The sequence below is a fragment of the Micromonospora sp. Llam0 genome (genome assembly GCF_003751085.1).
GTDB lineage: Bacteria > Actinomycetota > Actinomycetes > Mycobacteriales > Micromonosporaceae > Micromonospora_E.
In genome coordinates, this window is the sequence record NZ_RJJY01000001.1 from 4,198,406 (window position 1) to 4,429,091 (window position 230,686).

The 230,686-nt window shown below is 71.2% G+C and carries 206 protein-coding genes (2 of these 206 cut by a window edge); 77 read left to right on the plus strand and 129 right to left on the minus strand.

The features are described from left to right. The 3 genes from EDC02_RS18365 to EDC02_RS39600 form a co-directional block, all read left to right on the plus strand. Window positions 1-230, plus strand: partial view of a hypothetical protein gene (locus EDC02_RS18365; protein ID WP_199757672.1) — the final stretch only. Its footprint begins 1,090 nt before the window's first position; the window shows 230 of its 1,320 coding nt (coding positions 1,091-1,320); its start codon lies off the left edge, out of view; it ends in the stop codon at window positions 228-230. A gap of 15 nt (window positions 231-245) precedes the next feature. Further along, window positions 246-797: a GNAT family N-acetyltransferase gene (locus EDC02_RS18370; protein ID WP_123603025.1), complete on the plus strand. Its 552-nt coding sequence runs from the start codon at window positions 246-248 to the stop codon at window positions 795-797. 74 nt (window positions 798-871) lie between these two features. Next, the gene (locus tag EDC02_RS39600) at window positions 872-1,225 is read left to right on the plus strand and encodes a hypothetical protein (protein ID WP_148083508.1); all 354 of its coding nucleotides are present in this window, start codon (window positions 872-874) and stop codon (window positions 1,223-1,225) included. 231 nt (window positions 1,226-1,456) lie between these two features. On the opposite strand, the gene EDC02_RS18375 is transcribed toward EDC02_RS39600, so the two are convergent. From EDC02_RS18375 to EDC02_RS18385, 3 genes are all read right to left on the minus strand, one after another. After that, complete coding sequence (locus EDC02_RS18375; RefSeq protein ID WP_123603026.1) at window positions 1,457-2,338, minus strand: DNA adenine methylase; 882 nt, start codon at window positions 2,336-2,338, stop codon at window positions 1,457-1,459. Beyond that, window positions 2,335-3,888, minus strand: coding sequence for a hypothetical protein (locus EDC02_RS18380; protein ID WP_123603027.1), 1,554 nt, complete (start codon window positions 3,886-3,888; stop codon window positions 2,335-2,337). Before EDC02_RS18380 ends, EDC02_RS18375 begins: the two co-directional genes overlap by 4 nt. 651 nt (window positions 3,889-4,539) lie before the next feature. Beyond that, window positions 4,540-5,157 carry a hypothetical protein gene (locus EDC02_RS18385; protein ID WP_123603028.1) on the minus strand — a complete coding sequence of 206 codons (618 nt, stop codon included), beginning with the start codon at window positions 5,155-5,157 and terminating at the stop codon, window positions 4,540-4,542. A 556-nt stretch (window positions 5,158-5,713) separates the two neighbouring features. Here EDC02_RS18385 and EDC02_RS18390 point away from each other — a divergent pair. Then, complete coding sequence (locus tag EDC02_RS18390) at window positions 5,714-6,301, plus strand: hypothetical protein (RefSeq protein ID WP_123604914.1); 588 nt, start codon at window positions 5,714-5,716, stop codon at window positions 6,299-6,301. 78 nt (window positions 6,302-6,379) lie between these two features. Here the strand turns inward: EDC02_RS18390 and EDC02_RS18395 are convergent, their stop codons facing one another. The 3 genes from EDC02_RS18395 to EDC02_RS18405 all read right to left on the minus strand — a co-directional run bounded on the left by EDC02_RS18395 (window position 6,380) and on the right by EDC02_RS18405 (window position 9,101). Then, window positions 6,380-7,921: a hypothetical protein gene (locus tag EDC02_RS18395; protein WP_123603029.1), complete on the minus strand. Its 1,542-nt coding sequence runs from the start codon at window positions 7,919-7,921 to the stop codon at window positions 6,380-6,382. Window positions 7,922-8,110: 189 nt separating this feature from the next. Then, window positions 8,111-8,317 carry a tautomerase family protein gene (locus tag EDC02_RS18400; protein WP_123603030.1) on the minus strand — a complete coding sequence of 69 codons (207 nt, stop codon included), beginning with the start codon at window positions 8,315-8,317 and terminating at the stop codon, window positions 8,111-8,113. A 25-nt stretch (window positions 8,318-8,342) separates the two neighbouring features. Then, window positions 8,343-9,101 (minus strand): SDR family oxidoreductase, encoded by a 759-nt coding sequence (locus EDC02_RS18405; protein WP_123603031.1) that lies wholly within the window; start codon window positions 9,099-9,101, stop codon window positions 8,343-8,345. Window positions 9,102-9,204: 103 nt separating this feature from the next. On the opposite strand from EDC02_RS18405, the gene EDC02_RS18410 reads away from it, so the two are divergent. Continuing rightward, on the plus strand, window positions 9,205-10,053 hold the full coding sequence (locus tag EDC02_RS18410; protein ID WP_123603032.1) for a helix-turn-helix transcriptional regulator: 849 nt from the start codon (window positions 9,205-9,207) through the stop codon (window positions 10,051-10,053). Between the two features lie 298 nt (window positions 10,054-10,351). Beyond that, complete coding sequence (locus tag EDC02_RS18415; RefSeq protein WP_123603033.1) at window positions 10,352-11,785, plus strand: endo-1,4-beta-xylanase; 1,434 nt, start codon at window positions 10,352-10,354, stop codon at window positions 11,783-11,785. A gap of 79 nt (window positions 11,786-11,864) precedes the next feature. On the opposite strand, the gene EDC02_RS18420 is transcribed toward EDC02_RS18415, so the two are convergent. The 13 genes from EDC02_RS18420 to EDC02_RS18480 form a co-directional block, all read right to left on the minus strand. Further along, window positions 11,865-12,989 (minus strand): DegT/DnrJ/EryC1/StrS aminotransferase family protein, encoded by a 1,125-nt coding sequence (locus tag EDC02_RS18420; RefSeq protein WP_199757673.1) that lies wholly within the window; start codon window positions 12,987-12,989, stop codon window positions 11,865-11,867. Between the two features lie 28 nt (window positions 12,990-13,017). Next, window positions 13,018-14,367 (minus strand): lipopolysaccharide biosynthesis protein, encoded by a 1,350-nt coding sequence (locus EDC02_RS18425; protein WP_148083509.1) that lies wholly within the window; start codon window positions 14,365-14,367, stop codon window positions 13,018-13,020. Beyond that, a complete protein-coding gene (locus EDC02_RS18430; RefSeq protein WP_123603036.1) occupies window positions 14,364-15,614 on the minus strand; it encodes a glycosyltransferase family 4 protein in 1,251 nt (416 codons plus the stop codon). The genes EDC02_RS18425 and EDC02_RS18430 overlap by 4 nt, the downstream gene beginning before the upstream one ends. After that, entirely contained in the window at window positions 15,611-16,897 is a 1,287-nt protein-coding gene (locus EDC02_RS18435) for a glycosyltransferase (RefSeq protein ID WP_123603037.1), read from the minus strand. The genes EDC02_RS18430 and EDC02_RS18435 overlap by 4 nt, the downstream gene beginning before the upstream one ends. 49 nt (window positions 16,898-16,946) lie before the next feature. Continuing rightward, window positions 16,947-17,966 carry a sulfotransferase gene (locus EDC02_RS18440; RefSeq protein ID WP_233605998.1) on the minus strand — a complete coding sequence of 340 codons (1,020 nt, stop codon included), beginning with the start codon at window positions 17,964-17,966 and terminating at the stop codon, window positions 16,947-16,949. Continuing rightward, window positions 17,966-18,799 carry an FkbM family methyltransferase gene (locus EDC02_RS18445; protein WP_123603039.1) on the minus strand — a complete coding sequence of 278 codons (834 nt, stop codon included), beginning with the start codon at window positions 18,797-18,799 and terminating at the stop codon, window positions 17,966-17,968. The genes EDC02_RS18440 and EDC02_RS18445 overlap by 1 nt, the downstream gene beginning before the upstream one ends. Beyond that, on the minus strand, window positions 18,790-19,824 hold the full coding sequence (locus EDC02_RS18450) for an NAD(P)-dependent oxidoreductase (RefSeq protein WP_123603040.1): 1,035 nt from the start codon (window positions 19,822-19,824) through the stop codon (window positions 18,790-18,792). The genes EDC02_RS18445 and EDC02_RS18450 overlap by 10 nt, the downstream gene beginning before the upstream one ends. Next, the gene (locus EDC02_RS18455) at window positions 19,824-21,149 is read right to left on the minus strand and encodes a nucleotide sugar dehydrogenase (RefSeq protein ID WP_199757674.1); all 1,326 of its coding nucleotides are present in this window, start codon (window positions 21,147-21,149) and stop codon (window positions 19,824-19,826) included. The genes EDC02_RS18450 and EDC02_RS18455 overlap by 1 nt, the downstream gene beginning before the upstream one ends. Before the next feature lie 47 nt (window positions 21,150-21,196). Beyond that, window positions 21,197-21,925, minus strand: coding sequence for a sugar phosphate nucleotidyltransferase (locus tag EDC02_RS18460; RefSeq protein ID WP_123604915.1), 729 nt, complete (start codon window positions 21,923-21,925; stop codon window positions 21,197-21,199). A 35-nt stretch (window positions 21,926-21,960) separates the two neighbouring features. Beyond that, window positions 21,961-23,481: a hypothetical protein gene (locus EDC02_RS18465; protein ID WP_123603042.1), complete on the minus strand. Its 1,521-nt coding sequence runs from the start codon at window positions 23,479-23,481 to the stop codon at window positions 21,961-21,963. Further along, window positions 23,481-25,778: an acyltransferase family protein gene (locus EDC02_RS18470; RefSeq protein WP_148083510.1), complete on the minus strand. Its 2,298-nt coding sequence runs from the start codon at window positions 25,776-25,778 to the stop codon at window positions 23,481-23,483. Before EDC02_RS18470 ends, EDC02_RS18465 begins: the two co-directional genes overlap by 1 nt. Before the next feature lie 139 nt (window positions 25,779-25,917). Further along, window positions 25,918-26,748: an IclR family transcriptional regulator C-terminal domain-containing protein gene (locus EDC02_RS18475; RefSeq protein WP_123603044.1), complete on the minus strand. Its 831-nt coding sequence runs from the start codon at window positions 26,746-26,748 to the stop codon at window positions 25,918-25,920. Between the two features lie 72 nt (window positions 26,749-26,820). Continuing rightward, complete coding sequence (locus EDC02_RS18480) at window positions 26,821-28,281, minus strand: amidohydrolase family protein (protein WP_123604916.1); 1,461 nt, start codon at window positions 28,279-28,281, stop codon at window positions 26,821-26,823. 275 nt (window positions 28,282-28,556) lie between these two features. Here EDC02_RS18480 and EDC02_RS18485 point away from each other — a divergent pair, with 275 nt between their 5' ends. The 5 genes from EDC02_RS18485 to EDC02_RS18505 are packed head-to-tail and all read left to right on the plus strand — an operon-like array spanning window position 28,557 to window position 32,782. After that, complete coding sequence (locus EDC02_RS18485) at window positions 28,557-29,738, plus strand: CaiB/BaiF CoA-transferase family protein (protein WP_123604917.1); 1,182 nt, start codon at window positions 28,557-28,559, stop codon at window positions 29,736-29,738. Further along, a complete protein-coding gene (locus EDC02_RS18490; protein WP_233605999.1) occupies window positions 29,723-30,541 on the plus strand; it encodes a citryl-CoA lyase in 819 nt (272 codons plus the stop codon). The genes EDC02_RS18485 and EDC02_RS18490 overlap by 16 nt, the downstream gene beginning before the upstream one ends. Window positions 30,542-30,579: 38 nt before the next feature. Beyond that, a complete protein-coding gene (locus tag EDC02_RS18495; protein WP_123603045.1) occupies window positions 30,580-31,443 on the plus strand; it encodes an extradiol ring-cleavage dioxygenase in 864 nt (287 codons plus the stop codon). After that, window positions 31,440-31,802 carry a hypothetical protein gene (locus EDC02_RS18500; protein WP_123603046.1) on the plus strand — a complete coding sequence of 121 codons (363 nt, stop codon included), beginning with the start codon at window positions 31,440-31,442 and terminating at the stop codon, window positions 31,800-31,802. The genes EDC02_RS18495 and EDC02_RS18500 overlap by 4 nt, the downstream gene beginning before the upstream one ends. Continuing rightward, window positions 31,802-32,782, plus strand: coding sequence for a zinc-binding alcohol dehydrogenase family protein (locus EDC02_RS18505; RefSeq protein ID WP_233606000.1), 981 nt, complete (start codon window positions 31,802-31,804; stop codon window positions 32,780-32,782). The genes EDC02_RS18500 and EDC02_RS18505 overlap by 1 nt, the downstream gene beginning before the upstream one ends. A 58-nt stretch (window positions 32,783-32,840) precedes the next feature. On the opposite strand, the gene EDC02_RS18510 is transcribed toward EDC02_RS18505, so the two are convergent. The 5 genes from EDC02_RS18510 to EDC02_RS18530 form a co-directional block, all read right to left on the minus strand. Beyond that, the gene (locus EDC02_RS18510) at window positions 32,841-35,018 is read right to left on the minus strand and encodes a CHAT domain-containing protein (RefSeq protein ID WP_158632221.1); all 2,178 of its coding nucleotides are present in this window, start codon (window positions 35,016-35,018) and stop codon (window positions 32,841-32,843) included. 401 nt (window positions 35,019-35,419) lie between these two features. Continuing rightward, window positions 35,420-36,271 carry a maleylpyruvate isomerase family mycothiol-dependent enzyme gene (locus EDC02_RS18515; protein ID WP_199757675.1) on the minus strand — a complete coding sequence of 284 codons (852 nt, stop codon included), beginning with the start codon at window positions 36,269-36,271 and terminating at the stop codon, window positions 35,420-35,422. Between the two features lie 80 nt (window positions 36,272-36,351). Further along, entirely contained in the window at window positions 36,352-36,801 is a 450-nt protein-coding gene (locus EDC02_RS18520) for a hypothetical protein (RefSeq protein WP_123603048.1), read from the minus strand. Then, window positions 36,798-37,520 (minus strand): hypothetical protein, encoded by a 723-nt coding sequence (locus EDC02_RS18525; protein ID WP_148083512.1) that lies wholly within the window; start codon window positions 37,518-37,520, stop codon window positions 36,798-36,800. Before EDC02_RS18525 ends, EDC02_RS18520 begins: the two co-directional genes overlap by 4 nt. Further along, entirely contained in the window at window positions 37,517-37,873 is a 357-nt protein-coding gene (locus tag EDC02_RS18530) for a hypothetical protein (protein WP_123603050.1), read from the minus strand. The genes EDC02_RS18525 and EDC02_RS18530 overlap by 4 nt, the downstream gene beginning before the upstream one ends. A gap of 266 nt (window positions 37,874-38,139) precedes the next feature. Between EDC02_RS18530 and EDC02_RS18535 the strand changes: the two genes are divergently transcribed. The 3 genes from EDC02_RS18535 to EDC02_RS18545 all read left to right on the plus strand — a co-directional run bounded on the left by EDC02_RS18535 (window position 38,140) and on the right by EDC02_RS18545 (window position 39,275). Next, on the plus strand, window positions 38,140-38,376 hold the full coding sequence (locus EDC02_RS18535; RefSeq protein WP_370461466.1) for a winged helix-turn-helix domain-containing protein: 237 nt from the start codon (window positions 38,140-38,142) through the stop codon (window positions 38,374-38,376). 38 nt (window positions 38,377-38,414) lie between these two features. Continuing rightward, window positions 38,415-38,669 (plus strand): winged helix-turn-helix domain-containing protein, encoded by a 255-nt coding sequence (locus EDC02_RS18540; protein ID WP_123603052.1) that lies wholly within the window; start codon window positions 38,415-38,417, stop codon window positions 38,667-38,669. Between the two features lie 63 nt (window positions 38,670-38,732). Continuing rightward, a complete protein-coding gene (locus tag EDC02_RS18545) occupies window positions 38,733-39,275 on the plus strand; it encodes a GNAT family N-acetyltransferase (protein ID WP_123603053.1) in 543 nt (180 codons plus the stop codon). Window positions 39,276-39,357: 82 nt separating this feature from the next. Here the strand turns inward: EDC02_RS18545 and EDC02_RS18550 are convergent, their stop codons facing one another. From EDC02_RS18550 to EDC02_RS18575, 6 genes are all read right to left on the minus strand, one after another. Beyond that, complete coding sequence (locus EDC02_RS18550; RefSeq protein WP_123603054.1) at window positions 39,358-42,789, minus strand: DEAD/DEAH box helicase family protein; 3,432 nt, start codon at window positions 42,787-42,789, stop codon at window positions 39,358-39,360. Continuing rightward, window positions 42,786-43,913 carry a restriction endonuclease subunit S gene (locus EDC02_RS40295; RefSeq protein WP_158632222.1) on the minus strand — a complete coding sequence of 376 codons (1,128 nt, stop codon included), beginning with the start codon at window positions 43,911-43,913 and terminating at the stop codon, window positions 42,786-42,788. Before EDC02_RS40295 ends, EDC02_RS18550 begins: the two co-directional genes overlap by 4 nt. After that, window positions 43,913-45,451, minus strand: coding sequence for a class I SAM-dependent DNA methyltransferase (locus EDC02_RS18560; protein WP_123604921.1), 1,539 nt, complete (start codon window positions 45,449-45,451; stop codon window positions 43,913-43,915). The genes EDC02_RS40295 and EDC02_RS18560 overlap by 1 nt, the downstream gene beginning before the upstream one ends. 182 nt (window positions 45,452-45,633) lie before the next feature. Then, entirely contained in the window at window positions 45,634-46,278 is a 645-nt protein-coding gene (locus tag EDC02_RS18565; RefSeq protein ID WP_123603056.1) for a hypothetical protein, read from the minus strand. A gap of 50 nt (window positions 46,279-46,328) precedes the next feature. After that, window positions 46,329-46,970, minus strand: a complete 642-nt coding sequence (locus tag EDC02_RS40860) for a hypothetical protein (protein ID WP_199757676.1) — start codon at window positions 46,968-46,970, stop codon at window positions 46,329-46,331. Window positions 46,971-47,055: 85 nt separating this feature from the next. After that, a complete protein-coding gene (locus EDC02_RS18575; RefSeq protein ID WP_123603057.1) occupies window positions 47,056-48,405 on the minus strand; it encodes a helix-turn-helix transcriptional regulator in 1,350 nt (449 codons plus the stop codon). A gap of 132 nt (window positions 48,406-48,537) precedes the next feature. Here EDC02_RS18575 and EDC02_RS18580 point away from each other — a divergent pair, with 132 nt between their 5' ends. Together EDC02_RS18580 and EDC02_RS18585 are read left to right on the plus strand one after the other, a co-directional pair. Further along, a complete protein-coding gene (locus EDC02_RS18580) occupies window positions 48,538-49,080 on the plus strand; it encodes a DUF402 domain-containing protein (RefSeq protein ID WP_158632223.1) in 543 nt (180 codons plus the stop codon). 107 nt (window positions 49,081-49,187) lie between these two features. Continuing rightward, window positions 49,188-49,373, plus strand: a complete 186-nt coding sequence (locus EDC02_RS18585) for a hypothetical protein (protein ID WP_123603059.1) — start codon at window positions 49,188-49,190, stop codon at window positions 49,371-49,373. A 53-nt stretch (window positions 49,374-49,426) separates the two neighbouring features. Here EDC02_RS18585 and EDC02_RS18590 read toward each other — a convergent pair whose 3' ends face one another. The 5 genes from EDC02_RS18590 to EDC02_RS18610 form a co-directional block, all read right to left on the minus strand. Then, window positions 49,427-49,825, minus strand: a complete 399-nt coding sequence (locus tag EDC02_RS18590) for a hypothetical protein (protein ID WP_123603060.1) — start codon at window positions 49,823-49,825, stop codon at window positions 49,427-49,429. Further along, the gene (locus EDC02_RS18595; protein WP_123603061.1) at window positions 49,822-50,535 is read right to left on the minus strand and encodes a pentapeptide repeat-containing protein; all 714 of its coding nucleotides are present in this window, start codon (window positions 50,533-50,535) and stop codon (window positions 49,822-49,824) included. Before EDC02_RS18595 ends, EDC02_RS18590 begins: the two co-directional genes overlap by 4 nt. A gap of 18 nt (window positions 50,536-50,553) precedes the next feature. Then, the gene (locus EDC02_RS41655; protein ID WP_370461552.1) at window positions 50,554-55,668 is read right to left on the minus strand and encodes an RHS repeat-associated core domain-containing protein; all 5,115 of its coding nucleotides are present in this window, start codon (window positions 55,666-55,668) and stop codon (window positions 50,554-50,556) included. Between the two features lie 154 nt (window positions 55,669-55,822). Beyond that, a complete protein-coding gene (locus EDC02_RS18605) occupies window positions 55,823-59,275 on the minus strand; it encodes a LamG-like jellyroll fold domain-containing protein (RefSeq protein ID WP_123603063.1) in 3,453 nt (1,150 codons plus the stop codon). A 23-nt stretch (window positions 59,276-59,298) separates the two neighbouring features. Continuing rightward, on the minus strand, window positions 59,299-59,961 hold the full coding sequence (locus EDC02_RS18610) for a hypothetical protein (RefSeq protein ID WP_148083513.1): 663 nt from the start codon (window positions 59,959-59,961) through the stop codon (window positions 59,299-59,301). A 633-nt stretch (window positions 59,962-60,594) separates the two neighbouring features. Between EDC02_RS18610 and EDC02_RS40300 the strand changes: the two genes are divergently transcribed. The 3 genes from EDC02_RS40300 to EDC02_RS18625 all read left to right on the plus strand — a co-directional run bounded on the left by EDC02_RS40300 (window position 60,595) and on the right by EDC02_RS18625 (window position 72,853). Beyond that, window positions 60,595-60,768 (plus strand): hypothetical protein, encoded by a 174-nt coding sequence (locus tag EDC02_RS40300; protein ID WP_158632225.1) that lies wholly within the window; start codon window positions 60,595-60,597, stop codon window positions 60,766-60,768. Window positions 60,769-60,863: 95 nt separating this feature from the next. Then, window positions 60,864-72,458, plus strand: a complete 11,595-nt coding sequence (locus tag EDC02_RS18620) for a non-ribosomal peptide synthetase (protein ID WP_123603066.1) — start codon at window positions 60,864-60,866, stop codon at window positions 72,456-72,458. Beyond that, entirely contained in the window at window positions 72,452-72,853 is a 402-nt protein-coding gene (locus tag EDC02_RS18625; protein WP_123603067.1) for a rhodanese-like domain-containing protein, read from the plus strand. Before EDC02_RS18620 ends, EDC02_RS18625 begins: the two co-directional genes overlap by 7 nt. Window positions 72,854-72,882: 29 nt before the next feature. On the opposite strand, the gene EDC02_RS18630 is transcribed toward EDC02_RS18625, so the two are convergent. The 4 genes from EDC02_RS18630 to EDC02_RS18645 are packed head-to-tail and all read right to left on the minus strand — an operon-like array spanning window position 72,883 to window position 76,422. Further along, window positions 72,883-73,533 carry a response regulator transcription factor gene (locus tag EDC02_RS18630; RefSeq protein WP_123603068.1) on the minus strand — a complete coding sequence of 217 codons (651 nt, stop codon included), beginning with the start codon at window positions 73,531-73,533 and terminating at the stop codon, window positions 72,883-72,885. Further along, window positions 73,530-74,711, minus strand: coding sequence for a sensor histidine kinase (locus EDC02_RS18635; protein ID WP_123603069.1), 1,182 nt, complete (start codon window positions 74,709-74,711; stop codon window positions 73,530-73,532). The genes EDC02_RS18630 and EDC02_RS18635 overlap by 4 nt, the downstream gene beginning before the upstream one ends. Before the next feature lie 2 nt (window positions 74,712-74,713). Further along, a complete protein-coding gene (locus EDC02_RS18640) occupies window positions 74,714-75,511 on the minus strand; it encodes a hypothetical protein (protein WP_123603070.1) in 798 nt (265 codons plus the stop codon). Continuing rightward, complete coding sequence (locus EDC02_RS18645; RefSeq protein WP_123604923.1) at window positions 75,508-76,422, minus strand: ABC transporter ATP-binding protein; 915 nt, start codon at window positions 76,420-76,422, stop codon at window positions 75,508-75,510. The genes EDC02_RS18640 and EDC02_RS18645 overlap by 4 nt, the downstream gene beginning before the upstream one ends. A gap of 198 nt (window positions 76,423-76,620) precedes the next feature. Between EDC02_RS18645 and EDC02_RS18650 the strand changes: the two genes are divergently transcribed. The 3 genes from EDC02_RS18650 to EDC02_RS18660 are packed head-to-tail and all read left to right on the plus strand — an operon-like array spanning window position 76,621 to window position 79,138. Then, complete coding sequence (locus EDC02_RS18650; RefSeq protein WP_233606001.1) at window positions 76,621-77,478, plus strand: ABC transporter substrate-binding protein; 858 nt, start codon at window positions 76,621-76,623, stop codon at window positions 77,476-77,478. A gap of 2 nt (window positions 77,479-77,480) precedes the next feature. After that, entirely contained in the window at window positions 77,481-78,362 is an 882-nt protein-coding gene (locus tag EDC02_RS18655) for an amino acid ABC transporter permease (protein WP_123603072.1), read from the plus strand. Continuing rightward, window positions 78,359-79,138: an amino acid ABC transporter ATP-binding protein gene (locus EDC02_RS18660; RefSeq protein ID WP_233606002.1), complete on the plus strand. Its 780-nt coding sequence runs from the start codon at window positions 78,359-78,361 to the stop codon at window positions 79,136-79,138. The genes EDC02_RS18655 and EDC02_RS18660 overlap by 4 nt, the downstream gene beginning before the upstream one ends. Here EDC02_RS18660 and egtD read toward each other — a convergent pair. The 4 genes from egtD to EDC02_RS18680 are packed head-to-tail and all read right to left on the minus strand — an operon-like array spanning window position 79,116 to window position 83,477. Continuing rightward, the gene (gene egtD, locus EDC02_RS18665; protein WP_123603073.1) at window positions 79,116-80,078 is read right to left on the minus strand and encodes an L-histidine N(alpha)-methyltransferase; all 963 of its coding nucleotides are present in this window, start codon (window positions 80,076-80,078) and stop codon (window positions 79,116-79,118) included. The two genes, EDC02_RS18660 and egtD, sit on opposite strands and share 23 nt — an antisense overlap. Beyond that, window positions 80,057-80,809, minus strand: a complete 753-nt coding sequence (gene egtC / locus EDC02_RS18670; protein ID WP_123603074.1) for an ergothioneine biosynthesis protein EgtC — start codon at window positions 80,807-80,809, stop codon at window positions 80,057-80,059. The genes egtD and egtC overlap by 22 nt, the downstream gene beginning before the upstream one ends. Beyond that, complete coding sequence (egtB, locus tag EDC02_RS18675) at window positions 80,809-82,152, minus strand: ergothioneine biosynthesis protein EgtB (protein WP_370461467.1); 1,344 nt, start codon at window positions 82,150-82,152, stop codon at window positions 80,809-80,811. The genes egtC and egtB overlap by 1 nt, the downstream gene beginning before the upstream one ends. Further along, the gene (locus tag EDC02_RS18680) at window positions 82,149-83,477 is read right to left on the minus strand and encodes a glutamate-cysteine ligase family protein (RefSeq protein WP_123603075.1); all 1,329 of its coding nucleotides are present in this window, start codon (window positions 83,475-83,477) and stop codon (window positions 82,149-82,151) included. The genes egtB and EDC02_RS18680 overlap by 4 nt, the downstream gene beginning before the upstream one ends. Window positions 83,478-83,687: 210 nt before the next feature. Between EDC02_RS18680 and EDC02_RS18685 the strand changes: the two genes are divergently transcribed. Further along, window positions 83,688-83,936 carry a hypothetical protein gene (locus EDC02_RS18685; RefSeq protein WP_233606003.1) on the plus strand — a complete coding sequence of 83 codons (249 nt, stop codon included), beginning with the start codon at window positions 83,688-83,690 and terminating at the stop codon, window positions 83,934-83,936. Window positions 83,937-84,067: 131 nt separating this feature from the next. Here the strand turns inward: EDC02_RS18685 and EDC02_RS18690 are convergent, their stop codons facing one another. Together EDC02_RS18690 and EDC02_RS18695 are read right to left on the minus strand one after the other, a co-directional pair. Beyond that, window positions 84,068-84,265 carry a hypothetical protein gene (locus EDC02_RS18690; RefSeq protein ID WP_123603076.1) on the minus strand — a complete coding sequence of 66 codons (198 nt, stop codon included), beginning with the start codon at window positions 84,263-84,265 and terminating at the stop codon, window positions 84,068-84,070. A 120-nt stretch (window positions 84,266-84,385) separates the two neighbouring features. Next, window positions 84,386-85,144 carry an SDR family NAD(P)-dependent oxidoreductase gene (locus EDC02_RS18695; protein WP_123604927.1) on the minus strand — a complete coding sequence of 253 codons (759 nt, stop codon included), beginning with the start codon at window positions 85,142-85,144 and terminating at the stop codon, window positions 84,386-84,388. A 77-nt stretch (window positions 85,145-85,221) separates the two neighbouring features. Here EDC02_RS18695 and EDC02_RS18700 point away from each other — a divergent pair, with 77 nt between their 5' ends. The 5 genes from EDC02_RS18700 to EDC02_RS39610 all read left to right on the plus strand — a co-directional run bounded on the left by EDC02_RS18700 (window position 85,222) and on the right by EDC02_RS39610 (window position 87,755). Beyond that, entirely contained in the window at window positions 85,222-85,671 is a 450-nt protein-coding gene (locus EDC02_RS18700) for a MarR family winged helix-turn-helix transcriptional regulator (RefSeq protein WP_123603077.1), read from the plus strand. Between the two features lie 14 nt (window positions 85,672-85,685). Next, window positions 85,686-85,850 (plus strand): AAC(3) family N-acetyltransferase, encoded by a 165-nt coding sequence (locus tag EDC02_RS41660; RefSeq protein WP_233606412.1) that lies wholly within the window; start codon window positions 85,686-85,688, stop codon window positions 85,848-85,850. A 164-nt stretch (window positions 85,851-86,014) separates the two neighbouring features. Continuing rightward, window positions 86,015-86,242, plus strand: coding sequence for a hypothetical protein (locus EDC02_RS18710; protein WP_123603078.1), 228 nt, complete (start codon window positions 86,015-86,017; stop codon window positions 86,240-86,242). Further along, the gene (locus tag EDC02_RS18715; RefSeq protein WP_123604928.1) at window positions 86,242-86,817 is read left to right on the plus strand and encodes an RNA polymerase sigma factor; all 576 of its coding nucleotides are present in this window, start codon (window positions 86,242-86,244) and stop codon (window positions 86,815-86,817) included. Before EDC02_RS18710 ends, EDC02_RS18715 begins: the two co-directional genes overlap by 1 nt. Next, a complete protein-coding gene (locus tag EDC02_RS39610; protein ID WP_148083514.1) occupies window positions 86,814-87,755 on the plus strand; it encodes a hypothetical protein in 942 nt (313 codons plus the stop codon). Before EDC02_RS18715 ends, EDC02_RS39610 begins: the two co-directional genes overlap by 4 nt. A gap of 191 nt (window positions 87,756-87,946) precedes the next feature. Here the strand turns inward: EDC02_RS39610 and EDC02_RS18725 are convergent, their stop codons facing one another. From EDC02_RS18725 to EDC02_RS18750, 6 genes are all read right to left on the minus strand, one after another. Beyond that, window positions 87,947-88,144 (minus strand): DUF397 domain-containing protein, encoded by a 198-nt coding sequence (locus EDC02_RS18725; protein ID WP_123603080.1) that lies wholly within the window; start codon window positions 88,142-88,144, stop codon window positions 87,947-87,949. Further along, a complete protein-coding gene (locus EDC02_RS18730; RefSeq protein WP_148083515.1) occupies window positions 88,131-88,904 on the minus strand; it encodes a helix-turn-helix transcriptional regulator in 774 nt (257 codons plus the stop codon). Before EDC02_RS18730 ends, EDC02_RS18725 begins: the two co-directional genes overlap by 14 nt. Before the next feature lie 221 nt (window positions 88,905-89,125). Continuing rightward, window positions 89,126-90,019, minus strand: coding sequence for a VOC family protein (locus EDC02_RS18735; RefSeq protein WP_158632226.1), 894 nt, complete (start codon window positions 90,017-90,019; stop codon window positions 89,126-89,128). A gap of 21 nt (window positions 90,020-90,040) precedes the next feature. Beyond that, window positions 90,041-90,346 (minus strand): Dabb family protein, encoded by a 306-nt coding sequence (locus EDC02_RS18740; RefSeq protein WP_123603083.1) that lies wholly within the window; start codon window positions 90,344-90,346, stop codon window positions 90,041-90,043. Window positions 90,347-90,359: 13 nt separating this feature from the next. Continuing rightward, on the minus strand, window positions 90,360-90,881 hold the full coding sequence (locus EDC02_RS18745; RefSeq protein WP_123603084.1) for an aromatic-ring-hydroxylating dioxygenase subunit beta: 522 nt from the start codon (window positions 90,879-90,881) through the stop codon (window positions 90,360-90,362). A 4-nt stretch (window positions 90,882-90,885) separates the two neighbouring features. Then, the gene (locus tag EDC02_RS18750; protein WP_123603085.1) at window positions 90,886-92,313 is read right to left on the minus strand and encodes an SRPBCC family protein; all 1,428 of its coding nucleotides are present in this window, start codon (window positions 92,311-92,313) and stop codon (window positions 90,886-90,888) included. Window positions 92,314-92,589: 276 nt separating this feature from the next. On the opposite strand from EDC02_RS18750, the gene EDC02_RS18755 reads away from it, so the two are divergent. The 5 genes from EDC02_RS18755 (at window position 92,590) to EDC02_RS18775 (ending at window position 97,089) form a co-directional block, all read left to right on the plus strand. Then, entirely contained in the window at window positions 92,590-93,696 is a 1,107-nt protein-coding gene (locus EDC02_RS18755) for an acetamidase/formamidase family protein (RefSeq protein WP_123603086.1), read from the plus strand. 5 nt (window positions 93,697-93,701) lie between these two features. After that, window positions 93,702-93,959, plus strand: a complete 258-nt coding sequence (locus EDC02_RS18760; protein ID WP_123603087.1) for a hypothetical protein — start codon at window positions 93,702-93,704, stop codon at window positions 93,957-93,959. Further along, window positions 93,944-95,122 (plus strand): MFS transporter, encoded by a 1,179-nt coding sequence (locus tag EDC02_RS18765; RefSeq protein WP_123603088.1) that lies wholly within the window; start codon window positions 93,944-93,946, stop codon window positions 95,120-95,122. The genes EDC02_RS18760 and EDC02_RS18765 overlap by 16 nt, the downstream gene beginning before the upstream one ends. A gap of 37 nt (window positions 95,123-95,159) precedes the next feature. After that, the gene (locus EDC02_RS18770; protein WP_123603089.1) at window positions 95,160-95,501 is read left to right on the plus strand and encodes a PadR family transcriptional regulator; all 342 of its coding nucleotides are present in this window, start codon (window positions 95,160-95,162) and stop codon (window positions 95,499-95,501) included. A 346-nt stretch (window positions 95,502-95,847) separates the two neighbouring features. After that, on the plus strand, window positions 95,848-97,089 hold the full coding sequence (locus EDC02_RS18775) for a hypothetical protein (RefSeq protein ID WP_123603090.1): 1,242 nt from the start codon (window positions 95,848-95,850) through the stop codon (window positions 97,087-97,089). Here the strand turns inward: EDC02_RS18775 and EDC02_RS18780 are convergent. From EDC02_RS18780 to fdxA, 7 genes are read right to left on the minus strand one after another with little or no spacing between them, the layout of a single operon-like run. Continuing rightward, a complete protein-coding gene (locus EDC02_RS18780; protein WP_123603091.1) occupies window positions 97,086-97,997 on the minus strand; it encodes a ribokinase in 912 nt (303 codons plus the stop codon). The genes EDC02_RS18775 and EDC02_RS18780 overlap by 4 nt on opposite strands. A gap of 4 nt (window positions 97,998-98,001) precedes the next feature. Beyond that, a complete protein-coding gene (locus EDC02_RS18785) occupies window positions 98,002-98,379 on the minus strand; it encodes a cupin domain-containing protein (protein WP_123603092.1) in 378 nt (125 codons plus the stop codon). A gap of 25 nt (window positions 98,380-98,404) precedes the next feature. After that, on the minus strand, window positions 98,405-99,202 hold the full coding sequence (locus tag EDC02_RS18790) for an HpcH/HpaI aldolase/citrate lyase family protein (protein ID WP_123603093.1): 798 nt from the start codon (window positions 99,200-99,202) through the stop codon (window positions 98,405-98,407). Between the two features lie 12 nt (window positions 99,203-99,214). After that, window positions 99,215-100,402: an amidohydrolase family protein gene (locus EDC02_RS18795; RefSeq protein ID WP_123603094.1), complete on the minus strand. Its 1,188-nt coding sequence runs from the start codon at window positions 100,400-100,402 to the stop codon at window positions 99,215-99,217. Further along, complete coding sequence (locus EDC02_RS18800) at window positions 100,402-101,307, minus strand: fumarylacetoacetate hydrolase family protein (RefSeq protein ID WP_123603095.1); 906 nt, start codon at window positions 101,305-101,307, stop codon at window positions 100,402-100,404. Before EDC02_RS18800 ends, EDC02_RS18795 begins: the two co-directional genes overlap by 1 nt. Continuing rightward, window positions 101,304-102,284, minus strand: coding sequence for an NAD(P)/FAD-dependent oxidoreductase (locus tag EDC02_RS18805; protein ID WP_123603096.1), 981 nt, complete (start codon window positions 102,282-102,284; stop codon window positions 101,304-101,306). Before EDC02_RS18805 ends, EDC02_RS18800 begins: the two co-directional genes overlap by 4 nt. Then, window positions 102,281-102,595 (minus strand): ferredoxin, encoded by a 315-nt coding sequence (gene fdxA / locus EDC02_RS18810; RefSeq protein WP_123603097.1) that lies wholly within the window; start codon window positions 102,593-102,595, stop codon window positions 102,281-102,283. Before fdxA ends, EDC02_RS18805 begins: the two co-directional genes overlap by 4 nt. Before the next feature lie 183 nt (window positions 102,596-102,778). On the opposite strand from fdxA, the gene EDC02_RS18815 reads away from it, so the two are divergent. Together EDC02_RS18815 and EDC02_RS18820 are read left to right on the plus strand one after the other, a co-directional pair. Further along, window positions 102,779-104,119 (plus strand): hypothetical protein, encoded by a 1,341-nt coding sequence (locus EDC02_RS18815; RefSeq protein WP_123603098.1) that lies wholly within the window; start codon window positions 102,779-102,781, stop codon window positions 104,117-104,119. A gap of 101 nt (window positions 104,120-104,220) precedes the next feature. After that, a complete protein-coding gene (locus EDC02_RS18820) occupies window positions 104,221-105,081 on the plus strand; it encodes an IclR family transcriptional regulator (protein WP_123603099.1) in 861 nt (286 codons plus the stop codon). Here EDC02_RS18820 and EDC02_RS18825 read toward each other — a convergent pair. The 3 genes from EDC02_RS18825 to EDC02_RS18835 are packed head-to-tail and all read right to left on the minus strand — an operon-like array spanning window position 105,078 to window position 106,759. Further along, entirely contained in the window at window positions 105,078-105,857 is a 780-nt protein-coding gene (locus EDC02_RS18825) for an IclR family transcriptional regulator (RefSeq protein WP_123603100.1), read from the minus strand. The genes EDC02_RS18820 and EDC02_RS18825 overlap by 4 nt on opposite strands. 54 nt (window positions 105,858-105,911) lie before the next feature. Further along, a complete protein-coding gene (locus EDC02_RS18830) occupies window positions 105,912-106,322 on the minus strand; it encodes a nuclear transport factor 2 family protein (RefSeq protein ID WP_233606004.1) in 411 nt (136 codons plus the stop codon). Continuing rightward, window positions 106,310-106,759: a VOC family protein gene (locus EDC02_RS18835; protein WP_123603101.1), complete on the minus strand. Its 450-nt coding sequence runs from the start codon at window positions 106,757-106,759 to the stop codon at window positions 106,310-106,312. The genes EDC02_RS18830 and EDC02_RS18835 overlap by 13 nt, the downstream gene beginning before the upstream one ends. 167 nt (window positions 106,760-106,926) lie before the next feature. Between EDC02_RS18835 and EDC02_RS18840 the strand changes: the two genes are divergently transcribed. Then, the gene (locus tag EDC02_RS18840) at window positions 106,927-107,955 is read left to right on the plus strand and encodes an aldo/keto reductase (protein ID WP_123604930.1); all 1,029 of its coding nucleotides are present in this window, start codon (window positions 106,927-106,929) and stop codon (window positions 107,953-107,955) included. Between the two features lie 21 nt (window positions 107,956-107,976). Here the strand turns inward: EDC02_RS18840 and EDC02_RS18845 are convergent, their stop codons facing one another. The 9 genes from EDC02_RS18845 to EDC02_RS18885 all read right to left on the minus strand — a co-directional run bounded on the left by EDC02_RS18845 (window position 107,977) and on the right by EDC02_RS18885 (window position 119,551). Beyond that, complete coding sequence (locus tag EDC02_RS18845) at window positions 107,977-109,014, minus strand: sodium:calcium antiporter (RefSeq protein WP_123603102.1); 1,038 nt, start codon at window positions 109,012-109,014, stop codon at window positions 107,977-107,979. A gap of 213 nt (window positions 109,015-109,227) precedes the next feature. Beyond that, a complete protein-coding gene (locus tag EDC02_RS18850) occupies window positions 109,228-110,142 on the minus strand; it encodes an ABC transporter permease (protein WP_123603103.1) in 915 nt (304 codons plus the stop codon). Further along, on the minus strand, window positions 110,139-111,437 hold the full coding sequence (locus tag EDC02_RS18855) for an ABC transporter permease (protein WP_199757677.1): 1,299 nt from the start codon (window positions 111,435-111,437) through the stop codon (window positions 110,139-110,141). The genes EDC02_RS18850 and EDC02_RS18855 overlap by 4 nt, the downstream gene beginning before the upstream one ends. Beyond that, window positions 111,437-113,080, minus strand: a complete 1,644-nt coding sequence (locus EDC02_RS18860; protein ID WP_233606005.1) for an ABC transporter ATP-binding protein — start codon at window positions 113,078-113,080, stop codon at window positions 111,437-111,439. The genes EDC02_RS18855 and EDC02_RS18860 overlap by 1 nt, the downstream gene beginning before the upstream one ends. 49 nt (window positions 113,081-113,129) lie before the next feature. Next, a complete protein-coding gene (locus EDC02_RS18865) occupies window positions 113,130-114,209 on the minus strand; it encodes a BMP family ABC transporter substrate-binding protein (protein ID WP_233606006.1) in 1,080 nt (359 codons plus the stop codon). An 11-nt stretch (window positions 114,210-114,220) separates the two neighbouring features. Then, entirely contained in the window at window positions 114,221-115,696 is a 1,476-nt protein-coding gene (locus tag EDC02_RS18870; protein ID WP_123603104.1) for an amidohydrolase family protein, read from the minus strand. Then, window positions 115,693-116,712: a zinc-binding dehydrogenase gene (locus EDC02_RS18875; RefSeq protein ID WP_199757678.1), complete on the minus strand. Its 1,020-nt coding sequence runs from the start codon at window positions 116,710-116,712 to the stop codon at window positions 115,693-115,695. Before EDC02_RS18875 ends, EDC02_RS18870 begins: the two co-directional genes overlap by 4 nt. 191 nt (window positions 116,713-116,903) lie before the next feature. Beyond that, window positions 116,904-118,085, minus strand: coding sequence for a CdaR family transcriptional regulator (locus tag EDC02_RS18880; RefSeq protein WP_158632227.1), 1,182 nt, complete (start codon window positions 118,083-118,085; stop codon window positions 116,904-116,906). Then, a complete protein-coding gene (locus tag EDC02_RS18885) occupies window positions 118,082-119,551 on the minus strand; it encodes an aldehyde dehydrogenase (RefSeq protein WP_123603107.1) in 1,470 nt (489 codons plus the stop codon). Before EDC02_RS18885 ends, EDC02_RS18880 begins: the two co-directional genes overlap by 4 nt. Before the next feature lie 75 nt (window positions 119,552-119,626). On the opposite strand from EDC02_RS18885, the gene EDC02_RS18890 reads away from it, so the two are divergent. Together EDC02_RS18890 and EDC02_RS18895 are read left to right on the plus strand one after the other, a co-directional pair. Continuing rightward, on the plus strand, window positions 119,627-120,709 hold the full coding sequence (locus EDC02_RS18890) for an NAD(P)-dependent alcohol dehydrogenase (RefSeq protein WP_123603108.1): 1,083 nt from the start codon (window positions 119,627-119,629) through the stop codon (window positions 120,707-120,709). A 214-nt stretch (window positions 120,710-120,923) separates the two neighbouring features. Further along, a complete protein-coding gene (locus EDC02_RS18895) occupies window positions 120,924-123,128 on the plus strand; it encodes a cytochrome P450 (RefSeq protein ID WP_123603109.1) in 2,205 nt (734 codons plus the stop codon). Between the two features lie 13 nt (window positions 123,129-123,141). Here EDC02_RS18895 and EDC02_RS18900 read toward each other — a convergent pair whose 3' ends face one another. The 5 genes from EDC02_RS18900 to EDC02_RS18920 all read right to left on the minus strand — a co-directional run bounded on the left by EDC02_RS18900 (window position 123,142) and on the right by EDC02_RS18920 (window position 127,134). Further along, a complete protein-coding gene (locus EDC02_RS18900; protein WP_123603110.1) occupies window positions 123,142-123,855 on the minus strand; it encodes a maleylpyruvate isomerase N-terminal domain-containing protein in 714 nt (237 codons plus the stop codon). Window positions 123,856-123,953: 98 nt separating this feature from the next. After that, a complete protein-coding gene (locus EDC02_RS18905) occupies window positions 123,954-125,024 on the minus strand; it encodes a TauD/TfdA family dioxygenase (protein WP_123603111.1) in 1,071 nt (356 codons plus the stop codon). A 167-nt stretch (window positions 125,025-125,191) separates the two neighbouring features. Further along, window positions 125,192-125,317, minus strand: a complete 126-nt coding sequence (locus tag EDC02_RS42390; RefSeq protein ID WP_255500449.1) for a hypothetical protein — start codon at window positions 125,315-125,317, stop codon at window positions 125,192-125,194. 182 nt (window positions 125,318-125,499) lie between these two features. After that, on the minus strand, window positions 125,500-126,411 hold the full coding sequence (locus EDC02_RS18915; protein ID WP_123603113.1) for an endonuclease domain-containing protein: 912 nt from the start codon (window positions 126,409-126,411) through the stop codon (window positions 125,500-125,502). 117 nt (window positions 126,412-126,528) lie between these two features. Beyond that, window positions 126,529-127,134: a TetR/AcrR family transcriptional regulator gene (locus EDC02_RS18920; protein WP_123603114.1), complete on the minus strand. Its 606-nt coding sequence runs from the start codon at window positions 127,132-127,134 to the stop codon at window positions 126,529-126,531. A gap of 97 nt (window positions 127,135-127,231) precedes the next feature. On the opposite strand from EDC02_RS18920, the gene EDC02_RS18925 reads away from it, so the two are divergent. Then, window positions 127,232-128,071 (plus strand): SDR family oxidoreductase, encoded by an 840-nt coding sequence (locus tag EDC02_RS18925; RefSeq protein ID WP_123603115.1) that lies wholly within the window; start codon window positions 127,232-127,234, stop codon window positions 128,069-128,071. Between the two features lie 44 nt (window positions 128,072-128,115). Here EDC02_RS18925 and EDC02_RS18930 read toward each other — a convergent pair whose 3' ends face one another. The 14 genes from EDC02_RS18930 to EDC02_RS18995 all read right to left on the minus strand — a co-directional run bounded on the left by EDC02_RS18930 (window position 128,116) and on the right by EDC02_RS18995 (window position 144,555). Then, window positions 128,116-129,738: an amidohydrolase gene (locus EDC02_RS18930; RefSeq protein WP_123603116.1), complete on the minus strand. Its 1,623-nt coding sequence runs from the start codon at window positions 129,736-129,738 to the stop codon at window positions 128,116-128,118. Further along, entirely contained in the window at window positions 129,735-131,681 is a 1,947-nt protein-coding gene (locus tag EDC02_RS18935) for an FAD-dependent oxidoreductase (RefSeq protein WP_123603117.1), read from the minus strand. Before EDC02_RS18935 ends, EDC02_RS18930 begins: the two co-directional genes overlap by 4 nt. Next, window positions 131,681-133,213 (minus strand): gamma-glutamyltransferase, encoded by a 1,533-nt coding sequence (locus tag EDC02_RS18940; RefSeq protein ID WP_233606007.1) that lies wholly within the window; start codon window positions 133,211-133,213, stop codon window positions 131,681-131,683. Before EDC02_RS18940 ends, EDC02_RS18935 begins: the two co-directional genes overlap by 1 nt. 19 nt (window positions 133,214-133,232) lie before the next feature. After that, window positions 133,233-133,865 (minus strand): cyclase family protein, encoded by a 633-nt coding sequence (locus EDC02_RS18945; protein WP_199757679.1) that lies wholly within the window; start codon window positions 133,863-133,865, stop codon window positions 133,233-133,235. Window positions 133,866-133,935: 70 nt separating this feature from the next. Next, window positions 133,936-134,748: a creatininase family protein gene (locus tag EDC02_RS18950; protein WP_199757680.1), complete on the minus strand. Its 813-nt coding sequence runs from the start codon at window positions 134,746-134,748 to the stop codon at window positions 133,936-133,938. A 57-nt stretch (window positions 134,749-134,805) separates the two neighbouring features. Then, window positions 134,806-135,261: a cytidine deaminase gene (locus EDC02_RS18955; RefSeq protein ID WP_123603119.1), complete on the minus strand. Its 456-nt coding sequence runs from the start codon at window positions 135,259-135,261 to the stop codon at window positions 134,806-134,808. After that, window positions 135,258-136,022 (minus strand): amidohydrolase family protein, encoded by a 765-nt coding sequence (locus EDC02_RS18960; protein WP_123603120.1) that lies wholly within the window; start codon window positions 136,020-136,022, stop codon window positions 135,258-135,260. The genes EDC02_RS18955 and EDC02_RS18960 overlap by 4 nt, the downstream gene beginning before the upstream one ends. Next, complete coding sequence (locus EDC02_RS18965) at window positions 136,019-137,026, minus strand: ABC transporter ATP-binding protein (RefSeq protein WP_199757681.1); 1,008 nt, start codon at window positions 137,024-137,026, stop codon at window positions 136,019-136,021. The genes EDC02_RS18960 and EDC02_RS18965 overlap by 4 nt, the downstream gene beginning before the upstream one ends. Next, complete coding sequence (locus EDC02_RS18970) at window positions 137,023-138,066, minus strand: ABC transporter ATP-binding protein (protein ID WP_199757682.1); 1,044 nt, start codon at window positions 138,064-138,066, stop codon at window positions 137,023-137,025. The genes EDC02_RS18965 and EDC02_RS18970 overlap by 4 nt, the downstream gene beginning before the upstream one ends. Continuing rightward, window positions 138,063-138,755, minus strand: coding sequence for an alpha/beta fold hydrolase (locus EDC02_RS18975; protein WP_123603122.1), 693 nt, complete (start codon window positions 138,753-138,755; stop codon window positions 138,063-138,065). Before EDC02_RS18975 ends, EDC02_RS18970 begins: the two co-directional genes overlap by 4 nt. Before the next feature lie 7 nt (window positions 138,756-138,762). Further along, on the minus strand, window positions 138,763-139,812 hold the full coding sequence (locus EDC02_RS18980; protein ID WP_123603123.1) for an ABC transporter permease: 1,050 nt from the start codon (window positions 139,810-139,812) through the stop codon (window positions 138,763-138,765). Beyond that, on the minus strand, window positions 139,812-140,681 hold the full coding sequence (locus EDC02_RS18985) for an ABC transporter permease (RefSeq protein WP_199757684.1): 870 nt from the start codon (window positions 140,679-140,681) through the stop codon (window positions 139,812-139,814). The genes EDC02_RS18980 and EDC02_RS18985 overlap by 1 nt, the downstream gene beginning before the upstream one ends. Window positions 140,682-140,714: 33 nt before the next feature. After that, window positions 140,715-142,361 (minus strand): ABC transporter substrate-binding protein, encoded by a 1,647-nt coding sequence (locus tag EDC02_RS18990; protein WP_123603124.1) that lies wholly within the window; start codon window positions 142,359-142,361, stop codon window positions 140,715-140,717. A 181-nt stretch (window positions 142,362-142,542) separates the two neighbouring features. Further along, complete coding sequence (locus tag EDC02_RS18995) at window positions 142,543-144,555, minus strand: primary-amine oxidase (protein WP_123603125.1); 2,013 nt, start codon at window positions 144,553-144,555, stop codon at window positions 142,543-142,545. Window positions 144,556-144,863: 308 nt separating this feature from the next. On the opposite strand from EDC02_RS18995, the gene EDC02_RS19000 reads away from it, so the two are divergent. Further along, entirely contained in the window at window positions 144,864-145,619 is a 756-nt protein-coding gene (locus EDC02_RS19000) for a GntR family transcriptional regulator (RefSeq protein ID WP_123603126.1), read from the plus strand. Here EDC02_RS19000 and EDC02_RS19005 read toward each other — a convergent pair. From EDC02_RS19005 to EDC02_RS19025, 5 genes are all read right to left on the minus strand, one after another. Then, window positions 145,555-148,056, minus strand: a complete 2,502-nt coding sequence (locus tag EDC02_RS19005; protein ID WP_199757685.1) for an aminotransferase class V-fold PLP-dependent enzyme — start codon at window positions 148,054-148,056, stop codon at window positions 145,555-145,557. The genes EDC02_RS19000 and EDC02_RS19005 overlap by 65 nt on opposite strands. A gap of 174 nt (window positions 148,057-148,230) precedes the next feature. Further along, window positions 148,231-149,685: an aldehyde dehydrogenase gene (locus EDC02_RS19010; protein WP_123603128.1), complete on the minus strand. Its 1,455-nt coding sequence runs from the start codon at window positions 149,683-149,685 to the stop codon at window positions 148,231-148,233. A gap of 12 nt (window positions 149,686-149,697) precedes the next feature. Then, on the minus strand, window positions 149,698-151,230 hold the full coding sequence (locus EDC02_RS19015) for a glutamine synthetase family protein (RefSeq protein WP_123604936.1): 1,533 nt from the start codon (window positions 151,228-151,230) through the stop codon (window positions 149,698-149,700). Further along, on the minus strand, window positions 151,223-152,584 hold the full coding sequence (locus EDC02_RS19020) for an aromatic ring-hydroxylating dioxygenase subunit alpha (protein ID WP_123603129.1): 1,362 nt from the start codon (window positions 152,582-152,584) through the stop codon (window positions 151,223-151,225). Before EDC02_RS19020 ends, EDC02_RS19015 begins: the two co-directional genes overlap by 8 nt. Window positions 152,585-152,694: 110 nt before the next feature. Next, entirely contained in the window at window positions 152,695-153,777 is a 1,083-nt protein-coding gene (locus tag EDC02_RS19025; RefSeq protein WP_158632228.1) for a saccharopine dehydrogenase NADP-binding domain-containing protein, read from the minus strand. Window positions 153,778-153,955: 178 nt separating this feature from the next. Here EDC02_RS19025 and EDC02_RS19030 point away from each other — a divergent pair, with 178 nt between their 5' ends. The 6 genes from EDC02_RS19030 (at window position 153,956) to EDC02_RS19055 (ending at window position 164,146) form a co-directional block, all read left to right on the plus strand. Next, entirely contained in the window at window positions 153,956-155,038 is a 1,083-nt protein-coding gene (locus tag EDC02_RS19030; protein ID WP_123603131.1) for a LysR family transcriptional regulator, read from the plus strand. 396 nt (window positions 155,039-155,434) lie between these two features. Then, a complete protein-coding gene (locus tag EDC02_RS19035; RefSeq protein WP_255500450.1) occupies window positions 155,435-156,589 on the plus strand; it encodes a hypothetical protein in 1,155 nt (384 codons plus the stop codon). Continuing rightward, window positions 156,579-157,370, plus strand: a complete 792-nt coding sequence (locus tag EDC02_RS19040; protein ID WP_158632229.1) for an ACP S-malonyltransferase — start codon at window positions 156,579-156,581, stop codon at window positions 157,368-157,370. Before EDC02_RS19035 ends, EDC02_RS19040 begins: the two co-directional genes overlap by 11 nt. Before the next feature lie 11 nt (window positions 157,371-157,381). Next, on the plus strand, window positions 157,382-160,993 hold the full coding sequence (locus EDC02_RS19045; protein WP_158632230.1) for a type I polyketide synthase: 3,612 nt from the start codon (window positions 157,382-157,384) through the stop codon (window positions 160,991-160,993). Window positions 160,994-161,018: 25 nt separating this feature from the next. Beyond that, window positions 161,019-162,389 (plus strand): MATE family efflux transporter, encoded by a 1,371-nt coding sequence (locus EDC02_RS19050; protein ID WP_123603135.1) that lies wholly within the window; start codon window positions 161,019-161,021, stop codon window positions 162,387-162,389. Between the two features lie 344 nt (window positions 162,390-162,733). After that, window positions 162,734-164,146, plus strand: a complete 1,413-nt coding sequence (locus EDC02_RS19055) for a condensation domain-containing protein (protein ID WP_123603136.1) — start codon at window positions 162,734-162,736, stop codon at window positions 164,144-164,146. A 135-nt stretch (window positions 164,147-164,281) separates the two neighbouring features. Here EDC02_RS19055 and EDC02_RS19060 read toward each other — a convergent pair whose 3' ends face one another. After that, complete coding sequence (locus tag EDC02_RS19060) at window positions 164,282-164,932, minus strand: TetR/AcrR family transcriptional regulator (RefSeq protein ID WP_123604937.1); 651 nt, start codon at window positions 164,930-164,932, stop codon at window positions 164,282-164,284. Window positions 164,933-165,099: 167 nt separating this feature from the next. Here EDC02_RS19060 and EDC02_RS19065 point away from each other — a divergent pair, with 167 nt between their 5' ends. After that, entirely contained in the window at window positions 165,100-166,131 is a 1,032-nt protein-coding gene (locus EDC02_RS19065; protein ID WP_123603137.1) for a medium chain dehydrogenase/reductase family protein, read from the plus strand. Between the two features lie 34 nt (window positions 166,132-166,165). On the opposite strand, the gene EDC02_RS19070 is transcribed toward EDC02_RS19065, so the two are convergent. Continuing rightward, window positions 166,166-166,930: a hypothetical protein gene (locus tag EDC02_RS19070; protein WP_123603138.1), complete on the minus strand. Its 765-nt coding sequence runs from the start codon at window positions 166,928-166,930 to the stop codon at window positions 166,166-166,168. A gap of 76 nt (window positions 166,931-167,006) precedes the next feature. Then, entirely contained in the window at window positions 167,007-167,927 is a 921-nt protein-coding gene (locus tag EDC02_RS19075; RefSeq protein WP_123603139.1) for a DMT family transporter, read from the minus strand. On the opposite strand from EDC02_RS19075, the gene EDC02_RS19080 reads away from it, so the two are divergent. Beyond that, window positions 167,926-169,326, plus strand: a complete 1,401-nt coding sequence (locus tag EDC02_RS19080) for a PLP-dependent aminotransferase family protein (RefSeq protein WP_123603140.1) — start codon at window positions 167,926-167,928, stop codon at window positions 169,324-169,326. The genes EDC02_RS19075 and EDC02_RS19080 overlap by 2 nt on opposite strands. Before the next feature lie 259 nt (window positions 169,327-169,585). Here the strand turns inward: EDC02_RS19080 and EDC02_RS19085 are convergent, their stop codons facing one another. Then, complete coding sequence (locus EDC02_RS19085; protein WP_370461468.1) at window positions 169,586-169,705, minus strand: DUF397 domain-containing protein; 120 nt, start codon at window positions 169,703-169,705, stop codon at window positions 169,586-169,588. Window positions 169,706-169,874: 169 nt separating this feature from the next. Between EDC02_RS19085 and EDC02_RS39615 the strand changes: the two genes are divergently transcribed. After that, a complete protein-coding gene (locus EDC02_RS39615; protein WP_148083518.1) occupies window positions 169,875-170,183 on the plus strand; it encodes a hypothetical protein in 309 nt (102 codons plus the stop codon). A gap of 42 nt (window positions 170,184-170,225) precedes the next feature. Here the strand turns inward: EDC02_RS39615 and EDC02_RS19090 are convergent, their stop codons facing one another. Both EDC02_RS19090 and EDC02_RS19095 read right to left on the minus strand, forming a co-directional pair. Then, window positions 170,226-170,528 carry a transcriptional regulator gene (locus tag EDC02_RS19090; RefSeq protein WP_233606009.1) on the minus strand — a complete coding sequence of 101 codons (303 nt, stop codon included), beginning with the start codon at window positions 170,526-170,528 and terminating at the stop codon, window positions 170,226-170,228. Between the two features lie 34 nt (window positions 170,529-170,562). Then, on the minus strand, window positions 170,563-171,033 hold the full coding sequence (locus EDC02_RS19095; RefSeq protein ID WP_123603142.1) for a hypothetical protein: 471 nt from the start codon (window positions 171,031-171,033) through the stop codon (window positions 170,563-170,565). Window positions 171,034-171,129: 96 nt separating this feature from the next. Here EDC02_RS19095 and EDC02_RS19100 point away from each other — a divergent pair, with 96 nt between their 5' ends. Together EDC02_RS19100 and EDC02_RS19105 are read left to right on the plus strand one after the other, a co-directional pair. Next, entirely contained in the window at window positions 171,130-171,399 is a 270-nt protein-coding gene (locus EDC02_RS19100; RefSeq protein WP_123603143.1) for a hypothetical protein, read from the plus strand. Between the two features lie 111 nt (window positions 171,400-171,510). Beyond that, window positions 171,511-171,723 carry a hypothetical protein gene (locus EDC02_RS19105; protein ID WP_123603144.1) on the plus strand — a complete coding sequence of 71 codons (213 nt, stop codon included), beginning with the start codon at window positions 171,511-171,513 and terminating at the stop codon, window positions 171,721-171,723. A gap of 72 nt (window positions 171,724-171,795) precedes the next feature. On the opposite strand, the gene EDC02_RS19110 is transcribed toward EDC02_RS19105, so the two are convergent. Then, window positions 171,796-172,440 (minus strand): maleylpyruvate isomerase family mycothiol-dependent enzyme, encoded by a 645-nt coding sequence (locus EDC02_RS19110; RefSeq protein WP_123603145.1) that lies wholly within the window; start codon window positions 172,438-172,440, stop codon window positions 171,796-171,798. Between the two features lie 126 nt (window positions 172,441-172,566). Between EDC02_RS19110 and EDC02_RS19115 the strand changes: the two genes are divergently transcribed. Continuing rightward, the gene (locus EDC02_RS19115; RefSeq protein WP_123603146.1) at window positions 172,567-173,691 is read left to right on the plus strand and encodes a sigma-70 family RNA polymerase sigma factor; all 1,125 of its coding nucleotides are present in this window, start codon (window positions 172,567-172,569) and stop codon (window positions 173,689-173,691) included. 2 nt (window positions 173,692-173,693) lie between these two features. Here the strand turns inward: EDC02_RS19115 and EDC02_RS19120 are convergent, their stop codons facing one another. Then, on the minus strand, window positions 173,694-174,275 hold the full coding sequence (locus EDC02_RS19120; protein WP_123604939.1) for a helix-turn-helix domain-containing protein: 582 nt from the start codon (window positions 174,273-174,275) through the stop codon (window positions 173,694-173,696). 81 nt (window positions 174,276-174,356) lie between these two features. On the opposite strand from EDC02_RS19120, the gene EDC02_RS19125 reads away from it, so the two are divergent. The 9 genes from EDC02_RS19125 to atzF all read left to right on the plus strand — a co-directional run bounded on the left by EDC02_RS19125 (window position 174,357) and on the right by atzF (window position 183,994). Further along, entirely contained in the window at window positions 174,357-175,394 is a 1,038-nt protein-coding gene (locus tag EDC02_RS19125) for an alpha/beta fold hydrolase (RefSeq protein WP_123603147.1), read from the plus strand. After that, entirely contained in the window at window positions 175,391-176,032 is a 642-nt protein-coding gene (locus tag EDC02_RS19130) for a cyclopropane-fatty-acyl-phospholipid synthase family protein (protein ID WP_123603148.1), read from the plus strand. Before EDC02_RS19125 ends, EDC02_RS19130 begins: the two co-directional genes overlap by 4 nt. Continuing rightward, window positions 176,032-176,550 carry a DinB family protein gene (locus EDC02_RS19135; protein ID WP_123603149.1) on the plus strand — a complete coding sequence of 173 codons (519 nt, stop codon included), beginning with the start codon at window positions 176,032-176,034 and terminating at the stop codon, window positions 176,548-176,550. Before EDC02_RS19130 ends, EDC02_RS19135 begins: the two co-directional genes overlap by 1 nt. A gap of 114 nt (window positions 176,551-176,664) precedes the next feature. Continuing rightward, on the plus strand, window positions 176,665-177,375 hold the full coding sequence (locus EDC02_RS19140; RefSeq protein WP_199757686.1) for a GntR family transcriptional regulator: 711 nt from the start codon (window positions 176,665-176,667) through the stop codon (window positions 177,373-177,375). Then, a complete protein-coding gene (locus EDC02_RS19145) occupies window positions 177,372-178,955 on the plus strand; it encodes an ABC transporter ATP-binding protein (RefSeq protein ID WP_123603151.1) in 1,584 nt (527 codons plus the stop codon). Before EDC02_RS19140 ends, EDC02_RS19145 begins: the two co-directional genes overlap by 4 nt. Then, window positions 178,952-180,010, plus strand: coding sequence for an ABC transporter permease (locus tag EDC02_RS40900; protein WP_199757687.1), 1,059 nt, complete (start codon window positions 178,952-178,954; stop codon window positions 180,008-180,010). The genes EDC02_RS19145 and EDC02_RS40900 overlap by 4 nt, the downstream gene beginning before the upstream one ends. Then, window positions 180,007-180,933: an ABC transporter permease gene (locus EDC02_RS40905; protein ID WP_199757688.1), complete on the plus strand. Its 927-nt coding sequence runs from the start codon at window positions 180,007-180,009 to the stop codon at window positions 180,931-180,933. The genes EDC02_RS40900 and EDC02_RS40905 overlap by 4 nt, the downstream gene beginning before the upstream one ends. 19 nt (window positions 180,934-180,952) lie before the next feature. Next, window positions 180,953-182,128: a BMP family ABC transporter substrate-binding protein gene (locus EDC02_RS19155; protein WP_123603152.1), complete on the plus strand. Its 1,176-nt coding sequence runs from the start codon at window positions 180,953-180,955 to the stop codon at window positions 182,126-182,128. A 93-nt stretch (window positions 182,129-182,221) separates the two neighbouring features. Then, the gene (gene atzF / locus EDC02_RS19160) at window positions 182,222-183,994 is read left to right on the plus strand and encodes an allophanate hydrolase (RefSeq protein ID WP_199757689.1); all 1,773 of its coding nucleotides are present in this window, start codon (window positions 182,222-182,224) and stop codon (window positions 183,992-183,994) included. Here atzF and EDC02_RS19165 read toward each other — a convergent pair. The 5 genes from EDC02_RS19165 to EDC02_RS19185 form a co-directional block, all read right to left on the minus strand. Continuing rightward, window positions 183,966-184,724 carry an arginase family protein gene (locus EDC02_RS19165; protein WP_123603154.1) on the minus strand — a complete coding sequence of 253 codons (759 nt, stop codon included), beginning with the start codon at window positions 184,722-184,724 and terminating at the stop codon, window positions 183,966-183,968. The two genes, atzF and EDC02_RS19165, sit on opposite strands and share 29 nt — an antisense overlap. Before the next feature lie 49 nt (window positions 184,725-184,773). Beyond that, the gene (locus tag EDC02_RS19170; protein WP_123603155.1) at window positions 184,774-186,342 is read right to left on the minus strand and encodes a hypothetical protein; all 1,569 of its coding nucleotides are present in this window, start codon (window positions 186,340-186,342) and stop codon (window positions 184,774-184,776) included. A 564-nt stretch (window positions 186,343-186,906) separates the two neighbouring features. Continuing rightward, window positions 186,907-187,803, minus strand: a complete 897-nt coding sequence (locus EDC02_RS19175) for a carbohydrate ABC transporter permease (RefSeq protein ID WP_233606010.1) — start codon at window positions 187,801-187,803, stop codon at window positions 186,907-186,909. Further along, complete coding sequence (locus tag EDC02_RS19180; RefSeq protein ID WP_199757690.1) at window positions 187,800-188,729, minus strand: carbohydrate ABC transporter permease; 930 nt, start codon at window positions 188,727-188,729, stop codon at window positions 187,800-187,802. The genes EDC02_RS19175 and EDC02_RS19180 overlap by 4 nt, the downstream gene beginning before the upstream one ends. Before the next feature lie 9 nt (window positions 188,730-188,738). Beyond that, window positions 188,739-190,022: an extracellular solute-binding protein gene (locus EDC02_RS19185; protein ID WP_123603156.1), complete on the minus strand. Its 1,284-nt coding sequence runs from the start codon at window positions 190,020-190,022 to the stop codon at window positions 188,739-188,741. Between the two features lie 259 nt (window positions 190,023-190,281). On the opposite strand from EDC02_RS19185, the gene EDC02_RS19190 reads away from it, so the two are divergent. Then, window positions 190,282-191,907, plus strand: coding sequence for a glycoside hydrolase family 43 protein (locus EDC02_RS19190; protein WP_123603157.1), 1,626 nt, complete (start codon window positions 190,282-190,284; stop codon window positions 191,905-191,907). A 13-nt stretch (window positions 191,908-191,920) separates the two neighbouring features. On the opposite strand, the gene fabG is transcribed toward EDC02_RS19190, so the two are convergent. The 5 genes from fabG to EDC02_RS19215 form a co-directional block, all read right to left on the minus strand. Continuing rightward, window positions 191,921-192,679, minus strand: a complete 759-nt coding sequence (fabG, locus tag EDC02_RS19195; protein ID WP_123603158.1) for a 3-oxoacyl-ACP reductase FabG — start codon at window positions 192,677-192,679, stop codon at window positions 191,921-191,923. Between the two features lie 98 nt (window positions 192,680-192,777). After that, complete coding sequence (locus tag EDC02_RS19200) at window positions 192,778-194,052, minus strand: MFS transporter (RefSeq protein WP_123603159.1); 1,275 nt, start codon at window positions 194,050-194,052, stop codon at window positions 192,778-192,780. Between the two features lie 46 nt (window positions 194,053-194,098). Continuing rightward, window positions 194,099-194,374 carry a ubiquitin-like small modifier protein 1 gene (locus EDC02_RS19205; RefSeq protein WP_123604943.1) on the minus strand — a complete coding sequence of 92 codons (276 nt, stop codon included), beginning with the start codon at window positions 194,372-194,374 and terminating at the stop codon, window positions 194,099-194,101. Window position 194,375: 1 nt separating this feature from the next. After that, window positions 194,376-195,476 carry a sialidase family protein gene (locus EDC02_RS19210; RefSeq protein ID WP_123603160.1) on the minus strand — a complete coding sequence of 367 codons (1,101 nt, stop codon included), beginning with the start codon at window positions 195,474-195,476 and terminating at the stop codon, window positions 194,376-194,378. A gap of 114 nt (window positions 195,477-195,590) precedes the next feature. Continuing rightward, entirely contained in the window at window positions 195,591-196,121 is a 531-nt protein-coding gene (locus tag EDC02_RS19215; protein WP_123603161.1) for a hypothetical protein, read from the minus strand. A gap of 346 nt (window positions 196,122-196,467) precedes the next feature. Here EDC02_RS19215 and metH point away from each other — a divergent pair, with 346 nt between their 5' ends. Continuing rightward, entirely contained in the window at window positions 196,468-200,115 is a 3,648-nt protein-coding gene (gene metH, locus EDC02_RS19220; protein ID WP_233606414.1) for a methionine synthase, read from the plus strand. A gap of 27 nt (window positions 200,116-200,142) precedes the next feature. Here the strand turns inward: metH and EDC02_RS19225 are convergent, their stop codons facing one another. The 3 genes from EDC02_RS19225 to EDC02_RS19235 all read right to left on the minus strand — a co-directional run bounded on the left by EDC02_RS19225 (window position 200,143) and on the right by EDC02_RS19235 (window position 202,663). Beyond that, window positions 200,143-201,033, minus strand: a complete 891-nt coding sequence (locus EDC02_RS19225; RefSeq protein ID WP_123603163.1) for a hypothetical protein — start codon at window positions 201,031-201,033, stop codon at window positions 200,143-200,145. Between the two features lie 38 nt (window positions 201,034-201,071). Then, complete coding sequence (locus EDC02_RS19230) at window positions 201,072-201,989, minus strand: phosphatase PAP2 family protein (RefSeq protein ID WP_123603164.1); 918 nt, start codon at window positions 201,987-201,989, stop codon at window positions 201,072-201,074. A gap of 71 nt (window positions 201,990-202,060) precedes the next feature. After that, the gene (locus EDC02_RS19235; RefSeq protein ID WP_123603165.1) at window positions 202,061-202,663 is read right to left on the minus strand and encodes a hypothetical protein; all 603 of its coding nucleotides are present in this window, start codon (window positions 202,661-202,663) and stop codon (window positions 202,061-202,063) included. A 114-nt stretch (window positions 202,664-202,777) separates the two neighbouring features. Between EDC02_RS19235 and EDC02_RS19240 the strand changes: the two genes are divergently transcribed. Beyond that, window positions 202,778-204,049: a GNAT family N-acetyltransferase gene (locus EDC02_RS19240; protein ID WP_123603166.1), complete on the plus strand. Its 1,272-nt coding sequence runs from the start codon at window positions 202,778-202,780 to the stop codon at window positions 204,047-204,049. Window positions 204,050-204,072: 23 nt separating this feature from the next. Next, window positions 204,073-204,540, plus strand: a complete 468-nt coding sequence (locus EDC02_RS19245; protein WP_123603167.1) for a hypothetical protein — start codon at window positions 204,073-204,075, stop codon at window positions 204,538-204,540. Between the two features lie 58 nt (window positions 204,541-204,598). Here EDC02_RS19245 and EDC02_RS19250 read toward each other — a convergent pair whose 3' ends face one another. The 4 genes from EDC02_RS19250 to EDC02_RS19265 form a co-directional block, all read right to left on the minus strand. Next, on the minus strand, window positions 204,599-205,066 hold the full coding sequence (locus EDC02_RS19250; protein WP_123603168.1) for a ribose-5-phosphate isomerase: 468 nt from the start codon (window positions 205,064-205,066) through the stop codon (window positions 204,599-204,601). Between the two features lie 65 nt (window positions 205,067-205,131). After that, on the minus strand, window positions 205,132-206,331 hold the full coding sequence (locus EDC02_RS19255) for a DUF1015 family protein (protein WP_123604944.1): 1,200 nt from the start codon (window positions 206,329-206,331) through the stop codon (window positions 205,132-205,134). Between the two features lie 179 nt (window positions 206,332-206,510). Next, complete coding sequence (locus EDC02_RS19260; protein ID WP_123603169.1) at window positions 206,511-206,747, minus strand: hypothetical protein; 237 nt, start codon at window positions 206,745-206,747, stop codon at window positions 206,511-206,513. Between the two features lie 150 nt (window positions 206,748-206,897). Then, the gene (locus EDC02_RS19265) at window positions 206,898-207,524 is read right to left on the minus strand and encodes a DsbA family protein (RefSeq protein ID WP_123603170.1); all 627 of its coding nucleotides are present in this window, start codon (window positions 207,522-207,524) and stop codon (window positions 206,898-206,900) included. Window positions 207,525-207,744: 220 nt separating this feature from the next. Here EDC02_RS19265 and pepN point away from each other — a divergent pair, with 220 nt between their 5' ends. After that, window positions 207,745-210,297, plus strand: coding sequence for an aminopeptidase N (gene pepN / locus EDC02_RS19270; RefSeq protein WP_123603171.1), 2,553 nt, complete (start codon window positions 207,745-207,747; stop codon window positions 210,295-210,297). Window positions 210,298-210,400: 103 nt separating this feature from the next. Here pepN and EDC02_RS19275 read toward each other — a convergent pair whose 3' ends face one another. Together EDC02_RS19275 and EDC02_RS40305 are read right to left on the minus strand one after the other, a co-directional pair. After that, a complete protein-coding gene (locus tag EDC02_RS19275) occupies window positions 210,401-211,033 on the minus strand; it encodes an N-acetyltransferase (RefSeq protein WP_148083519.1) in 633 nt (210 codons plus the stop codon). Next, window positions 211,018-211,158 carry a hypothetical protein gene (locus EDC02_RS40305; protein WP_158632231.1) on the minus strand — a complete coding sequence of 47 codons (141 nt, stop codon included), beginning with the start codon at window positions 211,156-211,158 and terminating at the stop codon, window positions 211,018-211,020. The genes EDC02_RS19275 and EDC02_RS40305 overlap by 16 nt, the downstream gene beginning before the upstream one ends. Window positions 211,159-211,711: 553 nt before the next feature. On the opposite strand from EDC02_RS40305, the gene EDC02_RS42805 reads away from it, so the two are divergent. The 4 genes from EDC02_RS42805 to EDC02_RS19300 all read left to right on the plus strand — a co-directional run bounded on the left by EDC02_RS42805 (window position 211,712) and on the right by EDC02_RS19300 (window position 214,768). Continuing rightward, window positions 211,712-212,197 (plus strand): helix-turn-helix transcriptional regulator, encoded by a 486-nt coding sequence (locus tag EDC02_RS42805; RefSeq protein WP_123603174.1) that lies wholly within the window; start codon window positions 211,712-211,714, stop codon window positions 212,195-212,197. A 286-nt stretch (window positions 212,198-212,483) separates the two neighbouring features. Continuing rightward, on the plus strand, window positions 212,484-212,957 hold the full coding sequence (locus tag EDC02_RS19290) for a hypothetical protein (protein ID WP_233606011.1): 474 nt from the start codon (window positions 212,484-212,486) through the stop codon (window positions 212,955-212,957). 1 nt (window position 212,958) lies between these two features. Further along, the gene (locus EDC02_RS19295) at window positions 212,959-213,432 is read left to right on the plus strand and encodes a hypothetical protein (RefSeq protein WP_199757691.1); all 474 of its coding nucleotides are present in this window, start codon (window positions 212,959-212,961) and stop codon (window positions 213,430-213,432) included. 301 nt (window positions 213,433-213,733) lie between these two features. Beyond that, window positions 213,734-214,768 (plus strand): NAD(P)-dependent alcohol dehydrogenase, encoded by a 1,035-nt coding sequence (locus EDC02_RS19300; RefSeq protein WP_123603175.1) that lies wholly within the window; start codon window positions 213,734-213,736, stop codon window positions 214,766-214,768. 71 nt (window positions 214,769-214,839) lie between these two features. On the opposite strand, the gene EDC02_RS19305 is transcribed toward EDC02_RS19300, so the two are convergent. Genes EDC02_RS19305 through EDC02_RS19315 form a run of 3 tightly spaced genes read right to left on the minus strand, consistent with a single transcriptional unit; the run spans window position 214,840 to window position 217,077 of the window. Continuing rightward, complete coding sequence (locus EDC02_RS19305) at window positions 214,840-215,259, minus strand: DUF5130 family protein (protein ID WP_123603176.1); 420 nt, start codon at window positions 215,257-215,259, stop codon at window positions 214,840-214,842. Then, window positions 215,246-215,536, minus strand: a complete 291-nt coding sequence (locus tag EDC02_RS19310) for a hypothetical protein (protein WP_233606012.1) — start codon at window positions 215,534-215,536, stop codon at window positions 215,246-215,248. The genes EDC02_RS19305 and EDC02_RS19310 overlap by 14 nt, the downstream gene beginning before the upstream one ends. Window positions 215,537-215,568: 32 nt before the next feature. After that, window positions 215,569-217,077, minus strand: a complete 1,509-nt coding sequence (locus tag EDC02_RS19315) for an amidase (RefSeq protein WP_123603178.1) — start codon at window positions 217,075-217,077, stop codon at window positions 215,569-215,571. Between the two features lie 205 nt (window positions 217,078-217,282). Here EDC02_RS19315 and EDC02_RS19320 point away from each other — a divergent pair, with 205 nt between their 5' ends. Then, window positions 217,283-217,810, plus strand: a complete 528-nt coding sequence (locus tag EDC02_RS19320; protein ID WP_233606019.1) for a hypothetical protein — start codon at window positions 217,283-217,285, stop codon at window positions 217,808-217,810. A 120-nt stretch (window positions 217,811-217,930) separates the two neighbouring features. Further along, window positions 217,931-218,902: a class F sortase gene (locus EDC02_RS19325; RefSeq protein WP_233606021.1), complete on the plus strand. Its 972-nt coding sequence runs from the start codon at window positions 217,931-217,933 to the stop codon at window positions 218,900-218,902. 56 nt (window positions 218,903-218,958) lie between these two features. Here EDC02_RS19325 and EDC02_RS19330 read toward each other — a convergent pair whose 3' ends face one another. Beyond that, on the minus strand, window positions 218,959-219,498 hold the full coding sequence (locus EDC02_RS19330) for an HNH endonuclease (RefSeq protein WP_123604948.1): 540 nt from the start codon (window positions 219,496-219,498) through the stop codon (window positions 218,959-218,961). 267 nt (window positions 219,499-219,765) lie between these two features. Between EDC02_RS19330 and EDC02_RS19335 the strand changes: the two genes are divergently transcribed. The 3 genes from EDC02_RS19335 (at window position 219,766) to EDC02_RS19345 (ending at window position 223,093) form a co-directional block, all read left to right on the plus strand. Then, window positions 219,766-220,866: a mechanosensitive ion channel family protein gene (locus tag EDC02_RS19335; RefSeq protein WP_123604949.1), complete on the plus strand. Its 1,101-nt coding sequence runs from the start codon at window positions 219,766-219,768 to the stop codon at window positions 220,864-220,866. A gap of 266 nt (window positions 220,867-221,132) precedes the next feature. Next, window positions 221,133-222,551 carry an MFS transporter gene (locus tag EDC02_RS19340; protein WP_123603180.1) on the plus strand — a complete coding sequence of 473 codons (1,419 nt, stop codon included), beginning with the start codon at window positions 221,133-221,135 and terminating at the stop codon, window positions 222,549-222,551. Window positions 222,552-222,619: 68 nt separating this feature from the next. After that, window positions 222,620-223,093: a globin gene (locus EDC02_RS19345; RefSeq protein WP_370461469.1), complete on the plus strand. Its 474-nt coding sequence runs from the start codon at window positions 222,620-222,622 to the stop codon at window positions 223,091-223,093. A 7-nt stretch (window positions 223,094-223,100) separates the two neighbouring features. On the opposite strand, the gene EDC02_RS19350 is transcribed toward EDC02_RS19345, so the two are convergent. The 4 genes from EDC02_RS19350 to ettA all read right to left on the minus strand — a co-directional run bounded on the left by EDC02_RS19350 (window position 223,101) and on the right by ettA (window position 226,823). Then, complete coding sequence (locus tag EDC02_RS19350; RefSeq protein WP_123603181.1) at window positions 223,101-223,742, minus strand: YbjN domain-containing protein; 642 nt, start codon at window positions 223,740-223,742, stop codon at window positions 223,101-223,103. A 129-nt stretch (window positions 223,743-223,871) separates the two neighbouring features. After that, window positions 223,872-224,645, minus strand: coding sequence for a hypothetical protein (locus tag EDC02_RS19355; RefSeq protein WP_123603182.1), 774 nt, complete (start codon window positions 224,643-224,645; stop codon window positions 223,872-223,874). After that, entirely contained in the window at window positions 224,642-225,064 is a 423-nt protein-coding gene (locus EDC02_RS19360; RefSeq protein ID WP_123604951.1) for a thioesterase family protein, read from the minus strand. The genes EDC02_RS19355 and EDC02_RS19360 overlap by 4 nt, the downstream gene beginning before the upstream one ends. Window positions 225,065-225,146: 82 nt before the next feature. Further along, window positions 225,147-226,823: an energy-dependent translational throttle protein EttA gene (gene ettA / locus EDC02_RS19365; protein ID WP_123603183.1), complete on the minus strand. Its 1,677-nt coding sequence runs from the start codon at window positions 226,821-226,823 to the stop codon at window positions 225,147-225,149. Window positions 226,824-227,183: 360 nt separating this feature from the next. On the opposite strand from ettA, the gene EDC02_RS19370 reads away from it, so the two are divergent. Together EDC02_RS19370 and otsB are read left to right on the plus strand one after the other, a co-directional pair. Next, window positions 227,184-228,581 (plus strand): trehalose-6-phosphate synthase, encoded by a 1,398-nt coding sequence (locus EDC02_RS19370; protein ID WP_123603184.1) that lies wholly within the window; start codon window positions 227,184-227,186, stop codon window positions 228,579-228,581. After that, window positions 228,582-230,686, plus strand: partial view of a trehalose-phosphatase gene (gene otsB / locus EDC02_RS19375; RefSeq protein ID WP_123603185.1) — the 5' portion only. 505 nt of this gene lie beyond the right edge of the window; the window shows 2,105 of its 2,610 coding nt (coding positions 1-2,105); it begins with the start codon at window positions 228,582-228,584; its stop codon lies beyond the right edge, outside the window.

A 230,686-nucleotide genomic window follows, 5' to 3' on the forward strand; every position in this document is an offset into this window, starting at 1 on the left:
ACGCCGACCTCGCCATCGCCCGCGTCGCCGGCCGGGACCTCGACGCCGCCGCCGACGCCATCGCGCCCGTGCTGGAGCTACCCGCCGAACAGCGCATCAACGGCATCATCCACTCCGTCCGCCGCGTGCACCAGGCCATCACCCGCTCCGGATACGCCACCGAAGCCCGCGACCTGGTCGACGGCATCGAACACTTCACCCACACCCCCGCCAACGCCCTCCCCCGGTAAGGCACCATCAGCGGCATGGACCCGATCCGCCTCACCGGCAGACTCGTCGACCTGCGCGACTTCCGCACCAGCGACATCCCCGACGCGGTCGGCATCGTCGGAGACGAGCGAGTCACCCGCTGGCTGTCCTTCGACGCCCGCGACCAGGACCAGACCGCCGCGATGATCGAAGGCGCGATCAGCCGGGCGCAGGCCGAGCCGCGCACCGAGTACTACCTAGCCGTCGTCGACAAGCAGGACCGCATGATCGGGTTCGGCCGCCTCGGACTCAGCGGCGTGCAGGCCGCCAAACTCGGCTACGCCATCCACGCCGACCACTGGGGCCACGGTTACGCCACCGACGCCGCCCATACCCTCATCACCTACGGTTTCGGCCCACTCCGGCTACACCGCATCACCGCCGCCATCGGACCCGACAACGCCGCATCCGTCGCCGTCGTCAAGCGCCTCGGGATGACCTACGAAGGCCGCCTACGCGACCACGTGCACACCAGCGGCGCATGGCGAGACTCCCTGCTCTACTCCATCCTCGCCCCAGAGTGGACAGCGCAGGCAGACCAGCCGTAACACCGGTCGGGCAAGAGGACCAGGACCAGCGGCCGCAAGATCACCCGCAGTCCCCACGCCGGTACCATCACGGCATGCGAGACGACCCCACCCCGGACCCTCACCCGGACCCCGAACGCCTCGCTGCCCACGCCGCCGCCATCCGCGCCGCAGCCGCCGAACTTCTCACCCGCGTGCACGACTGGCGCAACTCCCCACACTGGCAGGACACCCCGACCGACCAACACCGCTACCGCACCACGGTCGACGCCTGCGCGCAGCTCGACGCGCTACCCGACCCCACTACGCCTGCCCAGCTCGCCTCTATCGCCGCCACCATCCAGCCCGTATGCGCAGTCTGGCTACCCAGCCGCCCAGGACCCCAACAGGCAATCCACGCCGCCGCAGAACGCCTCGCCGTGATAGTCGGTTCCAACGACATTGGGTGACACACCGGCACCGATGGAGGGCCTCTGCCGCGATGCAAGCGGAGTCGGGCCACATCCACCTACGCTCGATGCCGCTATAACCTATCCAGCCTCACTCGTACGGTCTTAAACCTCCAAGCTTCACATATTTGGCGACCCAGAAGAAGGCTGCCTTCCCACCACTACGGCCAATCCAGGCCGAATACCTTTCCGCAGGTAGGACGGGTCGATGGCAGCCGTGACTACGAGAGTTTACAGCAACCGATCCTCGCCGATCACCAAAGCGTCGGAGTAGACCATGATTTCCTTGGCTTTCATAACGCGATGCGCCGAGTAGTTTAGCGAGATCTCCTCGGACCGACGGCCGCCGTACAAATTCGACACTTGGGGCACATTATCGTAGGTTAGCAGCCACAGTCGGTCTTTCAGTCCGTTCAAACACTCGGCGAGCGCTTTATGGTCGTCGCTTGTAAACGAGTTGAGATACAAGGACCCAGCCTTCTCAAAATAGGGAGGGTCAGCGTACACCAGCACCTTGGAATCGTCGATATACCTCCTAATCAGAGCAATGCCGTCCATATTATGGACCGCGATACGCTTACTGTACATTCCAATCAGGCGCACGCGCTCGATCAGCCCATCCTTGTTGAAGCGCGCGTCAATCTTGTAATTACCCGATTGATCCATCCCGCCAATGGGCCCACCGTTCAGCACACCAGATCGATTCGTTCTATTCAAGTAGAAGGTCGCGAACCCCAGACTTAGGTAGTCGTCACGAGGAGCGTTGAGATACAGATCACGCTGCCTTTCCCATTCGGCGACACTGAGCCGCGCCCCACGGATCATCTGGGAAAATTCCGACGGCGCATCTACGAGCCCCTTCCAGAAAGCAAATATTGCCGGATCGAGGTCATTGATAATGATATCGTTGACCTGTCCGGTCACCAACAAACCCAAGGCTGCGCCGGCACCACCTGCATACGGCTCGATGTAGGTCCCAGAGGTGAGCCCGTTATATCGAATAAGCGCCCGTAGGCGAGCGTAGAGGGACGCTTTTCCACCTGGGTAACGCAAGGGCGAGATAGAGGGCCGCTTCAAGCGACTCGGGTTCGTTCTGAAGGCATCGATGGTCATGTCAGGATAGCTTTCAGTAGACCTCGCATCGCATCCCAGCAATCTCGCACATCAGAGGTAGTCGCGAAGATCTCATGATTATGGTTGATTGCATTCATGTGATCGGCGGAAACTAGGTAGTCGGAAGCCACCTTTCCCGCTCTAATCTTGACCACAACCTGCCGCAGCGCAGTCGGCCCGTTCTCCTGAAAGTGCTTTTCTAGCCAGATAAGGCACTCTCCTAACTGCACGAACCTTACAGAGCTCTTGGCATCGCCACCTCCCTTCGCGTTAGCAGCGTTAAGACTAGCCCTAATGTCTACCTTCATTGAGTCTGCATATGCCTTGATCGACTTCTCAAGGAATGTCCGAATGAGATCCAGCGTTGCATTCGGGAACTTGTCTGTTCGCAGGTTCGACAGCTCATTAAATATCTGATGTATGGCAGGAGGGCGGTCTGCAGAAACGGTGATGTCTTCTGTATCAAGGTAGTTGCGCTGCCTCTTTGAGGGCTTCTCGGCGGTCGACTGATCAGCTTTACCAGACTCGCGGTTATCTTGTTTCTGCGGATCGCTCAGGGAAGCACCGGTCGCCGGTCTATGTGCGTCGCCCGATCTTCTATCTGACGGCTTACCGCCCCACCCCGAGTGAGATGATCTGGTATCATCTGCTGGCTCAGGACCTGCTTCGCGATCTTCGACAGCATCGTCATTCATGATGTCTCTGATCTCATCCATAAGCCGCTTATAGGCGCTACTGCTGGTGGAGTTCAGCGAGCGCGTGTCTAGATCCTTCTTGTAGATCCCATCCACGATCTTTTCAGCAACTAGTGCGAATCGCTTCGGCCCCGTTTCCAGTTTAACTGTTCCGTCGGAACTATTGACCCTAACTCCAATCAAGTCCAAGAATTTCTCGTTATCGTAGAGGCGAGCAAGGGTCGACACCGGAAATCGACGAGCGCGAACGAAATCCTTCAAGGCAGGATTTTCATAGCTGGCCGCCCTGAACAGATTAAGAATCTGGCTCCGCGTGATAAATTTTTTGACATCGATTGTCGGATATAGCCTAAAGAGATCCTCTGCCGACTTGCCGGCGTCAATTTGAGCCTGAAAGAACGCCGCCTGCCGTGCTGGCGACCATCTGACTCGCTGATTACCCGTATGAAGAGCAGCGATCAGCTGATCTGCATCAGCCTGCGATGGGGCCCTCTTCACCTCAACATGTCGCAGAGAATCCCTGAATTCGAACCCCTCAAGCAACTTATTGATTCGCGCTTGATGACTCGGGGCGAGAAACGGGTTCTGAATCGCTTTGAGGGCTGCGATTCGCCGATTTCCCTCAACCACGAACAACTCTCGCCCGCGCTTAAGAACGATCGGCACATCATGCGTCAAAATTCCGATTTTTACAATGCTGTCGATAAGAGCGAAGGCCTTTTCATTCACGAACAGGTCGTTAATGATATCCGACTCGGGAGCATCTGCAGCCAGATCGAGACGCACGTTGAGCGGATCCAGCCTCAGCTCAAGCACATCAACCTTCAGCACCTCCCATGTAGACATGTCGATCATTACGCCTCCTCGGCACGGCGGCTATAGAGCCAGGACATACAAGATGTGACCTTGTCGACACCGTAGTGGATCTGGGTCGCGCGAACAACCGTCGTTATGGTGCTTCTACAGAGAAGCTAACCAACTCTGCTACCCATTGCCCACCTGCCCTACTGCCCTACGCACTGCCGAGACCTTCTCTTCTGGATCAAGGGGCCGCGCGAGCGCGGCCCGCTCGCGCTCGGCCTGCTGGCGGCCTCCGGCCGGCATCGGCCGGCGCGGCGCGCACTGGTGGCTTCCGGCCGTGACGATCGCGGAGGTGGTTGGCTGCCGTCGAGGGTAGGGCGATCGACTGCCGCGCCGCTTCGCGGCTTGCCACCGGCCAACGTGGTCCAGGTCGCGGAGAACCGCCGGCACGGCAAGCCGCCCCGGCCCGAAGGCCGGGGCGGGAAGCCGTACGACGCCGGTCGGCCGCGCCCTGGCCGCCGTGCCATCCGCGTGCCATAAGCAGGTGCCGTAGGCGGTCACCAGCGGGCACGAGCGGACACCACCACCGGCACCGTGACCAGGGCGACCAGCAAGATCACGTCCGAGGTGGGCGATCTTCCAAACTGATTACGCGAGTTCGATTCTCGTCGCCCGCTCCACTTGCTCCGCCGCAGGTCAGCGGCGCTATTTCCCTTCCGGTACGCCGTCGGCGGTCAGCGCGCCCTGCCCCGGCGCGGCTGGAAGGAAGACGTGGGTGTGCCCGTTGCCGGCGTCGACGTTGAGCACGTCTAGTTGCGTCGCGGCGACCGACCAGGTGGTGACCGCGATGTCCCGCTGACGGCCGGCGAGCTCCAGCAGAGTTCCACGGGCATCCTGTGGAAGGGCCAGCGCCGCCGCGTACGTGTCGACTGCGGCGTCGAGCGCCCGTACCGCCGCAGCCAGGCCGGAACGGGCGATGTTGACGCCGGTGCCGCCGGACGGCGGGTTGGCGAAGTCCTCGACCACGTCCCTGGTGATGCCCCGCCACCCTTCGACGTCTGACTGGGGAGCTGCCGGACCGGGCGGTTGGCCCGCCGGCACCGCACCGGCCAGCCCGTCGAGCACTGGCAAGAGGCTCTCCTGCGTACGGCGGGCAAGTGAGGTCAGCTCCACGATCTGCGTCGCGTTCCGCTCCTCCTCTTGCGCCTGCAGTTGTGCGACCCGGTCGTCGGCCGGTGCGGAGTCACCTGTGTCAGTGGAGTCGCCTGCGGTCACGGCTCCGATCGGCGCAGCGAGTAGTGCGCCCAGCGCGAATGCGATCACCAGTGGAGCCAGGCGACGTACCAACGGCGTCCCCGGCGGGGCTGCCCGGGTAGCCGGCCGGGCGGACGATCTGGCGGAGTCACGGGCGCTGCGGCTTCGGCGATCTGCCGGCATGGTGGAGCCTCTCCGCTGCTGGTGACGGGTGGGGTCACGCGTTGGCTCGCCGAAGGCCGCTGCGTCTTGCAAGGTGGGCCCGGCACCGGCCCGCCGAGGCTGGCACCAAGGTTGAAACCACTTTAACGGACCAGCCGACCACACCGGGGGTGCCGACGTGTCGACGCCGCTGGCTGGCAGCACGGGAGCGCCGCCCCGGTTTGATGCCACAGGTGCATCTTGATGCACCTGTGGCATCAAACCGGGAAAGCAGACCCGGTCGGGAATCGTCGACGGGCCGGCGTGGTTGTACATGGTCACGGCGCGCAGCAGCGCACCCGCGCCCGCGCCCGACTCCGTACCACCCGGATGACCGTTTACCGCGCACCCACCCGCCCGTGACGGGTGTGCCCCCTCGGAAACGGAAGGTGGACCCCCCATGACCACGATCATCACCCGTACCCTGCGCACCAGCCTGCGCAACACCGCCCTGGGCATCGCCGGTCTGACCCTGGCCGGCGGCGCGATCGCCGCCCCCGCCCTGGCCGCCGACCACGCCCCCACCGCCCTGGCCGCACCCGTGTCCGCCGCCGCCGCCAGCGGCGTCGACACCGGCAAGCTGACCCCGCACGGTGTGCGGGGCGAGCAGTCCCGGATCACCCTGTCCGGCGAGCAGACCGACAACGTCAAGGGCATCATCGCCGCCACGAAGAAGGCCGGCATGGACGAGCGGGCCGCCGTGGTCGCCATCGCCACCGCCCTGCAGGAGTCCAAGCTGGAGAACCTCGGCCACCTCGGGGACCGCAACGACCACGACTCGCAGGGCCTGTTCCAGCAGCGCCCCTCCTCCGGCTGGGGCACGGTCGAGCAGATCACCGACGTGGAGTACTCCACCACCGCGTTCCTCGACGCCCTGAAGCAGGTCGACGGCTGGCAGGACATGCCGCTGACCGAGGCCGCCCAGGCGGTGCAGGTGTCGGCGTACCCGGACCACTACGCCCAGTGGGAGACCCAGGCCGCCGAACTCGTCGCCCAGCACTGGAACAGCTGACCCGAACACCAGAAGCCCAAGTCGAAGGGCCGGACCCCGTACCCGGGGTCCGGCCCTCGACGTACATCCCAAGTCGGATCAGTCGAACCGTACGGTTATCTCGATGTCCAGCCAGTCTGGCAGGTCACCGGCGGTTCCGACGCACGCGAGGAAGCTGAGCGGCTGCCCGCTCGAGAATCGTGGTTGTGGCTGGCCGAAGATGTCCCGGATCTGATCCGGGGTGGACGACTCCCCCTCGTCCAGTGCAACCACGGCAGCGGGGTTGTTGCACTCCGCTGTCGAACGACCGGCCTTGACGAAGAGAACCGTCCGGTCCACCAGCCCGATCCGGGGAACCTCTATCCCGACGAGTCGCCCCGGTGACACGATGCCGAAGGCTGGGAACTGGCCGAGATACGGTACAAAGCCCTCCCAGATGATCTGCCGCTGCAGTCGTACGGTCCTGGTCTGTGGCCCCGGCGGTTCACTTGGCGCGTCGACGTAGCTGGCGAGCTCGTTGATGTTGGTGTTGTCGTAGTAGTAGACCCGCGGATCGGAGCCGGCCACGAGGAACGCCTCGATCGTGCCGCCGCCACCCCAGGTGGGAGCGTCGGCGCTGTCGGTGACGTCCTGGTAGTGCCAGCCGCCGTCGTAGTAGGCGTACTCGTAGATGTGTCCGGTGTATGTGCCCTTCGAGTAGACCCGCGCGTCGCCACCGCTGCCCATCGGGAAGCCGGCCAGTCCAGCGGACTCCGGGCGGACAGCCCCCACGTCTTCGGTGAGATCTCGGTGGTGCCAGCGACCCTGCCAGTACGACAGTTCGCGCACGTGCTCCGCTGTGTCCATGTAGTAGATCCGGGAATCAGGGCCGCCCACGGTGAAGCCAGCCAGCAGATTGCCGTCCGCTGCCGGGGCGCCGATGTCACGGACGAGATCTCGGTGGTGCCAGCGCCCCTGCCAGTACGACAGCTCGTGCACGTGCCCGTCACGGTCCAGGTGGTAGACCCGGGAGTCGGCACCGCCTGCGGTGAACGCAACGAGTGCGAACAGGGCCGCGTCCGGGACGCCGACATCTGCGGTCAGATCGCGATGGTGCCAGCCCTGTTGCCAGTGGGAGAACTCGCCCACATGCCCGTCGTAGTTCATGTAGTAGACCCGTGGATCAGTGCTGGTCGCCTGGAACGCTGCGATGGCGGCGATGGAACTCGCCGGCGCGCCGGCCTCCGCGGTCAGATCACGATCATGCCAACGGCCCTGGCGGTACGCGAGCTCGTGCACATGGTCGTCGTAGTCATCGTGGTAGACCCGCGGCTCCGTTCCGTTCATTGCGAACCCGGCCAGCCGCCCTCTCCTGACCACTCGGGCGCCTGCGGCGGCGGTGATGTCACGGTGGTGCCAACCGCCCTGGTAGTAGGCAAGCTCATGCACGTGGTGGTCGGCGCCCGGGTAGTAGAGCCGGGGGTCGGTGCCGGTCACCGGAAAGGCGACCAGATCTCCCGCAACGTCCGGGGCGCCGGTTTCATGGGTGAGATCGCGGTAGTGCCAGCTCCTTGCCTGTGCCGCCGAGACGTCCCGCGCCGAGCCGACATGCTCCCGCACCTTGTCCCTGGTCTCGTCCAGAACCTTGTTCCCCAGTTTCACGTCGACCTCCCGAAATACGCCCGTACGCGGATGGGGCCCGCCGGTTTCCTCGGGGGCTACCCACGAACCGCCTGGCTATCCTCGGCAGCCGCAGTAGCTGTCCGGTCCGGACCTCGTTGGGCGTTATGTCAGCGCGAGGGCCGGACCCCCGGGTACGGGGTCCGGCCCTCGACGCATGCCCCGGCCAGGTCAGCTGCGGCCGAGCAGGTCGGCGTTGAGGATGGTGCCGCCCAGGCTCCAACCACCGTCGGTGACTTCTTCGAGGATCACCAGCGTGTTCGGCCGGGCGCGTTCGCCGTACACGTCCGCGAACGCGTCGGTGACCGCGTCCTGCAGCTTCTTCTTCGACTCCGGTGTCAGCGTGTCGGCGGGGACCTTCAGGTTGGCGTACGGCATGGGTTTTCCCTTTCCGTCGTGCGGGTCAGCGGGCGTGCGGGTCGGCGGCGTTGAGGGTGGCCACGACCTGGTCGTAGTCGCCGCGCGTCTCGGCGTACCGGAGGAACTTCACCCGGTCGACGAGGATCTCGTCGGCGTGCTGGTCGGCCTTGATCAGGGCCATCACCTCGTCGGCGTACTCGTCGAGCGGCATCGCGAACTCCGATGTCTCCTGGCCTGGCAGCAACCCGGTCCGCACGGCGGGCGGGACCAACTCCGTCACCTGTACGCCGGTCGGTGCCAGCTGCAGGCGCAGCGTTTCGCTGAGCAGGTGAATCGCGGCCTTGGTGGCGTTGTAGGTCGGGGTGACGCGCAGTGGGACGTGTGCCAGGCCGGAGGAGACCGTCATGATCGTGGCATCGGGCCTGGTCTGCAGGTGCCCGGTGAAGGCGGCGATCAGCCGGATCGGGCCGAGCAGGTTGGTGGTGACGATCTCCTCGGCGTCGGCGAGGAAGGCCGGGTCCGTCCAGTCTTCGCGCCGCATGATGCCGGCCATCGCGACCAGGACGTTCAGCTCCGGGTAGCGGTCGACGACGGTGGCGGCGGCCTGCGCGATGGACGCCGGGTCGGTGACGTCGATGCGTACGGTGCCGAAGCCGTGCTCGGCGGCGAGCCGGTCGAGCAGGTCGGCGCGGCGGCCGCCGATGATCACGGTGTTTCCGGTGGTCTTCAGCCGCTCGGCCAGGGCGAGTCCGATGCCGGATGTGCCACCTGGCACGAAGATGGTGTTTCCGGATGGGTTCATGCCCACTACGTTCGGTGTCGCGCGCGCCGGGCGGCAGTGACCCGGTGATCGTGGGACCGGCGATCCCTGGTTGAGCCGGGCCCTGCGGTCGCAGGATGGGGACATGGACCGTACCGGCCTGGCCGACTTTCTCCGCCGCCGTCGTGCCGCGCTGCGTCCCGCCGATGTCGGCCTGATGTCGGGCCCTCGTCGCCGTACCCCCGGGTTGCGGCGCGAGGAGGTGGCGGCACTGACCGGGATGTCGGTCGACTACTACGTACGGCTGGAGCAGCGACGCGGGCCGCAGCCGTCGGAGCAGATGCTCGCCGCGCTCGCCCGTACGCTGCGGCTGACCGCCGAGGAGCGCGACCACCTGTACCGGTTGGCCGGGCACAACGTGCCGCGTCGCACGCCTGAGGACGGGCATGTCGCGCCGGCCCTGCTGCGGGTGCTGGACCGGATGGCGGACACTCCGGCGCTGATCCTGTCGTCGCTGAGCGAGGTGCTGGTGGCGAACCGCCTGGCGGTGTCGATCTTCGGTGATCCGGCGACCCGCACCGGGCTGGCCCGCAGTGACGTCTACCGCTGGTTCACCGACCCGACCGCCCGGTCGGTGTATCCGGCGGAGGATCACGACCGGCAGGGCCGGAGCCTGGTCGCTGCGTTGCGGGCGGCGTACGGCGCGGCGGGTCCCCGGTCACGCGCCGGCGAGTTGGTGCGGGCGCTGCTGGCCGGGTCGCACGAGTTCCGTGACCTGTGGCAGCGGCACGAGGTGGCCCGCCGGTTCGCCGACCACAAGACGCTGGTGCATCCCGAGGTCGGCGACATCGAGGTGGACTGTCAGGCGCTGTTCACCGAGGACCAGGGGCAGGCATTGCTGGTGTTGACGCCCCGGCCGGGCAGCGAGGCCGAGGAGAAGATCCGGCTGCTCGCGGTGCTCGGCCATCAGGACTTCGCCGGTACGGTCCGGTAGCGCGTCGCCACCCGATGCGGCCGGTGCGGCCCGATGTGACGCGGCGCGCCCCTTGAAGGTGGCGAAACTATCTGGCAATGTTACGGACATCAATGTTAGCGCTCTCAATGCAGGCGGCCGCCGTCCAGGCCACTCACGCTGCGAGCAGTCGGTAGCGCTAACAACATGTCCACATCGACCTGTCAGGTCACCGTCGCACCCGGGAGCCCTCGTGACACCACTGGTCCGTCCCAGTCCCCACCCCACCGGCAGACGCGCCGCGCATGCCGCCGTCCGGCCGTCCCGCCTACCCCGACGGATGTTGCTGTCGTTGACCGCCGTTGCCGCGATGCTCCTCGGCGCGGTCGCGGTGGCCGGCCCGGCCAGCGCGGCGTCGACGTTGGGTGCGGCCGCCGCCGAGAGCGGCCGCTACTTCGGCGCCGCCACCAACTCGTTCATGCTGAACCGGCAACCCCACGCCACCGTCCTCAACCGCGAGTTCAACTCCATCGTGGCCGAGAACGAAATGAAGTGGTACCACACCGAACCCAACCAGAACCAGTTCAACTTCACCGCCGGCGACCAGCTCATCGCCCACGCCCGCGCCCGCGGCATGACCGTCCGCGGCCACACCCTCGTCTGGCACGCCCAACAACCCCAGTGGGCGCAGAACATGTCCGGCACCGCCCTACGCAACGCCATGATCAACCACATCAACCGCGTCGCCGGCCACTGGCGCGGCCAGATCCACTCCTGGGACGTCGTCAACGAGGCATTCGCCGACGGCGGCAGCGGCGGCCGCCGCGACTCCAACCTGCAACGCACCGGCAACGACTGGATCGAGGTCGCCTTCCGCACCGCCCGCGCCGCCGACCCCGGCGCCAAACTCTGCTACAACGACTACAACACCGACGGCATCAACGCCAAGTCCACCGGCATCTACAACATGGTCCGCGACTTCAAGGCCCGCGGCGTACCCATCGACTGCGTCGGCCTGCAGTCCCACCTCGGCACCAGCCTCGACCCCACCTACCAGCAGAACATCCAACGCTTCGCCGACCTCGGCGTCGACGTCCAGATCACCGAACTCGACATCCAGCAGGGCGGAAACCAGGCCAACATGTACGGCCAGGTCACCCGCGCCTGCCTCGCCGTCGCCCGGTGCACCGGCATCACCGTCTGGGGCGTCCTCGACCCCGACTCCTGGCGCACCGGCGCCAACCCGCTGCTGTTCGACGGCAACGGCAACAAGAAACCCGCCTACGACGCCGTACTCAACGCCCTCAACTCCGCTGGCGGCGGCGACCCCGGCACCGGCCCGGTGGACCCGAACGCCTGGTACGTCCTGGTCAACCGCAACAGCGGCAAAGCCCTCGACGTCTACAACCTGTCCACGGAGGATGGCGCCCGGATCACCCAGTGGTCCCGCAACGACGGCAACTGGCAGCAGTGGCAGTTCGTCGACTCCGGCGGCGGCTACTACCGGCTGAAGTCCCGCCACTCCGGCAAGGTCCTCGACGTCTACGAGTGGTCCACCGCCAACGGCGCGGCCATCGTCCAGTGGACCGACCACAACGGCACCAACCAGCAGTGGCGGATCGCCGACTCAAGCGGCTACGTCCGGCTGATCAGCCGGCACAGCAACAAGGCCCTCGAAGTCCAGGGCGCCTCGACCGCCGACGGCGGCAACATCGTCCAGTACGACGACTGGGGCGGCGCCAACCAGCAGTGGCAGCTCGTCCGCGTCGGTTAGTGACCGGCGTCCCGGCCGGCACCGTCCACCGGCCGGGACGCCCCGCCGCCCACACGTCCAGCCCAGCAACGTCCCCCGGTCAGCCCAGGATCGTCCGCAGGGCGTCGACCACCCGGTCCTGGTCGACGTCGCGCAGGTCCGGATGGATCGGCAGGGACAGCTCCTCGGCGTAGTACGCCTCTGCCGTCGGGCACTGTCCCTGCCGGTAACCGAGGTCGGCGAACACCGGATGCCGGTAGACCGGCAGGTAGTTGACCTGGACGCCGATGCCCGCCGCCCGCATCCGGTCGTAGACCTCACGTCGGCGGCCAGCGAGTACGCGTACCGGGTAGAGATGCCAGACCGGGTCGACCCAGGGCCGCCGTTCGGGCAGCCGCAGACCCGGCAGATCGGCGAGCAGTTCGTGGTAGCGGGCCGCCAGCCGGGCCCGGTCGGCCTTGAACCGGGGCAGCCGGGTCAGCTGGTTGAGCCCGAGCCCGCAGAGCACGTCGGAGAGCCGGTAGTTGAGGCCGAAGCTGTGCACCTCCTGGTGCCAGCCGCCTTCGTCGCGGTACCGCAGCTGCTGCGGGTCGCGGACCATGCCGTGGTTGGCGAACCGGCGTACCCGGTCCAGCAGGTCCGGGTCGGTGCCGGTCACCGCGCCGCCCTCGCCGGTGGTGAGGTTCTTGGTCGGGAAGAACGAGAAGGTCGTCAGGTCGGCGAGCGCGCCGACCGGCACGCCCCGGTACGTCGACCCGATCGCGTGCGCCGCGTCGTCGAACAGCAGCGCTCCCGCGTCGGCGGCGACCTTGCGCAGCTGCCCGTACTCGGCGGGGTGGCCGGCGTAGTCGACGGCGGTGACCACCCGGGTCCGGGAGGTCACCGCGGCCTGTACGGCGGCCGGGTCCAGGTTGCCGGTCGCCTCCTCGACGTCGGCGAAGACCACCCGGGCACCGTGCAGCGCGGCGGTCGCCGCCGTCGCCACGAAGGTCAACGGCGTGGTGACCACCTCGTCGCCGGGGCGCAGGCCGACGGCACCGTACGCGGAGTGCAGCGCGGTGGTGCCGGAGCTGACGCTGACGCAGCCGACCCCGCCGAGGTAGCCGCCCAGCTCGCTCTCGAACCGGCGTACGGTCGGGCCGGCGGTCAGCCACTCGGTGCGTACGGCGGCGGCGACCGCTTCGGCGTCGGACTCGTCCAGACAGGGACGCCCGTAGGGAAGCATCGACATCACTCCATCACTGGTCGGTGGGTCACACCCGGCTGAGCGGGGCCGGTCGCGGTTGGGCGTCACCGGCTGCCCCGGAGCGCGGGTCGTCGGCTGCCTCGGAGCGCGGGTCGTCGGAGTCCGTGAGGCGGGGTCCGTCCGGTCCCTGCCGGCGGGCGGCCCGGCGGGTCAGCAGCAGCCAGGACGACGCCGAGATGCCGGCGTACAGCGCGACGCAGGCGACCGCCGCGCCCACCGCGCCCCACAGTTGGACGACCAGCAGGAACAGCACCAGCGCCGCCGCGCTCCAGGCCAGGCCGAACGCACCGACCGCGCCCATCCGCCCGGCACCGAGCAGGGCCCGGCTCGCCACCGCGTACGGCACGAACGCGACCTCGGCGACCAGCAGCACCACCAGCAGTGGTCCGGCGCCGGCGAACCCGGGGCCGAGCAGCGGGATGATCACCAGCCAGCCCAGCAGCCCGGTCACCGCGCCGACGGCGGTCACCGCGCCGACGGTCGCCGCGACCGTGCGGACCGGGCGCAACGGTCCGGACGCCACCGCGGCCTCCCGGTTGACGAGCTGGCCGATGGCGTTCGGCACCATCCTCGGCACCTGGCCGAGGGTGGACGCCACCGAGTAGACGCCGACCGCCGCCGCCCCGGTGAGCGCGCCGAGGACGTAGCGGTCCAGCCGCAGCGCCAGGGCCAGCCCGAGGGTGAGGCCGAGTGCGCGGCAGCCCCGACCGAGCAGCCGGGACAGTTCGCGTCGGGTCGGGGCCTGGAAGCAGAGCAGCCCGGTGGCCCGCAGCGCGACGACCTGCGCGGTGGCCGCCGTCAGCATGCCGGCGCCCTGCCCGAGCAGCAACGACCAGACGCTCGGTGCGACGGCGACCGCGATGAGCAGGCCGAGCCCGCCGCCGAGGGTGGTCGCCATCGCCCAGAGGCTGCCGGCCCGGAACAGGCCGGCCGCGTACCAGCCGTCGGGTAGCTGGGTGTGTGCGACGTACCCGCAGGTCAGCACCGACAGGGCGAGCAGGTAGCGGGGGTCGGCGAGCGCCGGGTCGATCAGCGGCGCGGACAGCGCCGACACCGCGACGGCGAGTACGGCGGCGCTGACCGTTGCCGCCGCCGACCACCAGGTGTAGCTGGCGACCAGGTCGCGTCGCCGGGCGCCGCCACCCGCCGCTGGATACGCCGAACGCAGCTGCGGTCCGGTGCCGAGGCCGGCGAGCAGCGGGACGATGCCGGCGGTGGACACGCCCAGCACCATCAGCCCGCGACCGTGCGGGCCGAGCACGCTGGCGGCCAGCAGCGCCGCCGCCATGTTGCTGCTCATCTGCACGGCGCTGGAGCCGGCCAGCAGGGCCAGGGTGGACCGCCGGTCGCGGGTCACCGCGCCTCGGCCCGCCACAGCGACCGCCACTGTGCCGCGGCGTGCCGGGTCTGGAACGGTGAGGTCGCGAAGCTCTCCCGGATCCGGTCCCGGCCGGCCGGCCCGGTCCGGGCGCCGCGCAGCACCGCCTCGGCCCACCGGTGCGGGCCGGCGCTGAGGTCGACGAGAGTGAGGCCGTCGACGTACCGGGACGCCTCGCGCAGGCAGGGCAGGTCGGTGGCGACGACGGGCAGCCCGGCGGCGAGCGCTTCGAGTACCACGCCGGGCAGCCCTTCCCAGTGGGAGGGCAGGACGAAGACGTCGGCGGCGGCGAGCACCGGGGCGATCTCGTCCACTTCCCCGCCGAGGATGACCGTCGGGTCGTCCGGCACATCCGGGTGGGCCGACACCACGTCGTCGACCCCGCACGGACCGACGATGAGCAGCCGGGTGGCCGGCGACGCCGCCCCCGCCGGCGGGGGCGCACCGACCGGCGACGTCGTACCCGCCGGGGCTTCGGCCCGAGCCTGGACCGCACGGTGCACGTCGACCAGGAAGGGCCGGTTCTTCTCCGGCGCGGCCCGGCCGATGTAGCCGATGACCATGGCGTCGGGTGGGATGCCCCACCGCTGGCGGGCCGCTGCCCGGTCGCTGCCGACGACCCGGGTCGCGTCGACGCTGTTGTAGAGGATCCGGCAGCCGGGCATGCCGACGCGGCGGCCGGCGTACGCCATCGCCGCGTCGCTGACCGCGACGATGTCGGTGGCGACCACGTGCAGCAGCCGGCGCAGGACGGCGCGCAGCAGCCGGCGGGCGACGGTGTCACGGCGGCCGTCCCCTTCGCTCCACATCCGGGCGATGCGCACCGGCACGCCCATCGCGGCGGCCACCGCCAGCACCACCGCGCTGAACAGGCTGATGTGCGACACGACGACGTCGGGCCGCCGCCAGCGCAGGCAGCGCCGCAGCCGCAGCGGGAAGGTGACGGCCGGGCGCTGCGGGACCTGGACGACCGCCGCCCCGGCGGCCCGGAACTGCGGTGCCAGGCTGCCGTCCCGCCCGCCCATGGTGATGAACGTCTGCCGTACCTCGGTGGTCGGGACGGCCCGGCACATGTCGAGCGAGAGCGTCTCCGCGCCGCCGCGGTCGAGCGTGCCGATGACGTGAACGACGTGCACGGGTCTGCCGGCCGGCGGGGGCGGGCCGTGCCGGGGTGCCTCGGCGGTGGAGGTGGCGAAGGTGACGGAGGTCGCGGCTGGCTGGGTCACGCGTAGCTCCTCTGGGTGGCTCGGCTGGGCCCATCGGGGCGACCACCGGCGCGACCACCGGTGTGTTCTCCGGCGCGTCCTCCGGCGCGCTCGGCGGTCGCCTCGGCGACGGCCTGGTAGTAGCCGGTCCGCCGGACGGTGAGCACCTCGGCTGAGAAGTCCCTGGCCCGGGCGAGGTTGCGGGCCGACGCGGCGGCCATCAGCTCCGGGCGGTCCAGCAGCGCCGCGACGGCACCGGCCCACCGGCCCGGGTCGTCCGGCGGGACCAGGAACCCGGGTGGCAGCAGCTCGGGGATGCCGCCGACAGGTGAACCGATCGCGGGCAGTGCCCGGGCCATCGCTTCGATCAGCGCGCGGGGCAGCCCTTCGGTGCGCGACGGCATGACGAACAGGTCGGCGGCGTCGAGTTGACGGCGGACAGCGTCGCCGCCGGGCAGCGCACCGGTGAAAACGACCCGGTCGGCGACGCCGTACCGGCGGGCGAGGTCGGCCAGCTCGGCGCGGTGCCGTCCGTCGCCGACGTGGACCAGCCGGACCGCCCGGCCGTCGGCGGTCAGGCTGGCGAGCGCGGCGATGAGGGTGTCGATGCCCTTGTACCGCTGTTCGAGCGAGCCGACCGAGATCAGGGTGGCCGGCTGCCGGGTCGGTGCGACGCTCCCGGTCCGTCCGATGGTGCGGGCGGTGTCGACGTACGCGGCCGGAGTGAGGTCGACATCGGACACCGCGACGCTCACCGCGCCCGCCGAGGTCGGGTACCTGGACTGCAGGAAACGGTCGGTGACGTAGGCGGCGCCGGCGGCGCGGCGGCACTGCCGGCGCAGCCGGTCGACGTACAGCCGCCGCAGGACGGGCCGCAGCGGGTGGTCCACCACGCCCGGGGCGAACAGGTCGTACGGATCACCGACCACTTCCATCGCGTACGGCAGGCGACGGCGGTCCCGGGCGGTGGCCAGGATCGTGCCGATCGGCGACGGCGCCCGCAGGATCACCGCGTCCTGCGGGCCTGCGCAGTCGCGCACGGCCCGGCCGATTGCCGGCCGCTGGGCGAGGTAGCGGTACGGCCCGAGGTAGTACGGCACCGGCCAGACCTCGACGCCGGGGCCGTCGACCCGTTTCGCCTCGGCGGCCGGCTCGGCCGCGTCACGTACCCGGGCGACGACCCGGACCTCGTCGAACGCCGTCAGGTACCCGCTCCAGAACTGGTGGTCCTGCCCGGTCCGGGCCCAGATCGCGCCGTCCGGGGTACGGTCGAACCGCGCCTCGATGGTCACCACCACTCGCATCGTCCCTCCACAGGCACCCGTCGGAAACACCCCCTTTTCGGGGCTTTATCTACACTTTCAGTCGGTGATGTGCCTCGGATCCGACCGCCTCGGTCTCTGGCGCTGACGGCTCAGGCGGCAGTGGGCGGTGGTAGCCGTACCGGCGCAGCAGCGGCGCACACAGTCCGGTGAGGGTCCGGCGGGCGGCGACCGGCAGGCTGGTGCGCCAGGCATCGTCGACCCGCAACGTCAGGCGGCCGGTGGTGAACCGCATCCGGTTGCCGGAGACGCTGTGCAACTCGCCCAGCTCCACCTCCGCGCCGGACAGGTAGGACAGATCCACCCCGGTCTGCGGCAGACCGGCGAGCCGGCTCAGCGTCCCGGCCGCACCCAGCGGATCGGCGAGGAACTCCTCGTACCGCATCCGGTGCACCAGCCGCCCGTCAACCGCGCCGCGCCGCCGCCGGCCCAGCCGACCCAGCAGGTCGTACGCGGCGTTGTGCCCACTCCAGGTCAGCGCGCACCGGGCCGCCGGGAACCGCGGCACCGCGACGTCGGTGCCGGACTCCGGGTCGTGCACCCGTCGGGTCCAGGAGTACGCCACTCCCCTCGGGTCCCGCACCAAATGCAGGATCCGCAGGTCGGCCGGTCCGGCCCAGCGCAGGCAGTACGCCAACGCGGTGTCCTTGGACGAGTCGACGACGACCCGGGCCCCGGTCACCTCCGCCGCCGCGGCGTAGACGCGCGCGTGGTAGTCGACGTACTCGATCACCCGGGCCCGACGCCGTTCGCCGAGCCACGGGACGGCGAGCAGCCCGATGTGCCGGGTCCGGCCGACGACGGCGCGCAGCCGGGCGATCCGGTCGAGGTCGACGTTGTCCCAGCCACCGAAGGCGTACTCGCCGATCCTGCTCCACAGCGGGCAGTCCCGGAACGCCGCGCCGCACCCGCACAGCCGGTTGTCCCGTACCCCGTTGTCCCAGACCTGTGCGACCTCGCCCAGCCCGCACACTCCGGGCAGCTCGTTGAGCACCCGCTCGACCAGGGTGCTGCCGCTGCGGCCGATCCCGCCGATGTAGAACAGCCGCATCACTGCCCGCCTCGGGAGGCGTACACGTAGTACGGGATCCACGGCCGGGGGTCGGCCGGTCGGGTGGTGATCGTGTACCCGGCGTCGCGCAGCAGCGCCTTGACCGGGGCGAAGGTGCGCATCCACGCGTCGGCCGGGCCCTCGGCCTTGAAGTCGTGGCAGGACACCACCAGGTTGCCGACCATGTCAAGCACGTCGCGGGCCCCTTCCAGCACGCTCAACTCGGCGCCCTCGATGTTCATCTTGAGCAGGTCGACCCGGTCGACGCCGCAGGTCCGCAGGATCTCGTCCAGCCGGCGGCCGGTGACCTCGATCCCGCCGGTGCCTTCCTGGCTGATCCCGTTGCGGATGTGGCTGAGCGCGTCCTCGTCGATGCGCACCGGGCCGGCCTCGCCGACCACCGCGCACTCCAGCAGCGTCACGTTGGACAGCCGGTTGAGCTCGACGGTGCGGCGCAGGCAGCGGAAGGTACGCGGGTGCGCCTCGATGCTGAGCACCCGGCCCCGCGCGCCGACCACCCGGGAGAACAGCCGGACCTCGGTGCCGACACCGGCGCCGATGTCGACGACGGTGTCACCGGGACGCGGGTGGTAGCCGTACAGGAAGGTGTCCCGGACCACCTCGTCCTCCCGCTCGGCGGACAGCCCGCCGAGCTCGGTGTTGACCACCGTCCCGCCCCGGTACCGGTGGATCCAGGTGTCCTCCTCGTACCGCACGACGCAGCGTGAGCCCGACCGCAGCGACAGCGCGATCCCGCCGAGCCCGGCGATGATCCGGGGGTCGACCCGGTCGTCGACCACGTCGAGGATCCGGCGACGCAGACTCACCGCCATGCCGGCACCTGCCCTTCGGTTCGGTCCGGCGCACCCGGCGGTATCGGACCTTCGGCGACGGTCGGTCGGCCGTGGTCGCGGTACCAGGCGAAGGTCCGCCCGACACCCTCTTCCAGGGCGACCGCCGGCTGGTAGCCGGTGAGCCGGCGCAGCCGGCCCAGGTCCGGGCAGCGTCGGTGCACCGAGCCGGCGGGTGCCGGCTCGGGCCGCAGACTCGCGTGACTGCCGGCGGTACGCAGCACCAGCTTCGCCAGGTCGGCGATGTTGGTCTGCTCCGTGTCGTCGCCGATGTGCACGATCCGGCCGGCGGCGTCGGGGGTGGCCATCAGCCGGACCACCGCCTCGACGGCGTCGTCGACGTAGCAGAAGGCGCGGTACTGGTCGGCGCCCGGCACCCGGAACGGGTCCTCGCCGCGTAGCGCCCGCAGCGACATCTCCGGTACCACGTGGTCGGTGCCCATCCGGGGCCCGTACACGTTGTGGAACCGGCCGACCACGGCGTGCGCGCCGACCGCGCGGGACCCGTGCAGCACGGCCGCCTCGCCCAGCAGCTTGCTGGTGGCGTACGCGAAGCGGGGTGCCGTCACGTCGGCCACCATCGCCGGGACGTCCTCACCGGTCGGTACGGCGGCCACTCCGGCGTCGACCGCTCCGGCGTACACCTCGCTGGTGGAGCTGAAGAAGACCCGGTCGGCGGCGTCGATCCAGTCCATCAGGTGCAGCGCGACGAGCGCGTTGATCCGGACCACCCGGGCCGGGTCGGCCTCGACGTTGCGCACCCCGACCACGGCGGCCAGCAGGTAGACCTGGTCCCAGTGACGGGGCAACGAGGCCCAGGTCGCGGCCCGGGTGAGGTCACCGGTGACCACCTCGACCGCCGGGTCGGCGCAGACCCGGGCGAGTTCGGCGTCGTCGCGGCCCCGGGAGAAGTCGTCGACCACGGTGACCGTGTGGCCGTCGGCGACCAGCCGGCGCACCAGGTGCAGACCGATGAACCCGGCACCGCCGAGCACCAGCGCGCGCATCACACCGGCTCCCTGGTCGGCCGGTAGCCCAGGCTCTCGTAGTGCACCCCGGCCGCCCGCACCGACTCCTCGTCGAGGATCCGCCACGAGTCGTAGACGAACCGGACTGCGGTGCCGGGCAGCAGCGTCCCCACCGGCAGCCCCCGGTAGTCGGGGTGGTCGTTGAGCACCAGCACCGCGTCGGCCTCGCTGAACGCCTTGTCGAGGCTGACCGGCTCGCCGCCGTGCGCCCGGATCACCTCGTCGGCGACCAGCGGGTCGTGGCCGAGCACCCGCAGCCCGGCCCGGTCGAACGCCGGCAGCATCGTCACGATCGCCGCGCCGCGCATGTCGTCGGTGGGCGGCCAGCCCTTGTACGCCCAGCCGAGGACGGCGAGGGTCGCTCCGGAGGTCACGCCGCGTAGTTGCCGCAGCCGTCCGACGACGGTCTCCGCCACCTGCACCGGCAGCTGCTCGTTGCGTTGCCGGGCCGCGGCGACGAGCAGCGGGGTGTGCGCCGGTGCGCTGGCACCGAACAGGTACGGGTCCTTGGACAGGCAGCTCCCGCCGACGAAGCCGGGTCGGGCCAGGTCGGGTCGGGGGTAGTCGTGGTTGGCGGCCCGGACGACCTCCAACGGGTCCACCCCGTGCGCCCCGGCGAGCAGGGCGACTTCGTTGCCGTACGCGTAGATCAGGTCGGTGTGGCAGTTGTTGGCCAGCTTCACCAGCTCGGCGGTCTCCAGGCTGGAGACCGGGACGACCTGCCGGGCGAGCCGGCCGAACAGCGCCACCCCGGCGCGTCGGCTGTCGTCGTCGAGACCGCCGACCACCTGCGGCAGTTCGGTCAGCTCGCGCAGCGCCTGCCCCTGGATGGTCCGTTCCGGTGCCATCACCAGCCGGGCCCGGCCCCAGGCTGCGGTCAACGCCGGCAGGACGATCCGCCGGCTGGTGCCGACCGGTACGGTGCTGCGGACCACGACCAGGGTCTGCGGTCCGCAGCGCCGGGCGATCTCGGTCGCGGCGGCCGCGACGTTGGTCAGGTCCGGCTGCCGGGTGCCGTCACGGACCGGGGTCGAGGTGCCGTCACGGACCGGGGTCGACACGCAGATCACGGCGGCGTCGAGGTCCGGCGGGAGCGTCGGGTGGACGAACAGGTTGCGGCCGAGGGTGTCCCGTAGCGCCTCGGCCAGGCCCGGCTCGTACAGGTGGACCCGGCCGGCCGACAGCTCGTCGCGGACGCGCGGCTCGCTGTCGACGCCGTGCACCTCGAATCCGTTGCGGGCCAGGCCGGCCGCCAGGGTCAGCCCGACGTAGCCCATGCCCACGATGCCGATCCGATTGACCATTGTCGCTCCTTGTTCGAGATCGAGATCTATCCGGTCCGGGCGCGCATTCATGCGGGCTCCCGCAGGGCGGCCGGCAGCAGGATCGGTTTCAACGTCTCGAAGCTGCGGTTCGCCTCGTCGTAGTCCTCGGGTCGACCGATGTCGAGCCAGTAGCCGTCGAAGTCGTAGGCGGCGGGCGGGTTGCCCTGGTTGATCAGGTCGAGCATCAGCTGGTCGAAGCCGAACGTGATGCCGCTCGGGTACGCCGCGATCGTCTGCCGGGTGAGCCCGTACACGCCCATGCTGACCCGGTAGTCCAGGGTGGGCTTCTCGTTGAACTCGACGACCTTGTCCCCTTCGACGGCCAGGACACCGAAGTCGACCTGGACCTTGCGCCGGAAGGTCGCCACGGTCACCGGGGCACCGGAGTCGGTGTGGGCGCGCAGCAGGTCGGCGTAGTTGAGGTTGGTCAGGATGTCGCCGTTCATCACCAGGAACCGCTCCGGCAGCCGGTCGCGCATCGTGAACAGTGGTCCGACGGTGGACAGCGGGGCCCGCTCCTGCGCGTAGTCGACGGACAGGCCGAACCGGGAGCCGTCGCCGACGAACGCCCGGATCAGTGAGCCGTGGTGGTTGATCGCGATGGTCACGGTCCGAAATCCGCAGGCGGCCAGCTGGTGCAGGACCACGTCGAGGATCGCGTAGTGCTCGCCGATCGGCACCAGCGGCTTGGGCAGCGCGGTGGTGTACGGCCGCAGCCGTACCCCTCTGCCGCCCGCCATGATCACGACATGCATGTCGTCCACCTGATGCACCCTCTCGGCAATTTGCACTAATTTGAGGCTAGCAGCACGTTAGGCGATGATTGTCGGTATTGATGATGACCGACGGACGTCCGTGACCTGCACGCGATCGCGCAGAGCACCACGAGCGCCAGCGGCAGCGCCTCGCCGACGTAGAACGCCAGGATGTTGTCCAGATCCGCGGTGACCAGGATGATCGTGATCGCACACAGCGGCAGGCAGAGCAGCTTCGCGGCGAGGGCGTCGGGCTGCCGTGCCCGCGTGTAACACCGGGTGGCGAACCGGAGGAACAGCCCGAGGAACACGAACGACAGCAGGCCGCCGACCGGTCCGAAGTTGAGGATCGCCTCGCCGGTGATGCCGAAGACCCGTTGCGACCGCAGGCCGGAGTCGTACACCCCCGGCCCGTACAGCACGTCGGTGCCGACCGCCGACTTGGTCTGGAACCGCTCGGCACCCACGCTGCCCGGCACCAGCAGTAGCGGCGCGGCGACGTAGGTGCTCCCGTAGCTCAACTCGGCGGCGCCGACGCGCTGCCGGTTCAGCAGCAGCGCCTGGATGTCCGCCCGACCCAGATCGGCCAGCAGCACCGTCGGCAGGTCACGGCCGGTCTGCGCGGAGACCTCCTCGACGGTACGGGTGCCCTTGGCGATGTCGACGACTTCCACCCCGGCACCCTTGTAGAGCCCGTACGCGTACACGAACATGACCACGCCGACCGCCGAGGCGACGAACGCCTTCCTGCTGATCGGCCGCACCAGCAGGTGCACCAGGACCAGGCCGAGCACCAGCGGCCACAGCACCGCCGACCGGCTGCCCCGCAGGCCGCCCACCAGGAACTGGACCGCGACCAGCCCGATCAGCAGCAGCACCACCAGGTCGGCGCGGCGGCGCAGCAGCTCCCGCCAGCGCACCAGGACCAGGCAGAACAGCAGCAGCGGGAAGGACTCACTGATCAGCAGCAGCCAGCCCAGCCCGGCGAACGCCGTACGGTCCTGGGTCATCGCCGTGAGGAAGCCGCCCGGCCCGCCGAGCAGTACCACCTCGGCCCCGAACGCCAGGATGCCGATGACGACGGCCACCAGCGCGACCGACTGGAAGCGCCCCGGGTCCAGCCGGGGTGGCCCGCCCGGCCGCGGACCGCGACCGGGCATCGACAGGACCACCCGGTATACGACCAACCCGACCATGTTCAGCAGCGCCATCGTGCCCAACGCCGGTCGCCACCCCGCCGCCGACGGGTGCAGCAGCGCCGGCCAGTAGTCCACCAGCACGTGCAACACCGGCGCGAGGTAGTAGAAGTGGACGCCGAACAGGCCGAGGATCGCCTGCGGGTCGAACACGTCGCGCCGGCGCAGCAGCCACTCGAAGGCGTCGACGCCGATCAGTACGCCGCAGACGGTGACCGGGAGCAGGAACCAGTGCCGCAGCTGGGGGTCCACACAGGCCAGCACCGCGCTGGCGGTAGGGATCAGGGTGGCGGCCAGCAGCCAGCTTGTCGTCGGCGTACACGCGTCGCTGGCCGGGTCGGCGCCGGTCTCGGTGTCCACTAGGCGCCCAGCAGGCCGATCCGCTCGTCCAGCACCCGCCACAGCAACCGCGAGTAGGTGGCCGAGATGTGGTTGCCGTCACGCAGCGTGACCACGTTGCCGACCAGCGCCGGGCAGACCGTCGACGTGCAGAACCACGGCGTCGGGTCGACGACCAGGGCGCCCCGGTCCCGCGCGACGTCGGCGATCATCTGCCGTCGGCGGGGCTCCAGCACCACGTCGGACACCGGGCCGTGACAGGCCCGCGCGTCGGTCAGGTGCAGCGCCAGGCAGTCGACCACGGTCGGCGGCAGCCACGGTACGTCACCGATCAGCACCACCTCGCTGCCGGTGGACCTGATCTCGTCGACGGTCCGCGCCCAGCCGTCGGTCCAGACCTGGTCCCGGTCGGTGAACACGCCGACCGGGTCGCCGAAGGTGTAGTTGGTCGACGAGGTGACCACCATCGCGGGTCGCAGCTCGCCGATCCGCCGCAGGGCCTGCTCGCGCCACTGGACGCACTCGTCGTACGGCCGGTTGACCGAGTCCAGGTGGAACCGGACCGACGCGGCGCTGCAGAACCCCTTGACCATGACGACCAGTCGCCAGCCACGCTCGTCGGCCAGCCGGCGCACCGCCGGGAACCAGCTGCCGGCGTGCGAGTCGCCGAACAGCACCACGGTCTGCGCCGCGGCCGGGTCGCCGTACCCGCACGGGTGGTCGGTGCCGGTGTCGGTGATCCGCAGCACCACGCAGCCGTCGTGGAAAACGGCCGGGATGTCGGTGGTCACCTCGGGCAGCGGCGGCGTCAGGTTGGCCGGTACCGGACCGGCATCGGCGCTGGCGGCGACCAACCGGGTCAGGTCACGCTCGACGTCGGCCGAGGCGGCCAGCGTGGCGGCGGTGTCGACCGGCCGGCCCGGCCCCACCAGCGTCGGCTTCGTCGCCAGCGCCGGCACCGCCACCGCGACGACGGCGGCGGACGCCACGGCCGCCAGGCCGACCGTGCGCCACGGCCGGGCCGCCCGTCGGCGCCGCCGCAACGGGGCCTCGACGAGCAGGTACGTGCCGGCGGCGGCGACCAGCGCCCCGCCGACCAGGCCCAGGTTCTGCCAGATCGTGCCGTGCCCGCCGAGCAGGGCGGCGCCGATCACCAGGAACGGCCAGTGCCACAGGTACCACGAGTACGACAACCGGCCGATCCACTGCAGTGGACGCAGGGCGAGCAGCCCGCCGGCCCCACCGCTGTGCGGCGCGCAGCCGGCGGCGATCACCAGCGCCGCACCGGCCACCGGCAGCAGCGCCGGGTAGCCGGGGAACGGCGTGGTGCTGTCAAACAGCAGGGCCGCCGCCAGCACCGCGGCCAACCCGGTCCAGGCCATTCCGGCGGCGAGCCGGGCCGGCAGCCGTGACACGGCGCCGGCCCCGAGAGCGATCAGTACGCCGGCCAGCAGCTGCCAGGCCCGCGCCGGGGAGCCGAAGTACGCGTACCCGGGCGATGTGGCGGTCAGCCAGACGCAGAGCGCGAAGGAGAGCACGGCGACGCCGGCCACGACGACCAGCACCGGCCGCAGGTCACCCGGACGCCACCAGGACCGGGCCGGCTGTAACCAGGCCGGCCCGGTCCGGGCCGGCTGGGACCGGGCCGACGTTGACCGGGCCCGCCGCCGGCGCAGTAGTCGGGGCCAGCCGAGGAGTGCGAGCAGCAGCAGCGGCCAGCACAGATAGAACTGCTCCTCGACCGCCAGCGACCAGTAGTGTTCCAGCGGCGACTCCCGGCGCATCGTGTCCAGGTAGTCGACACTGTTGCGGGCCAGCAGGAAGTTCACGCAGTACGCGGCGCTCGCGATCGCCTGGGTGGCGATCCACTGCAGTTGCAGCGGCAGCCACCACCAGGCGGCGAGCAGGGTGGTGATCAGCACCAGGACGGCGGCGGGCAGCAGCCGCCGGGCGCGCCGGGCGTAGAAGCCGAGGATGGAAATGGTGCCGTCGGTGGCGTACTCGCGCAGCAGCACCGAGGTGACCACGAAGCCGGAGATGACGTAGAAGACGTCGACGCCGACGTAGCCGCCACCGAACAGCGGGACGCCCGCGTGGTAGAGCACGACGAGCAGTACGGCGACCCCGCGCAGCCCTTCGATGTCACGCCGGAACGTGCCGTGCGCCCGGTCGCCGGTGGTGACCGGCCGGGCCGGACCCCGGGTCGCGCCCTCGGCCGAGCCCGGGGACTTCTCCCGGGCCGGACCGGTGGTCGTCGTGCCGGACGCGCCGGACGCGCCCGCCGGCACGTCCGTCGTGGCCAGCTCGGAACTGGTCATCCGCTGCGCACCCACTCTCCGCCCCCTGACAGGTACGGACAGTTCTATCAGTGCTTTTTGCGGCAAGAGCGGTGTTTACCGGATTAGCTGTTCAAAACGGAAAAATCACCCAGGAAACGAAAAGAGGGATGCTGACCGGTCACCTGCCGGCCGGCTCCGGATCCGGCTGCTGCCGTACGGTGGCCATCGGCACCGCGCCGAGTCGCGCCCAGTCGTGGCTGATCTCGGCGGCGGTGCTCAGCAGGCGTGGCAGGTGCTCGCCGGTCAGCTTCTCCATCGACGTCTCGGCGGCGTGCACGGTCACGTTCACCGCGGCCACGACCCGGCCGTCGCCGTCGCGTACCCCGGTCGCCACGGACCGGATGCCGGCGGCCAGATCCTGATCGGCGGCGGCCCAGCCGCGGGCCCGGACCTCGCGCAGCACCCGGTCGAGCTCGGCGCGGTCGGGCCGCCAGCGCGGGGTGATGCCGGACCGGCCGGGATGGGCCAGCACGGCGGTCAGCTCGTCCGGTTCGAGCGCGGCCAGCAGCACCTTGCCCATTGAGGTGGCCACCGCCGGGAACCGGGTGCCGATGGTCACCGCGAGGGTGACGATCTTCGGTACGGCGACCCGGGTGACGTAGACGATGTCGCTGCCGTCGAGCTGCGCCATCGACGTCGACTCGCCGGTCTGCCCGACCAGGCGCTGCATGTGCGGGCGGGCCACGTCCCAGATGCTCAACGCGTTGACGTAGGTCATGCCGAGTTCGAGCACCCGTGGAGTGAGCGAGAATCCTCGGTCCGGGCTGCTGCGTACGTACCCCAGCTCGTCGAGGGTGAGCAGGATTCGCCGTACGGTCGGACGGGCCAGCCCGGTGGCCGCCGCGATCTCGCTGAGCGTCATGGCGGGCCGACCCGGCGGGAAGCAGCGCAGCACGTCGAGGCCACGGGCCAACGCCTCGATGAAGTCTGCTCCGGCCTCGCGCGCCACGGCGGCCCTCTCTCGGTGGTGATCGGCGGTCCGCCCCGGCGGGCGGTCGACCCGCCGGGGCCCGTCAGACGGTCAATGCTTCCATTGGGCGCTGCCGGCGTCCCACTGGGTGTAGGTGTACGGGTTGTCCAGCACCTTGGTCTCTGGGATGTCCGGGTTCATCCCCTTGGTCCAGGCGTCGTCACCCATCTCGGCGGTGAGGTGTTCGATGGTGCGCGTCACGGCGGCGCGGGCGGCGGCCAGGTCGACGTCGACGAGGCGGTGCTCGTGCTTGACCAGTCGGCCGTCGATCACCACGCTGTGCACGTCGCCGCGCTGGGCCTGGAACGCGACATGGCCGTACGGGTGCAGGATCGGGAACATCACCGGCGAGGCCTCGTTCTTGATCAGCACCACGTCGGCCTTGCGGCCCGGGGTGAGCGCACCGACCAGGCTGTCCATGCCGAGCGCCCGCGCCCCGCCCCGGGTGGCCCAGTCGACGACCTGCTCGGCCCGCAGGTGGCAGTGGGTGACGGTCTCCTGCCGGCCGTGCGCCTCGAGGTGTTCGCGGGAGCGGTCGGCGCTGAGCGTGGCACGCATCGCGGAGAACAGGTCGCCGCTCCACCAGACGCTGGTGTCCATCGACAGCGACACCGGGATGTCGTGCTGGCGCAGCTGCCAGGTGGGTGGGTAGCCCTGGCCGGCGCTCTGCTCGCTCTCGGTGGAGACCGAGGCCGAGCCGCCGGTAGCCGCGATCCGGTTGTACGAGTCGCGGTTGAGGGTGGCGGCGTGCACGTAGACGGTCGACTCGGTCATGAAGCCGTTCTCGTGCATCAGCCGGATGCCGTCGTCGTTGGTGGCACCCCAGACGCCGGCGTGGGTGGTGACCGGCACGCCGAGTTCGCGGGCCACCTCGAAGGCGGCCTTCTCCGGGAAGGTCGGGTCGCCGGTGACGTCGAAGGCCATCTGGAAGCCGAGCATGTCGCCCCGGCCGTGGATGCGGCGGGTGACGAAGTCGCGGAAGTCGGGGCTGGCCGCCCACTCCCAGGGACCCTGCTGCAGGTTTCCGTAGGCGAGGACGAACCGGCCGGGGACGGCTTCGAGGGCGTCCACGGCGGCGTCGGCGTGCTGCGGGGTCTGCAGCCCGTGTGACCAGTCGACGGTGGTGGTGACCCCGGCGTCGATGGCCTCGATCGCGGCGAGCAGGTTGCCGGCGTACACGTCCTCGGGTCGGAACAGTTTGCCCGACTCTAGGTAGTACCAGACGAAGTACTGGGTCAGCGTCCAGTCCGCGCCGTACCCGCGCATCGCGGTCTGCCACATGTGCCGGTGGGTGTCGATCATGCCGGGCATGACGATGCCGCCGGCCGCGTCGATCTCCTGCGTCCCGTCGGGTACGGCGAGCGCCTCGCCGACCTCGGCGATCCGGTCGCCGACGATCAGCACGTCGGCGCGGGGCAGCACCGTGTGGCTGTCGTCCATGGTCAGTACCAGGCCGTTACGGAAGACCACCGGCCGGCCGGCCGCCGCGCTCCGCTGCGCGTCTGTGCTCATCAGCGCCTCTCCCATCCGCTCCACAGATTTTCGGACCACTGTCCGCTAGACGGTCAATCACGATTCCTGCCAGTGTGTTCCGGGTCACGAGCGACGTCAAGAGAAGATTTCGAACTTGTTTCACCCTAACCTTGAGCAGCTTGAACAGTAAGTTTGCCGAGAGCCTGCCGGTGCGGGTTGACACGCCTGGGTCTGCGACCGAGACTCGATTTGTCGGACGATCGTCCGCTGTACGGGCACATGGCTTGTACGGGCACGAGGGAGGCGACCAGAAGATGGCCGAGCACCACGCACCGGGAGCCGACGCGCGACCAGCCGGCGGCACCGGGCCGCTGCACGGGCTGCTGATCGCCGACTTCTCCCGGATCCTCGCCGGCCCGTACGCCACCATGCTGCTCGCCGACCTCGGCGCCGAAGTGATCAAGGTCGAGGGACCGGGCGGCGACGACACCCGCACCTGGATGCCGCCGACCCGCGACGGCGTCTCCACGTACTACCTGGGGATCAACCGCAACAAACGGTCCATCGCCCTGGACCTGAAGGACCCCGACGACCTCGACGTCGCCCGCCGACTCGCCGACCGGGCCGACGTCATGATCGAGAACTTCCGGCCCGGCGGGCTGCGCCGGTTCGGCCTGGACTACGACAGCGTCGCCGCCCGCAACGCCAAGATCATCTATGCGTCAATCAGCGGCTTCGGCACCGGCGCCGGCGCCGCCTACCCCGGCTACGACCTGATGGTGCAGGCCGTCTCCGGGCTGATGAGCCTCACCGGCGACCCCGACGGGTCGCCGTACCGGGCCGGGATCAGCGTCTTCGACGTCATGTCCGGGCTGCACGCCAGCATCGGCATCCTCGCCGCCCTGCACCACCGCGACACCACCGGCACCGGCCAGCACGTCGAGGTCAACCTGCTGTCCTCGGCGCTGTCCGGGCTGGTCAACCACAGCAGCGGGTACGTCGCCGGCGGCGTGGTGCCGTTCCGGATGGGCAACGCCCACCCCAGCCTGTTCCCGTACGAGCCGCTGCCGGTCGCCGACGGCGAACTCATCGTCATCGCCGGCAACGACGGGCAGTTCCGCAAACTGTGCGAGGTGCTCGGCGTACCGGAGCTGGTCGACGATCCCCGGTTCGGCCGCAACCAGGACCGCACCGCCAACCGCGAGGCGCTGCGCCCGCTGCTGGTCGAGCAACTACGCAAACGCACCCGCGACGAATGGTTCGACGAACTGCTCGCCGCCGGGGTGCCGTGCGCGCCGATCAACACCATCGACGGCGGGGTGGCGCTCGCCCAGCGCCTCGGCCTCGACCCGGTGGTCAGCGTCGGCGACGGCGACACCGCCGTACCCGGGATCCGGCACCCGATCACCCTGTCGCAGACCCCGGCGCGCTACGACACGCCGCCGCCCGCACTCGACGAACACGGTGAGGAGATCCGCGCGTGGCTGAAGAGCTGACCGACGACCAGGAGCACGGGCTGAGCTTCCCGACCTCGATCGGCACCTCCGACCGGACCACCATCCGGCTGCTCGGCCAGGACCTCGCCGAGGATCTGATGGGCAAGGTCGGGTTCGGTGAGCTGGCGTACTGGCTGGTCGCCGGCCGCCGACCCACCCCCGGACAGGTCCGGGTCCTCGAAGCGGTGCTGGTGGCGCTGGCCGACCACGGCTTCACCCCGACGGCGATCGCCGCCCGGTTGACGTACCTCAGCGCCCCCGAGTCGCTGCAGGGTGCCATCGCCGCCGGGCTGCTCGGCGGCGGCTCCCGCTTCCTCGGCGTCACCGAGGACTGCGGCCGGTTCCTCGCCGACGTCCTCGCCGGGCTCGACACCCACCCCGACGACGACGCCGGCTGGGACGAGGTCGCCCTGGCGGCGGTACGCGACGCCCGCGCCGCCAAACGGCTGCTGCCCGGTCTCGGCCACCCCGTCCACAAGGATGTCGACCCGCGTACCCCGGTGTTGATCCGCATCGCGGACGAAGAAGGGCTGCGCGGACCGCACCTGCGGCTGTTCGAAGCGATCGGCCGGGTCCACCCGCAGGTACTCGGCCGCACCCTGCCGCTCAACGGCGCCGGGGTGTGCGGTGCCGCGCTGGCCGACCTGGACCTGCCGGTCGACCTGCTGCGCGGCTTCGCCCTGCTGGCCCGTACCGCCGGGCTGCTCGGCCACCTCGCCGAGGAACGCCGCAACCCGCTCGGCATGGAGATCTACCGCACCGTCGACCGCAACGCCCGCTACGTCCCCCCGGCCACCGACTGATCCCCCGTCACCGTCACCCCCTTCTGGAAGGAGCGGCCATGGCCAGCATCGTCGCGGTCATCGCCTCCACACACCACCCGTTCTACTACCGGGCCACCACCGCCACCGGCGACGACCGTCCGCCGTTCGCCGACGAGTGGCAGCGCAAGATCCTCGCGTTCCGGGAGACCCTCACCAGGGCCAACCCGGACGTGCTGGTGATGGTCGGCTCCGACCACTTCCACCAGCTGTGGCTGGACAACATGCCGCAGTTCCTGGTCGGCAAGGCACCGTTCTACGACGCCAACTGGTACAACGAGGAACGCGAGTTCGGCCTGCCCCGGATGCTGCTCACCGGCCAGGAGGACCTGTCGGCGCACCTGCTGCGGGCCGGCCTGGACGCCGGCTTCGACCTGGCGTTCAGCAACGAGCTGCGGATCGACCACAGCATCACCTGCCCGATCATCACCCTGCGGCCCGAGGCCGACCTGCCGATCGTGCCGATCTACACCAACATCTTCGCCCCGCCGCTGCCGCAGCCGAAACGCTTCGTGCAGCTCGGCGAGGCGATCCGGGACATCGTCGCCTCCTGGCCGAGCCACCTGCGGGTGGCGATCATCGGCACCGGGCACCTGTCGCTGGAGCTGGGCGGGCCACGCCAGTTCGGCCCGCACGGCCCGGACCCGGAGTTCGACCAGCGGGCGGTGCAGTGGATCGCCAACGGTGACCTGGACGGCTGCCTCGCCGAAGTCACCCTGGACAGCCTGCACTCCCCCGGCAACGCCACCCACGGCTTCATGGACTTCATGCTGATGATGGGCGTCGCCGGAGCCGGCGCGAAGGCGCACCACGTCGACACCCTCGACCTGTTCCACACCATGGAGGCCTACTTCACCTGGTACCCGAACGGAGCGCCGGCATGAGCAAGTACCTTGTGGACAAGTTCCTCTACACCGTCGACCGGGACCCGGAGCTGGTCGAGCGCTACCGGTCCGAGCCACGGGAGTTCGTCACCTGGTGGGAGGCGGAGCGGGCGAACTCCGTACTGAACTGCCACACCGGCGAGGCCAGCACCTGGCTACGATTCACCGACGACGAACGCGACGCCCTCGCCAGCCACGACCACGTCCGGCTGTTCGAGCTGGGCGCGCACCCGTTCCTGACGTTGACCCTGTTCATCGCCATGTTCGAACGCGACCACGACGAGCCGTTGGCCTACCAGAAGCAGTACGGGCTGCGGCTGGCCCACTTCGCGCTGCCGTACCCGGACATCGCCACCTGATGGCCGCGTCGGAGTCGATGACCGCCGCCGTGCTCACCGGGTACGGCGAACCACCGACCGTCCAGCGCCGGCCCCGGCCGACACCGGCCACCGGGCAGGTGCTGGTCCGGGTCAGCGCCGCACCGATCACCCCGCTGGACCTGCTCTGCGCCTCCGGCGGCTCCTACCTGGGCCCGCCGGCCCTGCCGTACGTGCCCGGCGTGCAGGGCGTCGGCACCCTCGCCGACGGCTCCGGCGTGTGGTTCCCGACCCACGCCGGCCTGGCACCCGGCGACGGCGGCCTCGCCGGGTACGCCGCCGTGGCCGTCGCCGACCTGGTGCCGCTGCCCGACGGCGTGGACCACCGGCTGATCGCCGCGCTCGGCTACTCGGCGGTCGCCGCCTGGTCGGCGCTGACCCTGCGCGGTGGGCTGCGCCCCGGGGAGGACGTGCTGATCCTCGGGGCCAGCGGCACCGTCGGGCAGGCCGGGGTGCAGATCGCGCGGCTGGTCGGGGCCCGCCGGATCACCGCCGCCGCCCGGTCGGCCGCCGCCGCCGAGCGGCTACGGGCCCTGGGTGCCGACGCGGTGGTGCCGCTGCGCGCCGACGACGACGTACCCGGGCTCGCCGACCGGCTGCGGGAGGCCGCCGGCGGCCCGGTCGACCTGGTCCTCGACCCGCTGTTCGGGGTGCCGGCGGCGGCCGCGCTGCGGGTGCTGCGGCCCGGTGGCCGGCTGGTCAACCTGGGCAGCTCGGCCGGAGCAACCGCCCCGATCGACTCGGCCACCCTGCGCGGCGGCTCGCTACGCGTGCTCGGCTACACCAACAACGAGCTGACCGGACAGCAGCGGGCGGCGGCGCTGGTTGCGATCGCCGGGCATGCCCACGCCGGCCGGTTGACCGTCGACCACCAGGTGCGGCCGCTGGACGAGGTGGCCGCCGCCTGGCAGGCCCAGGCCGACGGGACGGCCGGCGCCCGGATCGTCGTCACCCTGGTGTGACCAGGGGCCACAGCGAAACGGCCAGGCACTGCTGTTCTCGACAGCAAACCGGCCGAAATCATTGACCATAGTGGACTACGCCGGCCCATTCAGCAACATCGCGGTCCAGCAGGTGCAACTGCGCGGCGCGTAGCGCGTCCGCCGGAGCCAGGCCGTCGACCCGCAGGTGCCGGTGGAACAGCACCATGAGGTCGGAGGTGGACCGGTCGGGCAACGCCCAGTGCGCAGCGACCACCGACCGCGCACCGCCGGCCAAAAACATGGTGCTGAGGCTGAAGGCCTCGTCCGCGCCACGACCGGAGACCCCGCTGTTGCAGGCGGCAAGCACGACGAGCGCCGGCCGGCGTACGGCAGGGTCAGACAGGGCTGCGACGAGTTGCTCGGCGGCAAGGCGACGCCCATCGGAGAGGAGCAGATAGGAGGTGTCCTGCGGCCCGGTGCCGTCGACCACGACGCCGTGGCAGGCCAGGTGCAGCATGCCGCCGGTGGCTGCCGTACCGCCGGCGAGCCAGCCAAGCACTTCCTCCGGGGTGCCGCCGCCGGACGGGCTCGGCGTGCCGTCGGCCAGCCGCCCAATGTAGGTCACGTCGCGGTAGAACTCGGCCACTGTAAGCGCCTCGTCGCGCGCGGCGGGCAAAGCCGGCGCCGCACCCCCGGTGTCGGGGTCGCCGACGACGAGGGCCGGTTCGAACTCGTTGGCCGGCGAACCGCTGGCCGGAGACACGTCGGCCGACCGGGCGGTCCGGCAGAGCATCCGGGCGGAGGCCGCGTAGGAGAACACCGCTCGCTCGATCGCGTACTGGTACCGGCCATCGACCACGTGCCGCGCGGCGTGCCACGGCACCGCGCCCAGTCCGCCCATCGGCACCAGCACCACCCGCGGATCGGGCATGCCGAGGTAATCGAGAAGCGGCCCGGTCGCAGCGGCCCAGGCCCAGTCACACAGCGCCCCGAGCCGGTCCGGCGGCACACTCGAATCCAACTCCCGGTCGACGTCGACTTCCCGTTCGGTGTCCGCATCAAACTGGCCGGACGCATCGGCCGGCGCTGTGGTGAGCTGTGGTAGCGGCAGAATCGTCCCGGCACCCGTCGACGGGACGATCACCGCGACGGCCGGGTGCGAGTCGGCAGGGACCAGGTAGACCAGGGCGTCGGCACCGATCGCAGTGAGCGCGGCCCGTACCTCGGCTGGCGAAGGCGGGTCCAACAGTCGGCCGTCGGCCGTGAGTTGCTGCAGGGCCGCCTGGCGTAGGTCGATCGGGATCTGGTCGAGGGGCCCCGGATGGGCCCGCCACTGTGCTGCCAAATCGGTAGCACCGGCGGCGTCGAGCTGGGTCGGCACATCGGCGAACTCGGTGGCGGCGTGCAAGATGAGTCCTCGGCAGGCGTCGAGCGCGACGGCAGCGCCGTCGGCGTCACCGTCCATGATGTGCCAGCCGGCCACCGTCATCGAGTCGAGGGCCGCGTATCGGACCGCCGACGTGCGGGCTGCGGTGTCCGACTGGAGCAGCGCCCGCCAGGCGTGGCCTTGCAGGCTACGCAGGCCCACCTCGCGGGCCTCGGCGAAGCGGCCGGCCAGCCGGTACGCGGACCCGAGCGTCACCGCAGCCATCGACCAGAAGGCGTGCCCTGGCCATTGCGCCGTCCCGACGGCTTCCCTCGATACCAGGATCGCCTCCTCGACATCGACGGCGGCCCCGGCGCCCGGCCTCAGCAACAGTCGCAGCGATGGCCTCAGCAGCCACCGCCCCAGGCGGGTAGGTGCGCCCACGATCGCCACGGCACGCTGCAGCAATGCGTCCCCGAGCTGAGTCAAGTACAGCACCCGGTGGATGTCGCCGGGCGGCGACTCCTGCACGGCTCGTCGGAGGTCTAGGACCGCTACGGAAAGCCGCGCCGGACTGTCCATGGCCTGAAGCAGGTTGACCATTGCGAGCGAGCCCAACAGGCCCGCTCGTTCCGGCCCCGTAAGCTGCCCGGTGACGGCCCGCCACCGCAGCCTGGCCAGGTCCCGGTCGCGTACATGGCCGTCGGCGTAGGCACGGGCCAACAGTGAGAAGACAGCATTGGCGATACCTGGCGGGCCCTGGATTCGCGTTAACCTCGGCACCGCTTCGATAAGATCCGCGACTCGCCCGGTCGCGCCGAGCGCCATGCCTTCGGTCAGCGTCGCGAGGGCTTCCAGGTCCTGTGCATAGGAGGTGTCTGAGCTGATCCGTTCCCGCAGGGCGCTCACGCGTCCTGGCAGAGCGGCGAGCGTCGTTACGTCACGGTCTTCACGAGCGCGTAGCATTTGCGCGTTCAGCACCATGATGTCCAGTAGGGGCACCAACTCCGGTTCGTCGCCAACATGCTTAATGAGCTCATCGACCGCTGCGACGAGCCGATGCGTGCTGGCACCCGGCCGCCCCTGCCGGAGATCATCGATCGCGGCGCTCACCGCGAGAAGTGCACGGACCGCCGACCAATCGTCATCAACCACCTAACAAGCGTGCCCCCGGCTGCGACGCCGACACCAGGAGACGGCTCGACGTAAAGCCGTCCGGCGGTCACATAGGACCGACCCGGCGGCCGGTGATCGCCGTCCGTCGGTCATCCGGTCCGATCGCCCCGTCAGCCGTTCGCGGTTTCGTGTCGTCAGACCGTGGTCTCCTCGGCCGGGGTGGTGAAGAAGGTGGCGAGGACGGTCAGGGCGGTACGCGACCCGTCGGGTACTACGTCGAGCACCGCGGCCGAGCCGCGACCGGCCAGCGCGTCGGTCACCTCGGCGGCCGGCGGGCCGGCCGCCGCCGTCCGGGTCGCGGTGAGCGTCGCGGTCAGCGTCACCGAATCGTCGGCGGCCACCTCGAATACGCCACCGCCGTCGCCGCCCAGTTCGAGACGCTGGCGCACCTGGGCACCGAACTTCTGCGCCACCGCCGCCGCGATGAGCAGTCCGTACGCGGTCGCGTAGCTGGTCGCCTCGGGGTCGGTCGGGCGGTCGACGCCGAGCGGCAGGAAGATGTCGCGTTCGTGCAGCCACGAGTCCCACAGCGCGTGCAGCGCCTGCACCGTCCAGTCCATCGGCCCGTACGGCAGGACGACGTCGAACCGGTCGTCGCGGGCCAGCCGGTCCCGGGCCACGGCGAGTGCCTTCTCCGTCGTCGTGGCGAGCCGGTCGAGGGTGTCGGCCGGCGACTCGCCGGCCGACGCCGCCAGCCACCGGCGGGGTGTGGTCCGGGGGTCGAACCCGGCCGTCAGGTCGAACATCCGGTCGCCCGGGTCGGGGGCGACCGCAACGGTGACGTCGCCCAGGTGCCGGACGGTGTCCTGCACCGACCATCCGGGGCAGCGGGTCGGCGCGGACCACTGCTCCGGGCTCAGACTCCGCAGGTCGTCGCAGAGCCGCCGCCGTTGGGCGGCGAAGACGTCGAGCAGCCGTGCCGGATCCATGTCGGACTTACCGGCGGTCCGCAGCAGCAGCGTGTGTGGTGGGCTGTTCCCGGTCATCGTCGCGTCCCCTCCAGTCGCCGAAGGCACCAGCATATTCCGGAGTTGGTCCATCAGGGACCGGTAGCCAGGGCGGATGCCTAGCCGGGCGGCGGGGCGGTGGTGACCATGGCGTCGACCTCGCGCAGCAGCGCGTCGTAGCCGGCCGGGCTGGGCTGCTCGTCGCTGACCAGGGCGACGGTCAGCAGGGTCTGCACCGTGATGTTCTCGGCGGTGGCCGGCAACGTGTCGTGGCCGCCGAGCGCGGCGAGCAGCAGGTTCTCCGCGATGACCGGGTCGACCATGGTGCGGTCGGGGTCGAAGCGTTCCCGGACGCTGGCCACGAACCGGATCACCGCGCCGTGGTCGTCGCGGCGGAACCGCCGGTCGGCGCAGAGCACGAACAACGCGCTGAGCAGGTCAAGATAATGCTGGCGGTCGGCTTCGGTGAACCGTTGCACCCAGCGATCATGGGCGTGCACCTGCCCCGCCATCAGATAGCTCAGCGCCGCCACCGGCTGGTTGGTCGGCACCGGCTTTTCGGTCGTCACAGGCGCATCTCCCGCTTCACATTGTTCCACAATGTCCGGCGGAACACCTGCCAGCGGGTTCGGAACCGCAGGTGCCGACGGTTGGCGTCCACTACCGCCGCCGCCATCCGGGTGCCGATGGCAAGCGCGTCACCGTTGGGGCCGGCTATCGGATGCACCGCAGCCAGCCGGGCGGTCCGCGCGGCCGGCGGATCGGCACCGGTGTCGAGGGCGTCGAGGTAGCGGTCCACCGCGCCGGTGCCGACGCTCAGACTGACCTCGACGTCATCCAGTCGGCCCAGCGCGACGGCCAGCCGGTCGGCGGTCGTCTGGGCGTGCGGGTGTTCGCTGCGGTGCAGCCGGTCAGCGGCATACGCGAGCCGTCGCCGCAGGTCGGGCAGTTGCGCGGCGGCGTGCGCGGCGTGCTGGCGGGCGGTCCGCAGGCCGTACAGAATGGATGCGACCGCGACCGGCCGGCCACCCGGCAGCTGCGGGCGGCCGGCGCTGACCGCATCGAACACTTCACCGTACGCCTCCCACGCTTCGTGCAGTGCGGTCTGGTAGCGGTCGGTGGCGAGTCGCGCGTCCGGGTGCCGGGTGCCGTCGAGCTGCTCCTCGGCGTGGGTGACGGTGGTCTCCATCGCCAGGGCGACGGTCCGCAGCACGTCGATCATGTCGGCGGCCACCTGTAACGCCTGCCCGTCAGCGGTGTCGGTCCGCTCAACTGGTGCGTCGGTCATGCCGACCTCCGCCACCAGGTGAACCGCGCCTGGTCGGCGTCGGTGGTCCGGGTCAGGTCGAGCAGGGTCGAGCCGGGCCGACGGAACGGCAGCCGGTGGTAGCGGGCCAGGGTCGCTTCGGCGGCGGCCAGCTCGGCGCAGGGGCCGGGCCGTCCGCAACCCAGACAACACCCGTTGTACGCCGATGTGGTGTGCGTGTCGACGGCCTGTTGCGCCGCGACGACCCGGTCACGGGCGTACGCCGCGTAGACGCTGCTGGCGGACGCGGTCACCGGCTGTCCGTCGGGGCGGATCTCGGGGTGCTGTCGTTGGCGGTCGGGCAGGGTGGTGGCGGGTCGGGGGTCGGATGTCACCGGTCGGTGCCTCCCGTTCAGGCGTGGAGAGGGCGCACCTGGTCAGCCGGCGGGGCGGCCGGCTGACCAGGCTCCTTGCGGGAACCAGCTCCGGGTTTGCAGACCTGGGAACCGGTCAATGGGAGCTTTGCACACCCGGATGCACCAAGCAAGACACCGAGGCCAACTTTGTACATCTGGTCGCACAGAGCTTTGCTGTAGTAGCTGTGTCTTGTCGTACATAGCTGGGCTGTGATCCAATGGCGGGGCAGACCTGGGAGTCCAAAATGCCCGTGAAGCCCAAGTGGGAACAGCTCGTTGATCACCTCCGCTCGCAGATTGAGTCCGGCGAGCTGAGCCCGGGTGATCAGCTGCCGTCAACGGCGCAGCTACGCGAACAGCACAACGTGTCCACCACAGTGGTCCGCCGCGCCATCCTCATGTTGCAGATGCAGGGCATCGTGCAGGGCGTACACGGGCTTGGTGTGTTCGTCGCCGACCGCGACGAGGCAGCCGGCTCGTAGCACTGGCGTACCGCAGGCGGCTGTCGTCAGGAGGGCCAGTGACCGTTACGCCCCAGTGGCAGCAGGTCGCGGACGAGATCCGGGCGCAGGTCGAAGCCGGTCAACTGTGGCCCGGCGATCGACTGCCGCCCACCCACCAGTTGCGGGAACAGTACCGGGTCGCGACGTCGGTCGTCCGCCAGGCGATCCTCGCCTTGGAGGCAGAGGGTGTAGTCCGGGGCGTACCTGGGGTGGGCGTGTTCGTTGCCGACCACGACGAGGGAACCGCTATTGTCGTCAACCCGGCGGTTTGACAACAATGACGGTTCCCTCGTGCCGTCGACGCCCAGTTCGGCAGCCGCCGATAGGCTGCGCCGATGCAAGATCCAGCGCAACCATCGACGCAGTTGCCGGCCCGACCACTCGTACGCCGCGCGACACCGGCCGACGCTCCTGCCCTGGTGCGGCTCCGGGTCGTGATGCTGCGCGACATGGGCGCACCGGTCGGCGACGAGACGGCCGAATGGCGCTCGGCGGCGCTCGACTGGTTCACCCGGTCACTCGGCGACCCTGAAATGTTCGCGGCGTTCGTGGTCGACGACCCACAGCACGGCATCGTCAGCAACGCCGTCGGCCTGTGCGACCGGCACGCCCCCTCCCCCGGCAACCCGGGCGGGCTGCGCGGGCACCTGTTCAACGTGTGCACCGAGCCGGACCATCGTGGCCGCGGCTACGCCCGCGACTGCGTGCGGGCCCTGCTGGACTGGTTTGCCACGGACACCACGGTCAGCGTCGTCGACCTGAACGCCACGGCGGGCAGCGGCAACCTGTACCAGTCGATGGGTTTCGCCCCGTCACGTCACCCGGCGTTGCAACTTCGCCGCGACCAGATGAGCATCCCGGCACCACCGGCCGGCTGAGCGCCGGAGCGACCGTACCGACTTTGGCTGCCCGACGGCGGCAGCCCAAGTCCAAATCCCTCCGGTGACTCCGGCTGCAAGGTCAGGCGACGTCGGTCTCCGGCTCGGCCGCTCTCGCCTGAACCGTACGCAGGATGCTGACCAGCTTGTCGACGTCCGCCGACGGGAAGACCGAGTCCGGGCCGGCCGGTGCCTTCTCGGTGAACGGCGACTCGTAGAGCCGGCTCGGCTCCATCACTCCGTTCTGCGTCAGGTGGTCGATCATCGTGTTGATGAAGTCGAGCTGCCCGGCGTCGAGGTTGCGGCCGGCGGTGAACTCGTCGAACACCTCGGTGGCGGCCTGCCGGTCCAGCCCGACGAGGGAGCGTAGGAACAGCCCGAGGCCGTTGGCCCGCCGCCGGGCCTGGGCAATCTCCTGCTCACTTCCGCCGCAGTCGATGAGCATCCGTTCCAGCTCGGCCAGATCGGTCGGCGACAGTTGCCGGTTACGCCGCAGCTTCTGCAACGCCACATGGTCCTCGTGGGTCCGCAGGTGCACCCGGACCTTCTCCCGGAACCGCTCGAAGTCGGTGCCGACGTCGAGACCGGTCAGGCGTACCTCGGTCACGTCGTTGATCTGGTCCTCGAAGTCGGTGTAGACGATCGCCCGCTTCGACTTCTCGACCAGCCGGACCAGCGACCGGACCCGCCGCCGCAGCCCTTCCAGCATCGGCAGGGTGACATCGCGCCACCACTCCTCGGCGGCGACCTGGTCGAGCAGCTCCACCTCGGCGCGGATCGCCGGGATGTTCGTCTGCTCCAGCAACGCGGCGGCGATCGCCTGCACATCGGCCTTGATCCGGTCGAAGCGGCCGCCGGCACCGAGCCGGGCGAGTTGCAGCCGCAGGATCATCAGGTCGAACCGTTTGGCTTCCTCGTCACCGGTCGGGCGCACTTCGCTCGGCAACCGAGCCAGCTCGTGGCTGATCTCCTCCGACGACTCCGGCGTCAGCCGCTGCCAGCTCGCCGGGTCGGCGTACCGCTCGACGGCCTGTCGGTGCGGGCGGACCAGGAAGTTCTCCAGCCGCATGCCAGCGACCAGGCCGCGCAGCTCGTTCGCGACGTCCCAGCGCAGCCCGGATTCGCTGCGGGTGCCGTCGCCGTCGATGACCGTGCCGGCGGGCAGCCGCTGGTCGAGCTGGCTGATCAGCTCGACCTTCGCCTTGAAGATCCGCTCACTGAGCGACGCGGCCGTGGACCCCTCGGTACGGGTGGGTGACTGGCCGAAGTACTCGAAGTTCTCGCAGAAGTCGAAGACCAGGAAGTCCTTCTTGTGCTGGCCGGGGCCGAACAGGTCGTTGCACAGCCGGGTGCCCCGGCCGATCATCTGCCAGAACTTCGTCTTCGACCGCACCTGCTTGAAGAAGACCAGGTTGACGACCTCCGGCACGTCGATGCCGGTGTCCATCATGTCGACCGAGATGGCGATGTGCGGTGCCTTGTCCGGGGTGCCGAACGAGTCGATGAGGCTTTGTGCGTACCGGTCCTTGTGCAGCACGACCCGGGCGAACTCGCCGCGCAGCTGCGGGTAGCTGGCGTTGAACCGGTCGGCGATGAACTCGGCGTGCCGGGTGTTCTTGGCGAAGATGATGGTCTTGCCGATCCGGTCGCCGCCGGCTACCCGGTGCCCCCGGGTCATCAGCAGTTCGAGGACCTTGTCGACGGTGTCGGCGTTGAACAGCCACTGGTTGATGGCCTGCGCGTCGACCCGGTCCGGGGCCTCCTCCTCACCCCACTCCAGCTCGTCCCACTTCTCCTTCTCGTGCTCGGGAAGGTCGTCGTAGCGGATGCCGTGGCGCGGATAGCGGATCGCGACGGAGACGGCGCGCGGCGGGACCAGGTAACCCTCGCGGATCGCGTCCTGCAGGCCGTACGCGTCGGTCGGCACGCCGTTCTCCAGGTTGAACAGGCGGTACGTGTTGCGGTCGACCTCGTCCTTCGGGGTGGCGGTCAGCCCGACCAGCAGCGAGTCGAAGTAGTCGAAGATGGCGCCGTACTTCTGGTAGACCGACCGGTGCGCCTCGTCGATGATCACCAGGTCGAAGTAGCCCGGCCCGAACCGCCGGCTGCCGCCCTCGTCCAGCTCGTTGATCAGGCCCATCATCGTGGGGTACGTGGCGACGTAGACGCGGCCGTCGGTGCGGTTGCGGTCCTGCGACAGGTTGACCGTCACCGTGTCCGGCAGGTGCGTCTTGAAGGCGTTTGTCGCCTGCTGCACCAGCGCCAACCGGTCGGCGAGGAACAGCACCCGCTTGACCCAGTTGGCCCGCTGCAGCAAGTCGACCAGGGCGATCGTGGTGCGGGTCTTGCCGGCCCCGGTCGCCATCACCACCAGCGCCTTACGCTGGCCGTCGGCCTCGAACGTGTCGGCGATCCGGCGGATCGCCCGCTGCTGGTAGTGCCGGTTGACGATCCCCCGGTCGATCGACGTGTCGGCCAGCCGCTGCCGGGTCGACCGACGCTGGATCAGCAGCTCAAGCTGATCCTTGGTGTAGAAACCCTGGACCTTGCGGTACGGGTACCGCAGGTCGTCCCAGAGCCAGATCTCGTAGCCGTTGGTGTAGAAGATCACCGGCCGCCGGCCGTACATCCGCTCCAGCGCGTCGGCGTACAGCTGGGCCTGGTTCTGGCCGTCGATGGCGTGCCGCCGGGCGCTCTTGGCCTCGACGATCGCCAGCGGCCGATCGTCGTCGCCCCACAGCACATAGTCGACGTAGCCGATGCCGGTCTGGTTCGGCATGCCGCTGACCTGGAACTCGGTGTCCCGTGCCTGATCCAGCGCCCAGCCCGCCTCGTGCAGCAGCAGGTCGATGAACAGGTCCCTGGTCTGCTGCTCGTTGTAGTCGTGGGTGTCCGGCACCCTGCTGTTGCGCTTCTTGGCGGCGGCCACCTGCTCACGGAGTTGCTTGACCTGCTCGTCGAGGTCACCGTCGAGCTCGGCGGCGGCTTCGCGCTCCTCGCGCTCCTCCTGCGCGGCGAGCTGGTCGACGAGGGCGCGCAGCTCGGCGCGGGTCTTGGCCTGACGCACCGCCGGCCTCGGCAGCAGCGCTTCGTCGAAGACGAGGCTGCTCGACGGCACGGCGGCCTGGTCGCGGGTGTAGGTGCGGGCCAGCCAGTACATCAGGTGGAACAGCTCCTGGCAGACCAGGAGCGCGTCCCGGTCACTGACCCGCCGGCTCTCGTGGACCGCCTGGTTGCCCTGCCGCCGGATGATCTCCATCTTGGCGTGCAGGTCCTCGCCGACCAGGTTCTTCAGCGCCGGCTCCGCGATCCGCGCGGCGAGATTCCCCCGGTACGGCCGCCGCAGCGCCTCATCGGCCCGGTACAGCCACTTCACCAGATGTTCGAGGCAGCGCCGAGCATAGAAGCAGGCGTAGCGGGGGTCTGCGAACGTGTGCTGTTCGACGCGCTGCGCCTCGTCGAACAGGTCGGGCCACTCAGCCCGCAGGAAGGCGAAGTTGCTGGCAGCCGTCACAGCTCCCCCCGGAACGCCCGGTGCTGCAACGACGCAAACAACGCATCCAACTCCCCCAACGCCCGCCGCTGCACCACCTTCAGATCCCGCAACCCATTAAGCCGATTGCAGAAATCATCCTGAACGTCAAGACTCGGCACCGGCATCATGAACGCTCGTATCTGCTCAAAGTTCAGCCCGGGCTTGGTTTGTCCATACTGGGCCTGTGAAATTTGGCGCTGACCACCGTCCTCCATCCCTAAGAAAAACGACAGAAACTCCGGACGCAGCCGAGGCGACGGCCGAAGGATCGCGACGTGCTGACTAACGAAGGAGCCATCCAACGATCGCGGCAATGGCGCAACTCGACCAATCCTGGATCCGGTTATTGTAAGCAGCACATCACCCACTTTGGTTCGAGTGCGTCTAGCCTCAGCATTATCAGGTGGATCAACATAAGCCGCATCACCTGAATCGATCTCCTGCATGCGCACATCAAGCGACCGAATAAATCGATGCCCGACCTGCGAATAGTAGCGAGCCCAACCCCTGCCACCACTGGTCACGAAATCCAAATGTTCACCGAGGGCAACTTCCGGGGTGCCCAACGGAAGCCACTCCCAAAACATCCCCTTTGCTAGCCCAGCGACCGCAGCCCCTGCTTCTCGGCGCTTGGCGCGCAGGGTGTCGACGCGGTCGAGCAGATCCGCGATCCGCCGCTGCTCAGCCAAACCAGGAACCGGCACCTCCATCTCGCCTATGTCCTGCCGGTTCACCTGCTTAAATGTCGCGCCCTTGCCCTTAGCTGAAAGCTCAGGGGCACACCACGTTAGCCAGTGCCAGAGATAGCGGGAGTCGACTTCTTCCGCGGGAGTCAGACCAGCGACTCCACGACCCAACGCATAGATTCGATCACTCCAAACCTTCGCGCCAATTGACGCCCGCACGCCGAGGATGATCTCCCCGCGCTGAGAAAGCTTGGCAGCATGCTTCGTGAACTTCTTGACCACTGGGCGGTCACCTTCGAAGTCGCCGGGACCTGCCACCAGCGGCCAACCCAACCCATCGAGGTTGTAACCCTCACCCGGTGGCGCCTGTCCCATAACAATCGAACAGACTTCATCCAGCCTTTTCGTAGTCCACATCACAGTAGCCCCTTGAGGTCGGCGAGGCCCTGCTGGATCTCGGATTCGAGGCGTTCGAGTTCGGCGATGATCTCGGCTGGTGGCCGGTGCTCGACCTCCTCGTGCACGATCTCCTTGTAGCGGTTGAGGCTCAGGTCGTAGTCCTGGGCGACGATGTCGTCCTTCGGCACGCAGAAGGACTGCTCGGTGCGCGCCCGCTCCCGCTCGGCACCGTCGCGCTGCTTCCAGCGGGCCAGCACGTCCGGCAGGTTGTTCTTCGCGTGCTCCTCAGCGGTCAACGCCTCGGCCGGCACCGGGCCGAGCTTCGCCTCCGGCAGCAGCGGGCTGCGCTTGTCGTCGAGGCTCCAGCCGTCGGCCTTCACCTCATAGAACCAGACGTTGCCCGTACCGCCGCTGTTGGTCTTGGTGAAGAACAGGATCGCGGTCGACACCCCGGCGTACGGCTTGAAGACCCCACCGGGCAGCTTGACCACCGCGTCGAGCTTCTGGTCCTCGACCAGCATGCGGCGCAGCTCCTTGTGTGCCTTGCTGGAGCCGAAGAGCACCCCGTCGGGCACGACCACCGCCGCCTGGCCGCCGTTGCGCAGCAGCCGCAGGAACAGCGCGAGGAACAGCAGCTCGGTCTTCTTCGTCTTGACCGTCTGCTGCAGGATCCGCGAGGTGCGCTCGTAGTCGAGGCTGCCGGCGAACGGCGGATTGGCCAAGATCACCGAGTACGCCTCGGTCTCGTCGCTGACGTCGTCACCGAGGGAGTCCCGGTAGTCGATGGCCGGGTTCTCCACCCCGTGCAGCAGCATGTTCATGCTGCCGACCCGCAGCATGGTGTTGTCGAAGTCGAAGCCGTGGAACATGTCCTGGTGGAAGTGGTCACGTAGCACCGGGTCGTGCAGCGCGGCCGGATGCCGCCGGCGGATGTACTCGACCGCGCCGACCAGGAAGCCGGCGGTGCCGCAGGCCGGGTCGCAGATGCGATCCTTCGGGCCGGGCTCGACCATCTCGACCATCAGGTTGATGATGTGCCGGGGCGTCCGGAACTGGCCGTTGTGCCCAGCCGTCGCGATCTTGCTGAGCATGTATTCGTACAGGTCACCCTTGGTGTCCCGGTCATCCATCGGGATGTCGTCGATCATGTCGACGACCCGGCCGAGCAGCGCCGGGTTCGGGATGGTGAAGCGGGCGTCCTTCATGTGCCGCGAGTACGCCGACCCGTCGCCACCCAGGGTGCGCAGGAACGGGAAGACGTGCTCACCGACGATCTCGTACATCTTCCGCGGGTCGCCAAGGCCCGTGAAGTACGACCAGCGCAGCTCGCTGTACGGGCGACCGAGCGGGTCGTCGCCGTCGGGGTAGATGTGCCGGACCCCGTCGGGGCCGAGACGCTGCGTCCGGTTGTCGGCGAGCTTCTGCAACTCGTCGAGACGGCGGATGAACAGCAGATACGTGATCTGCTCGATCACTTCAAGGGGGTTGGAGATACCGCCCGACCAGAATGCGTCCCAGATGCGGTCGATCTTGCTCTTCAGTTCACCAGTGATCACGGAGTCATGTCCCAAGGGGCTGAGTGGTGGTGGACACGGAACCGTTTAGAGTCGGGCATGTCCTGATCAGCTACAAGGGATTGTTGTCTGGAACACTTGAGACTGTCGCAGCACGACACTGTCGATCATCTCGACCTTGTTGACCATTCGGAGGAATCAACGCTGGTCAACGCATGATCAACCTAGAGATTCGACAGGTACGCCTTCAGGCTCTTGACTGCCTGGTGAGTCAGGATCGCTGCTTCCTCGACGTTGGCACGGGACAGCTCCGACCAAGTGTAGATTTCCTGCGTACGGTCCTGCCGCCCACCGGCAAGCAGTTGCGCGACGCCGAGCTGGCTCGCCCGCATCGCGTTCGCGACGTTCGCCAGCTTCGCCTGCTGCGTCTCGATCTCGTCGAGCAGTCGACGCAGGTGCTGAAGGTAGGAGCCAGTGCTCCCGCCACCTCCACCACTGCCGCCACGGCTGGCCGGGCCGCCAATCGTGATCGTACGGTCGCCGCCGCCCCGGCTCCGGTGGCCGGGGTAGCGGCGGCGGATGCTGCTGAGCGGTCTCGCCCCACCACCGCTGCCGGAGCCCGGCCCAGAGCCGCCCGAGGTCGTGCCGTCGCCCGCCCGCGCCTCACGTCGCCGATCCAACACCGTGTTGACGAATCCCTTGCCCGCGACGCTGACCGCGTGTCCGAGAATCGCACCGACGATCGCGACGGACGACGGAAGTCCCCACTTGGTGGTCGCGAGTGCAGCAAGGGCACCGAGGCCGGCACCCAGCTGCTGGACGAGGTTTCCGGTGCCTTCCTTCGTGGTCTCGTGCCGCCACTGCTGCACGAACGACTGAGCTGGTCGTTCACCAGCCCGATACTGACGCCGCCGCCAGCTCACTCGTTGACCACCGGATCGAGGAAGGCACACGTCGCTGCGATCAGGACCGGCAGGTTCTCGGCGACCTCCCGAGCTATCGACTCCGGCGTCAGCCCCAAGGGCTCCTCCCCAGGCTCCAGCTCGTCCTCGTCAGCCGCCGCGTAGTAGGCGCACGCCTCCCACAGGTTCTTGCTGTGAAACGAAAACGACCAGAGCCCGTACACCGAATTTGGTAGGGCGACGAGGGGTTGGTCGCCGATGCCGATGCGGTGTTGGTGAGGGGCGTCCGGGGTGGAGCCGAGGCCCTGGGCCAGCGGCAGCAGCTTGTGCCGGCTGAACACCGGCCGCAGGTCGCCGTCGGTGTCGAACTCGACCAGCAGACCCCGACCGATCAGGTCGTCGACATACCGGGCGGCCTGTGGCTCCGGCTTCGGCGCGGTCTCCAGCATCCGCACCAGCGACTCCCGGTTGACCGACAGCTTGGCGTGCCGGTCCGGGTAGAGGAAGGCCGCCGCCCACACCGCCGCTTCGGTCTCGGTCAACTCGACCAGGTCGTCACCGAGGTGCACCTCGTAGCACTCCGGCGTCGGGTCCGGCGGGCGGACGTACCGGTAGCGCGGACCCATGCTCAACCCGGCGGGCACGATCACAGTCGACATACCGCCCAGTCTCCCAGCCTCGGCCAAGCCGACGCCGGCGGCCAGAGCCTGGCCCAGCGCCGGCACCGGCGGGTCGGGCGACTCGTCAGGCTGCCACCTTCGCCACGTCGTACGCCTCGACGAAGTCCCGTGCCGCTGGCACCTGGTCGGCCACCTGCCCGAGGTCGGCCCGCAACCCAGCGAGCCGCTTACGGCCACGCCCGGACTTCAGGTCGGCGATCTCCGGCAGCGCGTCCAGCGCGACGGTGCCTGCTGCGGTGGAGTCGCCCTGCTGGTGCAGCGCGATCGCCAGGCTGACCTTGCCGAGGATCTGGTTCCGCCGATAGACAGGGTCGCGGTGTGCCACCCGAGCCTGCAGACAGGAAATCGCCCGGTCGGGGCGGCCGAGCGCCAGGTGCGACAGCCCTTCCGCTCCGTTGACCTCGCGCTCGCCGACATGCCAGGTGTAGGGCGGGTCGTCATCGCTGGGGCCACGATCGAGCGCGGTCTTGGCTCTAGCGAGTGCGCGGTTGAACTCGACGGCGTCGCCCATCAACGCCGACGCGTGCGTGGTCCGCAGGTGCAGCAGGCTGGTAAGCCGAGGAGTGGCCCAGGGTGCCGAAATGCGGAGGGCTGCCTCGGCAATCTGCACCGACTCGACCGGCCGGGCGTCCCTGACCAGCATCGCCATGATCGCCAGCACTTGGACCTCAAGGTGCGGATCGTCGCGCAGTCGAGCGCGGACGATCGCCTCCTGCAGGTAGCGGCGCGACTCGGCACGCCGCTCCGCGTCCAGCGCGAGCCAGCCGATCCAGGCTTCCAGATCGCCGAGATTGCTCTGCAACGCATCGCCGACCTGCCGGGGATAGGTGGCCTCCCGATCCCAACGGGTCAGCCGCCGGTGCATGGCGATGGCGACGTCGCAGAGGCTGCCGCCGCCGGCCGCCGCGTCGGCCCGCTCAAGGCTCGCGATGGTGGCCGACACCTGCTGCAGGTGCTCCATGCTCAGGTGCTGCGGCACATCGGGCGCGGTGACCCAGTCCCGCAGCGGGCTGGCGATGCCCAGGCCCGCCAGAGCGGCATTGATCGTGAACGCACGCCGGTCCGTAAGATCACCTCCATTGTCGTCCCCCGATGTAACGGTACCGCCCCAATCGTCGATGTCCAGAGATCGGTTTTCCGGCTCCCCTGCGAGCAGGGCATCGAGTTGATCGACCGAGGTGCCGAGCGCTTCCGCGAGTCGTGCTCGGGTGTACGGTTGCGGCTCGGCCTTACCCCGCTCCCACCGGGCAACGGTGGTGCGATCGACCTGCAGGCGCTCGGCCAGCCCTTCCTGGCTGAAGCCGGCCGCCCTGCGCCTCCTGATGAAACTGTCCCGCCGTCCGGTCAACTGGACGCCCTCCCGTCGCGACCTGTGTCCACGGTGCACACAAGTAACGCAGATCGGAAAGATCAATTCAACGGTCTGTCGACAACTCGCAGGGCACCACCATTCGTGGAATTTCCACGGCCCTCAGCTGACGAATAGCGTCCAGCGCTTCGGAAACTCCGTACCGGATGGCAAGCTGTCTGGGGCACCATGCCACGCATGGACGACGACACCAGCATCGACGGACTCGCGCCGGTCACGGTGGTGCGCAACGGCGAGATACGCGCAGCGGGACGGCGGCTCGACGACGTCGTCGTCTACGACTGGGGCTTCCGGCTCAACGGACGGCACCACGAGCAGCGCAGCTACGTACTGCTCGATGAGGGGTTCCAGATCAACCAGCCGGTGATCTTTCCACCGGCACAGCAGGGATGGTGGTATTGCGACCTGGTCCGGGTGTCAGGCACCGACACCGAGGTGGTCGTCGACGACCTCTGGATCGACGTCATCGTCGGACCACCCGACCATCCTTACCGGGTGCTCGACCTCGACGAGTACGCCGCAGCGGCCATAGATGGCGCGTTGACGCCCGCCGAGGCGGCCGACGGGCTCGTCCGTACCCAACGCTTCCTCGACCGCCGGCTGAACCGACGCCACGAGACCCTGCGCACCTGGCCCGACTTCCCGCCGGAGACCGTCACCAGGCTCGCCGCCCTGCGTTTCGACCGCAGCTGGACCCGGCTCACCGCCCTCCCAGAGTGAGCATGATCCCGGTGCGCCCGGTCGACGGCAGGGCGGCACCCGGGATCTGCCGCGTTCCGGCTGGCCGGATCAGGTGGGGTATGGTCCGGCTCGGCTAGGGTCTGGCCGTGCTGATCACGGGCGAGCCCAACGGCGAGGAACACCTGCTGGACGTGCTGCTCGGGGCTGCCGACGACGCACCCAACCAGGTGATCGTGCACGTACGCGGGGACGGGACCGAACGCGTCGTCACCCATCGACAGCTGCGCGACGACGCATCACCTCGTCGATCCGGACCTTCCGGATCGGGGTAGTCACCCGGCCTGACCTCGTTGGCAGGCCGAAGGTAGCTCCGGGCTGTGCGCGATCAGGCCGCAGCGAGGTTCGGGTCGCCCAGGTCGATCGTCAGGGAATTCCCGAGATTGTTGGTGAATCTTACGGCTGACCCCGCGACATCCACCCGGACGAACGGATTGGAGTTGGTCAGAACGGCAATCCAGATGGGTTCGCCCTCCGCGTCGGTGCGGGCGAAGAAGCCGTCCGAGCCCAGCACACCCTCCCCGCAGCAGACCGAGCCACCATCCGGCAGTTCCGCGCGCGCCGCCGAGTCGACCTCCAGGACGTCGAAGTCATCCCGCCCGCCGAGGTTGAAGGGCAAGCCAAACTCAAACCAGGACAGTTGCGGCCCATCCACCGCGAGCAGACGGCTCGTACCATCCGCACGGTAGAGACCGTCGACGCACGGCGCCCGCCCCACCAGCGTCACTGTGTCGGGGTGCCCTTCAACAGGTCGAAAAATTCGACGTCGCCATCCCGGCGCACCGACTCGCTGAGCCGTATCAGGCACTGCGTCTGCCCGAGGTCGACCTCACGGTCGAAGACGCCCAGCAGGATCCGGGCACGGCGCCGACGATCACCCTCCGGCCAGCCCTCGACCTCGCCCCGAGCTCGGGCCAGGGCCACAGGAAGATCGGGCAGATACACGTAGTCCGGGCCATCGGGCAGCCGCTGCCGGGACAGGTCGACGCCCCAGCGGAACTCGACCCGCACCAGATCCGCCGCCGAGAAATCGTTGCCGTGGAACTCGTTGCGCGGCGGCTCACCTGACGGGACGTACACCGCGTCGGGGTGCCCGTAGAAGACCGAATTACGCAGTCGGCCGCTGAACGTGCAGTCGACCAACTCGAACGCAGTGCTGTTCCAGTCCTTCAAGATCACATCTCGGAACGAACAGCGCACGAACCGCGCCCGGCCGGACGCGTGCGAGATGCGGGCACCGTCGAATACACAGTCGATGTACTCCGAGGTCTCCGGACCGGAGCCCAACGTCGCATTCTCGGTCCGGACCTTCTGGAACAGACACGACCGGAGCCGGGAGCCGATCACCCCGATCCGCTGCAACCGACGGCCCGAGAAATCGACCCCGGTCAGCTCCTGACGGTCCACGACCAACTCGTCGACGGTCTGATCACCCACCCGCGCCACTGCCACCCCTCACGAAGGCCACCGGTACACCGCCCAGCCGCAGTCATCATACGGTGCGTCCCGATCCTTGCTCTTGACCCGTCGGAACTCGTTCTCCGTCTTCAACTCCACCTCGAACCCGGTTCCGCGATGAATGAAGTCCGGTCCCTGGTCGTACTTGCCACCGTTGCGGTAGTGCCACTGTTCCGGGAACCATCGCTGCAGCAGATCCCTCACCGCCCGGTGGGCGATCCCGCCCCGGATCGGCCACCGCCAGGCTCGGCCCTCGTCGATGGCCGTCTGTTGCCCGCGCGTGATGCGGCCGTCGATGCCGCGCATGCCGAGACCGTCCAGCGCGACCTCGGCGGCATACTCCACGACCGTCTGAAGGAACGAGTGGATTTCGTCGTCGCCGCCGCAGCGCGGGTCCTTGCCGCCGGTGATCTCCTCGATCGCCGTCACCGCCTCGGCCACCGCAGGAGCGAGGACCGGGTTGGCCGCGTCGCTGCCGTCGGCGTTGGCCTGCAGGATGGTGGGGGTGGTCAGGGTCGCTGCGGTCTCCACCGAGTTGATCAGCTGCTGACCGGCGGGGAGCAGGGCGACCTCGGGTGGACGGACATTGGTGATCGTCTGCCCGACCGCCGGTGGGGGCGTGGCAGCGGGGGGTGTCCACGGCACGGCCGCCGGTGGCGTCGTGGTCACCGCCGTGGTTGCCGGGGCCGTCGCCGCCGGCGTGTGGGCAGCGGTGTACTGCTGCACCGCCGGGTGCGAACTGTACGTCGACTGGATGTAGGAGATCAGCGCGGCGGCAGAGGCGCCGTTGGCGGCCTGCCGGTAGATCTCCTCATACAGGTGGGAGCTGCCGACCGCGCCGACCAGCGATCGGACCTGGGACAACTCCGGCGACATGTACCGGTCCGACCCAGACGAACCGGACCCGGAGCCACAGCCGGCGCTCGACGCGTGGCAGGAACCCTGGTATGAGTCGTAGACGTAGGCGGTCGCGGCCAACGTGACCACGCCGAGCGCGATCCAGCCGATCGGACCGGCACCGACAGCCACCGGGGCCAGCACAGCGCACGCCGGGCAGTGACCGCTGGGATCCGCGTACGTGACCGGGCTGCCGTAGGCATAGGCGTACCGGTTGGCGGCCATCACCGGGACCGGGTCCAGCATCCACGAGTCGCGGCTGGTGAACGTTGCCTGGTCCGGCGCGTACCACCGGGCGTGCGCGTTGACCTGGCCGGTGTCCGGGTCGGTCCAGCCACCCTGGAACCCGCTGGAGAACCTCCCGGAACTCTGCGCGACCTCCCCGTATGGGGTGTAGCTGCGGGAGGCGATCACCGTTCCGGTGTCCTTGCCCAAGGTGGCGACCTGGTCACCCCGCAACCGGTCGGTCACCACGATGCGGCCGTCCTCCGCCCCGTAGGTGTCGGACAGGGGCACACCCTGCGGGTCCCGGAAGATGACCGCCTCACCGGCCGCGCTCGGCACCCGGCTGGGGTTGTTGGTCAGATCCGGGTACGCCAGCGACACCCCGTTGCGCTGCGCCAACCGGTCCAGCGCGTCGTAGGTGTAGTCGACGGTGTAACCGGCGGCCTCCACCCGGACCGGCCGGTCGAAGGCGTCGTTGTGGAACGTGGTGACCGCGCCGTCGGTCGAGGTGGTGTCGAGGGTGCCCCGCGTCGACCAGGTATTGACGATCGCCGGTTCCCCGCCGCCGGTGGCGGTGAGCAGTTGGTTGCGGTCGTCATAGGTGTAGCCGCGAGTGCCGGCAGGGCTGACCGTGGAGGTGCGGTTGGAGGCGGCGTCGTAGCCGTAGCCGACCGCCGTGCCGTCCGGACCGGTCCAGGAGATGAGCCGGCCCAGTCCGTCATAGCCGTACGTGTTGCTGCCACCGCCGGTGACGCCCGTGGTGCTCCGGCCGGTGACCTGGTCGTCCCCGTCGTATGCGTAGGTGGTGCCGAGCCGGGTGGTGCCGTCGGGACCATCGACCGTGTCCGAGACGAGTCGGCCGAGGCCGTCGTGGTCGAACTCGCGGATCGGTCCGGCCGTGCCGTACCTGATCGTGGCGAGCTCGCCGGTGGGCGCGTAGTCGAACGTCGCGAGCCGTGCCGTCAAAGCGTCGGCGACGCTCTTGAGCCGGCCGGCCTGGTCGTAGTCGAAGGTGCCGGTGCCGGTCGAATCGGTCCGCTCGATCAGGTTGCCGTCGCCGTCGTAGCGGAACGAGGCGGTACCGCTCGGGCCCGTCGAGCCGGTCATCAGGCCACGGTCGTTCCAGGTGTAGCGGGTGATTCCGGCCGCCCCGTCCAGCTCCGTGATCCGACCGAGCGCGTCGTAACCGAGGGACCGTTGCCCGGTGCCGCCCTCGGCACCGGCGCCGGTCTGCGTCGTCACCCGGCCGAGTCCGTCGTACTCGGTGGCGCGGCTGACCCCGCCCGGCAGTTCCTCCCGGATAGGCTGACCGGCGACGTCGTAGACGGTGGTCCAGACAGCCGGACCCGGCTCGCGCACCTCTGTGGGCAGTCCCCAGGCGTTGTAACGGATTTCGGTGGCGTTGTCCCGGCCATCCACAGTCCGGGTGAGCCGGCCCAGCGCGTCGTAGCCCTGTTCGACGGTGATCGCACTGGTGGGATCGGTCGGGTCAACGAGCTGGGTGACCAAGGTGCGGTTGCCGGCGGGGTCGTAGCCGAACCGGGTGATCCGCCCCTCCGGGCTGGTCACCTGGGTGGGCCTCCCGACCTGGTCGTATCCCGTCTCGGTGGTACGCAGAGGGGGCGACAGCACCCCGGCTTCGGCCGTGTGGTCGGACCGGCGGATCTGCCGGCCGGCCGCGTCGTAGGCGTAGCTGGTGGCCCGGGTCCCGGCGAGGATCTGGGCGGTGACCCGGCCGAGCGCGTCGTAGCGGGTCTGCACCACCCGGCCGACCGGGTCGGTGACCTTCGTCGGCTCGCCAGCCTTGTTGTACTCAAGCGAGGTGGTGTGCTCGCGCGGGCTGGTGTAGCTGGTGAGCCGCCCTGCGTCGTCGCGGCCCAGGGTCGCCGTGTAGTAGACGGTGTCGTCCCCAGTGCGCTCCGCGACCGTGTCGGTGATCTGGTGGCCGAGGTCGTTGTAGGTGGCCAGCACCCGGCCACCGGTCGGGTCGACCGTCTCCAGGGTGGCACCGACCCGATCGTACGTGTGGGTCCACTTCGGGGCGGCAGCCCCGTCCTCCGGAGCGGGCAACGTCTCGGAGACCAGCCGGCCGTACTTGTCATAGCTGTACCGGGTGATTCGGCCCAGCGAGTCGGTGATCTTCTCCGGTTGCCCGTCGTAGGTGTAGCTGGTCCGCGTCACCGGAGTGAGGGACGTCCCGCCGGGCGGGGTGTACGACGGCAGGGTCACCGCGGTGGCCCGTCCCATCGCGTCGTACTCGGTGGTGGTGACCGCCGCGTACGCGTCCCGGGCGTGGGTGGCGTCGCCGAAGGTGTTGTACCCGAGCGTGCTGGTCGGGGTGACGTCGTCGATACGGACACCGTCACGCCAGACGGTACGCGTCGGCTCGGCCGTGGTGCGCACCCGGCCGACGGCGTCGTAGGTGTAGCTGGTGATTGCGTCGGCCGGGTCTTCGACGCTGGTGACCAGGCCGCGCGGATCGCGGGCGATGGTAGTGACCAGTTCGTCCGGGCTGCCGCCCGGGTTCTCCACGGTCGCGCCGATCAGCCGGCCGGACCGGTCGTAGCGGTAGCTGCTCCGGGCCGGCTTCTCACCGCTGCGGGTGTACTCGAGGGCGACCCTGGCCACCGCTCCGCCCCAGCCGTTGGCCGGCTGGCTGTCGCCGACCCGGACGTACACGGTCTTCGACTCGGCGAGGGTGGAGTTCAGGTTGATGAACCACTGCTTACGGTTGGATCCGTCGCGGATGTCGCGATTCTCCCGCAGCACCTCCCGCCAGGTCTGGTTGTCCGGACTGATCTCGACTAGATACTGGTTGTCGATCTCAAGGTTGAGAGTCGCGGTAACGGTTTCCGGCGGCAGCTGGAACCGGTAGGTGAAGGTGGCGGTGCCATCGGCGTACCGGCCGCCGGCACCATCGATCTGGGATCCCCCGGGGGTCAGCAAGTGCGGCGTCTCGGAGCTGCGCCCGGAGACGAAGGTGAACCCGTTGGTCTGCTTACGCGAGGTGACCTGGCCGTCGGATCCGAACGTGTAAATGGTGCTGCGGGCCAGTCCGGCAGCATCGACGGTCTCCCGATTACGCAGCCCCGCGTCGTCGTAGTCGTAGTCGTAGACCATGCCACCGGCCCGGGTGACCCGGATCAGGTTGCTGCCGTGGTCGTACTCATAGCGGGCCAGCAGCACGCTGGAGGTGATCTCGCCATCGGCGTCGCGGCGGACCCGCTGCTCGGTCTCCCGCAGGCCGTCGTTGTGGTAGGTGAAAGTCGTCTCCCGGCCCATCGCGTCGACGACCGAGGCAAGCTGCCCCGCCGGGTCGTAAGCGCGCGACTCCAGCACCAGCCGCGTGGCGGCCGGGTCCATCGGGTCGATGCCCTCCCCCGTCGCGGCAGTCTCGATCAGCCGACGGCCGTCGTCGTACTGGTGCTCCAGCACCAGACCGTTTGGGCGGACCAGTCGGATCAGGTCCCCAGCGGTGTTCCAGTGCTGCACCGTGGTGGCGCCGTCCGGGGCAACGGTCTCGATCAGCCGGCCAGCACCGTCGTACACGTTGCTCCAGGTGCGGACCACGTCCCCGCCGCTGGTGTCGGCGACCGTCCGGGTGGTGACCCGGCCGGCCGGGTCGTAGCCGTACGTCGTTACGGCGGTGTGTGTGACCCCGGTGACCGGGTTGGTCACGCCCGGCTCGGTCTCGCTGCTCACCAGCGAGGCGGCGTTGTATGCGGTACGCCAGGTGCCGTAGGTGACCGGCTCGTCGTTGACGATCGTGCCGGTGGTCCGGCTGGTGTTCCGCCCGAGCGAATCGTAGCCGTAGGTGGTGATCAGGCCGGCGGGATCGGTGGAGCGCACCAGGTCCCCGTGCGAGTTGTACTCGTAACTGGTCACCCCACCCAGCCGGTTGGTCGACTGTTCGAGCAGCCCGGCGGGGACGAGGCCGCCATCGACGGCGGCCTCGGTGCCGTCGGTGTACCCGAACAACTCGGTCGGCACGCCGGGAGACCCGGCCGGTCCCGGATAGGTGATCTTCGTCGGCCGGCCGGCGGTGTCCAGTTCGTAGCGGATCCGGTTGCGCGGATCGTTGTCCCAGGCGTTGCGAGTGCCGGACTGCCAGATTAGGCGGTCGTTACGCGGGTCCAGCTTGTCGTCAGCGTTTAGGTGGTAACCGTAGTTCTTGTAGACCCAGGCGTTGCTGCGGTAGACCGCCTCCCAGGTGATGTTGCCGCGCGCATCCCGGAAGTACCACCGGGCCCGCCCGTTGGCGTCGGTGTAGGTGGTGACGAAGCCGTTCGCGTCGTATTCCCAGTTCTCCACACCGAGGTTGGTTTCCCGTGAGGTCAGCCGGCCGCCGCGGGTCGCATCGAAGGTGTACGTGACCGAGTCCCGCCCGGTGGAGCGAAGCTCGATGGCGCGGGTGCCGTCGCCTGGGCGTGGGCTGCCCAACGGTCCACTCAGCGCCGTTGCGGTCCTGGAGAGTGGTGATCCGCCCGGAGCGTCCGTCGTAGCTCGCCTGCATCGCGGTGAACGGGCCGGGTTCGATACTGCCGGTCATCCGCGAGGTGGCGGCACGGGCCGCGTAGTGCGCGCTGATCTGGGTCGGCGCGAGGGCGTGCCGGTAGAACGCAACATCGTCGATCTGGCCGATGAACGGGAAGTTCCCGGAGCCGGCAGCCGGCCAGCCGGTTGTGCTGCCGTTGCCGACGTACGCGTACCGCATGTTCAGCATCGCGAGCGGATGGCCGGTGCTCGACCCGATCCGCGTCCCGTTGAGGTAAAGCTCCTGGCGGTCGACTGCTCCGACGAGCACCACGTGGTGCCACTGTCCGTTGTCTACCCGGGCCGGGGAGACCATTTGGGTGGAGCCCGGTGCCCAGAGTTGACCGCGCAACTTGCCACCGCTGTCGACGTACAGCGCGGGGGTGTGGTCGCCCGGTTCCCGTAGCAGGTCGGTGTCCTGGTACGCATAGAGCGTGCCGCGCTGGCCGCTAGCCGCCTTGAACCACAGCTCGACGGTGAGCGACAGCGAGGTGTTGGTGAGGTTGACCGGCAGCGCCAGCCCACCATTGGCCGCCGAGCTGAATCTGGCAGCGGTGTCGGCCGAGCCGGCGAGTGCGCCAGGTTGGCCGAGCGTCACCCCGCTGTACTTCGCCGCGTACTCACCCGGCTTGCGGGCCACCACGTTGGCCGCAGTCCCCCCGGACGTCTCCCCCAACGGCCAGTACGCCGACGGGTTGTCGTCGATGACAATCGACCGGTAGTGGGAGCTGTCTTGGTACTGGTACTCCACGCAGGACTGCTCGGAGAGCGGAGAGCAGACCCGGGTCAGCCGGTTGCCGGTGTAGCTGTAGGTCCACGTCGGTTGGGCGGCACCGACGGCGGGGGCGTCGCTGCGGACCGTACTCACTCGCCCACCGGACCAGGTGACGGACAGCGACCGGCCACTTGCCACGTCCCTGACCTGGGACAACACTCCCGAGGTGTAGAGAAACTGTTGCTGCCGGCCGTAGCCATCCACCACGGCGATGATCCGACCCGCGTCATCGAACACCCGCCGCTGCCCGGAAGAGTCCCGCAGCGTCCAGTTGCCACTGCCCCGGACCAGGGTCAACGGTTGACCCGCAGGTGGGACGAAGCTGCCGTCGGCGTTGCGACCGAACCGGACCTGGCGGCCCGAGGTGAGCGTCACCACTACGCTGCCCGAGCCGTCGGGATCGGCGGTGATCCGCTGGTCCCACGGGGTGGACCAGCCCGCGCCGAACGCGCCGGCGGAGCGGGGGTCCTGCGAGTTGTAGGTGCGGCTGACCTCCAGCGGGGGCCCGGAGACCGGGACCGAAGCGTCCACGACCGCCGTCGAGTAGTTGCCAACCTGGACATTCAACCCGGGTACATCGGCGCCATCGGGTGCCCCGGCGAGATGATGGGTGATCTCCGGTTGGGCGACGACCGGGGTCAGGTGGTAGGGGCCAGTCAGGTAACTCATATTCTGGCCGTCGTGGACGGCGACATACCAGAACGAGGTCTGTCCCCAGGACAGCACACCCGCCGGCACCGTCCACGAGGCGGAGGTGACCCACTGCGACTCCTGGCAGCCGACCGGCGCGTCGGCGGTGCCGTTGCAGACCCGGAACCAGTAGTAGGGACCGCCGGGCGCATTGTCTGCGTCGAAGTACTGCGCCCACAGCGCTGGGCGTAGCCGGTCCACCTGGGCGTTGTTTGGTGGAAAGAAGGAGACGACCTCGGGCGTCGCCTCCGGCAGCACCGTGAAGGAGACCGTTGCGTGGGGCACCCCGTAGTAGGAGTCGAAATCCCGGCCCTGGGCGTCCTGCATCGTGATGGTTATGGTGTAGGTTCCGGCGGGTAGGAACCCAGTTACCACGGCCAGCCGCACAGTCACGCCGTGCGGCACTGGGATGTCACCGACGCCGTGCACGCTGGTGTCCACCAAGGTGCCGGCGCTGTTGCGGATGTAGCCGTACAGGTCGGGCGACGGGCTGTCCCACGACTCGACCCAGGTGGTGACGCCAAGGTTGGTGACGTCGACGTTGAGAAAGCCGTACGTCGACGGGGTGACTGGAGGATCGAACCGCCTGGTGGGCAGCGAGTAGGCCGCCCCCTCGTCAGAGTAGATGAGGTCGATGAACGGCGCGCCGCCACCGGCGTACTCGCTGGAGTAAAAGAACTTTTCGCCGTTGTTGTCGGTGTTCGAAGCGCGCAGCGAAAAACCGTACCAGCGTTCGCGGCCGTCCAGCCATTTGGTGAACCGCTCTGGATCGATCGGGATCGACTCCCAGCCAGCAGGACGGGAGGTGCAGTTACCGCCCCGGTTGAACGACTTGCTCGCGACCGGATTCGCCGAGTCGTACGCAGGCCCGGGCCAGCTCAGAACGTCTCGCTCCCACCAGTCTCCGTAGACCCGGTGCACAGTCAACTTGGACGCGGTGCACGACCGGGCCCAGGTCTGGTACAGGTTGAGCGATGCCCCCTGCACGTATCGCCCGATCAGCGTTTCTGCGCCAAAAAACCGCACGTAGGCCGCCGATTTCTCCCGTCCGCCGTTGTAAGTGCCGACCTTGAGGAACGTCTCGGCGCTGTTGTCGCGGTTGGCGAAGTCCCGACTGGAGACGAAGGAGTCAATGTACGTGGTGTCCCGGGCGGTGATCGGCGGATCAACCACCACGGGGAACTTTCGCGCCGGGTCACGCAACCACCGCCCGTCCATGGTCACCCGCAGGTTCCAGGCGTCGCCGACCCGGTCCAAGGCGTAGGTGACGCCGTTGGATCGGACACCAGCTCCGGTCTTCGGATCGGGCGTCGAGTCGTACATGAAGCCGGGTGGGATGTTGGCGCGCACCTCGCCGGCCTCGTCCCGCAGTTCGACTCCGCCGCCCACAAGTTCCGGGGCGAGGCCCTGCAGTCGCAGCGGAAAGTTCCACTGCGTCGGCGCGTCGGCCGACTTGAGCACGATGCTCTCGCTAACGCCAGTCTTGGTGGGGGTGAGCACGAGGTCGGCGTCCGGCCGGACGTCGGCGAAGCGGATGTCGGAGCCACTGGTCACCGCCGGCACGGCCGCCGCGTCGGCGATCCCGAACCCCGTCTGCACACCCTCGCCAAGCCGAAGGGTGACTACCGCTGGGTCGGTTGCGAGTGCGGCGAATGACACGTCTGCGGCCGCAGCCGGCCGTCGTCACGGCGCTGCACCTGGGTGTCCATCGGCACCATGTTCCCGGCAACGTCCCGCGCAAAGGCAGGTCCACTGTACATCCGAAGGGTCTTGGTGCCGTCCGGATTGACGAAAGTGGTCGAGGTCGCCGTCCGGGTCTCGGGTAGCTCCCGAGACCTCCCCTCGACGTACCCGCTGGGGGCGGCTCCGGGGGTCAGCGTCACCGCACCCTCATCGACCGGTGCCGCGTCCCTCGGCGGCAACTGCGGGGTGGTGCCGGTCGGGCATGGCCGGCACTGTTCCAAGGAGTCGCCTGGATCCGGAGCGAGCCGCTCGCGGCCGACGACACCCTCCGCCCCGGGCGGCAGCGGGGGATTCCCCGGGGGAATCGACCCCTCGGCGGCGGTTTCGTCGCCCGCTACCTTGTGGTGTCGGCCTGCGGCGGAACCCGCGTCCTGACTGGGACGGGATGTGGACGCACCGTCAGGCGGACCGTGCTTGGCAATCGCCGGGTCGCTGTCGGCCACCAGCAGCGCGGCCGTCAGGATTGCCGCGAGCGAGGCCGCCACCCACCGGCGCCGCCAACGCTCGCGCCGCTGTGGCCAGAGCATCGGTGTGCAGGACATGACGCCTCCCCCGAGTCCCGTGGGCGAGCAGCCCGCCCAGAGGCAAGCTACAGGAACACGTCCGACATCAACAGGCGACAATGGATGGTCAGTGATCCCGACCATTCAGTTGTGAGGACTCACCTGGACAACATTTCTCGAGCCAGGAGGCCGACTTCGGCAGTCCGATAGGTACGGATTATGTCTATTGTGGGCTCGACAGTTTGGTTGCTCGTTAGCGCACGCTCCGGCCGCGTGAAATGCTGTATGAGTACCAATAACGGCGACGGCGACCGGAGCGGGCGCGGTCTCGCCTCGGAACGACGGAGGCGATCCGACAAGGGCCAAGGAGGCACGACGAGTGCGCGGAGCGGGAGGCAGTTGGAGGGCGTACCCAGGGGCCATCGACGACCACGTGGACCTGCCGCCGGTCGGGCCCGGCCGTGTCGTCGGCGTCGGAGCCATCTGCGACCTCCGACCACAGCAGGCCGAGGCGGCGGAAACGCAGAGCTTTTCCGTCGGCGAGTTCGTCATGCTGGACGACGGTCGGCGGGTGCTGCTGCACCAGGACCGTGGCTTCACACTCGGTCGGCGGGCGACGCACGCCCCGGTGCCGACCAGCTCGGCAAGGCCAGGGAGAACGTCACCCGGTCCGTGTTGACCGTGGTGCTTCCCGACGACGATGAGACCGCCGAGGAGCATCCCTGGTTGTGGCTGGCCGACCTCGCACGCTCCCGTGGTTTGGACGTGGTCGCCGACGACATGCGGGCTCTGCCGTACGAGGTGATCCTCACGGAGGACGTGACCCGCTGGCTCACCGGCGGCTGACGCTCGCTGGCGGCCGGCACACGACACCCGGGATTCGCCGCGTTCCGGCTGGCCGGACCAGGTGGGGTGTGGGCCGGCTCGGCTAGGGTCTGGCCGTGCTGATCACGGACGGGCCGAACGGCGAGAAACACCTGCTCGATGTGCTGATCGCAGCCGCCGACACCGCCCCCGATCAGCCGATCACGCACGTACGCGGGGACGGCACCGAACACGTCGTCACGCACCGCCAACTGCGCGACGACGCACTGCGGGTCGCCGGTGGGCTGCGTGACGCCGGCATCGCGGCCGGCACCCCGGTGATCCTGCTGGCCGATGCCGGCGACGACTTCCAGCCGATGTTCTGGGGCGCGCTGGCGGCCGGGCTGGTGCCCGTACCGCTGCCGGCGGAACCGACCCGAGTGGCCGGCGTGCGCGACCTGCTCGGCGGCGTACCCGTGATCGTCGACGACACCTCCGCCCCGGTCGCGCAAAAGGCCGGCGCACCAGCGCTACACATCGACCGGCTGCGGCACGGGCGGGCCCCGCGCCGACTGCCCACCCCGAGCCCGGACGATCTCGCGTTCCTGCAGTTCTCCTCCGGCAGCACCGGCACCCCGCGCGGCGTCGAACTGCGGCACCGCAACGTGCTGGCCAACCTGCGGCAGATCGGCCAGGCCGCCGCGCTGACCAGCGACGACACCTCGGTCAGCTGGATGCCGTACTTCCACGACATGGGGTTGATCGGCACCCACCTGGCGCCGCTGGCCGCCCGGCTGCGGCAGGTCCGGATCGGCCCGCTGACCTTCGCGAAACGGCCGCTGCTGTGGTTCAGTGCCGCGCACCGGCACCGGGCCACCCTGCTGTCGGCCGCCAACTTCGCGCTGGCGCTGGCCGTCCGGCGGGTGCCGGCCGACGCCCTGGCCGGGCTGGACCTCGCCACCGTACGGCTGATGATGGTCGGCGCGGAGCCGATCTCGCCGGTGGTGTGGCGGGCGTTCGTCGAACGGACCCGGCCCGCCGGACTCGACCCGGCCGCACTGCAACCGGTGTACGGGCTGGCCGAGGCGACGCTCGCCGTCACCGTCCCGCCGCTGGGCGAAACCGCCGTACCGGTACGGGTGGACCGGGCGGCGCTCGCCGCCGGCACAGTGCAGCCGGTCGGCGCGGGTGACCCGGACGCGGTGGAGTTCATGGATGTCGGGCTGCCGGTGTCCGGCTGCCAGGTACGCATCGTCGACGACGCCGGCAACGTCGTCGGAGGCGACGGAGCCGACCGGGACCTCGGTGACAGCCGGGTCGGCCGGATCGAGGTACGCGGCCCGAACGTAGCCGCCGGCTACCACCGTGACCCGGCGGCCACCGCCGAGGTATTCGTCGACGGTTGGCTGCGTACCGGTGATCTGGGATTTTTGCGCGACGGCCGGCTCTGCGTGACCGGCCGGGTCAAGGACGTCGTCTTCGTCAACGGCCGTACCTTCCACGCCGCCGACCTGGAGGAGGTCGTCGCCGGCACGGCCGGACTGCCGCCGGGGCGGGTCGCGGTGATCGGCTGCACCGACCACGACAGTGGCGCCGAGCGGATCGTGGTGTTCGTGCAGTGGGCCCGACCGCCGGCCGACGCCGCTGCGGTGCTGGCGCGGGTGGCGGCCCGGATCGTGGCGGCGACCGGCCACGACCAGGTCCGGGTGCTGCCGGTGCCGGCCGGGGCGTTCCCCCGCACCACCAGCGGCAAGCTGCGCCGTCCCCGGCTGCGCCAGCGGTACGCCGTCGGCGACTTCGCCGCCGTCGAGCAGCGCTGGGCGGCAGCGATTCCGCCGACGCCGGCGATCGCACCGCCGATGAGCACTGTGGCCGGTGGTGGGAGCCGCGACGAGGTGGAGCGGGTCGTGCGGGCGGTGTGGGCGCGGGTGCTGCGTCGGCCCGCCGACGACATCGGCGTCCACGACCGGTTCAGCACGCTGGGTGGTTCGTCGCTGCAGGCGATGGAGGTGCTGGCCGGCCTGGAGGACGCGTTCGGCCGCGAACTCGACCCAGCTGAGCTGCGGGAACGGGCGACGGTGGCGGCACTGGCCGACCATCTGCTCACCCCGGTAGACGGAAACGCAGAGCTGGCCCAGCCGGCGGACGGGGTGGCGGCCCGGCCGGCGGACGGGGTGGCGATCATTGGGTTGGCCTGCCGGTTTCCCGCTGCGGACAGCCCTGACGAGTTCTGGCGGCAACTGCTCGACGGGTGCGACAGTGTCGGCGAGATCCCGGCGCAGCGGTGGCGGCCGGACGGCAACACCGGCACCGCCCGCTGGGGGGCGTTCCTTGACGACCCGGCCGGCTTCGACGCCGACTTCTTCGGCATGTCCGACACCGACGCCGACCACACCGACCCGCACGCCCGGATCTTCCTGGAGCTGGCACACGAAGCGTTGGAACGTGCCGGGTACGCCGGGCCGCGTCGACACGGCCGCCGGGTCGGGGTGTTCGCGGCGGTCGGCGAGAGCGGCTACGCCGAACTGCTGCGTACCGGACCGGACGCTGGCGGGCAGCCGGCCGCGCTGGTCGGCAACCTGCGCAGCCTGATCCCGGCGCGCGTCGCGCAGGCCCTCGACCTGACCGGGCCGGCGCTCGCGGTCGACACCGCCTGCTCGTCGGCGCTGGTCGCGCTGCACCTGGCGGTCCGCAGCCTGCGCGAACGCGAATGTGACCTGGCGGTGGTCGGCGGGGTCAACCTGAACCTGACGCCGACCGGGTACCGGCTGCTCGACGCCGCCGGGGCGCTGTCGGCCACCGGCCGGTGTCGGGTCTTCGCCGCCGACGCCGACGGATTCGTGCCCGGCGAGGGCGGGGCCGCGCTGGTCCTGGCCCGCACCGACGACGCCCGCGCCGCCGGGGACGAGCTTCTTGCCCTGGTACGCGGGACCGCCGTCAACAACGACGGCCGCTCGTTGAGTCTGCTGGCCCCGAACCCGTTGCGGCAACGGGAAGTGATCACCCAGGCGTACCGGGACAGCGGCGTCGACCCGGCCACGGTGTCCTACATAGAGGCCCATGGGACGGGTACGGAACTCGGCGACCCGGTCGAGGTGCGGTCGCTGGCGTACGCGTTCCCGCCGCGCCCGGACGGCCGGCCCCGGCTGCTCGGCTCGGTCAAGTCGAACCTCGGTCACCTGCTCAACGCCGCCGGGATGCCCGCCCTGGCCAAGGTGATCCTGGCGCTGCGGCACCGCCAACTGCCGCCGTCGCTGCACGTCGAGACTCCGTCACCCCGGCTGGACCTGGCCGGCGCCGGGTTCGAGGTGGTGACCGGCGCACAGGAGTGGGTCGGCGACGGCCCGTTGACGGCCGGGGTGAACGCGTTCGGGTTCGGTGGCACCAACGCCCACGTGATCCTGCAGGAAGCCGATCCGGCACCAGCACCGGAGCAGGCCACTTCGGGAGCGGAGCAGGCCGCCGAGGCGGCCAGCGCCGGGCCGCCGTACCTGGTGACCTGCTCGGCAGCGACCGAGGCCGCGCTGCGGCAGTCGCTGCGGGACCTCGCCGCCCACCTCGACGCCTACCCTGACCTGGATCCCGGCGACTTCTGCGCCACCGTGAACACCGTCCGGGACGACCGGCCGTACCGGGTCGCCGTCGTCGCCGACAGCACCGCCGGGCTCGCCGCCGCGCTGGCCGCCGCCGCGTCCGGCCCGGTCACCGAGGTGGTACGCCGGCCGCGTACCGCCGTGGTGTCGCCCGACGGCGCGTCAGCGGCGGAGGTCTGCCGGCGGCTCGCCGACTGGGGTGTGGTGCCCGACGCTGTCGTCGGTGACGACGCCGACCAACTGCGGGCGCTGCTCGACCAGAGCTACGACGTGCTGCTCGGCGTCGACCCGCACCGGCTGACCCTGGCCGTACGCGACGCGTCGCCGGAGTCGGCCGACCGGGTCGAGGTGCTGTCGGTGCCGCCGACCGACGACGACGGCGGGCTGACCGGGCTGACCGGGGCGCTGTGGCAGCGCGGAGTCGCCGTGGACCGAGTCAGGATGTCCGGCGGTCGTCGGCGGGTCGCCGTGCCGACCTACCCGTTCCAGCGGCGCCAGCACTGGCTGCCGGAGGCCGCAAGGGACGAGCTGGTCCATCAGGTGCGCTGGTCGCCCTTGCCGGCGCCGGCCGGGCTCGCCCCCGCGTCGGTGCACCTGACCGGTCCGGGTGCGGCGCCCGGCGACCCGCTGGCGGACGCGCTGCGCGACCGGCTGGCCGCCAACGGCATCGAGCGAGCCGCCGGGATCGGTGACGCCGAGCTCGTCGCCTACCTGGCCGGCGGCGACCCATTCGACGTCAACGGCGGCGTGGCCGGGCTGGACGCGGCCGTCAACGCCACGCTGCACGGCGTGACCGGGCTGGTCGCCGCGCTGCCCGAGCGCGCGTTCCGGCTGCTGATGGTCACCCATGACGCGGTCAGCACCGGGGCGACCGGTGAACGACCGGACCCGGTGCAGAGCCTGGTCACCGGGCTGTCGGCGGCGCTCGCCGACGAACACCCCGACAGTGTGGTGTCCGGGGTGGACCTGTCGAACGTCGACGACGTGCCGGCACGGGTGGACGCCCTGGTCGCCGAGCTGGCGACCATGGGGGCATCACCAGTCCCGGCAGCGGTGGAGTCGCGGCTGGTGGCGTGGCGGGCCGGGCAGCGGCTGGGCCGGCGACTCGTCCCCGCCGCGCCGATCACCGGCAAGCCCGCCGCCGGCAAGCCGAGCGGCGAGGAGCCGACGGGACCGGTCGACTCGGACGGCGTACTGCTGATTGTCGGTGGCACGGGTGGCGTCGGCGCCGCGCTCGCCGCGGACCTGGCCGCGCGCGGACACCGCCGGATCGTGCTGGCCGGCCGCGCCGCCGCCGCACCGGACGGGCTGGTCGACCGGCTGCGGGCCCTCGGCGCACAGGTCGACTACCGCCGCTGCGACATCACCGACGCCGCCGACGTCGACGCGCTGATCGCCGGGCTGCCCGGCCTCGCCTCGGTGTTCCACGCCGCCGGTGTGGTCCGACCCGGCCCGCTGCGGTCGAGGTCCGTGGCCCAGCTGCGGGCCGTGCTGGCACCGAAGGTACGCGGCGGTCACCTGCTGGTCCGGACGCTGCGCCGGTACAGTCGCCGCCCGGCGACCGTGGTGGCGTTCACCTCGGTCAGCGCGCTGCTGCCCGGACTCGCCGGGGCGGTCGGCGACTACGCCGCCGCCAACGCGTTCCTGGACACGTACGCCGCTGTCGAGCGGGCCGCCGGCCGGCCGCTGCGTACCGTCGGGTTCTCCGCCCTGGCCGACGCGGGGCTGGCCGCCCACCCGGCGCTCGCGGCGCGGCTGGCCGCCCGGGGCCTGCCGGCGCTGCCGTTCGACGACGCCCTACCGGCGCTGCGGTCGGCGCTGCGCCGACCCGCCGCCCACCTGGTCGTCGCCCGGCTGACCGCCGCGAGCGTGCCTGCGGCGGACGCCCTGCCGCAACCGCAGGCGGTGCCGAGTGGTGCGGCCGGTCGGCAGGTCAACACCTCGGGTGAGATCAGGGACGTGTTGCGGCGGCTGCTCACCGACGCGCTGGACTGCGACCCGGCGCGGATCGACGACGACACGCCGCTGCTCTCCCTCGGCCTGGACTCGCTCACCGCCATCGACCTGGTCAAGACCCTCGAAGGCGAGCTCGGCCGGTCGCTGCCGACCATGCTGCTGTTCGAGCACGGCACCATCGCCGCGCTCGTCGACCGGCTCGCGGATCCGGCACCGCAGCCGCCTGCGGTTACGCCGGCGGCCGACGGCGACGCGGAGACGTTCGCGTTGTCCGGGGTGCAGCGGGCGTTCCACACCCTGCACCGGCTCTACCCGCAGGTGGCCGCGTACGGGTTCGTCCGGCACGCCGTCACCGGGCCGCTCGACGCCGACCTGCTCGGGCAGGCCCTGGAACGCCTGACGCACCGGCACCCGATGCTGCGGATGCGGTGGACCGACGGCGACGGCGTGACACCGCCCTGCCAGCTGATCGGCCCGCCGACGCCGCTGACCGACTGGTACGCCGTCCACGACGGTGCCGTCCACGACGACAGCGACGACGCCGGTGACGTCGACGCGCTGACCGAACGGCTGTGCAACGAGCCGATCGACCTGACCTGCCGGCCGCCGCTGCGGGCCGCCCTGATCCGGACCGGTCCCGCCGACGCCCAGCTGCTGCTGGTGCTGCACCACGCCGCCGGGGACGGGGCCAGCCTCAGCGTGCTCAGCGAGGAGCTGTGGCAGGTGTACGGGGCGCTGGCCGCCGGCCGCGTACCGCAGTTGCCGCCGGTGCCGACGACGTTCCGCGACCAGCTGGCCGTCGCCGCGCCGGCGTCTGCGGAGGACCTGGCCTTCTGGCGGGAGACCCTGACGGCGTGGCCGACCGGGCTGCGGCTGCCGTGGCGCGAACCGGCCGCACCGCCCGCACCGCCGTACACGGCCTATCAGGTCAGCGTCGACCCGCCGACGGTGGCCGCGTTGACCCGGGTGGCCGCCGCCGCGCAGGTGTCGCTGTTCCACCTGCTGCTCGCCGGGTACGCCCGGTGCCTGGCTCGCACGAGCGGCCAGCGCACCGTCACCGTGTCGGTGGCCCGCGCGGGCCGCGACGCCCGGCTGCCCGGCGTCGACCGGGTCGTCGGGCCGTTCGCCGACACCCTGCCGGTGACGGTCGACGTCGATCCGGCCGAGCCGGCGGTCGACCTGGCGTACCGGGTGCTGGCCGCCTGGCTGGTCGCACAGCGGCACGGCACGGTCGACGCGGTCGACCTGGCGCGGGCGACGCCGCGACCCGACGACCCATCTGGCGTCGACGACGGCGGCGTTGGCGGCCGGCCGGTCACCGCCAGCCCGGCCAGTTTCAGCTTCGCCCGCTTCCCGGCCACAGCGGATGCGGACTGCCTGGTACGGGTGTCGCCGGTCGCCGCCGGGACCGCGTCGGCCGGCACCCGGCTGGGGCTGCTCTGCTGGCCCGACGGCGAGCGGCTGCGGTTCGCCTGGAACCATCCGGTGGCGTTGCTGGACCGGTCGACGGTGGCCGGGCTGGCCACCGATTTCCTCGCCGAACTGGCTGACCTGGCCAAGTTGGCTGAATCGACGTCTGCGGAGTCCGTTGCGGGCGCGCCGCCCTCGGTCGTGGAGCGAATCGGGCAGGTGTGCCGCCGGCACGCCGACGCGGTCGCCGTCGAGTCCGGTCCGCTGCAGATGACGTACGGGCAGTTGGACGCCGCCGCCGACCGGGTCGCCGCCGCGCTACGCCACCACGGCGTACAGGCCGGTGACCTGGTCGGGCTGCTCACCGCGCGCGGCCCGGCCGTGGTCGCCGCCGTCGTCGGGGTGCTGCGCGCCGGGGCCGGCTGGGTGCCGTTGGACGTCGCCCACCCGGCGGCCCGCCACCGCGACCAGCTGCGGCGCAGCGGCACACAGGTGCTGCTGCACGACACCGAGTCCACGACGCTGGCCAACGCGCAGGCCGATGCGCAGGCCGGGCTGGCCACGATCGACATCGAGACGATCATCGCCAACGGAACCACTGTCGACCCGGCGGCAGACGGCGCGGCCGCTGCCGACCCGGACGGTACGGCGTACGTCATCTTTACCTCCGGTTCGACCGGCCGGCCGAAAGGGGTGCCGGTCAGCCACCGGTCGATGGCGAACTACCTGCGCTGGGCGGTCGACACGTTCGGCTACCACAGCGGTGACCGGCTGGCGCAGACGTCGTCGCTGTGCTTCGACGCCTCGGTCCGGCAGCTGCTGGCACCGCTGCTGGTCGGGGCGACGGTCGTCGTACTCGCCCCGCAGGTGCTGCGCGACCCCGACGAGGTGCTGAGCCGGGTCGAACACGATCGGATCACGGTCTGGAGTTCGGTGCCGACCCTGTGGGGTCAACTGCTGGCGGCGGCGCAGCGGCGTACCGCCTCGGGCGGACGACCGGACCTGTCGGCGCTGCGCTGGATCCACGTCGGCGGCGAGGCGCTGCCTCCCGGGCAGGTACGCGGCTGGTTCGGCCTGTTCGGCCCCGGGCACCGGATCACCAACCTGTACGGGCCGACCGAGGCGACCATCAACGCCGCCTGGTTCCTGATCGACCGGCGACCCGCCGACGGCCTGCGGCGGGTGCCGATCGGCCGGCCGGTTGCCGGTGCGACCCTGGCCGTCGTCGACGCAGCCGGGCGACCCTGCCCGCCGGGCGAGGCCGGCGAGCTGCAGATCAGCGGACCGGGGTTGACCAGTGGCTACCTGGACGATCCGGAGCAGACCGAGGCGGCGTTCACCCATCGCGACGGCCGGCTCTGGTACCGCAGCGGCGACCGGGCCCGCGTCGGCCCCACCGGTGACCTTGAGTTCCTCGGTCGGCTCGACGATCAGGTGAAGCTGCACGGCCACCGGATCGAGCCGGGTGAGATCGAAGCGGTGTTGGGCAGCCACCCGGCGGTCACCGGCACGGCGGTGCTGTACCAGGCGATGCCGTACCCCCGGATGGTCGCGTTCGTGCAACTGTCGGAGGGCGCGGCGACGGACGAGGCGGTGACTGCCGCCGCGCTCCGCCGGCATCTCGCGGACCGGCTGCCGCCGCAGTGGGTGCCGGCCCGGTTCCGACCGGTACGGGCGCTGCCGCTGACCGCCACCGGCAAAGTGGACCGGCACCTGCTGGCCGGGCTGCTCGACGACGATTCACCGTCGGTCGACGACGAGCCACCGCCGGCGGCGGACGCTGAGCCGCGTACCGGCACTGAGCCGCGTACCGGCACTGAGCCGCGTACCGGCACCGAACGGCAGGTGGCGCAGGTGTGGCAGGCGGTGCTCGGGGTGACCGCCGTCCGCCGCGACGACGACTTCTTCGCCATTGGTGGCGACTCGATCGTGGCGATCGAGGTTTTCGCCCGGCTGCGGGAGCGGTTTCCGGCCGCGCCCGGCCCGGCCGCCATCTACGACCATCGGACCCTGGCCGGGCTGGCGGCGGTACTGGATGCGACGCCGAAGCCCGAGGCAGCGCCGGTTCCAGCGCCGGACCAGGGAGCCGAGGCGGCACCGGCACTGGCGGCGGTACCGGGATCCGGGGCGGCACCGGTCGACGCATACGATCCGCGGCCGTTTCCGCTGGCCCCGGCGCAGCGCGGTTTCCTGCTCGCCGAAGCGGCCGCGCCGGGCAGCAGTTCGACCTGGCTGGCCCGGCTGCGGCTGATCGGTCGGCTGGACCGGCGGCGGTTCCAACAAGCCGTCGACATCGCCGTGGCCCGGCATCCGATGCTGCGTACGGTGTTTCCCGCCGGTGCGCGACCGCCGACGCAGCAGGAGTTGCCGCCGACGCTGCGGCTGCCGGTCCGGTTCGAGAGCGTCGAGTCGGCTGAGCAGGTCGCCGACCTGATGGCGTGGGAACGGCGGCGGGCGGTGGAGCCGTGGGCCTGGCCGTTGCTGCGGTTGCTGGTGCTGACGGTCGCCCCGGACGAACATGTCCTGGTGGTGCACGCGCACCATCTGATCGGCGACGGCTACAGCGCCGCGCTGCTCGGCCAGGAGCTGCTGGCGCTGTACGACGATCCGGCGTCCGGCGGGGCGACGCCGCCCCGGACCACGTTCCGCGACTACGTCGACTGGCTGCGCCGGCAGACGCCGGATCCGGCGGCGCGACGCTGGTGGCGGGAACGGTTCGGGCCGCCGTACCGGCCGCCGACGCTGCGTGCGTCCGTCGCCGACGGCGCCGGGGGTCACGACCGGGCCCGCACCGGTGGGTTCACCCTGGACGGGATGGTCACCGCCGGGCTGCGCCGGCTGGCCGCAGCAGCGGGCACCACCGGGTACGCGCCGGTGCTCACCGCGTACCGCCGGGGGTTGGCCCGGCTGACCGGCCAGGGTGACCTGGTGATCGGGTTGACCGTGACCGGCCGCGACCATCCGCTGCCGGATCTGCACCGGCTGTTCGGCCCGTGCGCGGTGCTGCTGCCGCTGCGGCTCACCGACTCTGCCCGGTCGGGTGACGGCAGGTCGGGTGACGGCAGGTCGGGTGACGGCAGGTCGGGTGACGGCAGGTCGGGTGACGGCAGGTCGGGTGACGGCAGGTCGGGTGACGGCAGGTCGGGTGACGGCCGGTTCGGTGCCGACCTGGCGCGGGTGGCCGCCGAGGTCGCCGCCGCCCGCCGGCACGGCCCCGACAGCGCGCCTGCCCGCACCGATAGCGGCCCGTCCGCGCTGCTGACCGGGGCGCAGTTCATTTTCAGCTCGCTGGACTTCACCGGGCTCGGCCCGGCCCCCAGTGGCGGACTGTCCCTGGAACCCGACGACACCGACAGTGAGCTGGAGCCGCCGCCGGTCGGCACCGACGTCCTGCTGACCGTCCGGCCGGTGGGTGACGGGCTGCGGGTCGCCGTACGGGCCGCGTCGGCGGCGCTGGACGCCGACCGCTTCGCCGGTTTTGTCGCTGCGGTCGAAGCCGACCTGGTCTCCGCCGGGACAGCGGGCACCGGCCGGGTCGCCGCGGAGACCGGCACCGGCCGGGTCGCCGCTGGCGGCACCGTGCTGGACGCGGCGATCGTCGGCTACCTGCCGGCACCGACGCAGCTGGCGGCGTTGGCCGGGATGCCGGCGGCCGCACTACCCCGGGAACAGATCCGCGACCTGCTGTTCCCGGCCGGGGTGCCCCGCCTGTTGGAGGAGTTGGTCACGCCGTTCGGCCGCTCCGGGTTCGTCTGTCTGCCGCTGTTCGCCGACGAACTCGGCCCCCGCCTGGCACCGGTGACGGCTGACGCGGTCTCGCTCGCCGCCAAGGCGGGTGCCCGGTGCGTGTCGCTGGCCGGCATGCTGCCGTCGGTCACCGGCTACGGCTTCGACGTGGTCCGGCGGGTTGATCCGGCGGTACGGGTGACGACCGGGCACGCCGCGACCGCCACCTCGGTGGTGCTCACCACCCTCGCCGCGCTGGCCGCCGCCGGCCGCGACCTGACCGCCGGCCCGCTGGCCGTCGTCGGTCTGGGGTCGATCGGCCGGTCCGCGCTGGAGCTGCTGCTGCGTCACGGTGGGCCGCATCCGCCACGGATCGTGTTGACGGATCTGCCGGCCAGTCGGCGACGGCTGGCCGACTACCCGGACCGGTTGCGGCGGCTCGGCTACCGGGGTGAGCTGGTCTGGGCCGATTCGACGCCGGCCGACTCGACACCGACGCCGGCCGGCTCGACACCGACAGTCGAGGCCGCGACGGCCGCGGCACAGGTGTACGCGGCGGCGACCATCGTCGCGGCGGTGAGCGCCTCGTCGGAGATCGTCGACGTGGGCCGGCTGCGGCGGGGTACCGTGCTGGTCGACGACTCGTTCCCACACTGCGTGAACACCGCCGCCGCGCTGCGGCGGATGCGCCGCGACGGTGACGTGCTGGTGGTCGGTGGCGGGCTGCTCTCCTGCGGTCCGGTGCGGCGGGTCCTGCCCGCCGGGCTGCCGGCGGCGGCAGTCGCCGGGTACGCGGCACGCGGCGCGCTGCCGGACACGGTGGCGTCGTGTCAGCTGGAGTCGCTGCTGCAGGCGGACCGGCCGGAGCTGCCGTTGGTGCATGGTCTGGTGGATCCGGGGCTGGCGGCGGCGTACTGGTCGGCGGCGCGCGCGGCGGGAATAGCGGCGGCCCCGCTGCATCTGGGTGACACCGCCGTCGCCGACCTGATAGACGGCCGGCTGGGACAAGTCAAAAGGACAGACTCAACGACGGAGGAGCCATGGTGACCCCGGAACCCGGCATCGACCGGCTACTCGACCAGGTACGCGAACGGTTGGACCGAGTCGACCCGGTCACTGCCCAGCGCGCCCAGCGCGATGGTCGGGCGGTGCTGGTCGACATCCGGCCGGCCGCCCAACGCGCGGAGTTCGGGGAGATTCCCGACGCGTTCGTGATCGAACGCAACGTCCTGGAATGGCGGCTCGACCCACGTAGCGCGGCCCGGATCGACCTCGCCGACGACCCGCGACTGTGGCCGATCATCGTCTGTCAGGAGGGGTACGCCTCCTCGTTGGCGGCCGCCTCGCTCCAGGACATCGGCCTGCCCCGGGCCACCGACCTGACCGGCGGATTCGCCGCCTGGCAGGCCGCCGGGTTGCCGGTGGTCGACCCGCACCGGTGAGAACCCTCTGATCGGCGGGCTGGGCGGGCTCAGACGAGGCCGTGCCGATGCGCCCAGATCACCGCGTGCACCCGGTCACGCGCCCCGAGCTTGGCCAGGACCCGGCCCACATGGGTCTTGACCGTCGACTCGGACAGGAACAGCTCGCCGGCGATCTCCGGATTCGACAGGCCACGGCCGATTGCCACCAGGACCTCCCGCTCCCGGCCAGTCAGCTCGTCGAGTAGTCGCGCCTGCTGTGGCGCCGGTCGGCGAGGGTCCCGGTAGTGGTCGAGCAGGGAGCGGGTGATCCGGGGCGAGACCACCGCCTCGCCTGCGGCCACCGTTCGGACCGCCGCGACCAGCTCCGCCGACGGCACGTCCTTGAGCAGGAAGCCGCTGGCGCCCGCGCGGAGCCCGTTGAACGCGTACTCGTCGAGGTCGAACGTGGTCAGGATGAGAACCTTGGTCGCCGGGCAGTGCGTCACGATGTCCGAGGTCGCTTCGATGCCGTCCATGATCGGCATCCGCACATCCATCAGCACCACATCCGGCCGCCGGTCGCGGGCCAGCAGCGCGCCGGCCCGCCCGTCGCCGGCCTCCCCGACGACGCGCAGGCCCGATGCCGCGCCGAGGACCATCGCCATGCCCTCGCGCACGAGCTCCTGATCGTCCACGAGCAGCAGCGTCGTCTCACTCATCGGCGTCCTTGCTCATCGGTGTCCTTGCTCGGGTGGGGCAGGGTGACCCGCACGGCCCAGCCGATCGGCTGGCGACCGGTCTCGACCGTACCGCCGTAGAGCGCGACCCTCTCGGTCAGGGCGATCAACCCCTGCTCGCTGCCGACCGAGGGCGCCGGGGCGCTGCCCCGACCGTCGTCAATGATCTCGACCCGGATCGGATCGGCGGAGTAGTCGAGGTCGACGCGGACCTCGGTCGGCTGCTCGGCGTACCGCAGAGCGTTCGTCAGCGACTCCTGGACCACCCGGAACACCACGCGTTGCAGACCGGCCGACTCGACATCGGCCCCCCGGCGGCGCAGTGTCACCGGCAGGCCGGCGATCCGGAACGTCTCGACCAGGGTCTCCAGGTCGCCCGGAGTGTCCAGGCCGCCGTCGCGCAGGACGCCGAGCAGTCGGCGCATGTCCTTCATCGCCTCCCGGCCGAGGTTGGCGAGCCGATCCACCGCAGCGCGCGACCGCTGTGGATCGGAGTCGGCCACGGCCGTGGCACCGTCGGCCAGCCGTACCATCATGGTGAGGTTGTGCGCGACGATGTCGTGCATGTCGCGGGCGATCCGAGCCCGTTCCCGGCCCGCCGCCAGCTGACCCTCCTGCTCCTTCTCCCGGGCGAGCCGGGTCGCCCGGTCGAGCAGTGCCTGCAGGTAGCGGCGGCGGGTGGCGACGTTCACTCCGACCAGCACCGAACCCACCGCGGCGGCGATCAGGGGAAGCGCGACGGGCTGCAACGCGGCGTACCCGTTGCGCACGACGTTCTCCCCGGCCATGACCGCGACGGTGACCACCCCGCCGACGATCCCGGCGCGGGTCGAGCGGTAGACGGCGAGTGAGTACGACACGACCATGAACGGAATCAGCTGGGCGGAGTCGCTCACCAGGTCGCCCGCCGCCACCACCAGCAGCGCCCACCACGGCCGCGACCGCCATGCCAGCAACGACAGGGCCACCACCGTGTTGACGCCGATCGCCCACCAGTCCCAGGTATGCGGCAGGCGGAACCCGATACCGGTGTCGAAGCCGAGCGCCAGACAGAACAGCACGATGGGCCAGATCCCCAGCCAGGAGTGGCGTACCCAGAACGCGCGCATCGCGCCCGCCGGGGACTGCGGGCGCGATGCTGCCTCGGAGACGGTGGACACCGTCAGGCGTCCCTGCGGACCAGGGCAACGCCGCCGAACACAGCGGGAACGCCCAGCCAGGCCAGCACGACCAGCAGCTCGGTGGAGATCGGGTCGGTCATCACGGCCGACGCCGCCCGCGGGAACGCCAGGCCGGTCAGGTCGATCTGCAGCATGGCGTTCAGCAGAGCCAGCATGATCGGCAACAACAGGACGACGCCCAGCGCGAGGCTGACTCCGAGCGCGGTGCTGCGGAACGCGAGGGTCACGGCGAAGGCGAACAGGGCCACGATGACGCAGTATCCGACTTCCTTACCGAGCACCGCGACACCGGGTCCGAACGGTATCGCGGAAAGCCCGACGCCGCGCAGCAGCGGGACAGCGGCCACGAACACAATGCCCAGCACAATGGCCGCCAGCAGGGCCGCGGAGACAGCGACGACGACGGCCTTCGCGGCCATCACGGCAAGCCGCCGGGGCGCGGCGATCAGGGTGGTCCGGATCGCGCCGGTCGCGTACTCGGAGCCGACCGCGAGGACCGCGAGGACCACGACACCTATCTGCAGGCCGGCTCTGGCCATGCCCATCGAGTCGGTCAGGGCCTGCGAGGCGTTCAGACTCCCGATCTCACTCGCCGGTCCGTAGGAGAGCAGCTGCAGAAGCCCGCCGGCCAGGCCCAGCCCGACCGCGCAGGCTGCGGCGACCAGCACCGACCGGAGAGTACGGAGCTTGGTCCACTCCGCAGTGACCAGACGTGGCAGGCTCAGCCGGACATTCGAGTTCCCGGTGATCCGCGCAACGGTTCGGATGGTGTCGTTCATGCCGATACTCCCTCTGCGACGTGGCGGGCATGGCCCTGGGTGAGGGCCAGGTAGGCGTCCTCCAGCGAGGCGGGGACGGTGGTGTTCTCGTACAGCAGGATGTTGTGACGGTTGGCCAGCATGGCGATCTCGCGCGCTGCCATCCCGGTGATCTCCAGGGTGTCCTCCTGCCGCTGCAGGACAGCCGCACCCTTGGTACGCAGCACGGTCCCCAGGGCGTCCGCGCGGTCCGTGCGTACTCTGGTCGACTGGGTCGCGTACCGGGAGATCAGGTCGTCAACGGTGGCGTCGGCGAGCACCCGGCCGCGGCCGAGCACGATCAGCCGGTCCGCGGTCTGCGCCAGCTCGCCCATCAGGTGGCTGGATACCAGGACCGCCCGTCCTTCGGCCGCCAACGACCGCAACAGCGACCGGATCCAGATGATGCCGTCCGGGTCGAGACCGTTGACCGGCTCGTCCAGCAGCAGTGCGGCCGGGTCGCCGAGCAGAGCCGAGGCGAGACCGAGCCGCTGGCGCATGCCGAGGGAAAAGCCGCGTACCCGCTTGTTCGCCACGTTCGCCAGCCCGACCAGTTCAAGTACCTCGTCGACGCGGCGGTCGGGGATGCCGTGGGTGTGGGCGAGCACCCGCAGATGGTTCCGGGCACTGCGGGCAGGATAGATCGACTCGGCGTCGATGTGCGCGCCGACCATCCGTAGCGGAGCGTCGAGTTCGCGGTAGGGGCGGCCGCCGATGTGGCAGTGGCCGGAGGTGGGCTGATCCAGGCCGACCATCATCCGCATCGTGGTGGACTTGCCGGCGCCGTTCGGCCCGATGAAGCCGGTGACGACGCCGGGGTCGAGCCGGAAGGAGACTCCCTCCACCGCTGCCGTGGCACCGAACATCTTGGTCAGCTCGTGCACTTCGATCATGCAGTTGACGCTACGGCTGTCCGGGGTCGCCGCCATCGGAGCGCGGTGCCTTCCGCCGGTGGTACCCCGGTACCACCCGGCGCGGGGCGACGACCATTGATCGTCGGGCCGGCGGCTGATCGAATGTAACCGCCGGCGCGGCACCCCATTGGACGTCGAGGAGTCGTCATGCACGGATCACATCGGAGGATCGGCCTGGTGAGCGTGACGACGACCGTCGTGATGACCGTCGCGTTGGCCGGCTGCTCCCCGCAGCCCGAGGTCTCGTCGGAGGATCCGCCGGTGGACCCGCCGGCCCCGGACGCGTGCAGCCCGCAACGGTTGGGCACCATCGTCGCCGGGACGTTGACCGTCGGCACCGACCAGCCGGCGTACCCGCCGTGGTTCGTCGACGACGCCCCGGAAAGCGGCGCCGGCTTCGAAAGCGCGGTGGCGTACGCGGTCGCCAACCAGCTCGGCTACGAACCGGACGAGGTGAGCTGGGTGCGGGTGCCGTTCAACAACGCCATCGCCCCCGGGCCGAAGGACTTCGACTTCGACATCAACCAGTTCTCCATCACCGAGCAGCGCCGGGCCGCAGTCGACTTCTCCAGCCCGTACTACGACGTCACCCAGGCGGTGATCGCGCTGGAAGGGACACCGGCCGCCGCCGCGACGACCCTGGCGCAGCTGCGTGAAGTGCGACTCGGCGCGCAGGTCGGGACGACCAGCTTCCGGGCGATCACCGAGGTGGTTGTCCCGGCGGCCGAGCCGGCCGTGTTCAACAACAACGACGACGCCAAGGCCGCGCTGCGCAACGGCAGCATCGACGCGCTGGTGCTGGACCTGCCGACCGCGTTCTACGTGACCGCCGCCGAGATCGACGATGCGACGATCGTCGGACAGCTGGCGCAGCCGTCCGGCCGGCCGGAGCAGTTCGGTCTGGTGCTCGACAAGGACTCCGCGTTGACCAGCTGCGTCAGCGCTGCGGTCGACGCGTTGCGGGCGGACGGCACGCTCGACAACCTGCGGGCCGAGTGGCTGGCCGACGTGGCCGGCGCGCCGGTCCTGTCCTGACGGTGCGCGGGTCCACCGCGGCGGCGGCCGGCGGCGCTGACGGCTATCAGCCCAGTGAGCTGCAGCGACGGCGGGACGCGTACCGCCGTCGGCAGAGCGTGCGGTCGGTGCTGATCGCCGCCGGCTCCACGGCTGCCCTCGGCACCCTGCTGGTGGTGGCGGTACGCAACTCCCCCGGCTGGCCCCGGGTCCAGCAGTCGTTCTTCGACCCGGCCGTGGCGGCCGACGCGCTGCCGGCGGTGCTGCGTGGACTCTGGCTCAACGTACGGCTGCTGGTGTTCTGCGCCGCCGGGGCGCTGGCCCTGGGGTTGGCGATCGCGCTGGCCCGCACCCTGCGCCCGGCGGTGTTCTTTCCACTGCGGGCCGCCGCGACCTCCTACACGTACGTGTTCCGGGGCGCCCCACTGATCATCGTGTTGTATCTGTTCACCTTCGGGGTGCCGGGGCTACGGCTGGCCGGTACCCCGTCGGTGCTGGTACTCGGCGGCTGCGCGCTGGTCATCACCTACGGCGCCTACCTGGCGGAGGTGTTCCGGGCCGGCATCGAATCGGTGCATCCGGCGCAGCGGGCCGCCGCCCGGTCGCTGGGGCTCAGCCACGCCCAGACGATGCGGCACGTGGTGCTGCCGCAGGCGGTACGGCGGGTCGCGCCGCCGCTGCTCAACGACCTGGTGGCACTGCAGAAGGACGTCGGCCTGATCTCCCTGGCCGGGCCGATCGACGCCATCCGCGCCGCCCAGATCGAGACCGCCACCAGCTACAACTTCACCCCGTACGTGGTGGCCGGGGTGCTGTTCATCCTGATGGCGATCCCGCTGGTGGCGGTGACCGACTGGGTGACCATGCGGGCCGCGCGGCGGCAGACCTGGGCCGGCGCGGCATGATGCCGGCGGCGGATCCGGGCCGGCACGGTGGGCCACCGGTGCTGGCCTGCGCCGGGGTCCGCAAGGTCTTCGGTGACCGGGTCGTGCTGCGCGACCTCAGCCTCGACGTCGCCGAACACGAGGTGGTCGCGCTGATCGGCGGCAGCGGCTCCGGCAAGTCGACCCTGCTGCGGTGCGTCAATCTGCTGGAGACCGTCGACGATGGGACGATTCACCTGGACGGTCGGGACATCACCGACCCGCGCGTCGACCCGGACCAGGTGCGGCAACGGATCGGGCTGGTCTTCCAGTCGTACAACCTCTTCCCGCATCTGACCGTGCTGGACAACGTCACGCTGGCGCCGCGCAAGGTGCACCGGCTTACTCGGGCGTCGGCCGAGCGACGGGCGATGGAGTTGCTGGACCGGGTCGGCTTGGCCGATCAGGCGAGGCAGTACCCGGACCGGCTCTCCGGCGGCCAGCAGCAGCGGGCGGCGATCGCCCGAACCCTGATCAACGCGCCCCGGCTGCTGCTGCTCGACGAGGTCACCTCGGCGCTGGACCCGGAACTCGTCGGCGAGGTACTGGCCCTGATCCGGGAGCTGAAGGGCGACGGGATGACGATGCTGATCGCCACCCACGAGATGGGCTTCGCCCGGGAGGTCGCCGACCAGGTCTGCTTCCTGGCCGACGGCGCCATCTGCGAACAAGGGCCGCCGCAGCGGGTGCTCGGTGCGCCCGAGCACCCGCGTACCCGGCAGTTCCTGCGCCGGATCACCGGCACCGGGACAGGCTGATCGCGAACCGGCCGGCCGGGTCGGTCCACCAGTGGGTCAACTCGAAACCGGCGGCGGCCAGCTCGGCGGTCACCCCGGCCCGGCGGAACTTCGCCGACACCTCGGTACGGATCTCGTCGCCGGCGGTGAAGCTCACCGGCAGGTCGAGATCGGCCACGTACGCCCGCATGTCCCGCTCGGCGCGCAACCGCATCTCGATCCACTCCCGGTCGGCGTCCCAGAGCGCGACGTGCCGGAACGCCGCCGGGTCGAAATCGGCACCGAGCTGCTGGTTCAGTACGTGCAGCACGTTGCGGTTGAACTCGCCGGTCACCCCTTGGCTGTCGTCGTAGGCGGCGACCAGGGTGGCCGGGTCCTTGACCAGGTCGGTGCCGAGCAGCAGCCAACCGCCGGTGCCGAGCGACCCGCGCAGCGCGGCCAGGAACTCGGCGCGTTCGTCCGGCACCAGGTTGCCGATGGTGCCGCCGAGGAACGCGACAAGCCGGTCGTCGCCGGCCGGGATCCGGTCGAGGTGGCGGGTGAAGTCGCCGACGACCGCGTGGACCGGCAGCCCCGGGTAGTCCCGGTCGATGGCGGTGGCGGCGTCGCGCAACGCCGCCTCTGAGACGTCCAGCGGCACGAACAGGTCGAGGCTGCCCTGCCGGCGCAGCGCGTCGAGCAGCAGCCGGGTCTTCTCCGACGAGCCGGAGCCGAGCTCGACCAGGGTCCCGGCCCGGGTGACGGCGGCGATGTCGTCGGCGTGGGCGGTCAACGCGGCCCGCTCGGCCCGGGTCGGGTAGTACTCCGACAGGGTGGTGATGCGTTCGAACAGTTCGCTGCCGTGCTTGTCGTAGAACCACTTGGGGGGCAGCCATTTCGGGTGGGCGGTGAGTCCGGCGCGGGCGTCGGCCCGCAGCGCCTGCCGCTGGTCGGCGTCGGTCAGCTCGATGTCGATCCGCACAGATCCTCCACGGTGTAGGTGTGCCGGTCGGCGACGACGAGCCGGCGGTCGGCGACCGGTCGCCAGGCCGGGTCGTCGTCGGACGGTTCGGAGGCGATGATCAGCCGCTCCGGCCCGGCGAGGACGGACAGGGAGTGGCCGACGGCGCTGGCCCAGGCCCGTTCGCCGTCGGTGAGCAGCAGGTTGAGTCGCGACGCCGGGGCGGCGGCCAGGACGCCGGTGACGGTGTCAGCGACCGCCGGACCCGGGTCGGCGCCGGACCGCAGCCGGTGCCGCACCAGCGCCCACAGCAGCGCCGAGTCGGTCGGCGCGTCGAGGGTGAGCAGGTCGGTGACGGGCAGCTCGGCGGCCAGCGCGGCGACGCTGTCCGGCCAGCCGGCCACCACCCCGTTGTGGCTGAACAGCCAGCGCCCGTCGGTGAACGGCGCACAGGCCGTCTCGCCGAACGGCATCCCGGGGGTCGCCGAGCGGACCGCGGCCAGCACCGCGTCGACGGTGGTGGCCCGGCCCAGCTCGACCAAGCCGGGATCGGCCCAGATCGGCCCGGCCCGCCGGTAGCGGACCGGGCCGGACGGGGTGTACCAGCCGACGCCGAAACCGTCGACGTTGACGGTGCCGCCGCCGCGCATGTCCCGGGGCGCCCAGGACTGGCGGTACAGGCCGTACGGCGGCTCGACCAGCAGCTGCGTCAGGCTGACCGGCGGGCCCAGGTAGAGCTGGTGGCGGCACACTAGGCGGTCTCGCCGGGGTGCGGGTCACGGGCGGTACGGAAGCCGCTGAAGATCTGCCGGCGGATCGGGTAGTCCCAGTTGCGGAAGGTGCCCCGGCAGGCGGAGCGGTCGGTGCCGAACGAGCCACCGCGCAGCACCCGGTAGTCGCGGCCGAAGAAGACCTCCGAGTATTCGCGGTACGGGAAGGCCGCGAAGCCGGGGTAGCCGGTGAACCAGGTGCCGGTCCACTCCCACACGTCGCCGATCAGCTGGTGCACCCCGGCCGGTGACGCACCGGCCGGGTAGGCGCCGACCGGCGCCGGGTGCAGGTGCCGCTGGCCCAGGTTGGCGTGCTCGGGGCCGGGGTCGTCGTCGCCCCACGGGTAGCGGCGGGACCGGCCGGTGGCCGGGTCGTACCGGGCCGCCTTCTCCCATTCGGCTTCGGTGGGCAGCCGGCGGCCGGCCCAGCTGGCGTACGCCTGCGCCTCGTACCAGCCGACGTGCACCACCGGCTCGTCGGGCACGATCGCCGACCGCCGGCCGAACCGGGTGTAGCTGCCGTCGCCGTGCCAGTGCGCCGGCCCGCTGAGCCGGGCCTGCAGCCGGTGCGCCCAGCCCTCGGCGCTCCACCACCGCTCGTCGTGGTAGCCGCCGTCGTCGACGAACTGCCGGTACCGGGCGTTGCTGACCGGCGCGCGGTCGATGAAGAAGGCGGGTACGTCGACGGTGTGCGCCGGGCGTTCGTTGTCCAGCGCCCACGGCTCGGTGGAGGTGCCCATGGTGAACGGCCCGGCCGGGATCAGCGCCTCACCGTCGACGGGTCCGGCCATCGACGGTGGCGTCGGCGCGCCGGTGAGCACCGGCGGGCCGGCCCGCAGCTGATGGGTGGCGAGCATCGTCTCGTCGTGCTGCTGCTCGTGCTGCACGATCATGCCGAAGGCGAAGCCCTGCTCGACCAGCCGGCGGCCGTCGAACGTCACCGTGTCGAGCAGGTCGAGGACCTTGTCCCGGACAGTACGGGTGTACGCGCGCGCCTCGGCCGGGTCCAGCAGCGGCAACGCCGGCCGGTCGGCGCGGGCGTGCTTGAACGCGTCGTACAGGTGGTCGATGTCGGCGCGGACCGGCTCCCGGCCGCCGACGTCGCGGACCAGCCACAGCTCCTCCTGGTTGCCGATGTGCGCCAGGTCCCAGACCAGCGGCGACATCAGCCGGGAGTGCTGCCGGACGAGGTCGTCGTCGTCGACCGGGTCGGTCAGGGCGCTGCTGCGCCGCCGGGCCCGGTCGAGGTCGGCGGCGAGCGCGGTACGCAGGTCGGACGCGGTGCGCAGATCGGGCGCGGTCGGGTCGTGGGCTGTCTCGGTCACCTGGTTCCTCCCCAGGGGTGGATTCGCTGGTGCAGCCGTCGGCGCAGGGCGCGCACCACGGTGCTGGTCGTCTCGTCGGGCAGGCCGGTGTCGGTGAGGCGCTCGCAGGCCAGCTCGGCCAGCGAGTGGGCGGCCGACGCGACAACCGGATCGGCGAGCCCGTCGCGGGCGGCGGGCAGCCAGCGGTCGGCCGCGTCCATCACTGTCGATGTCGCGGTCCGCAGGGTCTCGTCGCGGGCGAACAGCGCGGCCAGCACCGCCGCCGGGACGATCCACTCGCCGTGCGGCTGCGCGTCGAGGTAGCGCAGCTCCAGGTAGCCGCGTGGGCGGACCGGCGGAAACATGGTGCTCAGATGCAGGTCGAGGTCGGCGTAGGTCGGTGGTCGGGGCGTGCCGGTGAGGATCCATTCGCCGAAGGTCGCCGGCCCCGGCAGCCGCCAGCCGGTCGGCTCGTCGACGAACAGCGGTGGCGTGTCGAGCACCCGCCGGGTCCAGTCGGCGACCGGGTCGGACGGCCGCGTACCGGCGGTCGGGTCGGCCGGTGCGGCGGTGCGGACCGGGTCGAGGGTCAGCCAGGTCGCCATCCGGCTCGACACCCAGCCGGTGCGCCGGCCGGCCCGCGACGGCGAGTTGGCGAACAGGGCGATCAACGGCGGACCGAGCAGGTGCGCCGCCGACCACCGGAGGGAGAGCTGGCGATCGCTGCCGGTGTCCAGGCAGACCTGCAGGCCGGCGGTGCCGCACATCATGTCGGCACCGGCCCGACCCTGCCGGGCGAACGCCGCCGCCATCGCCGTGTAGCGGCCGTTGCGCAGAATCTGCCGGGGTGGCCGGTACGGATCGCATCCGGTGCGGCCGAGCAGCAGGCCGGCCCGGTCGAGTCGGCGGGTCAGCGCGCCGACGTCGGCCGACGCGACCTGGTGCAACGTGGTGAGGGATTCCGTCGGCGGGGTGGAGATCTCCACCTGCCCGCCGGGTTCGACCGTTACCAGTCCGCCGTGTGGGAGCGGGTCGTGCGGGCTGGTAGGGCGTAGTGTCCGCGGGGCGTGGTCACCGAGGGCAGTCGCGAGGTCGGCGGGGTCGAGCGGTCTGGCGGGTTGGTCTCGGTAGTGAACGGTCCATTCGAGTTCGACGCCGATCCGTCGGGGTGGGCCGGTCTTGAAGCAGATCCGGGTGATGTAGCCGGCGGCGGCGGTCGGATCAACGATGGCGGTACCGGCCGAGACGTCGGCCACGACGCTCGGACCGGTTGACGCCGCAGACTCGGCGGCCACCGGTAGCACGTCGGGCGGATGGGGAGCTGGCGGATGGGGAGCTTTGGTCATCTCGTCCTCCAGTAAATGATCGATCGCGGGTAGCGATCGATCTTCGTTACCGTATCGTCACCTTCCGACATTTGCCGAGACACCGGCGGACTGCGGGAGACGTTCCCTCTTGCGCAACCCGGCGGTCACCTGCGGATTCGCGTCACCGGGGGCATGATCGCCGCCGGACGGGGTACCGGCAGGGTCGGTGCCGACCGGAGGGGAGCCAACGTGACCGACGGGGCAAGGATCGACGATGACCAGGTGGTGATGCGGGCGGCCCGGGCCGCGCACGCCCACGCCGACGCGACCACTCAGACCGCCCGGTTCCTGGACCGGGTCGGCGCGGTCCCCGACCCGGCGGTGATCGCCGAGTACGCGGCGCTGCTGGCCCGGGAGGAGTCGACCCGCGACGAGCGGGCCGACGCGCTCCGCGACGCCGGGCTGGACGTGCCGAGCCTGGACACCGACGCGGCGTGACGCCACCCCGGTCAGCGCTGCCGCACGTTGGTCGAGCACGCCGCTGTGAAGTTCAGCGACGGTACGCGTCCCGTCGGTGATCTACGTCGAGGACGTGTACCTCGCGGTGCTTGTCGTCGGGGTCCGTCTCCTCATTCGGCCTGTTCACGAGCCCGCCGTTGCGCCATGAGCAGTGCCATCTCCTCGGCGCTGGTGCTCTCGCCCCTGGCGAGAGCGTCGTCTGCCTCCTGTATCCGCGCCATGGCGGTCGGGTCGGAAAGCAGTTCGATGGTGGCTTCCAGCGATTCAAGATCCTCGGCGGAGATCAGCACCAGCGGCAACACAGTCATGGACAACAATTTTGGTCTATGACACCGCCGGTATCCACGGTTGGCCAGATCGGACAGGGCGGAGACGAGGGCAACGGATCCCCGAGCTCCGCGAAGACTCCTGGGAGCCGTACGGGTGGGTCAGCGCACAAGTTCGCGGCCGCCCGCCAGGGACAGGATCTGCCCGTTGACGTGGCTGTTGGCCGCCGAGGCCAGGTAGGTGATCGCGCTGGCCACGTCGTCGGGAGTGCAGATGCGGCCGGTCGGGGTCTTCTCCGACTCGGCCGCGACCGCCTTCGGGCCCAGGAAAGGGGCGCTCAAGGCCTTGTCGGTAAGGGTGAATCCGGGACGGACGACGTTCGTCAGGATGCCGTGCCGGGCTTCCCGGACGGCGAGCACTCGCGCGGCGGTCTCGAGTGCTCCCTTCGCTGTGGCGTAGGCGAGCGGTCCGGCCATGGGTTGCTCGACGATGTCGGTCGACACGGCGACGATGCGCCCCCAGCCGGCGGCACGCATGGCCGGTAGGGCCGCGTCGGTCAGCGCCAGGGGGCCGACCGTGTTGACGGCCAACGACGTGGTGAGGCCGCCGATTTCGTCGGCGCCGAAGGCTGGCCACTGTACGGCGTTGGCGATCAGCACGGATATCGGCCCGAGACGCGTGGTCACCTGCTCGACGACGCCCCGTGCGGTGGCGAGGTCGCCGTGGTCCAGGCGTACGGCGCAGGCGTCGCCGCCTGCCTGCGCGATGGCGTCGACGACCTCCATCGCGGCGACGCGGTTGGTGTGCCAGGAGACCGCCACGGAGGCACCTTCGGCGGCCAGATGCCGGGCGGCGGCCCTGCCGATGGCGCCGGAAGCGCCGGTGACCAGGGCGACCTTGTTCAACAGACCGGTTTCCATCACCACTCCATAGCCGACTATAGGTTAGCCGACTATGAATCAGGATCGAGCCGTTCGTCAACTCGTACACTCTCCGGGTGGAACTCTCGGACGTCCTGGCGACCAACAAAGCCCTGGTCAAGGTGGCCAAGTTGTACCGGAACGCGCAGGCTGACGTCCTGGCCGAGCTCGCCCTGCACCCGGGGCAGGACGTCCTACTGTGGGTGCTGGGGCAGGAGCCCGACGGTTTGACGGTCTCCGAGGTCGCCGCCCGGCTCGGCGTGGAGCAGCCGACGGTGACCCGCAGCCTCAGTCGTCTCGAACACGGCGGCTGGTTCGTCCGGGAATCCGTACCGGGCGACCGGCGCCTCACCAGGATCGTGCTGACCGGCAAGGGCCGGACCGGCGTTTCGCAGATCGAAACGGCCTGGCGCACCCTCGCCGAAACCGCGACCGCCGGAATGGCGAACGATCAACGAGCGACGCTGGTCGAACTGCTCGAGAAGGTACGCGGGAACCTGCTCACCCTCGCCACCGAAACCGGCTGAGGTACGGTCTGCCGATCGACACCAACAAGCCACACCCGGACAACACCGACCCCGCCGGCTGGCGCAACCCGCCCGTACCGGAATCGTGGTGGCCGGTGATCCGCGCCCACACGCCCGGGTTCGATCCGGCGGCACACGGCAGTTCCGGACGCCAAGGCGGCGGCGCTACATCGAGGTGACGCTAGGACACCTCATCTGGCGAACTTGAGGTGCGTCAGCGTCACCTCGATGTCGAGCCAACCTGCTGGTCGACCAAAAGATCTTGGTTGCCAGGCTTCACGCCGGATCTGTTCTCGCGCCACTTAGCAGTGAGCACAGCGGACAGGCGGAAGGGAAGACAGCGATGGCAGCGTACGACGCGATCAGCTTCGGGCTGAGAGTTCTTGGGTCAGCCGTACCCCTGGTGACACTATGGCTACGGCTTCACTTCCGACTCCGCCAGGAGCGGGAGCGGCGCGACTACCTGCAGGCGGCTACCGCGCTGCCCGCCGGGAGCCGGGTGCGGGAGCAGCGCGAGGACGGTACCCGGCTCGTCCTCGACGTCGGGCCCGCAACCCGAAACGAGTGCTGATGAACCATGTGCTGGAGCCTCCCGACGAACCGGGACGTACGTTGCCCACAACCGCGACAGGTGCGCCGGGTCACCACGACCCTGACCCACCCCTGGTCGATGTCGCCGCCTACAGCGCCTTCTACCGGGCAGAGGTCAAAGCCCTGGTCAACTTCCTGCTCTGGATGGGCGCTGGACTCGCCGACGCCACCGACATCGCCCAGGAGACGATGATCGAGGCGTACCAGAGCTGGCCGTCGATCCGGCATCCGCGCGCGTGGACCCGGCGGGTCGCGTCCCGCCGGTACGGGCGTCGACAATTCGGCCAGGAGGTGATCACTGAGCCGGAGTTGCTCAGCCCGCTGCTGTCCGCCTCCGCCGACCTCTGCGCCTGGGAACAGCGGCATGACGTCCTGCGGCTGCTGGCCATGCTCCCCTGGCGGCAACGGCAGGTCATGGCGTGGACGTTCGACGGCTACCAGCCGCAGGAGATCGCCGTCGAGCTGGAGATCACCCCCGAGGCGGTACGGGCCAGCCTGAAGCTCGCCCGCCGCGCGCTCGCCGAACACCTCCGTCGGGCGGGGGAATCCACATGAACCACGACGACCTGTTCACCAGCCTCCACACCAGCACCGCAGCCGAACTCGACGGCCTACTCGATGTCGAAGCGGGCCTGCGCGAAGCCCTCGTCGCCACCCAACACACCCAAACCAGCAACGATCTCGACCTTGACCTCGAGGCAGGACTCCGCGCCGTCGTCGCCCCATCCGAGGTTGCCCCACCGTCACCGGCCGCAGATCCCCAGCAGCCCGGCGCGACTCCCGAACAGTCTAACGTGCAGGGTGCGGTCGCCGCTCGGCTGATGTCGTTGAACGACGCCAGCCGACTAGCTCTCCGCAACCACCCGGCCATCGTCGCCTTGGCACTCACCCTGGAGATCGCCAAAGCGCTGACAACCGTCCGAGCCATCGCCCGCGACATTGCCCGAGACAATCCCGTCGACTTTCACGACCAAGAGCTCGTCCACGCACTCGACTGTGTCCGCGCCCTCGCCCACGACCTCGACCGACACCCCGGGCTCGTCCTCGACCGCGACCTCGGGCTCGTCCTCGACCGCGACCTCGGCCGGGTCCTCTCCCTCGAACGCGCCCTCGAACGCACCCTCGAACGCGCCCGCGCCCTTGCCCACAACCGCACCCGCGCCCGTGACCTCGCCCGTGACCTCGCCCGTGACCTCACCCGTGACCTCACCCTTGTCCACAATCGCACCCGTGCCCTCGACCTCGACCGCGCCCTCAACCTCGACCACGCCCGCGCTCGCGACCTCGACCGCGCTCGAAATGACCTAACGGATGCCGATCTCGGCGATGTAGATCTACGCGGGGTGTCCCTCACTGGTATCCGCTGGTCGATGGGCACTAGTTGGCCGTCGGACGAGTGGCGAGCACAGGCTCTGTTGAACTCGCGTGACCTTGGCGACGGAACGTACGAAATCCTGGACGGCAACACGAATGTCCCCGTCTACAGCGCCTGAGCGCCCGTACGGAGCTGTAGTCGATTCGCGGCTGATCCCGTTGGGGGATCATGATCCCTCAACGGGATCAGCCGCGACGACAGTATGGGTTCCCGGGGAGCATCCAGCTGGGGTTCGGCAGAGCGCAGCGAAGGAACCCCGGTCACCTGGTGCGGGTGACCGGGGTTCCGGGAAGCGTTGCTGGAAGCGGGTCAGGCGGCGGCGGTGTCCTTGGTCGACGCGACGAACGCCGACCAGGCGGCCGGGCCGAAGGTCAACGTACCGCCGGCACGGTCCTTGGTGTCGCGCACCAGGACCCGACCGGGAAGGTTGTCGGCCACCTCGACGCAGGTGTCTCCGCCGTTGGCCGATCGGCTGGACTTCCGCCAGCGCGGTTCACTTGCGCTCATCGATCATCCTCAGCATCAGATCCCGGGACTGCACCACCGGCAGCGCGAGTCCGTCCACGGACTCCCAGGCTAGTTCCAGCTCGGTCACATCGCCATGGCTGGACACCACGGTGCCCTTCAACTGGTTGTCCAGGTAGCCACAGCGCCGGCCGTCCGGCAGGCTGGCCAGCACGAACGCGCCACCGAGACCGAGGTGCAGCCCGGCGTCGTCCGGCAGCACCCGGATTTTGACCGACGGCCGGTGGCCGAGTTCCACCAGGTGGCCCAGTTGCTTCGTCATCACCTCGCGGGGGCCACGACTGAGGGCGAACTCGTTGACGATCGCCGAGATCACCACTGGGTTGTCCCGGCCCAGCGTCGCGGCCTGTCGCTCCAGCCGGGTGCGCACCAGCTCGTCGATCCGCCCGTCGTTCATCGTGGAGGTCGCCAACACCGCCCGCATGTAGCCCTCGGACTGGAGCAGTCCGGGGACGAGCAGCGGCTGGAAGGTGCGCAACAGCAGCGCCCGTCGCTCGTGCTCGACCCACGGACGCATCCACGGGTACCGGTCCTCCCGCGCCTCGGCCGACAACTTGGCGAACTTGTCATCGGTGCCGAACACCCGGTCCAGGTTGGTGGCGGTGTCGGCCTGCGGGATGTGCCGCCCCGACTCGAATCCCGCGATGAGCGACTTGGACACCCGCAGCGCGGCGCCAAGCTGGCTCTGATTCATCCCCCCGGCGATGCGAAGTCGCCGGATCTCGACGCTAAGTTCACTCACGTTGGATCACCCCGGTGTCGTGATGTGGTGGTTGTCCGCCGGGGTCATCCTCCACTGGTCGGGACAGATAGTCCAGGATGGAACAGAAACTCGTGAGGATTCCGCAGCTGTGCAGAAATTCCAGCCGTCGAATTGATCAACAAGCAGATGCCGTCGAACCACGAGAAAACGACCCCCGGGGAGAATTCCCGAGGGTCGTTCACCTTTTCGTACGATGATGATCAGAAACGACCCCAGTCGTCGGCGGCCGGCCGCCACACGTCGATGTTGCGTGGGTCGACGGCCATCCGGCGGGCCCGGTGCGTGGCGTGCTCCTCCGGGGTGAACACCCGGTGCCGGTCACACAGCTCGTAACGCGGCCCGTGCTTCGGGTCGTGCATGTAGAACGCGATCGACGTCGACGCCGAGTGGTTGACCAGGTCGGAGGCGATCGGCACCTTCTTGTACTGCGCCCGCGCCCGGCCGCGCATCACATGGTCGAAGCTCTTCATCTTGAAGCACAGGTGCGCGGCGTAGAACTCCTTGTTGCGCTGCAACGCCAGGCTGTGGTGGTAGCGGTCCTCGCAGCGCAGGAAGACGGTCACGTCGCCGACGTAGTCGCTGGGCAGGAAACCCAGCACGTTGGTGTAGAAGTCGAGCGACTCCTCGTACTTGTCGGTGGCCAGGAACGGGTGCACCAGGTCAACCGGGCGCAGCTCGATCAACGGCGGTTCGGCGTACTCGACGAACTCGGTGAACAGCTCGACGATCAGCCCGTTGGGATCGCGTACGGCGAATCCGCGCTGGCACAGGCCCTTCATCCGCTCGTGCAGCTCCAGCACCTCGTGGCCGGCGGCGACGACCCGCTCCCGCAGGTCGTCGAGGACCTCGTCGGACTCGACGCTGAACCCGACCGCGGTGGTCCACGACTCGGTACGCTGCGGCGCGGCGATCAGCTCGATGCTGTGGTGCTCGATGTCGGCGCGCAGGAAGGCGTACTCGTCGTCGTGCTGCTCCAACTGCAGCCCGACGTGGTACTGCAGGAACTCGATGGAGGCGGCCAGATCCGGCACCTCGATCCGGGCGTACTCCATGCCGTAGGGCCCGCGACGGCGGGTGGCGGCCTCGGTGGACATCTGCGACCCCTTCATGGTGAGTTACGCGTCCCCGGCGGTGGGGAGGCTGACGATGACCTGGCGTTGCACGACCGGGCGCCAGCGTTCCCGGACGAACCTCTCGTGCGACTCGCTGTGCAGGTAGTCGAGCAGGTCCTGCTCGGTGGCGAACTCCACGACGAAACCGTGCGTCATCGTGGTGTCCCGGGTGCTGACGTTGACCCCGCTGCGCCAGTTGCGCATCGCCGGGTATTTGGTCGGGAAGGTGTCCAGCTCGGCGAGGACCGACTCGGCGACGCCGGGCGGCAGGTCGTCGCGGAACTTGAACGCCAACATGTGGGTGATCACGACGGCGGCCCCGCTACAGGATGAAGCTGAGTCGGGCGCCGGGGTCCATCGACTCCATCACCGGGATGGAGCGGCGGACCCGGAAGCGCAGGCCGTCGTCGTCGACCTTGAGCACGTGCTCGTAGCGGCCCACGTAGGTGTAGGCGCCACCGTCGCGGTAGCGGTGGATGAGGAAGTTGGCGCTGATCCACACCGTCTCCGCGCCGGCCTCCAGCAGGATCACGTTGGAGACCATCCGGTGGGTACGCGAGTGCGGGTTCTCGGCGTGCGCCTTGCGGCTCTTCAGCCGCTTCACCCGGGCCCGGATCAGGTCGTAGTCGTCGCAGACGAAGAACCCGGCGGTGGTGGCGTCCCAGCCGGCCCAGTCGGTGGTCGGCACCTCCATCCGGCCGTCCGGCTCGAACATGGTGAACCACTCGTCGAGGCGCCACTCGTCGAGCAGCTGCGCCTCCCGGTAGAGGAAGTCCTCCACCTGCGCCCGGGTCACCTCGCGGGTGCCCACGTTGAGCACTGCTCCGCTGGTCGTCGGGGACATCGGGTCACTCCTTCCCGCTGGTGGTGGGCGCGGCGGATCCGGCGGTGGCCGTGGATCCGGCGGCGAAGACGGTGGACGGGCCGGGAGCGCCGGGGTCGGCCGGCGGGTCACCGGCGACGGCGGTGGCCACCCCGACCCGGTCGGCCCAGTGCCGCCAGAAGCTGCGCATCGCGCCCTCGTCGATGGAGCGGCCCTGGTTGCCCTGCTTCTCGTTGGCCATGCCCCGGGACATGTCGGACCAGTCGTGGGCCGGGTCGGCCGAGTCGGCGGTGGCGACGATGCCGCGCTGCACCGCCTCGTACGCCTCGATGTCGTCCGGGGTGGCCAGGCCGCCGGGGCCGACGAAGCTGACCATGGTCTTGATCCGCAGCGCGCGGACCGACTCCGGCTCGCCGGTCTCGACGAACTGCCAGGCCCGCACGTCGGTGCGGTCCGGGGCGACCGGTTCGAGCTGGCGGATGGTCAGCGCCTCCAGGTCGAACAGCAGCAGGTTGGGGAAGACGAAGAGGATCCGGCTGGCGTCGGCGATCTCGGCGGCGAGCTCCGGCCCGAGCCGGGCCGCCATCTCGTTGCGCTTGGCGACGGTACGGGCCTTTTCCTCGTCGCCGAAGCGCGGCTCCCAGACCATGCCGATCCGGCCGTTGTGCCCGGTGAGCACGAGCAACCCGTGGCCGCCGCCGAGGTCGTAGGCGTACTGGTCGTCGTCGGTGACCGCGAAGCCGGTCTCCCGCAGGTAGCCGACGAAGGTGTTGTGGGTCGGCGCGAAGTGGTAGCCGTCCATGGCGTTCTCGACGGCGAGTTTCCAGTTGCCTTTGACGCTGTAGAGCTGCACGCCGGGCAGGGTCTGCATGCCGTGCTGGCCGATCTTGGCGGTCAGCGACATGTAGTGCGCGGCCGGACCGAGGTGGGTGAGCAGATCAGGCACGTCGGGGGTGAACGCGATGAAGACGAAGCCCTCGTGGATCTGCAGCCGGGGCACCTGGCGCAGCCGCATCGACTCGCGGAATCCCGGGTCGTCGGGGTAGCTCTCGTCGCCGGGCAGCGCGGCCAGGTCACCGGAGTTGCTGAACGCCCAGGCGTGGTAGAAGCACTGGAAGAACTTGGTGTTGCCCTCGTTGTGCCGGCACAGGATGGTGCCGCGGTGGGTGCAGGCGTTCAGGAAGACCTTGACCTCGCCGGCGGAGTCGCGGCAGAAGATCAGCGGACGGCCGCCGAGGGTACGGGTCTTGAAGTCGCCGGCGTTGGGGATCTCGGTCTCGTGGCCGAGGTACAGCCAGGTGTGGCCCCAGATCTTGGCGATCTCGTCGCGGAACACGCCCGGGTCGCGGTACGCCGAGCGGTGCACCCGGAAGCGCATCGCCTCCCAGTCCTCGTCGATCAGCGCGCCACCCTCGGCTCCGCCGAGCGGTCGCACCGGCGTCTGCTGCGTCATCACCCCACCGCCCTCTTTCGTCCCGTCCGCCCACCTCGGCGGCGCTACGTCATGCGAGACAGTGTCTCGCACTCCGATGCTGCTATCAGAGCCCTCTGCCTGTCAAGAGCAGGGCATCTTCCGTGATCGGGTTACTCACTGTTAACAGGACAGCAACATGTTCCTGCGGGTTCGCCGGAAACGATCCGGTCATCCACCCAGCACCCGGCCCGCCAGCGGCACGCACCGCCGCGCGCCCTGCGCCCACCCGGCCGGGTACCCCTTCCGGAGGAACCGATGCTCCAGCCGCACCAGGGACCGATCGCCGGCGCCCACTACCTGCCGACCACGCCCGAGACCTGCCTGTGGGGCCGGCTGCCCAACCGCAGCCACGCCCCGGTGCTGCGGGTCCGCTCCGGTGAGACCGTGACCATCGACACCCTCAGCCACGAAGGCATCCTCGAAGACCAGGGCCGCGACCCGGTCGGCTACCTCAAGCAGTACGACGTACCCGCCGACGGTGTCCTCGCCGACGCCCGCGACCTGGCCGCCTCCGACGTCGCCCACGACTACGACGACGACGGCCCGCACGTGGTCACCGGCCCGATCACCGTCAACGGCGCGCAGCCCGGCGACCTGCTCCGGGTCGACGTGCTCGACCTGACGATCCGGGCCCCGTACGGCTTCGTCAGCAGCCGGCACGGCTACGGCGCGCTACCCGGCGAGTTCCCGCTCACCCCGGTCGACACCGGGCCGGGCAGCGACCCGCGCGCCTACGGCAGCGTCTGCCACTTCACCGAGGTCGCCTCCAGCGGCGGCCGGCTGTACGGCGTCCTGCCGTTCGGCGCCGGCCGGGCCGCCCGGTTCCCGCTCGCGCCGTTCCTCGGCCTGATGGGCGTCGCCGTCGACACCGACGAGATGGTGCACTCGGTGCCGCCCGGCGGGCACGGCGGCAACCTGGACATCAACGAACTGCAGGTCGGCTCCAGCCTCTACCTGCCGGTGCAGCTGCCCGGTGCCGGCTTCTACGCCGGCGACCCGCACTACGCCCAGGGCGACGGCGAGGTGGCGTTGACCGCGCTGGAGGCACCACTGCGGGCCACTCTGCGGTTGACGGTGATCCCGGCGGCGCAGGCCGCGACGCTGATCGGTGCCGGCGAGGCCCCGCTGGCCGAGACCGCCACCCACTGGATCCCGGTCGGCCTGGACGCCGACCTCAACGAGGCGATGCGCCGGGCGGTCCGCGCCGCGGTCGACTTCCTGGCCCGCACCCAGGGCATGCCCCGCGACACCGCCCTGGCCTACCTGAGCGCAGCCGCCGACTTCGAGGTCAGCCAGGTCGTCGACGCGGTCAAAGGCGTGCACTGCCTGATCCGCAAGGCCGACTTCCCCGCCCAGATCTGAGGGCGGTGGCGCGGTCGGGGCCGCACACCGTCGTCCGCGCCGCCGGGCGCACTGTGGACGCGCTGCTGGCGAGGATCGCCAGCGGCCTACGGCGGGGCACCGACGTCACAGCGTCGGCGTTCGTCCGGGTCGAGGTGCGCCACCCGGACGGGCGGCTGGCGGCCCTGAGCAACCCGGTCACGCTGGTCCGATCCACTCGTGGCGTACGGTCGGGCGTGATCTGTTCCGACGCCGACCGGGGTACGCCATGCGCCGGGGGCTGACCTTCCTGTTCGCGGTGGCGGCCGGTGCCGCCGTCGCCAACCTCTACTGGGCGCAACCGCTGCTCGATCTCATCGCCGCCGACCTCGACGTCACCACCGCGACCGCCGGCTTGCTGGTCACCGCCACCCAGATCGGCTACGCCGCCGGGATTCTGTTCCTGGTGCCGCTGGGCGACATCCTCGACCGACGCCGGCTGGTACCGGTGCTGATGCTCTGCGCGGCGGGCGCGCTGGTGCTGTGCGCGCTCGCGCCGTCGTTCGGCGTGCTGCTCGTGGCGATCACCGTGCTCGGGGTGGCCACGGTCTCCGGGCAGCTACTCACCCCGCTCGCCAGCGATCTCGCCGACGACACGCGGCGCGGCAGCGCGGTCGGTACGGTCGTCGCCGGGATCCTGACCGGCATCCTCGCTTCGCGGACCATCAGCGGGCTGGTCGCCGACATCGCCGGCTGGCGGGCGATCTTCCTGCTGGCGGCGGTGGCGGCGGTCGGCTTCGCCGTGGTGATGTACCGGGCGATTCCGGTGCTGGCGCCGAAGACCCGGCTGCCGTATCCGGCGCTGATCGCGTCCGTCGCCGCGGTGGTCGCCCGGGAACGCGCGGTCCGGTGGACGCTGGTGCTGTCCGCGACCGGCTTCGCCGCGTTCACCATGTTCTGGACGGCGTTGACGTTCCTGCTCAGCGGTCCGCCGTTCGACTATCCGGTGTCGGTGATCGGGCTGTTCGGCCTCGCCGGTCTGGCCGGCGCGGTCGCCGCACAGCGCAGCGGTCGGCTGCACGACCTGGGCTGGTCGCTGCCGGCCACCGGCGCGGCCTGGGCCGTGGTGCTCGCCTCGTTCGTCACGGCGATCTTCGCCGGACGCAGCGCCCTGCTGGTGATCGTCGTCGTGGTCGCGCTCGACGCGGCGTTGCAGGCGGCCGGGATCCTCAACCAGTTGCGGGTCATGGCCATCTCACATGAGGCGCGCAGCCGGCTGAACACGGCGTACGTGACCGCGAACTTCCTCGGTGGCGCCGCCGGCTCGGCCGCTGCCGCAGTCCTCTGGTCGGCCGGCGGCTGGCCGGCGGTGTCGCTGGCCGGGGTGGGGCTGAGCTGCTTCGCCCTGGCCCTGTGGGTGGTGGGCCGTCGGCACGCGCTCGTTCCGGTCGACCCACTGGCCAGATAGTCAAATCATTTGTATATTCTGCCGCGTGACACGTCCGATGAGAGAACCGACGTTCTGGATCCTGACCGCGCTGGTCGACCAGCCACGACATGGATACGGGGTGATCCAGCAGGTCAACAAGCTGTCCGGGGGTGAAACGCGACTGCTGGCCGCGACCCTCTACGCCGCGCTGGACCGACTGGCCGCCGAGGGTCTGGTGGCCGTCGACCGGGAGGAGGCGGTCGACGGGCGGCTGCGCCGCTACTACCGGCTCACCGACTCCGGTGGCGCCGCGCTGGCCGCCGAGACGCAACGGCTGAGCCGCAAGGTGGCCACCGCGTCCCGGCTGCTGGACGCGCTGCGCCCACCGGCCGGGCCGGCCACGGTGGCGTTCGGTTGACATCTCTCCCTGCTGAAGCAGGGAGATTCAACCCTCACGGGTCGAGCTTTCTGCTTCGCCGACCACAGCCGACCCGAATCAACGGCAAGGGACGGGGTACCGCCCATCGGTCTTACACAGTCTCCACAGACGTCACTTCCCACCAGCCCGGCGGTAGGCCCGACCGGCCTGGTTGTCACCGGAAAGGCAACGCGATGTCAGCACACCTGTCCACACGCCGGATGTCCCGGTGCACGGGGGGTAGACGTGGATCCGCCTCGGCGGCGAATCGGCTTTCGCTGACCTGCTCCGCAGGAGTCCGTTCCCTCCCCTGCCTGCAGGCCGGAGCATCCACGGAAGGCATCGGATGAGCCCGACCGGCACCGCACGCCACCGGCGCTACCGGCTACTCGCCCGCGCCTACCCGCCGGGGCCCCGCCGGGCCGAACTGCTCGACACGATGTTGATGATCGCCGAGGCCACCGGCCGTCGGCGACCGAGCACCCGCGAGGTCCTCAATGTGCTCCGGCACGCCCCCCGGGCCCGGCTGGGCCGACCGGGCAACCGCCTCGTGGTCCCCGTCGCCATCGTCGTCGCGATCCTCAGCGGCTTCGTGGCCGCGTCGCTGACCGCCCGGGCCTTCGGCGAAACCGACCGGCCGCTGCCCAGCACGGCGGAGATGACCGCCATCGCCGAACTGGTCACCCCCGACGTCGAGGATCCACCGCTGCAACGGCACGACCGGGTCTTCGTCAATGGCAACGGCGAGGCCCAGTTCGGCCACGTGCGGTACGAGGTCGGGTACGCCGGGCCGATGCCGGACCCGTGTGCCTACGGCGCCGAGGCGGCGGACCGACTGGCCGGTGCCGGCTGGCAGCCCGCACCGCTCGACGCGGGCCGCACCGGTCCGTGTGACGCCGAGGTGCTGACCGCCACCAAGGACGACTGGGTGCTCACCTTCGCCAACTACAACGCGACCGTACCGGCCGACGGCGGATGGTTCGACGTCTCGGTCCGCCGGGTGGAGCCGGCCGCGATGCCGGTCGGATTCGCCGCCGGTGGCCTGGTCGGGATGGTGCTCGGCTGGTTCTTCGCCGGGTGGGCCAGCCGCCGGACCGAGCACAGCACGGCGGCCAGCGGCGTCCTCGCCCTGCTGGCCATCGTCGCGGCCGGCAACTCCGCACTAATGATCAACTTTGTGGTGCGGGACTACCTGACGGTCATCAACCAGGGGTTCTCGCTCCACGAGGGACCGATCTGGTCGTGGACCGTGTTCGGCGACGAGGGTCAGCTGATCCTCGCCACCCTCGCTGCGGGAGTGATTCTCGCGGTGTCCCGCCGGCCGCGCGGCACCACGCCGCGCCGGGTCGCCGGCAGGTCCCCGCTCACCCGCGTCGGCTGGACGCTGACTCTCGTCATCTTCAGCCTGGGGGTGCTCAGCGCGTTTACCGGATTCGGCCTGTTCGGCTGCGACATGTTCGTGGTGGCCCTGCTGATGGCGATCGGGCTGGCGGTCCACCGGATGCAGAACCGACCGATCACCCCGACGGCGGTCACCCAGGAACCGGACGGCGACGCCGGATCCCACCAACCTGGTCTGGCAACCTAGCCGACGGCGAGCACCTCGGCCCGGCGTGGGGCACTGGCCATCGCGCCGGGCCGGGTCACCGTCACCGCCGCCGCCCGGCTCGCCCAGCGGGCCGCGTCGTCGATCGCCGCGCCGTCGAGCAGCGCGTCGGCCAGCGCCGCGCAGAACGTGTCCCCGGCACCGGTGGCATCTACCGCGTCGACCTGCTCGGCCGGCACCAGATGCTCCCGGTCGGCGGTCACCACCAGGGCACCGTCGACGCCGAGGGTCACCACCACCGGCCCCCGGGTGCCCAGCGACCGGGCCATCGTGGCGAGCGCAGCGACATCGCCGGTCCCGGCACCGGCAGGCCCGGCCGCACCGGCAAGCGCCGCGAGTTCACCCCGGTTGGGCACCAGCACGTCGACCCGGGCCAGGGTTTCCGCGTCGATCGGCCGGGCCGGTGCCGGGTTCACCACGACCAGGCCGCGGGCGGCGGCCACCGCCGCGGCCACCACCGCCGCATCGATCTCCTGCTGCAGCAGTACGGCGGCAGCGTCACCGATCAGATCCGCGTACGGCCGCAGGTGCTCCGGGGCGAGCCACATGTTGGCCCCGGAGCTGACCGCGATGGTGCTGTCGCCGTCGACGGTGACCAGCACGATCGCCTGCCCGGTGGGGCGGGGCGCGCGCAGCACCGCCGAGGTGTCGACGCCTTCGGCGGCCAGCAGCCCGGTCAGCCACTCCCCCTCGGCGTCGTCGCCGACCGCGCCGACCATGGCCACTGATCGGCCCAGCCGGGCGGCGGCCACCGCCTGGTTGGCACCCTTGCCGCCACCGGCCCGGGAATGGTCGGCGGCGCTGAGCACCGTCTGCCCGGCGGCGGGCAACTCGTCGAGGGGCACCACCACGTCGACGTTGAGGCTGCCCACCACCACGATGTCAGTCATCGGCTCACCCCTGAGCGGCGGGACGCCAGGCGTGCGCCAGGAAGTCGGCGCGGGGCGGGGCGAACACGTCCAGGTTGATGCACGGGCCCTCGGTCGGCTCGACGTAGTGCTCGGCGCCGCGCGGCACCAGCAGCATCGAACCCGCGCTCATGTCGTGCGGTACGCCGTCGACGTAGTAGTTGCACCGGCCGCCGAGGATCATCACCAGCTGGTCGAAGTCGTCGTGGGTGTGCGGGTTGAGGGCCATCCCGACGCTGAGCTCGTGCCAGGCGAGCACCACCTCGTCGGTGGCGTACACCTTGCGTCGCACGCCGGGGCGCACGTCGGTGGCGGGGATCTCGTCCCAGTTGACCGAGGTGCGGTAGAGCTGCGGGTTCAGCACGTCCGGGCTCCCTTCGAGGGCTGGCTCAATTGTCGGTGGCGAGGTGGCGCAGGCCGGCGCCGAGCAGCTGCAGGTCGGAGCCGGCGACCAGATAGTTGGCACCGGCGAGGCCGTACCGGCGCAGAATGTCGGCGGCCCGGCCCGGCGCCCACCCGCCCAGAGTGACCCCGGCGGCGCGGGCGGCGTCGGCGATCTCACCGACCCGGCGCAGCAGCGGTGCCTGGTCGTCGGTGGCGGCCAGGCCGAGGCTGACCGCCAGGTCGGTGGTGCCGGCGAACGCCACGTCGACGCTGGAGCTGCCGGCCCCGCCGGTCAGCAGGTCGGGCAGCGGGTCGTCGGTGTCGGCGGTCTCGATCTGGGCGACCAGCAGCGGCGGGTCGGCGGCCTCGGCGGCCAGGTAGGCGTCCAACCCGGCGGACCCGTAACCGGCGGCCGGGTGGGCGAGGCTGATGCTGCGCCGGCCGGCCGGCGCGTACCGGACGGCGGCGTGCAGCGTGTCGAGCTGCGCTCGGGCGCGGACGGTGGACAGCTGCACCCCGGCGGCTCCGGCCTCGAGCAGCCGGTTGACCTGCGCCGGGTCGACCGCTGCCAGCCGTACCAGGGCCGGCAGGCCGAGCAGTGCGGCGTGCCGCAACTGCCCGGCGGCGGTCCGCTCGTCCAACCCGGAGTGCTCCAGGTCGACCACCACGAAGTCGAGGCCGGCCTGGGCGGCCAACTCGACCGCGTCGGTGCCGGGCAGCTTGAGGAAGGTGCCGACCACCCGCCGGCCGCGCCGCAGCCGCTCGCGCAGCGCCGCCCGGCCGGTGTGCACCCCGGTACGCATCACGGTCGGTCCTCAGCCGGCCCGGCCGGCTGCACCGGCCTGGTCGGTGGGCAGGCCCCGCCACGGTACGGTCGGCACCCGCTCGCCGGCCAGCAGCACCAGTTCCGGCTCCAGCCGGGGCGCGGTGATCTGGTTGCCGGCCGCGTCGGGCAGCACCGCCTCGTCGGCGTCGGCGAGTACGGTGACATGCGCCGGGCCACCTTCGACGAGGCTGCCGTAGCCTTCGGCGTCCAGGCCGGTCAGCCGGGCCGGGGCGCTGGTCACCCGGGGCACGATCTGCTCCATGGTCATGCCCAGCGCCCGCAGTTTGGCCATGCTGGTGACCAGGTCGAACACCGGGCCGCGCCAGTTGCGGGCCGAGGTGTCCGAGGTGATCACGTCCGGGTAGAAGCCTTGCGCGATCGCCGGTTCGGCCACCGTGAAGCTGAGGTTGCTCTTGCCGTGCGCCGACTCGAACAGCACGCCACGCTCACGGGCGGCGTACACCTCGGGCAGCACGGTGCCGTCGGCCATGATGCCGTACGGCTTGCCGGTGTAGCAGTGCGCGACGACGTCGCCGGGGCGCAGCATCTCCAGCACGGCCGGCAACGGTTCCGGGGTCTCCCCGATGTGGATCATGAGCGGCAGGTCGGCGTCGGCGGACAGCTCCAGGGAACGCTTGAGCAGCGGCCGCCAGTTGTGCCCGACGACGTCCTCGGAGAGCCGGATCTTGAAGCCGCGGACCCGGTGCGGGTTGTCGGCGGCGACCGCGAGGGCATCCTCGATCACCAGGGTGTCCGGGTTGATCAGCTCGCCGAACCGGAAGTCGATCAGCCCGAGCACGCTGACGTTGAGGAAGTTGACCAGCCGCAGCTTCGCCGGCACGGCGACGTACCGCTCAAAGGCCGCGAAGGTGGAGGCGCCGACGGTGCCGGCGTCGCAGGCTGCGACGACGCCCCGGTGCAGGTGCGCCTCGTCCGGCGGGGCGCCGACCTTGGACACCTCGGCGAAGATATGGGTGTGTCCCTCGACCAGGCCGGGCAGCACGTACCGGCCGGCGCAGTCGACCACCTCGCGGGCGTCGGCGGCCAGGCCGGGAGCGATCCGGGCGATCCGGTCGCCGGTCACCGCGACGTCGGCGACCTGGCTGGCACCGGTGGCGGAGTCGAAGACCTCACCACCGGCCAGCACCAGGTCGTACCGGGGAGCATTCTCAGTCATCAGTCAGCGGACTTTCTGTGCGAAGGAGAGGACGGCGCCACCGTGTCGAGAGTTCCGTCGGGGGTTTCGGCGCAGAACCGGGTACGCAGCGGCAGTACCCCGCCGACCGAGACCTCGACCAGGTCGCCGGGGCGCAGGAAGCAGCCCCGGTCCTGGCCGGTGCCGGCCGGAGTGCCGGTGAGCACCACGTCGCCGGGTTCCAGCACCACGTACTTGGTGATCCAGGCGAGCAGCTGCGGCACCGGGAAGATCAGGTCGGCGCTGGTGGCCTGCTGGCGTACCTCGCCGTTGACGGTGGTCCGCACTTCGATGGCGTCGCGGTCGGCGACGGCGGCGATGTCCAGCACCGAGGTGCCCAGCGCGCCGAAGCCGGGGAAGCTCTTGGCCAGCGTCGGGTTGGCCGAGGCGGTCATCACGTCCCGGGCGGTCAGGTCGTTGGCGGCGGTGATCGCCGCGACGTGCGACCAGGCATGCTCGGCCGGCGTACGGTGCATCCGGGCCCCGATGACCAGCGCGATCTCGCCTTCGTAGTCGGGTTGGGTGCTGATCGAGCTGGGCAGCGCCACGGTGGCGTCCGGGCCGGAGCCGGCGCTGGCCGACTTGAGGTAGAGCACTGGTTCGGTGGGGACGGCCCGGCCGGCGGCCCGCGCCTTGCAGTGGTAGTTGAGGCCGACCCCCCACACCGCCCGGGTGCTGCCCAGCGGGGCGACCAGCTCGGCGGTGACGCTGTCCAGCGGCAGTCGGTCGCGGGCCGGCGCGTCGGCGGCCGGGGCCAGACCGGCGCCGGCCCGCAGCAGCTCGGCGACGTCGCGGTACGGCAGGTCGAGCAGTTCGGCGGTGCCGTCGCCGCAGATCCGGGCCAGACCGCGCCGGGTGGCGAGCAGCTGCAGTCCGGGGGCGCTCACGCGGCGTCCGAGGAGTGGCCGGGCACGGTGCTCAGCGCCGGGTTGACCAGCGGTGCCAGGTTGTTGACGGCGGCGGCGGCCTCACCGAAGCCGACCGAGATCAGCCGCACCTTGCCGGGGTAGTCGGTGACGTCACCGGCGGCGTAGACCCGGGGCAGGCTGGTCCGCATCGACCGGTCGACGGTGATGTGCCGTTTGGTCATCTCCAGCCCCCACTGTTGCATCGGGCCGAGGTCGGCGATGAAGCCGAGGGCCGCCACCACCGCCTGGGCGGGCAGTTCCTCGCGCCCTTCACCGCGTACCTCGCTGATCGTCACCGAGGTCAGCTGCGGGTCGCCGACGATGCCGCTGACCTCGTACGGGGTGACCACCCGCACGGTGGAGGCGTGCAGCTGCTCGACGCTGCGTTCGTGGGCGCGGAACTGCGGCCGGCGGTGCACCAGGGTGACGCTGGCGGCGTACGGCTCCAGGGCGAGCGCCCAGTCGACGGCGGAGTCGCCGCCGCCGACCACGACGACCTGCTGTCCGGCGAGCTCCTCCAGCCGGGGCACGAAGTAGCGCAGTCCACGACCGAGGTAGTCGCTGCCGACCGGCAGTTCGCGCGGGGTGAAGGTGCCGATCCCGGCGGTCAGCAGGACCGCCTTGGCGCGCATCCGGCTGCCGGTGTCGGTGCCGATCAGGACGTGGTCGGCGGCGTTGGTCAGCTCCACGGCGCTCTCGCCCAGCAGGAAGGTGGGTTTGGCGGTGGCGGCCTGGGTGAGCAGGTCGTCGACGAGCTGCTGACCTTTGATCGCCGGTAGGCCGGCGATGTCGTAGATGTCCTTCTCCGGGTAGAGGGCAGCTATCTGTCCGCCCGGTTCGGGCAGCGAGTCGATGATCGCCACGGTCATCCCGCGGAAGCCGGCGTAGTAGGCGGCGTACAGGCCGGCCGGGCCGGCGCCGATGATGGCCAGGTCGACGTCGTGTTCGGCGGTCATGAGCCGGCGCTCCCGGCGACGGCCGGGTGGTCGCGACCGACCCGGCCGATCTTGCGAGCACCGCCGGGGGCACCGATCTCACCGAAGAACTCGGCGTTGATCGGGCCGAAGTGGGCCTGGTCGGCCGGCAGATCGTCCAGGTGGAAGATCGAGGTGACCGGGCAGACCGGTTCGCACCGGCCGCACTCGACGCACTCGTCGGGGTTGATGTACATCATCCGGTCGCCCTCGTAGATGCAGTCCACGGGGCATTCCTCGACGCAGGAGCGGTCCTGTACGTCCACGCATTCGTCGGTGACCACGTAGGTCATCGGTCCTCCCGCATCAGTGGGCCTTCCGCCGTCCTGCTCGCGTCTCGCGCCTCTGCGACCTGCGGTTATCTGGTTGGACAGCGGCGTCGTTGATGTGACGTCACGCTAGAGACCACACCCTGGCTATGTCAACATGCGAGACGTCATCTTGGATAACTGTCACGGGAGTGATGGGATGAGGCGATGAGCGAGGACCGGATCGTCGACGCCCTGACGGTGCTGACCGCCGGGCCGACCCCGTACGGACAGGAGTTGGCCACCGCCGAACGACTGGCCGGCTGGGGCGGCGCCCGCTGGCCGGAGCTGGCCTGGCGGGTCGACCGGCTGCCAGCGACCGCCGAGATGCCGCGCAGCGCCAACCTCGTGGTCACCGCCGGCCACGACAACGCGCCGGAGCTGCTGATCTGCTCCCACCTCGACACCTCCCTCACCGGTGACCCGGACTTCGACGAGCCGATGACCGGCTCGTCGAGTCCGGCGGGTGGACTGCGCCGGTCGGTCGGGCCGGACGGCGACGCCCTGGTAGACGGCTTCGGCCTCGGGGTCGCCCGGGCCGCCGCCGCGACCGCGCTGGTCGGTTTCGTCGCCGCCGCCGAGGCGCTGCGGGCGGCCGACCGACCGCACCGGCTGACCCTGCTGCTGGCCGCCACCGGAACCCACCGGTACCACCTGTCGCATCCGCCAGCAGCTCCCGGTGGGTCGCGACCGCGTACGGATGCCGGTACCGTGACCCGGCAGCAGCCCGGCGGTGTCGCCCGGCACCTGGACCGGCATCCGGCGCCGGCCGCGGCGGTGCTGGCCAAGACCAGTCCGCCGGGCGTGCTGACCGCCGAACCAGGCGCCCTCTACCTGCGGGTACGGCTGACCGGCCGGTTCCATCCGGTGCTGGCTCGCGACCACGCGGTGCCGCCCGGCGGGCTGGTCACCCATCTCGGCGTGGTGATCGAGGCGCTGGAGGCCTTCCGTCGGCGGCACCTGGCCGCCCGGGCCGATCCCACCGCTGCGGTCGGCGCCGAGGTCGGCATCGGTGCGGTACGCGCCGGGCAGCCGGCCAAGCCGGATCTGCTGCCGGGCCGACTGGACCTGCACCTGTACCTGGTGACGGTGCCCGGTGACGATCCGGCGCGGATCCGCGACGAGGTGCAGACCGCCGTCACCGCCGCGACCGCCGTCACCCCGCTGGCCGAGTGCCCGGTGTCGGTGGACGGGCAACTGGTGCACCCGGCCGCAGCGACAGCACCGGACGCGCCGATCGCCCGGCACGCGTACGACGCCTGGACGGCGGCGTACGGTGAACAGCCACCGCCGGTTCTCGGCTGGACCGGTTCGACCGACGGGGTGGTGCTGCGCGGTCGGGACGTGCCGACGGTACGGCTGGGACCGCCGGGCCGGGGCACCGATCCCGCCGATCCCCGACGGGACCGGTACGCGCTGGCCGATCTGCGAATGTTCGCCGGCATTTATGCGGACATCGCGGTACGGCACACCGGCACCATCGACAGCGCAGGGTACCGTATGGCATGATGCTGTCTCACTTTCCGTACGCGTCCCGGCCGCCCGCACCTACCCCCGTCCGGTGCGCACGCCCCGCCGCTTCCGACCAGGAAGCCAGATAAGGAAGCCAGATGGCGGACGACAGCTCTCCCGCCGAGGTGAGCCCCCCGGTGCTCGCCGAGCCGAGCACCCCGGCGATCCAGACCGTGCAGCGCGCCGCGGTGATCCTCAACGCGTTCACCGCCGCCCGACCCCGGCTGAGCCTCAACGAGCTCACCGCCAGCCTCGGCACCAGCAAGGCCACCGCGCACCGCTACACCAAGGCGCTGCGGGAGAGCAACCTGCTGCGCTACGACGAACGCGAGGGCCTCTACTCCCTGGGCCCGCAGATCCTCACCCTGTCCGCCGCCGCCCGCGCCGCCATGCCGGTGATCAGCATCGCCGGCCCGCACATGCAGCAGCTGGTCCGCGAGGTCGACGAGACCGTGGTGCTCAGCGTCTGGGACGGCGACACGGCGGTGGTGGTCCGCGCCGACGACAACACCGACCGGGTGATCCGGGTCAGCGTCCGCACCGGGTCCCGACTGTCGCGCACCGAATCCGCCCAGGGCCGGGTGTTCTGCGCGTTCCTGCCGGCGGATGACGTCCCCGGGCTGGCCGCCGACCTGGCAGCCTCGGCCGAGCTGCGCCACGAGGTCGACAAGATCCGCCGCACCGGAATCTCCGCCAACACGCCGTCGGTCAACGGGGTACGCAGCATCGCCGCGCCGATCTTCCGGGGCCAGACGCTGATCGCCGCCATGGCGATCGTCGGCACCACCACGTCGGTGCCGGAGGGCACCGACAGTCCGCTGGCCGCCGCCCTGCAGCGCGCCGCCGCCGTGGTCACCGCCGAACTGGGCAGCGTCGCCGGCAACGGCCACCAGCCGGACGGCAACGGACGGACCAGCCACCAGCCGGGTGGCAACGGACGGACCAGCCGGCGTCGTTAACCGGCGATCGCCCCCAGCGTCTCGGACAACTCCCCCGCGACCTGCCGCAGCTGATCAGCCGCCTCGGCCTGCGCCGGACCGGCCAGCGCCACGCTGGTGCCGAGCACCGCGAGCGCGGCGACCACCTGGGTACGTTCGAACACCGGGGCGGCGATCACCCGTACCCCGAAATCCTCCGGTGAGTTGACCGCGACGCCGTCGCGGCGGACCTGCGCGACCACCTCCCGCAGCGCGGCGGACAGCCGCAGCTGCCGGGCCACCACCGGGTTCTCGGCGGGCGGCAGGTACGCGCAGAACACCCGGCCCTGGGCCGAGCGGGTCAGGTCCAACGGCGAGCCGGTACGCACGCTGAGCCGCACGTCACCGCTGGTGTTGTCCATGCACCGGACCACCGTCGGTGCCTCGCCGTTCCAGATGCTCAGCACCGAGGTCTGGTTGGTTTCGCGGGTCAGCCGGTCGAGGTAGGGCTCAGCGACGGTGACGATCGGCAGTGCGGCGCGGGCCGCCGCCTCCATCGCCAGGATCTGCGGCCCCAACGTGTAGGTGGCGGTGGCGACGTCGAACCGCAGCAGGTTGGCGGCGCGCAGCGCCCGCGCGTACCGGTGTGCGGTGGCCCGGCTGATCGCCAGGTCGGCGGTCAACTCGGCCAGGGTGAGCCGGGGCCGTTCCACGGTGAACGCCCGCAGGATCGTCGCGGCGCGCTGCACCGTCTGGATGGCCGGCCCGTCGCCGGTCACCTCGCTCGCCGTACCCGCCGCCCGACCCGTGACCACCACGGCGCCACTCTACCGAGCACCCACCGGCCGGCGGGACCAGCCGGCCGGCAGCAATCAGCCGGCGGCGGCGATCTGCCGGTGCACCTCGGCGCTGTCCCAGTAGTCGACCCGGTGGGCGATCAGCCCGTCGGCGTCCACCCGGAAGCGGAACATGCCCCGGATGCGTACCGGCGCGCGCCCGGCCGACACCAGCCGGAACGACATCCGGTACGCCACCGCCGCCCGGTCGCCGTCGACCAGCAGATCCTCGACCTCGTAGTGCAGGTCGGCGAACTCGGTGAGGAAGCCGTCCAGCCGGGCGCGGTACGCGGCCCGGCCGGTGACGGTGCGGCCCAGCGCCGCGGTGTGCTCGTTGACGAACCCGGGACTGACGCAGCCGGCGACCGCGTCGGCGTCCCGGGCGTTGAGCGCGGCCAGGTACCGCCGCACCGCGTCGCGGGTGCGTCCGCCGGTCAGCTCCCCCACAGCCGCCGTACGGTGTCGAACACCTGCTGGTCGTGGGAGATCTCGATGACGTTGCCGTCCGGGTCCTTCAACGCGCAGATGTAGCCGACCGGCGGCGGCATCTGCCGCGGCTCCCAGTGCAGACAGCCCATTTCCCGGGCGCGCTCGGCGATCTCGTCGACGTCGGACCGGTTCGGCACCTCGACGCCGATGTGCGCGAACGGGTGCAGCAGCCCCAGCTGGCCGCCCTTGTCCTTGTTGAACGAGACCAGCACCAGCACGAACGGTGTCTCTACCTGCTTGTCGTTGGAGAGCCAGACGCTCTCGCCGTCGGCGTCGGCGAACCGTTCGACCACCACCAGCGGGGTGAGCGAGGTGTAGAACGAGATGGCCTTGTCGAGGTCGCCGGTGGGCAGTGCCACGTGCGTCCATCGGGCGTGGGTCAGGCCGGTCGCCACAGGAACCTCCAGTTGCCGAAATGTCTGTTGCAGCGCGCCTACCAGGCTATTCGGCACGGTAGCCGGGATCCATGTGCCGGGGACACAAACCCGGCGATCGGCCTTCGAGCTGCGGCAACGGTGCCGCCGCCGGTGCTCAGGTGACAGGCTGGCGGCGGGAGGTCCTGATGCAGTACCGCAGACTCGGCGACACCGGCGTCGAGGTGAGCACGCTCTGCCTCGGCGCGATGATGTTCGGTGCCTGGGGCAACACCGACGAACAGGAGTGCCGGCGGATCGTCGGGGAGGCACTCGACGCCGGAATCAACGTCGTGGACACCGCCGACGTGTACGCGCACGGCGAGTCCGAACAGATCCTCGGCCGGGCGCTACGAGGTCGGCGCGACGACGTCGTGCTGGCCACCAAGTTCCACGAGCCGATGGGGGACGACCGCAACCGACGCGGCAACTCGCGGCGGTGGATCCGGCAGGCGGTCGAAGCGAGCCTGCGCCGGCTCGGCACCGACCGGATCGACCTCTACCAGGTGCACCGGCCCGACCCGGGCACCGACGTCGACGAGACCCTCGGCGCGCTGTCCGACCTGGTCCGCGAGGGCAAGGTGCTGATGATCGGCTCGTCGGCGTTCCCCGCCGAGGAGATCGTCGAGGCGCAGTGGGTCGCCCGGCGACGGCAGCGGGAACGGTTCACCACCGAACAGCTGCCGTACTCGATCATGGCGCGGGGGGTGGAGGCCGGGGTCCTGCCGACCTGCCAGCGGCACCGACTCGGGGTGCTCGCCTTCAGCCCGCTCAACGGCGGCTGGCTGACCGGCAAGTACCGCTCCGCCGAGGTTCCCGCCGACTCACGGGCCGGACGCAACGCCGACCACTTCGACTTCCGCGACGCCGCCGCCCGGCAGCGCAAACTCGACGTCGTCGGCGAGCTGGAGAAGCTGGCCGCGCAGGCCGGGCTGAGCCTGATCGAGCTGGCCCTCGGTTTCGTGCTGAGCCACCCGGCGGTGACCAGCGCCATCGTCGGCCCACGCACCCTGCCCCAGCTGCGCAGTCAGCTCGGTGCCGGGGAGCTGACCGGGCTGCCCGCCGCAGTGCTGGACCGCATCGACGAGCTGGTGCCGCCAGGGCACAACGTCAACCCGGCCGACGCCGGCTACCGGCCGCCGGCACTCACCGACCCGGCGTCGCGCCGCCGCAGCTGACGCCCGCCGGGGGCAGTGCGGTCAGGCGACGCGGGCCAGCAGCAACACCACCGTGACCAGGTAGACCACCGGGATGGCGACGCCCTCGAAACCGACACCCCGGCGTTCACGCAGGATCAGGCCGGCCGCGAGAGTCACGGTGAGCAGCGTGGTCGACCCGGCGAGGAGCAGACCGGCGGAGGCCGCGTCGGTGTAGACCGACCCCGGCCGGTACGCCGCGTCGGCGAGGAAGATCATCAGTGAGTCGAAGGCGTTGCCGCCGAGGATGTTGCCGATCCCCAGGGTCAACGCCCCGATCCGGACCGCCGCGATCAGGGTGACCAGTTCCGGCAACGACGTGATCGCGGTGGTGACGGTGAACCCGACGAAGCCGCTGGGCAGGCCGGTCGCCGCGATCACCCCCAGGCCGCCCTGCCCGATGAGGTAGCCGGTGCCGCCGACGACGGCGGCGAGCGCGGCCAGCCGCCGCCACAGCCGGCGGGTGCTGGGCGCGCCGTCGGCGTCGCCGTCGGCGTCGTACGGTACGTCCTGCCGGGTGTCCGAGGTCTGCTCGGCCCGCCACATCGGATTCTGTCGCAGCCGGCGGACCAGGTGCAGCCCGTACAGGTAGAGGACCGGGATCAGCAGGCTCGCCGGATGCACCCAGCCGATGGTCAGGCCGGGCGTGGCGTAGGCCACGATCGGCAGGCAGAGCAGCGCCACCAGCACCAGCGCCTGCATGATGTTCTCCAGCGAGGCGGCCGCGTGTTCGATGTTCGACCGCCGGTAGAGCAGATCGGCGATGGCCAGCCAGACCGTCTGTACGGCGATGCCGCCGATCGGGTTGGCGATGGCGAACTGCGCGTCGCCCTGCCAGGCGCCGATCGCGGTGGTGGCGATCCCCGGTAGCGAGGTGACCGCGCCGAGCAGCAGCGCTCCGGCGACGGCCTCGCCCATCCCGGTCCGGTCGGCGAGAGTGTCGGCGGTCGACGCCAGCGACTTGCCGGCGAAGACGATCACCAGCAGGGCGACCGCCAGCGCCGCGACGCTCGGCGCCAGCGGCCAGGTCGACCCGGTCATCGATGCCGGCGATCGGCTTGCGGTCGGGCTGCGGGACGCTCGCCCTGCCGCGGTGCGGCGGAGCGTTCGCCCTGCGGCGAGGCGTGGGTCGGTCGGATCATGCCGGTCCTCTACCCCGGCGCGGTGACGGCGAACCGCCGCCACCGCGCCGACCCGGGGCCGCAGGCCGTCACCGCACCCGGGCCCGGGTGTCCGGCCCGTACCGGGCCGGGGTCAGGTGGTGCCGCGCTGGAACGGTTTGGCCAGCGCTCTCGGTTCTCGGTGCTGAGTGGCGAAGACCAGCATGGCCAGCAGCGCCAACAGGTACGGCGCGGCGATGAGCAACTGCGAGTTGATCGTCACACCGAGCGCCGGCAGCGCCAGCCGCATCGCGTCGGCGAGGCCGAACACCGCGCAGCCGATCATGGTCCGACCGAGCCGCCAGGCACCGAAGATCACTGCGGCGATCACCAGGTAGCCACGGCCGGCGGTCATGTTCTGATTGAACGAACCGACCTCACCGACCGCCAGGTAGGCGCCGCCGAGCCCGGCGAGCAGACCGCAGAACAGCAGCGCCTGCCGGCGCCGGTGGTTGACCCGGATTCCGCTGACGTCGGCGGCCTGCGGGTTCTCCCCGACCGCCCGCAACTCCAGGCCCCACCGGCTACGTTCCACCAGCCACCAGGTGAGTGGGACCGCGATCAGCAGCAGGTACGCCGGCCAACGCTGTACGAACAACATCGGTCCGATGATCGGGATGTCGCGCAGCACCGGGATGTCCACCCGCCACACCTGGTGCCCGGTGAAGCTGCTGATAGTGATCAGGTAGCTGGTCAGGCCGAGCACCAGCGCGTTGAGCACCAGACCGACGACGAACGTGTTGATCTGGGCCCGGTGCGACAGGTTGGCGTGCAGCACGGCGACCAGCACGCCGACGAGCGCGCCGGCGGCCAGCCCGATGGTGGCGCTGCCGGTGGCGCTGGCCACCGCGACCGAGCCGAACGCCGCGCCGAGCATCATGCCCTCGACCGAGATGTTCAGCGTGCCGGCGCGCTGCGCCACGTACTCGCCGCAGGCGGCGAAGGCCAACGGGATGGTCAGCCGCGCCCCACTGGACAAGATGGTGGCGATGTTGTCGGCGGCGCTCATGCCGGCCTGCCTTCCATGGTGGTCTTCTCGCTACCGGTCGGCCCGCTGCCGGTCTCCCTGCTGCCGGTCGCCTCCGGGACGTCGATCGCCGGCACCTCGGTGCCGGGTGCCGCCGGCTCTCCCGTCGACGGGGTCGGGGTCGGCAGGCCACCGGTCGGCGGCGGGGTGCCAGCCGGCTCACCGCCGGCCCGCCGCCGACGCAGCAGGGCGATCACCGCCGGCGGCGCCACGAACGCCAGCACCAGCAGCGCCTTGACCACGTCGACCAGGAACGACGGCACCCCGGTGGCGGCCAGGAAGCTGGAACCGGCGCGCAGCACGCCGAACAGCACCGCCACCGGGATGGCCAGCAGCGGATTGTTCCGGGCGACCAGGGCGACCAGCAGGCCGTCCCAGCCGAGGTTCAACGACATCCCCGGCTGCAGCCGGTGGCTGCCGATCGGGCTGGTCAGCAGCAGCGCGCCGGCCAGACCGGCGAAGGCTCCCGAGATGGCCAGCGCCATCCCGCCGAGGGCCCCGACCCGGACCCCGGCGTGCTGGGCGGTGACCGGATTGAGCCCGAGCATCTTGAGCCGGAACCCCCACCGGGTCCGGGTCATCGCCAGGCTGATCGCCACCGCGACCAGGATGGCCAGGATCAGACCCCCGTTGACCTGCAGATTCGGGTACTCACCGAGGGAGGCGAGCCGGGCGTTCTCCGGCAGCGGGTTGGACTGCGGCGAGACCACCCCGGTGCCCAGCCGGGACTCCTGCAGCAGCCACGGGGTGTTGACCGCGAACGCCACCAACTGCTGGGCCAGGAAGGTCATCAGCAGCGTGCTGACCACCACGTTGACCCCGCGGAAGCGGTACATCAGCGCGCTCAACCCGGCCCAGCCGCCGGCGGCGAGCAGCGCCGCGAGCAGCACGACGACCAGCAGCAGCGGCCCGGGCAGGGCAAGTCGCAGGCCGACCCAGGCACCGGCCAGCGCCCCGATCAGCACCTGCCCCTCCTGGCCGATGTTGAAAAAGCCGGACCGGGCGCTGACGCAGGCACCGACCGCGACCAGCAGCAGCGGCGCGACGTAGAGCAGCGAGTTGCTCCAGGCTCGCGGGCTGGCCATGCTGCCCTGGTACAGCGCCTGCACCGAGGCGCTCGGCGAGCCGCCGGTAACCGCGATCAGCAAGGCGGACAGGCCGAGGGCGACGGCGATCGTGACCACCGTCGCCGCGGTGACCTGCCAGCCGCCGGGGCCGGGGGTGAGCCGGGCCAGCAGCCGCCGGCCGGCCGGGTCCGGGCCGGTCAAGGTGGCCATCAGTGGCTCACCCCGCCGACCAGCATGCCGAGACGTTCCGCAGTGGCCTCGGCGGGGTCGAGCACGCCGACGATCCGGCCCGAGGAGATCACCGCCACCCGGTCGGACAGGGCCATCACCTCTTCGAGTTCGGTGGAGATCAGCAAAACCGCCACCCCTTCCGCGGCGGCCTGCCGCAGCCGCACGTACATGTCTTCGATCGCGCCGACGTCCAGCCCGTGGGTGGGCTGGGCGGCGATCAGCACCCTCGGTCCGGCGGACAGTTCCCGGGCCAGCACCACCCGTTGCTGGTTGCCGCCGGAGAGGCTGCGTACCGGGGTGTCCGGGGACGGGGCGATGATGTTGAACTCGGTCATCCGCTGCCGGGCGATCTGCTGGATCCGCCGCCGGCTGAGCACCCCGCCGCTGCCGGAGACCCCGGCCAGCGACTTCATCACCAGGTTCTCGGCGATCGTCATGTCCAGCACGACGCCGGAGCGGTGCCGGTCCTCGGGCACGATGCCGAGTCCGGCGGCGTGCAGCGCGCCGGCCCGGTCGAGGTCGACCGGTTCGCCGGCGATCTCGACGGAGCCGGAGTCGGGCACGACCAGCCCGGAGAGCAGGTCGCCGAGGGTGGCCTGGCCGTTGCCTTCGACCCCGTACAGGCCGACGATCTCCCCCGGCGCGACGTCGAGGTTGAGGGCGTCGAGGATCCGCAGCTCGCCGAGGAGCACGGTGACGTCGCGCAGCCGCAGCGCCGGCGGGGAACCTGCCGTCACCGGCTCTGCCGGTCCGCCGACGGGTTGCCCCGCCGGCCGGTCGCCTGCCGGCCGGTCATCTACTGGCTGGTCCCCTGCCGGCCGGTCGCCGGAACGTTCGACCGGCAGCATGCCCAGCGCGGCGCTCTCCGCCCGCAGCGACACATCCCGGCCGACCATCTGTCGGGCCAGCAACTGCGGGGTGGTCTGTGCGGTCGGCCCGTGGAACACGACCGCGCCCCGGCGCAGCACGGTGACCTGGTCGGTGGCCGCGATGATCTCGGCCAGCTTGTGACTGATCAGGATGACCGCCCGGTTCTCCGCCTGCACCACCCGGCGCAGCACGGTGAACAGTTCGGCCGACTCGGCCTGGGTGAGCACCGAGGTCGGTTCGTCGAGGATCAGCACCGACGGGTCGCGGCGCAGACACTTGATCAGCTCGACCCGTTGCCGTTCCCCGGCGGAGAGCCGGTCCACCCGGGCCATCGGGTCGATCGGCAGGCCGTACCGCTCGGCGACCTGCTCGACCTGGGCGCAGGCCGCGCCCCTGTCGACCCGGCCGCTGTCGCCCATGATCACGTTTTCCCAGACGGTGAGCGGGTCGATCAGGCTGAAGTGCTGGTGCACCATGCCCAGCCCCAGGTCGGCTGCCCGCTGCGGGGTGTCGATCTCCACCGGCTCGCCGTCGCGCAGGATCCTGCCGGCGTCCCGGTGCACCAGCCCGAGCAGGATCTTCATCAGGGTCGACTTGCCGGCCCCGTTCTCGCCGAGGAGGCCGTGGATCTCGCCGGGTCGTACGGCGAGATCCACGGCGTCGCAGGCGACGACCGGACCGTAGCGCTTGCTCACTCCGCGCAGGGTGAGCGCCGGCGCCGTGTGGCCGTCGGTGTGCACAGTCCGTTCCACCTCGATAGTCGGGTCAGGCAGTGGATTCAGTGGTACGGGCGGTGACGGGTCAGCCGCCGAGCCGCTCCACCTCGGCGGCGGTGTCGATGTTGCCCTCGGCCACGTCGGTGACGAAAGCTTCCATCCGCTCGGTCTGCTCCGCCGTCGGGTCGCAGATCTTGATCGCCGGGTACGGGTCGATACCGATCTGCCACACCTTGGTGGTGCCCATCTCCAGCTCGCCCTCGGCGAACAGGGTCAGCGCGGCGGCGAAGTAGGCACCCGGGTCGAAGATGACCGAGATGTCGAACTCCGGCTCGGTCGAGTCGCACCGGTCGGTGCCCGGGGTCAGGGTGATCGCGCCGCCCTCGTTGGCCAGCTCGGTTGCGGCGTCGGTGGCCCCACCGAGGTACGGGTAGACCACGCTGACGCCCTGGTCGATCTGCGCTTGCACGGCCTCGCGGGCCTTGGCGGAGTCGTTGAAGTCACCGGTGTAGGTGATCACCAGCTCGGCCTCGGGGACCACCATCCGGATACCGGCCTTGAAGGCCCGGGCGGCGTTGATCGCGAAGTCGACCTCCATGCCGGTGACGAAGCCGGCCTTGGTGTCGCCGTTCTCCTCCATCAGCAGACCGGTGGCGTACCCGGCGGCGAGCATGCTCTGGTTCGGGTCGTCGCTGGAGATGACGATCTCCGGGGTCTGCGGGATGTTCTCCGACGACGGCACGTACCAGGCGACGTTCTCGCAGGCCGGCTCCTCGGAGGCGGGGATGGCGTCCTTGAGCTCGGAGGCGCCCAGCGCCACCATGTCGACGCCCTGCTGGCACAGCGCCCGGGCCGAGCTGAGCGCCTCGGTCGGCGGTACGGAGCCCCGCTTGATGACCTCCCAGCCCTGCTCGTTGGCGAACCGCTCCGCTTCGGCGACGAAGCTCTCGTAGTAGCCGTTGTCGTTGATGTCACCGGGGCTGAGCACCCCGATCAGCACCTTGCCGTCGCCGTTGACGTCCGGCTGGCCGGCGATGACGGTGCCGCCGCCCTCGGAGCCGGCGGGATCCGGCGCGGTGGCGTCGTTGTCGGCGCAGCCGACCAGGGCGAGGCTGACGGCGCCGGCGAGCAGCGCCGCCGCACCCTTTCCGATCCTTATTGTCACAGCTGTTCCTTTCACCTTGGGGGCGTCGCGCCGGCCGGTCCGGTCCGGTGCGCGCGGTACTCGGTCGCCGGCACGGCAGGCCAGCGATGCGGGATGTCGATGCCGGCCCGGCGGAGCAGGTCCGCGCCGCGCGACGCGACCTCGGCCCGCAGGGCGTCGACGTCGACGGTGGTGATCCGGCGGTCCCGGACCACCGGCCGGCCGTCGACCAGTACGTCCCGCACGGTGTGGCTGGCCGCGCCCCAGACAAGCTGGGTGGCCAGGTCCCCGCGCGGGGTCCACGCAATGGTGCGGGTGTCCAGTACGACCAGGTCGGCGGCTTTGCCGACCTCGATCGAACCGGTCAGCCGCCCCAGCCCGACGGCCTCGGCGCCGTCGACGGTGGCCAGGGCGAAGATCTCGTCGGCGGGCAGCGGCTCGGCCGCGCCGCGGTCGCGGTCCAGCCCGGCGAACAGCCGGGCGGCCCGCCACACGTCCGGGGTGTCGCCGGCGTTGTGCGAGTCGCAGCCCAACGCCAGCCGGCCGCCGGCGCGCCGCAGCTCGGTGTGCCGGCCCGCCCGGGTGAAGCCCTGGCCGAGCCGCAGGTAGGCACCGGGGCAGGAGGCGACGGCGGTGCCGCTGCCGGCGAGTACGTCGAGTTCGTCGTCGTCGAGCCAGACGGCGTGGCCGAGCAGCAGGCGGGGGCCGAGCACACCGAGGTCACGCAGGTGCAGCACCGGACGGGGGCGACCGGCGACGGCGTACCCGGCCGGGTCCTCGGCGCTGGGCGACAGGTGCCAGGTCATCGGCACGTCGAGCCGCTCGGCCAGCTCGGCGGCGCCGGTGAACAGTTCGTCGCTGACCAGGTCGTGGCCGACCAGGGTGACCCAGCCGGTGACCAGCCGGTCACCGGCCAGCACGGTGACCGTCTCGGCCTGCGCGGCGAGGGTGTCGGCGGCCGGCATCGCGTACGGGGCGTCGGCGGTGTCCCAGCCCCAGCGGCCGACCCGGCCCCGGATGCCGGCCGCGCGCAGCCCGGCGGCGACCCGCAGCGGATGCGCCACGGTGCCCGGTTCGAGCAGGGTGGTCACGCCGTAGCTGAGCGCCTCGACGGCGGTCAGGGTGGCCGAGAGTTCGTCGTCGTCGCCGGTGACGGCGGCGTGCAGCGGCACGATCCAGTCGAAGATCGCCTGCTGGGCGGGGACGTCGTCGGGGATGCCGCTGCGGATCAGCGGGTCGGCGGTGGTGTGCTGGTGGGCGTTGACCAGGCCGGGGACGACCAGGCAGCCGGCCGCGTCGAGCTCCGGGCTGTGCGGGTACGCGACCCGCAGCGCACCGGTCGGGCCGATGTCGGCGATCCGGCCGTCGACCACCGCGATCGCGCCGCCGGTGACCACCTCCCGGCCGGGGGCCATGGTGACGATGTCGGCGTCGACGATCAGCAGGTCGGCGCGGGCGGCGCCGGGTCCGGCGGCGGCGGTCGGGGCCGCAGGCGTGGGGGCGGTCATGGCCGGATCAGGATCTTGCCGACGAGGTCACCGGACTCCAGCCGGGCGTACGCCGCGGGCAGGTCGGCGAGCGGGTACTCGGCTCCCCGGACCACCCGCAGCCCGCCCGCGAAGTAGGCGTCGAGCATCGCGGCGAAGTCGGCTGGGGCGTACGCGCCAGCGCCGAGCAGGCGCAGGCCCTGGTGGTAGACCTGGGCCAGCGACAGGCTGACCTGGTCGCCGCTGGTGTTGCCGAGCAGCACCAGCCGGCCGCCGGTGCGCAGGCTGGCCAGGGAGCTGTCCCAGGTGGCCGCACCGACGTGGTCCAGGACCAGGTCGGCGCCGTACCCACCGGTGTGCTCCCGGACTCCGGCGGCGGTCCGGTCGTCCAGGTCGAGCACCACGTCGGCGCCGAGTTCGATGGCGGCGGCCCGCTTGGCCGCGCTGCGGGCCACCGCGATCACCCAGGCGCCGCTGGCCCGGGCGAGCTGGATGGCGGCGATGCTGACCGCGCTGGTGGCGGCCTGGATCACCACGGATTCGCCGGAGCGCAGGGTGCCGACCCGGTGCAGGGCGTGCCAGGCGACGCTCCAGGCGGTGGGCAGTGCGGCAGCGTCGGCGAGGTCGACGTGGTCGGGGACCCGGTGGGCGACGGCGGCCGGTACGGCGACGTACTCGGCGAAGCCGCCGGGGCGGTTGCCGCCGACGACGCGCAGCGTGGCGCAGTAGCCGGGGTTGCCGCCGACGCAGGCGGAGCAGTACCCGCAGCCGATGGTGGGGTCGAGCACGACCCGCTCGCCGGTGCGCAGCGTGCCGACCTCGGCGCCGGTGGCGACCACCTGTCCGGCGACGTCCATGCCGGCGACGTGCGGCAGCGTGAAGCCGGGGAGCAGGCCGGGCCCGCGCAGCTGGAGCAGGTCGAGACGGTTCAGCGCGGCGGCGCGGACGGCGACGACGACGTCGGCCGGGCCGGGCTCGGGGTCCGGCAGGGCGCGCGGCCGTACGACTTCGGGGCCACCGAAGTCGGTCTGAACCATCGCTCGCACCCTTGGCCTCCACTGGTCTACCAAACAATATGCCGTCTTGCATTGTGATTCGCGCTGCTTAGCGACGTACTTTGCCTGCGCTCCGGCGGCCTGTCAACGCCTCGACCGAAACTGGCTCAGCTACGTAACGTGCCCGTGATCCAAGCCGGCGCAACCGGGCGGAAATCGCCATCGACCTGCGGTTATCCGCCGTCGGCGGCAACGATCAGCAGCTCCCGCGCGACCAGCGCGGTACGCAGCACGGCAGCGGTCGACGGATCCAACGGATCCACCCCCAGCAGCCGCTTGATCAGACCCACCCGGTAGCCGACGGAGTTACGGTGCAGATGCAGTTGTTCACTCACAGCTTGCCTGCTTCCCCCGGTCGCCAACCAGTGGTCCAGGGTGCGGAGCAGGTCGTCGCGCTGCGCGATCGGCCCCAGGTGCCGGTCCACGTACCAGCGCAGCCGGTCCGACGGAACGGCCAGCAGCAGTTGCGCCAGACCGGCCCGCTCGAACGGCAGCTCGGCCGGCTCCGCCGCCGGACTGTTACGCAGCAGCAGCCGCAGCAGCAGCCGGGCGTCCCGAAACGAGTCCGGGGTCGCGGCCGGGCCGGTCACCGACCGACCGCCGGCCACCCGGACCTGGCCGGCACCGACGATCTGTTCCAACCGGCCGCGCAGCCGGGCCACCTCCCGCTCGGCGTCGCCCTGCAGCAGGGTCCACCCCAGCCGACCGTCGGCCAGCACCGGCCGGTCCAGCCAGGTCAACGCGGACGCCCACCGGCGGCGCTGGGTGCCGGTGTAGCCGAGCGCCACCGCCGCGTGCGGCCGGTCCAGCCGCCACCGGTACGCCGCAGCGGCCCGCACCAGGTCCGCCTGACCGGCCGGTGACCGGTCACCGGTGCCGTCGCGCAGCGCCCGCAGCAGCCCGTCGGCACCCACCGGCGCCGACGGCTGCGGCGGCTCCCGGCGTACCGCCTCGATGAGCAACGCGGTGACCGCGGCCCGGGCGTAGTCGAGCTGGCCGGTCCCGACCGGCTCGGCCAGCAGCAGGACACCGAGCCGGCGGCTGCCCGAACCCACCGGCACCGACCGGCCGAGCCAGCCGTCGGCGCAGCGCACCCGGTCGCCGCGCAGCGCCCCCGGGTCGACGACGGTGCTGCCGCTGGTGCTGTCGCTGGTGGCCAGCAGCTCGCCGGTCTCGGCGACCAGCCGGCAGTCACGGCCGGTGGCCTCGGCCAGCCGGGCCAGCAGCACCGGCCAGCCGGCACCGCCGAACGCGAGGTCGGTCAGCCACTGGGCGAACTGGGCCGGCGTCGGGTCGGCGGCCACGGCCAGCCGGGGCCGGGCAGCCGGCACCGGACCGTCGGCCGCCCCGGTCACGTCGGCGATCGATCGAGCAGCCGGACCGCGACGGCCTTCTCCTGGGTGTACTCGCGCAGCGCCGCGTACCCGCCACCCCGGCTGAACCCGCTCTCCTTCTGCATGTTGAACGGGAACCCGATCACCCCGGCGTCGTGGAACTGGTTGACCGCCACCTGGCCGCTGCGGGCCTGGCCGGCCACCCGCAACGCCCGGGACACGTCCGAGGTCCAGACGCAGGTGAGCAGCCCGAAGTCGGTGCCATTCATGATCGACACCGCCTCCTCGGTGGTCCGGAACCCCTGCACGGCCAGGACCGGGCCGAAGATCTCCTCGCGGGCCAGCCGCATCGTCTCGTCGACCCCGTCGAACACGGTCGGGGCCACGTACCAGCCGTCGCCGAACTCGGCCGTGGCCGACTCCCCGCCGGTGACCAGCCGCGCCCCGGAGCCCGGCGCCTCGGCCAGGAAACCCCGGACCCGTTCGTACTGGGCCTGGCTGACCAGCGGGCCCATGTCCAGGTCCTGCTCCCACGACCCGACCCGGATCTCGGCCATCGCGGCGGCCACCCGCTCGACCACCTCGGCCCGGATCGACTCCTCGACCACCAGCCGGGACCCGGCGTAGCAGTTCTGGCCGGCGTTCTCGGTGATCGAGGCGACGATCGCCGGGACGGCGGTGTCCAGATCCGCGTCGGCGAAGACCACGTTCGGCGACTTGCCGCCGAGTTCGAGCTTCACCGGGACCAGGTGCTCAGCGGCGGCGCGCATCACCGCCCGGCCGGTGACGGTCGAGCCGACGAAGCTGATGTGGTCGACGTCCGGGTGGCCGGTCAGCGCCACACCGGCCTCCGGGCCGAGCCCGGTCACCACGTTGAGCACCCCGGGCGGCAGGCCGGCCCGGCGAGCCAGCTCGGCCAGGGCGAACGGGGCGAGCGGGGCGATCTCGGACGGCTTGAGCACCACCGTGTTGCCGGCGGCCAGCGCCGGGGCGACGTTCGCGGCGGTGAGCACGGCCGGCACGTTCCACGGGATCACCACCGCGCAGACGCCGTACGGCTCCGGGCGGGTGTAACCGAAGTAGTCAGGGGTACGGGTGGGCAGGGTGACCCCGGTCAGCTTGTCGGCCGCACCGGCGAAGTAGTCGACGATGCCCTGCGCGATGTAGATGTTGAGCCGCCCGCCGGAGCGAGGTTTGCCCACGTCACGAGCCTCATGGGCGGCGAGTTCCTCGACGTGGGCGGCGATCAGGTCGGCCCACCGGCGCAGCGCGGCGCCGCGTTCGCTCGGCGAGGTCGCGGCCCAGCCGGGGGCGGCCCGACGGGCGGCGGCGACCGCGCGGTCCACGTCGACGGCGCGGGCCCGGGCGACCGGCTGGATGCTCTGCCGGGTCGCCGGGTCGAGCACCGGAAGTTCGCCACCGTCGGCGGCCGCCTCCCAGGCACCGTCGATCAGCTGGCGGGCAGCGGGAATGTCCAGGTCAGCCATGGTGGAATCCTTGACCCTCCATGTTCCGCATGTCAAGATGCAGTCTCGCTTTGTGAGTACACCGGGAGGATTTGCGTGCGGGTCACGGCGGCGGTACTGGACAACGCGGGTGCACCGTTCACCCTGCAGGAGCTCGACCTGGCCGGACCCGGCCCGGACGAGGTGCTGGTACGCGTACACAGCGTCGGTATCTGCGGCACCGACCTGGAGTTCGCCAACTTCTTCCCCACCCCGGCGGTGCTCGGCCACGAGGGCGCCGGCGTGGTCGAACAGGTCGGCGAGCGGGTCACCGGCGTCTCGGCCGGCGACCACGTGGCGATGAGCTTCACCTCGTGCGGCAGCTGCCCGCTGTGTCTGACCGGCAGCCCGGCGTACTGCCGCAGCTTCGACGCGGTCAACTTCGCCGGCCGCCGCCCGGACGGCAGCAGCGCGCTGTCGCGCGACGGCGAACCGGTCAACGGACACTTTCTCGGCCAGTCGTCGTTCGCCAGCCACGTGGTCGCCCCGGCCCGCGCCGTGGTGCCGGTCAGCAAGGAGATCGACCTGCGGCTGGTCGGGCCGTTCGGCTGCGGCTTCGGCACCGGGGCCGGCGCGGTGCTCAACGTGCTCCGCCCGCCGGTCGGGTCGTCGATCGTCGTCTTCGGCGCCGGCTCGGTCGGTGTGGCGGCGATCCTGGCCGCCCGGATCGCCGGCTGCACCACGATCGCCGCGGTCGACGTCAACGCCGACAAGCTGGACACCGCCCGGCTGCTCGGCGCCACCCACGGCGTCGACTCCCGTGCCGGCGACGCCAAGGAGTTGCTCGCCGCGATCGCCCCGCACGGCTTCGACTTCGCCATCGACGCCACCGGGCGCGAGCAGGTGCTGCGGACCGCGGTCGAGACCCTCGGCCCGCTGGGCCGCTGCGGCGTTGTCGGCGTCGGCCCGAGCGAGCAGATGAGCTTCGACTGGCGCAGCATCCTCAACGGGCGCAGCGTCACCGGCATCATCGGCGGTGCCAGCCTGCCCCAGGTGTTCCTGCCCAAGCTGCTCGATCTGCACACCGCCGGCCGGTTCCCGGTCGACCGGCTGCTCAGCTACTACCCGTTCGAGCAGGTCAACGAGGCGGTGGCGGCGGTACGCGGCGGTACGGTGGGCAAGGCCGTCCTGACCTTCTGACCCCCTCTCCCCGACGATCTTGCAGTTATCGAGAGCTTATGTGCATTTTGTCCGTCGATAAGTGCAAGATCGTCGTGATCATGGGGCACGGCTAGAGCATCTCAAAGCGAAACGTTGTCTCGCAATGTGAACGGGATTACGCTCGGCTCCAGACACCCAGTGGCGCGGCTGGGCAACACCGCGCGGCAGCCAGCATCCGTGGAGCTAGTCCGCCATGACTGACTTCGATCACCACTCCGACGTCTGCAACGCCGACCCGGTCGGCTACTACCGCGCGTACCGGGAGAAGTGCCCGGTCGGACGGACCGACGCGCACGGCGGTTTCGTCTACACCACCCGGTACGCCGACGTGGTCCGCGTCGCCCGCGACGACGACACCTTCTCCTCGGCCCGCGACGTCGCCGGCGGCGACGGCACCGCCATCGTCATCCCGCGCGGCCCCGGCCTGGAGCAGTACCCGATCGAGCTCGACCCACCGGCCGCCACCGGCTACCGCGACCTGATCAACCCGCTGCTCACCCAGGACGCGGTCGCCAAGCTCGCCCCGATGATCGCCCGGCACACCACCCGGGTGATCGACGCCTTCGTCACCGAAGGGTCCGTCGACTTCGTCCGCGACCTGACCAACCCGCTGCCGGCCGCCGTCACCCTCGACTGGCTCGGCTTCCCCGAATCCGACTGGGCCAAGCTGGCCAAGCCGATCCACGACATCTTCGCCGCACTGCCCGGCAGCGACCGGGCCATCCGGGGCGCGCAGGGCCTGGCGTACCTGGACGAGCGGATCCGGGACCTGATCCGCGACCGGCGGGCCGAGCCCGCCGACGACGCGGTCAGCTACCTGGTCGCCCAACGCCGCCCAGACGGCGAACCCTTCAGCGTCGACGAACTCGTCTCGGTGATCGGCCTGCTGGTCGCCGGTGGTGTCGACACCACCACGTCGCTGACCGGCTCCACGCTGGTGCACCTGAGCCGCAACCCGGAGCAGCGGCAACGCCTGATCGACTCCCCCGACCTGCTCGACGGCGCCACCGAGGAGTTCCTGCGGGTCTTCGCGCCGTCGCAGTCGATGGCCCGCACCGCCCGCACCGACGCCAAGGTCGGCGGCTGCCCGGTCAGCGCCGGCGAACGCGTCCTCATCCCCTGGGTCGCCGCCAACCACGACCCGGCGGTCTTCCCCGAGCCCGAGCAGGTCCGCCTCGACCGCGACGCCACCCGCCACCTCAGCTTCGGTATCGGGAGCCACCGGTGCGCCGGTGCCCACCTGGCCCGGCTGATGTTCCGCGAAATGATCACCCAGGTGCTGACCCGGCTACCCGACTACCAGGTCGTCGAAGACGGCCTCGTCGGCTACCCCACCAAGGGGAACCAGACCGGCTGGGACGCCATCCCGGCCGTGTTCACCCCCGGCCGCCGCGCCGCCGACGCGGCGACCGGGGGTATCCCGGTGGCGATCCGCCCGGGTGGCGACCGGGACCTGGTCGTCGAGGCGGTCACCACCGTCGCCGAGCAGGTGCTGGAGGTACGGCTTACCGCCGCCGACGGTGCCCCGCTGCCGACCTGGGCACCCGGGGCCCATCTGGAGGTACGGCTGCCGTCCGGCCGGGTCCGGCAGTACTCGCTCTGTGGCGACCCGGACGAGTCCGGCCGCTACCGGATCGGCGTACTGCGGGAGACCGCCGGCCGGGGCGGATCCGTCGAACTGCACACCGTCGCCGCGACCGGCGCGACGCTGACCGTACGCGGCCCGCGTAACCACTTCCCGCTGGTCGACGCCGACGAGTACCTCTTCCTGGCCGGCGGCATCGGCATCACCCCGATCCTCGCCATGGTCCGCGAAGCCGTCCGGCGTGGCACGCCGTTCCGCGTCGTCTACGGGGGCCGCAGCCGCGCCTCGATGGCCTTCACCGACGAGTTGGTCGCCCTGGCCGGCGACCGGGCCACCCTGCTGCCACAGGACGAGGCCGGCCTGCCCGACCTGGCCACGCTGATCGGCGGCACCGGCGACGGCGCCGCCATCTACTGCTGCGGACCCGGCGCGATGATCAACGCGGTGGAGCGGACCTGCGGCGACGCCGGGCGCACCGGGCAACTGCACGTGGAACGCTTCGCCGCCGGCGACGACCTGGAAGTCGCGTTCGACCCGGCGGCCAACACCGAGTTCGACGTGCACCTGGCCCGCACCGGGGTCACCCTGCGGGTGCCGAAGGACAAGCGCATGATCGAGGTGCTGCGCGAGGCGGTGCCCGGGTTGACCTACGACTGCGAGAAGGGCTACTGCGGTTCCTGCGAGACCCGGGTGCTGGCCGGCACGCCGGAGCACCGCGACTCGCTGCTCACCGCCGACGAACGGGCCGCCGGCCGCAGCATGATGATCTGCGTCGGCCGGTGCAGCTCCGACCGTCTGGTGCTCGACCTCTAACCGTGGCCGGCGTTCACACGACGGAGAAGCCCGGCGGCAGCGAGCCTCGACCGGTCAGGGCCTGCAGCACCAGGGGTCCGTCACCGACCGCGACGGCGACCCGGGCCGCCTGCGCCGCTGTCTCGGCGAGAGCCGGTGCCGCGAACTCGACCGACACTCCGGTGGCCGCAGCGACATCCAGTCCGTGCACCACCAGCTCGAAGGTCCGGGTCGGCAGCCAGACGTCGACCCGGATACCGCCTACCCGGGTGTGCACCACGTCGTCGTCCGCCACCGCCGCCAGCGCCGCCGTCGCTTGGCGTACCCAGTCATCGACCACGGCGTCGGCGGTGTCGGCGGTGGGCGCGGCCGCGGCGTCGGCGGCGGGTCCGCGGGCGAACAACAACTGTCCGGTACGGCGGGCGTCCACTGACGACGCCGCCACCGCGGCCGCCAGCAGTTCGGCCGGCACACTACGCGGCAGCGCCCAGTAGTCCTCCGGCGAGTCGACCCCGATCGGCGGCACAGTGGCCGGCGCGGGTGCCTGCCCGGTCGCGGGCGCTCCGGTCTGCCCGGCCGTGGCCAGCACCTCGGGCACCTGACGCAGCGCCGAGCTGACGGTGTGGCCGACGAGATCCGCACAGGACCATTCACCGAGTCCTGGAGCGGCCCAGCGGTCGGCGGGCACCCGGTGGATCAGCTCGGCGAAGGTCGACGCGGCCGACTCGTACGTCTGGCGATAGTCCATGCCCGACAGTGTGCCGGTCGCCGGGTGCTGGAATGCGGGCGGCCCGCCACGCTGCGACATTGAAGCATGACGGGCCGTCCACGTACAGCCGGGTGAGGTCAGTTGCCCCACTCGAAGTTCGGCTCGGCGGCCTCGGCGATCTTGAACCGGCCACCCGGCACCACGGCCACCGCGCTGCGGTCGGTGACGACGTTCTTGCCGAAGCCGTCGACCAGCGGGCGGCCGACGTCGCGCTTGAGCCACAGCCGCAGCAGGTGGCGGCGACGCTCCGGCTCCGGGTAGTCGACGTAGCCGGTCCGCGAGTGCAGGGCGGCGTAGTTCAGCAGCCACTGCACGTCGCCGGGCTGGAAGTCCATGTCCAGCGCCAGGCCCGGCTCCTGGGCGATCTCGTCGTAGAGGTGCAGCAACTCGATCTGGGCCTCGGTGAGCCGGGGCACCTCCGGGTAGTCCTGCGCCGAAAAGATCATCGAACTGCCGGCGTAGGTGCTGAAGACGCCGTCGACGAAGCTGCAGATCGGTGACAGGTAGGTCTTCGCCGGGGCATCGTGGTCCTGCTTGTACCAGTCCCAGTGCCACGGCTCGAACAGCAGCGGGGCCAGGTCGGGCCGGCGGCGCAGGATCTCGTTGTAGATGGTTGTGCCGCTGACCAGACTGCTCGACCCGCCGTCCTTCGCGGCGCGCAGGCACATCAGCGCGACGACGTCGGAGCTGTCGGAGTGGAACGGCAGCCGGTCACGCACCCGCGACGGCAGCGCCGACGGGTCGTCGAGGGTCTTGTTGGAGGTGGCGATGACGTGGTCGAGCACGTCACCCATCTGGTTCTGCCCCATCGGTACGCCGAGGTGCAGCCCCATCAGGAAGAAGATCGCACCGGCGAGGGTGTCTCCGTACTCCTCGGTGCGCAGCCCGCGCACCAGGATGAAGCCGCGGCCCGAGTCCATCTGCTGGGCACATTCGGCGTTGAGGTCGGCGCAGACCGGCAACGGGTAGTCGGCGGCGGTGACCGTACGCAGGTCGGGGTCGTCAGCGACGAACTTGCGCCCGACGGTCTCCAACTCGGTCCGCTCGGCGTCACTGAGGTGGTAGATCCATTCGGTGGACTTGCTCAGCTCGTCGCCGCGCCAGGCGGACGGGCCGGAGATCGGGGCCAGGTCGATTGCGGTCGTCATGATGATGCGCTCCGAGGATCGTCGGTTCTGCTGGAAGAGTCGGCCGGTGTCCCGGGCGCGACGCGCGGTGGCGTGCGCGGACCGGTTCGGTCAGGACAGGGGTGCCGTGCCCGCCGTTGCCGCGGCATGTCAGGTGCCGGGGTGCGACGGTCGGGCGTACTCGACAATCAGAACGGGGTCTGCGGGTCCCCGGCAGCGGTCCCGGGGCGCATGCCCTCGCGCGGCGGGTGGACCCGCAGCGGCTCCTCGTAACCGCGCACCAGCAATCCAGCACCTTGCGGAACTCGGATCATGGCGTTCTCCTGCGGCTGGGTGGTCGTGTCCCCTAGCCTAGGCCAGCACCTACCCACCGTCAACAGAGACGCCATCTCGCAATACGATCAAACTCTACGCAGCTCCACCGAAGCACGACGGCGGCCTACTACTCGGTGACACGTCAGATACCTCAACGGGTCCACGTGAGGTATCTGACGTGTCACCGAGCAAGGCTCCGGCGGTCGCGGATAGCGGCTGCGACGTGGCCGATGGTCCGAGCCGGTTGCCGGTGCACATCGTCAGCAGTGAAGCGCAGGACCAGCCAGCCGAGATCACGCAGGGCGTTGAACCGGGCCACGTCCTGCTGATAGTGCGCCCGCTCCCGATGGTGGTCACCCTCGTACTCGATGCCGATCCGCCACTGCCGGTACGCCAGGTCGATACGGGCGACGAACCGGCCCAGCCGATCGGACACGTCGTGCTGGGCTACCGGGCGGGGCAGCCCGGCGTCGCAAAGCAGCAGACGTAGCCGGGTTTCCATGGGCGATTCGGTGAGCGGCTCGGCCAGCGACGCCACCTCCCGCAGCAACGGCACACCAGGCCAGCCGGCCCGGTCGGCGCACAACCGGGTAAGCAGCGGCAGCCTGACCACCCGCCGGTGCGCCAACGCGTCGACGGCGACCACCGCATCCAGCCGTGGCGGCCGCCGCCCCAGGTCGAAGGCGGTACGCAGACCCGTGGTGACCGGCAGTCCGGCGAACCGAGTCACCTCCTTCGGCCGTAGGGGCGACCGCCACACGGCCAGGCCGGCGTGCTCACGCAGCCGCAACGGTGGCGGTACCACCAGCGTCACCGGGACCGCCGGGACGGGCAGCAGGTTCACCCCCCACAGGTACGCCGCGCTCAACCCGCCGATCGCCGCCCCCGGCGGCAGCAGCAAGGCAGCAGCCTCGCACCAGGTACCGTGGTCCGCCCGGGCCGCAGCGGCGGCATGCAGGTAGACGTCGGGTAGCAGACGTCGCCACGCCGATCCGTGCAGCATCCGCTTGGTCAACAGACCGGCAGCGACCGCCCGGCTGCCCCGGAAGGGCCTGAACCGCAACTGCGACGGAACGTGAGCGGAGCCCGGCATCCGGTCGATGATGCCGCCCGACGCCGCGAGCCGCTGTCCTGCTCACGACAACCGCCTACGCCAGTTGGCCGAGTCGCGCCGCTCGAACCCGGCAGCCAGCAGGCTGCTGGACAGCAGTCAGTGGCGGACGGCGGCCACCGCCTCGTCGTAGAGGGCTTCGAGGTCGAGCCGACCGTCGCTGCGTACCCATGCCGCAGTCGCCACCTCCATGCAGGAGATCGCGGCGGCGACCACCGCGCCGGCCCGCAGTTGACTGATCGGCTCCGGTGCGGTGGGCGCGGTCCGGGCCATGACGCCGGGCGTCAGAACGTCGATCCACTGCTGCTGCTTCTCGATGTGCCGGGCGCGCAGGGCCGACGACTGTTTGAGCATGCGGTTGATCCGCAGGAACTCCTGCAACGAGTACGGCATGGTGTCGAGGAGCGTCTTCAGCGCCGCCCGGATCGCCGTCCACGCGTCCTCGTCGTCGGGTCGGGCCGCCAGCGCGGCCCGGACGATCTCGCCCTGCTCGGCGTGGTCACCGAGGACGATGTCCTCCTTGGTGCCAAAGTAGTGGAACAGCGAGCGCCGCGAGATGCCGACCTGGCGGGCAATTTGATCCATTGTGGTGGCTTCGAAACCCTGCTCCAGGAACAGCCGCATCGCCGCCGAGGCGATGTCCGCGCGGACCGCTCGACGGGTGCGGTCCCGCAGTCCTTCCCGATGAACCGGCTCGTCAACCATATGGCACAGCGTACCTTCTCTGCACTCGAAACGGGCGTTGCACCGAGTGCAAGTTAGGGATAGGGTGCAAGCAGCGACGAGACTTCGAGGAGATGCCATGCCACCCGTCAACTACCGTGACCAGACCACCCTGATTACCGGCGCGAGCTCCGGCATCGGTGCCGAGTTCGCCCGCCAGTTCGCCGCCCGCGGCTCCGACCTAGTGCTCGTCGCCCGCCGCGAGGAGCGCCTACGCCAGTTGGCAACCGAACTGACCACCGCGCACCGGGTTCGGGTCGAGGTGATCCCGGCCGATCTGAGCCTGCCCCGCGCCGGCGAGCACCTCGCGGAGCAGACGAACCGTCGAGGAATCGCGGTGACCAGCGTGGTCAACAATGCTGCCTTCGGCACCGCCGGCCCGTTCCACCGGGAGGACCCGGACCGGCTGCGGGACGAGATCGCGGTCGACGTCACGGCCGTGGTCGACATCAGCCGGGCCTTCATCGGCCAACTACGCGCCGCCGACACCGGCGTACTGATCAACGTCGCCAGCCTCGCCGCGTACCAACCCAGCCCGAACCTTGCGGTGTACGCGGCGACGAAAGCGTTCGTGCTGCACTTCACCGAAGCCCTCTGGCACGAGAGCCTGGGCACCGGCCTGCGGGTGCTGGCGCTGTCCCCCGGCATCACCCAGACGGAATTCTTCGACGTGCTCGGCACCGACGAAGTCAGCGGGCCGCTCCCGCGGCAGTCGGCATCCGATGTGGTCGCGACGGCACTGCGTGCCCTCGACCGGCGCAGCTCCCCGCCGAGCATGGTCTCGGGCCGGCTGAACTGGTTCGCCGCCAACGGCGCCCGGCTACTCAGCCGCCGGCAGGCCGTACAGACGATGGGTCGGGTCAACGCACACATGAACGCAGCCGCGACCAGCACCAGCGCCAGCAGCACGGCGGCGTGACGGCAGGCCACCGCGATCAGCTGCGGTCGAGATCGGCGCCGCAGTCAGCCGGCGGCGTAGCGGACCTCGCCGGCCACCACGGTGGCCAGGACGGTGCCGGCGGGCAGCGCGTCGGCGTCCGGGGTGAGCGGGTCGACGTCGAGCACGGTCAGGTCCGCCGGATCACCGACCCGCAGCATCCCACCGCCCCAGCCGGCCTGCGGACTGCCGGCCACCTGCGCCGCTCCGGTGGTGAACAGCGCCAGGGCCTCGGCGGCGGTGACCGCCTGGTCCGGCCCGAGCGGCTCGTCGCGGCCCCGGACCCGACGGGTGCGGGCCTGCCAGATGCCGTGCAGCACCGACATCGGCGGCCCCGGCCCGTCCGAGCCGCCACCGACCGTCACCCCGGCGTCCAACCAGGATCGCAGTGGATTCGCGGCGGCGGCGGCCGGCTCGCCGAGCCGGTCGATCAGGTTGAGCCCGAACGCCCACTGCAGCGTCGGATGCGCCGACACCGGCACGCCGAGCCGCCGAGCGGTCGCCATCGCCGCCGGTCCTGGGCCGAGGTAGGCGTGGATCAGGTGGAAGCCCAGTCCGGCGATCGGCGTACCGGCCGCGGCCTCGGCGAAGACCGACAGGGTGAGGTCGATCGCGGCGTCGCCGACGGCGTGCACGCCGACACCACGCCGGTGCGCCGCCGCCGCCACGCAGTGCGCCCGCACCGTCTCGGTGCGCAGGCTCTGGTTGCCGTGGTAGCCGTCGGTGCCCGGCCAGGGCGACGAACGCAGTGCGGTGCCGAGCGAGCCGCCGCCGTCGAGGAACAGCTTCGTCGGCCCGGCGCGCAACAGACCGGGTGCGGCCCGGTCAAGATCAAGTTCATCGAGGGTACGTCGAAGCTGCGCGTCGTCGACGTCATCGCCGCCCAACGGCATCGCGACAGTACGCAGCCGCAGCGCACCGGCCCGCCCGGCCGCCGCGTACGCGGCCAGTTCGGCGGCCGGCACTGCCGGGTCGACGGCGGTGGTGATGCCATGGGCGAGCAGCTCCGCCTGCCCGGCGGTGATCCAGTCGATCCTCGTCTGCTGGTCCGGCTCCGGGACCACCGCGCGGACCAGGGCCACGGCCGGATGTTCGACGAGCAGCCCGGTCGGGGTGCCGTCGGCGTACCGGTCGATCCGTCCGCCGGCTGGGTCCGAAGTGCCGGCGGTGATCCCGGCCAGCCGCAACGCGGTCAGGTTGGCGATGCCGTCGTGGCCCTTGCGGTCCAGCAGCACCGGCCGGCCAGGAGCGGCAGCCTCCAACTCGGCGGCGCTGGGTAGCCGGCGTTCGGCCAGGTCACCGGGGTCGAAGCCGGCATCGGCCTCGATCCACCGGCGGGTGGGATGCCGGCGGGCGTACCCGCTGATCCGGTCGCAGATGTCGCGGACGCTGACCGCGTCGTCCAACCCGACCCGGGCGGCGGCCCGGCCGGCCCAGATCAGGTGGACGTGACTGTCGACGAAGCCGGGCAGCACTACCCCGCCGGGCGGGGCGAGCTCCGGCGTTCCGGTGGGAACGGCGGCGCGGGCGGCGCGCAGGTCACCGACGGCGACGATCCGACCGGCCCGTACGGCCACCGCCTCGGCCAGCGGGCCGGTTGGGTCCATCGTCTGTACGTCGCCGACGACGAGCAGGTCACCGCCGGTCACCGGGCCACCTGCCGGAAGGCGAGGGCCTCGTGCAGGGTACGGGCGGCCCGTGCCCCGGCGTGCACCGCGTCGTGCAGCCGCCCCGGGCGCAGCGCGTCGCCGCAGCGCAGCACCGGCCGGCCGGCGGCCACCTCGGCGACAGCCTCGTACAGGTCATGGTCGGGTTCGCGGCCGACCGCCGCGACGATCAGCCCGGCCCGCAGCACCGTCCCGTCCACCTGTACCTCCTGGTCTTCGGTGACCCTGGCCCGGTGACCCAGCACGGTCCGCACCCCGACCGAGGCGAGCAGGTCGGTCCAGGTCGGTGGGTCGTCGGGGGGTTCGTCGTCGAGCACCTGGGTGGTGTCGCCGAGCAGCGTGACGTCGGCACCGCGCCGGGCCAGCGCGGCGGCGGTGCTGGTGCCGGTCCGGCCGGCACCGATCACCAGCACCGGACCGTCGGCGGGCAGCGGCACCCGGCCGCGCAGCACGTCGAGTGCGGGCACCGCGCCGGGCAGCGACCGCGCCACGCCGCCGGTGGCGACCAGCAGCCCGACCCAGCCTCCGCCAAGGTCCCTCGGGTGCAGCGGAGCGTCGGCCAGCTCGACGGCGCTGGCCGCGAGCCGGTCGGTCAACCAGCGCAGGTACGGGGCGAAGCTGTCGTGCACCCCGCTGTCCACCGCGTCCCGCAGGGTACCGCCGAGCCGGCCACCGGTGTACAGCCGGACCCGGTGGCCGTGCTCGGCGAGCCGGTGCGCGGCTTCCAGGCCGGCCGGGCCGGCCCCGGCGACGATCACCGGCGCATCCGGTCGCCCCGGGCCGGACGACCCGGCGGCCGGCGGCAGGCTCAGCGACGGGTTGACGGTGCAGGCGACCGGCCGGGCGATCAGGGCTGCGCGGGCGTGGCAGCCGTCGTTGCCGCGTACGCAGGGGCGGATCCGCTCGGCGGCGCCGGCGAGCGCCTTGTCCGCCCAGTCCGGGTCGGCTAGGAACGCCCGGCCGAGCGCGACCAGATCGGCGGTGCCGTCGCGGAGCAGCGTGGCGGCCTGCACCGGTTCGGTGAGCCCGCCACAGGCGATGGTGGGCAGCCCGATGCCCCGCAGGGTCCGGGCCGACCGCCAGACGGCGCCCGGTGGCACGGCGGCCGGCGGCACCTGGCGTACCCGCGTGGCGTGGTTGCCGGACGAGACATGGACCGCGTCGACCTGACCGGTGGCGGCCAGGGCCGCGACCAGCTCGGCGGTCTCGGCCAGGTCCTGCCCGCCGGGCTCGTGGTCACGGTCGGACAGCCGTACGGTGAGCGCCACCTCGGCCGGCAGCGCGGCCCGGCAGCGGGCGACGACCTCCAGCAGGACGCGACGTCGCCGGGCCGGATCGCCGCCGTAGTCGTCGTCGCGCCGGTTGGTGTGCGGGGAGAGGAATCCGGCGAGCAGGTAGCCGTTGGCCGCCTGGATCTCCACCACCTGGAAGCCGGCCCGGGCCGCGCGGCCGGCGGCCCGGCCGAACCCGTCGACGACCGCGGCGATCTCGTCGACGGTGATGGCGCGTGGTCGCAGCCCGAGTCGGCGTTCGATGGCGGGCCAGGGCACCGCCGACGCGGCGAGCGCCTCCCCCGGCAGGGTGCGCTGCCGTCCGGCGTGAGCGATCTGCAGCCCGGCGACGCGGCCGTCGGCGCGGATCCGCTCGGCGACCGGGGCCAACGCGGCGGCGTGGTCGTCGCTGGCGATGCCGAGGTGGCCGGGGAAGCCGAGGGCGGCCCCGTCGTCGATCGCGGTGAACTCGACGATGGTCAACGCGCTCCCCCGGCCGACCCGCGCATAGTGGTCCCGGTGCCACGGCTGGGCGTACCCACCGGCGTCGGCCGCGCCGGTCGAGGTGGGTGCCTTGACGATCCGGGACCGCAGCGTGACCGGCCCGAGCCGGTACGGTTCGGCGAGTAGTGCGGCCGCCTCGGCGGGGTCCATCAGTGGCCTCGCAGCACCCGGGCGGCGCCGTCGGCGCGGGGGTCGCTGGCCGCGTCGAGGCCGGCCGGGGTGAGCCGGGCCAGTTGGACGTGCCCGGCGTCGTCGTGGCGCTGCGGCAACTGCACCACCCGCAGGTTGAGATCGGTGGCGGCGGCCCGCAGCGCGTCGGCGGCCGGGGTGTCGGGTTCGAGCAGCAGGCTGGGCTGGTCCTGCCCGACGTCGCGGGCACCGATCACCCAGCGCGAGCGGGCCAGCAGGCCGGCCGGGTCGGCGGTGGTCAGCGCCTCGGCGGCGACCTGGGCCAGGATCCACGGCTGGGCCCGGCCGCCCTGGCAGCCGAGCGCGACGATCCGGTCCGGGCCGGTGGCGATCGCCGGGCAGAGGGTGTGTGGTGGGCGGGCACCGGGGCGCAGCCGGCCGGGGTGGGCCGGGTCGAGGCTGAACACCGACCCCCGGTTGTGCAGCACCAGGCCGGTGCCGGGTTCGCAGATACCGGCGCCGAACGTCTGGAAGACGCTCTGGATCAGGGTGACGGCGGTGCCGTCGCTGCCGACGGCGGTGACCGCGACGGTGTCGCCAGCCGGTTTCGGGCCGGAGGGCGGCACCGGCCTGGCCGGCGGGTCGGTGCGCAGCAGTAGCCCGTCGAGGTCGATCGGACCGGTCCGGGGGTCACCGAGCAGGGTGTCGCGGCGCTGCTCGGCGGTCCGGGCGGTGGCCAGCGCGGCGGCGTCGGCGCTGGCGTTGGCGTTGGCGTTGGCGTTGGCGAGCATGGCCAGCAGGGTGGCGCCCTGACTGGGCGGCGGCGCGACCGACCAGGTCACCCCGGAGCCGACGGCGGCGTACCGCAGTGGATCGGTGATCTCGGCGGCGTGCCCGGCAAGGTCGGCGGTGGTCAGCGGGCTGCCGAGGGCGGCCAGCCCGGCGGCCAGCGCCTCGGCGAGCTCGCCCTGGTAGTAGTCGCGCCAGTCGGCGCCGATGGTGCCGAGGGTGCGGGCCAGCGCCGGCTGGCGCAGCACCGCTCCGGCCGGCAGCGGCGTACCGTCGCCGTCGAGCAGCAGCGCGGCCAGGCCGGGATCGGCGCGGACCACGTCGAGCCGGCGCAGGATCGCCGCAGCCAGGCCAGGGCTGACCGGTACGCCGCCGACGGCCAACTCGACGGCGGGTGCCAGCACCCGGGCCAGCGGCAGCCGGCCGCCGAGGTCGGCGAGCGCGGCCCAGCCGGCGACGACACCGGGCACGGTGACGGTCAGCGGACCGCCGGGTGGCATCCGGTCCCCGGCTGCGCGCAGCGCCGCGACGTCGACGCTGGCGGCGGCCGCGCCGACCGACAGCACCGCGCGTACCTCGTCGTCGGGGGTGCGGACCAGGGCGATCAGGTCACCGCCGGCGGAGCACTGGTGCGGGTAGGCGACGGTGAGCGCGGCGGCGGCGGCGAGGACGGCGTCAACGACGCCGCCGCCGGCCGCCACCACGTCGGCGGCGGCGTCCAACGCGGACGGATGCGGTGCGGCGAACGCGATCTCGATCGACATGCGGATCAGTCTCGCCGGGTCAGTCGCGCTGGATCAGGATGGTACGGGCGAACGCCCCGTCGGCGCCGACCAGCTTCGTCGGCAGGCAGACCAGCTCGTACTCCCCCGGTGGCACGGCGTCCAGGTCGGCGTTCTCCAGGATGATCACGCCGGAGCCGAGCAGTGCGTGGTGGGCGTCCCAGGTGTCGGTACGCCGATGGCTCTCGATGGTCAGGTAGTCGATGCCGATCAGCGCGACCCGCTGGTCGATCAGCCAGCGGGCGGCCTCCGGGGAGAGCCCGACCCAGGATTCGGCGCGTTCGGTCTCGCGCAACGGGCCGGCCGAGTTGCTGGTCTTCAACAGCACCCGGGTGGCACCGGCGACTCCGGCGGTGACCAGATCGGCGATGGTCACGTCCCCGTCGACGGCGGTCAGGTCGGCGACCACCGCCGGGCCGACCAGGGTCTCCAGCGCCACCTCGTCGATCGGGGTGGCACCGTCGACGAAGTGCGCCGGGGCGTCGACGTGGGTGCCGGTGTGCGCGCCGAGCCGCCACCGGGTGACGTTGGAGGCGTCGCCGTTGGCCAGCGACTCGACGATCTCCACCTCGGGTTTACGGCCCCAGTGCAGCATCTTCGGATGGATCGGCAGGGTGATGTCGTAGATCTTCACGCAGAATGCTCCTTCGCGGCACCGGTCGGGGCCGGTGGGTGGGGTCGGGCCAGGGCCGGTGGGCGGACGGTCAGGGCCGGTGGGTGGGGTCGGGCCAGGGTTCGCGCACGGCGGCGGCGACGGCCCGGGCGGTGGTGGCCACGCAGCGGTCGAACTCGGCCCGGCCGTGCTCAGCGGTGGCGTCGGCGACGTCGCGGCCCCACACGCCGGTGTCGCTGACCTGGTCCATCCGGTAGTCCCAGAACGAGTCGACGTCGCGGTGTGAGGTGGCCTTGTCCATCCGGACCAGATCCGGGTGCAGGTGCAGCATCACCGAGGTCTCGAAGTAGTTGGCGTGCATCAGGCCACGCCCGTGGTAGACGTGCCCGTCGACCTCCGGCCCGGGGTACATGGTCACGTAGGCCAACGCCCGTACCCGTGAGTCGCGGTGGCGTACCCGTAGCTTCTCGGCGGATACGTCGAGCGAGCCGTTGTTCCAGATGTGTCCGTTGAGCAGGATGAACTGCCGGACGCCGCTGGCGTGCAGCGAGTCGATGACGTCTTCGACGACGGCGATCAGGGTCTCCGGGCGCAACGCGATGGTGCCGGCGAAGTCGCCGTGCGAGGCGGAGACGCCGTACCCGATCGGCGGCACCACTGGCACGCCGGTGAGGGCGGAGACGTCGCGGGCGACCGCGTCGCAGATCAGCGTGTCGACGGCGAGCGGCAGGTGCGGGCCGTGCTGTTCGGTGGCGCCGACCGGAATGATCACCGCGTCGACGGTGGTTGCCGTGTGGCCGGCCTCCGGCCAGGTCAGCTCGGCCCAGGCGACCGGCGTGCCGGGGCCGCCGAGCTCGGCGGCGAGCGCCGCCCGGTCAAGGTCGGTGCGGGACGGTTCGGACACGGTGTTCCTCTCTCGGTACATGGACGGAGTCGGGCGCGGCACGTGGACGGGGCCGGGTCACCAGGCCCGGCGGGTCTTCTCCGGCAGCAGGTCAATGGCCTCCATCGCGGTGACGGCGCCGTCGACGGTGGTGATCCAGACCCGAGCCTGCGGGCTGTAGTCGCTGATCAGCTCGCGGCACACCCCGCACGGGGCGATGACCCGGAACCGGCCGGCTGGCTTGATCTGCACCGAGACCACGCTGTCGACGGTGAGCGGCGTCCCGGCCGGCAACGCGGCGCGGGCCGCGCCGAGTGCGACACCTTCGGCGCAGATCGAGCTGCGCCGGCAGGACCCTTCCAGGTGGACGCCGGTGTGGACGGTGCCGTCCGGGGTACGCAGCGCGGTGGCGACCTCGTGCCGGCCGGCGACCCAGACCTTCGACAGCAGCCGCTGGGCGACGTCAAGCAGCTCGACCTCGCCCGGAGTCATCCCGGCCGGTGCCGGTACCGGCGCGACGTCCTCGCTGATCATGCGGTGATCCCGAGCAGCTTGGCCATGTTGCCGCCCTCGACGAGTGCCCGGTCCGCGGCGTCCGGGATCGCCTTGGCGATCTTCATCCGTTCCAGGTCGAAGTCGGATCCGGGCCACTCACTGCCCAGCAGGATCTGCTCCGGGCCGAGCCGGGCGTACGCCCGCTTGACGTCGCTGATCAGGGTGGCCGAGGTCTCCAGATAGATGTGCGGGTTCCGTTCGGCGACGATGATCGCCTCGGGGACGTTCCAGACCGCCCCCATGTGGGCGATGATCGTCGGCACCTGCGGGTGGCCCTTGGCGATCTCCTCGACTGCCAGCGGCGCGCAGAACGCGTCGTCGAGGGCGTTGATCAGCACCATCAGGCCGTGTTCGGCGCAGGCGGCGAAGACCGGGTCGAGCAGTCCGTGGTCGGCGACGTGGTAGCCGTGCAGGCTGGGGTGCAGTTTGAGCCCTTTGAGGCCGGCGTCGGCGATCCGGGCGATCTCGTCGAGCGCGTCGTCGTCGGCCGGGCGGACCTGCCCGAAGCCGAACAGCCGGTCCGGGTGGGCCTTGGCCAGGCCAATGATGAAGTCGTTCTCGATCCGCTGGGCCAGTGAGCAGACCATCGCCATGTCGACCCCGGCGGCGTCCATCCGGTCCAGGATTCGCCGCGGGTCGAACGGCGTGTACGGCGGCGGTGCCTGCCCCGGCCGGGCGCCGGTGAGGTAGTCGGATCGGCCCCGCACGTCCTGGGTGGTGTTGTACGCGTCGATGATCACGGTGCTGTGCCTCCGGTGGTGACGGTCGACGGTGCCGGGATGTCCTGCGGCACCAGGGGCAGATGGCAACGGACCGTGCGGCCCGGTTGGATCGGTCGCAGCGCCGGCGCTTCGGTGCGGCAACGGTCGACGGCGTACCGGCAGCGGGTGTGGAACAGACATCCGGCCGGCGGGTGGGCGGGGTCGGGCAGTTCGCCGGCGAGCACGATCCGCTCCCGGTCTGACTCCCGGTCCAGGGTGGGCACGGCGGAGAGCAGCGCCTCGCTGTACGGGTGTGCCGGTCCGCCGAAGAAGGTGTCCCGGTCGGCGACCTCGATGATCTGGCCGAGGTACATGACGGCGATCCGGTCGGCGATGTGCCGCACCACGCCCAGGTCGTGCGAGATGAACAGCATGGTCAGCCCGCGCTCCCGGGTCAGGTCGGCGAGCAGGTTCACCACCTGGGCCTGGATGGAGACGTCGAGCGCGGAGACCGGCTCGTCGGCGACGATGAACCGGGGGGACGGGGCGAGCGCCCGGGCGATGCCGATGCGCTGCCGCTGGCCACCGGAGAACTCGTGCGGCCGGCGTCGGCCGGCGTCGCGGCCGAGCCCGACGAGGTCGAGCAGTTCGTCGACGGCCCGGCTGGCGTCGGCCCGGCTGGCCCCCCGGCCGCGCAGCAGCGGCTCGGCGACGCTGTCGGAGATCCGCCGCCGCGGGTTGAGCGAGCTGAACGGATCCTGGAAGACCATCTGCAGGTCGGCGCGGATCTGCCGGAACACGGTGCCGCGCAGGCCGGTGATCTCCCGGCCGAGCAGTCGGATGCTGCCGGCGGTGGGTTCGGTGATCCGCAGGATGGCCCGGCCGAGGGTGGACTTGCCGCAGCCGGATTCACCGACCAGGCCGAGGGTCTCGCCCTCGCGGATCTCCAGGTCGACGTCGCGCACGGCACGGACCGGATCACCGCCGCGCCCCGGGTACTCCACCCGCAGGCCGGTCAGCTGGATCAGTGGCACGCTGGTCACGGTCGACCTCCGACCGCTGCCGGGGTCCGGGCGGTGTGCCGGGCCGACGCGTCGAGCAGGCACGCGTCGACGTGGCCGGGTTCGCCGTACCGGTTGACAAGCTCGGGTGGCGCGGTGTCGCAGTCGGCGTGGGCGAACGCGCAGCGCGGGGCGAAGCCGCAGCCGGTCGGTCGGTCGACCCCGGTGAGTGGGCTGCCGGGGATGGCCGGCAGCCGGTCGGCGACCGGCCCGTCGACCCGGGGCACCGAGTCCAGCAACCCCATCGTGTACGGATGCTGCGGTGTGTACAGCACCTGGTCGCGGGTGCCCTGCTCGACGATGCGGCCGCCGTACATGACGGCGACCCGGTCGGCGACCTCGGCGACCACCCCGAGGTCGTGGGTGATCAGGACGATGGAGGTGCCGTGCTCGGCCTGTAGCCGTTTGAGGGTGGCCAGCACCTGGGCCTGGATGGTGACGTCCAGGGCGGTGGTGGGCTCGTCGGCGATCAGTACGGTCGGGTCGTTCGCCAGCCCGATCGCGATCATGACGCGTTGCCGCATGCCGCCGGAGAGCTGGTGCGGGTAGGCGCGCGCGTTGCGGGCCGGATTGGCGATGCCGACGTCGGCGAGCAGCTCCTCGGCCCGCTGCCAGGCCCGCGCCCGGCTGATCCGTTGATGGGTACGGATCATCTCGGCGACCTGGGCCCCGGCCCGTTGCAACGGATTGAGCGCGGCGAGGGCGTCCTGGAAGACCACCGCGATGTCCCGGCCCCGGACCCGGCGCAGGTCGGCCTCGCTGGCGGTGGCCAGGTCCCGCCCGTCGAACTCCACCCGGCCGGTGATGTGCGTGCCGGGTGCCCGGTTGAGCCCGACCAGGCTCATCGCCAGGGCGGACTTGCCGGAGCCGGACTCGCCGACCAGGGCTAGGATCTCGCCGGCGTGCAGGTCGAGGTCGACGCCGGCGACGGCCGGCAGCCTACCCGCCGGCACGTCGAACTCGACCCGCAGCCCGCGGACAGTGAGCACGGGCTGGTGGTCGGTCGCCGGGGCGGAGGTCACCGGGGCGCTCCGGTGATGCTGGCGGCAGCCCGCTCCACCAGGTCGGCCACTTCACGGGGCCACACCCGGGGGGTGAAGTGACTGCCGGTGATCTCGGCTACGGTGGCGTCGGCGCGGGCCGCCATGTCCCGTTGGGTGTCCGGGCGCAGCGTCTTGTCCTGTGCCGCGACCAGGTACCAGGACGGCTTGTCGCGCCAGGCGGGCAGCCCGGTGGGCTGCGCGAAGATCGCGTCGGCGCTGGGGCGAGAGTCGGCGTCGAAGTTGTCCCGCTCGGCTTCCGGCACGTCCCAGCCGATCTCCGCCCAGTACTCGGGGCTGTGCTCCGAGGCCCATTCACCGTTCGGACCGCGCCGCATGTGCCGGCTGGCCTCGGCCGGCGGGTAGCGGCCGATGATGTCCTGGATCGACTCGCCTTCGTCGGGGGCGAAGGCGCAGACGTAGACGAGCCCGGCGACCCGCTCGTCGCGGCCGACGTTGGTGATCACCGCCCCGCCGTAGGAGTGGCCGACCAGCAGCACCGGTGCGGCGCAGTCGGCAAGTACGGCGGTGGTGTTGGCGACGTCCTCGACGAGCGAGTTCATCGGATTGGTGACCAGGTGTACCCGGTGTCCGACGGCGCGCAGCAACGGCGCCACGTGTGCCCAGGTGCCCGGGGTGCCGCCGGCACCATGCACCAGCACGATATCCATGATGGACTCATCCTTTCCGAAGGCGCGGGTCCAGGACCAGGTAGAACAGATCGACCGCGGCGTTGACCAGTACGAAGAGCAGCGCGATCGCCAGCGCGGCGCCCTGCACCACCGGATAGTCGCGCTGCAGCACCGAGCTGACCAGCAGGTTGCCGACGCCCGGGTAGGAGAAGACCGTCTCGGTGATCACCGAGCCGCCGAGCAGCGAACCGAACTGCAGTCCGAGCACGGTCACGATGGGCAGGCCGGCGTTGCGCAGCACGTGCCGGCGCAGGATGGTCCGCTCCCGCAGCCCTTTCATCCGGGCGGTCCGCACGAAGTCATCGCTGAGCACCTCCAGCACCGAGGCCCGCACGATCCGGGTGATGAAGCCGGCCATCGCCAGCGCGAGGGTGGTGGCCGGCAGGATCAGGTACTGCAGCCACGGCCCGACCAGTTCGGGCCGGTCCTGCAGGATCGCGTCGAGCAGCACGAAGTTGGTGGTGGGCTGGTAGTCGAGCTGGCTGGGCAGCCGACCGATCACCGGCATCCAGCGCAGCCACACCCCGAAGATCACGATGCTCAGTACGCCGAGGGCGAACCAGGGCAGCGAGAAGCTGACCGTGGCGATGGACCGGGTGGTGGTGTCCACCCAGGTGTCCCTACGCAGCGCCGCGATCACTCCGGTGACGACCCCGATCAGGACGGCGATCAGCATCGCCGCGACGGTCAGCTCGATCGTCGCTGGCAGCGCGCCACCCAGCAGATGCAACACACTGTTGCCGCCGTAGAAGGAACGCCCGAGATCCAGCCCGAGCAGGTCGCCGAGGTAGCGCAGGTACTGCTCCCAGATCGGCCGGTCCAGGCCGAGTGCTTCGTTGATCCGGGCCTCGTTGTCCGAGATCTGCTCGGCGCTGAGCCCTTGGGTGCCGGTGGCCGCGAGGGTGGACGACGGCGAGCCGGGCAGCTGCCTGATGGCCAGGAACACCAGGGAGGCCAGGACGAACAGCACCACCGGCACGCTGGCCAGCCGGCGTACCGTGAGCATCGGCAGCGACCTGCCGCGCAGCAGCCGCATCACCGACGGCTCCTCGGGTCCAGCGCGTCGCGTAGGTCGTCCCCGACGAAGTTGCTGGCGACCACGAAGATCAGCGTCAACGCTGCGGGCAGCACCGCCATCCGAGGTGCCGAGTAGATGAACTCCTGCCCGGCCTGCACCATGTAGCCCCAGTCCGGGGTGGGCGGCTGAATGCCCAGGCCCAGGTAGGACAGGCCGGCGGCGAATCCGGCGGCCACCGACAGGGTCATCACGACCTGGGCGAGCAGCGGGCCGGCGATGTTCGGCAGGATCTCCTGGATCATGATCCGGGGCGACCGGGTACCGCCGAGCCGGGCGGCGAGCACGTAGTCCCGGGCGGCCTCCCGGGCGGTCAACGCCCGGGCCAGCCGGGCCAGGCCGGGCGACAGCGCGACACCGACCCCGACCACCAGACTGCGTACGCCGGGTCCGCTGGCCGCCACCACCAGGATGATCAACAGCATCGACGGGAAGGCCAGCCCGATGTCGGTGACCCGCATCAGGATCTGCTCACCCCAGCCGCCGAGATAGCCGGCGAGCATCCCGACGGTGGTGCCGATGACTGCGGCGAGGACGGTGGCGAGGAACGCGACCAGTAGCAGCGGTTGGGCGCCGTACACCAGCCGGGCCAGGAAGTCGCGGCCGAGATCGTCGGTGCCGAGCGGGTGCCCGGCGGTGCCGAACCCGGCGAGGGTGACGTTGGACTGCCGCTCCGGGTCGGCGCCGATCACCAGCGGCCCGATGGCCGCCATCAGCACGAAGCCGACGACCACCAGCCAGGAGACGGTGGCCAGCCAGGACCGGGCGATGGAGCGCCGCGCGTAGGCGGCTCTCCATCGCCCGACCGGCCGCGCCCCGGCGACCGTCACTGGTGCCCCGGACGGGCCGCCGTGAGGATCGGATCAGACACTGGCGTTCTCCATGAAGCAGCGGTGGTTGCCGAGCGCGGCGACGTTGGCGCCCTCGACGTTCGCGCCGGTCACCACCGGGTTCGCCGAGTAGCAGAGCATGGACAGCACCATGTACTGCTCAGCGAACCGGCGTTGGATGTCGGTGTACGCGGCGGTGCGCTCGGAACCGTTGGGCAGGTTCTTCGCGGCGGCCAGGTCGTCGGCGAACGCCTCCGAGCCGGACAGCGTGTTGAACCCGGAGGTGAAGTCGCCGTACACCCCGGACGGCAGGCCCATCGCCCCGATCATGTTGTCCGGGTCCGGGATGTAGGAGTTGCGCTCCCAGATCATCAGCTCGTGGAACTCGTCGTCCGGGTCGAGCAGCCGGCTGAAGTAGGTCGCCGGGTCGACCGAGTCGGTCACGACGGTCAGCCCGATGTCGGTGAGGTTCTGCGCGACGATCTGCGCCGCCCGCGGGTGCCAGGAGTCGCTGGCCGCCATCAACGCCACCTGCCGGCCGCTGGCGCCGGCCGACTCGATCAGCCGCCGGGCCTCGTCCGGATCGAACCGGCTCAGGTCGGCCAGGCTCGGGTCGTAGCCGTCCTGCGACGGTGGGATCGTGTAGCCGTCGGGTGGCGCGCCGATGCCGAAGAACGCCTGGGCGATGATCGCTTCCCGGTCGATCGCCAGGTTGATCGCCTGGCGCACCTCCAGCTCCGGGATCCGCCGGGCGTCGATCATCATCATCGCGTCGAAGCTGTACGGCGTCTCGTGGAAGGTCACCGCGTCGTCGGCCTTGAGCTGCTCGATCGCCGAGTACGGGGTGAACTGGGTGGCGGACAGGTCGCCGCTGAGCAGCGAGCTGACGATGGTCGACGGGTCCTGGACCTGTTGCATCACCAGCCGGTCGACTTTGGGTCGGCCGGTGCGGTAGTCCTCGAACGCGGTCAGCACCACCTGCTGCCCGGCGGTCGCCGAGGAGAACTGGAACGGGCCGGTGCCGACGAGGTTCTTGCCGATGTCGGCGCCGTACTCGGCGAGTGCGGCGGAGGAGATGATCCGGCCGCCGATGTCGGAGAGCCGGTTGAGCACGGTGGCGTCGGGGCTGTTGAGCACCATCACCACGGTGTACTCGTCGGGGGCGTCCAGCGAGGCGACGTTGGCACCGAGGCTGCGCAGCGGCCGGGACGACCCCTCGGGCAGGGTCGGGTCGTCCTCGTTGAACTGCCGACCGAGGCTGGCCAGCACGTCCGCCGAGGTGAAGGTGGTGCCGTCGTGGAAGGTGACGCCCTGGCGCAGGGTGAAGGTGTAGGTCAGCCCGTCGTCGGAGATTTCCCAGCTCTCGGCGAGGTCGGCCTGTGGCTCGTTGGTCTCGAAGGAGATGAAGGTCAGCCCACGGCAGATGCAGTCGACCGCCATCCAGTCGCCGAGTGAGGTGTAGAAGGCCGGGTCGTGGACGGCGCTGGTGGCGTCGATGCCGAGCGTGAGGGTGCCGCCGCTGGTGGTGCCGTCGTCGCCGTCTTCGCTGCCGTCGGAGGCGACGCCGCAGGCGGCGAGCAGGCTGCTGGCGCCGAAGCCGAGGCCGAGCAGACCGGCGCCACGCAGCATCGCGCGACGGGTTATCAGGTGCTGCGGGAGGTTGCGGGGATCGTCCGACATAGTGCGCTCCTCGGCAGGGTATGGGACGAAGATGGATGAAATTTCATTTGGATTGGATCCAAAACCATCATCTGCGGTACCCAATTCGGGTCCGTATCGCGATTGTGAACGTCTGGTGTCGGGATGTCGAGAGTGGACAGGGTCCCCCATGGCCGGCGCGGTGGCCGACGTGCCGGCCGGGTCAGTCGGCCGGCACCACGTCTGTTCCGGTGGAGCAGCAGGCACTGCCCGCACCGCGGGCAGCGGCCGGATCCGGCACGTCCATCGCCGGATTGCGGTCGAAGAAGCCGTCCGGTTCGAGGATCATGTGGATCGCGTCCACCGGCATCACCGGCCACTGCTCGGGGCGCGGGAAATGATGGGTGCCGAGCACCGGCCACAGCACCAGCTCCGCGCCGTCGATCGACCGGTCCTGGCGCTGCCAGACCTGTACACCGTCGTCGCCCGGCTCGGCGTGGTTGGGATAGCGGCCACCGAGGAACTGCTCCTGCGGGTCGTACGGGGTGGCCCACAGGTGCTGGTGGATGAACGGTGCCCGGCGGGCCATCACCGAGTCCGGCCGGGCGAACGACCGGGTGGTGTTCGGCAGCAGCAGCCGGTAGGCCGTCGGTTCACCGTACCGGTTGGTCCGGGTGGTGCTCTCCACCCGCCAGCGGCGGGCTGACGACGGATCGGTGCGGCGCGCCGCCTGCGACTCACGCAGCAGCGGGGTACGCACGTTGCGTACCGCGTTGCCGTACGGGTCGAGCGCCGGGTCGGTCTCGCCCTCGGCGTGCTCCTCGACCAGCCGGTTGCGCGGACCGTCCACCGCCATGTCCAGGCGTAGCCCGAAGTAGTGCTGGTGGGTCGGGGTCTGCACGTTCGGCGCGACGACCCGGCCGTAGCGCACCTCGTCGCCGTCGGCGATGCCGGAGGCGGAGAGCATCCCGGTCAGCTTGACCTCCAACTCGATCCGGCCGTCCTGGTAGAGCGACCAGTAGAAGCCGTAGTCGTAGTTGGCCACGGTCTGGAAGTTGGAGATGACCAACCGACGGGAGCGGCGCACCTGGCTGACCCCGCGACGCAGGTCGTTGTGCTTCCAGAGGATGCTGTGGTCCTCCTCGTGCATGCAGATCGCGTTCGGGATGGTCACCGGGTCGCCGTCGCCACCGAGGTAGGCCGTGTCGAAGTAGTAGATGACGCCGAGGCAGTCGCAGCCGAGGGCAAGCGAGTTGGTCAACGGCCCGGCACCGTACTCGCCCCAGTCGAAGAAGTTCTTGCGGTACTGGGTGGAGTTGGGGTCGAGGTACGGCACGTACATCTCGTTGCAGGCGGCCCGCTTGACCACCGGGCGACCCTGAAACTCCAGGTCGTACAGGACCAGGCCCTCGCGGTGGGTGAAGCCCACCCGCAGCTGCCAGCCTTGCCAGCTGACCTGCCAGCCGTCGACGTCGAAACTCGGACCGTCGGGCTGCACGACGTCCAACGGCCGCAGCCCGGGCCGGGTCGGCCAGGCATCGGCCTCCAGCGGGCCGGCCTCGGCCGAGATCGGCACCACGCCGTGGTCCTCGACCTCCAGGACCTCCATGGTCGTCATGTCGATGATCGGCACCACGCCCTGCACCGGGCGCACGTAGCCGTTGTCGCCCTCGTCGACGCGGTGCCAGACGGTGCCCCAGGTGAGCCGCCGGTCGGCGTACCGCTTCGGCTCGAAGCCGCCCATCGACTCGGCGTCGACCATCACCAGGGAGACGTCGTGGATGCCCCGCTTGGCGAGCACCTCGCGGAACACCGGGCTCTGCCGGCAGGCCTGGGCGGCGGCGCGGGCCTCCTCGGAGGTGATGCCGGGCCGACGCGGGTCGAGCGGCCGCCAGTCGAGGCAGCGGTCGCCGGCATCTTCGCCGTTATCGTGGTCCGACGCCGCACCGTCGTCCCGGCTCCCGGCGGCCAGCGCGACGTCGATCTCCCAGGCGGTGCCGGCGGCGTGGTCCATGGCCACCAGTCCGAGTCGGACCTCCCCGGCCGCCGCCGTGCCGGCCAGGACGGCCCGGGCGTGTGCCTCGTCCAGCGTGGCCCCCCAGAACCGGGTCCGCTCGCCGAGCCGACCGTCGGCGCGGGCGGCGGCGACGGCCCGGGCGATCTCCGCCGGGCTGGGTGGGTCGAGCGGATGGTTGCGGTGATTGCGCCCGTCCGGGCTGGGGTGGCACGCGCTCACGATTGCTCCTGTCGCCGTCGCGGGAGTCGTTCCGATGCGGTCCGGCTCGTCTGGGGTCGGTCTGCGTCGCGTCGTGGTGGCTGCGGCGGGCCGGTGCTTCCTAAGAACTCCCTGGCCAAGGTAGTCTCGGATACTACCTCAGGATCTTTGGATCCAAAACCGGGATCCAAAGCGAAATGTACGGGACCCGCAGGGTCACCGGCCGGCTTGCTATCGTGACACCCACATCGCACCACTGTGGAAACGATGGCGGCCGGGCCGGCACCCGGCCGGCTGCGCCGCACACCGAACAGACAGGGGCACCGGGCATGCCAGTCAGCTCGACGGAAACCACCAGCAGTGCCCTCGTCGACGCCACCGCGGCCAAGATCCGCGCCAAGATCATGTCCGGCGAGATCCCGATCGGTGCCCAACTGCGCCAGGCCGAGCTGGCCAAGCTGCTCGGGGTCAGCCGCACCCCGGTCCGGGAGGCGCTGCGGCAACTGCAGACCGGCGGGCTGATCGAGGTGGTGCCGCACCGGGGGGCGGTGGTCCGGGTGCCGGCGCCGTGGGAGGTCCGGGAAGCCTACGAGGTCCGTGCGGAGCTGGAGGCGCTGGCCTGCGAACGGGCGGTCAGCCGGATCACCGACGACGTCCTGCACGAGTTGCGGGAGGCCAACTCGCTGCTGCGGCGTACCGAGCAGGCCGCCCGGGGCAGCATCCCGCAGCGGCGGGTCGAGGACGACCCGGGGGTGGCCCGCGCCCGGGTGGCCCTGGCCGGCTCCACGAACGCCGCCAACGACCGGTTCCACACCCTCATCCACCAGGTGGCCGGCAACGACTGGCTGGCCAGGGTGATCAAGGAGATCAACGAGGCGTTCCCGCGCAACGTCTCGGCGCTGGTGCTGCAGGACAATCCGCGGCACCGCGACGACAACTTCCACGAGCACGAACGGATCATCGCCGCGCTCACCGCGGAGGATGGCGAACGCGCTCGGCGCGAGATGCAGGCCCATGTGATCAGCGCCGGTGAGCAGTTGGCTCGCTGGTACGAGCGGCGGTCGGCGACGGTGTTCCGGGGTTGACCCGGTCGGCGGCCCAGTCCCCGGGTGGCACCCCGTCGACCCCCATCGCCGCCGGAGCCAGAAACTCCAGATCCGGCCGGGGCGCCCCGGTCGCCAAGTCGGCCAGCGCGGCGCCGATCGCCGGCCCGAACTTGAATCCGTGCCCGGAACAGGCCGCCGCGATCAACGCCTGCGGATGCGCCGGCAGCGCCCCGACCGCGAACCGGTTGCCCGGTGCCATGGTGTAGCGGCAGGCCAGCTCGGCGGTGACCGGGCCGTCGGCGGCCGGCAGGAAACGACGGGCGACGGAGAGCAGCTCGGCGCGCTCGGCGGCGGTCACCGGGCCGGGCGGTCGGCTCAGGTCGTCGACCGGGCCGTGGTCGAATCCCACCTTGACGGCGTCCGGACCGTGGGCCGGGATGCCGTAGAGCAGACCGACGCCGGGGACCTCGACCGAGAACGGGCCGAGCGCCGGCGGGGCCAGCAGCGCCGGGGTGGACGAGCCGATGTGGATGTTGACGATCCGTACGGTGGTCAGCCGGCCGGCGAGCTCCGGCACCAGGTCCGCGGTCCACGGTCCGGCGCAGATGACCAGCCGGTCGGCGAGAACGTCACCGGAGTCGGTGTGCACCCGCACCCCGGCACCGTCCGGGTGCCAGCCGGTCACCCGGCAGCCGTCGCGGCGGCGCACCCCGGCGGCCCGGCCGAGCCCGGCCAGCGCCTCCATCGCGGCGGCGGCGTCGATCACGCCGGCCGCCGGATCGTGTACGGCCACCATGTCGGCGCCGAGCACCAAGCCCGGCGCGATGCCGGCGGCCTGGTTGGCGTCGACCAGGACACAGTCCGGTCCGCGCAGGGTGCTGCTGGTCCGGGCCGGTCGCGCGTACAGGCCGCCGACGGTGCTGACCAACCGGCGACCGGCGGCCTGCTCCAGCTCGCGCCAACCGGTGTACGCGCGGTCCACCAGGCCGTCCCAGACCGGCGACGGGTAGGCGCGACGGATCATCCGGGTCCGACCGTGGGACGACCCTTCGGTGTGCCCGGCCGGCAGCCGGTCGAGCTGGACCACCCGGACGCCACGGGCCGCGAGTGCCCAGGCCGCGCTGCGACCGTGCACGCCGGCACCGACGACGATCACGTCTGCCCGGCGGTCGGCACCGGTCAGCAGCGCGGGAGCCGGGGCCGGTGCGGCAGTCGGCGGCGCGGCGTCCGGCGCGGGTGGTGGAGTCGGCGCGGGTGGTGGAGTCGGCACGGGTGGTGGAGTCGGTACCCCGGTGGCCGTCGGGCGGGCCAGTCGGGCCAGCAGCGCGTCCACTTCGGTGTCGTCGTTGTAGACGTGCACCGAGGCGCGGACCACCGCCGGTAGGCCGCGTCGGCCCAGGTCCCACTGGCCGTGGCTGGCCGGCACGGCGACCAGGTGCAGGCCGGCGGCGCGCAACATGCGTACCGTCGTGGTCGGCTCCTCGCCGCCGCGGACGAAGGTGACGATGCCGCCGCCGGCCGCCGGCGGGTCGACCACGGTCACTCCGGGCAGCTCGGCCAGGCCGGCCCGCAGCCGGGCGGCCAGTCCGCTGACGTACGCCGAGATGGCGTCGACGCCGAGGGCGAGCGCCTCGGTCAGCGCGGCGCCCAGGCCGAGCCGCAGCGCGTGCGACGCCTCCCAGGTCTCGTACCGGCGGGCGCCGGGCAGCAGGTCGTACTCCTCGTCGCCGGTCCACCGGGCACCACGTACGTCCGGGGTCAACGGCCGGGCGCGCTCGCGCAGCGCCGGGTCCAGGTAGAGCAGCCCGGTGCCGCGCGGTCCACGCAGGAACTTACGGCCGGTGGCGACCAGGATGTCGGCGTGCATCGCCCCAACGTCGACGGGCAGTTGGCCGACCGACTGGGTGGCGTCGACCAGCAGCGGTACGCCGGCCGCGGCGACCCGGGCGCCGATCTGTGCGACCGGTTCGATCAGCGCCGACGAGGTCGGTACGTGGGCGACGGTGACCAGCGCGGCGGGCTGCCGCAGTGCCTGCTCCAGCTGGTGCAGGTCGACGCCGCCCGAGTCGTCGGTGGGCAGCACCTCGACGCTGATGCCCCGGGTGCGGCGCAGTTCGAGCAGGTGCAGTGCGGAGCTGACGTAGCTGGACGCGGAGGCGAGGATCCGGTCGCCGGGGCCGAGACGCAGCGCGTCGATCGCCCGGTGCCACGCGACGGTGGCGCTCTCCACCAGGGCGACGTCCTCCCCGGTCGCGCCGATCAGCCGGCCGGCCAGGTGGTACACGTCGGCGGTCCGCTCGGCGGCGGCCTCGGCCGCCTCGTAGCCGCCGAGCCGCGACTCGAGCCGCAGGTGGTCGATGACCGTGTCGAGGACGGCGAGGCTGGGCAGTGCGGCGCCGGCGGCGTTGAGGTGGTGGGCCAGGGTCGCGCCGGGAGTGGCGGCCCGCAGCGCCGCCGGGTCCAGCGGCACAGGCACCGGGTCCGGCTGCAGCGGTGGGTGGTCCAGGGGCACGGGCGCCGGGTCGGCGGGCTCCGCGGCCGCACCCGCCGGCCCGTTCCGGGATGCAGAGTCTTTCAAGGTGGATCCCATCGGTGATCGGGGCGGTGCCCGGTCCGGCGAGGTGCCACCGACAGGACCGGGCACCGCCGGTCAAAGCGCGACGACGACGCCCTTGCGCTCGCAGTACGAATGCAGGGCGTCGTCGCCCAGGTCCCGGCCCAGACCGGAGTCTCCGACTCCGCCGAAGGACAACGCCGGGTCGAAGATGTTGTACGTGTTCACCCAGACCGTGCCGGCCCGCAGCGCGGCCGCCATCCGGTGGGCCCGGGACAGGTCCCGGGTCCACACCCCGGCGGCCAGCCCGTACGACGTGTCGTTGCCGATCGCGACCGCCTCGTCCTCGTCGTCGAAGGCGATCACTCCGGTCACCGGCCCGAAGATCTCCTCCCGGGCGATCACCATGTCGTTGCGTACCCCGGTGAACAGGGTCGGCTCGACGAAGTAGCCCGGCCGGTCCGGCACCCCGCCGCCGACCGCGACCGTGGCACCCTCCCGGACGCCGGTCTCGATGTACGACAGCACCTGCTGGCGCTGCTCCTCGGAGACCAGCGGGCCGACGGTCACCCCGCCGTCCAGTCCGTTGCCCAGCGGCACCCGGCGGGTCGCCGCCGCCAGCCGCTCGGTCATCTCGTCCAGGATCGACCGCTGCACCAGCAGCCGGCTGCCGGCGGTGCACATCTGCCCGGAGTGGCCGAACGACGCCCGCATCGCGGTCAGCACCGCTGCGTCCAGGTCGGCGTCGGCGAAGACGATGTTCGGGCTCTTGCCGCCCAACTCCAGGGTGAGCCGCTTCATCGTTGACGCCGCCCCGGCCATCACCAGCCGACCCACCTCGGTGGAGCCGGTGAAGGACACCTTCGCCACCTGAGGATGGGCGACCAGCGCCGCACCGACCTCGCCGTCGCCGGTGAGCACGTTGAACACCCCCGGCGGTACGCCGGCCTCGGCGGCCAGCGCGGCCACCCGCAACATGGTCAGCGGGGTCTGCTCGGCCGGCTTGACCACGATCGGGCAGCCGGCGGCCAACGCCGGGGCGATCTTGAAGCAGCCGGTCATGATCGGAAAGTTCCACGGCAGGATCAGCGCCGCCACGCCGACCGGCTCCAGCACCGTGTAGACGTGGTGGCCGCCGCCGTCGATCGGCACCACGGTGCCGGTCAGCCGGCTGGTCGCCCCGGCGAAGTGCCGGAACGCCCGGGCCGCCGCACCGGTGTCGGCCCGGGAACGTTCGATCGGCTTGCCGTTGTCCCGGGTTTCCAGCACCGCCAGCTCTTCGAGGTGCGCCTCGATCAGGTCGGCGAGCCGGTGCAGCACCCTGGTCCGCTCCAGTGGGGCCAGCCCACTCCACCGGCGGTCGGCGTACGCCCGGGCGGCGGCGGCCACCGCCGCGTCCACGTCGTCGGCGGTGGCCTGGGCGACCCGGCTGATCACCGCACCGGTGGACGGGTCGCGCACCTCGATCAGCGCGCGCCCGCCCGGGGCGATCCACTCGCCGTCGACGTGGAACGGCTCCAGGTCGGCCAGCGGGGCGACAGACGACGTCATCGGGCGACTCCCTCAGATCAGGTCGAAGTACTCGCGCTGCTCCCAGTCGGAGACGTACGCGAGGTAGCGGGCGAACTCGCGGCGCTTGAGCGTCGCGTACCAGGAGATCACCGGGGCGCCGAGCGCGGCGGCGAACGCCGGATCGGCCTCCAGCGCGGTCAGCGCCTCGGCGAGCGAGGCCGGCAGCCGGGGCGCGTCGGCGGCGTACGGATCCTGCACCGCCGGTGGCGGGGCGAGCCGCCGGTCGATCCCGTCCAGGCCGCTGACCAGCTGCGACGCGATGTAGAGGTACGGGTTGGCGGCGGGCTCGCCGCACCGGTTCTCCAGCCGTACGCCGTTGTCGGAGCCGGCGCCGACGGCCCGGACCATGGCCCCTTTGTTGTCGACCCCCCAGGCCACCCGGTCCGGGGCGAGCGAGAACGGCAGGTAGCGCTTGTAGCCGTTGACCGTCGGGGTGGCGAAGGCGGCGGCCGCACCGGCATGCTCCAGCAGACCGGCGAGGTAGTGCCCGGCGACCGGGGAGAGCGCCTCCCCCGGCACCGTCGGGTCGAACGCCGCCACGCCGGTGGCCAGCTCGCGCAGCGACTGGTGCAGGTGCCACCCGGTGGACGCGGTCTGGGCGCCGGCCGGGCGGGACATGAACGTGGCGTGGTAGCCGTGCCGGCGGCAGAGCTGGCGGATCGCCGAGCGGGCCAGCAGCACCTGGTCGGCGGCGACCGCCGCATCCCCGGCGGTCATGGTGATCTCGAACTGGCTCGGCCCGAACTCCAGCTCCAGGGACCGCAGCGGCAGGTCCAGCCGGGTCAGCCCGTGGTGCAGCAGTTGGACGACCTCGTCGGCGCGGTCCAGCCCGTCCTCGTGCAGCAGTTGCGCGCCCCGGCTCAGCGGCCGGGTGCCGCTGGCGTGGCCGGGCGCGCCGGGCCGACCCACCTGGTCGTCGTCGAGCGCGCCGTCGCTGGGACCGTCGGCGGCGAAGACGTGGAACTCCAGCTCGGCACCGACGGTCATCGCGTACCCGGCGGCGGCCAGCCGGTCGAGCTGCGCGCGCAGCAGACCACGGGTGCAGAACGGCACCGCGGCACCGTCGGGGAACCGCAGGTCGCACAGCACCCAGCCGGTCCGCGGCGCCCACGGCAGCACCCGGAACGTGGTCGGGTCGGGCACCAGCACGATGTCCCCGGCACCGGCGAACCCGGCCACCCCGACGCGGGTGTCGGCGGCGAAGACCGGGAAGACCGACGCACCGGACGGGTCCTTGAGCAGCAGCGACGACGGCGCGGTCACCCCGGACCGCAGTGCCGTGGCGGCCGCCTCGCGGGTCAACGTCTTGCCGCGCAGCACGCCGTGCTGGTCGGCGAAGGAGAACCGGATCAGCTCGATGCCGAGCTCGTCGACGACCCGGCGCAGCTGGCCGGCGGCGGCGTACTGGGCGTCGGTCCACAGTTGATGGCGGTCGATGAAACCGCCCCGGTCGGCGGCGAGCATCGGCACGGCACGGCGGCCGTCCCCACCGTCGGCGACGGGCCGCTCGTCGAGGCTACGCATCGCCGGCCGCCGACCGCGCCGGGGCGCCGACCGCCGACCGGGCCGAATCGCCGGCCCACGGGGAGCCGGCCCGTCGCTGCGCCTCACGCTCGCGCCAGGTCTGTTCCCAGCCGTCGGTCGGGGCGACGGTGTCGACGGCCAGCGGACCGGTCAGCTCGGCGGCGGCGGCCTCGTCGGCCGGGCGGGCCGGGACCGGGTTGCCAGCCTCGAAGGCGTCGATGGCGCGTAGCAGCAGCCGACGGTTCGCGGTCACCGCCCGGTCGGAGACGCCGAGTCGCTCCACGGTGCGGTCCTGGATCGGGCCCATGCTCTCCACCGCCCACTGGTCGTGGACGTTGATGTCCAGGCCCATCCCGGTGTAGGTCAGGTCCCGCTGCTCGGCCGGGTCGAAGCCCCAGTTGTTGGCCCGGTTGCGCAGCGGCCGGTAGTCCGGCAGGGAGACCTCGTCGAGCCGCTGGGCGAGCAGGGTCTGCTTGTCGGTCGGCTCGGCGAAGTCGTAGAAGATCATGTACCAGTAGTGGTGGTAGTCGTCGATCGGCACGTGCCACTGGCAGAAGACCTTGTCGTTGCCGAACGGCACGACGAACGCGTTCGGGAAGACCAGGTTCGTGATGCGCACGTGGCGGATCTCGTCGGTGAGCTGGCGCAGCGCGTACACCCGCAGTCCGTGCTCGGCCTGCTCGACCTCGATGTCCGGCCGGTAGGCGTCGCCGACCAGTTTGGACAGCTTCTGCCCGGTGCCGGCGACCTCCTCGCTGAACTGCTGCCCGTAGACGTCGCGCGGATCCTCGTCGATGAACCGGTGCAGGAACGAGACGTGACTGGGGTCGATGCCGCCCTCGACGCCCTGCAGCCAGTTGCACTCCCACAGCCCTTTGAAGGCGAAGGTGTACTCGTCGGGGGCCTGGAAGCAGTCGTAGTGCGGCATCGGCGGCGGGCCGCCCTCGCCGAGGTAGGCGAAGACGATGCCGTTGCGCTCGACGCACGGGTAGCTCGGGATGCGCACCTTGCTGGCGAAGGTGCTGTGCGGCGGCTCGGCCGGCTGCTCCAGGCAGCGCCCGTCCGGCCCGTACAGCCAGCCGTGGTAGAGGCAGCGCAGCCCGCCGTCCTCGTGCCGGCCGTACGCCAGGTCGACGCCCCGGTGCGCGCAGAACCGGCCGACCAACGCCCAGCCGCCGGCTGCCTGCTTGAACAGCACCAGGTCCTCGCCGAGCAGCCGGACCGGCTTGACCGGCCGCTGCGGGTCCATCTCCGACACCAGCGCCGCCGGCTGCCAGTACGCGCGCATCAGCCGGCCGAGCGGCGTGCCCGGCCCGGAGCGGGTGATCCGCTCGTTCTCCTCGCGCCGCAGCATGGCACCCCTCCCAGCTAGGCATCCGATCCATCAAGCATTGGATCCAATCCTGGCATAGATGTGGGCAGCGCGATAGATGCAGCATCCCGATATCTACGAACCACGGAAGGTCACTCCAGCATCACGCCGTGCCGGCTCAGCTCCGCCACCAGGTCCGCCAGGCCGGTCACCTGGTCGATGTGCCGCACCCCGGCCGACACCCTGGCCGGGGTGCCGGTGCCGCCGGTCAGCACCTGCCGGGCGACCACCGCCGCGACCGCCCCGGTGACCTGGCTCGTGCCGCGCCCGGCCACCGCCCGCGTCACCGCCGGTCCGCTCGATCTGCTGGCGCTCGCCCGCACCACGAACCGGTCGGCGCCGACCCGCGCCCAGACCAGCGCCGACACCAGCACGTCGTCCAGCCGCAACCGGCGGGCCAGGCGGAACAGCCCGGACGACCGACCGGCAAACAGCGTCCACGTCAAGACCCTGGAGTCCAGGCACATCCGGGTGGTGGCCCGGACCCCGTGACGGGCCGTCAGGACATGCTGGTCCGAGAAGGGAAAGGGGAAGACCGCACGGCGACCGACCCCCGGCAGGTCGACCCGCGTCCGACGCGGCCGACCAACGTCGGTACCGCCGCCGACGCCGGCACCGGCCGTACCCACCGACGCGGTCGCGGCCTGCTCGACGATCCAGCGGACCGAGTCACGGCCGTGCGGATCGCCGGTGCCGAGCATCAGCGTCAGCTCCACGGTGTCCGCTGCGGGCAGCTCCCGTAGGCACTCGTCGGCGAGCAGGTTGGTCAGGCCGGGAGCCACGCCGACGCTGAGCGCGACGGTCGATCCGGTACGGACGGCGAGCTGGTCGAGATCGGTGAGCGGCCGCAGCAGCTGCGGCGAGGCGGTGACGTCGACGTAGTGGACGCCCCGACGTACCGCCTCTTGGGCCACCGCCACGTTCGCCCGTTCCACCGCCATCACCACCAGCGCCGCGTCCGCCGACAGCCGGGCTCGGTCGGCCGCCGACGTCACGTCGACCTGCCGCCAGGTGGTGCCGCGCCCGATGGCGTCGGCCGCCCGCGCCGCCCGGGCCGGGTCCCGACCGGCCACCAGAACCCGGCCGGGGAACCATTCCGCCAGCATCTCGGCGGTCGCGTGGCCGACCGCCCCGTACCCGCCGACCACGACGACGGCCCCGCTGCCGGCGGTCACCACGGCACCGCCGGGCGACCCGTACGAGTGTTAACGATCTTGGTCACGATGCTCTCCGACGATGTGCGTGCTGCGGACTCCCCTGCCCGGCTGGCAGGCCCGTTGCCTTCTGCCAGGCTTCCGCCATCGCGCCATAACCACAAGTACGGTTTAGTCCTGGCTGCCATAAGCTTGGCGCATGCTTGACACCTGGACCCTGCGGGTGCTCGTCGAGGTCGCCGAACAGCAGTCCTTCTCTGCGGCGGCCCAGGCGCTCACCATGACCCAGCCGGCGGTCTCCCGGCAGATCGCCGGGCTGGAGCGCCGGCTCGGCGTACCGCTGTTCCGCCGGCTGCCCCGGGGGGTACGGCCGACCCCGGCCGGCATCGCCGCGGTCGCCCAGGCCCGCGAGGTGCTCGCCCAGCTGCGGGATCTCGAGTCGCGGGTGGCGGCCTTCGGCGGGCTCTCCGGCGGCGAACTGCGCATGTCGGCCTTTGCCAGCGCCAACACCACCCTGGTGCCGGCGGCGATCAGCCGGTTCCGCGACCGGCACCCGGACGTCACGCTCCGGCTGGCCGCCGTCGACCCGGCAGCCCCGCTGTCAGCGGTCCGCGACGGGCTGGTCGACCTCGCGCTGCTCACCGGGTGGCAGCTGCCCGCCGAGCCGCCGACGAACAGCACGACCGCGTACCCGACCGCCCGCACGATTTCGGCCAGGTCCGCTGGTGTCGGGTCCGCCGCCGTCGACGGGGTCGACCTGGTCTCCCTGACGGACGAGGAGCTGCAGGTCGCCCTTCCAGCCGGGCACCGGCTGGCCGGCGTCGACCGGGTGCAGCTGCCCGACCTGGCCGGCGAGACGTGGATCGACGGCGCGTACCCGGACTGTCTGGGGCCGCTCACCGCGCTGGCCGACGCCCTCGGCGGCCCGCCCCGGATCGCCTTCCACTGCGACGACTGGCACGGCAAGCAGGCTCTGGTGGCGGCCGGTGCCGGCATCATGCTGGTGCCCGCGCTCGCCCGGGGGACTGCCCATCCGGGGGTGGTGCTGCGACCGACCAGCCCGGCGCTGCCCCCACGGCAGCTCTACGCCGCCGTCGCCACACCGCCACTGCGGCCACCGGCCGTCACCGTCATGCTCGCCATGCTTCGCGAGCTGATCGCCACCGGTCCGGCATGGTCAATCGACGAGCAGCCCGTCCACCTCGGCGGCGAACACCTGGGCGGGGTCGATGCCCATCCCGGTGAGGTGGCCGGCGAGCTTCGGCGAGAGCACACCGCGTAGGACAAAACGGTCAAGCCGAAACGGTCAGGGGAACAAAACCCCTGACGGATCGAGGCCGATGCGTCACCAGGGTGGCACCCGGCAACCACCTAGGGCAGGGCACCATCCACCGTCGCCAATTTTTTACAGACTCGAAACAAAGAAACATCGAGCCCACCACGAATCGTCCGAGTTGCCGGACAATGCGGCGAAAAGCACGGTGGACAACATCGACATCAACGGACAGCAACCACCATCACGGACAGCATCTTTGCATCGAGTCACATCGTTGAGTATTGCCGAGAACACAGAGCGCTGCTAACCTGACTCCTGAGCCAGGCAAGTGGTAGGCAGAAACGAGTAACACCTCGCAGATACTTTGACTCGAACACTGCAGACCGACAGCAAAGGTTGGCTGTGCGAACGCTACTACTCTTCAATGGCCTGGGGGGTACACACGAAGACCTCCTTTCGGCCCTTCGCAAAATGTACGCAAGCCAGGAGAATGCATCCTTCTTTCATGTCGTCCTCGAGACCTTGGACGAAGTAGCCGACTACCTGGATTCGACGTCGGCTAGTCGATTCAGCCTACGAACGACACTGGAGCATAGCTCGCAGGGGCTAGGCGAAGTACCGATGGACTCGTTCGCCGCAGGGCTGTGCGTGTACACCTATCAGGCGTGTTGCCTACAACCTGCCAGGCGGCATGACGACGGGTCCGTCGGCGCTTTGGGCCACAGCATCGGTTTGCTCGCGGCTCTCATCGCGGGCCTGCGACTGCGGCGGATGGACGATTTCATCGACACGGTTGCCGCCTTTCTGCGGTTGTTGGCGGTCAGCCTCGCTCGCGGCCAACAGCTCGCCATCACGGCAGGCCCGGAGCAGAGCACGGTCGAGCGCTACCGAGCGAAGGTCCGCCGAGGCGCGGACCCCGGCCCCATGGCGTCGCTTTCCGGACCATCCCGTCACGAGATCGCCGACGCCATCGCCGAGTTCAACCATAACGGCGGATCCCTTTCGGTGAGCTTGGCCAACTCGCCCAGCTCACACGTGCTGAGCGGGCCGACCATCGAACTCCTGAATTTCTATTTCTCGCACGTGACGGCGTTCGAGCGGGTCGGTGCCACCTGGATGTTCCTCAGCAACACCATTCCTTTCCACAGCCGGCACATGGCGCCGGCCACGGACCGGATCGACCTTGACCGCCGATTCATCGGCCGATTACCGGACGGTGCGCAGCTCAGAATGCCGGTGTACGCCACCGATGCCCCCCGGGACCTGCAGCACTCGACTGACTTAATCGACGAGTTCCTCCAGCAGGTCCTCCTCCGACCGATCGAGTGGGGCGAGGTGGCGTCGCACGCGATCGCCGACGCGTCAGTCGACCAGATCGTGGACTACGGGCCTGGGGCGGCAGCCCGGAGATTTACCAGGGAATGCTTGGGAACCGCCGCCCGACGCGTGCGATTCACACCGTTTCGACCATCCGTCGCGTCCCCGGCACCAGGAGGCCAGCATGCGATGTCTACTCTTTCCCGGCCAGGGCGTCCAACGCAGAGGAATGGGGGCTGATCTGTTCACCCAGTTCCCGGAGGTCACCACCCTTGCGGACGGTGTCCTCGGCTACTCGATCGAGGAGCTATGCACTAGGGATCCGGATCGAAGACTACGGGACACCCGTTATGCCCAGCCGGCCGTCTTCGTCGTCAACGCCCTCATGGCCATGCGCCAAGTCGCCGACGATCCGCACGGCTACCAGTTCTTCGCCGGCCACAGCCTGGGCGAATACAATGCACTCGTCGCTACGGGCGTACTCGACTTCCCGACGGCACTGCGGATCGTTAAACAGCGGGGCGAACTGATGGCCGGCATCACCGGTGGCGGAATGTCGGCGATCCAGGGCGTGCCGGCGGCCTTCGTCCGACGTGCCCTGGCGGAGACCGGCCTCGCTGGCGTGCACATCGCGAACTACAACGCCGACACGCAGACGACGATCGCTGGCGAACGGACTGAGGTGGCCGTGGCTGCGAAGGCGATCGGCGCGCTTCCCGGCGCCCGCGTCGTCCCGATCAACGTCAGTGGACCGTTCCACACTCCGCTGATGGCCTCGGTAGAGCCAGCGTTGCGGGTCATCCTGGCGAATTGCGTCTTCGGCACCGCGACCGGCACGGTCGTCTCGAGCGTCAACGGCGAAGTTTTCGATCCGGAAGCAGGTGTCGATCTGCTGGCCGGCCAGGTCTGCGCACCCGTGCAATGGGTACGGGCGGTCACCACTCTGCGGGCATTGGGAGTCACCCACTTCGACGAAGTCAACGGCAGCACCATGAGCGCGCTGGTGAGCAGGATTCATTGAAGGGATTACGGATGAGCATCGCCATCGTTGGCGCCTCAGTGAGACTACCCGGGGTCGAGGATCTGGACGATCTCTGGCGCGTCGTCAGCACCGGCACGAGCCTCACCCGGCCCTTTCCGCAGCACCGCCGGGACACCCTCAACGAGTACATCCACTACCTGCGGGCAACGACCGTCGAACCGGTCGACGACGACAGCCTCGACTTCCACAACGGCTGCTATCTCGACTCGGTCGACACGTTCGACTACGCGGCGTTCGGGATGACGCCCCGACAGGCCGCACTGACCGACCCGCACCACCGCATGGTTCTGCGCGCCATGTTCCTCGCGCTGGAGGACGCCGGGTACTCGGCGGACCGGCTCCGCGGCAGCCGTACCGGGGTCTTCGTCGGCTTCGCGACGAACCCGGGCTCGACCTACATGGACTACATCTCCCGGGTGGAGCCCTCCCTGAGTCAGCAGGCGATCACCGGCAACATCCCAGCGATGCTCGCCAACCGGCTGTCACACCTGCTCGACCTACGCGGTCCGAGTCTCGTCGTCGACGCCGCCTGCTCGGCAACCTTGGTCGCGGTGCACCAGGCGAAGAACGCCCTGTTGGCCGGCGACTGCGACATGGCGGTGGTCGGCGGCGCGCGGATCGTCTTCGCCCCGGTCAAGCACCCGCACTCGGCGATCGGCATCGAATCCTCCGATGGCGTGACCCGCACCTTCGACGAGGCCGCCGACGGCACCGGCTTCGGGGAGGGATCCGGGGCGGTCGTGCTCAAACGGACCGACCGGGCGCTGGCCGACGGCGACGAGATCTACGCCATCATCAAGGGCAGTGCCGTCAACCACGACGGCCACACCGACGGCATCACCAGCCCGAGCGCCCATTCACAGGCCGATCTGCTGCTCGCCGCCTGGGAGAACGCCGGGATCGATCCGCGCACGCTCGGCTACTTCGAGGCGCACGGCACCGCCACCCGAGTGGGCGACCCGATCGAGCACGAGGGCATGAAGTTGGCCTTCGCCCAACACACGACAGACAAGAACTTCTGTGCCGTCGGCACGGTCAAAGCCAACGTCGGGCACCTGTTCGAGGGCTCCGGAGTGATCGGCCTGCTCAAAGCGGTGGCCGTACTACGGCACCGTCAGCTCCCGCCGCAGGCCAACTTCGTCAACCCCAATCCGCAGCTCGACTTCGCCTCCGGCCCGTTGTTCGTCCCGACCAGCCTGCAGCCGTGGGAAACCGACGGCGCGCCACGTCGCTGTGGGGTCAGCGCGTTCGGCCTCGGCGGCACCAACGCCCACGTGGTGGTCGAAGAACACATCGCGCCGGCGCCGCAAACCGGCTCAGCCGGCGACCACCCGACTGGTGAGCACCTGTTCACTCTCAGCGCGGCCACCATCCGATCACTGGCCGGGTTGTTGCGCGGCTACCTGCGGTTGATCGACGAGGGCGGGCTGGCTGGCGTCGACATCGCCGACGTCTGCCACACGACGCGGCTGTCGCGGTCGGCACACCGGTACCGAATCGCGCTGGCCGTCACCGGCGTCGACGATCTCCGTGACGGCATCGAACGGATCCTCGCCGACGACCGACCGCAGATCACCGGCGCGCTCGCCGACACCGCGCAGGCGTATCTGCGGGGTGAGTCGGTCGACTGGCGGACGCTGGCGGCGGGTCGTGCGCACCGCATCGTCCGGTTGCCCCACTACGTCTTCGACGAGACGACCGCCTGGCTGGACTTTCCGCAGGACTGGCGCCAGACCATGTCCCTGGAGCGGGCCACCACGCGGCATCCGGTCACCCACGACGTGCGGCTGCGACCGGTGCCGATGCCGGAGGCGGCCCCCACCGACGCCGGCACGGTCCTCGCCCTGGCCGACCCGTCGACCGACGCCGAGGCGCTGCTGGCTCCCGCGTTGTCCGACGGCAGCCGGATCGTCCGGCTCGGCGAACCGGTCGGCCCGGACGGTCCGACGTTCGACGCCGACAGCCCTGCCTCGTACGAGCACCTCGTGCGGTTGGCCGACGAACACGGGGTCACGCATCTCGTCTACGCCCTGGCCTTCGAGTCGACGCCGGCGGATGACATCGAAGAGGTGGAACGTCGGTCGGCGAAGAACCTGCGCGGACTGTTCCACCTGTCGAAGGCGTTGATGGCGGCCGGAGCCAAACTCGACCTGATCGTGCTCACCCGGACCGCCATCAGCGCGGACGAGGGTGACGTCACGGCGGTCACCGACAACGCGGCGCTGGTCGGCTTCGGCAAGGTGCTCGTCCGCGAATACCCGTACATCCAGGTCAAGCACGTCGACGTCGATATGTCCGTACCGGTGAGCGCGGTCCGCGCCGAGATCTTCGGCGACGGATACGGATTGTCGGTGCTGCGCGGCGAGCGGCGGTTGCGGGAGGTCTTCGTCGAGGTCCCCGACATTGAGCTCACCCCCGGGGATCCCGGCCCCCGGCCCTACCTCAGGTCCGGCGGCACGTACCTGATCACCGGCGGCACCGGCGCCCTCGGCCTCGCGGTCGCCCGCGACTTCGCCACCGCGCAGCCGGACATCACGGTCGTGCTGCTCAGCCGGTCCGGACTACCGCCGCGCGAGCAGTGGGACGAGCTGTTGACGTCGGCGGCCGATCGCGCCGTGACGACCCGGATCCAGACGGTACGCGACATCGAGTCACTGGGTGCGAGGGTGCTCGCGATGGCGGTCGACGCAGGGGACAGCAAGGCGCTCGCCGAGGCGGTGACGCAGCTGCGCGCCGGCCACGGCCGGATCGACGGCATCGTGCACGCGGCCGGGCTCCCCGGTGGCAGCACCGTCATGTTCCGCCAGCTGGACGAGTTCGACGCCGTCGTGCGGGCGAAACTGCACTCCGCCTTCGTGCTGGAGGAGTCGACCCGGACCGACCCGCCGGACTTCATCGCCCACTTCTCGTCGGTCGCGTCGGTGTTTCCCGCGCCGGGACAGGCCGACTACGCGGCGGCCAACTACTACCTCGACAACCTGGCCCGGTCGCGGGCGGGTGGCCGGTGCCACGTGCTCGCGCTGGACTGGGTGGCCTGGAAAGAGATCGGCATGGCCGTGGACTTCGGCACCAACGGCGACACGATGTTCAAGGCGCTGCCGACCGCCGTCGGGCTGGCCGTACTCGACGCGGGTCTGCGCTCGGACCGGTCCCGGCTGTTCGCCGGCGAACTCAACTACGGTGGCGAGCTCATCCACCTGCTGCGCTCGTACGACGTCGCGCCCTCCGACGACATCGAGGCGACCGTGCAGCAGCAGATGCACGTGCTGGAGGAGCGGCTCACGAAGGCCACCGACAAGATCCGTACGACGATCGAAGCGGTGACGGTGCAGCTCGACGGCCGGCCCGACGGGGCCTACTCCGACGTCGAGTTGTCCGTGGCGAGGTGCCTGGCGCTCGCGTTCGGCTACGACCGGCTCGACGTACAGGCCGACTTCTTCGACCTGGGCGGCGACTCGCTGATGGCGACGGCGGTGGCCAACCACATCGCGGTCTACCACGGTGTGTCCTACGACGTCGCGGACCTGCTCGCCGACCGGACCACCGCCGAGATCGCCTACCACATCGAGGACCTGCGGGACCTCGCGGCGAGTTCCATGTGATCGCGACCCGGGAGCTGAGGACGCCATGACCGACATGACCCGCGGGCCGGCCCTACGGCAGATCGTCGGTTTCGCCCTGCCACTGACCGCGGCAAGTCTGTTCATGCAGACCTATCTGCTGGTCGACGGCATCGTTGTCGGCCGCTACGTCGGCGTCGACGGGCTCGCTGCGGTCGGGGCGAGTGGCCCACTGTTCTACCTGTTGAACGCGATGTTCATCGGACTCGGCACCGCGTTCACCATCCGGCTGGCGCATTTGCGCGGCGGCCGGCAGGACGAGCAACGACGCAACGTAGTGATGGCGCTGGCCACAGTGACCGTCGGCTGGACGATCGGATCCATCGTCCTGGTCACCGTGCTGGCCAGGCCGGTCCTGGCGTTGATGGGGATCACCGGGGCGCTGGCCGAGCAGTGTGCCCACTTCATCGGGATGCTCTCGATCGGGTTCCCCGGCATCTTCGGCTCGGCGGCGGTCAGCGCCTACCTGCGTGGTCTGGGCAACTCCCGGGCGGCAATGTGGGTGCAGGCGGTCGGCAACGTGATCAACATCGGGTTGGCCTGGCTGTTCGTCGGCGGGATGGGGCTCGGTGTCGGTGGCGCCGCGCTGGCGACGGCGGTCTCCGCCACCGTCGCGGCGGTGGTCGGCGTCGTCGCCTCGGGCCGGCTCTACCCGCTGCCGGCGGGCCGGCCCACCCCGGACGCCGTACGACGGGAGCTCCTCGACGCCACCCGACTCGGCTTTCCGCTGGCGACGCAGCACATCATCCTGGCCCTCGGCATCATGGTGCTGGTCTGGATCATCGAACGGTACGGCGAGGCGGTGATGGCCGGCTTCACCATCGTCTCGCGGATCGAAGCGTTCACCGCGATCCTGTTCCTGTCGTTCTCCGGTGCGATGACCACGTTCGCGGCGCAGAACCTCGGCGCGGGCGACACCGATCGGGCGCGACGGGCACTGCTGCAGACGCTCGGGCTCACCGTCGGTCTGACCGCACTGTTCTCCGCCGTGGTCCTGGCCGCGCACCGGCCGATCGTCGCCGTCTTCACCGACGACCCGGCCGCCCGCGAGATCGCCGGACGGTATCTGCTGATCATCTATCCGTTCTTCTCGCTGTACACCGTGATGGTGGTGCTGCACGGCTACCTCAACGGCGCCCGCCGGACCACGGTGCCACTGATCTGCACGATTCTCGCTTTCGGTCTGGTGCAGTTGCCCTTCGCGTACCTGCTCAGTCGACCGTTCGGCGTCCAGGCCGTGATGTGGGCCGTGGTGGTGAGCTGGACCACCGGGCTGACGTACTCGTTGTTCTGCCTGCGACACGTCCTGCTGCCACCACGTCGCACCCCGGCCGGTGACACCATGCCCACCCCCGTCGAGGCACGAGGATCATCTTGACATCTCCCCTGCTGAAGCAGGGAGATTTAACCCTCACGGGTTGAGTTTTCTGCTTCGCCGACCACAGCCGACCCGAATCAACGGCAAGGGACGGGGTACCGCCCATCGGTCTTACACAGTCTCCACAGACGTCACTTCCCACCAGCCCGGCGGTAGGCCCGACCGGCTTGGTCGTCACCGGAAGGGCAACACCACGTTAGCACACCTGTCCGTATGCCGGTGTCCCGGTGCGCGAGTAGTGGACGTCGATCCGCCTCGGCGGCGAATCGACTTTCCCTGTCCTGCTCCGCAGGAGTCCGTTTCCTCCCCGGCCGGAAGGCCGGAGTATCCACGGAAGGCATCTGATGACCACTGCTTACACGACCGACGTCGAATTCCACAGCGGACGAACCCGTACGTCCCCGCTGACCTGGGGTCAGGAAATGATCTGGGACCTGATCCGCGATCGCGACGACACCCGGACGTACGCCGTGCTCACCCGGTGGATGCCGATCCCGCTGCTGTTGAGCGTCGGCGACGTGCTGGAAAGCCTCGGCGAGTTGCTCCGCCGTAACGAAGCGCTGCGGACGATGTACCATCCGACGGCCAACGGCGACGCCATGCAGGAAATTCTTGGCTCAGGGGCGCTGCCGGTCGAGATGGTCGACCGGCCGGTCGACGACCCGACGGATTACACCACCATCATCACCGACTGGCTGGTACACGCCGCCGAGGCCGGCTTCGACCACGAGAAGGAACTGCCGATCCGCTTCTCGGTCATCCTGCAGGACGGGATCCCGATCCTGCTGGCCTTCGCCGTCTCACACCTGTCGGCCGACTTCACCAGCGCCGAGCTGCTGGTCGCCGAGCTCGGCGCGATGCTGCAGGCCCGCGCGGACGGCCGACCGTGGCCACCGCCCCGGCAGGCCCGACAGCCCGCCGACCTGGCGGCGCTGGAGGGTCGGCCGGAGGGACAGCTGCGCAACGTCGAGGCGGCACGATTCATCCGGCAGCAACTCGGCCGCGCCCACCCGGAGATGCTGCCGGCTCGCGCCGTACCGGCCTCTCCCCGGTTCTTTCGCGGGCAGTTGGAGTCGTCCGCCGTCGCCGTCGCCGTCGGTCCGGCCGCCCGCCGCTATCGGACGAGCACCTCGGTACTGCTGCTGACGATCACCAGCGCGCTGATCCGCTGCGTGACCCGCGCGCGGGCCTATCCGATCGATCTGATGCTGAGCAATCGCGCCGATCCGGCGCTGGCCGGCACGGTGTGCAATCTGAGCCAGGGAATCCTGACCGCCATCGACCTGACCCCGGACTCGTTCGCCGGGCTCGTCGCGCACTGCGGAGCGGTCACGGCGGAGGCGCGGAAGTACGGGTGGCACCGCAAGCGAGTCGTCCAGGGGATCCTCGACACCGCCGGAGCCGACCGGGGCTGCCAGTTCAACGACATCTGGTCACAATTACCGGGCCGGCCGAGCCGGCCGTCCGCAACCGTGGCCGAAGTGCGGGCGATGACCGAATCCAGCTCGTTCTCCTGGCCGGAGCGGGTACCGGAGAAGAACAAGGACGTGTTCATGGGTGTCCGGGGCACCGCCGAACGGATGCACCTCTCGCTGTTCGCCGACACCGTGCTGCTGCCGCCCGGCGACATCCGGGCATTCCTCGACACGTTCGAACGGACCGCCATCGAGCTGGCCTTCGCCGACGTAACGCTGGATCAGATCGACGGCTGGTTCGCCGAGGCCAGTGCCCGGTACGCGCACCTCAACGACGGCTGACCCCCGGTAGCGCTCGGCAAGGCCGTCGGATCGGGTCAGCCGAACCAGGGACCGCTCACAAACGCCTCGGCACCGGTGGGCAGTAATCGTCCACCTGTTACAGCGCGGACTCTGATCGCCGCCGGTGCTGCCTCGTCAACCGGCGAGCAGCCCGTCCACCTCGGCGGCGAACAGCTGGGCGGGGTCGAAGCCCATCCCGCCGAAGTGGCCGGCGAGTTCCAGCGAGAGCACCCCGTGTAGCCGGGTCCAGAACGCCAATGCGCGCCGCATCGCGGCTGGTGGAGCCGGATGCTCGCCGGCCCACTGCCGATGGTCGGCGAGGTGGGCGTCCAGCGGGGTCGCCGTACCGTCCGACGGGAGCGCGGAGCTGGCATCGAGCAGGACCGCCATGATCTCGGCGGCGATCCCGGTGATGTCGTCGGGCGCGTGGTACCCCGGCACCGGGGTGCCGTATATCAGCAGGTAGCGGTGCGGGTCGACGAGCGCCCAGTCGCGCAGGGTGTGTGCCAGGGCGGCCAGGTCGGCGCCGGCGTCGGCCGCCGCGCGGGCCGTGTCGGCGAAGCTGCGGTACGCGTCGCGGATCAGCTCGGTGATCAGGTCGTCCCGGTTGGCGAAGTACCGGTAGAGCGCCGGGCCGCTCATGCCCATCTGTCTGGCGATGGCGTTGAGCGAAAGTGCGGACGCCCCGGCGGTGGCGATCTGCTGCCAGGCGTGCTCCTTGATTTCGGTACGCACCTGGGCGCGGTAGCGCTCACGCGGGGTCGTCGGGCCAGCTGTCGGGGTCATCACCGCCACCTTCCCGGCCGGACGCGAGGACGTCAAGTCCCAGTTACATAGTCTAACTCTAGCGATTGACATGCACGATGCCGACTGTTAGAACTTATAACAGACGCGAGAACAGCTCGCGGTCGCTCTGTCGTCGCACAACAAAGTCGCACCACCAGGAGGTCGTCATGAATGCTGCCGAATTCGTCGAGGTCGTCCTGCCGGGCACGGTCGAGCCGGACGGCCTGGAGATCCGTCCCGGCGCGATCCCCACCCCCGGCACCGGTCAGGTCGTCGTCCAGATGGAGGCGACCGGGGTCTCCTTCGCCGAGCAGCAGATGCGCCGGGGCCGGTACTTCGACCAGCCGCCGTTCCCGTTCGTCCCCGGCTACGACCTGGTCGGCACGGTCCACACGGTCGGGTCCGGCGTCGAACAATCGCTGACCGGGACCCGGGTCGCCGCCCTGGTCAAGACCGGCGGCTGGGCCAGCCACGTCGTCGTCGACCGGGCCGACCTGGTGCCGGTGCCCGACGGGATCAGCGCGACCGAAGCGGAGACCGTCGTCCTCAACGGGATCACCGCCTGGCAGATGCTGCACCGCAAGGCACGGATCCGGGCCGGACAGACCGTCCTGGTGCACGGCGCCAACGGCGGGGTCGGCTCGATCCTGGTGCAGCTCGCCGCCGGCGCCGGCGCGACGGTGATCGGCACCGCGTCCGCCCGCCACCACGACGCCCTGCGCCAGCGCGGTGTCATCCCGATCGACTACCGCACCCCGGACCTGGTCGCCCGGGTCCGCGAGTTCGCTCCCAACGGCGTGGACGCCGTCTTCGACCATGTCGGCGGGTCGGGCATCGTCGGATCGTGGAGTCTGGTCGCCCCCGGCGGCACCCTCGTGGCGTACGGCAGCGCGTCGACCCGCGACGACACCGGCAACAAACAGTGGCCGGTGCTGAAGCTGCTCGGCCGGGTGTGGTTGTGGAACGCGCTGCCGAACCGCCGCCACGCCTACTTCTACAACATCTGGGCCGGCCGGGCACTGGCCAAGGAGCGGTTCCGGACCCGGCTGCGGGCCGACCTGACCCAGGTCCTCGTCGCGCTGCGGCGCGGCGACGTCACCGCCCAGATCGCCGCCGAGCTGCCGCTCACCCGCGTCGCCGAGGCGATGCGGCTGGCCGAGTCCGGCACCATCGCCGGCAAGGTCGTCCTGACCCCCTGACCGTCCACCCGTGCGGGGGTGGGCCGTACCGCCGCTAGCCGCCGGGTCGAGGCACCCACCAGTCGCCGAGCACACCGTGCAGCACCATGGTCAACAGGCCGATCCCGAGGGCCGCGAGCAACCCAAACGCGAAGCCGAGAACGCCGGTGTACCGACGCCGGTCGACGCCGGGCAGCGCCGCCCCGCCGGACCACGGACGCTCCAGACCCAGCCACCACAGCAGACCGAGCCCGAACGGGGCCAGGAAGACCAGCCAGAACCAGTACCACCGGGTGCCCAGCGCCGGAGCCGGCCCACCGACCAGCACCGCCAGGAAGGTCACGAGCAGCACGAAACCGATCTGGGTACCGACCCGCATGGCGGACTGCACGCCGCCGACCCGCTCTTCCAGGCCGGCGGCGCGCAGGTCCCGGGCCAGGGCGGCCGCGCCCGGTCCTGCGTAGCTGCCACCGCCGTCGGCGGTGGCAGCGGTCACCTCACCGAAGGTCGCGGTGTTGGTCCAGCGCACCCGGCCGTCGGCGGTACGCCACCCGAACAGCGGGCCGAGCTGACCGGACGAGCGCAGTTCGGCGACGTCGAACCATCCGCGTCGACTTTGGTCCCAGCTGTCGCCCCACTGGTACGCCACCACCCGACCCGCCGCAACGTCCGCCCTTGCCTGGTCGTAGTCGTGTTGCCGGGGTGCCGTCCACCAGGCGGTCGCCGCCGCGACCAGCCACAGCAGGACGATCACCAGTCGCAGCACCGTCCACCACGCAACGGCACGCACGATCGCCAACCCGCGTGAACCGTCGCCCATGGACGCATTGTCGCAACACCTGACCAGCAGCAGCCGACCTCGTCGAGGGCCGAGACGCAGGCGTTGGATGCCGGCTTCAGCCGACGCGGCCCCGCTGGTACTGGGTCAGTACCACGCAGGCCAGCACGCCCAGCGCGGTCATGATCGAGGTGGAGCCGACCGTCTCGCCGAGCAGCGCGGCGGACCAGACCAGGGTGAGCACCGGCTGCGCCAGTTGCACCTGACCGACCCGGGCGACGCCGCCCCGGGCCAGCCCGGCGTACCAGGCGAAGAAGCCCAGGAACATGGAGACGACGGTGAGGTAGCCGAACGCCGACCAGGTGAGCACGTCGGCGCGCGGGGGCCGGACGACGCAGACCGCCAGCGTCACGGCCACCGTGGCGGGCAACGACAGCAGCAGCGCCCAGCAGATCGTCCGGGCACCACCGAGCTCGCGGGCGAGCGCGCCGCCCTCGGCGTACCCGAGACCACACAGGACGACCGCGACGAGCAGGAACAGGTCGGCGGCGGTCAGCGCGCCGCGTACCGCGCCGCCGGCGGCGGCGAGGAAACCGAGCACCGCGACCAGCCCGCCGCCGGCGGCGGCCCAGAACAGCGGAGGCGGGCGCTCCCCCGCCCGTACCACCGCGAACACGGCGGTGACCGCCGGCAGTACGGCGATGACGACCGCGCCGTGCGCCGACGGCTGGGTGGTCAGCGCCAGCGAGGTGAACAGCGGGAACCCGACGACGACGCCGAGGGCGACGACCGACAGCCGCCGCCACTGGCCGCGGGTGGGTCGCGGTGCGCGGGTCAATCCGAGGTACGCCCAGGCGAGCAGCGCCGCGCCGACGGCTCGGCCGAAGGCGACGAACCACGGGTCGAGTTGTTGCACGGCGACCCTGGTAGCGGGTAGCGACATGCTGAACGCGAGCACCCCCAGCGCGCCGAGGGCGAGCCCGGTGAGCCGGTCCGCTGTTACCGGCCGGACCACAGTAACGCTACTCTTAGCCTTCATGAATGACGGTAACGCAGCCGATCGCGTTATCCAAGATCTGCTCCGGATGGTCGCTGCGGCGGCCCCCGGGACGCGGCTGCCCTCGGTACGCGAGCTGACCGCCCGGCACGGCGCCTCACCGGTGACCGTCGCCGAGGCGGTCCGGCGGCTGGTGGCCCGTGGGCTGGTCGAGGCGCGCCCCGGCCGAGGCACCTTCGTCGCCGCCCGCAACGACGACCGGCACTCACTGGAGGCGGCACCCGACCTGTCCTGGCAGACGGTGGCGCTGGGTGCCCGCCGGCCGGGTGAGGACGAGATGCAGGCGCTGCTGGCGCCGCCGAGGCCGGGTGCGATCGCGCTGACCGGCGGCTACCTGGACGGGCAGTTGCAGCCAGTGGCGGCGCTCGGCGCGGCACTCGCCCGGGCCGCCCGCCAACCCGCCGCCTGGCAACGCGGCCCGGTCGAGGGGCGGGAGGACCTGCGCGCCTGGTTCGCCCGGGCGGCTGGCGCCCGGCTACGCACCGACGACATGATCATCTGTTCGGGTGGGCAGGCCGCGCTCTCCACCGCGTTGCGGGCGCTCGCCACACCCGGTGACACGCTGCTCGTCGAATCCCCGACCTACCTGGGAGCGTTGGCCGCCGCCCGCGCGAACGGGCTGCGGGTCGTGCCGGTGCCGGCCGACCCCGATGGCGTACGCCCGGATCAACTCGCCGCCGCGTTCGCCCGGACCGGCGCGCGGCTGTTCTACTGCCAGCCGCTGCACGCCAACCCGACCGGAGCGACCCTGGCTGCGCACCGCCGGGCGGCGGTCATGGCGGCGGTACGCGACGCCGCAGCGTTCCTGATCGAGGACGACTACGCCCGCGACCTCACCATCGACGGCGAAGCCCCACCGCCGCTGGCCGCCGACGACGCCGACGGGCACGTGGTCTACCTGTGCTCGCTGACCAAGTCGGCCGCGCCCGGCCTGCGGGTGGCGGCGCTCGGCGCGCGCGGCCCAGCCGGCGCCCGGCTGCGGGCCGCCCGACTGCTCGACGACCTCTTCGTCGCCGGCCCGTTGCAGCAGGCCACGATCGAGTTGCTGACCGCCCCGGCCTGGCCACGGCACCTGCGCGCGCTGCGTACCGCTCTTCGGGCGAGGCGGGACGCGCTGCTGGCCGCGCTGCGCCGGCGCCTGCCCGAGCTCGTTCCGACCACAGTGCCCGGTGGCGGGCTGCACCTGTGGGTGACACTGCCCGACGGCACCGACGATGTCGCACTGGCTGCCGCAGCCGCAGCCGAGGGCGTGGTCGTCTTCCCCGGCCGTCCCTGGTACGCGGCCGAACCACCGGCACCGCACCTGCGTTTGACCTACGCCGCCGCCCCGCCCGAGCAAATGGACGAGGCCGTCCGCCGCCTCGCCACGACAGCGAGGTAGTCAGCCGACGGCCCCGGCACCGCGTCCGACACGGAGCCCCTGCGATGGCGAGCGACAAGTAAAGCGCACAGCGTTACCCTGCCGGATCGGGGTTACCGGTTGAGTCTGATGCCGCAGGTGCATCAGGATGCACCTGCGGCATCAGGCCGACGGAAGCACATTGGGGGCGCGCGAACCGCGGCCCGGGGCGCAGGGCGGTTCGCTCAGCAACGAGCCCCGCACCGCATCCGGTACGGGGCCGTCGCCGTGCTGGTCAGGGTCAGCGGGCCTTCGTCAGCTCGACGAATGCCGACCACGCCGCCGAACCGAACGTCAACGTCCCACCGTCGCGGTCCTTCGTGTCCCGGACCAGGACCCGCCCGGAAAGGTTGTCCGCCATCCCGACGCAGGTAGACCCACCGTTGCCGGATCGGCTGGGCGTCCGCCAGCTCAGCTCCATGATTCCGCCAACATGCCCGACATCGTCAACGCGGTCTGCGCCACCGCCGCGCACACCGGCATCGAGCTGGTCCGGCCTCGGCATCCGGATCGGCCGCCGAGCGGGCGCGGTGACCGCCCTGACGCGGTCACGTTCGGTGGGATGCCCTGGCGAGGACGGCGCGTGCTATCTCGTTGTCACGGTAGTGGAGTTCAGATGCGGCGCGTGTGACGGCCGTTCGTTCCGCGTGGACGCGAACGATGAGGAAGCGATGCAGCGTTGCCGGTGCGGCATGTTGCCGCTGATGATCGACAGACGTGGTGTCCGCCCGGTGCTGTTGCTGGATGTCGACGGCACGCTCCGTCGTGTCTGCCCGGCCGGCGCGAGCCGTGCAGGCCGCGATTCCTGGGCAGGCCTCGATCGCGGTCTCGATCCGTGAACCGACGGGCCGCCCCGCTCTCGGCGTCGGCACCACACGACACTACCGGGAGCCGTGCGCGAGCGATGCGATCTCCGTCAGCGCATCGACATGTGCGGCGAAGGCCCGCCGTCCGGTAGGCGTAAGCTGCGCCCACGTCCGCCGTCGACCGTTGAGCGTAGCCCTGCGCAGCCTGAGGTAACCTGCATCCTCCAACTGCTTGATGTGTTTGGACAGTGCCGAGTCGCTGATCCCGAGCGCCTCTCGCAGCACCTGGAACTCGGCCTCGTCCAGAGGGGTCAGCAGGGAACAGATGTGCAGGCGGTGGGGTGCGTGAATGACCGGATCGAGGCGGGGCACGGTCACCACGGCGTCTCTGCGGACGCGGGGGTGCAGGCGCTCATGACGGTCGTCCCGTGAGCCTTCGTCGAGTCGAGTGGCGCAGAAGCTCGAGCACCGTGAAGAGCACCAGACCCGCGACCGCCCCGGATGCCGACGGGATCCACCACTGCCGGGACGCGTCGAACGCCTGAGCTGCGAACAATCCGAATCCGAGCATCACCAGCGGCATGGCCACGACGATGGCGAGGGCTTCGGCAGTGCCGTGCACGGCTCTCACCCGCGCCACGACGTGGTGCCGCCACGCGCCGAGGGCCAGGAGCCCGGCGATGAGAAGGGTAGCGACGCTCCATGTAGCGAGTGGGCCGTCGTAGATGGTGGCGACAGCCAGTGCGGCGAACCACAATGACACGGCTGCGGCAAACCATCGCGAATACAGGCCCTTGCTCAGCCCGAACTGTTTCATCCGCTCGATCGATGTCAAGGCCCTCGTCGCCTCATCCGGCGTGGGGTCGTCGGGGAAGATGACCATAGGTTCCTCTCTTTCCAGTACGGAAAGAGTAGCGGTGACTTTCCACCTTGGCAAGTCACGGCTGGAGCACGGAGACACGTTCAGTGATCAGGAACGATGGAATCGGCGGAACCTTGCCTCGCCCGGTACACATCGATCGGCACGCCGCCCGACGGGGCACGGTACAACGTCGACCCGACGCCGAACCGGCCGACGCCGACCGTTCCTCCGGGCCATGGCCATCCTCGACCGCTGGGACCCCCGTCCAGCGCCCGACAGATCCGCGCCGTACTGCAACTGTCCGGCCTGTGGCCCGCCGGCTACGTCCATGAGGCCGACGACGGCGACGGCTCCACCCGACCGGTCCGGGCACCCGACGGTGCCTGAACCGGAGCCGGAGCCGCTGGTCCGCGCCGGCGACCGGGTGACCCTGGCGCCGACCGACCACCGGGGTGGGCGGCGGTCGCTCACCATCGACGTGTCCGAGGTCAGCCCGACATGCCCTGGTGCGACTGGATCCTCATCGTCGGCGCCGAAGCCAGCCACCGCCCTGACCGGGACGGCATGCTGGTCAGCGCCCGCGCGTTCAAGGAGGCGCTACGCCGCCCCGGCGTCGTCACCAGAGGCCAACCGCCGGGCCCGTACCCCGGGTTGGTGGAGCTGGCCCGCCGTAACCGCGAGCAGTACCCGCACCGCTGGACGCGGACCTGAATCTCCCCGGGGCGCGGACCTGAACCCGGATCGGTCCGCGTTCCGGGGCCCGACGCCCCGGGGCCTACCAGGTCAGCGCCGGTTCGCCGACCGGTCGGTGAACCGGTCGGCGGCGGCGCCGACCAGCCGGCCCGGCGGGAGGCGACGGCCGGACAGCACCAGTAGCAGGTCCTGCGCCGCCCCACGGACCGGCGTTCCGGCGCCGTGCCGCCAGTCGAGATCGGTGGCCTGCAACTGGACGCCGGTCAGGTCGGTGCCGAAGTAGGCGATGTTGCGGGGCCGCAGCCCGACCAGCACCGGGGACAGCCGGTCGAGCGGCACCCGCCAGCCGAGCCCGAGGCCGACGGTGATGTCCAGACCGTGGATGACCTCGTGGGCGAGCGCCCCGGCCGGGCCGCCACCGGGCGGTGTCCACGGGTGGGTGACGTTGTCCCGTAACGCGGCCAGCAACTGCTCGTGCGACATGGCGGCGGCGTCGCGTCGGGCGCTGCGGTCGGCCATCCGGTCGAACCGGCCACCGGCGCGGACCAGTTCCAGCATCATCCGGCCCGGTGAGGTACGGAACGCCATGGTGATGTGGGCGACCACCTCACGTACCCGCCAGCCGGCGCACAGCGTCGGGCCGTCCCACTGCCCCGGGTCGAGTTCGGCGAGCAGCGCCACCAGGTCGCGGCGGTGCGCGACGACCGCTGCCCGTACCTCGTCGGTGTAGTCCATGATTCGTCCCCTCCGTGACCGACGCGACGATCGCGCCCTCCGAGAGGGTGTACGGCGTGGGCCGGCGGAACTCATCGGTCGTCGCCGGATCTTCCCGACCGAGCGGCGGCCCGTATCGTCGGGCGGGTGGCACCGACCTCGACCAGCGACGTGGAACGGCTGGAGCCGTTCCGTGTCGAGTTGACCGGCTACTGCTACCGGATGCTCGGCTCCGGTTTCGAGGCCGAGGACGCGGTCCAGGAAACGATGGTCCGCGCCTGGCGTTCGTTCGACCGGTACGACGGGCGGCGCGCCTCGCTGCGTACCTGGCTCTACTCGATCGCGACCAACGTCTGTGTCGACATGCTGCGAAGCGCGCAGCGGCGGGCGTTGACCATGGACCTCGACCCGGCGGCGCAGGCCGACGGTGGCCTCGGCCCACCGGCGCCGGAGCGGGCCTGGGTGCTGCCGGTCCCGGACGACCTGGTCGTGCCGGTCGACGCGTCCCCGGAGAGCGTGGTGCTGCAGCGTGAGTCGCTGCGGCTGGCGTTCGTCGCCGCGCTGCAGCACCTGCCGCCCCGGCAGCGGGCGGTGCTGATCCTGCGCGATGTGCTCTGCTGGCGGGCCGACGAGGTCGCGCATCTGCTGGACAGCAGCGTCGCGTCGGTGACCAGCGCGCTGCAACGGGCGCGGGCGACGCTGCGCGCCGCCGCCCCCGACCCGGGGGAACCGCTGCGACCGTCCGACAGCCGGCAACGCGACCTGCTCACCCGCTACTGCGCTGCGTTCGAGCAGCATGACGTCTCGACCCTCGTCGCGCTGCTGCGCGAGGACGCCACGATGACCATGCCGCCGTTCCGGTGGTCGCTGCGGGGTCGCGAGCACATCCGGACCGCGTTGCTCGACCCACGGTCGGGCTGTGCCGGCGCGCGGCTGCTGCCGACCGCCGCGAACGGCTCACCGGCGTTCTGGCAGACCCGACCTGGCCCGGCCGGGCACGTACCGTTCGCCCTGGTCCTGCTCGACGTGGCGGACGGCCAGGTCGCCGGCATCACCACGTACCTCGACGCCGATCGGCTGTTGACGTTGTTCACGCCGAACGATGACGATTGGGACGAAACGGAGTACCTGTCCCGGGGTGCCAACGGTCGTGAGCTACGCCGCCGGATCGCAGAGATGGAAGCGGGCGTGAGCGTCCCGCGCGAGTTGGCCGAACCCGACGATGAGACCGGTGCCGCTGGGCGGCACCCGGTGTGCCTTCGATGGCGCTGATGTCAGTTGGTCGGCACCGGCGACAGGTGGGCGCGCTCGCCCTGCGCGCCGAAGAGTGTGAGCGTCTCTGCCGGGTGGGCGTCGTCGCTGCCGATCCAGTGCGGCGTACGGGTGTCGAACTCGGCGGCCTCGCCGGGGCCGAGCTGGAACTCCTGGTCGCCGAGGACGAACCGGATCCGCCCGTTGAGCACGTAGAACCATTCGTACCCGTCGTGGGTCTGCAGTTTCGTCGTGGGTGACCTGCCGGCCGGCGGGTAGATCACCTTGTATGCCTGGACGCCGCCGGCACGGCGGGTCAGCGGCACGATCGTCAGCCCGGAGCGGCGGATGGGCCGCAGGTGGATCCGCGGGTCGCCGGTGGGTGGGGCCGCGACCAGGTCGTCGAGCGGTACGCCGTGTGCCCGCGCCAACGGCAGCAACTGCTCCAACGTCGGGCGGAGCTTGCCGTTCTCCAGGCGGGACAGCGTGCTCGTGGTCAGACTGGTCTCGGCGGCCAGGCCGGCCAGGGTGACGCCACGTGCCCGGCGCAGGGCGCGCAGCCGTGGGCCGACTCCGGCGAGGACGTCCGCTGCGGTGACACTCATGGCACCCATGATGCGGATCGGCAACTTTTCTTGCAACATCGTCGCGGCGATCCGGATGCTGGCGGCGGAGGTAACGACACGATGATCACCACGACAGCACCATCGACGACCGCCGTACGGTGGTCACGCCGCCTGGCCGCGCTGGCGGCCGCGCTCGTCCTGACCGCCGGCTGCACGACGGCGGCCGATTCGACGGCGGCCGACGCCGGGGCCGTCGACGCGGCCACCCGCGACGACGCCGAGTTCAACCGGCTGTTCCGGCACGAGAGCGCCGACGTCGACGGCGTACGGATGCACTACGTCACCGGCGGGACCGGCGAGCCGCTGGTGCTGCTGCACGGCTGGCCGCAGTCCTGGTACCAGTGGCGCCCGGTCATGCCGGCGCTCGCCGAGCGGTTCACGGTGTACGCGCTCGACCTGCCAGGGCTGGGCGACAGCGAGGGCGCGCCGCCGAGCTACGACAAGGCCACCCTGGCCCGGTACGTCCACACGCTGCTCGCCGACGAGCTGGGGCTGCGCCGGGTCAACCTGGTCGGGCACGATCTGGGGGCCGGGGTCGGTTTCCAGTACGCCGCGCAGTTCCCCGACGAGGTGGTCAGGTACGCCCACCTGGACTACCCGCTGCCCGGCCCGGCGCTCGACGCCGCCACCTACCGGACGTTGAGCTGGCATCTCGCCTTCCACGACCTGGACACGTTCCCGGAGACGATCGTCGCCGACGACGTCCGCGACTACCTCGACCTGTTCTTCGGCTATGTCGCCTACGGCGGGACGAGCTTCGGTGGGCCCGGCGCGGAGTCTCCGTACACCGACGAGCAGATCGACGAGTTCGCCCGCACCTACGGTCGCCCGCAGGTGCTGACCGGCGGATTCGAGCTGTACCGGACCCTGGAACAGGACGAACGGGACAACACGGCGGCGGCGCCGGTCACGGTACCGACGATGGTGATGACCGCCGAAGGGCTGCTGGAGTTCACCCGGTCGACGGTGGAGCCCCGGCTGACCCGGATCACCCACGCGGTCGAGGTGCCGGCCGCCGGCCACTGGCTGCCGCAGGAGAACCCGGACTTCGTCACCACCGAACTGCTGACCTTTTTCACGCGAGGAGAAGACCAGTGACCACGCAGTCGGACACCGACCCAGCGTCGTTCTGGGACAAGCTCTACCGGGGTCGGCGGGCTTCGGGCGGGCGGGCCAACCCGCTGCTCGTCGAAACAGTCGAAGCGCTGGACCTGGGCACCGCCCTCGACCTGGGCTGCGGCGCCGGCGGGGACACCATCTGGCTCGCCGCCCGTGGCTGGCGGGTCACCGCCGTGGACATCTCCGGTACGGCGGTGGAACGCGTCGTGGCGGCCGCCGATGAACGCGGGGTCGGCGACCGGGTCACCGGTGAACGGCACGATCTGGCGCACAGCTTCCCGGCCGGGACGTTCGACCTGGTCAACGCGCAGTACTTCCACACGCCGTTCGCGCTGGACCGGGGCGCGGTGCTGCGTACCGCCGCACAGGCCCTGCGGCCCGGCGGCCGGCTGCTGATCGTCGACCACGGCTCTACCGCGCCCTGGTCGTGGAATCAGGACCCAGACGCCCACTTCCCCACGCCGGACGAAGTGGCCGACGGCCTCGATCTGGATCCGCAGCAGTGGCGGGTGCTGCGTGCGGCGATGCCGCAGCGGCGGGCCACCGGGCCGGGCGGTCAGACCGCGACGGTGACCGACAACGTGTTGCTCGTCCAACGCCACGAAGGGACCGACTGATGCCAGCAACGGAGCGGCCGACGTCACCGAGGCCACGGCGCAGGCGCAAGGACACCGGGCCGGCCTGGACCTCGCCCGGCGAGAAGGCCACCCTGGTGGGCTTCCTCGACTACCTGCGGGACTCGATCGCGGGCAAGGTCGCCGATGTGCCGGAGCCGCAGGTCCGTACGGCCGGGGTGCCGTCCGGCACCAGCCTGTTGGGGCTGATCAGGCACCTGGGTCACGTCGAACGGTTCTACTTCCTCGGTGAGCCGATCGTCGACCTGCGCCGCACCCTGCGACCCGACCCGCAGGAGACGGTCGACGGGCTGCTCGCCGACTACCGCGAGACGATCGCACGGGCGAATGAGGTCGTCGACGGCTGGACCGACTTGGCCGGTCCCGCGCCCCGGCCACCGGGGCGCGGCCTGCCGCCGACCCAGCGGTGGGTGCTGGTGCACATGATCGAGGAGACCGCGCGGCACGCCGGCCACGCGGACATCCTGCGGGAACAGATCGACGGCTCCACCGGCCGCTGACCCACCGCAGATGCACCGGATCGGTCCGATTTGCCCGCCGCCGCGTCGGGCTGCTTACCGCCGCGAAACATCAGCGAAGCACAGCGCTCCTACGGTCCGACCATGGATCCGGCGTTGGATACAAGACTGGACACACCTCCGCGAGCACAGGCCGGTGAGCACGCCTACACCGAACTGAAGCGGCGGCTGCTGGTCGGCGACTTCCCGCTGCGGATCCGGCTCGGCGAGGAGCGGCTGGCCACCCTGCTGTCGGTCTCGCGTACCCCGGTCCGGCAGGCCCTGGCCCGGTTGCACGCCGAGCGTCTCGTCGAACGCCTGCCGGACGGGGGTTACGTGCCGGCGGCGTCCAACCTGGTCGAGGTCCGGCAGTTGTACGAGGTACGCCGGGCGTTGGAGCTGGCGGCGCTGCACCGGCCGACCGAGACCGGTGAGCCGCACGACCCGGCCGTCGTCGAGCCGCTACGCGACGACTGGCTGGTGCTGCGCCGCGACACCCCGGAGCCGGATCCCGGCTTCGTGCTGCTCGACGAGAGCTTCCACGTCCGGCTGGCCGAGGCCGCCGGCAACAACGCCCTCGCCGGGATGCTCGGCGTGGTCAACGAACGCATCCGGGTCGTCCGGATGCACGACTTCCTCTCCGCCGAGCGGATCGACCGGACGATCACGCAGCACCTCGGCATCCTGGAGGCCGTCCTCGGTGGCGACCTCGACACCGCACACCGGAGGTTCACGATGCATCTGGGGGAATCCGTCGCCGTCGTCGAGCAACGGGCCGCGCAGGCCCTGACCCGGATGATGGCCGTCGAGACAAGGCCATCGCCATGACCGCCGTCGCAGCACCGGTGGACAGCGGCACCGCACTGCTGTCGGTCCGCAACCTGACCTGCCGGTTCGGGGCGGTCGTCGCCAACGACGGTGTCGACTTCGACGTCGCGCCCGGCGAGGTGCACGCCGTACTCGGCGAGAACGGCGCCGGCAAGAGCACGCTGATGAAGCTGATCTACGGCGTGTACCGGCCGGACGCCGGTGAGCTGCGGGTGGACGGCGTACCGGCGGCGATCGACTCGCCGGCGGCGGCCCGCGCGGCCGGGATCGGCATGGTCTTCCAGGACCTGCGGCTGATCCCGGCGTTCACCGTCACCGAGAACATCGCCCTGGCGCTGCCCGGTCGCGGCCTGCGGTTCCAGCGGCGGGCACTGTCCGCGCGGATCGCCGAGCAGGCCCGGCGGTACGGCCTGCCGGTGCACCCGGACGCGCTGGTGGCGAACCTGTCCATCGGGGAACGCCAGCGGGTGGAGATCCTCAAGGTGCTGATGGCCGGGGCGCGGCTGCTGATCCTGGACGAGCCGACCAGCGTGCTGGCCCCGCAGGAGGTCGACGCGCTGTTCGCCGCGGTGCGGGCGCTGCGGGCCAACGGGCTGTCGATCGTCATCATCACCCACAAACTGGCCGAGGCGCGGGCGATCGCCGACCGGGTGACCGTGCTGCGCGGCGGTCGGGTGGTGCTGCGCAACGCCGACCCGACCGCGCACACCGACGCCGAACTGGTCGAGGCGATGGTCGGCCGCTCGGTGCCGGGCCTGGCCAGCCACCGTCAACCGCCGGGCCCGCAGGTGGCACCGGTGGTGCGGCTACGCGGCGTCGACGTCACCGGGGACCGGGGTGCCCCGGCGTTGCGCACGGTCGACCTGGACCTGCGCCCGGGTGAGCTGGTCGGGGTGGCCGGGGTGGCCGGCAGCGGGCAGCGCGAGCTCTGCGAGGTGATCCTCGGCGAGCGTCGGGTGGCCGCCGGTTCGGTGCACATCGGGGACGTCGCGGTGCACGGCCGACCCCGGCAGGCCCTCGCCGCCGGGGCGGTCGGGGTGCCGGAGGATCCGCTCACCGACGCGGTGGTGCCCGGGTTGACGGTCACCGAGCACCTGGCGTTGGCCGATCTCGGCGCGGTCCGCCGGGGGCTGGGCATCGACTGGCGGGCGGTGGCGGCCGGCGCGGCGCGCCGGGCGGAGCGGGCCGGGCTGCGGATGGCGGCCGGTGACCGGGTGGTGGCCGAGCTGTCCGGCGGAAATGTGCAGCGGGTGCTGCTGACCCGGGCGTTGGGGGTGCCGGCGACGGTGGTGGTGGCCGCGTACCCGAGTCGCGGGCTGGACATCGCCACCACCCGGCGTACTCAGGAGCTGCTGCTGGAGCAGCGCGACGCCGGGGCGGCGGTGCTGGTGGTCTCGGAGGACCTGGACGAGCTGCTGGCGATCAGCGACCGGATCGCGGTGCTGCACAACGGGGAGCTGGCCGGGATCGTGACGCCGGCGACCACCGACCGGTACGCGATCGGTCAACTGATGCTGGGCGGCAACCACGCCAGCGGAGGCAGTGGAAGCGACGCTGCGGGTGGGAGTGACCTGAGGTGACCGACACGTTGGTGCGCCCCGCCCCCGAACAACCCAAGATTGTCGACAATCGAGCAAAGCTGTGGCTAAGGGTCGTCGTCGCCGTACTCGCCGCTCCGGTGATCTTCGGCGCCTTCGCCGCCGCCAAGGGCGTGGACCCCCTCGCCATGTACGCCGACATGGTGACGTCGCTGATCGACCCGGCCCAGGCGCAGACCGTACTGGTGCGGGCCTCGGTGCTCGTGCTCGCCGCGCTCGCAGTCGCCGTACCGGCCCGGGCCGGCCTGCTCAACGTCGGCGGCGAAGGCCAGATCGTCATCGGCGCGGTATGCGCCGCCGGCGTCGGTCTCGTCACCGACCAGCGGCTGCCCGGTCCGGTCGTCCTTGCCCTGATGATCGTCGCGGCGATGGTCGGCGGCGCGGCGTGGGCCGGCATCGCCGCCGGCCTGCGGCTGGCCGTCAAGGTCAACGAGGCGATCACCACGCTGCTGATGAACTTCATCGCCATCGACATCATGCTGCTGCTGATCTACGACCCGTGGAAGGACGCCTCCGGCTTCGGCCAACCCGCCAGCCGACCCCTCGAAGACACCGCCCGGCTGCCGCTGTTCGTGCCCGGCGGCACCCTCAACACCGGCATCGTCGTCGCCGGGATCGCGCTGGTCGCCATCTGGTGGCTGACCTCGCGCACCGGCTGGGGATTCCGGCTGCGGGTCGTCGGCGGCAACCCGGAAGCGGCCCGCCGCGCCGGCCTGCGGGTCGGCACCATGCTGGTCACCTCGATGCTCGTCGGCGGCGCACTCGCCGGCCTGGCCGGGCTGGTCCACTTCGCCGGTACGGAGTTCAAGTTGCGCCCCGGCATGACCGCCAACTTCGGCTACGTCGGCTTCCTGGCCAGCTGGCTGGCGCTGCACTGGCCGCTGCGGGTCGCGTTAGCCGCATTGCTGCTGGCCGCGATCGCGATGGCCGGCGACAGCCTGCAGATCGACGCCAACCTGCCGGCCGCCTCGGTCAACGTACTGATGGCCATCGTGCTGCTGGTCGTGCTCGGCTTCACCCGAAGGAGCAAGAAGTGATCGTCGACGTCCTCACCGGCGGGGTGCGCGGCGGCACCGCCATCCTCTACGCCGCCCTCGGCGAGACCATCGCCGAACGCGCCGGGGTGATCAACCTCGGCACCGAGGGAAGCATGCTCACCGGCGCGCTCGCCGCGTACGCCGTCACCGCCGAGACCGGCAGCCCGTGGGCCGGGGTGGTGGCCGGGGCCGCCGCCGGCGGCCTGCTCGCCCTGGTCCACGCGGTGATGGTGCTCGGCCGGGCCGCCAACCAGCTCGCCACCGGACTGGTGGTGCTCTTCCTCGGCCTCGGGCTGACCTCGATGTTCGGGGCCGCGTACGTGGGCCGGGCGATCAGCCCGTTCCAGCCGTACCCGATCCCGCTGCTGGCCGACATCCCGTGGCTGGGGCCGATCTTCTTCCAGCACGACCCGCTCGTCTACGGCTCCTACCTGCTCGCCCCGGCGATCTGGTGGCTGCTCTACCGCAGCCGCCCCGGGCTGACCATCCGGGGCGCCGGCGAACGTGGCGAGGTGCTCACCGCGTACGGGCACTCGCCGCAGCTGGTGCGGTACCTGGCCGTGGTGACCGGTGGCCTGCTCGCCGGGGTCGGCGGTGCGCACCTGTCCACCGCGTACGCCAACGCCTGGTTCGAGAACATGACCGCCGGCCGGGGCTTCATCGCCGTCGCCCTGGTCATCTTCGCCGCCTGGCATCCGCTGCGCGCCGTCGGCGGCGCCTACCTGTTCGGTGCCGCCCTCGCCCTCTCCCCCGCGCTGCAGGCCCGGGGGCTGGGCTTCAACCAGTTCGCCCTGGACGCGCTGCCGTACCTGGTGACCATCGCCGCGCTGGTGCTGCTCGGCCGCCGCCGCAGCAACGCCGCGCCGCGCCGCGCCGCGCCGGAAGGACTGTCCCGGGTCTTCGAGTTGACCCCCGCCAAATAGATCACCGGAGGAACCTCAGATGAGCATTCGAAGACTGACCCGCCGAGGCGGACTGGCCGCCACGACCGCCACCGCGCTGGCCGCCGTACTGCTGGCGGCCGGCTGCGCCACCAACACCAGCACCGCCGCCTCGACCGGCGACACCACCGAGGCCCCGGGCACCGGCGGCACCGCGATCGGCTTCATCTTCGTCGGACCCAAGGACGACTACGGCTACAACCAGGCCGCGTACGCCGGCAGTCAGGCCGTCGCCGCCGCGTACCCGGACCTGGAGGTGCTGACCGCCGAGAACGTCCCGGAGGACGACAACGCCACCCGGGTGATGGAGAGCATGATCCGCAAGGGCGCGAAGATCATTTTCGCCACCTCGTACGGACACAAGGACCCGGCGCTCAAGGTCGCCGCCGCCAACCCGGACGTGGTGGTGCTGCAGCAGGGCAACCTCGTCGACGGCGACGTGCCGCCGAACTTCGGCACCTACTTCGGCACCGTCTACGAGCCGGTCTACCTGGCCGGCATCGTCGCCGGAAAGACCACGGAGACCAACAAACTCGGGTACGTGTACGCGTTCCCGATCTCGCAGACCCTGGACAACATCAACGCGTTCCAGCTCGGTGCCGCCTCGGTCAATCCGGACGCGCAGACGTACGTGGTGAACACCTCCAGCTGGTGCGACCCGGCCAAGCAGGCCGAAGCCACCAGCAGCCTGCTCTCCCAGGGCGTCGACGTGATCAGCCAGCACCAGGACTGCACCGCCACCATCATCCGCACCACCGAAGCGGCCGGCGCCTACACCGTCGGCTACCACGCCGACGCCAGCGAACTCGCCCCGACCGGCTGGCTCACCGGCTCCGAATGGGACTGGGGGCCGCTGTACACCACGATGGTGCGCACTGTCCTGGATGGCGGGTTCACCGGCAGCGAGTACAACGCCAACTTCCGGGTCGGACTCAAGACCGGCGACAACCCGTTCGTGCAGTCCGCGTACGGGCCGGCGGTCGACGACGCGACCAAGGACCTTGTCGAACAGGCCAAGACGAAGATCAGCGCCGAGGACGGCTCGCCGTTCGCCGGGCCGGTCGTCGACCAGGCCGGCGAGGTGCGGGTGCCCGCCGGCACCATCCCCGACTACCAGACGATCGAGTCGATCGACTACTTCGTCGACGGCGTCGTCGGCCAGATCCCGTCGTCCTGACCGACCCGCCAGGGGTACGGCCGGTGTGGCGCGCCTCGTCGCGCGCCCCGGTCCCGCACCGGCCGTACCCCGGCACCACCGGAGGTATCCCCCGTGACATCGACCACACCGGACATGGCCGCCGCGACCCGCACCGCGCAGCTGGCCGCCGACCCCGCCCAGCCGATCTGGATCACCCTGCTCGACCCGGCCGAGGTAGCCGAGGCCGCCGGCCGGGTCGACCCGGACGCCCCGCTGGCCGGCACCGCCGTCGCCGTGAAGGACAACCTGGACCTCGCCGGGCACCCCACCACCGCCGGCTGTCCGGCCCTGGCCGAGAGGCCCGCCGCGTCGTCGGCCACCGCGGTACGCCGGCTCACCGACGCCGGTGCCGTGATCATCGGCAAGACCAACCTGGACCAGTTCGCCACCGGGCTCGTCGGCACCCGCAGCCCGTACGGCGCCTGCCACAGCGTCGCCAGCGCCGCACACGTCAGCGGCGGCAGCAGCTCCGGCAGCGCCCTCGCCGTCGCCACCGGACTGGTGCCGGTGGCGCTCGGCACCGACACCGCCGGTTCCGGCCGGGTACCGGCCGCCTTCAACGGCATCGTCGGGGTCAAACCGACCCGGGGACTGGTCTCCACGGTCGGTGTGCTGCCCGCCTGTGCCGGGCTGGACTGTGTCACCACCTTCACCCGTACCGTCGCCGACGCCCGGCCGGCGCTCGCCGCCCTCACCTGGGCCGACCCCGACGACCCGTGGTCCCGGCCGGTGCCGGCCCAGCCGCCGCCGGGGGTCGCCGACCGGATGCGGGTGGTCGCGGTCCCGGACCGGCCACTGGACCTCGACCCGGTGCACGAGACCGCTTGGCGGGCGGCGCTACGGCGGCTGCGTACCGTCGCCGCGCACGTGGTCGAGGTCGACGTCACCGCGTTCCTGGCCACCGCCCGGCTGCTCTACGACGGGCCGTGGCTGGCCGCCCGCTGGGCCGCGTTCGGACACCTGCTGGAGCCGGACGGCCCGCACCTCGACCCGACGGTACGGGCCATCGTGCGGCGGGGCCGCGACATCGCCGGTCCGGACGTCTTCGCCGGGCTGGACCGGCTCGCGGCGCTGCGCCGCCGCACCGAGCAGATATGGTCCGACGTGGACGCTCTACTGCTGCCGGTCACCCCCGGCCACCCGACCCTGGCCGAGGTCGCCGCCGACCCGGTCGGGGTCAACGCCCGGCTGGGCCAGTTCACCAACTTCGTCAACCTGCTCGACCTGTGCGCGGTCGCGGTGCCGGCGCAGACCCGCACCGACGGGCTGCCGTTCGGTGTCCAGTTCGTCGCCCCGGCCTTCGCCGACGCACCGCTGCTCGACCTGGCCGCGCTCTGGTGCGGCGAGTCGGTGACCACCCCGGCCGACGAGCCGACCGGGACGATCGCACTGGCGGTGGCCGGCGCGCACCTGACCGGGCTGCCGCTCAACCATCAGCTGGTCGAGCTGGGCGGGCGGCTGGCCTACCGGGCGCGGACCGCCCCCGGCTACCGGCTCTACCGGCTGGCCGGGGCGGGGCTGCCCCGCCCCGGGCTGGTCCACACCGGTGACGGACCGGCCGGCGGGATCGCCGTCGAGGTGTGGCGGCTGCCGCACCAGGCGGTCGGCGCGCTGCTCGGCACCGTACCGCCGCCGCTCGGGCTCGGCTCGGTCGAACTCGACGACGGCAGCCGGGTCGCCGGTTTCCTCGCCGAGGAACACGGCGTACGGGACGCGGTCGACGTCACCGCCGCCGGCGGCTGGCGGGCCGCCGTCGCCGGCGGGCCGGACCCGCTGGCGGTCGGGCCGGCCGGCGGTGTCACGACAACCGGGGGTGTCACGACAGCCGGCGGAGGATCTCCTTGACCAGCGGGCCGAGCCGGCCGGCGGCTCCGTGGCCCGGGTCCCAGGTGCAGGCGACGCCGACGGCGGCCACCCGCCCGGTGTCCAGCACGGCGGTCACCGCGTCGGCGACCTCGGCCAACTGCGGGCCGCCCGACGCCGGGAACCGCAGCCCGGGCAGGTCGACCGGGTCGACCACGTCGGCGTCCAGGTGCAGGTAGATCGGCTGGTCCGGCAGCTGACCGACCGCGTCGGCGACGTCGCCGACGCGGCGGTGCCGGATCGCCGACCGCCGTAGGTGGTCGGCCTCCGGCGGGTCGAGGTCCCGGCCGTCGGCGAGCACGATGTCGCGCTCCGCGACCGGCCTCAAGTCGAGCGCCGTCGCGATCAGGTCGCGCCGGTGGCCGGTCAGCAGCCGCAGCGGCATCCCGCCCAGGTAGCCGCTGCTGGTCGTCTCCGGGGTCTGCAGGTCGCCGTGGGCGTCGAACCAGACCACCGCCGGGTCGACGCCGACGCGTTGCAGACCGGCCACCACTCCGAGGGAGGTGGTGCAGTCGCCGGACAGGACCAGCGGGCGGTGCCCGGTGGACACCGCACCGGCGACGGTCACCGCGACCGCCCCGTACAGCCAGGCCAGCCGCGCCCACCGGATGCCGTCGGGCAGCGACGGCATCACGGTCGTCTCCGCCGACCCCGGCACGTCCAGCTCGGGCAGGTACTCGTCGAGATGGTAGGGCACCAAGATGCTCGTCACCCGGCAGAGACTACCGTGGACACCGCCTCTCCACAGGGGACCTGACCGGTCAGGATGCCGGCGCCAGCCCGGTCCCGAGCATCGCCTCGGCCCGTTTCACCAGGTAGTACCAGGCGGTCTCGCTGTGCTCGGTCACCTCACCCATCGGCATCTCGGGATTGTCGAACGGCTGGGTCTGCAACTTGAGCAGATAGCCGGTACGCGGGTCGAAGCCCCACCAGACGCTGCCGGCCGCCTGGTAGTCCGGGGTCTGTTCCACCGCGTTCCAGACCAGGGTGACCGCCGGGTAGTCCCTGGCGGTCACCACCGGGCCGTAGTCGGTGTAGTCGGCGGCGGTGCGCTCGGCGCGGCACTGGACGGAACCCAACTGCCGCAGGTATTCCTCGACGGCGGCCCGCTGCCCGGCCGGTACGTGCGACACCTGCACCTGGGCGCTGATCAGGTCGCTGGCCCCGCCGAGGTAGAGGTAGCCGGTGCCGTGCGGGGTCGAGCTCCACTCCAGTTGCCACTCCGGGTCCCCCGGGCAGCCGCGGAACGGGCCGAACGGTGCGAACTGGTCCTGCTGCGTGACCACGAAGTCGGTCGGTCCGGTGCCGGCCCGGTAGTTGCCGTCACCCGGTCTCGGCACCACCTCGGCCAGCCGGTCCAGCGGCGGATCGGTGACGGTCAGCCGCGCCGACCGCCGGCCGCTGTCGCCGGTGAAGCTCTGCCGGGCCAGCTCCACCGTGCCGGACAGCAGTTCCCGGATCGCCCCGGCGTTGCGCCAGACGGCCAGCACCGCGTCGAACCGGCGCTTCACCAGACCACTCAGGCTGTTGCTGATCGCGTTGAAGACCCCTTCGACGTACGTTTCCGCCGGCTTCTCCATGAACTTCAGCACGAAGTCGACGATCTGCTCGGCGCAGCGCACCACGCCTTCGTAGTAGGCGTTCGCGGCGGACAGCACCCAGCCGGTGATGTCGTTGCCGGTCGGGTTGCCGATGGCCCGGCCGAGTTTGATGCTCTCGGTAAGGATGCACTCGGCCGTCTGCAGGTACTTCTCGGACTGCCGCCACATCTGCAGCGCCCTGCTGTCCGGGCTCAACGGCAACAGCAGCTGCAGCAGCAGACCGGAGGCGTCCAGCAGGACGTGGCCGTAGTCCAGCCGGGCGCTGAGGGTGATCGTGCCGGACTCGGGCAGCTTCGCCGGGTCGAGCCGGAAGGTGACCCGGGTGCCGGAGCTGAGCACCACGGCGGTGTCGCCCATCAGCGTCCGGACGTCTTCGATCAGCGCGGTGTAGATGTTGTCCCGGCCGGTCGGGCCGGTGCCCGAGTCGGGGGCGGACTCGACGGTCAGCGCCGGCGGGAACTCCAGCAGCAGCGGGTAGCCGACGGTATCGCCGATGCTGAACTGGTATGTGCCGTCCCGGTCGGGGTGGAAGGTGGCGCAGGTCTCCAGGCCTTGGACGAAGTTGTCCAGCTCGACCCGGACCGGCAGGGCCTGGTAACGGCACTCCAACGGCGGCGGTACGGACAGGATGCCGGCGATTCCGGCGACGTACCGGTTGGCGTTGACCCCGCGTTGCAGCGCCAGGGCCGCCTGCGCGGCGGTCTCCTCCTCGTCCCAGGCGGCGAGCACCCAGTGGGAGAAGTGCCGGGTCTGGGTGGTGATCGTGCCGGCGTCGGCGTCGACGTCACCGCCGAGCGGCAGCCACTGCCCCAGTCGTCGACGTAGACGGCGATGAACATGTCGTCGACCGGGGCGTCCGCCGGGTAGTCGAAGGTGATGGTGGCCGGCCCGGTCAGCTCGCCACCGTCGAGTTCGACGCTGGCCACCTCGCCGAGCGGGGTGATCATGCTCGGCTCCGGGAAGCCCGGCGCGTCGTCGGCGACGCCGACCCGCAGGCTGGTGCCACGGCCGTCGACCGACGAACCGTCCACCCGGACGGTCACCCCGGCCGCCGGGTCGCTCGCGGTCAGTGGCTCGCCGGGGCGGTTCAGCACCACCAGGGTGACGGTGACGGCCAGGGCGAGGACGGTGACCACGACGGCCACGACTGTCACGAGACTGCGACGACTCATGATCACGCAGTCTCGCCAGCCGCCGCCGGCCGGACAACCACCTCCGGGGCCGGCCCGGCCCGCCGACCGGCCAGGTCAGCGGGCCTATCGTCAACCCGTCACGATCGTCCGGGTCACCAGGTCAGCCCTTGGTGGCACCGGCGGTCAGGCCGCCGATCAGCTGACGCTCGGCGATCGAGTAGAAGGCCAGCGCCGGGACCATCGCCAGCACGACGTATGCCAGGACCTTGGCGCTGTCGTCGGCGTACTGGCCCTGGAACTCCTGCACGCCCACCGGGATGGTCCACCAGTTCGGGTCGTTGAACACCACCAGCGGGAGCATGAAGTTGTTCCAGCTGGCCACGATGGCGAGCACCGACACGGTGGCGATCGCCGGCCGGGCCATCGGCAGCAGGATCCGCCAGAAGAAGCCGAACGGCGTACAGCCGTCGAGGATCGCCGACTCCTCCAGCTCCCCCGGTATCGCCCGGAAGAACGACCGCAGGATGATGATCGTCACCGGCAGACCGAACGCCGCCTGGGGCAGGATCACCCCGAGCGGGTTGTCCAGCAGACCCATCGTGCGCAGCAGGATGAACAGCGGCAGGATGGCGACCGCGAACGGGAACATCAGCCCGATCGTGAAGAACAGGAACAGCATTTCCCGACCCCGGAACGCGTACCGGGCGAAGACGAACGACGCCAGCGCCGCCACCCCGACCACGATCACCGCGGTGGCCAGCGCGATCAGCGTGCTGTTGAACAGCTGCCGCCAGAACGATCCGGAGCCGAGGATCTCGAGGTAGTTCTCCGGTATCCACGGCGACGGCAGACCGAACGGGCTGTTGGACAGCTGGCGGTTGTCCTTGAACCCGCCGAGCAGTGCGAAGGCGATCGGTACCACGATGATCAGCCCGACGATGATCGAGACGGTGTGCAACGACAGGGACTGGGCCGGGCCGAGCAGCCGCGACATCCGGCCGCCACCCCGGTTTCCCCGCTCCGGCCGGGGCCGTGCGGTACGGGTCGGGGCGCTCATCGCTGGTCCCCCATGGTGGTCATCGCTCCTTCGAGGTCGCGGCGCAGGATGAAGCGTTGGTACAGCACGGCGAAGGTCAGGCTGATCAGGAACATCGCGATGCTGATCGCACTGGCGTAGCCCACTTCGAAGCGCCGGAACCCGTACTGGAACATGGTCACCGCCATGGTCTCCGACGCGTTCAGCGGACCACCGCCGGTGAGCACCCAGACCAGGTCGAACAGCTGGATGCTGCCGATCACGGCCAGGAACATCGAGATCCGGATGGTCGGGGCCAGCAGCGGCAGCGTGACGTGCCGGAAGATCTGCCAGCCGCCGGCGCCGTCGGTCGCCGCCGCCTCGTGCAGTTCCCGCGGGATGTTCTGTCTGCCGGCGAGCAGCAGGATCATGTGGAAGCCGAAGTACTTCCAGGTCATCACCAGGAACACCGAGTACAGCACGGTCGACGGGTCGGACAGCCAGGTCGAGCTCAGGCCCTCCAGCCCGACCAGGCGCAGCACGTGGTTGGCCAGCCCCCGGTTCTGGCTGAAGACCATGTCGAACAGGACCGCGGTGATGACCTCGGACAGCACGTACGGGGCGAAGAACAGCACCCGGTAGACCGCCCGGCCGCGCAGCTTCTGGTTCAGCAGCAGGGCCAGCCCCAACGCGAGCGGCAGCTGGACGGTGACCGACAGCACCACCAGCAGGGCCCCGCGTCGCAGGTCCCCGATGAAGACCGGGTCGTCGAGCAGCCGGACGAAGTTGTCCAGGCCGATGAAGTCGGTCGGTAGGCCGCCGAACCCGTTCCAGCGGAACAGACTGGTGTACGCCGCGACCAGGATCGGGACGACGACCAGCACGCCGAACAGCACCAGCGCCGGCAGCATGAACAGGCCGATGGTGATCCGGTCGCTGATCCGGCGACGTCTCAGGTTGCGGTCCATCGTCGCCGGTCAGCGCTGGGCGACGACGGTGACGGCCTCGGCGACCTGCTCCGGGGTCATCTGCCCGGCGATCAGTTCGGCGACCCGGTCGTTGACCTCCTGGCCGACCGCCGGGGCGTATGCCTGGTCCAGGTAGAGCTGGAAGTTGCTGGCGTTGGCCAGGGTCTCGGCGACGGCGGCGAGGTTGGGGTCCTCGATCGCGTCCTCGGCGCCGATGGTGACCGGCAGGAACGCGCCGGTGGCGACGGCGCGGCGCTGCTTGTCCACCTGGCTGATGAACTCCAGGAACCGGATCGCGTCCGGCGAGGCGTCGCGGCCGATGGCGAAGCCGCCACCGCCGCCGAACGCGTCGGACGCCGATCCCTGACCGCCGTCGACCGCCGGGAACGGGAAGAAGCCGAGGTCGGTGCCGAGCCCGCCCTCGACGCCGGACGCCTCTTCCTGGACGGCTGGGGCCCACTGGCCCATCAGTTCCATCGCCGCGTCGCCGTTGCCCATCGCGGCGGCCTGGCCGTCGGGTTGACCGTACGACGCGCCGAGGAAACCTTCCTGGAACGGTTCGAGGGCGACCAGCTCGGCCAACCGTTCGCCGGCGCCGATGAACGCCGGAGTGGTGAAGTTGTCGTCCTCGGCGGCCTGGCTCAGCGCCTCGATGCCACCGATGCGCATCGCGAGGTAGGCCCAGTAGTAGTGGCCGGGCCATTTCTCGCCGCCGGCCAGCGCGATCGGTGTGATCCCGGCGGACTTGAGTCGTCCGACGACCTCGAGGTACTCGGCCCAGGTCTGCGGCGGCGCGGTGATGCCGGCGTCGGCGAACAGCGCCTTGTTGTACCAGAAGCCGACCATGCCGATGTCGAACGGGACGCCGTACAACCGTCCGTCGATTTCGTACGGCAGCGTCGAGGCTGGCTGCAGGATGTCCCGCCAGGGGGCGACCGCGTCGGTGATGTCCTGGCACAGCCCGGCCTCGACCTGCTGCCGGAGCACGCCGCCGCCCCAGGTGTGGTAGATGTCCGGCGGGTCGCCGGCCTGGGTGACCGTGGTCAGCCTGGCCTTGAACGCCTCGTTCTCCAGCGGGGTGATGGTGATGCCGACGCCTTCGTTCTGCGCCTGGAACTCCTCGGCGAACGCCGCCCAGACGGGCAGCATCGGGTCGGTGTTCTGGATGTGCCACCACTCGATGCCCGCACTGTCGCTTCCGGAGTCGCCGCACCCGCCGAGGGCGACCGCGCCGGCTCCGAGGCCGGCGAGGCTCAGCAGCGTACGGCGGGAAAGGTGGATCGGTGTCGCCATGTGCCGTCCCCTCAGGTAAGCGGCGAGTGTGGTCCCCACCCACCGCTGGTTGCCGAGCAATCGACCAACGTCACCGAAAATTTCACCTGCGGAACGCCATGAATTGGTGACGTTGCGCACGCTACGACGGCGTTACCGCCCGGTCAAGACCTGATTTCCACACAACGACCGTCGTCGACGGACCGCAAAGGCCTCCACGAGTGGCATACTTTCCGGAAAACTGCCGAAGCTTTCGAGAGCCAAGCCCGGAGGACCACCGATGCCGACCGACACGACCGACGTGGCCACCTCGGCCCGGGTCATCACCAACCCCGTGCTGCGCGGGTTCTACCCCGACCCGTCGGTGCTGCGCGTCGGCGACGACTACTACCTGGCCACGTCGACCTTCGAGTGGTACCCGGGAGTGACCCTGCACCACTCACGGGACCTGGTGCACTGGCGCCCGCTCGACGGGATCCTCACCGAACGACGGCTGCTGGACCTGACCGGCGCCGGAGACTCGTGCGGGGTGTGGGCGCCCGACCTGACGTACGCGCACGGCCTGTTCCACCTGGTCTACAGTGACGTCGCCAGCTTCGCCAGCGGCTACTGGGACCCGCAGAACTACCTGATCACCGCCCCGTCGATCGACGGCCCGTGGTCCGACCCGGTGCCGCTGCACGCTCACGGCTTCGACGCGTCGCTGTTCCACGACGACGACGGCAGCACCTGGCTGCTGGCGATGACCGCCGACTGGCGGCCGGGCCGCGACCGGTTCGGCGGCATCGAGATCCAGCGCTACGACCGCGACGCCCGGCGGCTGGTCGGCGACGCGGTCACCATCTTCACCGGTACCCCGACCGGGCTCACCGAAGGACCGCACATCTACCGGCACGACGGGTGGTACTACCTGGTCACCGCGGAGGGCGGCACCAGCTGGGAACATCAGGTGACCGTCGCCCGGTCCCGCGCCCTGCTCGGTCCGTACGAGGCCGACCCGCAGGGGCCGATGCTCACCTCGGTCGGCCGCCCCGAACTGACCCTGCAGAAGGCCGGGCACGGCAGCCTGGTGCGGACCCAGCGTGGCGAGTGGTACCTGGCCCACCTGGTCGGCCGGCCCTACACCCCACTGGGGCGGTGCGTCCTCGGCCGGGAAACCGCGATCCAGCGGGTCGACTGGTCCGCCGACGGCTGGCCGCGGGTCGCCGGTCAGATCCCGGCCGAGCAGGTGCCCGCCCCCGACCTGCCGGCGCACCCCTGGCCCGCCGAGCCGTCCACCGACCACTTCGACGCCGCGACCCTCGGCCCGCGCTGGTCGACCCTGCGCCGACCGGCCGGGCCGGACTGGACCGACCTGACCAGCCGTCCGTCACACCTGCGGATCGTCGGCGGACAGTCCCCGGTCGGACGGCAACGCCCCAGCCTGGTCGCCCGCCGGGTGACCGCACCGAACTGCGTCTTCGAGACGCTCGTCGAGTTCCGCGCGGCCACCCCCCGCCAGCTCGCCGGGGTGACCGGCTACTACAACACCGAGAACTGGCACTACGCCTACCTGACCCGCACCGACGACGGTCGCCAGGAGCTGCAGCTGCTCAGCTGCGACAGCGGCCGCCGGCAGGCCTACCCGCAGGTCAGCGTCGACGTCACCGACGTCGCGCGGCTCGGGCTGCGAGTGGTGTTCGACGGCCCGGTGCTGCGGTTTGGCTACCACCGGGGCGACCACTGGCGCGAGCTGCCGGTCGAACTCGACGCCACCATCCTGTCCGACGAGTACGCCGCTCGGATGACCGACGGCGAGCCGGAGGCCTGGGGCTTCACCGGCGCGTTCGTCGGGCTGTGGGTGCAGGACATCGGCAACGACGGCGGGTACGCCGACTTCGACCACGCCACCTACCGGGAGCTGTGACCGGCGGGCCGGCTCACCGGGCACCACCGTTGACGTACAGCGTCTGGCCGCTGACGTAGGACGCGTCGTCGCTGGCCAGGAAGGCGATGACCGCGGCGATCTCGGCCGGCTGGCCGACCCGGCGCAGCGGCGTCCGCTCCGCGACCTGCCGGCGGTGCTCGTCCGGATCGACCCCGATCCGGGCGGCCACCGCGGCGGTCATCGACGTCGCCACGAAGCCGGGTGCGACCGCGTTCACGTTGATGTCGTACGGCCCCAGCTCGATCGCCAGGGTGGCGGTGAGCCCCTGCACGCCGGCCTTGGCGGCGGCGTAGTTGACCTGGCCACGGTTGCCCAGCGCGGACCGGCTGCTCAGGTTGACGATCTTGCCGTAGCGGGCCGGCACCATGTGCGGCTGCGCCGCCCGACAGCAGTGGAACATGCTGGACAGATTGGTGCGCAGCACCGCGTCCCAGTCGTCGGCCGGCATCCGGAACAGCAGGTTGTCCCGGGTGATCCCGGCGTTGTTGACCAGGATGTCGAGCCGCCCGTGGTCGGTCACCACCCGGTCGACCATCGCGTCGACGGCGACCGGGTCGGTCACGTCACAGCCGACCGCGATCGCGCTGCCGCCGGCCGCGACGATCTCGTCGACCACCGGACCGGCCCGCTCGGCGGTCAGGTCGACCACCGCCACCGTGGCGCCCTCGGCGGCCAACCGCCGGGCGGTGGCGGCCCCGATACCCTGCGCGGCTCCGGTGACCAGGGCGACCCGGTCGGCGAATCTGTCCATCGAAGCGACTCCTCGGCGCTGGGGGAACCGGCGGGGGGTGTTCGCCGGTGCGGACCCTCGGGTCGGCGCAGACCATTGTGCCGGTGCCGGAGGTCCGCTCACGGAGTGGGATCCCGGGCGTCGTAGTGGGCGAACGTCGGCTGGTGGCGGGCCAGCGCCGCCAGCACCGCCAGGCAGGCCAGGCCACCGGCGACCGCCGCGACCGCTTCACCAGTCAGCTGCGCGGTGGTGCCGAGCACCAACTGGCCCAGCTGCGGACCACCGGCGACCACCACGATGAACACCCCCTGCAGCCGACCGCGCAGCGCGTCCGGCGTCGCCGCCTGCAGGATCGTCATCCGGAACACCGAGCTGACCGCGTCCGCCGCGCCGGCCAGCAGCAGCACCGCCACCGCCGCCCAGAGCAGCGGATGCGCGCCACCGCCCGGCGCCGGCCCCGGCGCCGCCACCACGATCAGCCCGAACACGGTGATCGCCACCGCCCAGCCGGCCACCGACACCAGGACAGCCAGACCCTGCCGACGGACCGCACCCAGCGGCCCGGAGAGCAGACTCGCCGCCATGGTGCCGAGGGCGATGCCGGCGGTGAGCAGCCCCACCGTGGTGGCCCCGCCGCCGAGCGCGGTCGCGCCGATCGCCGGGAACAGCACCCGGGGCATGGCCAGCACCATCGCCGCCAGGTCGACCAGGAACGTCATCCGCACGTTCGGCCGGGTGCCGAGGAAGCGCAGGCCCTCCCAGACCGAGGCGAGCCCGGCCCGGCGGACCTCGCCCTCCGGTGGGATCGACGGCAACGCCACCAGGGTGGCCAGGGCCACCGCCACCAACCCCACCTCGATCAGATAGGTCCCGGGGTAGCCCCACCAGCCGACCAGCACCCCGGCCAGCAGCGGACCCAGCGTGTGGGACACCCCCATGGACAGGTTGGACAGGGCGTTAGCCGCCGGCAGCAGACCGATCGGCAGCAGCCTCGGCACGATCGCGGTCCGGGCCGGGTTGTTGATCGCGAACAGCCCGTTCTGCGCCGCGACCAGGCCGTACAGTAGCCCGACGCTGCCGACGTCGAACAGCGCCTGCCCGGTGAAACCCACCCCGACCAGCAACAGGCCGGTGGAGGTGGCGACCACCACCCGTCGCCGGTCGTACGCGTCGACCACCGCGCCGCCGTACAGGCCCAGCGCCACCAGCGGCACCAGCGCGAAGAACCCGACCAGGCCGACGTTGAACGTGGAGCCGGTGAGGTCGTAGACCTGCAGACCGACGGCCACCGTGGTCAGGCTGGTGCCGATGCCGGACAGCGAGGCACCGAGCCACATTCGGCGGTACGGCGCGCTGGCCCGCAACGGGCCGAGGTCGATCAGGAGACTGGGCACAAGTGGATCATGCCCCGCGCCGCCGCCCGGAATGACGTGTGCCGGATCACCCGCCGGCGACCGAGGGAATCACCTGCACCTGGGCGCCGGCCGGGACCGGGGTGTCCAGGCCGCCGCTGTGCCGATGGTCGGCACCGTCGACGTAGACGTTCACGTACCGCCGGATCTGGCCCTGCTCGTCGCGGATCCGGCGGGCGAGTCGCGGCCAGCGGCGGGTCACCTCGTCGAGGACCGCCCGCAGCGTGCCGTCGGCGTCGACGGTGAGCCGGGCCTGCCCACCGCTGTCCGCCCGCAGCGCGCCCGGCACCAGCAGCGTCACCACGTCACACCACCGCGGCCCGGACACAGAGCACGTCGGGCAGACCGGTGGCGACCGGCTGCCAGGAGTCGCCCTCGTCACGGCTGGCGAACACGTCGCCGCTGCGGGTGCCGAAGTAGACCCCGGCGGTCGGCGCGTCGTCGGTGGTCAGCGCGTCGCGCAGCACCGCCGGATAGTACGGGTGCTGCGGCAGGCCGGCGGTGAGCGGCTGCCAGGTGGCACCGGCGTCGGCGGACCGGAACACCCGGCACCGGTCGTCGACCGGGAACCTCCGCGAGTCGGCGACCAGCGGGAACGTGTAGATCACCCCGGACCGGTGCGGGTGGGCGGCGATCGGGAAGCCGAAGTCGCTGGGCAGGCCGTCGGCGATCGACGACCAGGTGGTGCCGGCGTCGTCGGAGCGGTAGACACCGTGGTGGTTCTGTGCGTACAGCCGGTCCGGGTCGACGGCGTCCCGGGCCACCTTGTGCACGCACTGGCCGAACTCGGGCCACTCGTCGGGCAGGAAGTACGCGCGGATGCCGGTGTTGCCGGGTGCCCAGCTCGCCCCGGCGTCGGCGGAGCGGTAGACGCCGCCGGTGGACATGGCGACCAGCAGGGCCGCCGGGTCGCGCGGGTCGGGCAGGACGGTGTGGATCGCCTGGCCGCCGAAGCCGGCCTCCCACTGCGGCCGGTGCGGGTGCTCCCACAGCGGCCGGACCAGTTCGAAGCTGGCACCGCCGTCGGTCGACCGGAACAGCGCCGAGGGTTGGCTGCCGGCGTACACCACGTCGGGCTCGGCGGCCGACGCCGGTGCGAGCTGCCAGACCCGCTCCAGGGTGGCCCCGGTGTCGGCCGGGAAGGCGACCGGCGGCTGCTCCGGCTCGGACCAGGTGCGCCCGAGGTCGTCGCTGGTCGCGACGCTGGGCCCGTAGTGCGAACTGGCCACCGAGGCGAGCAGCCGGGGCGCCGCCCGGCGTTTGTCGATCGCCACCGCGTACACCGCCGTCATCGCGAAGTGCGGGCCGCTGACCTGCCAGCCGCGCCGGTCGTCGGTGCTGGTCGCGAGGAACAGACCCTTCTCCGTGCCGATCGCGAGCAGCGCCCCGGCATTCGGTGTCCCCATCGATCCCCTCCTGGTCACCTCTGGTCACCGGCCGGCGACGTCGCCGGCCCGAACCGGAGTATGCCGAGGCGGACCGACAATTCAGGTCAGGTCAGCGGGGTGGCGAGCACGGCGTCAGTCGGGATCGGTCGAGCGGGCGAAGCCGTACCGCTCGGCATGGTCGGGATCGGCCGGGTCGATCTGGCGCAGCCCTTCGTCGGCCAACCGCTTGTTGATCTCGTCGAGGTGGTCGCGGACCAGCCGGGCCTCCTCGCCGGTGGTCTTGCCGCGGTGCGGTTTGCCGGCGTGCTCCAACGTCGCGTAGTCGACCCGCTCGGCGGCCTTGCGGCCGGTTTTGGCCGGCTTGACCCGCTCGGCGGTACGCAGCAGCTGGGCCATCGGCACGTCGGTGGCGAGCGAGTCGAACTCGCTGGCGGTCAGTACCACCCGACGCGGTTCGCCGTCGCCCTGCCCGTCGTGGATCTCCACGACGGCGACGTCGAGCGCCGCGTCGTCGATGCTCTCCACCTCGTCCTGCCGGGCCTCCAGCCGCACCGGACCGGCGACCAGGTCGGGATGTTCGAGGACGACGATCCGCACCAGCTCGTCCGCCGAGTCCAGCACGGCACCACTGAAATCGGAGACGTACACCGTCTTCCTGCCCATGTCGAAACATCTCCCGTCGGTCCGGATGGCTGCCGGCGTCCGCTGGCGGCGGAGCCGGTCACCGAAGCTACCCGACAGGTGTGCGAAGACCGCAACAGCCGGGCCACGGGTGTGTCCGACCGGGCCGGCTAGAATCACCCGGGTGCCCGGAGCGGGCCACGGGTAGGATCACCACAAGGTCGAGAGGCGCTGCGACGGGCCGCGAGAAGCCCGCCACGCTCGGCCACGATCACGGCCCCTGATCGGGCGTGACCACCAGACAAGGGCGCCTCCGAGCTACCAGCGGAGGTGTCAGGTGAAGCATTTGTCACGCGCCGGCGACAGCGAGCGGGCGCTGCGGGAGTTGCTGAGTCAGCGGATCGCGGTGCTCGACGGCGCCTGGGGCACCATGCTGCAGGGCGCCGGTCTCACCCCGGCCGACTACCGTGGCGACCGGTTCGGCGACCACCCCCGGGACGTCACCGGCGACCCTGACCTGCTCAACCTGACCCGCCCGGACGTGATCCTCGACGTACACCGGCAGTATCTGGCCGCCGGCGCGGACATCACCACCACCAACACGTTCACCGCGACCAGCATCGCCCAGGCCGACTACGGGCTGGAGGCGTACGTGCCGGAGATGAACCTGCGCGGCGCGCAGCTGGCCCGGCAGGCGGCCGACGAGTTCGGCGGCCGGTTCGTGGCCGGCTCGGTCGGCCCGCTCAACGTCACGCTGTCGCTGTCGCCCCGGGTGGAGGATCCGGCCTACCGCGCCGTCACCTTCGACCGGGTCAAGGCGACCTACGCCGAGCAGCTGGTGGCGCTCGCCGAGGGCGGCGTCGACCTGCTGCTCATCGAGACGATCTTCGACACGTTGAACGCGAAGGCGGCGATCGCGGCGGCCCGCGAGGTGGTGCCGCAGCTGCCGCTGTGGATCTCGGTGACCATCGTCGACCTGTCCGGGCGGACCCTGTCCGGGCAGACCGTCGAGGCGTTCTGGCGCTCCGTCGAGCACGCCCGGCCGCTGGTCGTCGGGGTGAACTGCTCGCTCGGCGCCGAGGAGATGCGCCCGCACGTGGCCGAGCTGGCCCGCGTCTCGGACAGCTATGTCGCCTCCCACCCGAACGCCGGTCTGCCGAACGCGTTCGGCGGCTACGACCAGACCCCCGACGAGACCGGCGCGATGCTGGCCGACTTCGCCGACAGCGGCATGGTCAACCTGGTCGGCGGCTGCTGCGGCACCACCCCCGCGCACATCACCCGGATCGCCGAGTCGGTCGCCGGGAAGGTGCCGCGGCCGGTGCCGCAGCCGGCACGGACCAGCCGGTTCAGCGGGCTGGAGCCGTTCGAGATCGGCCCGGACACCGGGTTCGTGATGATCGGTGAGCGGACCAACGTGACCGGTTCGGCGAGGTTCCGCCGGCTGATCGAGGCCGGCGACTTCCAGGCCGCCGTGGACGTGGCGCTGGACCAGGTCCGGGGCGGGGCGAACCTGCTCGACGTCAACATGGACGCCGATCTGCTCGACAGCGAGCAGGCGATGGTGACCTTCCTCAATCTGATCGCCACCGAGCCCGAGGTGGCCCGGATTCCGATCATGATCGACAGCTCGCGGTGGAGCGTGCTGGAGGCCGGCCTCAAGTGCGTACAGGGCAAGGCCGTGGTCAACTCGATCAGCCTGAAGGAGGGCGAGGAGGTCTTCCTCGACCAGGCCCGCAAAATCCGCGAGTACGGGGCCGGAGCGGTGGTGATGGCCTTCGACGAGCAGGGCCAGGCCGACACCACCCAACGCAAGGTCGACATCTGCGCCCGCGCGTACGACCTGCTCACCGGGAAGGCCGGGTTCGACCCCACCGACATCATCTTCGACCCGAACGTGCTGGCCGTCGCCACCGGGATCAGCGAACACAACGGGTACGCGAAGGCGTTCATCGACGCGCTGCCGCTGATCAAGCAGCGCTGCCCGGGTGCCCGCACCAGCGGCGGCATCTCCAACCTGTCGTTCTCGTTCCGCGGCAACGACGTGGTCCGCGAGGCGATGCATTCGGCGTTCCTGCTGCACGCCGTGCGGGCCGGGCTGGACATGGGCATCGTCAACGCCGGGCAGCTCGCCGTCTACCAGGACATCCCGGCCGACCTGCTGGAGCTGGTCGAGGACGTACTGTTCGACCGCCGCCCGGACGCCACCGACCGGCTGGTGACGTTCGCCGGCACCGTCTCCGGCTCCGGCACGAAGCGCGCCGTCGATCTGTCCTGGCGGGACGCCCCGGTCGCCGACCGGCTGTCGCACGCGCTGGTGCACGGCATCGTCGACTTCATCGAGGCCGACACCGAGGAGGCCCGCCAGCTGGCGGCCCGGCCGCTCGACGTGATCGAGGGGCCGTTGATGGACGGCATGAAGGTCGTCGGTGACCTGTTCGGCTCGGGCAAGATGTTCCTGCCGCAGGTGGTCAAGAGCGCCCGGGTGATGAAACGGTCGGTGGCCTACCTGGAGCCGTTCCTGGAGGCGGAGAAGGAACAGGCCCGGCAGGACGCCGCCAACGCACCGGCCGGGCAGGAGTCCACCGCCGACAGCGGCGGGGAACGCGGGCCGGGCACCGTGGTGCTGGCCACCGTCAAGGGCGACGTGCACGACATCGGCAAGAACATCGTCGGGGTGGTGCTGGGCTGCAACAACTACCGGGTCATCGACCTCGGGGTGATGGTGCCGGCCGCGAAGATCCTGGACACCGCGGTCGCCGAGAACGCCGACGCGGTCGGGCTGTCCGGTCTGATCACCCCGTCGCTGGACGAGATGGTCACCGTCGCCGGCGAGATGCAGCGGCGCGGGCTGAAACTGCCGCTGCTGATCGGTGGGGCCACCACCTCCCGGCAGCACACCGCGGTGCGGATCGCACCGGCGTACGACGGGAGCACCGTGCACGTGCTCGACGCGTCCCGGGTGGTCGGGGTGGTCTCCGACCTGCTCAGCGCCGACCGGGTGGAGCAGTTCGACAGCGACAACCGGGCCGAGCAGGACCGGCTGCGCGAGCAGCACACCAACCGGCGGCAGCCGCTGCTCACCCTCGCCCAGGCCCGGGCCAACGCGGAGCCGGTGTCCTTCGACGATCTGCCGGTGCCGGCGTTCACCGGCGTACGGTACGTCGAGCCCGGCCTCGACGAGCTGCGGCCGATGATCGACTGGCAGTTCCTCTTCCTCGCCTGGGAGCTCAAGGGCAAGTACCCGGCGATCCTGGACCAGCCGGTCGCCCGCGAACTGTTCGACGACGCCAACACGATGCTCGACCAGATCATCGCCGACGGTTCGTTGCGGGCGCACGGCGTCTACGGCTTCTGGCCGGCCCACTCCGAGGGCGACGACCTGGTCATCGCCGCCAGCAAGGCCGACCCGCCGGGCGGCGGCACCGACACCGACCAGCCGGTACGGATCCCGATGCTGCGCCAGCAGACCACCAAACCCGCCGGGCGGCCGAACCGCTGCCTCGCCGACTACGTGGCACCGGCCGGAGACCATCTCGGCGGCTTCGCGGTAGCCGTGCACGGCGCGGAGGAACTGGCCGCCGGGTACGAGGCCGCCCAGGACGACTACCGGGCGATCATGGTGAAGGCGTTGGCGGACCGGCTGGCCGAGGCGTTCGCCGAGCACCTGCACCTGCGGGCCCGACGGGACTGGTACGAGCCGGACGCCGACCCGGACGTGGCCGACCTGCACGCCGAGCGGTTCCGCGGCATCCGACCGGCGCTGGGCTACCCGGCCAGCCCGGACCACAGCGAGAAGTGGCAGTTGTTCGACCTGCTGGACGCCGGGCGGGCCGGCATCGAGCTGACCGAGTCCGGGGCGATGACCCCGGCGGCCAGCGTCAGCGGCCTGCTCTTCGCCCACCCGGCGTCGCGCTACTTCACCATCGGGCGGATCGGCCGGGACCAGGCCGAGGACTACGCGGCCCGGCGTGGGATGCCGCTCGCCGAGGTGGAGCGCTGGCTGCGCCCCAACCTCGGCTACGAGACCGACTGAAACCGCGCCGCGCCGGCTGGGGAGGAATCAGCCCGCAGCGGTGAGGTCCGAGCAGTCCGTCTCGTCCGGCAGCAGCGGGCGCAGGGTCACCGTCCACCGCTTACCCGCCGACGTCCACGGGGTGGCGGTGGTCGCGTCCGCCGCTGCGGAGCGCAGCTTCTCCAGCGCCTCCCCGGTGACCGTCACGCAGCCGAGGTCGAGCGTCTCGGACAGCGGCTCGCCGGGCAGTTCCGGGCCGGGCCACGCCACCTCCGGCTGGCTGGCGTCGACGGTCTCGTCGACCGCCACCCACGGCTCGGCGACCGCGGCGATCGCGTGCGCGACGTACGGCTCGGAGTCCTCCGGTGCCGCGCCGACCCCGCCGGACAGCTCGCTGAGCGAGTCGGCGAAGTCCCGCAGCTTGTCCCGGGCGGCGATCTGCTCGTCGGTCAGCCCGGCGTCACCGGAAGCGTCGTCGGACAACGCGTACACCTCGAGTTGCTCGACGCCGTTGTCGGTCAGCACGGTGAACCGGGTCGACGTCGCATCGGCCACCGGCGGCCGGCCCAGGTCCTGCTCGGTGCCGACCCCGGCGGCCAGCGCCTGCTTGACCAGCTCGTCGACCTGCTCCGCGCTGATCGTCTGGACCTGCAGGTTCGGCATGGCCGGACCGGGATAGACCAGGATGGTGGGGCCCTGGGTGATCACCCGGCCGTCGGCGTACACGCTGACCACCGGCAGCCGGGTCAGCAGCATCGACGGCATGGTGAAACCGCCGGTGTGGTCCACCCGTAGGACCAGCGTGTCGGCCGGCAGCGACGACCCGCCGGCGGTGCCGTCGGTGGACGAGTCGGTGCCCGGGTTCTGTCCGCACGCGGCGGTGAGCAGCAACAGGGAGGCGGCGGTGGCCGCCGCCCGTACGCCTCGAAAAATCGTCATGTCTGCTGAGACGTCGCTCGATCCCGATCGGTTCCACCTCAACCGGTTCCGGTCCCGCCGGCCGGATCCGGGCCGGTGGACGCCGGGGCCGGTACGGCGTAGCCGGCGGTCCCCAGCACCAGGGCCATGGTGACCGCCGCCGTGCCGGCGATCCCCGCCGCGCTGCCCGCGTACGCCACGAACAGCCGCCGACGGCTCAGCGCCTCCAGCGGCAGCCCGGTCACCTGGTCGGTCACCGCCATCGCGGCCCCGGCCGCCGCCAGCAGTCCGACCCCGGCGAGCAGCAGCAGCGCCAGTGACATCGGGTGGTGTCCGCTCGGGCGCAGCTCGTCGTCCGGCGACCGGGCCAGCGTGAGCGCGAGCATCCCGGCCGCCGCCCACCCTCCGACGACCAGCAGCGCCGCCACCGCGTCGCTGGGCCGGTGCCAGCCGGCGGACAGGGTGGCCACCCCGGCGGCCGCCGCGTAGCCGGCACCGGCGAGGGCGCCGATGCCGCGCAGTGCCGCCGGCAGCACCAGGACCAGCGCCACCGCGACCGAGGCGGCGACCGTGGTGTGCCCGCTGGGCAGGCTGTTGGCCGGGTTCGCGTCGACCGGGTCGACCCCGATCGACGGCCGGGCGACGGCGTACTTGACCCACTGGGTGGTCAGGTTGGAGCCGGCGATCACCCCGGTGGCGACCACCGCCAGCAGCACCCGGCCCCGGATCAGCGCGATGAACCCGATCACCCCGGTGGCCAGGGCGAGCGAGGCCACCGACACCACACCGAGCACCGTGCTCGCCGGCCCGTACGCCTCGTCCTGGCCGATCGAGTTGCCGGTCAGCGCGATGGTGTCCAGCCACTGGCCGCGCCAGGTCCGCACGAAGACCCACCAGACCACGCCGAAGGCAGCGATCAGGCCGGCGGCCAGCAGAAGGCACCAGACGCCCAGGAGCACCGCGCCGCGACTGCGCATGCCGTCACGGTAGCCGCCCGGCCCGGCTCCCGCGCTCGGTCAGACCGTAGGAACCTCAGAGCGTCAGAACTTCAGAACCAACCAGTGAACCAGTTCCAGACGCTGACCACCCATTCGGTCTGCCGCAGGTAGGCGAACCCGACGACGATCAGGTACGCCGCGGTGACCATGTGCGAAACGCGGGCACCGTGCCGGACCCGGCCCAGCTGGCGTTCCAGCACCACCCGGCCGATCACCCGGCACAGCGCGAACAGACCCGCCCCGACCAGCATCGTAAGCACGAAGGTCAGCACCGGGCTGGCCAGGTTCCCCCGGGCGGAGATGGCCCAGACCCCCCAACAGACGAAGGCGAACAGACCGCCCAGCGCGCTCCACTCGCCACCGCGACGCAGCTGGGCGAGCTGCTGGCTCAGCGATGGCCGGGGCGGTCGGATCCGGCCGTCCGACCAGCCGGGTCCGGCCTCGGACGGCCAGCCCGTGCCGGTCGGCTCGTGCGGTGCGGTGAACTCGGCGGTCGGCGGCGGCCCGCCCCGACCGACCTGCGCCACTCCACGCCGGAAAAGGCCGACGACGCCCGGTGCCGTCGGCTGGTCCGCGCCCGGTGCGCCGGGAGCCGTACGCTGCGGCGGCACCTCCACGGTCCGCTCAGCCCAGGGTGTATGCCGATCTGCCATGTTTCCTCCCCACGGGTGCGGGCGGACCCCCGTACCATTTAGACGCTCACATCCGAGGGTAGCGAGCCGACAAATGGGTCGCCGACCCTGCCACCGATCGGTTAGACAGGGTGGATGGATGCACTGCTTCCGATCCGGGCCGGCGTGCCGCAGGACTTCGACCCAGTGATGGAGCTGCTGCTGGCGGCCTTCCACCAGAACCCGGACCCGGACCTGCACCACGTCGAGCAGGGCGTCTTCGAGCCGGACCGGTCGCTGGTGGTCACCGACGGCGACCGGGTGGTTGGGCACGCGGGGGCGTACACCAGGGAGTTGACCGTGCCCGGCGCGGTGCTGCCCGCCGCCCACGTCACCCTGGTCGCGGTCGCCCCGACCGACCGTCGGCGCGGGCTGCTGACCCGGCTGATGCACCGCCAGCTGCGCCAACTGCGCGACGGCGGCGAACCGGTCGCGGTGCTGTGGGCCAGCGAGGGCCGCATCTACCCGCGGTACGGCTACGGAATGGCCGCCCAGCGGCTGGAGCTGGATGTCGACCTGCGGGAAACCCGGGTGCTCGACCCGGCCGGCCCTGGCGCGGGTGCCGACCCGTCCGCTGGCCCTGGCATCGGCCCTGGCGTCGGGTCGCTACGCGTCGGCGACCCCGGGCAGCTGCGGCCCGACCTGGCGGCGGTGTACGAGCGGCTGCGCCCCGGTCGCCCCGGCTGGTCCGGCCGAAACGACCGATGGTGGCGGTACGTGCTGGCCGACAGCCCGGCCCGCCAGTCCGGGCAGACCGCGCTGCGGGTGGTGCTGCACGACGGTCCGACCGGCCCGGACGGCTACGCCCTGTGGCGCACGGTCAGCGACTGGGACGCCCGTGGGCCGAAGGGCCGGGTACGGGTGATCGAGGCGGTGGCCGGCAGCGTCGACGCATACCGGGCCCTGTGGCGGTTCCTCACCGGCATCGACCTCAGCCGGGCGCTCTCCTTCCGGTTCGCGACGCTGGACGAGCCGCTGTTCCAGCTGGTCGACGAGCCCCGGCAACTCGGTGCCGCGCTCGCCGACAGCCTCTGGGTGCGGCTGGTCGACGTCGCGGCGGCACTGTCCGCCCGCCGGTACGCCGCCGGAGTCGACGTGGTGGTCGACGTCACCGATCCGCTGCTGCCGGAGAACTCCGGCCGCTGGCGACTGACCGGCGACCGGGAACAGGCCCGCTGCGTACCCACCGACGAGCCGGCGGACCTGGCCTGCGGGGTGGCCGACCTGGCGGCGGTGTACCTGGGCGGCCCGTCGCTGCGGTCGCTGGCCGACGCCGGCCGGGTACGCGAGCTGCGCCACGGTGCGGTGGCCGAGGCCAACACCGCGTTCGGCTGGGACCGTGCCCCCGCCGGCATCGAGATCTTCTGAGCCGGTCGCGGTACGGTCGGCGGATGGCGGACTTCGAACGGCGCAGGCGACGGCACCGGCACGGCGCCCCGACGGAACGCCCCGACAGCGGACCAGCCAGCGCCAGCACCACCGAGGTGCACGACCCGGAACAGGACAGCACGCCGGAACAGGACAGCACGCCGGTGCCGGGGCCGCGCCCGCAGTCACCGGGGCCGCGTGCTCCGGAGCCGTCGCAGCGCGTCCCGGAGCCACCGCCGACGCACCGTCAGCGCCGGCAGCCGTCGGGCCGTTCCGCCGGCAGCGGGTCCGGCGGCGACGACCGGGACGCCGACCGTGGCCTGCGCGGACTGGTCGGTTCCGGCACCTCGCAGGTCAGCATCTCCGCGGCGCTGCGGGCGCGGGACGCGTCCCGCCCCTGCGAGGACGACCTCGCCAGGGCCGAGGAGACCCTGACCATCGTCCGCCGACACTGGGTGCCCCGGGAGGAACTGCCCCGTCGGGAGCGGTGAACCGGCCGGTCCCCCGCGACCCACCGGACACCGGAAGGTGCCGCCGCGGCGTCCCGGGTCAGGGCAGCGCGGGCAACTCCCGGTCGACCTCGTACGCGGCGACCTGGGCGATCCGGCGGGCGTGCCGGTCGTTGCCGGAGAAACCGGTGGCCAGGAACGCCTCCACCAGCGTGGTCGCCTCGTCGAGGGTGTGCTGGCGGGCGCCGATCGCGACGACGTTGGCGTCGTTGTGGGTGCGCGCCAGCTGCGCGGTCTCCAGGTTCCAGGCCAGGGCCGCCCGCACCCCGGGCACCTTGTTGGCGGCGATCTGCTCGCCGTTGCCGGAGCCGCCGATCACCACTGCGAGGCTGCCCGGGTCGGCGACCACCCGGGTTCCGGCATGCAGGCAGAACGCCGGGTAGTCGTCGTCCGGGTCGAACTCGTGCGGCCCGACGTCGGTCACCTCGTACCCCTGCTTGGCGAGGTGGTTGACCAGATGCACCTTGAGCTCGTAGCCGGCGTGGTCGGCTGCCAGGTAGACGCGCATACCCGCAGTCTCTCAGCGCCGACAGGTAGGCCGTACAGCCGGGTCAGCCGGTCCCGCGTAACGGCTCAGCCGATCTCGGCCAGCACCAGGCCGCCGCGCGCCTTCGGGGTGAACCAGGTGCTCTTGCGGGGCAGCTTCTGCCGGGCCAGGTTCACCGCGACGAAATCGTCGACGGTGACCGGGGCGATCAGCACGGCCAGCTCGGCCCGACCGGCGTCGACCTCGCCGGTGAGCCAGCTGGCCGGATAGTCGCCGCCGACGTAGGTGATCCGTTTGTCGCCCGGGTCGAGGCCGAGCACACCGCGCAGCAGCACCCGCTCCACCAGGGCATGGTCGAGGTTGTCCACCCGGTCACCGCCGGCGGCCGGCAGGGTGACCTGGTAGCCGCGTCCGGCCAGGTAGAGCCGTACCTCGCCGCCGGAAGCCGGAACCGTCGGCGCACCGTCGAGCGCGGTCACCGTCGCGCCGGCGTCCCGCAGCCCGGCCAGCGTCTCGTCCGGGCTCAAGGTCAGCTCGCTGACCAGCCGGTTGTACGGCTGGATGGCCACCGACGCGGGGGTGGTGACCACGGCCAAGAACCGGGACAGGCCGCCGGTCTGCGCGGCCAGACTGCGGTGGTTGCCGTCCGCGACGACCAGCTCACCGCCACCGGCCAACGCGCAGAGCCGCTGCTGCAGTTCTCCCGGACCGACCGGCCAGATCGCGTGGGTACGGCCGGCCTGGTCCAGATCGGTCGCGGCCGGCGCGCCGGCGGCATCGACCGCCGCGGCGAGCGCGGCATGCAGTTCGTCGCCGCGTCCGGTCTGCAGCAGCAGCACCGGGGAGAGCAGATGCCCGACCGCCTCGGCCAACGCGACCCGCTCCCGGACCTTGGCGATGAACACGTCCTCGTTGCGGATCACCAGGCCCGGTTCGTCGGCGCTGGTGGAGATCTGGTCGGTGTCGACCATCACGAACAGGCCGTACGCAGCCGCGTCGCTGGCCGGCTCGGTGATCCGGTAGAGCACGGCGACCTGCTCGGCCGGCGTGTAGCTGCCGTCGGCCCGGGCCTCGCCGAGCCGTCGGGCGGCCGCCGGCAGGCAGTCGAGAAACGACCGGCCGAGGCTGTCCGGCGCCCGGTGCGGCATCTCCACCGCCAGCGCGCTACGGGGATTCGCCTCGATGATCGTGGTGATCTCGGCGTCGTCGGCGAACTCGTCGTAGTTCTGCGCACCGGTCTCACCGGTGGTGATCCAGGCGCGGGAAATCGGGTGAACGACCGTCATGGCGCGGACGCTACCGGCGGGGTCCGCTGTGACGACCGATACATCGGCCGTGTCCACCGGATGGACGCCGGACCAGCGCGACGGACGCCGGCCCGGTCGCCGGACCAGCACGACGGACAGCGGCCCGGTCGCCCGGGCCGCTGTCGACGGCGGTGGCCGCAGTGACCGGCCGGACCGGATCAGCCGACCGGGGTCGGGCGCCGGTGCCGGCCGCCGCCGGACCGGGCCGCCGGGACCGCGCCGACCGTCGACGCCGGCAGCCCCGACGGTACGGCGACGGGCACCCGCTCCACCTCGTGGACCGACGGTTCCCGCCGGTGCCGACTGCCGTCACTCGGCGCGCCCCAGACCTGGGCGGCGATCGCCTCGCGCAGCACGGGCAGATCCCAGTAGTCGGAGTCGATGTCGACCAGCATGTTGACCTCCGATGCGTCGGTGTGACCCGGTCTCCTACCGGGCCGGCGGGGTGAACATCCTGGGCAACGACGTGGCCTGGGACGCGTCACGTGCGCCGCGCAGCGACACGCCGGGCGACATGGAACTCGTCCCCGACACCGACGAATTGGTCAGTCGAACGTGGGATCCACCTCGCGGGACCGCTTCAGCTCGTAGAATCCCGGCGTCCCGGCGACCAGCAGCACACCGTCCCAGAGCCGGCCTGCGGCCTCCCCGCGCGGCACCGGGGTGATCACCGGGCCGAAGAACGCGACCGGGCCGGCCCCCTCCGGGCCCGGGGCGTGGATCACCGGCGTACCGACGTCCATCCCGACCGGGGCCATCCCGGCGGCGTGGCTGGCTCGCAGCGGACCGTCCCAGGCCGGATCGTCGGCGGCGGCGGCCAGCGCCGGGTCCAGCCCGACCTCGGTCAACGCGGCGGTGTAGAGCTCCGGTCCGGTCGGCTGCTTCTCCAGGTGGATCCGGTTGCCCAACGCGGTGTAGAGCGCCCGTACCGCGGCGTCGTCGTGGTCCTGCTGGACCGCGACGGCGACCCGGACCGCCCCCCAGGCCCCGTCGAGCAGTTTCCGGTAGTTCTCCGGCAGGTCGCGGCCCTCGTTGAGGACGGCCAGGCTCATCACCCGAAACCGGACGTCGACCGGCCTGACCTGTTCGACCTCCAACAACCAACGCGAAGTGATCCAGGCCCACGGGCACAACGGATCGAAGTACATGTCCACGGTCTGACGGTCGGACATCAGACTCCCCTTCTTTTTGTCCGGCGGCTGTCCGCCGCCATTGTCCGGGTCACCTCGCCAGACGGCGCCCCAACCCACCAAGTCCAGGATCTGGGCCGGCCTCGCCAGGCCCCCACGACGTGAAAGACTTGGCCGAACGGGGTCATTCCCAGCTGTCCCCGACGCCGCCGACGTCGACGTCGGCGGCTGAACGATTGGACGGAGGCACACGGTGGCTGGAGTGCGCAATCTGACCCAGGTCGAGGCGGCCGAACGCGCCCGCCTGCTCGACGTGACCGGGTATGACATCCACCTCGACCTGTCCGGCGCCGGCAGCGCAACGGACAGCCGGGTGTTCCGTTCGACGACAACGGTCGCCTTCCGCTGCACCGAGCCCGGAGCAGGCACGTTCATCGAGGTGGCGGCGGACCAGCTGCACTCGGCGACGCTGAACGGCCAGCGACTCGACCCGTCCGGCTGGTCGGCCGAGTCCGGGCTGGCCCTGCCGGAGCTGGCCGCGGAGAACACCCTGGTCGTCGAAGCCGACTTCATCTACTCGGCCAGCGGGCAGGGGCTGCACCGCAGCGTCGACCCGGTCGACGGCGAGACCTACCTGTACAGCCAGTTCGAGACCGCGGACGCGCAGCGGGTGTTCGCCTGCTTCGACCAGCCCGACCTGAAGAGCGTCTACACCTGGCACGCTGTCGTGCCGGCCCACTGGCGGGTCATCTCGAACATGCCGGTGGCCGCCGAGGAGCCGGCCGGGCCGGAGACCAAGACCGTCCACTTCGCCGAGTCGGCGCGGATGAGCACCTATATCACGGCGCTGTGCGCCGGCCCGTACCACGAGGTACGACGCAGCCACGACGGCGTCGACCTGGGCTACTTCTGCCGGGCCAGCATGGCCGAGCACCTCGACGTCGACGACCTGCACCTGATCACCGCGCAGGGTTTCGACTTCTTCCAGGCCCAGTTCGGGGTCCGCTATCCGCTGCCCAAGTACGACCAGATCTGGGTGCCGGACTTCAACGCCGGCGCGATGGAGAACTTCGGCGCGGTCACCCACGCCGAGGCGCACTACATCTTCCGTTCCCAGGTGACCGATTTCGAGTACGAGCAGCGGGCCAACACCGTGCTGCACGAGCTGGCCCACATGTGGTTCGGCAACCTGGTGACCATGCGCTGGTGGAACGACCTGTGGTTGAACGAGTCGTTCGCCGAATGGGCCAGCCACTGGTGCAACTCGGAGGCGACCCGGTTCACCGACGCCTGGACCACCTTCCTCTCGGTCCGCAAGAACTGGGGCTACCGGCAGGACCAGCTCTCCTCCACCCACCCGGTCTACTGCGAGATGCCGGACCTGGAGGCGGTCGAGGTCAACTTCGACGGCATCACGTACGCCAAGGGCGCCAGCGTGCTCAAGCAGCTCGTCGCGTACGTCGGGTTGGAGCCCTTCCTCGCCGGTCTGCGCACCTACTTCCAGCGGCACGCCTGGGGCAACGCCACCTTCGACGACCTGCTCAGCGAGCTGGAATCAGCCTCCGGCCGGGAGCTGCGCAAGTTCGCCGCCCAGTGGTTGGAGACCGCCCAGGTCAACACGCTGCGGCCGGAGCTGTCGGTCGGCCCGGACGGCACCTACCAGCAGGTCACGGTGCTTCAGGAGGCACCGGCCGGGCACCCGACACTGCGTACCCACCGGATCGGGGTCGGCCTCTACGACCTGACCGACGGCCGGCTGGTCCGCCGGCACCGGGTCGAGGTCGACATCAGCGGCGAACGCACCGAGCTGACCGGGTTGGCCGGGCTGCCCGCCGCCGACGTGCTGCTGCTCAACGACGACGACCTGAGCTACACCAAGCTGCGGCTCGACCCGGCGTCGATGGCCAACGTGGTGCAGCACGTCAGCGCGTTCGAGTCGTCGCTGGCCCGGGCGCTGTGCTGGGCGGCAGCCTGGGACATGGTGCGCGACGGGGAGCTCGCCGCCCGCGACTACGTCGCCCTGGTGCTCACCGGGCTGCCCAACGAGACCGACATCAACCTGGTGACCGCGACCCTGCGACAGGCCACCAGCACCCTGACGTTCTACGCCGAGCCGGGCTGGGCGGCGCAGGGCTGGGCCGACCTGGCCCGTACGGCACGGACCGCGCTGCAGGCGGCGGAGCCGGGCAGCGGTTTCCAGCTGGCCTGGGCGCGCAGCTACGCCACGGCGGCCCGCTCCGACGACGACCTGGCGGTGCTGCGTGGCTGGCTCGACGGGGCGGACGTGGTGCCAGGGTTGACCATCGACACCGAGCTGCGCTGGACGGTGCTGCAGTCGCTGGCCGCCAACGGTGCCGCCACCGGGGAGCAGATCGACGTGGAGCTGGCCCGGGACCGGACCGCCAGCGGTGAGCGGGAGGCGGCGCTGGCCCGCGCGCTGCTGCCGGATCCGGCCAACAAGGCCGCCATCTGGGCGAAGCTGACCGGGCCGGACAGCCTGCCGAACTGGCAGCACCGGGCGTTGCTGCAGGGTTTCCAGCACTCGACGCAGGTGGAACTGACCGAGCCGTACCGGACGGCGTACTTCGATGTGGTGGGCCGGATCTGGGCCACCCGGGACAGCGAGCCGGCGCAGGAGTTCGTCATGCTGGCCTACCCGGCGTACCTGGTCTCCGAGGAGACCGTCGCGGCGACGGACGAGTGGCTGGCCGGCGAGGGGCACCCGGCTCCGCTGCGCCGGCTGGTCGCCGAGGGCCGCGACGGGGTGGTCCGGGCGTTGACCGCACGGGCCACCGACACGGCCGCCGCCCGCTGACCGGCTCCGGCGCCAGCCGCCATCGAGGTGAGGCTGAGATACCTTACGACGCAGATTTGAGGTATCTCAGCCTCACCTCGATGCAGGACTTCGGGTCACCTGGTCAGCCGACGCGCAGTGCGGCGGCCATGGGTGGTTGGTCGGGTGCTGCGCCGCCCCGGCGCATCGCCCACAGCGGCGGTCCGCCGGCCGGCAGGTGCGCCACCCGGACGATCCGGTAGCCGTTGCGCAGGTGGAACGCCTGGGACCGTGGGCGGCTCGCCTCGACCACCGCCGGCATGCCGATCCGGTCCAACCGGGTGTGGTGCGCGGCCAGCAGCGCCGACCCGATCCCCTGCCGTCTCAGCCAGGGTGCCGCCGCCAGGAACGGCAGGTGGTGGTGTCGGCCGGTCGCTTCCACGCGGCCGGCGGTGAATGTGTAGTGCGCGTACGGGCCGTGCCGGTCACCGCAGGCCCGCAACCTGCGCCGCTGATGCTCCGCACCGAGCAGCCGGTCGAACGGATGCGGGTACCAGATCGCCACCCCGTCGCAGTGCCCGACGATGTCGACGATCCCGTGCCGGACGGCGAACTCCAGCTCGGCGGTGAAGAACTGGTGCATCGTCAGGTACCGCAGGGCGTGATCATTGATCAGCCAGGACACCACCGGATCCAGCACACACGACTGCGCCAACAACTCGGCCAGGGGTTCGACGTCGGCGGCCGTGGCGGCCCGTACGGTCAGCACGGCCGCCACGTCCACACCAGGAACCGGTCGAACAACTCCCCCGCCATCGCGTCGGGCAGGTCGAACGCCGCCTCGGTCATCCGCTCGACCACTTGACAACCGCACCCGCCCAGCTCCCGCAACCATTCCTTCACCGCGACCACCGCCCCCGGTTGACCCGAGGCGCGTCCACCGCAGCCCGACCGACAGCCCCGGACCGACCAGCACCGGCCGAACCGGGCACGCCGGCCGGTCCAGTCGGGCTGAACCGCATCGAATGCCGAGGCGCACACTCCGGACACCGCAACGTCGCCCCACACACCGGACACCACCGCTGCTTCAACCGGAACGTGAAGAAGCCGACGCACAACCCACCCAGCGCCGCCAACACGACTCCCACCAAGGTCAACACTCCTGGTCCTCCCATCCACGCCGATGTAGACGTGCTCCGCCCGGCGTGCTCTTGAGCGTTTGGGTAATCCCTGTCACGGAATCGCGACGACCCGTAGCTTTGCGATCACGGATAGTCAGCGCCACTCGCGCCGGCATAGGGGCCAAGATCTATACCTCCAGGCATACGCCTGGGACGACGAGACGGCATAGTAGAGAGGTCCAGTTCGCTCCCCGGGCTGGACGGATGCCCAGCAGGTACGGAGGGCCGTAGATGCAAGAACCTGGTTCAACGCCAAGCTGCGCAGGCATAAGCAGATGATCAAACTGCCGCCCGAGGTCCTGGATCGCACAGATGTTCGCCAAGCGTTGAGAGCCGGCGACTGGGCGACCGTCCTGCAGGTCGTCACGGCAGAAGCTCGGGTGTCGCAGACGGAGATTGCGCAAGCTGTCGGCATATCGCAGCCCCATGTCTCTCGGCTGCTCAGCGGACGGAGCCGAGATCCAGGGCTTCGCACCGTACGAGCGCTCTGCGATGGTTTGGGGATACCTCGATCCCTGGCCGGCTTGCTAGATGAACAGGAGGATGACACGAACCGCCGCCAATTCGTCGCCGCAGCGGCAGCGGCCACAGGTGTTACGCTGATCGGCACTGCCGCAGGAGATGTTCCCCTCGAATCACGCGACGACGAACAACTACTGACTATCCCCTCGACCACCTACCGCAGGTTGGAGCAGCGACTGCCTGCACGCAGCCTCCTTCCACCTGTGAGCGCGCACCCGCCAACTCGCATCGCGGAATGAACGCTCACCTGCACATACCCGTCAGCTTTACTCGGCGCTCAGCGAAACCGCAGGGCTGACCGCCTGGTTGTACGTCGATGTCGACGATCAAGCCAGTGCCCGCCGCCACTACAAGCTGGCGGTCCATGCGGCGGAGCGGTCAGGACACCCGCTGCTACTTGCGTACATGCGGGCCAGTCTGGGCCAGTTTGCGGCGAACTGCGGAGACGCACACGAAGCGATCCGGCTTGTCGCCGCAGCTAGGCATGCCCTGCCTCGTTCGGCCCCCGCTATCTCCACAATTTGGATGGACGCGATCGAGTCGCTCGCACTCGCTGAAGCCGGCGACAAGAAGGCTCTCTTCCTATTAGGTCAGGCCGACGATAGACTAGCGAAGGCCCGGAACGATGAACCCATCTGGCCTTGGATCTTCCGCTTCGACCACCAGAAAATTGCATCGTTCCGAGCGCAGGTTGCAAGCAAACTGGATCAACCACGCGCCGCCAGCCAGGCACTTTGCACGGCAGCCAACGGCCCAGCCCAGAGCCCGAAAGCCAAAGCCCTGTCCGACGTCCTTCGAGCAGAAATCCTGGCGAAGTCCGGACACCTCGAGAGGGCATGCAGCATCGCCTGCCAGGCTTTCGGCGCAGGCAAGAACTACGAGTCGGAAAAGGTCCTTCAATCAGTCGCGCGATTCCGTAAGACTCTCGGCGGACGGGCAGGGAAACTGACGCTCAATCTCGACGAACGACTTTACGGCAGATACCAGGAGGATCGCTAAGTTGCGAATCGCCATAACCGGGCATCGCGGGCTCAACGACGAAGTCACAGCCAAGGTAGCTAAAGCCATCGATGACATGTTATCCCTGGTTCAGGGGGAAATCGTCGGCGTCACCTGCCTCGCCGACGGGGCAGATCAACTCTTCGCTGAGGCGGTGCTCCGGTGCGGCGGCCGGCTGGAAGTCGTCGTACCCGCCCAGGAGTACCGCGACGGCCTACCCGACACCGCTCACGCCACGTACGACAAGTTGATCAACCAGGCCAAGGCCGTCCACCGCTGCGACTACCGAACCTCCAACTCGGATGCCCACATGACGGCAAGCAGGTTGATGATCGACAAGTCGGACCGGCTATTCGCCGTTTGGGACGGCATGCCCGCCCGAGGCTACGGCGGCACCGCCGACGTCGTCGCCTACGCCGAAAACAACGGCGTCCCAGTGACAGTCATCTGGCCTCCCGGCGCCCGCCGTGACTGACCTATCCCGCCGGCCAGGCGTGGGCCGGGCTGCATGCAGCGGCGGCGACCACCAGAAGCGAGGAAGCGTAGACGCAGTGTCACCCTCACTGGGTCGGGGGTACCGGTTGAGCTTGATGCCACAGGTGCATCAAGATGCACCTGTGGCATCACGTCCTCAGAGGCACCCTCGGGTCCCCGGGAGCCAGCCCGAGCATGTCGCTGATTGCCGGCCGTGCCTCCGCATGTCGCGGCTCAGCCGCAGCGGGTGATCCGGGGCGGTTCGGCGGACGCGGTGCCGGGGCCTGGTTGATGCTGGGGGCATGCGTGCCATCCAACTCACCGCGCCCGGTACCCTCGAACTCGTCGACGTGCCGACACCGAAGCCCGGCCCGGGCGAAGTCCTGCTGGCCATGGCGGCGGTCGGCGCCTGCCACTCGGACCTGCACATCCTCGACGCGCCCGCCGGGGTGTTCCCGACTCCGATGACCATCGGCCACGAGATCGCCGGCCGGGTCGCCCAGCTCGGTCCGGGGGTGACCGGATGGGCCGAAGGTGACACCGCAGCGGTGTACGGGATCATGGGCTGCGGGCGCTGCCGGGCCTGCCTGCGCGGGCTGGAGAACCAGTGCCGCACCGTACCGGTCGGCGGGGTCGGCATCAGCCGCGACGGAGGTCTCGCCGACCACGTGGTGGTGCCGGCGGACCGGCTACTGCCGCTCGGCGGGCTGGACCCGGTGCAGGCGGCACCGCTGACCGACGCCGGGCTCACCCCGTACCATGCGATCTCCCTCAGCCGGGACGCGCTGCGGCCCGGCACCTACGCGGTGGTGATCGGCATCGGCGGCCTCGGCCACATGGCGGTGCAGATCCTGGCGGTGACCACCGCCGTCACGATCATCGCGGTGGACACCAGCGACGCCGCGCTGCGGCTGGCCAAACGGATGGGTGCGCATCACACCGTGCAGGCCGGGCCGGCGGCGGTCGACCAGATCCGGCAGCTCACCGGCCCGCCCCCGGACGGCGCCGACGTGGTGCTCGACTTCGTCTGCGTGGACGCCACCCTGGACACCGCCCGGCAGGTGGTCTCCACCGGCGGTCACCTGACGATGGTCGGCCTGGGCGGCGGTACGCTGCGGATGACGGCGACCGTCGAAGGCCCGCCGCCGGTGCCGGTGGAGACCAGCGCGGTCATCCCGTTCTGGGGCACCCGCGCCGAGCTGACCGAGGTGATCGCGCTCGGCCGCCAGGGCCTGCTCCGCGCCGAGGTGCAGACCTTCCCGCTGACCGAGGCGGTGCAGGCGTACCAGCAGTTGCGGGACGGGAAGATCCACGGCCGTGCCGTGCTGGTCCCCTGACCGGGCGACGGTAGCCGGCCAGCCGGGCGACAGCCGAAAGGCCGGGCCGTAGCCGTAAGGGGCCGGATCCGTCAGGCGCGGCCGGCCCGGGACGCCAGCTGGTCGATCCCGCTGACCAGGCCGCCGGCCAGGTCACCGCCGCCGAAAGACGCCACCATGGACAGCGCCGCGAGCTTCGCGTCCCGGTCCGGGATCCGCTTTCGGGCCTCGGCGCCGGTGACGACCTCCAGCACCCGCTGGTTCGGCGACACGGCGATGAGCACCGCGTCGTCCGGGTCGGTGAGCTGCCGGTGCAGCGTCACCGCGTACTCCCGGGTCGGCTCCTCCAGCTCGCCGACGTAGATGCTGAACGCCAGGCCGGTGGCCGAGTCGGCCAGCCGCAACGCCTCGTCGAGCCGGAGCAACTGTCGGGTGCCGAACGGTCCCGGCAGGGTCGCGCTCGTCCGAGTCGACTCGCTGGACTGCTCGTGGACCTGCTCACCAACGGTCACTTGCGCCTCCCGTCGCGCCTGGACGCGGCTGCCCGCCGCCGGGGGTGGCCGCCTCGATCGCCGCCGGTTCGGTGCCGGCCGGCAGCGCCGCCGCCGGGGTCCCGGTGGACCGATCGCCGGACGAGACGTACCAGACCGGGCTGAAGTCGAACTGCCGGCCAGGCCGGTAGCGGCGGTCCGCGCCGCCACGCCCGCCGATCATCGCCAGACCGGCCACCACGAGCACGATGACCGCCGGAATCACGACGAAGAAGAGCACCGTGTCGGTAACAGACAATCTCAACGCCCCCCGGCATCGGTTCAAGGGACTCAGCGGACGTCTGGAGTGGTGGACCTGGCCACACCGCCAGCCCGTTCCGGCTCAGACGCCTTCACGGTAGCGGAGGGCCCGGCCCGCCAGATCTCCGGGTGCCGACCTGGCCAGCCGGTCCGCTCCTCCAGCTGAGCGGCCGTGGCCAGCACGGTGGCGTCCGCGCCACTGCGGCCGGTCAGCAGGATTCCCACCGGCTGCCCGGCCGTACTCTGCGCCACCGGGACGGACACCGACGGTTGCCCAGTGACGTTGAACACCGCACAGTACGGCGAGAAGCGCCGCTGCCGATCGAAGTCCTCGGCCGGGTCACCCGTTTCGGTGAACCAGCCGACCGGTGCCTGCGGGGCGCTCAGCGTCGGGCACAGCAGCAGGTCCAGCCCGGCCACCGCGTGCATCGCCCGGCGTACCTGGACCTGCAGCTCGGCCAGGGTGGCGACCAGCGTCGCGGCGCTGATCGCGTTGCCCCGGCGGCGCAGCAGCCGGGTCAACGGCAGCAGCCGCGCCTCCCGTTCCGGTGGCACCGGGGCCAGCGCGAGCACGTACCAGACGGTCTCGAACAGCGGCCACAGGTCCGGGCCGAGCGGCGCCGGGACGTCGACGACCTCGTGGCCGGCGTCGGCGAGCAGCGCGGCCGCCGTGTCCACCGCCGCCAGGCAGTCCGGATGCACCGGCTCGTCGGCGAGCATCGGGGTGGTGAACCGGCCGATCCGCAGTCGGCCGGGGTCCGCGCGACGGGCCGCCGCCAGGTGGCCGCCGGGCGGCGGTGGCGGAGCCAGGTACGGCTCACCGGGCACCGGCACCGCCATCGCGTCGAGCATCGCGGCGGCGTCGGCGACGGTCCGGGCGATCGGCCCGTGGCTGGGCAGGCCGAACCCGCCGGCACCGAGCGGGCCGCCGGAGACGACCCCCCGGGTCGGCTTGTAGCCGACCAGGCCGCAGAGGGCCGCCGGGATCCGGCACGAACCGCCGCCGTCCGAGCCCTGCGCGAACGGCACCAGCCCGGCGGCCACCGCCGCCGCCGCTCCCCCACTGGAGCCGCCGGCGGTGCAGGCCAGGTCCCACGGGTTACGCGCCGGCGGCGCCACCTCCCCCTCGGTGTAGAGCGAACAGCCCAGTTCGGCGGCGGTGGTCTTGCCGAGGCTGACGGTGCCGGCGGCGCGGAGCAGACGGACCACGTCCGCGTCGACGCTCGGCACGTAGTCGGCGAACGCCGCCGAGCCGAAGGTGGTCCGGACCCCGGCGGTGAGGGTGAGGTCCTTGATCGCCACCGGTACGCCGTACAGCGGGCCGGGGTGTCGCCGGGTCCGGGTGCCCGGCGGGACCCGGTCGAGGGCACCGGCCTGTTCCCGGGCGTGGTCGGCGGTGACCGTGACGAACGCCCCGACGGTGTCCGAGTGGGCGTGGATCCGGGCCAGGTAGTGCTCGACGATCTCGATGCCGCTCAGCTCGCCCCGGCGGATCGCGGCGGCCTGCTCCAACGCGGTCAGATCATGGATCTGCGACATTGGCCGATCCTGGCAGGTCATCCGCCGGCCGTAGCGGCCAGGTACGGGTGACCTGACCGGGCGCTGGTTCACCCGGGAGTGGGAGGCATAGCCGGCGCCGGGACGGGAAGTCGGGCCAGCGGGCTCCGGCCGTCGGCACGGCACACCGGTCGGCGCCGACGCAGCCGGCATCGCCGGCCGGCCGGAGCGTAGTCGGGGGGAGATCATGCCAGGAGTGAGCCATCCGGTCCGTACGCTGGCCGGGCTCGCCGCCGCCGTGCTGATCGGCACGGTGGCGGCCGGGGTCGACGCGTCGCCGGCGTACGCGGGCAGCACCTACGTGGAGGCCGATCCGAGCACCGTGCACGCCGGTGGCCGGGTGACCATCCGGGCCAGCTGCGGGGACGACAACACCAGCCAGGCGACGGTCGAGTCGGACGCGTTCGGGCGGGTGATCGTGATGCCGGACCAGGACGTGCTGACCGGCCAGGTGACGGTGCCCGGCAGCAAGCGTCCCGGGCGCTACCCGGTCGACCTGCAGTGTCAGAACGGGAACACGGCGACGACCACCCTGACCGTGACCGGCACGGCGCACCCGACCAGAGGTCCGGACGCCGGAGGCGGCGGCACCGCGTCGGCCAGCACCGGCTCCGGCGGCTCGGCCCTGCTGGTCGGCGGTATCGCCGCGATCGGGCTGGGTGCCGGGATCGGGCTGTTCGCGATGCGCCGGCGGCGCGCCGACTCCGGCGCGTAACCAGCGGGCGGCCAGATGGTCCGTCCTACCCCGGCGGGTGGCCGCCCAGGTGGCTGGTTACTCCCGTTTATGACCCAGGTCACTGCGGCGGGTACCACGGCGCACACGGTGGCTCCCCGGGTGTCGACCTACGGTCAGCCGAGGCCGACAGCGCCGGATCGGCCAGCTGACGGGGCGGCGAATCAGCCAGCTGACGGGGCGGCGGATCGGCTGGGTGCGTACCCGGGGGCGTACCCGGCGATCCCCGGCACCGCTCGCGGGGTGGCTCGTGCCCCGTTGCGCGGGGTGGCCGCGGTGCCGGGCGCCGCCGGCCGCCGCAGCGGCAACGGATCCGCCGCCAACCGTCGTGCACCGCACGGGCCACCCCGGCAACGGCGGGGCTGGCCCGGATTCGGGTCGCTGCGCCCGGGTCGACGCCGGGTGCCCTCGGCTGCCGACCGGCGGGCCGCGCTGGGCGGCTACCGGGGACGACCGGACGTACCGTCGCGGTGGAGTCCGGTCGCGCTCGTGCTGATCGTGGCGGGCGTCTTCGTCGCCGGGTTCGGCTTCGAACGGGTGACCGGCACCCCGCTCGGGCAGTGGCTGCCCGGAGCGCACCGCGCAACACCCGAGACGCACCCGCCGCTGGGTGCCAGCGACCCGGTCAGCCTCGCCATCCCGGCACTGAACCTGCAGGCCGCCGTGCACGATGTCGGGTTGGCCGAGGACGGCACGATCGCGGTGCCCGAGCTGAACCGGCACAACGAGGCCGGCTGGTACGTGGCCAGCCCGACGCCGGGTGAGAACGGCCCGGCGGTCATCGTCGGCCATGTCGACACCAGTACCGGGCCGTCGGTGTTCCACCGGGCCGCCACGCTGCACCCGGGCGCGCAGATCCAGGTCCGCCGGATGGACCGGTCGGTGGCGCTGTTCGAGGTCACCTCGGTCGAGCAGTTCGACAAGTCGTCCCTGCCGGTGGACCGGGTGTACGACGACTTCAGTCACCCCGGGCTGCGTCTGATCACCTGCGGTGGTCAGTGGGTCGGCGGTTCCACCGGGTACGCGGACAACGTCGTCGTCTTCGCGTCGCTGGTCGGCGCGCAGAACGGCTGACCATGGCGAGCCGGGTCAGGCGGCGGACCGGCCTGCTCAGCCAGCGGCCGGCTGGGTCAGGCGGCGGCTTCGGACTCGGACGACAGGTCGAGCCAGTCGGCCCAGCGCGGATCCGGCGCACGGTGCCCGAGCACCCGCCAGGCGGTGCCCTTCGGGGCGGCCGGCGGGGACGGCAGCCGCCAGCCCAGCTCGGCCGGGGTCCGGTCGCCCTTGCTGTGGTTGCAGCGGGCGCAGGCGGCGACGACGTTCTCCCAGATGTGCCGGCCACCACGGCTACGAGGAAAGACGTGGTCGATGGTCTCCGCCGGGCCCCGGCAGTACGCGCACCGCCAGCCGTCGCGGGCGAAGATCGCCCGGCGGGAGAGGCCGACGTGGGTCCGGTAGGGCACCCGTACGTAGCGGGTGAGCCGCACCACCGACGGCACCGGCAGGCAGTGCCGGGCACTGTGCAGCATGCCCTCGCCGTCGGCGACACAGACCGCCTTGGCGGACAGGACCAGGATCGCGGCCCGGCGTACGGATACGACACACAGCGGCTCATACGTCGCGTTGAGCACCAACGAACCGGAGCCCACCGTGGGTCGTATGTCAGGCATCCCGCTCACCCTCTCGGTTGTGTTCCCACCCGCTCCTAGTGCCGACTGCGACTCGACGCGGACCGACGGTCGGACCGCGACCGGCGCTGGCGAATCGCCAGCGCCCGTGCGCCAATAGTCCCCGATAGATGACCCAAATGCACGTACTATTCGGGCCTGACCCCTCGGGCGTTCGGCCGATGGCTGGTCGCTGACCTGTTCCGCCTGGTCAGGCCGACAGTGTGGGTCGGCCGCCGACCGGGCAGGGCGGTACGGTACGAATTGACGGTGACCGCACGATCGCCCGCCCGCGCTGACCCCGAGCCTGCCGACCCGGCGACCGGGGCAGCGGCGACCGACCCGCCGTACCAGTGGGCTCAACCGGAGCCGCAGCCCTCGGCGAGCCCGGTGTGCCCCGACGACGACCCGGTCTGCAGCCAGGTGCTCGACTGGACCGGGCTGCCCTGGCTGGCGGAGGGGAGCTTCTGGCTACTGGTCAAACCCCTGCGGATCGTGCTGATCATCGTGGTGGCGGTGGTACTGCGGTACCTGCTGCACCGGGCCATCCGCCGGCTGGTGACCAGTACCTCGACGGTCGCCGGGCCGACCATCCTGCGGCCGCTGCGGGAACGGACACCGCCGGCCGGGACGGTGGTGATGCCGGAACGGCGGCGGCAACGCGCCGAGGCGATCGGCTCGGTGCTGCGCAGCACGGTGAGCGCGACCGTGTTCGGGATCGCCGTACTGCTGGTGCTGGGCGAGCTGAGCTTCAACCTGGCACCGCTGCTGGCCAGCGCCGGCATCGCCGGCATCGCGCTGGGCTTCGGGGCACAGACCCTGGTGAAGGACCTGCTCGCCGGGCTGTTCATGCTGCTTGAGGATCAGTACGGCGTGGGCGACATCGTCGACCTGGGCGAGGCGACCGGCGTGGTCGAGGCGGTGGGCCTGCGGATCACCACGGTCCGGGACGCCCGGGGCGTGCTCTGGTACATCCGCAACGGGGAGATCATCCGGGTCGGCAACAAGAGCCAGGGCTGGGCCATGGTGGTGGTCGACATGCCGGTCGGCTTCGCCGACACCGAGCAGGCCACCGCGGTGCTGCGTACCGCCGCCCTGGGGGTGGCCGCCGACGAGGAGATGGCCGGTCACTTCGTGGAGCCGCCGGACGTGCTCGGCGTCGAGCAGGTCACGGTCGACGGCGCGGTGATCCGTACGGTCGCCAAGACCACCGCCGAGGGGCAGTTCGTGGTGGGCCGCGAGTTGCGCCGTCAACTGGCCGCGGCACTGCACACCTCCGGGATCTCGGCACAGATCGTGGCCGGGCGGATGTTCGTCACCCGTGGGTCGGGAGGTGGGCAGGAGGAGCCCGGCCCGGGCGGAACGACTTGACCGGTCACCGGGACGACGTGCCCGAGTACCGGGACGACGTGCCCGCCTCGGCCGACTAGCAGGGACTATGCACCGTATGGCGAACTGGTTGTCATCCGAATGTTTAGTCGGAGTGACGACAAACTAGCCGTTCACACTAGCCAGATGTCACCCGATCGGGCATGATCCGGGACGAGTGTCATCGGAGTGTCACCACCACTTCGCTCAGCCGTACGTCCGGGACGTTCCCCGGTAGTACCCGCCACGAGCGGGTGCCGCCGAGAACGATGGAGGCGCCGTCCGTGTCCGACGAGGCACAAACCGCCGGGAGTCCGGCGACCTTCCGCGAGGTGTTCGCGGCGGATGAATTCCGCTTTCTTTTCGTCTCGGTGGCGCTGTCCTGGATCGGCGACTACATCGCGAAGGCAGCGGTCACCGTCCTGGTCTACCGCGAGACGGAGTCGGTGGCCCTGTCGGCGGCCGCCTTCGCGGTCAGCTTCCTGCCCTGGTTGATCGGTGGTCCGCTGCTCACCACGGTCGCCGAGCGGCACCCGTACCACCGGGTGATGATCACCACCGATCTGATCCGGATGGCCCTGATCGCCGTGGTCGCCACCCCCGGCCTACCGGTCTGGGCGATGATCAGCCTGCTGTTCTGCACCACCCTGGCGAATCCGCCGAACCAGGCCGCCCGGTCCGCGCTGATGCCGACCGTGTTGACCGGTGACCGGCTGATCGTGGGCCTGTCGCTGATCGCCAGCACCGGCCAGCTCGCCCAGGTCGGCGGCTACGTCGCCGGCGCGGCGATCGCCTCCGTCAACCCACGGGCGGCGTTGCTGTTGAACGCCACCACCTTCGCCGTCTCGGCCCTGGTGATCCGGCTCGGGGTCCGGGCCCGGCCGGCGGCCACCGCCCCGGACCGCCGCCAGCACCTGCTCCGCGAGACCGCCGAGGGCTTCCAGCTGGTGTGGCGGACTGACGTGCTGCGGGCCATCGCGATCCTGGTCTGGACGGTTCCGCTGTTCGCCATCGTGCCGGAGGGGTTGGCCGCCGCTTGGGCGGCCGAGCCGGGGGTGTCCGACTCCGAGCGGGGTCTCGCCCAGGCGATGATCATGGCGGCGAGTCCGACCGGCTACATCGTCGGCGGCCTGCTGATCGGCCGACTGGTCCGTCCGGGCCGCCGGCGCAGACTGATCCGACCGTTCGCGGTGATCGCCCCACTGGCGCTGGTCCCCACCCTCCTCGACCCCTCGCCGCCGGTGGTGGCGGTGCTCGCCGGGGTCTGCGGCTTCGCGGTCGCCGGCCTGCTGCCGGTGACCAACGGGCTGTTCGTCCAGGCGTTGCCGCACGGTTACCGGGCCCGCGCGTTCGGCGTGATCGCTACCGGCATCCAGGTCGGCCAGGGGGCCGCGGTGCTGGTCACCGGCCTGCTCGCCGACCGGTTCGACATCCCGACCGTGGTCGGGTTGTGGAGCCTGACCGGTGCGGTGGTGATCTCCCTGGCGCTGCTGCGCTGGCCGGCCGAGGAGCGCTTCGACGAGGCGATCGCCGCCGTGGCAGCCACCCCCGGTGCCGGCGGCGGCACACCGGGCACACCCGGCACTTCCGCCGCCGGCTCCGCAGCCGGCGGTGCGGCGGCCAGCAACGGCAACCCCGTACCGCAGGCCCGTGACGCGCAGCAGGCCGACGAGGTCGGCAGCGCCTGAGCCGGGCGCCGGCGCACACCCTTGCCCGCACCGGGGACCGCCGGTCGCGCAGCGGCTGGCAGGATGGAGTGGTGACAGCGTCAGATCCTGCCAACGGCTCGGCCGGCGCGACGCCCGCGACCGGCGGCCCCGCCCCGACCTTCTTCGCCGCCATCGGCGGCGAGCCCGCCTTCCGCCGGCTCGTCGACGAGTTCTATGCCGGCGTCGCCACCGATCCGCTGCTCCGCCCGATGTACCCGGAGCAGGATCTGGGGCCGGCTGCGGAGCGGCTGACCCTGTTCCTGATGCAGTACTGGGGCGGCCCCGGCACGTACTCCGAGCAGCGTGGGCACCCCCGGCTGCGGATGCGGCACGCACCGTTCCGGATCGGTCCGGCGGAGCGGGACGCCTGGTTGACCCACATGCGCCGGGCGGTCGACCGGCTGGACCTGCACCCGGAGCTCGCCGGGACGCTCTGGGACTACCTGGAGCGTGCCGCCTACTTCATGGTGAACGAGATGGACCCGACCGACCCGCCCCGGCGCGACCTGGCCAGCGGCTGACCGGCCGTCAGAGCAGGGCGCCCTCGTCGTGCAGCCAGTCGACGAAACTGGTCGCCACGGCCGCTCCACAGTCCAGCAGCTCGACCAGCAGCGCGTCGTTGGCTCCGGCGGCGAGTGGGACCTGCAGCTCGGCGTAGATGGGCAACTGGCCCCGGTCGGTGGGGTCGCCGACGTAGGCCTTGCAGAACCGTCTGGTGTGGTTCCACTCGTTGACCACCCGGTAGGCACGGTCGGCCCAGTCGGGCGGCACGGTGGAGTGCGGTCGGGCGCGGACCACCAGGATTTCGTCCTCCGGCCCTTCGAGGGTGAACAGGACGGCGTGCCGCTCCCACATCGCCAGCAGGCTGCCGTCGCCGTCCGCGAGATACCGGATGTCCAACATGTCCAGTGCGGTGCCGATCCGGCGGAGGGTCACCGGCACCACCTGCGGCGATAGTTCCTTGCCCGCTGCCGCAGCCGGCGACGGCATCGGGCAGGACGGCCCTACCGGCCTGGTCGGCCCGAGTTCAGCCGACGACGACCGGGGCGGCTGCTCCGGCGTTCGTGGCGCGGGCGGTCCAAGCCGGACACCGCTGTCCACTCCGGTCCTGCTTCGGGTATCCGGCTCACCGCCATCTGCGTGACCGGAGCGCCACGACCACCATGGCATTATCCGCACCTCACTCCCCAGCGGATCCGGGTGCCTACGTTGCGTCGGATCCGAGGCCCGACGGTACCCGGATAGCCGTTCCTAGGCACCCCCCCAACGGACCCCCCGAACCAGAGGGATGAGGGAGCATCATCCTTTCGGCTGAGTGATCGTCGGCCTCAGTGCAAGATTGTTAACTCTTTGTATCCAGGCCACCCCGAACGGCGCATCAAGTGCTACCCAATTGCCTACTGTCCGGACCCGTACCACCGACTGCGGCGGATCCACGGGGCGGCCCGGCAGGTCGGTCCGGTCCCGACAGTCCACCGGCTCCGGCCGACCGACCGGCCCCTCGGTCGTGCCGAGGAAACCCATCCGGGCCACCGCCTGCACCAGCCCTTGGCGGATCTCGATCCGCTCGCCGGTCGGACCATCGACGGTCACCACCACGGCCACGTGATCGAGCAGGGCGTCCCGTACCGCCCGCTGGCCCACCGCCCGTCCACCGACGCCCTGCGTCTCGGCGGCCCGCAGGGTGCCGGCCGCCGCCACCGCGACCCGGCGCAGATCGGCCGCCGGCACCACCTCGACGACCCGCGCCGGGCCGGGCGGCAACGGCCACCGCCACGCGCTGTCCCGGCGCGGCGGCAGCCCGGTGGAGACCGCCGTCAGCCGGGCCAGCAGCTCCGCGGCGGACACCGTAGCGTCCCCCGGGCCGGACCCCGAGACGGTCCGCTGCACCAGGACCGCCCACGGCAGGCGGGCCCAGAGTTCGGTGTGGTCCCGACCGACCGACCGCAGCCGGACCGACGCGCCGGGGTCCAGCCGGACCAGCCGGGCCAGGAACGCGCCGGCGTCGGTCAGCCCGGTCAGCCGGTGACCGGCCGACGCCGGGTCGGCCCGGGGCGTACGGCCGGCCATCATGCCTCGGCGGCGTCGGCCGGTCGGACGTACGGCAGCAGGAAGGCCCGCTCCGTCTCGGTCAGCCGACGCGGCCGTCCCTGCTCCAGGTCGAACGGCACCAGCACCGAACGGGCCCGGCTGACCAGCAGATCGCCGTCGAACATCTCGTACGCGACCGTGAACCGCGACGGACGGACCTGCTCGATCCAGAGTTCGATCCGGACGGTCGGTGCCTGGTCGGCGGTCGACCGGCCCATCCGGTAGTCGACCGGGCGCAGGTAGTCGACCTCGTGCCGGTGGATCAGCACCCCGTCGGCGAACGAACCGACGCCCCAGGCCCGCCCGCCGGAGAACATCAGCGCGACCCGGGCCTCCTCGTACAGCGTCAGGAACCGGGCGTTGTTGACGTGCCCGTACGCGTCGAGATCGGACCAGCGCAGCGCGGCGTGGAACGTGTAGCGTTGGCCACCGCCGACGGCCGGGACCGCGCCGGTCGTCGACGAGGCCCCGGCCAGCGCCGCATCAGTCACGGGTCAGCTTGCGGTAGGTCACCCGGTGCGGGCGGGCCGCCTCCGCTCCGAGCCGGTCGATCTTGTTCTTCTCGTACGCCTCGAAGTTGCCCTCGAACCAGAACCACTTCGCCGGGTTGGTGTCGTCGCCCTCCCAGGCCAGGATGTGCGTGGCGACCCGGTCCAGGAACATCCGGTCGTGGGAGATGACCACGGCGCAGCCGGGAAACTCCAGCAGGGCGTTCTCCAGGCTGGACAACGTATCCACGTCCAGGTCGTTGGTGGGCTCGTCGAGCAGGATGACATTGCCACCGATCTTCAGGGTGAGCGCCAGGTTGAGCCGGTTGCGCTCGCCACCGGACAGCACCTTGGTCGGCTTCTGCTGGTCGGGGCCCTTGAAGCCGAACGCGGCCACGTACGCCCGGGACGGCATCTCGACCTTGCCGACCATCAGGTGGTCAAGCCCGTCGGAGACCACCTCCCAGACCGTCTTGCTGCTGTCCAGGCCGGAGCGGTTCTGGTCAACGTACGACAGCTCCACCGTCTCGCCGACCCGGACCTGGCCGCTGTCCGGCTGTTCCAGCCCGACGATCGTCTTGAACAGGGTGGTCTTGCCGACGCCGTTCGGGCCGATGATGCCGACGATGCCGTTGCGCGGCAGCGAGAAGCTCAGGTTGTCGATGAGGACCCGGTCACCGAAGCCCTTCTTCAGGTTCACCGCCTCGATGACGGTGTTGCCCAGCCGCGGCCCCGGCGGGATCTGGATCTCCTCGAAGTCCAGCTTGCGGGTCTTCTCCGCCTCGCTGGCCATCTCCTCGTAGCGGTCCAGCCGGGCCCGGGACTTGGTCTGGCGCGCCTTGGCGTTGGAGCGGACCCATTCCAGTTCCTCGCCGAGGCGCTTCTTCAGCTTGGCGTCGCGGCGGCCCTCGACCGCCAGCCGGGCGGCTTTCTTCTCGAGGTACGTGGAGTAGTTGCCCTCGTACGGGTAGGTCCGGCCGCGGTCCAACTCGAGGATCCAGTTGGCGACGTTGTCCAGAAAGTAGCGGTCGTGGGTGATCGCCATCACGGTGCCGGCGTACTTGGCCAGATGCTGCTCCAGCCAGTGCACGCTCTCCGCGTCCAAGTGGTTGGTGGGCTCGTCGAGCAGCAGCAGGTCCGGCGCCTCCAGCAGCAGTTTGCACAGCGCGACGCGTCGCCGCTCTCCGCCGGAGAGCTGGGTCACCTCGGCGTCCGGTGGCGGGCAGCGCAGCGCGTCCATCGCGAGTTCGAGCTTGGAGTCGATGTCCCAGGCGTCGGCGTGGTCCAGCTCCTCCTGCAGCTGACCCATCTCGGTCATCAGCTCGTCGGAGTAGTCGGTGGCCATCTGCTCGGCGATCTTGTTGAACCGCTCCAGCTTCGCCTTGGTCTCGGCGACCGCCTCCTCGATGTTGCCGAGCACCGTCTTCGCGTCGTTGAGCGGCGGTTCCTGGGCGAGCATGCCGACGGTGTAGCCGGGCATCAGCCGGGCATCGCCGTTGCTCGGCCGGTCCATGCCCGCCATGATCTTCAGCAGGCTGGACTTGCCGGCGCCGTTCGGGCCGACCACACCGATCTTGGCACCCGGCAGGAAGTTGAGCGTCACGTTGTCCAGCACGACCTTGTCGCCGTGCGCCTTGCGCGCCTTTTCCAGGACGTAGATGAACTGGGCCACGGTGCGGCCTACCTCCAGAACTCTCGTGGGACCCGTCGGTACGGGCAGGTCACGACCCCGCGTACCGGCCGCCGGCACCGACCGGAGCGGCTGCGGGTGGTACGCGGTACGCGGTCGTGCGCGGTACGGCGGTCCGATCGGTGCGTACGCCGTTGTCAATCCTGACAGGTCCGGCGCCCCAGCCGCACCTCACCCCACCGGACGGCCGGGATGTTCCCGTCGGTGTTACCTGCCTCATTGCGCCCGCCCGGGTTTCGATGTCCTGATCAGCTGGGCAGCAAGAGGGGGACGGGGGGTCCACCCGTCTGGCCCGCACAGTACGCTCATGGCGGTCCCGTAATCACCGGAGGTGTACGGAACGTGACGGTTCGGAGCTCGTTCGTAGTGGTCGCCAACCGCCTGCCGGTGGACGAGGTGACCACGCCGGAAGGCCGCCAGTGGCGGCGCAGCCCTGGCGGTCTGGTGACCGCCCTGCACCCGGTGCTCGCCGCGCACCAGGGCACCTGGGTCGGCTGGGCCGGTGGTGCCGGTGCGGCACCGGAACCCTTCGACCTCGAAGGCATCCGGTTGCACCCCGTCCCACTGAGCGCCGAAGAGCTGGAACGGTACTACGAAGGTCAGTCCAACGCCACCATCTGGCCGCTGTACCACGACGCCGTCGAGACGCCGGCGTTCAAGCGCCGCTGGCGGGAGGCGTACCGGGTGGTCAACGCCCGGTTCGCCGAGGCCGCCGCGGAGGTCGCCGACGAGGGCGCCACCGTGTGGGTGCAGGACTACCAGCTGCAGCTGGTGCCGGCGATGCTCCGGGAGATCCGCCCGGACCTGCGGATCGGCTTCTTCCTGCACATCCCGTTCCCGCCGATCGAGCTGTTCATGCAGATGCCGCAGCGCGCCGAGATCCTGCGCGGGCTGCTCGGCGCCGACCTGGTCGGTTTCCAGCAACGGCTGGCCGCGCAGAACTTCGTCCGGCTGGCCCGCCACCTGCTCGGGCTGCGGTACGAGGGCCAGATGATCCAGGTCGACGGCCGCAAGGTCAAGGCCGGCGCCTTCCCGATCTCGATCGACGTTCCGGAGATGGAACGGATGGCCCACGACGCGACGGTGGAGGCGCGGGCCAAGCAGATCCGCGCCGAGCTGGGGGATCCGAAGACGGTGATCCTCGGGGTGGACCGGCTCGACTACACCAAGGGGATCGAACTCAGGCTGAAAGCGTTCCGGGAACTTCTTGCTGACGGAAAGCTGACAGTTCCGGACGCGGTTATGGTGCAGGTCGCCACCCCCAGCCGCGAGCGGGTCGAGCACTACCAGGCACTTCGGGTCAAGGTTGAGCGCGAAGTTGGCCGGATTAATGGTGAATTCGGTCGGGTGGGTGTGCCCGCCGTGCACTACCTGCACCAGTCGTACAGTCGCAGTGAGCTCGCCGCGCTCTACCGCGCGGCCGATGTGATGATGGTGACACCACTGCGAGACGGAATGAACCTGGTGGCCAAAGAGTACGTCGCGGCCCGCGCCGACACCGGCGGTGCCCTCGTGCTCAGTGAGTTCGCCGGCGCCGCAACGGAGCTGCGTCAAGCGTTCCTGTGCAACCCGCACGACCCGGACGGCGTCAAGGACGCTCTGTTGCGGGCGGTGCACGTCGACAGTTCCGAGGCCCGGCGGCGGATGCGGATCATGCAGCGCCATCTGCGGACCCATGACGTCGGCCACTGGGCCCGCTCCTTCCTCACAGAACTCGGTGTGCCCGAGACGGAGGAATGAATGAGAACGTCCGTCCTTGACGGGGACGTACGCGCGGCCGCGGATCAGATCGATCCCGAGCTGCGCGCGGCGATCGGGCGGATCGCCCGGATGCCGATACTGCTGGTGGCCTGCGACTACGACGGCACCCTCGCACCGATCGTCGAGGACCCGACCAGAGCCATCCCGCTACCGGAGTCGGTCGCGGCGGTACGGGCGCTGGCCGCGCTTCCGCAGACCACCGTCGCGGTGGTCTCCAGCCGGGCGCTGCGCGACCTCGCCGCGCTCTCCCGGCTGCCCAGCGAGGTCCATCTGGTCGGCAGCCACGGGTCCGAGTTCGACATCGGCTTCGTCGAACGGCTGGCCCCCGAGCAACTGCAGGTGCACTCCCAGCTCAAGCGGGAGCTACGGCAGCTGATCAAGGACCAGCCCGGGGTACGGCTGGAGGTCAAACCGGCCAGCGTCGCCGTGCACACCCGGGGCGCCGACCCGGCAGTCGCCGAAGCGGTCGTCACGGCGGTCCGCACCGGCCCGGCCGCCTGGCCCGACGTCACCGTCACCCAGGGCAAGGAAGTCGTCGAACTGTCGGTGGTCGCCACCGACAAGGGCACCGCTCTGGACCAGATCCGCACCCAGACGTCGGCCAGCGCCGTGCTGTTCATCGGCGACTCGATCACCGACGAGAGCGCCTTCGCCAACCTGCACGGCCCGGACGTCGGCATCAAGATCGGCGACGGTGACACCCGGGCGCCGTTCCGGGTGGCCGAGCCGATCGACGCCGCACGGGTGCTCGGCGTCCTGCTGGAGACCCGGCGTAGTTGGCTCTACGGCGAGCACGCGGTGCCGATCGAGCGCCATTCGATGCTGGCCAACGGCCGGACCATCGCGCTGCTCACCCCGGACGCCAAGGTGACCTGGTTGTGCCATCCCAAGCCGGACTCGTCGGCGATCTTCGCCGATCTGCTCGGCGGCGCACCGGCCGGGCACTTCACCGTCGCACCGGCCCGCGGCGGGTTCCCGCTGGGGCAGCGCTACCGGCCCGGCACGATGACCGTGGAGACCCGCTGGTCGGGGCTGACCGTCACCGACTGGCTGGACCACCCGCCGGCCAAGCAGTCCGCTCGCGACACGGTGCTGCCGGGTACCGACTCCACCCTGGTCCGGGTGCTCACCGGCACCGGGCAGGCACAGCTGGAGTTCGCACCGCGCCCCGAGTTCGGTCAGGTGGCCGTGCAGTTGCAGCCGCTCGGCGACGGGCTGCTGGTGCTCGGCTCCAACGAGCCGGTCGCGCTCTACTCCCCCGGCGTGGAGTGGAAGGTCGTCGACGACGGCGGTCGGGAAACCGCCCGCGCCCTGGTCAACCTGGCCGCGCTCGACGGCATGCTCACCATGGAGCTGCGGTTCGGCTCGCACAGCCTGGAACACCACACCGTCACCGTGCAGGACCGCCAGTCCACCGCAGAGCAGCCGTGGCGGGAGTGGGTCCGGCAGCTGCGGCTGCCGAACACCGGCCGGGAGCTGGTCGCCCGCAGCGCGCTGACCCTGCGGGGGCTGTGCCACGAGGCGACCGGCTCGATCCTCGCCGCCGCGACCACCTCACTGCCGGAAGAGCTCGGCGGGGTACGCAACTGGGACTACCGGTACTGCTGGCTGCGGGACGCGGCGATGAGCGCCCGGGCGTTGGTCGACCTCGGTTCACTCACCGAGGCCGAGGCGTTCCTACGCTGGGTGGACGGCTGCGTCGAGCGCACCGGCGGCCACCCGGAGCGGTTGCACCCGCTCTACACGGTGGAGGGTCTGGAGCTGGGCGCGGAGGCGGTCATCGACACCCTCCCCGGCTACGCCGGCTCCCGCCCGGTACGCGTCGGCAACCTGGCCAACCACCAGCTGCAGCTCGACGTGTTCGGGCCGATCGCCGACCTGCTCGCGGTGGTCGCCGACGCCCGTGGTTCGGTGCACGACGACGAGTGGCGGGTGCTGGAGGCGATGGTGCAGGCGGTCGAACGCCGCTGGCACGAGCCGGACCACGGCCTGTGGGAGGCCCGGCTCGCCCCCCGGCACCATGTCTTCTCCAAGGTGATGTGCTGGATGACGGTGGACCGGGCGCTGCGGATGGCTGGCCGGCA

Bases quoted from the DNA above. Each gene is read 5' to 3' on its own strand.
- EDC02_RS18370 (WP_123603025.1), top strand. From the start codon at position 246: ATGGACCCGATCCGCCTCACCGGCAGACTCGTCGACCTGCGCGACTTC.
- EDC02_RS39600 (WP_148083508.1), top strand. From the start codon at position 872: ATGCGAGACGACCCCACCCCGGACCCTCACCCGGACCCCGAACGCCTC.
- EDC02_RS18375 (WP_123603026.1), bottom strand. From the start codon at position 2,338: ATGACCATCGATGCCTTCAGAACGAACCCGAGTCGCTTGAAGCGGCCC.
- EDC02_RS18380 (WP_123603027.1), bottom strand. From the start codon at position 3,888: ATGATCGACATGTCTACATGGGAGGTGCTGAAGGTTGATGTGCTTGAG.
- EDC02_RS18400 (WP_123603030.1), bottom strand. From the start codon at position 8,317: ATGCCGTACGCCAACCTGAAGGTCCCCGCCGACACGCTGACACCGGAG.
- EDC02_RS18405 (WP_123603031.1), bottom strand. From the start codon at position 9,101: ATGAACCCATCCGGAAACACCATCTTCGTGCCAGGTGGCACATCCGGC.
- EDC02_RS18410 (WP_123603032.1), top strand. From the start codon at position 9,205: ATGGACCGTACCGGCCTGGCCGACTTTCTCCGCCGCCGTCGTGCCGCG.
- EDC02_RS18415 (WP_123603033.1), top strand. From the start codon at position 10,352: ATGTTGCTGTCGTTGACCGCCGTTGCCGCGATGCTCCTCGGCGCGGTC.
- EDC02_RS18420 (WP_199757673.1), bottom strand. From the start codon at position 12,989: ATGCTTCCCTACGGGCGTCCCTGTCTGGACGAGTCCGACGCCGAAGCG.
- EDC02_RS18435 (WP_123603037.1), bottom strand. From the start codon at position 16,897: ATGCGAGTGGTGGTGACCATCGAGGCGCGGTTCGACCGTACCCCGGAC.
- EDC02_RS18440 (WP_233605998.1), bottom strand. From the start codon at position 17,966: ATGCGGCTGTTCTACATCGGCGGGATCGGCCGCAGCGGCAGCACCCTG.
- EDC02_RS18445 (WP_123603039.1), bottom strand. From the start codon at position 18,799: ATGGCGGTGAGTCTGCGTCGCCGGATCCTCGACGTGGTCGACGACCGG.
- EDC02_RS18450 (WP_123603040.1), bottom strand. From the start codon at position 19,824: ATGCGCGCGCTGGTGCTCGGCGGTGCCGGGTTCATCGGTCTGCACCTG.
- EDC02_RS18455 (WP_199757674.1), bottom strand. From the start codon at position 21,149: ATGGTCAATCGGATCGGCATCGTGGGCATGGGCTACGTCGGGCTGACC.
- EDC02_RS18460 (WP_123604915.1), bottom strand. From the start codon at position 21,925: ATGCATGTCGTGATCATGGCGGGCGGCAGAGGGGTACGGCTGCGGCCG.
- EDC02_RS18470 (WP_148083510.1), bottom strand. From the start codon at position 25,778: ATGACCAGTTCCGAGCTGGCCACGACGGACGTGCCGGCGGGCGCGTCC.
- EDC02_RS18480 (WP_123604916.1), bottom strand. From the start codon at position 28,281: ATGAGCACAGACGCGCAGCGGAGCGCGGCGGCCGGCCGGCCGGTGGTC.
- EDC02_RS18485 (WP_123604917.1), top strand. From the start codon at position 28,557: ATGGCCGAGCACCACGCACCGGGAGCCGACGCGCGACCAGCCGGCGGC.
- EDC02_RS18495 (WP_123603045.1), top strand. From the start codon at position 30,580: ATGGCCAGCATCGTCGCGGTCATCGCCTCCACACACCACCCGTTCTAC.
- EDC02_RS18500 (WP_123603046.1), top strand. From the start codon at position 31,440: ATGAGCAAGTACCTTGTGGACAAGTTCCTCTACACCGTCGACCGGGAC.
- EDC02_RS18505 (WP_233606000.1), top strand. From the start codon at position 31,802: ATGGCCGCGTCGGAGTCGATGACCGCCGCCGTGCTCACCGGGTACGGC.
- EDC02_RS18515 (WP_199757675.1), bottom strand. From the start codon at position 36,271: ATGACCGGGAACAGCCCACCACACACGCTGCTGCTGCGGACCGCCGGT.
- EDC02_RS18525 (WP_148083512.1), bottom strand. From the start codon at position 37,520: ATGACCGACGCACCAGTTGAGCGGACCGACACCGCTGACGGGCAGGCG.
- EDC02_RS18535 (WP_370461466.1), top strand. From the start codon at position 38,140: ATGCCCGTGAAGCCCAAGTGGGAACAGCTCGTTGATCACCTCCGCTCG.
- EDC02_RS18545 (WP_123603053.1), top strand. From the start codon at position 38,733: ATGCAAGATCCAGCGCAACCATCGACGCAGTTGCCGGCCCGACCACTC.
- EDC02_RS40295 (WP_158632222.1), bottom strand. From the start codon at position 43,913: ATGTGGACTACGAAAAGGCTGGATGAAGTCTGTTCGATTGTTATGGGA.
- EDC02_RS40860 (WP_199757676.1), bottom strand. From the start codon at position 46,970: ATGTCGACTGTGATCGTGCCCGCCGGGTTGAGCATGGGTCCGCGCTAC.
- EDC02_RS18580 (WP_158632223.1), top strand. From the start codon at position 48,538: ATGGACGACGACACCAGCATCGACGGACTCGCGCCGGTCACGGTGGTG.
- EDC02_RS18610 (WP_148083513.1), bottom strand. From the start codon at position 59,961: ATGTCCTGCACACCGATGCTCTGGCCACAGCGGCGCGAGCGTTGGCGG.
- EDC02_RS18625 (WP_123603067.1), top strand. From the start codon at position 72,452: ATGGTGACCCCGGAACCCGGCATCGACCGGCTACTCGACCAGGTACGC.
- EDC02_RS18630 (WP_123603068.1), bottom strand. From the start codon at position 73,533: ATGAGTGAGACGACGCTGCTGCTCGTGGACGATCAGGAGCTCGTGCGC.
- EDC02_RS18640 (WP_123603070.1), bottom strand. From the start codon at position 75,511: ATGAACGACACCATCCGAACCGTTGCGCGGATCACCGGGAACTCGAAT.
- EDC02_RS18645 (WP_123604923.1), bottom strand. From the start codon at position 76,422: ATGATCGAAGTGCACGAGCTGACCAAGATGTTCGGTGCCACGGCAGCG.
- EDC02_RS18660 (WP_233606002.1), top strand. From the start codon at position 78,359: ATGATGCCGGCGGCGGATCCGGGCCGGCACGGTGGGCCACCGGTGCTG.
- EDC02_RS18680 (WP_123603075.1), bottom strand. From the start codon at position 83,477: ATGACCAAAGCTCCCCATCCGCCAGCTCCCCATCCGCCCGACGTGCTA.
- EDC02_RS18690 (WP_123603076.1), bottom strand. From the start codon at position 84,265: ATGACTGTGTTGCCGCTGGTGCTGATCTCCGCCGAGGATCTTGAATCG.
- EDC02_RS18695 (WP_123604927.1), bottom strand. From the start codon at position 85,144: ATGGAAACCGGTCTGTTGAACAAGGTCGCCCTGGTCACCGGCGCTTCC.
- EDC02_RS18710 (WP_123603078.1), top strand. From the start codon at position 86,015: ATGGCAGCGTACGACGCGATCAGCTTCGGGCTGAGAGTTCTTGGGTCA.
- EDC02_RS18715 (WP_123604928.1), top strand. From the start codon at position 86,242: ATGAACCATGTGCTGGAGCCTCCCGACGAACCGGGACGTACGTTGCCC.
- EDC02_RS39610 (WP_148083514.1), top strand. From the start codon at position 86,814: ATGAACCACGACGACCTGTTCACCAGCCTCCACACCAGCACCGCAGCC.
- EDC02_RS18725 (WP_123603080.1), bottom strand. From the start codon at position 88,144: ATGAGCGCAAGTGAACCGCGCTGGCGGAAGTCCAGCCGATCGGCCAAC.
- EDC02_RS18735 (WP_158632226.1), bottom strand. From the start codon at position 90,019: ATGTCCACCGAGGCCGCCACCCGCCGTCGCGGGCCCTACGGCATGGAG.
- EDC02_RS18745 (WP_123603084.1), bottom strand. From the start codon at position 90,881: ATGTCCCCGACGACCAGCGGAGCAGTGCTCAACGTGGGCACCCGCGAG.
- EDC02_RS18750 (WP_123603085.1), bottom strand. From the start codon at position 92,313: ATGACGCAGCAGACGCCGGTGCGACCGCTCGGCGGAGCCGAGGGTGGC.
- EDC02_RS18755 (WP_123603086.1), top strand. From the start codon at position 92,590: ATGCTCCAGCCGCACCAGGGACCGATCGCCGGCGCCCACTACCTGCCG.
- EDC02_RS18765 (WP_123603088.1), top strand. From the start codon at position 93,944: ATGCGCCGGGGGCTGACCTTCCTGTTCGCGGTGGCGGCCGGTGCCGCC.
- EDC02_RS18770 (WP_123603089.1), top strand. From the start codon at position 95,160: ATGAGAGAACCGACGTTCTGGATCCTGACCGCGCTGGTCGACCAGCCA.
- EDC02_RS18775 (WP_123603090.1), top strand. From the start codon at position 95,848: ATGAGCCCGACCGGCACCGCACGCCACCGGCGCTACCGGCTACTCGCC.
- EDC02_RS18780 (WP_123603091.1), bottom strand. From the start codon at position 97,997: ATGACTGACATCGTGGTGGTGGGCAGCCTCAACGTCGACGTGGTGGTG.
- EDC02_RS18790 (WP_123603093.1), bottom strand. From the start codon at position 99,202: ATGCGTACCGGGGTGCACACCGGCCGGGCGGCGCTGCGCGAGCGGCTG.
- EDC02_RS18795 (WP_123603094.1), bottom strand. From the start codon at position 100,402: ATGACTGAGAATGCTCCCCGGTACGACCTGGTGCTGGCCGGTGGTGAG.
- EDC02_RS18805 (WP_123603096.1), bottom strand. From the start codon at position 102,284: ATGACCGCCGAACACGACGTCGACCTGGCCATCATCGGCGCCGGCCCG.
- fdxA (WP_123603097.1), bottom strand. From the start codon at position 102,595: ATGACCTACGTGGTCACCGACGAATGCGTGGACGTACAGGACCGCTCC.
- EDC02_RS18815 (WP_123603098.1), top strand. From the start codon at position 102,779: ATGAGCGAGGACCGGATCGTCGACGCCCTGACGGTGCTGACCGCCGGG.
- EDC02_RS18820 (WP_123603099.1), top strand. From the start codon at position 104,221: ATGGCGGACGACAGCTCTCCCGCCGAGGTGAGCCCCCCGGTGCTCGCC.
- EDC02_RS18840 (WP_123604930.1), top strand. From the start codon at position 106,927: ATGCAGTACCGCAGACTCGGCGACACCGGCGTCGAGGTGAGCACGCTC.
- EDC02_RS18845 (WP_123603102.1), bottom strand. From the start codon at position 109,014: ATGACCGGGTCGACCTGGCCGCTGGCGCCGAGCGTCGCGGCGCTGGCG.
- EDC02_RS18850 (WP_123603103.1), bottom strand. From the start codon at position 110,142: ATGAGCGCCGCCGACAACATCGCCACCATCTTGTCCAGTGGGGCGCGG.
- EDC02_RS18855 (WP_199757677.1), bottom strand. From the start codon at position 111,437: ATGGCCACCTTGACCGGCCCGGACCCGGCCGGCCGGCGGCTGCTGGCC.
- EDC02_RS18870 (WP_123603104.1), bottom strand. From the start codon at position 115,696: ATGACCGCCCCCACGCCTGCGGCCCCGACCGCCGCCGCCGGACCCGGC.
- EDC02_RS18875 (WP_199757678.1), bottom strand. From the start codon at position 116,712: ATGGTTCAGACCGACTTCGGTGGCCCCGAAGTCGTACGGCCGCGCGCC.
- EDC02_RS18885 (WP_123603107.1), bottom strand. From the start codon at position 119,551: ATGGCTGACCTGGACATTCCCGCTGCCCGCCAGCTGATCGACGGTGCC.
- EDC02_RS18895 (WP_123603109.1), top strand. From the start codon at position 120,924: ATGACTGACTTCGATCACCACTCCGACGTCTGCAACGCCGACCCGGTC.
- EDC02_RS18900 (WP_123603110.1), bottom strand. From the start codon at position 123,855: ATGGACTATCGCCAGACGTACGAGTCGGCCGCGTCGACCTTCGCCGAG.
- EDC02_RS18905 (WP_123603111.1), bottom strand. From the start codon at position 125,024: ATGACGACCGCAATCGACCTGGCCCCGATCTCCGGCCCGTCCGCCTGG.
- EDC02_RS42390 (WP_255500449.1), bottom strand. From the start codon at position 125,317: ATGATCCGAGTTCCGCAAGGTGCTGGATTGCTGGTGCGCGGTTACGAG.
- EDC02_RS18915 (WP_123603113.1), bottom strand. From the start codon at position 126,411: ATGCCGGGCTCCGCTCACGTTCCGTCGCAGTTGCGGTTCAGGCCCTTC.
- EDC02_RS18920 (WP_123603114.1), bottom strand. From the start codon at position 127,134: ATGGTTGACGAGCCGGTTCATCGGGAAGGACTGCGGGACCGCACCCGT.
- EDC02_RS18925 (WP_123603115.1), top strand. From the start codon at position 127,232: ATGCCACCCGTCAACTACCGTGACCAGACCACCCTGATTACCGGCGCG.
- EDC02_RS18935 (WP_123603117.1), bottom strand. From the start codon at position 131,681: ATGGACCCCGCCGAGGCGGCCGCACTACTCGCCGAACCGTACCGGCTC.
- EDC02_RS18940 (WP_233606007.1), bottom strand. From the start codon at position 133,213: ATGTCGATCGAGATCGCGTTCGCCGCACCGCATCCGTCCGCGTTGGAC.
- EDC02_RS18955 (WP_123603119.1), bottom strand. From the start codon at position 135,261: ATGATCAGCGAGGACGTCGCGCCGGTACCGGCACCGGCCGGGATGACT.
- EDC02_RS18975 (WP_123603122.1), bottom strand. From the start codon at position 138,755: ATGGATATCGTGCTGGTGCATGGTGCCGGCGGCACCCCGGGCACCTGG.
- EDC02_RS18980 (WP_123603123.1), bottom strand. From the start codon at position 139,812: ATGCGGCTGCTGCGCGGCAGGTCGCTGCCGATGCTCACGGTACGCCGG.
- EDC02_RS18990 (WP_123603124.1), bottom strand. From the start codon at position 142,361: ATGTCGGACGATCCCCGCAACCTCCCGCAGCACCTGATAACCCGTCGC.
- EDC02_RS19000 (WP_123603126.1), top strand. From the start codon at position 144,864: ATGCCAGTCAGCTCGACGGAAACCACCAGCAGTGCCCTCGTCGACGCC.
- EDC02_RS19010 (WP_123603128.1), bottom strand. From the start codon at position 149,685: ATGACGTCGTCTGTCGCCCCGCTGGCCGACCTGGAGCCGTTCCACGTC.
- EDC02_RS19015 (WP_123604936.1), bottom strand. From the start codon at position 151,230: ATGCGTAGCCTCGACGAGCGGCCCGTCGCCGACGGTGGGGACGGCCGC.
- EDC02_RS19020 (WP_123603129.1), bottom strand. From the start codon at position 152,584: ATGCTGCGGCGCGAGGAGAACGAGCGGATCACCCGCTCCGGGCCGGGC.
- EDC02_RS19030 (WP_123603131.1), top strand. From the start codon at position 153,956: ATGCTTGACACCTGGACCCTGCGGGTGCTCGTCGAGGTCGCCGAACAG.
- EDC02_RS19040 (WP_158632229.1), top strand. From the start codon at position 156,579: ATGGGGGCTGATCTGTTCACCCAGTTCCCGGAGGTCACCACCCTTGCG.
- EDC02_RS19045 (WP_158632230.1), top strand. From the start codon at position 157,382: ATGAGCATCGCCATCGTTGGCGCCTCAGTGAGACTACCCGGGGTCGAG.
- EDC02_RS19050 (WP_123603135.1), top strand. From the start codon at position 161,019: ATGACCGACATGACCCGCGGGCCGGCCCTACGGCAGATCGTCGGTTTC.
- EDC02_RS19055 (WP_123603136.1), top strand. From the start codon at position 162,734: ATGACCACTGCTTACACGACCGACGTCGAATTCCACAGCGGACGAACC.
- EDC02_RS19060 (WP_123604937.1), bottom strand. From the start codon at position 164,932: ATGACCCCGACAGCTGGCCCGACGACCCCGCGTGAGCGCTACCGCGCC.
- EDC02_RS19065 (WP_123603137.1), top strand. From the start codon at position 165,100: ATGAATGCTGCCGAATTCGTCGAGGTCGTCCTGCCGGGCACGGTCGAG.
- EDC02_RS19070 (WP_123603138.1), bottom strand. From the start codon at position 166,930: ATGGGCGACGGTTCACGCGGGTTGGCGATCGTGCGTGCCGTTGCGTGG.
- EDC02_RS19080 (WP_123603140.1), top strand. From the start codon at position 167,926: ATGAATGACGGTAACGCAGCCGATCGCGTTATCCAAGATCTGCTCCGG.
- EDC02_RS19075 (WP_123603139.1), bottom strand. From the start codon at position 167,927: ATGAAGGCTAAGAGTAGCGTTACTGTGGTCCGGCCGGTAACAGCGGAC.
- EDC02_RS19085 (WP_370461468.1), bottom strand. From the start codon at position 169,705: ATGGCGGACAACCTTTCCGGGCGGGTCCTGGTCCGGGACACGAAGGAC.
- EDC02_RS19095 (WP_123603142.1), bottom strand. From the start codon at position 171,033: ATGGTCATCTTCCCCGACGACCCCACGCCGGATGAGGCGACGAGGGCC.
- EDC02_RS19100 (WP_123603143.1), top strand. From the start codon at position 171,130: ATGGAATCGGCGGAACCTTGCCTCGCCCGGTACACATCGATCGGCACG.
- EDC02_RS19105 (WP_123603144.1), top strand. From the start codon at position 171,511: ATGCCCTGGTGCGACTGGATCCTCATCGTCGGCGCCGAAGCCAGCCAC.
- EDC02_RS19110 (WP_123603145.1), bottom strand. From the start codon at position 172,440: ATGGACTACACCGACGAGGTACGGGCAGCGGTCGTCGCGCACCGCCGC.
- EDC02_RS19120 (WP_123604939.1), bottom strand. From the start codon at position 174,275: ATGAGTGTCACCGCAGCGGACGTCCTCGCCGGAGTCGGCCCACGGCTG.
- EDC02_RS19125 (WP_123603147.1), top strand. From the start codon at position 174,357: ATGATCACCACGACAGCACCATCGACGACCGCCGTACGGTGGTCACGC.
- EDC02_RS19135 (WP_123603149.1), top strand. From the start codon at position 176,032: ATGCCAGCAACGGAGCGGCCGACGTCACCGAGGCCACGGCGCAGGCGC.
- EDC02_RS19145 (WP_123603151.1), top strand. From the start codon at position 177,372: ATGACCGCCGTCGCAGCACCGGTGGACAGCGGCACCGCACTGCTGTCG.
- EDC02_RS19155 (WP_123603152.1), top strand. From the start codon at position 180,953: ATGAGCATTCGAAGACTGACCCGCCGAGGCGGACTGGCCGCCACGACC.
- EDC02_RS19175 (WP_233606010.1), bottom strand. From the start codon at position 187,803: ATGAGCGCCCCGACCCGTACCGCACGGCCCCGGCCGGAGCGGGGAAAC.
- EDC02_RS19180 (WP_199757690.1), bottom strand. From the start codon at position 188,729: ATGGACCGCAACCTGAGACGTCGCCGGATCAGCGACCGGATCACCATC.
- EDC02_RS19185 (WP_123603156.1), bottom strand. From the start codon at position 190,022: ATGGCGACACCGATCCACCTTTCCCGCCGTACGCTGCTGAGCCTCGCC.
- EDC02_RS19190 (WP_123603157.1), top strand. From the start codon at position 190,282: ATGCCGACCGACACGACCGACGTGGCCACCTCGGCCCGGGTCATCACC.
- fabG (WP_123603158.1), bottom strand. From the start codon at position 192,679: ATGGACAGATTCGCCGACCGGGTCGCCCTGGTCACCGGAGCCGCGCAG.
- EDC02_RS19210 (WP_123603160.1), bottom strand. From the start codon at position 195,476: ATGGGGACACCGAATGCCGGGGCGCTGCTCGCGATCGGCACGGAGAAG.
- EDC02_RS19215 (WP_123603161.1), bottom strand. From the start codon at position 196,121: ATGGGCAGGAAGACGGTGTACGTCTCCGATTTCAGTGGTGCCGTGCTG.
- EDC02_RS19225 (WP_123603163.1), bottom strand. From the start codon at position 201,033: ATGACGATTTTTCGAGGCGTACGGGCGGCGGCCACCGCCGCCTCCCTG.
- EDC02_RS19230 (WP_123603164.1), bottom strand. From the start codon at position 201,989: ATGCGCAGTCGCGGCGCGGTGCTCCTGGGCGTCTGGTGCCTTCTGCTG.
- EDC02_RS19235 (WP_123603165.1), bottom strand. From the start codon at position 202,663: ATGGCAGATCGGCATACACCCTGGGCTGAGCGGACCGTGGAGGTGCCG.
- EDC02_RS19240 (WP_123603166.1), top strand. From the start codon at position 202,778: ATGGATGCACTGCTTCCGATCCGGGCCGGCGTGCCGCAGGACTTCGAC.
- EDC02_RS19245 (WP_123603167.1), top strand. From the start codon at position 204,073: ATGGCGGACTTCGAACGGCGCAGGCGACGGCACCGGCACGGCGCCCCG.
- EDC02_RS19250 (WP_123603168.1), bottom strand. From the start codon at position 205,066: ATGCGCGTCTACCTGGCAGCCGACCACGCCGGCTACGAGCTCAAGGTG.
- EDC02_RS19255 (WP_123604944.1), bottom strand. From the start codon at position 206,331: ATGACGGTCGTTCACCCGATTTCCCGCGCCTGGATCACCACCGGTGAG.
- EDC02_RS19260 (WP_123603169.1), bottom strand. From the start codon at position 206,747: ATGCTGGTCGACATCGACTCCGACTACTGGGATCTGCCCGTGCTGCGC.
- EDC02_RS19265 (WP_123603170.1), bottom strand. From the start codon at position 207,524: ATGTCCGACCGTCAGACCGTGGACATGTACTTCGATCCGTTGTGCCCG.
- EDC02_RS42805 (WP_123603174.1), top strand. From the start codon at position 211,712: ATGATCAAACTGCCGCCCGAGGTCCTGGATCGCACAGATGTTCGCCAA.
- EDC02_RS19290 (WP_233606011.1), top strand. From the start codon at position 212,484: ATGGACGCGATCGAGTCGCTCGCACTCGCTGAAGCCGGCGACAAGAAG.
- EDC02_RS19300 (WP_123603175.1), top strand. From the start codon at position 213,734: ATGCGTGCCATCCAACTCACCGCGCCCGGTACCCTCGAACTCGTCGAC.
- EDC02_RS19315 (WP_123603178.1), bottom strand. From the start codon at position 217,077: ATGTCGCAGATCCATGATCTGACCGCGTTGGAGCAGGCCGCCGCGATC.
- EDC02_RS19320 (WP_233606019.1), top strand. From the start codon at position 217,283: ATGCCAGGAGTGAGCCATCCGGTCCGTACGCTGGCCGGGCTCGCCGCC.
- EDC02_RS19330 (WP_123604948.1), bottom strand. From the start codon at position 219,498: ATGCCTGACATACGACCCACGGTGGGCTCCGGTTCGTTGGTGCTCAAC.
- EDC02_RS19340 (WP_123603180.1), top strand. From the start codon at position 221,133: ATGGAGGCGCCGTCCGTGTCCGACGAGGCACAAACCGCCGGGAGTCCG.
- EDC02_RS19350 (WP_123603181.1), bottom strand. From the start codon at position 223,742: ATGCCATGGTGGTCGTGGCGCTCCGGTCACGCAGATGGCGGTGAGCCG.
- EDC02_RS19355 (WP_123603182.1), bottom strand. From the start codon at position 224,645: ATGATGGCCGGCCGTACGCCCCGGGCCGACCCGGCGTCGGCCGGTCAC.